Origin of the sequence: Pseudomonas sp. TH07 (assembly GCF_016651285.1) — a bacterium.
Lineage (GTDB): Bacteria > Pseudomonadota > Gammaproteobacteria > Pseudomonadales > Pseudomonadaceae > Aquipseudomonas.
In genome coordinates, this window is sequence record NZ_JAEKED010000001.1 from 6,701,210 (window position 1) to 6,930,470 (window position 229,261).

Genomic DNA, 229,261 nt, shown 5'->3' on the forward strand with positions numbered 1-229,261 from the left:
AATTTTCTCTGGCTGACTGAAAAACAGCGCCTGACCATATACCGGGTCGAAGGCCGATACCGCTAGGCAGCCCCCCGTTTCCACACCACCCGAGGTGCCCATGGATCAGGTGTTATTGATCGTCGATGTACAGCCCTCTTTCAACCCGCCGCAGTGGCTGGTCAGCGGTATCGAACAGTTGCTGGGGCGCATGCCCTCGGTGGCCACGGTCGAACGCCACGATGAAAGCCGCACGCCCTTTGCCCGGCAACTGGGCTGGCAGCCGGCGCCCGATGACGAAAGCCTGGTGGCCGCCGACAAGGTGTTTATCAAGCACGGCTATGCGCCGACCGCCGAGACCCTGCACTACCTGCACAGCCTGGCGCCGCAGCGGGTGCTGGTGTGCGGGATCCAGACCGATACCTGCGTATTGGCCGCCGGCTTCGCGCTGTTCGATGCCGGCCTGCAACCGACCCTGATCACTGACCTGACCCTGGGCTCGTCCCTGGACCGCAGCGGGCAGCTGGGGATACGGCTCTGGCAGCACCACTTCAAGCACCTGATCACCCGCGCCGAGCTGCTGCAACCGCACGCCTAGGCCGGCACCGTCGTCGTCAACCCCGGAGGCCTAATGGCACTCGACCTGCACCTTGAAGCCGACAGTCGCTTGAACCACGCCCTGCTGCGGCGAATCCTCGAAGGCTTCGCGGGGGCCGAGGTGCAGCCACAAGCGGATGGGCTATGGGCGGCCCTGCCATCCGGGATGCACATTGAAAGCAGCGCGGCCGGCACCGATCAGCAGCTGTACGCCGAGGACCGCAGGGGCTGCGAGTTTGCCGTGGCCTTGCGCGCCTATTTGCGCATCCAGGGCCCGGAGCATCCCGAGCACTCGGCGATGGAAGAATTGCGGCGCCTGGCCTGGCACATCAGCGAGCAGTGCGACAGTTGCTTCATCCTGTCCTTTCAGTACGAGTCGACGCTGTACTGGCGCGACGCCGACGGTTTGCATGAAGCCTGAAGGCCTTGCTCAGCGCGGGTTCCAGCAGGCCTTGTAGCGCGAGCAGACGTCGTATTGCACGTCCATCTGGGCCATGCGCTTAAGGTGCCTCTGTACGGCAACCACGGTTTCGACCCTGACCATGTCGAAGTACAGCAGGGTGATGTCCATGTCGCTGCCCAGGACTTTCTTGAACACCGGGGTGGCTTCCATGTCCGGCGCGGTGGCCAGGGTCTCGAGCTGGCTGTCGCTGGCCTTGACCAGCTGCGTGCGGTACAGGCGTTTGTACTCGGTGAGCGACTTGACTTTGACCTCGGCCATCTCCAGTTTGAACTGCTCCAGGTTGTCGCGGTACAGCGCCCAGTAGGCGTCCGGCAGCAGGAAGCCCATCAGTTGCTTACGCTCGGCAATCAGCTCGTCGACGCTGGGCAGGGGCTTGGCCGGGGGGGCCTGTTTAAGGGAATCGAGGGTGCGGACCATGCCCGACTTGGCGACGATCTGCCCGATCAATTGCGTGCGGTGCGGGGTGTCCGGCAGCGGCTGGGGCTGGCCGGCGCATCCGGCGAGCAGCACCAGCAGCAGGACGGTGAAAGGTTGCAACAGTGACGCACGTGACATCGATCTTCCCTGGTTGTGGCGCCACGCCGGGCCGGCGCGGCAACGTCGGCGATTCTAACCGTCCGCCGAGGACAATGGCAGCTTGGCGGGACGGCCCCTGCCCAGTGGCCAGGAGCCCATCGACGCCACGCAGGCCCGCTAAAAATCGTTACACTCCCCGCCTCGACGCCTCCCGACAGGACATGGAATGTTGCCCCCCTCTTCTTCGCCGCAGCCCGGCCTGCGTCGCGCCCTGGTGCTCTGGTTGTATGCCGCGGCGCTGGTCCACCTGATGGCCGGCGTGCTGCTGACCTGGGCCGGCAACAGCGGACTCTTTACCGATTACCTGCAAAGCATCGAACAGCTGTTCTGGGGCCAGGCCGCACCGCCTGCCGCGCGGGCGCAGCAGGTCTGGTGGCTGGCGCTGTTCGGCGCCACCCTGCAAAGCTACGCGCTGTACCTGCTGGCCCTGGTGCGCCTGGGTGACCGCCTGCACCACGCCAACGCCTGGGCCTGGTTGATGGCCGGGATCCTGCTCTGGGCGCCCCAGGACATCTGGGTCTCGATCCAGGTGCAGATGGGGTCGCACCTGGCCTTCGACAGCGTGGCCCTGCTGACGTTATTGCCGCCGCTGCTGTGGTTGTTTGTCCATGACCGCCGCCACCCCGGGGCCGCCCCGCGTGCCTGAAGGAACCCTGATGGAAAAGCCCCTGCTGTACCTGCTGGCCGGCAATGGCAGCGCCGCCGATTGGTGGGACGACGCCGTGCCGCACTTTGCCCGCTACCGGGTGCACGCCCTGGAGCTGCCAGGTTTTGGCGACAACCCGCAACCGCCCTGCACCGACCTGTCAGCCTACGCCGAGGCGTTGCTGGCGCTGACTGAGCCTGGGCAGGCGATCATGGCGGTCGGGGTCAATGCGCTGATTGTGCTGCACGCCCTGGCGCGCCGTCCGGGGCACTTCGCGCGCAGTGTGCTGCTGGCGCCGGTGGGGGCGTTTCTCTGGCAACGGCGGTTGCCGGCGCTGATGGCGCCCCTGCCGATTCGCAGCCTGATCCATCAGGCCCTGAGCCGCAGGCCCGCGTGGTTCGCCCACAAGTTTTCAGCCCAACCCTGGAGCCCGGCGCAGTACCGCCGCATGGGCCAGGGCTACGCCCGCTGCCGGGCCTTTGTGCCGTTGTGGGAGCAACTGCGGGCCGACACCGCGCTGCCGTTGCTGGAGTGGATCAAGGACCCGGTGGAGTTGGTGTGGGGCGATCAGGACCGGATGCTGGGCATTGCCCAGGCCGCGGCCTGGTCGGCGATCCTGGCCCGGGCCGACTTGCGTATCAGCCTCAAGCCGGGCTGGGGCCATTACCCGTGGATCGATGCCCCGGCCGAGTTCGCCGCCTGGCTGGAAGGCGCCGAGCCGGGGTTTGTCGCCCACACCAAGGGCGGCCGCCTGCGCCTGGCCGAGCTGGCCGGACAAGCGGTGCCCAGCGCCCTGTCCCTGGACAGCAGCGACGACCCGCGCCTGCCCGCGCTGCTCGCCAGCCAGCCCGACGCCACGTGGGCGGTGCGCTCCTCAAGCTATGGCGAAGACCAGGCCGACGCCGCCAATGCCGGCCTCAGCACCACCTACCTGCGTGAGCCGGCCAGCACAGTGCCGGCGCGCATCGATGCGCTGCGGGCGGCCGGTGTCGAGGAAGTGGTGGTGCAGCGTTTTATCACCCCGACCCTGTCGGGCATCGCCTTTGTCAGGCACCTGGGGGTGGAGCTGGAGTGGGTTGAAGGCCATCTGGAGGCCTTGGCTGACGGCCAGTCCAGCCCTGAACGGGCGGTCCTGTCGCGGCTCGGAGCCGCCTGGGCCAGCGGTCAGTTCCCGACCGCCCATGGCTTGAGCAGCGAAATGCTCTGGGACTTTTTGCAGGGCGTGCTGAAAACCTTCCACTACGTGCCCGGCGATGTCGAATGGGCCTGGGACGGCGCGCAACTGTGGCTCCTGCAATACCGGCCGATCAGTGATTACGGCTGGCGCCGGCACCTGACCGCCGCCAATATCGCCGAGATCCTGCCGCCCCAGCCCAGCCGCTTTGTGGAGTACGGGCAACGGCGAGCGGCGGCGAGCATTCCGGCAGTCATGGCGCGCTGGGATTCGCGGATCCTCGAAGACAATGAGCCGTTCACCGCCGTGTTTGGCGGCGCGTCCTACATCAACAATGATCTGTTCCTCGCACGCCTGGCCGACTGGGGCGTGTCCTCGGCCAGCTATGCCGGCGAGGTCGGCGGCGCCACCCCGCACCTGCCGTGGCGCCCGGCGCGCTTGCTGCGCTCGCTGCCGCTGTTCTGGCGCATGCAACGCATCGCCCGGGGCCAGCTGCTGCACCTGGAAAGCGGCCTGCGCCGCTTCGACCAGGAACTGCACGAACTGCACGCGGCCGGCGCCGATGGCCAGCAACTGGCGGATTGGTTCAGCCGTTTTTATGTGTTTGTGGTCCAGGGCAACCTCTGCATCGCCACGGCCCTGGCCAGCAGCGGCGGCGATCTGCTGGGGCGCCCGCCCACCGCCTACGGCAACCTGGAGCACAGCCCGCACCGCCTGCCCTGGGAAACCGACCCCGGCACCCCGCGCCCTGCCTGCAGCGACCTGCCGTTGCAGGCGCTGCCGGCCTGGCCAAGGGCAGTCGGGATGGCCCATCGCCTGGGGCTGCCGGGGATGCGCGGGTACTACCTGCAAGTTCGCGAGTGGTACCGCGACAACCTGATGCGGATCTTTTTCCGCCTGCACCACGCCATGCCCGAGGCCGAGCGTGACCACTGGTTTGCGCCCCACGCCGAGGTCCGCAGCCGCGACGGCAGCTTCTGGCAGGACGGCCGCGAAGGCAGCGAACAGGCCAGCGGCTTCATGATTTACCCGGGGCAGGTGCAAGGGGTGCTCGGCGTCGACATCCTGCTCGAAGACACCCTGGACCCTGGGCGCCACGCGCATTATCAAGCGGCACGCGCGGTGATCGCGCGCATGGGCGGACGCCTGTCCCACGGCTCGACCTTGCTGCGCGAACTGCGCAAACCCTCGGCGGTGCTACCCCAGGTCGACCCGGCCTGGGTCGGCCGTGAAGTGCTGTACCGCGACGGCGAGTTGAGCCTGGTGCAGGGCTGAACTCAGCCGTTGCAGGGTGACAAGCGGTCTACATCGGTGCCGCTTTCAGGACGCCGATCCAGCTCGCCGTTGGCATCGATATAGAGATGGGTCTCTGGCCACTTGGGGTTGATCTCCACACAGTCGCGGCTGTCCTTGGACCACCAGTCGAACTGCATGAAGAAGTCGGCATCGGGGAAGATATGCCCACTGTCCCCCGTGCTTTCTCCGGGCTCGATCCGGCCACGGTAGATGCTGTGCTGGACGTTCAGCACGTAGCTCAGGGTGCGCGTGCCCTGTGCCGAGTAATGCACCGTGACATCGGGCTTGGCCACGTACCAGAACAGGATCGACAGTTGAATCGCCAGCATCACCAGGGTCCAGGTCAGATTTAGCGGCGGCTCGCTGGCGGGGCCTGGCGGGGCGGTTGCAGCGTGATCATCAAACGACATCAGAGGTTTGTTCCTTGAGTTCATGGGCGCTGAAACGCTCCCGGTAAGCCTGCGGCGTCACGCCCATGGCCCGCAGAAAGCCGCGGCGCAGGGTTTCTTCACTGCCAAACCCGCACTGCGCGGCAATGCGCTTGATCGCCAGGGTGGTATCGGCCAACAGCCGGCGGGCGGTCTCGATCCGGATCAGCTCCACGGCCCGGGCCGGGGTCTGCCCGGTGTCCGCACGGTAGTGGCGCACAAAGCTGCGCTCGCTCATGCCGGCCTGCAAGGCCAGGGTCGGGATACCCAGGTCCATGGCCAGGTTCTCGGCGATCCAGGCATGCAGGTCGTCGAAACGATTGCCGTCCTGCTGCAGGGCCAGGGTCACGCTGAACTGCGACTGGCCACCGGGGCGCTTGAGAAACACCACCAGGTGCCGCGCCACTTCCAGGGCCACCCCACGGCCCAAGTCCTGCTCGACCAGAGCCAGGGCCAGGTCGATGCCGGCGGTGACCCCGGCCGAGGTCCAGACCGCGCCGTCATTGATGAAAATAGGGTTGGCCTCGACCTGCAGTTGCGGATATTCCCGTGCCAGTTGCTCGCAGCGGGTCCAGTGGGTCACCACTCGCCGGCCATCGAGCCAACCACTGGCCGCCAGCAGAAACGCCCCGGTGCAGACCGACGCCACCCGCCGCGAACGCCCGGCCTGCTGCGCCACCCATTGCACCAGGTGCGGCTCCCGGGCAGCGGCGTAGACGCCCCAGCCACCGGAAATGATCAGGGTGTCGGACGGCGCGTCCGGCGCCGGCAAGGGCTCGGCCAGCAGCGCCAGCCCGGCCGAAGTCGGCACCGGCCCGCCCGGATCGGCGATCACCGTCGCCACATAGGGCACAGGCAGACCCTGCTGGCGCAGCAGGTCATTGGCCGAGGCAAACACTTGCAGCGGCCCGGTCACATCGAGCACCTGGGCGTTGGCGAAGGCCAGCACATACACGGTTTTGGCAGCAGTAGGCATGATTGGCGTAAATCGTGGGCATCTTGGCGGATGCGCCAAAGCCTAGGGGAATAGAGTGAGGACGTCCACCCGTTTCGGGTGACCCCGAAGATTGCCCCAGGAGAGACGCGATGACGCTGCAGATCGGTTTTCTATTGTTTCCCAAGGTTCAGCAACTGGACCTCACCGGCCCCTACGATGTGCTGGCGTCGCTGCCGGACGTGAAGGTGCACCTGATCTGGAAGGACCTGGAACCGGTCACCGCCAGCACCGGCCTGGTGCTGCTGCCCACCACCACGTTCGACGACTGCCCGGCCCTGGATGTGATCTGCATTCCCGGTGGCGCCGGGGTCGGCCCGCTGATGGAGGACGAACAGACCTTGGACTTTATCCGCCGCCAGGCCGCAGGTGCGCGCTACATCACCTCGGTCTGCACCGGCTCGCTGGTGCTGGGGGCCGCCGGCCTGTTGCAGGGCAAACGCGCCACCACCCACTGGGCCTACCACGAACTGCTGGCGCCGCTGGGGGCGACTGCGGTGCAGGACCGGGTGGTGCGCGACGGCAACCTGCTGACCGGTGGCGGCATCACCGCCGGCATCGATTTCGCCCTGGCCCTGGCCGCTGAACTCTACGGCGAGGCCCGCGCGCAACTGGTGCAACTGCAACTGGAATACGCTCCGGCCCCGCCCTTCAACGCCGGCAGCCCCGGCACTGCGCCCGCCGCCGTGCTGGCCGAGGCCCGGCAATTGGTAGCCGAGTCATTCCAGGTGCGCAGCGCCGTGACCCAGCGTGCGGCGCAAAGGCTGCAGCGCTAGACACTGCGGCTCAATCAGCCGGCGAGTCAGGTGCGGCGGGATCGGCCGGCTTGCTGGCCCGGGGGTGACGCCGGCGCCGCCACAGGCCCAGCAGGTCGCGGCCGATCAGCCACAGCGCACCGGCCACGTTCAGCGCCACAAAGGCCTTGACCATAAACAGCAGCCCATCGCCCAGGGTCGGGCATTTGGGCCCGGTGCAGTGGGCGCTAACGCCCAGAGCCAGGGCGCCGGGTGACGCCAGGCACAGCGCAACGCCCAGCCACGCCACGCGCCAAACACGTGACAGGCTCGGCCTGCGGCTGACTGCGGATGTATCCACTCCATTGGAAACCCTTGGTTCAAGCGGCGTCATGCTGATCCCTGGCTGAAAAAAAGCCGCCTATTTCACCACACCCAGCGCAGCCATTTCAGGCTTTTACCGACTGCGGTGCAGCCCGAACTACCGGCCCCTGCCGGTTATTGGCCACCAACTGGGTGATCTGCCCGTCACCGTAGGCACGTTCCACCTTGCAGATCAGCACCTGATAGCCGGCGTACCACTGGCGGTACTGGCGCTTGGCTTCAAGATGCGTCGGGTGCCGGGCAAAGGCCTGGATCGACGCCTCGTCTTCCCAGTAATAACTGGCATTGACCAACTGCCCGTCAGCCGAAGTCCACGACTGGGCGCCGACGAACCCCGGCAGGCTGATGGCGATCTCGTCGATGATGGCGCTCAGGCGTTGGAACTCCTGATCCTGCTGCCCGGGTTTATAGATAAAAGCGGCGATATACATGCTGAACTCCATTGGCAAAGTGCATCAGAGGGGACTTGTCATCAGCGCCAGGCGCGCTGCCAGCAGCAACAGCACCGCCGCCAGCAGCCAGGGCTGGATCCGGGCCAGCCCCGGCCTGGCGCCGAGCCCATGGCTCAGGGCACTGCCGAACACCCCGAGCAGGGTGTGAAACACCACGCTGACCAGGGTCAGCACCAGGCCCAGGACCAGTAGCTGCAAGGCGATCGGACCGCTCCCGGGCCGCACGAACTGCGGCAGGAACACCATGAAAAACAGCAGCGCCTTGGGGTTCAGCAGGCTGTTGAGCAGCGCCCGAACCCACACCGTGGGCAGCGGCACCCGTGGCGCCTGCCGCAGGTGCTTCGGCCCACGGGCCTGCACGGCCTGGTAGGCGAGCCACAGCAGGTAGGCGACGCCGGCGTAGCGGATCAGGTCGAACGCCGGCGGCCAACCCGCCACCAGCGCCGTCACTCCGGTGGCGGTCAACAGGGTCAGCAGCACGTCCGCCGCGCCGATCCCCAGCCCGCAGGCCACGCCGCCGCGCCAGCCGTAGGCCAGGCCGTGACTGAGCACAAAGGCCATGTTCGGCCCAGGCGACAGCAGCAACAGCAGCACCGTGCCGACGAAGATCGAAAGGGTCGCCAGGTCCATCATCAGCGCAGCACTCCTGTGGAAAAGGCGCTAGATTAGAGCGCCGATCTGATACAAACAAAAAATTGATCTAGATACACGGGACCACCCTGCATGAGCCGAATCCGCTACAAACGCATCGTCGACCACCTGGCCACTCGCATCCGCAGTGGCGAGCTGGCCCCCGGCACCCAGCTACCGACCCTGCGCGCGCTGATGGCCCAGGAGCAGGTGGCGCTGGCCACTGCGCTGCGGGTCTACAACGAACTGGAGGCCATCGGCCTGGTGGTGGGCGAGCCCGGACGCGGCACTTTTGTGCGCGATAGCAGCCTGCCCCGGGGCATGGGCCTGGAGCAGCACCCGCCGCGCAGCAGCGCGGTGGACCTGACCTTCAACTACCCCGCCCTGCCCGGCCAGGCGCACCTGTTGCGTGACGGCCTGCGGGCCATCGCCGCGTCGGGCGACCTCGACGCCCTGCTGCATTCGCCACCCCAGGGCGGACGGCCCCATGAACGGCAAACCGCTGCCCGCCACCTGCGCAACCGCGCCATCCGCGTGCCCGGCGAGCAGGTGCTGATCGTCAACGGTGCCCAGCAGGGGCTGGCGGTGAGCGTGATGGCGCTGCTACAACCGGGGGATGTCCTGGCACTCGACGCCCTGACCTACCCCGGCCTGAAAACCCTGGCCCAGTTCCACCGCCTGGACCTGGAGGCACTGCCGCAACGGGACGGCCAGATGGACCTGGATGCGCTCGAAGCGCTGTGCCAGCGGCGCCCGGTGCGGGCCCTGTATTGCATGCCGACCATGCACAACCCACTGGGCACGGTGATGCCCCAGGCCGACCGGCTGCGCCTGGCGCAACTGGCCCGGCAGCATGACCTGCTGATTATCGAAGACGGCGCCTATGCCTTTCTCGCGGAACCGGCGCCCAAGCCCCTGCAAACCCTGGCCCCGGAGCGCACGCTGTACATCTCCGGGCTGTCGAAAAGCGTCGCTTCGGGCCTGCGCCTGGGGTTTATCGTGGCGCCGCTGGAGATGATCCCGGCCCTGGAACAGGCGATTCGTCTCTCGACCTGGAGCACCCCGGCGCTGACCGTGGCCCTGGGTTGTCACTGGATCGAATCGGGGCTGGTGGACAGCCTGGAGGAACAAAAGCGCGCCGACGCTCGTCGCCGGCAACGCCTGGCACGACGGGTGCTCAAGGGCTGCGAGCTGAGTGCCCACCCAGCGTCCTACTACCTCTGGCTCAGGCTCGCCCAGGGCCTGCGCGCCGACAACGTGGTCAGCCAGCTGGAACGCCAGGGCGTAGGGGTGACCTCGGCCGCGCCCTTCGCCACCACCGCCCACGTGCCGCAGGCGTTGCGGGTGGCTTTGGGCTCCATCAGCCTGGAGGCACTGGAGCAGGCGCTGCACAAAGTGCGCGATGCGGTAACCGAGCTGTAGCCGGTCGGTGCGTTAAGCACCGTGGCCTGAGTTTTTCCCGGGCATAAAAAAACCCGCCGAAGCGGGTTTTCCCAAGACCATGTCGACTCCCTGTCGGTAGCGTCCTTGCAAATGGTCGATCATCCTTGATCCTGAGCGCTTCCTGCGCTGCAGTTGATGGAGTGAAGATTAAACACAAACCTCAAGGGGCAATAGACGACATCACGGGCAGCGCGTGTAAGCCATTCGCCATAGAGGGGCTTCCGTAAACCCTTAGGACTGCGCCAGTGCCTCAGCCGCCAGGCGCGCCACCTGACGCTGGTGCCCGGCGCCCGCCTGATTCCGGTCCTCCAGAAACCAGGCCGCCGACAGGCCGCTATAAGCCAGCACCCACTGCAACAGGCGCTGGCGTGGCAGGTCGGCGGCCTCGGCAATCACCCCGACCTGCCGGGTAAAGCGCGCCGGATCGGTGGCCGTGGGCAGCTGCGGGTTGCAGATCAGGTTGGCGAAATCAAACCCGCGCTCGCCCCGCACCCGTTTCGGGTCGATGGCCAGCCAGCCGTGTTCGCCAAAGTCGAGAATATTCTCATGGTGGGCATCACCGTGCAGCACCACCACGTCACGCGGGTCGGCCAGCAATGCATCGGCGGCGACAAGGCTTTCCAGCAGCACCCCGCCTTCGCGCGCGGCCGCCGGGCGCAGCGCCTGGAACCAGCGCGCCAGGGACAACAACGAGGGCGACGGCCCGGGCCTGGGCGCATGCAGACGCGCAAGGCAGGCGCAGGCCAGACGGCTCGTCGTCCTCGCCGTGCCGGGCCAGGTCCAGCAACGAACGCCCGCCCTCGGCCCGCGCCATCAGCAGCGCCGCGCCCTCCTGGGCCAGGACCGGGGCCGCGCCCGCGCCGGCCCACCAGGCCATCAGCTGGTTGCCGATGGCTTCATCGTCATCGAGGGCAATTTTCAACATCGCCGGCACTGCGCCACGGCGTACCGGCAGCAGGCGGCTGCCATGGGTCATGATCGGTTCGCCGTCCGGCAGCAACTGCCAGCGACTCAGGTAAGGCTCGAACATCGGGTTCCCGTCAGCGCTCGGTAAAGGACGCCAGATTACCCAAAGCCGAATCCCATTGCCGGCTGATCAGCTCCAGGGAGTGCCGGGCCGCGGCCAGCTGGGTCAGCTCCAGCGCCCACAAGCGCTCGCGCCCCAGCTTGGCATCGCGCACCAGGCCGGCCTGGGCCAGCACCTGCAAGTGCTTTGTCACGGCCTGGCGGGTGATGGCGGTGCCGAGGGTCAATTGGGTGATGGATTGGGGCTCGCCAGCGCACAGGATGACGACGAGCCGCAAACGGGTCTCGTCGCCCAGTGCGGCGAAGATCAGCGCCGAGCGGTCCAGGGCCGCAACGCCGGTGAGGGTGGGTTCAGGCTGCACCAAGGTAAGTCTCGATGTTGCTCATCTGCACATCCCACCCCCGGCTGTTCATGCGAAACGCCTTGAGCCGGCGCTGCGCCGGGATGCCGTCGAAGCCCGACTCCGCTACCCGCAGCAAGGTGCCGCCGTCCATGTCTTCGAGTTCGAAGCGCACCAGGGTGGTGGGTTCGCCGGAATAGTCGAGGTGGGTGTCCACCGCATAGGGGTGCCAGCTGAAGGCAAACACCTCTTCGGGCAGCAGTTGCTCGATCAGTACATCCCAGACCAGGTACTCGTAGCCGGGGTAAGTGATCTGCCCCGTGGCGCGCTGGCCGGCGACAAAACGCTGGCCTTGCAGGGCCACGCCGAACCAATTGCCAAAGGCCTGGGCATCGGTCAACGCGTTCCAGACCTTGGCCCGGGGCGCCTTGAGCAGGATTTTTCGTTCAATGCGATCAGATGAATTCATGAGTCACCTCCAGCACTGAACACTAGTCGGCCTTGGGCCAAACGCAACCAATGAGTTGCGTTAGCCCCACCACTCATCGCAAAGGATCAGAAGCTCCACTTGGCGTTGACCATCGCATTGCGCGGTTCGCCATAGGAGCCCGAGTTGAAGGTGCCCAGGCCGTCGTAATACTTCTGGTCGAACAGGTTGTTCAGGTTCAGGCCCAGCGAAAGATGCTCGTCGACCTGGTACCGGGCCAGCAAACCGACCACTGCATAGGGGTCTTGATAGGCCTTGTAGGTGGTTCCTGAAATCTCCCGGGTGGCAAAGGACTCGCTTTGCCAGGTCAGGTTGCCGCCCACGGTCAAGCGGCTCAGGTTACCCGGCAGACGGTAGGTGGTGCCGAGCTTGAACAGGTTGATCGGCTGGTTGGCCTGCACCCGCTCGCCGTTCTTGTCATGGGATTCGCGGTAGGTATAGCCGCCGAACAGATTCCAGCCACTCGCCACTTCGCCGGAAACCTCGGCCTCCAGCCCCCGGGTCGACGTGCCGCTGATGGCCCGGTAGATCGGCTTGTTGGTTTGCAGGTTGTCACCGACGTACTCGGGGCTGTTTTTCTGCTCGACGTCAAACAGCGCCACACTGGCATTGAGCCCGCCATCGAAGAACTCGCCCTTGATGCCGATTTCGTAGTTATCGCCCTGCAGCGGATCGAGGGAGGTGTTGGCCGCCGTCTTGTAGTAGGTCTGCGGCAAAAAGATGTTGGTGTAGCTGGCGTACACCGAGTAACGGTCGTTGAGGTCATAGACGATACCGGCGTACGGGGTCAGCACCGCACTTTTCTTGGTGTTGTCGACGGTTTCCACCCCCGACGCCTCGTTGCGCGTCATGTCTTCCTGGTGCCACCAACTGACGCGCGTGCCGAGGGTGATCGACAGCGGGTCGAAGGGCTTCAAATGCAGCGCGGTATAGAGGCCGGTCTGTTTCAGGCGGGTAACGCCCTCGGCATTCTTGATGAACTTGGGACGACTGAACTCGCGTCCATCGAGCTCGAAAATATTGTCCACCGGGCGGTAATCGCCGTCGGGTCCGACGCTGGTGTAATCGGGGAAATTCAAGTGCGTGCGCGAAGTGCTACCGCCCACCACCAGCTCATGCTCGCGACCGCCCAGGGTGAACGGGCCGGAAGCATAGAGGTCCAGCGTGTCCTGGGTCTGGTAGCTGTCCAGGCGACTGATAAAGGCAAAGGCACCGGCGCCAGTCAGCGGGTCCGGGTTGGAGGCGCTGGCCGACGAACCCTCGCCTTTGCGGTAAGCGTACTGATGGCTGTACGAGGCCTTCAGACTCCAGTCGTTGCCGAGCTTGTGATCGAGCATGCTGGTGAAGTTGTAGCTGGTGTTGTCGAGAAAGCTCCAGCGGCCGGCCGGGTTGAACGAGCGGGAGAAATTGGTTTGCTGGCCGGTGCTGTAGAACAACGGGATATGCCCATAACTGGTGCCATCGGCGTTGTTGTTCTGGTAGTCCAGGCTGGTGCGCAGCACCGTGTCTTCGTTCAGGTCGATGTCCAGTGCGCCATACAGCACGCGCTTCTCCTGCTTGTACCAGTCGATGAACGAGTTCTGTTTCTGATAGGCCGCCACAAAGCGCCCGCGCACGTTGCCGGTGTCGGTCAAGGGGCCGGACACGTCGACTTCCGAACGGTACTTGTCCCACGCCCCGGCCTCGCCGGAGACATACCCCTGGAAGTCCTTGGTCGGGCGCTTGTGCACCAGGTTGATGGTGGCGGACGGAGTCCCCGCCCCACTCATCAGGCCGGTGGCGCCGCGCAGCACTTCGACACGGTCATAGATCGCCATGTCCGACAGTGCCGAGGTGAATTGCTGGGACTCGTTGGCGATCTGCGCCGGAATCCCGTCGTACTGGAAGTTCTGGATCTGAAAGCCGCGCGAGTAAAAGGTGTAGCGCTCGCTGTCGCGGTGATTGCTGCTGATCCCTGGGGTAAAGCTCAGCACCTCGTTGAGGGTGGACAGGTGCTGGTCGTCCATCAGTTGGCGAGTGATCACGCTCACCGATTGCGGGGTCTCGCGCAGGGACAGCGGCAGCTTGGTCGCCGTACTGGTGGCACCGGTGGTGTAGGACCCGCTGCCCTCGGTGGTCAGCCCCAGGGCTTGGGCGGTGACCGACGTCGCGCCCAGGTTCAGCACCGAACCCTCGCCAACGGGCACCAACCCATAACTGCCATTGGGGTTGATCACCACCGCCAGCGAGCTGCCGGCGAGCAAGCTGGCAAAACCCTGTTCGACACTGAAAGTACCGCTCAAGCCCCGGCTGCTCTTGCCCGCCGTGAGCCCGGCATCGAATGACAGGACCACGCCCGAGTCCCCGGCAAAGCGGCTGAGCACCGCGCCCAGAGGGCCGGCGCCAATGGCATAGGTTTTCTGCTGGCTGGCCGCGCGGGCCTGAGACGCAGGGTCGAGCAAGGGTTGCAGCACCCCGTAATGCAAGGCCAGGGAAGCCCCGAGCAGCGCCATGGCCAAGGGTTTCCTGCTGCTGGAAAAGTGCCGTTTATCCACCGCTGTGTATGGCCCTGCGCGCATGCTGACTCCTGAAGATTCGGTTCAAAGGTGAAGGTCTTGCAGAAGGGAGTCGAGCGAGCCTTGGCCAATCGACAATGGCCGCGGTATTTTTTTTCAGGGGGCGCTGACAGGGTGCATCAGGCCGCGACGAGGCGTGTCCAGTAGCGGGTGTGGCGCACGATCTGCACCGGCAGCGCCTGGGCAATCGCCTCCAGCGCCTGGTCGATATCGTCCAGGGGGAATGCCCCCGAGACCCGCAGATCTGCCACCTGCGGCGCGCAGCCCAGGTAGCCGCCGCGATAACGCTGCAACTCGTCGACCAGGCGCTCCAGGCGCCAGCCGTCGATCAACAGCCGGCCCCGGGCCCACTCGCCCGCATCGGGTTCCAGGGCGCTGCGGGTGAGCAGTTGTTCGGCATCAAAGCCGACGGTCTGCCCGGCCATGACCACCGTTTCGGCCAGGCCGTGACCCGGACGCACCGCCACGCCATGCTGCAACACGCTAAGGGAGGTGAAGCCGGGGCTCTGGCGCACACTGAAACGCGTGCCCAGGGCCCGCATTTCGCCTTGGGCGCTGCGCACCATAAAGGGCCGGGCGTCCTTGGCCGTCTCCACCAGGATCTCCCCCGCGCGCAACACCAGCAGGCGCAACTCGGCGCTGTAGACGATATCCACCGCGCTGTCGGTATTGAGGATCAGCCGTGTGCCATCGGCCAGTTGCAGGCTGCGCCGCTCACCGACCGCCGTGCGCTGGTCGGCCATCCACAACGGTGCCTGGCGATAGCCGGACCAACCCAGGCCACCGGCGCCCACGGCCAGCACCAGTCCCTTGAGCAGGCTGCGCCGATCCAGCAGCGGGAGCGCCGCGGCCTTGTCCATGACGTTGCAGGCCAGGCTCGCCGGCAAACCGTTCAACTGTGCCTGCAACTGCTCCACCTGCTGCCAGGCCCACTGGTGCTGCGGGCTCTTCTGGAGCCAGGCGCGGAACGCCTGTTGCAGCTCGACATCACCCGGCACTGCGGCCAGCCGCGCGACCCAGTGGGCGGCCGCGCTCAAGGCCTGGCGCTGCGGATCCTGGGCCTTCATTGATTATCCAGGGCAAAAAACAGGCAGTGCTCGGTGGCCTTGGCGATGTACTTGGTCACCGAACTGACCGACACCTGCAACTCTTCGGCAATGTCCTTGTAGGGCAGGCCCTGCAATTGCGAGAGCAGGAACGCCCGCTTCGCCTTGCGCCCCAGGCCGTCGAGCATGGCGTCCAGGCGCTGCAGGGTCTCGATCAGCAGCCAACGCTCCTCGGGGGAAATCTCCAGCCCCGGGGGTTGTTCCGCCAGGGCCTGCAAATAGGCCTGCTCCAGGGCACGGCGGCGAAAGCTGTCGATCATCACGCGCTTGGCGACCGTCACCAGAAAGTGCCGCGGCTCCTTCAACGGGCTGCCCACGCTCTTTTGCGGGTCGGCCAGCAACAGGCGGACAAAGGTGTCCTGGGCCAGGTCCGCCGCCTGCTGCGAACAGCCCAGGCGCGCGCGCAACCAGCCCACCAGCCAGCCATGGTGATCGCCGTAGAGCACGGCAATGGGTTGATGAGCGGGACAATCGGAAGCGACCGGAGGCATGAGCGCTGCGCACGTAATTGAGAATGCGTCGCAATTTAGTCCAATGTCCAAAGCGAGGCAATAGCCTCGTCGGCCTGCGCCGAGCCGCAGCGCGGATCACCCGGGAAAAATGCTAAGGTCGCCCCCGTACCCGGCCTTCAACAAGGATGACCCATGCCCCTTACGCTTTCAGATCGCTACCGCGGCAGCCTGCTCGGCCTGGCCTGCGGCGATGCGCTCGGCACCACCGTGGAATTCAAGCCGCGCGGCTCGTTCCCGGAAGTCACCGACATGACCGGCGGCGGCCCGTTCAACCTCAAGCCCGGGCAATGGACCGACGACACCTCCATGGCCCTGTGCCTGGCCGAAAGCCTGCTGAACAAGGGCGGATTCAATGCCGCCGACCAGATGGGCCGCTACCTCAACTGGTGGCAATGGGGCTACCTGAGTTCCACCGGCGACTGCTTCGATATCGGCATGACCGTGCGCGAGTCCCTGGCCCGGTTCCAGGCCAGCGGCGATCCGTTTTCCGGCTCCACCGATCCCTATAGCGCCGGCAACGGCTCACTGATGCGCCTGGCGCCGGTGGTGCTGTTCTACTTCCCCGATGAGGCGCGCATCGCCGAATTCGCCGCCAGCAGTTCGCGCACCACCCACGCTGCGCCCGAAGCCGTGGAATGCTGCCAGCTGTTTGCGCAACTGATCGCCCTGGCCCTGGCCGGCGCGAGCAAGGCGCAGCTGCGTCACGTGCCGGAATCGAGTTTCAGCCAGCCCAAGGTCGCGGCCATTGCCCAGGGCCAGTACCTGGACAAAACCCGCGAACAGATCGTCGGCAGCGGTTACTCGGTGGCGTCCCTGGAGGCCGCGCTGTGGTGCTTCCAGCACACCGACAGCTTTGCCGCCGCGGTGCTGGCCGCCAGTAACCTGGGGGACGACGCCGATACCACCGCAGCCATCGTCGGCCAGTTGGCCGGGGCCCATTACGGTGCCCAGGGCATCCCCGAAGGCTGGCTGGCCAAGCTGCACATGGGCGATGAGATCCAGGCCACGGCCGATGCCCTGCTCCAGGCTGCGCAGACCGTCCAGGCTCAACGCCAGCCGTAACCCCACCCTGTTTGAATCAAGAGACCTGCCATGCACCCACGCTTCCTGCTGTTGCTCGCCCCGCTGCTGCTGGCGCCCCAGGCCCAGGCCGACGAGTGTGACAACGCCACCACCCAACTCGACATGAACCAATGCGCCGGCAAGCAGTTCAAGGCCGCCGATCAGGAACTCAACAGCCTGTACCAGCAGATCAACCAGCGCCTCAAGGACCAGCCGCAGACCAAGAAGCTGCTGGTCACCGCGCAACGCGCCTGGGTGGCGTTTCGCGATGCCGAGTGCGACTTCGCCGCCTCCGGGGTCGAGGGCGGCAGTGTCTACCCGCTGATCCACAGCAACTGCACCACGGCCCTGACCAAGGACCGGGTCAAGGCCTTCAAGACCTACCTCAAGTGCGAAGAAGGCGACCTGAGCTGCCCGGTGCCGGGGCTCTAGCCGCTCAAGCAAAACCGGCGTGGCGCTGATGGAGTCCAGGGGGTTGCCGATCGCGCAACGCCTGGACCTCATCAGCGCCACGCCGGCGCCAGATGGGCGGGTCTAGCGGACGAAGATCTGCGCCGTGGTGATCGCCATGTCACCGCCCGGCAGCTTGATGCTGCCGATCTGCTTCATGCTGTCGGCGTCGAAAATCGCCACGTCGTTGAAGGTCCCCGCCAGGTAGATCTTGCTCCCCGCCTTGTTGAATGAAATGCAGTAGTAGGAGTGATCGAGGGTTGCCGCCTGGATCAGCTTCTTCTGCTTGATGTCGTACTTGGCCAGGCGGTTGAGCACGCCGAACATCAGGTTCGGGTCCTTGGGCGAGCGCATGCCGCTGAAATAGATTTCGGTCAGCGGGCCGAAGTCGGTGGTTTCGGTCTTGCCGGTTTTCAGGTCGACGCTGAACAGCCCGTAGAGGTAGTCGGCGGTGGCCGGGTCCTGCTTCTTGTCCTTGAACTTGGCGGCGGTGTAGAGCAGCGAGAAGTCATGGCGGAAGGTCTGCTGGTTCCACACGTAGAGCACGTCGGGGGCGCTGTAGTTGGCGCGTTTCCAGTGTCGGCTGGGGATCAGCACATCGAACTTGCCGGTCTGTACGTTGACCTTGTACACATCGGCGCCGGCCACATACAGGGTGCCGTCGTCGCCGCTCTGCATGATGGTCAGCTGGCGCGGCGCGGGGAAGCTGCGCAGCGGCTTGGCGTTCATCCCGGCGTCGGTGGCGTAGACATCCAGTCGTGGCTGCTTGACCTCGTAGCGGTCGTTGAGCATCTGGGTCGGGTTGGCCACGGTGTACAGCTCCTTGCCGTCGTGGCTGACGGTGAAGGCGAACATCGAGCGGGCCTTCTCCCCCGGCTGCTGGGTGATGCTGGCGTGGAACACCTGTTTGCAGCTGTCGAGCTCAACGCCGTAGACATCGGCGTAATGGTTGTTCAACACATAGGCGATCTTGCGGTCCGGCGACAGCTGTACCGTGCCCGGGCCGAAGGCGTCGGGCAGTTGGCAGGTCTTGTACAGGCTGTCGCTGGCCAGGTCGAGGACGTGCAGGTTGTTCGGGTAGTTGGTGGTCACCATGTATTCGTGACCGCTGTTGAGGGCCAGGCCCTCATCAGCCAACGCGGTGATGGAACAGGCGCTGAGAACCGCGCCGGCGGCCAGGCCGCACACTGTGATAGCTCGCATGCTGGAATCCTTGTGCTGTCCGGTTACTTGTCTTTGGGGAAGACGGTGCCGAGGTTGCGCCAGTTGTCGTTGGAGGCCTGGGCGTCCTTGTTCCAGTCGGGGTAGGTGCTCATCATGTCCGGCACCTGGGCCGGCCACCAGCAAGGGTCGGAGCAGCCATAGAGGTCGGCTTCCATCGGCTGGCACAGCGAGGACACGCCACCGAAGGCGTCGATTTCCCAGCCCGGGTCGGTGGTCGAGGCGCAACCGGCCACGGAGTTCATCGCCACCACTTCTTCGATGCGGTTTTCGGCGGCGGCCTGTTCCAGCTTCTGGGCTTTGTTGTTGATCGGCTTGAGATGTTTCATATCAGTGGGCCTTGCGCGGAGTGATGTAACTGCTGATGAACGCAGGGTTGTGAGCCATGATCCGGGTGTAGACCTCGATGCCGAAATCCACCCAGTCACGCATCAGTTCGCAGTAGTGATAGGTCGGGTGCGTCGGGTCGCCGTAGCGCGCATAGCTTTCGTGGTAACAGCCGCCGGAGCACAGGTTGCGAATCTGGCAGTCCTCGCAGCCGGTGTTGGTGCGGTCCAGGCGCTGGGACAGGAAGTCATTCAACTCCACCTGCTTGACCCCGCTGTGGACGTTGCCGAAGGTCGGCAGGGACGACCCGGTAAAGCGGTGGCACAGGTTGAGTTCGCCCTTGTGGTCCACCGCCAGCATCTTCAGCCCGGCGCCGCACGGCAGGGCCTTTTTGTGGCCCTCGTGGATGTCGGTGATCAGCTGGTGCAGGTTGGAGAAACCGATATTGCGGTGCTCCAGGGCCGCCTCCAGGTAACGCCGCCCCAGCTTCTTCATGTTGGCGAAGACTTCGATCAACTCCTCGCTCGACAGGTTGAAGCTGCTGATATCGCCCGAGGTCACCGGGGCGAAACCGACTTCGGCAAAACCCAGTTCGTTGAACAGGTGATCCCAGATGGTCTCGACGTCGGTGACCCCGGTGGTCAGGGTTACCCGCGCGCCCACCGGCCGGCTGTTGTAGCGCGACAGCAGCATTTCGGCCTTGCGCCGCACCACGTCATAGGTGCCCTGCCCGCCCACGGTGATGCGGTTGCGGTCGTGCACGGTCTTGGGCCCGTCGATGCTCACCGAGAGCCCGAAGCGGTGGGCATTGAGGTAGTCCACGGTGTCTTCGGTGAGCAAGGTGGCGTTGGTGGTCATGACGAACTCGACGAACTTGCCGGCCTCGCGAAAACGCTTCTCGCAGTAGTCGACCATGTACTCGATCAGCTTGCGGTTGCTCAGCGGCTCGCCGCCGAAAAACACCACGGTGAAGCGCTCTTCGTCCGGCGATTCCTTGAGCAGCATCTCCACCGAGGCCACGGCGGTGTCGATCTCCATCTTCTTGCCGGCCGAGGGCTTGTCCAGGTCTTCCTTGTAGCAGTAGGTGCAACTCAGGTTGCAGCCGGTGTTGACGTTGAGCACCACGGTGTTGATCGCCGTGCGCTCGACCCGCTTGGTGCCGATGTCCGGGGTCAGTGGCGAGCCGTCGCTGACCAGTTCCAGGGCCATCAGCTCGCGCAGGGTCTCGACCACTTCAGCGCCGCCATAGTGGCTGGCCAGGCGCTGGACCAGGTCGTCCGAAGAGCAACCCGGGCCACGCAAGGCATCGATGATGCTGCCGGTCAGTGCATCGCTGGCAAACAGCGAACTGCTGGGGATATGGAACAGCATGCGGTCGGCGTCCACCTGCACTTCGTGCAGGTTGCGCTCGACCAGATTCAAAATAGCGCCCATCGCAATCTCCTGTGCTCACCCCGGGGTTCAGGGGCGGCGGTCATTCCAGAAAAGTCGTTACAGCCCAAGGCATCGAACAACTCATGGAATGGGTGGATTGTTCCAACGTTGCACGGTGACGATCAGGTGGCCTTCGCCGGTCAGGGACTGGCCTGAGTCGTCGACGGCGGCGATCACCTTGAGGTTGCCGGCGTTGTTGGTGGACATCTTGCGCGCCGGGTTCGGCCCGGCGTCGCCCGGGGTGAACACGCCACTGTCAGCCTGCATCTGCCCGGCGAACTTGACGTCTTCGTCTTCCTTGGCGCGCTCGTCGAAGGCCTCGACCTTCCACTGCGCCGGGAATACGCCGATGCGATACGGCTTGCCATCGGCGCCCTTGCCCCAGGCTTCGGCGTCGAACCGCCCCTGGACCTTGGGCGTCGACCCGCCGCCTTCGCCAATGCGTGCCACCGAGAACGCCGGCACCACCTTGACTTCGGCGATGGCGCTGTACAGCGCCAGGTTCACGCCCTTGAGCGCTCCCACGCTGACCGCGCGCAGGCCCGGCTGGGCATTGGCCGCGGCCTTGATCCGGACCTTGATCTGCTCCGGGCTGTGGCTGACGACTTCGAGCACTTGCACGCCTTTGCCAAAGTCCGGCTGACCTTGCAGGCCACTGCCGATCAGGGTCACTTCGGTTTCGCTGCCGGCCTTGAGGTAGCCCGGTTGCACCGCCAGCAAACGGCTGGAGCCCTGCTTGGCGGCGATAAAGTCCAGGCCGCGTTCGTCGTGCTCGGCCTCGAACATCCGCCCTTGCAGGACGTTGCCCTGGGCGGCGAATACCTGGCGCATAGTGACGCCGTCGATGCTGACGTTGCCGCGCCATTCGTAGCCGCTGTAGAGGATCGCACTGCCCTCGCCATTGAACGGGCTGCCGTCGGCGTACTGGCCCTTGACGCTGACCTTGAACTGATCGCTGCCGTCGGCGGCGACGCTCATGACCCCGGCCAGTTCACCCTTGCCCGGCAGGTGGCCGCTGAAGCTCCAGTCGCCCACCAGGGCTTCGGCCCTGGGCGCGCTGCTCAGCCATTTTTTCCAGGCCGGGTTGTCCAGGGGGTAACGCTTGGCCAGCAGCGGCACCATGTCCTTGCGGGCGAGATCGAACCAGTCCCGGTCGCGGGACAGCGCCTGGTATTCCAGGGACGGCCATTGTCCGAGGTGGAAGTTGACCAGCCGCTCCCATTCCTCGGCCGGCCGCCGTTGCAGCGCGACCCGCGCGCCGGAGTGGCAGCGGCCGCACATCTGGCTGGTCTGTTCGTCGAACTGCTCAACGGTGTTCAGGCGCCGCTCCAGGGCGTAGCGCACGCCATCGGTTTCGCTGGGCGCCAGGCCCTGGGTGTCGGCCAGGTATTTGACCAGGGTTCGCCGGTCGTCATCGCTGATCTGCAAGCCATGCATGGTCTGCATGCGGGCAATGCTCATCAGCCAGCCTTCCGGGGTCTTGCGCTGGTGGCTGATGCGGCTCAGGCCATTGTCGGCCTCGGGCGTGTGGCAGCCCTGGCAGGTTTCCCGGAGGATGCTGGGGGCATCGCGCGCGGCCAGTGTGGGCGGGGAATGCAAGGCACTGCATACAGCCATCGCCAGCAGGCCGCTGGTCATGCCTGCTCGGATTTTTCTCTTCATCAACGTCAAACCTCCCACGGAGCTTTCTTATTTTTAGTGCGTCGTTTTTATGGTTTCTGCCACGCCCGGCTAGGCCGGTCATGGAGGCAAGAGAAACGTCTGCGGTGAGCAATACACGGAGCGTGCCAGCTTATTATTGTTCACTGAATCAAAGGCTTGTCGGCGCCTGGTGACGATACGGGGCGGTTCCGGGCCCGGACTGCCGTTCAATTTCGCGACACGGTTCTCAGTCTGATACAGCAGCATGGCGCAGGCGCCGCGCCTGTAAAGGCCGATTGTGTCGAGCGCGACGCACGGGACGAGGCGCAACCCGAAGCGCCTGGTCCGCTGATCGGGCAAGCCTGCTAGGATGCGCGCTTAACCGCTTCAGCCCACCGGCCCGGACGTGGCCAGACAGGAACCCCGACATGCTCAATGCTCTGCTTTTCGACCTCGACGGCACCCTGACCGATACCGACCAATTGCACCTTCTGGCCTTGCAACAATTGCTGCTGGAGGAGGACGACCGGGTGTTCACTGCCGACGAGTTCGAAGCCCACGTCAGTGGCCAGGCCAATGCCAATATGTGCCGCTACCTGTTTCCACACCGGTCGGTGGCTGAACATGAAGCCTTCGCCGACCGCAAGGAAGTGCGCTTTCGCCAACTGTCGCCCCAACTGACCCCGATGCCAGGCCTGGTGCGCCTGCTGGACTTCGCCCGCGAGCAAGGCATCGCCATGTGCGTGGTGACCAACGCGCCGCGCGCCAACGCCGAGCACATGTTGCAGGTACTGGGCCTGCGCGAGCGTTTCGAGACCGTGCTGGTGGCCGAAGAGTTGCCCCGGGCCAAGCCCGATCCCCTGCCCTACCTCACCGGCCTTGAGCGCCTGAACGCACGGGCCGACAGCAGCCTGGCCTTCGAGGACTCGATTCCCGGCCTGACCGCCGCAGTCAAGGCAGGGATTTTCACCGTGGGCCTGGCCACCAGCCAAAGCCGCGAAACCCTGCTCGCCGCCGGCGCCCATCTGGTGATCGAGGATTTCAACGACCCACTCCTGTGGCAGCAGATCGAACGCATGCTCGGCGCCAGGCCCTAGGTGAAACACGCCCAGCGCAAAAACACCGCCCGATGGAGCAGTGCCTGAAACGTCTTGAGCAGGTGATCTGCCAGGAACCGGCAGAGAGAGAAAAGAAGCTCGCCCATTTATTTCGACCGTGTTGCTTGGTGTCGAAACACCCCCCTTAGGCTGGGCGAGCTGCAGCAATATAGGTCTATGGCCCGGGGCATTCCATCGGACATGTCCCAAAGTCCCGGCGCTTTTTCTGGTACTCGCCTAGATTGATAGTCGTCACTTGCAAAAAACCCAGCCAGGCCCGCCAACACGCGGGCCTGTTTTTGCAGGTGGACCGTTTTTCAGCTTGTTCCAGACAACGGAAAACCCAGCTCAGCGGATCCGAAGCGCCAGAAAGCCTTAGGCAACCAATTGTTATTTAAGGTTTTTTTGAAGACAAAACTCAGTAATCGCACGCGTCTGCCGATGGTGTTTGCACAGGATCCAGGGAGCAACAGCAATGAGAAACAATCAACCCGTCACCCAACGTGAGGTGGCGCTCGCCGCACAGCAAAAACTCATCTCGACCACCGATGCTCGCGGAGTCATTACTTACTGCAACGACGCGTTCGTCGAAATCAGCGGTTTCGATCGGGCCGACCTGATTGGCGCGCCGCAAAATATCGTGCGCCATCCGGACGTGCCGCCAGCGGTCTTTGCCCATATGTGGGCGGCCCTCAAGCTGGGCAATCCGTGGATGGGGATCGTCAAGAATCGTTCGAAAAACGGCGACCACTATTGGGTCAACGCCTACGTCACGCCGATTTTCGAAGGCAGCCAAGTGGTCGGTTACGAGTCGGTACGGGTCAAGCCCACCGCCGACCAGATCCGCCGCGCGCAAGCGCTGTACCAGCGTCTGAACCAGGGCCGCGCAGCAATCCCGAGCCGCCAGCGCTGGCAACCGGCGCTGCTGTGCTGGCTGCCGTTGCTGGCCATGGCCCTGATCGGCAGCCTGAGCGCCACCCTGCTTGCCCCACCCCTGGCCTTTGCCCTGAGCGCCATGGTGTCGCTGCCCCTCGGGCTGTTCGCCTGGCAGCGCCAGCAGGCTGCGGCCCAGCGCTTGCTGCACTTGGCCGACGCCTCCACGTGTGATGGGCTGCTAGCGCAGATGTACAGCGATCAACAGGGTGACCAGGGGCGGCTGGAGACGGCCTTTGTCAGCCAGGATGCCCGCCTGAAAACCTGCCTCACACGCTTGCAGGACACCGCCGAACAGCTCACCGAACAGGCGCGCCGCGCAGGCAGCCTGGCGGTCGACAGCTCCCGCGGCCTGGACCGCCAGCGCGCCGAAACCGAACAGGTGTCGACCGCGGTCAACCAGATGGCCGCCACCACCCAGGAAGTCGCCAGCCACGTGCAACGCACTGCCGACGCCACCCAGGAAGCCAATGTGCTGACCCGCCGTGGCCGCGAAGTGGCCCGCGATACCCGCGAGGCGATCCAGAAACTGTCCAACGTGGTCGGGGAAACCGGGGAAACCGTGGCCCAACTGGCCCGTGACAGCAACCAGATCGGCAGCGTGGTCGATGTGATCAAAGGCATTGCCGACCAGACCAACCTGCTGGCCCTGAACGCCGCGATCGAGGCGGCCCGGGCCGGGGACATGGGACGCGGGTTTGCCGTGGTCGCCGACGAAGTCCGTCAACTGGCGCAGCGCACGGCCGAATCCACCACGCAAATCCACGACCTGATCAGCAAGTTGCAGAGCTCGTCCAATAACGCGGTGCAAACCATGGAGCACGGTCAGCGTCAGGCCGAAGAAGGCGTGGCCTGGGTGCTGGAGGCCGACAAGGCCCTGGTGGGGATCAGCGAAGCGGTGGCTAACATCACTGAAATGACCACCCAGATTGCCGCCGCCACCGAAGAGCAAAGCGCCGTCGCCGAGGAGATCAGCCGCAACATCAGCACCATTGCCGAGCTGGCCGACCAGTCGTCGGAACAGGCCCATCACTCGGCACAGGTCAGCCAGGAACTGACCCAGACCGCCACTACCCAGTACTCGTTGGTGGAGCGTTTCAACCGCTAGCCGTCAGCCCCAGGCCCGCTGCCAGGCGGCGTCTGGGGCCGACTACCGGGGTCAGTTGGCGGTCAACTGCTGCTCGTACTCCTTGACATAGCCATTGGCCAATTGGTCCTTCTGCTTGTCGTCGAGGATCTTGCCGGCCATCTGGAAGAACTTCTGCTCTTCTTCATGCAGATGGTGATGCACCTTCTCCGAGAGTTTTTTCGCCGTGGCCAGCCAGGCCGGGCTCGACATCTCGGTCTCGTCCAACTCTTCCATCAACTCATCCATCGCGTGGTGCTCGGAGATCGCATGGCGGCTGAGGTCGACGCCATTGTCGTGCTCCATCAGCGGCACGTAGAAAAACCGCTCTTCGGCCGTCTCGTGGGCCTGCAACTCGGCCTTGAGCTGGGCATAGGCTGCGGTGCGCTCGGGGGTGTCGCCTGAAGTGCGCACCAGAGCCTCGGCATAGCTGCGCTGCCGGTCGTGACTTTCGCGCAGGGCTTCGAATATGTTCAAGGGCAATCCTCCAGGTTTATGGGGCCATCTTTGCCTAGACCCTGGCGCCGAGGCGGCGGTTCAACCCAATCCCGTGCGGGCTGTCGGGAAGCTGAACAGAAGCCGGCTACGCCAACGCAGGTCCAGGGCCGCAGTTACAATTTGATACTTTCTCCCCTCCCGCAGATCACGGCCATGACCGAAGACTTCGAAGTGCCCAGCCCCCACGAGAAACACCTGGAACACGTGGCCGAACACGCCCATGCCCTGAGCGATACCTTTGCCAGCAAGATCGCGGTGATGACCGCCATCATGGCCACCCTGGGCGCACTGCTCAGCTACCAGGCGGGGTCCACCGAAAGTGAAGCGGCGATGGACAAGAACAATGCGGCAATGAAGAAGACCGAAGCCGCCAACCAGTGGAACTACTACCAGGCCAAATCCAGCCGCCAGAACCTGGCGGAACTGGCAGTGCACATCCCCGGGCTCGATGCCGCGCATTACGCCAGCGAGGCCCATCGCTACCAGGAGCAGAAGGAAGGGCTGCGCCAGCAAGCCGAAGCCCTGGAAGCGCAAGCCCGCGAGTGGGACGACAAATCCGAAGCCGCCCTGCATCAGCACCATCGCTGGGCCCAGGCCATGACCGCGATTCAGATCGCCATCTCCCTGGCCGCCATCACCCTGCTGACCCGCAAGGAATGGCTGAAAAAACTCGCCTACACCGCCGCCAGCGCCAGCGTGCTACTGGGAGGCCTGGCCTGGCTGCACCTATAACCGCCACGGCGCCCCCATACCGTAGCCGCTGCCGAAGGCTGCGCTGGCCCTCACTCACCCCCCAAATACACCTGACACCCCACGCCGCCCATCCCGGCCAGCGCAGCCTGGCGGCAGCGGCTACCTGAGCTCTATCGTCTCCCCCGTCTCACAGGCTGTCGCAGTTTGCGAACACAAGGCCCCGCCGGCTTGCCCCTCGGCGGGCGCCAGGCCCTGCAAAACGGCGGCCTGGACGCCGATGGCACAACTGGCACAGCCATTGCGAAAGACCTCGCCTCATGCCCAACAAGAGGTCTTGCCATGTCTGTTTCTTCTCTGCTCCCGGCCACCACGGCTTTTATCCAGCGCGCGCCGCGCATGTTGATCGGCGGCAAATGGGTCGAGGCCGCCGATGGCCAGACCATGCCCCTGCGCAACCCGGCCACCGGCGAGCAACTGTGCCTGGTGCCACGCGCCACGGTTGACGATGTGGACCGCGCAGTCCTCGCCGCCCGGCACGCTTTCGACGATTCGGCCTGGACCCGTACCCGCCCTCGCGAGCGGCAGAACCTGCTGTGGAAACTCGCCGACCTGATGCAGCGCGATGCCGAGTTGCTGGCGCAGCTGGAATGCCTGAACAACGGCAAAAGCGCGGCGGTGGCCCAGGTCATGGACGTGCAGTTGTCCATCGATTTTCTGCGCTACATGGCCGGCTGGGCGACCAAGATCGAGGGTTCCAGCGTCGAGGTGTCGCTACCGTTGATGCCGGACGACCAGTTCCACAGTTTTATCCGTCGCGAAGCGGTGGGCGTGGTCGGCGCCATAGTGGCCTGGAACTTCCCGCTGCTACTGGCCTGCTGGAAGCTCGGCCCGGCCCTGGCCACCGGCTGCACCGTGGTCCTCAAGCCGGCGGATGAAACCCCGCTCAGCGCCCTGAAACTGGCCGAACTGGTGCTCGAAGCCGGCTACCCCGAAGGCGTGTTCAACGTGGTCACCGGCACCGGCATCACCGCCGGCTCGGCCCTGACCCACAACCCTTTGGTGGACAAGCTGACCTTCACCGGCTCCACCGCCGTGGGCAAGGAAATCGGCAAGATCGCCATGGACTCCATGACCCGGGTCACCCTGGAACTGGGCGGCAAATCGCCGACCATCGTCATGGCCGACGCAGACCTGGGCAGTGCCGCCGCCGGCGCTGCCAGCGCGATTTTCTTCAACCAGGGCCAGGTCTGCTGCGCCGGTTCGCGGCTGTATGTGCAGCGCAAGCATTTCGACAACGTGGTGGCCGATATCGCCGGCATCGCCAACGCCATGAAGCTCGGCAACGGCCTGGACCCTAGCGTCGACATGGGCCCACTGATCTCGGCGCGGCAACAGGAGCGGGTCTACCGCTACATCGAAATGGGCCGGGAAAGCGGCGCCACCATCGCCTGTGGCGGTGAGCAGTTCGGGCCGGGGTATTTCGTCAAGCCGACAGTGATTGTCGACGTCGACCAGAAACACTCCCTGGTGCAGGAGGAAATCTTCGGCCCGGTATTGGTGGCGATCCCCTTCGACGACGAGGCCGACGCCCTGCGCATGGCCAACGACAGCCCCTACGGCCTGGGGGCGAGCATCTGGTCCAACGACCTGGCGGCGGTGCATCGGATGATCCCGCGGATCAAGTCCGGCTCGGTCTGGGTCAATTGCCACAGCGCCCTGGACCCGGCCCTGCCCTTCGGCGGCTACAAAATGTCCGGGGTCGGCCGGGAAATGGGCTACGCGGCGATCGAGCACTACACCGAGCTGAAATCGGTGCTGATCAAGCTCTGATCGGCAACTACCGGGAACCCTCGGTTGATCAGGCAAATCCTGGCGGCCAGCGCTAGAGGAATGCTCCCCGCCAGGGGGCGCCGGAGGTGGTCCGGCGCCTGCCGACGACCGCCCTGTGCACGGTGCAAAGCGCTGCTACGCTCAGCCCGAGCCGGCTCACTACCTCGCTTGAGGAGTCCCGGCTCATCCACCCACAACGCCTCATCACCACCGAAAACCTGAGGAAAGCATCATGGGATCAAATGGAAATGATCACGATTACATCCAGTGCGGTTGCCACAACCCCGTCTGGGAAGCGCTAAAAGACACCCTCGACCCCGCCAGCTATATCGCCAGCCACCCCAACGCCGCACATGGCCCGGTCAAGGACCCGAACGGCGAGTCCCTGGTGTTTCATGACGGCATCATCTACCCCTTGCGCGACGGCAATATGGACGATCGGGTCGACGCCCTGGGCATCCATGCCGGCGACGTGGTCGCCTCCGGCACCCTGGCCGACGTCGAAGCCCGCATGCAGGCCCTGAGCATCGACTACAAGAAACAGTCCCTGCACGGCAAGACCCTGCTGCCCGGCCTGGTCGAGCCCCACGCCCACATCGTGCAAAGCTGCGCCATGGATGGCTGGCTGAACCTGGGCGCGATCGAGCCCGACGACGCCGATACCGACCCGCACACAGAGAAAAAAAGCCAGCGCCTGCGGCCGCTCTATACCTGGGACTGGCTGACGAAAACCATTCAGAAAAACCTGCCCGAGGACAGTTCGAGCTGGATCCTCGGGCACCTGGTCGATCCGGCGCTGATGCCGTTCAAGGTGGTTGAGGGCGGCCTGAACCAACTGATTACCCTGCAATGTGGCGACACGCCCGAAGAGGGCTACCTGGACACCATCGAGTCCAAGCGTCCGATGCTGCTGATCAGCGCGTCGATGCACACCGCCTACATGAACACGGCGGCGAGGGATCTGGTTCATGAACGAACCGGGGTCATGGCCAAGAACGGTGTGCTGCAGGAAACCCAGATAGTGGCCGGGATCCTGTCGATTCCCGCCAAGCAGAAACTGGAAATGCTGAAGATCTTCAAGCGCCTCGACACCTTCTTCGACACCGCTTCCAGCCGCGGGATCACCCTGCTCTACGACGCGATGGTGGATCCCCTGTCAAAGCTGGTACTGAACGCCTACTTCCTGACGCACCCCAGAAAGCTGCGGATCGGCTACGCCGCCTCCTGCAACAACTCGCTGGAAATCCTCAAGCTGCTGCCCGATTACCGACCGGCCACGCGAGAAGAGGCCAAATACATGTATCAAGGCTCGATCAAGGTGATCTCGGATGGCTCCAACCAGGGCTTGACCGGCTACCAGATCGCGGACTACTGCTGCCAGACGGACCGTCCGGTGGGCAACTTCAACTTCTGCGACAAGGGCGAAGACACCCCGACAGCTCTCCCGGTCAAATACAGGGAATTCATCCACGCGGCGGTGAAAAAAGGCTGGCCGCTGATGATTCATGCCAACGGCGATCGGGCCATCGAATTCACCCTGAAAGCCTATGGCCTCGCCCTGCAGGGCAAGAGCGGCCTGGACAAGCGCCATCGCATCGAACACTGCTCGCTGCTGAACAAAAGCACCCTGGAGACCATGCAGCAACTGGGCCTGTCGCCGAGCTTTCTGATTGGCCATGTCGGGTACTGGGGCTACGCCTTCGATAAAGCCATTTTCGAAAAAAAGGCCGAGGAGATGCTCGACCTCTGCAAGTCGGCCCTGGACTACAAACTGCGGATCTCCCTGCACAGCGACTACTCGGTCACCCCCCTGGGGCCCCTGCGCTCGATGGAGCAGGCGATCACCCGCAAGATGGAAGGCATCCGCAAAAGTGTTGTGGACCCGACCTTTATCGCCGATCCGCGCCTGCAACCCATCCTCAATGAAGGCGAGTGCCTGACCCGCAAGCAGGCGTTGAAAGCCATCACCTACGACGCCGCCTGGCAGTGCCATGCCGAGGCCTGGACCGGGTCCTTGCAGGATCAGAACTTCGCCGACTTCGTGATCCTCGATCAGGACCCGCTGGACGAGAAGTTCCCGGCCACCCAGATTCGCGACATCAAAGTCTGCGAAACCTGGAAAGGCGGCCAGCGGGTGTACCTCAACCCTCATAACTGACCGCTGGCCAGTGCACACCGGGGGCTGCTTGAGCCCCCGGTTTTTTCAGCCATGACCAGGTTGGATGGCGGCGGTGCGGATCACGAGCCAGACCGCTCCTGCCATTGGTTGGGTGTTTCGCGGACGTGGGCGCAAGGCTTAAGGCCGATACCCCTGAGACAGCAACCAGCCACGTATCACCCGGTCCTGCTCCGGGCTCAACTGCGCCAGGGCCTGGGTCGCGCCCTGGCTGCGCAAGCGGCGCAACAGCGGCGCCAGCTCCACCCCCTGCACATGCCAGATCCCCAGGGGCTGATCCGGGGTGACCACCACTTCGGCTTCATCCACCAGGCCATCACGCAACACCGGCGCGCGCTCGATGCGCAAGGCGGCAAAATCCACGCTGGCGTGGGCCTGCTGCCGGTCCGGCCAATGCCGCCGGGCCTGCCAGAACGGCTGCTCGGACCAGCGCTGCTCGTCGGCGTAGAAATCCCGGCCGGTGCGGGCGAAACGCTGGAACAGATGCTCCACCCGCTGCCCATGGAAACGCTGCGCCAGCGCCCCGTTCTGTGGGCGCTGCAACAGGGTGTTGATCACCGCCGGGGCCTGCAATGCCGAGGACAGGGACTGGAAAATGCCATTGCCGGACAAGGGGTCCACGGCCATCGCTGCGTCGCCGACCCGCAGCCAGCGGGCGCCACACACCTGGGGGTTGAGGATCGCCGTGCTGCTGCGGGCATGCAGGTGCAATTGCTGCTCCTCGCCATCGGCAAAGAACTCCCGGGCCATGGCCGACGCCTGGCGGCGCTGGCGACAGTACTCCGGCAACTGCGCCTTGCCCGGCAGCCCGGCGCTGGCCACATCCAGGGTCAGTTGCCAGTAGCACTGGCCGTCGGCGCGCCGGGCCATCCAGGCCCAGCCATCCTCCAGGCTGTACACAGCGCTGGCGGCGCTGCCGGCGGCGCCTTGCCAACGATTGAGCAGGCTGACAGTTTCCGGGCCGCGCATGCCCTTGCTGGCGCCTTGGCGCAGCCCTTTTTCCAGCCCCGGCGCCTGCCGCCCACGGGCCTCAACCAAAAATTCGCCAACCTGCTCGGCCTGCCCTTGCACCTGGACCCGATGCCCGGCCTCGGTGGACTGCACGCCCAGTACCCGGCCCTCGATCAGTTGCACGCCGGCCTCGCGCAAGGCCTCCCGCAGGCCGCGGTCGAACGCCGGGCGGTCCAGCAGGTATTCGATGTTCTGCGCATGCTCTTCGCCGTTCCACGCCACCCGTCGCTGGGAAGGTTGCAGGGCCTGGGCCAGCGCCTGTTCCAGGCCGGCGCCGCGCAAGGCTTCAAGGACCCGCACCGAAACGCCCTCCAGGGCTGGAAAACGCCGCCAGTCGCTGATCAGGGTCACCGGGTAGCCGAGGCGACGCAGCCCCAGGGCCACCGCGGCCCCGGCAGGCCCCGCGCCGAGGATCAGGATGGCGTGCATGGCACGTGCCGGCGTTCCGGGCCCCGATAGTGGGCGTTGTCCTGCAGCCACTGCAGGACCTGAGCCTTGCCGGCGTCCGGGTGGGCGCCCAGGTAAGCGGCGATATGCCCGCTCAGGGCCGCGCACCCCAGGCTGGCACCGGATTGCCCCGGGCTGCTGCCGCGCACGCAGGCGGCGAAATCCGCCTGGGCGCTATTGAGCCATGACCACTGCTGCGCGCTGCACCGCGCATCGCCGGTGACGCGCAACACCCCGGGGTAATTGGCCGGAAACACCGCCTCGCCCTGGGCCGGGCTGGACGCGCACAGCAGCACGCCGCGGGCCTCGGCGGCGGCGCAGGCCTGGCGCAGCAACTCGCGATCCTGGCGCAGGCCCAGGCTCAGGTTGATCAGCCGTACGTCCTGCTCCAGCAGCCAGTACAGCGCGGCGCTCACTTGCGCAGCGCTGGTGACCCCGCGCTGATCGAAGACCTGGGCCACATACAGCCGCGCGCCGGGTGCGCGCAGGCCGATGGCCTCGACCACCGCACTGCCGTGGCCCAGGGCATCCTCCTGCAATGGGTCGCCGCCGACCCCATCCGGTTGCAGGAAGAAACGCCGTCCGCCCGCCACTCGCTGATGAGCGGCATGGCCGCTGTCGATCACGCCGATGCGCAGCTCAGGTTGCATGGGCCACCTCCACTGTGCGCAGTACCCCGTCCTGCAAGGTAAAACGCAGATCGGCATCGGCCAGGGTCGAAGGCCGGTGACTGATCAGGATCCGTGTGCGACCGGCGAACAACCGGTCGATGGCCTCGATCACCTCACGTTCAGTGGCTTCGTCCACCGCCGAGGTGGCTTCGTCCAGCACCAGAATCATCGGATCCTGAAGCAGGGCCCGGGCAATGGCGATGCGCTGTTTCTGCCCGCCGGACAGTTGCTGGCCGCGCTCGCCCAGGGGGCTGTCCAGGCCTTCGGGCAGGGACTCGATCAGCCCCTGCAATTGCGCCAGCCGCGCCACTGCGGCCACGGCTTCGCGGCTGGCATCGGGCACGCTGTAGGCCAGGTTGTCGGCCAGGCTGCCGCGAAACAGCACGATGTCCTGGCTGACCACCGCCACCCGCCGGCGCAGTTGCGTCAGGTCCAGCTGGCGCAGGTCGACACCGCCCAGCAGCACCTGCCCGGATTGCGGATCGTGGTGGCGCTGCAGCAGGTCGACCAGGGTGCTTTTGCCCGCCCCCGAGCTGCCGCTGAGTGCCACCTTGCGGCCGTAGGGAATCCGCGCTTCGATGCCCTGCAGGGTCATGCCGCGCCCCGGGTGGCTGAAGTGCACATTCTGGAAATGCAGCTCGCCCTGCTCCGGCACCGGCAGCGGCGCCTCGGGGTTGCTGATGCCGGGTTCTTCGCCGCGCAGTTCCATGACCCGGCCCAGGCTCACGGTCATGCGCTGGATCGCCACGTACAGGCCGAGCAGGCTCTGCACCGGTCCCACCGCCATGCCCAGGTAGGTGGAAAAGGCAATCAGCGCCCCCAGTTGCCAGGTGCCCTGCACCACCCAGTAGCCGCCAATCAGAAAGGCACAGGCCCGGGACAATGAGGTCAGGGTGCCGGGCACCGCCTGGGTGAAGAACTCGGTGACTTGCAGCTTCAGCAACTGCTGCATGTAACCCTTGCCGAGGCTGTCCAGGCGCCGTGCCTCGCGCTGCTGCTGGCCGGCGCTCTGGATGAACTTCATCACCGGCAGGGTTTCGACCATAAACGAGGACATGTCCGCCGAACGCTCGCGCAACTGGCGCACGTCGCGCTCGACCTTGCGCCGCATCCAGCGCAGCCACAGCACGTCCAGCGGGATCAGCACCAGGGCCAGCAGCGAGAGTTTCCAGGACAGGGTCAAGAGCATGGCCAGGGCCACCACCAGGCCGATCACGCTGGAGACCGCCGAGAACAGCGAGTCCACGGCGAAGCGCTGGATCTCGGCCACATCGCCGTCCAGCCGCGACATCAGGTCACCGATCCGGCGCTGCCCGTAAAAACCCGGCGACAGCCGTTGCAGGTGCTGATAGAGGTCGTCGCGCAGGGCGAACAGAATGCGCCCGGACAGCCGTGTGTGCAGGTAGCGATTGATCCCGGACAGCGCCGTGCCCAGCAGGCCGGCGCCGATCATCAGCACGGCGATCAGCACCAGCATGGAAAAATCACGGGCCAGCAAGCCGTCGTCGATCAACAGCTTGGTCAACCAGGGCTGCACCAGCACCAGCGACGAGGCACAGGCCGAAAGCCCGAGCAGGCCGGCGATGGCCAGGCGATGGGGCCGGACAAAGGCATATAACCACTGCAACGCGCCCTGCAAGGCCTCGGGATTGGGGCTGTCTACCAGCCGGCCGATCAGGCGCCGCATCAACTGCGCAACTGTTTGAGCTTGCGGTACAGCGTCGCGCGGCTGATGCCCAGGGCGTCGGCCGCCGCCGAGACATTGCCCTGGTGGCTGTCCAGGGAACTGCGGATCAGTTCCAGCTCGTTCTCGCGGATGCTGCCGGCCTGAGGCCGTTCGCTGGCGTTGAGTTCATCGAGCATGCTGTCCGGCAGATGCTCCAGGGTCAGGGCGCTCTCGCCCTCCTCGCGCATGGCCAGGGCCGTGCGCAGGACCATCTCCAGCTGGCGGATATTGCCCGGCCAGTGGTACGCCTCGAGCAGTTGCCGCAGATCATCGGCCAAGGCCACGCCGGGACTGCCGAGCTTGCCGAGCAGGACGCCCAGCAGCGCGCCGAAATCCTCGCGCTCGCGCAGGGCCGGGAGCATCACACTGATGCCATTGACCCGGTAGAACAGGTCTTCGCGAAAGTGTTTGTCCTCCACTAGGCGCTTGAGGTCGCGGTGGGTGGCGCAGATCAGCGCGACGTCGATGTCCTGCTCTTCACCTGCGCCCAGGGGCGCCACCTTGCGGTCCTGCAACACCCGCAGCAATCGCGCCTGCAAGGCCAGGGGCATGTCGCCGATTTCATCGAGAAACAGCGTGCCGCCGTGAGCCTGTTGCAGGCGGCCGATCATCCCGCCACGGCGCGAACCGGTGAAGGCGCCTTCGCGGTAGCCGAACAGTTCCGACTCGATCAGGCCTTCGGGGATCGCCGCGCAGTTGACCGCGATAAAGGGTTTGTCGCTGCGGCTGCCGGCCAGGTGCAGGGCCCGGGCAATCACTTCCTTGCCGGTGCCGGTCTCGCCCAGCAACAACACCGGCAAGGCGTTGGCCAAGCCCTGGCGCGCCATGCGCAAGGCTCGGGCGTAACGCTGGTTACTGCCGGCCAGATGCTCCAGCGGCGGTTGCACGGGAGCGGCCTTGGGCACGGCCCGCGGCGCGCTGCTGAGGTTGAGCGAACGCTGGGGGGCGCGCAGGGTTTTGTAGAACAGCTCGCCCTTGGCGGTTTGCAGGCTGCCGACGCCGCCTTGCTGCAAGCGCGCGAGCAGTTGCAGGCCATCGACCCCGAGGAACTCCTCGCAGCGCCGCCCCACCAGGGCCGCACGCGGTGCATTGAGCAATTGGCAGGCCTGGGTGCTGACCGCCAGGATCTGCCCGCCCAGGCTCAGGGCCAGCAAGCCCTGCCAGGGGGATTCGAGGTACTGCCGCCGGCTGTGGAAGGCCAGGACGATCTGTTCGGGATAGGTGGCGTTGAACACCCGGCTTTCAATCTGGCTGACCGCCATGGCCAGCAGCGTGGTGCTGTCCTGGGCCCTTCCCAGCGGCCCTTCGCGGGTCAGGTCGAGCACGCCGAGGATCTCGCCCTGGGGGCAATGGATGGGCACCGAGGTGCAGGAAAAATCACTCAGGCGGTCCAGGTAGTGTTCACCGCAATCGATCAGAGTCGGCCGTGCTTCCACCAGGGCCGTGCCCAGGGCGTTGGTGCCACGGGCCGCCTCGCTCCAGCAGGCGCCGAGAGTGATGTCCTGCAGGCCGCTGCCCTTGAGGCGATCGGCACGCCCTTCGACCGCGAGGATGGTGGCGTCGGAGTTGGCGAGGATGATCAGCCCGTCCTTGCCCTGACGCTCGGCCAGGTAGTCGATGGCCGGCATCGCGGCATCGAGCAACAAGCGGTTGCTGGACAGCAGCAGCTCGAGGCTGGCGCTGGATTCCAGGGCCAGCTCGTGCTGACCATTGAAGTGCACGCCATGGCTGAGGCTGCGCCGCCATGAGGCATCGATTTCTGCACGCAATACACCGTCGGGGACTTCGCCCTCCAGATGCAGCTTCTCCCGGGCCAGCCGGGCTTCGTGTGGCAGTTCAGCGTTTCTTGTTTTTATAAGAGTCATCAAGCGCTCCGAATCGGTCCGCCCGGTACCTCCCCGATCCATTCCCTTGGGTTGCGAGAAGCACGCAAGCCAAGGCAAATGTCTACACCCGGTTCAGATGGCAGTAAAGAAAAGTTTGGCCCGGCACCGCGGACACCCATTCCCTTCAAGCAAAACCTGCGCCATGGGTTGCGGCGCCGGGCCATCTTTACGTTAACGTCAAGCCAATGGCAAGCGCCGTCTGCCCTGGCCCCGCGACGGGTCGGCGGGACCTGGGCCTCGGGCGCTATCACCCGTAAGCGGATCGCCCCGGGTCAGAGCTTCCAGGCCTCGCTGTCGGCAAAGAAGGCCCGGGCATTGTCCTCCAGGCTTTCCAGGTGATACCCGCCTTCCTGGACGATCAGGCACGGCAGACCTAGGCTGCGGATCCGCTCACCCAGGGTGGCGAAGCCGTCCCGGGTCACCGCTACTTTGCTTTGCGGGTCCAACTCATAGATATCAAAGCCCAGGGACAGCACCAGCACCTCGGCACCGAAACGCTGCACCGCGTCCAGCGCGGTTTCCAGCTGGGCCAGGAAATCCCCTTCGCTGGCGCCGTGGGGCATCGGCAGGTTGAGGTTATAGCCCGCCCCCGGTCCCTCGCCGCGCTCGTCGGCAAACCCGGTCACGCCTGGGTAAAAGTTGGTCGGGTCGCCATGCACCGAGACATACAGCACGTCGTCCCGCTGGTAGAAAATCTCCTGGATGCCCTGGCCGTGGTGCATGTCGGTGTCGAGCACCGCGACCCGGGCATATTTCTCCCGCAACACCTGGGCCGCCACTGCCGCGTTGTTCAGGTAGCAGAAGCCGCCTGCGGCTTCGGCCCGCGCGTGGTGGCCCGGCGGGCGGCACAAGGCGTAGGCCGCCGGCTCACCGTCGAGCAATGCCTGGGCCCCGGCGATGGCACTTTGCGCCGACCAGTAGGCTGCACGCCAAGTCGACTCACCCACCGGGCAACTGCCGTCGGCCAGGTAGCACGCGGCCTGGGCCAGGACCCCGCGCAAGGCATTGGGCTCACGCACGAAGATGTTGGACATCACCTCATCGCCCCAGTCTTCGGGGATGTCCTTCCAGCCCTGGTGCGCATCCTGCAGAAACGTCAGGTACGGCGCGCCGTGTACCGCCAGCAATGGGGCCATCCCGGCATCCCGTGGCTGCTCGACGGCAAAGCCCAGGGAGTGTGCGGCCTGCACCAGGCGCTGGGCGCGCTCCGGCACCTCCTGGGGTATGCGCATCTGGCCGCGCGAGTAGTAGCTGCGTGGGTGGTGGAGCAACTGTTCGGGGTGGAAAAAACTGCGCATGACCTTCTCCTTATTCAACCTGGCCAGCTCGGGCCAGCACGGCGTTAAGCAATACATCGGCGCCCTGGCGCACATCCTGGGGCAGCACGTCTTCGGCTTCGTTGTGGCTCAGGCCGCCGACACAGGGGATAAACACCATGGCCGTCGGGCAGTAACGCGCCAGCAGAATCGCGTCGTGACCCGCGCCGCTGACAATCGACTGCTGAGGATAGCCCAGGCCATCCACCGCCTGCTGCACGGCGGCCACGCATTGGACGTCGAAGGGCGTGGCCGGGCTGACCCAGTGCGGGCTGACGCTGACCCGCAGGCCGCGCTGGTGAGCAATGGCCTCCAGGCGTTCGCGCAATTGCTGTTCCATGGCGGCGATCTGCTGGTCCTGGTGATGACGCAGGTCCACGGTGAACTGCACTACACCCGGGATGGTGTTGCGCGACGACTTGGCAATGCTCAACTCACCCACCGTGGTCAGGCCTTGGGGGGCGAAGTCGGCCGCCAGGGTTTCGACCGCGAGGATCATCTGCGCGGCGCCATACAACGCATCCTTGCGCAGCGGCATCGGCGTGGTCCCGGCGTGGGCGGCCATGCCTTCGACCTGTACGTCGAGCCAGCGAATCGCCTGGCCGCCGCTGACCACGCCGATGCTCTTGGCGTTGTCTTCAAGGATCGGCCCCTGCTCGATGTGTGCCTCGAAGTAGGCATCCACCGGCCCGCCCAGCGGTCGCTGGCCGGCATATCCGGTGCGTTGCAAGGCCTCGGCGACACTGATGCCGGCGGCATCGCGCACAGCCAGTGCGGCCTCCAGTGGCATGACCCCGGTGAACACCGCCGAGCCGAACATGGCCGGGGTGAAGCGCGCGCCCTCTTCGTTGGTCCACACCGCCACCTCCAGCGGCTTGCGGGTGCGGATCTGCAAATCGTCCAGGCGCCGCAGCACTTCCAGCCCGGCCAGCACGCCATAGACCCCGTCGAACCGTCCGCCTTCGGGCTGGGTATCGAGGTGGCTGCCGATCATCACCGGGGCCGCCTGCGGGTCGGTGCCGGGACGGCGGGCAAACAGGTTACCGATCGGGTCGATACTCAGGGTCAGCCCGGCCTCGGTGCACCAGTGGGCAAACAGTTCGCGACCGGCCTGGTCCTCGGCGCTCAGCGCCAGGCGGCAACTGCCACCACGGGCCGTGGCGCCGATTTCAGCCATGGCCATCAAGCTCGCCCAGAGGCGTTCGCCATTGATTTTCAACATGGGTTCTTCTCCAGAATAAGTCAGGCGCTTGCGGCCATTTCCAGGCGCTGGGCTGCGGCATGCCGCCGAGCCAGGGCCAATACACAGATCAGCGACACCGCGGCGATCAGGCTGTAGAACAGCGCCATCGGCCACCATTGCCCGGCGAATTCATGGGCCAGCCAGGTGCCGATCAGCGGTGTCAGACCACCGGCCAGCGCGCCACACACTTGGTACGCCAGGGAAATCGCGGTGTAGCGCACCCGGGTCTCGAACATGCCGCTGACGTAGCCGGCGATCACCGCATAGAAGGACGCCATGCACACCACCGCCAGCGCGATACCGAGGATGATCAGCGGCGCCTGGGCCGAGCTGACCAGCACAAACATCGGGTACGGCGAGGCCATGGCCAGCAGTGACACCAGGCACAGGAAGCGCGTGGCGCCGATCTTCTCGGCGGTCCAGGCCGCCAACGGCTGGATACAGAACTGAATGATCGCCACCACAAACAGGCATTCGAGAATCAGCGAACGCGGCAGCTCAAGCTGCTGGGTGGTGTAGGCGATCATGAAGGTGTTGGTGAAATACACCCCGGCGATCCCCAGGGTATTGGCCCCGATGCACAGCAACAGCGGGCGCCAGGCGGTCTGCAGCACCTCCATCACCGGCGCCTGCTCCTTGCGCACCGAGGTCCGCGCCTGTTCGCGGCTGGCCAGAAACTCCGGCGACTCGTTGACCCCCAGGCGAATCACCAGCCCCACCAGCAGCAACAGCGCGCTGGCCAGGAACGGCAGGCGCCAGCCCCAGCTCATCAGGGCCTCTTCAGGCAGGCGGGTGACGGCACTGAAGGCCAGCAGCGACAGGATCAAACCGGCCGGGCTGCCGAGCTGAGCAAAGGAGGCGAAGAAATTGCGCCGGCCCTTGGGCGCATGTTCGCCGGCCATCAGCACCGCCCCGCCCCATTCGCCACCCACGGCAATGCCCTGGACGATACGCAGCAGCACCAGCAGCACCGGCGCCAGCGCGCCGATCTGGGCATAGGTCGGCAACAGGCCAATGCACACGGTGACCACGCCCATCATCAGCAAGGTGATGACCAGGGACTTCTTGCGTCCGATGCGATCGCCGATATGGCCGAAGATGATCCCGCCCAGGGGCCGGGCGAAGAACCCCACGGCGAAGGTGCCAAAGGCGGCCATGGTGCTGAACAGTTTGTCGTCGGAGGGGAAGAACAAGGCGCCGAACACCAGCGCGGCGGCGGTGGCGTAAATGTAAAAGTCGTACCACTCGATCATGGTGCCGATAAAGGCGGCGGCCGCGGCACGGCGTGGTTGAGCAGAAGCGGCAAGCTTCATGGGATCAGGCTCCTTGGCTATTTTTTTTGGCAGGAGAGAACGGTGAACACGCAGGCGCTCTGGCGGCGCTTGTCTGGAAGGGATTTATCGTCGCGGGGCTATAATTAGTCAATTTTCTATTTATTATGCTGATTATTAGCCACGCTTATTATCAAGCCCCTGCCCTTCCCAGAGCCTTCGCCCATGTCCGACCGCCTGCTCAATGACCGCCTGGACTGGAACCTGCTGCGCACCTTCCGGGTGATCGGCCAGGAACTGAGCATCAGCCGCGCCGCCGCCCGCCTGCACCTGACCCAGCCGGCCGTGAGCCAGGCCCTCAAGCGCCTGGAAGAACAACTCGGGCGCCAGTTGATCGCCCGCCGAGGGCCGCGCTTTGCCCTGACCGAGGTCGGCGAGCAGATTTTTCAACTGGCCGGGGAAATCTACGGCCAGATGTCCCAGGTCAGCGGCGTCCTCGAACAACCCGCCGACGAGGTGATCGGCAAGGTGCGGCTGCTGATGATCAGCCGGATCTTTTCCGATCGCTTCGATGACTTCCTTGCCGGTTTCCATCGCCAGCACCCACGGGTGGACCTGGAAATCGAAGTCATGCGCAGCTCGGACATCGTCAGCGCCCTCCAGGAAAAAACCGCGACCCTGGGCCTGAGCCTCAATCGCCGGCCACAGCCCCGCCTGGAACAACGGCTGTTCCTGCGGCAGCGTTATGCGTTTTTCTGCGGCCGGCACCATGCCCTGTTCGGCCAGCAAGCCGTGGCCGAAGGCGATTTGCAGCGTGAGAACTTTGTCAGCTTCACCAGTGACCAGATCGGCGGCATGCTCTCGCCGCTGACTATCTTTCGCGATCAGCAAGGTTTCAGCGGGCGCATCGTCGCCTCGTCACCGAGCCTGGAAGAAGTGCGGCGCCTGGTGATTGCCGGCTTCGGCATCGGCTGCCTGCCGGAGCATGTGGTGGCGGCCGATGTCGAAGCCGGCCTGTTGTGGCGCCTGCCGCCACACGAAGGCATTGCCGATGTCGACATCCACCTGCTGTGGAACCGCGAACAACGCATGAGCCGTGCCGAGACCCTGTTTATCGACAGCCTGCAACAGAGCCTCGAACCTCAGTAACCCAGCGTCAGGTCGACCCGATTCAGCAGCGGTTCATCGGCCTGCAGGCGGCGAAGGTTTTCCGCCACCTGTTCGGCGATGCAATCGTGGGACGCGGCCGAGGCCATGTGCGGGGTGATGGTCACTGCGGGCAGGGTCCACAGCCGATGCTTGGGCGGCAGCGGCTCCTCGTCGAACACATCCAGCAACGCCCCACGCAACTGCCCGCTGGCCAGGGCCTGCTCCAGGTCATCGGCATTCAGGTGCGCGCCGCGCCCACAGTTGACCAGCGCCGCCCCCGGCGCCAGGCGGGCGAAGGTGGCGCGACCGAGAATCCCACGGGTTTCGGCGGTCAGCGGCAGCAGGTTGATCAGCAGTTCGACGCCGTCGAGAAATGGCGCCAACCCCCCGGCCCCGGCAAAACTCTCGACGCCCGGCAGCACCTTGGCGCTGCGCGCCCAGCCGCGCACGCTGTAGCCGGCGGCGGCCAGGTCCAGGGCAATCGCGCTGCCCAGGGAACCCAGCCCCATGACCCCGACCCGGTACTCGGCGGCAGCCCGTTGCAGTGGCCGTTGCCAACGCTGTTCGGGCTGTTGCCGCAGCACCTGGTCAAAGCCGCGGTGATAGTGGATGGCCGCCCAGCGCACGTATTCGGTCATGCCCTGGCGATGGCCCGGGTCGACCACCCGGCACACCGGCAAGTCCGGGCATTCGGGATCGTGCTGCAGGTGATCGATGCCCGCCGCCACCGAGTGAATCACCTGCACATTGGGCAAGGCCCGCAGGCTGCCGGCAGGCGGAAACCAGCAGGCGGCGATCTGCGCCTGGGCGGCCTGGGGATCGTCGGCCAGCAGCACCTTGAGCTGCGGCGCACGGCGGGCAAAGGCCGCTTGCAGTTGTTCGAGCAACAGCCCATCGCGGGATAACAGCACCACGCTACTCATGACAGGTAAGACTCGCGCTGGGACTCGATCAGGGTCAGGGCAGCGTGCCAGGCCAGTTCGATAATGTTGTCGGCTTCATCGCGGTCGAACTGCTCGGCGGTGTGGGCGCAGACCTCGGGCGACGGGTAATTCAACTCGCAGCCACCGGTCAGTGCCTGCACCTGGGCCTGGCAGGCACGCTCCAAGAAGTGGATCTCCTGAAACGCATGGGCCACCGTCGCGCCCCCCACCAGCAAGCCGTGGTTGCGCAGGATCATGGCCTTGTGCGGCCCCAGGTCGGCGATCAGGCGCTCGCGCTCATCCAGGGACAGGGCGATGCCTTCATAGGTGTGATAGGCCAGCCGGCGGTAGAACTTCAGCGCGTGCTGGCTGATCGGCAACAGGCCCTGCTTCTGCGCGGCGACCGCCATGCCGGCGGCGGTGTGGGTGTGGATCACGCAGTTGAGATCGGGTCGCGCCATGTGGATCGCGGAATGGATCACAAAGCCCGCAGCATTGACCCGGTGCCCGGCGTAATCCGGGTCGACGATGCGGCCGTCCTGGTCGATACGCACCAGGTCGCTGGCACGCATGCGGTCGAAAATGACCCCGTAGCGATTGATCAGGAAGTGATGCTCGGGCCCGGGGATGCGCAGGGTGATGTGGGTGTCGATCAGGTCGGTCATGCGAAAGTGCGCGACCAGCCGGTACAGCGCCGCCAGCTCGCAACGGGCCTGCCATTCAATCGGGTTCATGTGTTCAGGTTTGCTCACGAATACACCTCTTTTCGAGCGGGGTGGGCGTCATTGCCGGCACGGAGCCGGGCCAGGCCGCAGACGCCAATCAGGGACAGTGCCGAGAGCAGGCTGAAGTACACCGCCAACGGCAACCATTGTCCGGAAAACTTGCTTGCCAGCAGCGTGCCGATCAGCGGCGTGCTGCCACCGGCAATCGCGCAGCTGAGCTGGTAGGCAATGGAAATGCCCGAGTAGCGCAGGTGCACCGGGAATGCCTGGGTCATGTAGCCGGCGATCACTGCGTACAGCGCGGAGAGGATCACCACCGCCACCGCGATGCCGAGGGTCATCAGCACGATGTTCTGCGTCCCCACCAGCACGAACATCGGGTACGGCGTGGCCATGCACAGCAGGGCCACCAGTTTCAGGAAGCGGCCCTCGCCCATGCGTTCGGCGAGCAACGCCGACAGCGGTTGCGACAGCAACTGGATCACCGTCACCAGGAACAGGCAGTCGAGAATGGTCGAGCGGGCAATGCCCTGGTACTGGGTGACGTAGGTGATCATGAAGGTGTTGGTGAAGAAGAACCCGGCCGAGCCGATGGTCACCGCCGCCGCGGCAAACAGGATCTGCCGCCAGCAACTGCGCAGTACTTCCATCACCGGGTATTGGGCGGTTCCATTGTTGTCCCGGGCCTTGGCGAACTCCGGCGACTCATGGACCCCGGAGCGGATCATCAGCCCAACCATCATCAGCACACCGCTGGCCAGGAACGGCAGGCGCCAGCCCCAGTCGAGGAAGTCCTGGGGCTCCAGGCTGGTCACCAGGCGAAAGGCAATCAACGCCAGCAACAGGCCCGCCGGGCTGCCCAGTTGGGCGAACGAGGCGTAGAAGGTCTTGCGCCTGGCCGGAGCATGCTCGCTGGCCATCAGCACCGCCCCGCCCCACTCGCCTCCGACCGAGATGCCCTGGATGATGCGCAGCACGATCAGGCTGATCGGTGCCCAGATACCCACGCTGGCATAGCTCGGCAGCAAGCCGATGCCAGTGGTGGCCAGGCCCATCAGGGCCATGGTCACCAGCAGCATCTTTTTGCGTCCGAGGCGGTCGCCCAGGTGCCCGAAGACCATGCCTGCCATGGGCCGCGCGATAAAACCCACGGCAAAGCTGCCAAACGCAGCCAAGGTGCTCATCACCGGGTCAGTGCTGGGAAAGAACACTTGCCCGAGTACCAGCGCCGCCGCCGTGGCGTAGATGTAAAAATCGTAGAACTCGATGGTGGTGCCAATAAAGGCAGCCGCCGCGGCTCGGCGCGGCTGAGGGGTGGTGTGCATGCAAGGACCCTGTATTTGTAGTTTTTTGGGCAGGTACTGAAGAACTAATCCGGGTGGCGCTCTGTGGCGCTTGTGGGCTTTATCGCCGCCGTGCCAGGATTAGTCAATTTTCAAATCCTTATCTTTACTATTAGCCTTGCTACTACCTGGAGGGGCGATGCCCACTGCCAACCCTGCGGCCAACCCTTGGGTCGGTCGCCGTTTTCTCAACGATCGGCTGGACTGGAATCTGCTGCGCACCTACCTGGTCATTGGCCAGGAAGGCAGCATGAGCCGCGCCGCTGCGCGCCTGCACATCACCCAGTCCGCGGTGAGCCAGGCCCTCAAGCGCCTGGAGGAACAGCTCGAGTGTGTGCTGATTGCGCGCAGTGGACGGCGCTTCGAGCTGACCGAAACCGGCGAGGAGGTGCTGCGCATTGCTGCCGATATCTACGGTGATATCTCGCGCCTGGGGTCAGTGGTGGAGAGCCGCCATGACGATCTGGTGGGCAAGGTGCGCATCCTTACCGTCAGCGGGGTACAGGCCCAGCATTACGACGAGTTCCTCGCCGACTTTCATGAAACCCACCCCAAGATCGAGTTGGAAGTGGACGTCATGGGCAGTTCGGACATCATCAGCTCGCTGCTGCAAAAGACCGCCACCCTGGGGCTGGGCCTGTGTCGCCTGCCCCAGCCACGGTTGGAGCAGCGGGTGCTGTTCCGCGAGCGCTACGCCTACTTCTGCGGCCAGCGCCATCGACTGTTCGGCCAGCGCGGCCTGACCCTGGAGCAACTGGCCGCGGAGCACTTTGTCAGCTTCACCAGTGACCAGTTGGGTGGCAACCTTTCGCCCTTGACCCTGTTCCGTGACCAACAGGGTTTTACCGGCAAGATCGTCGCGTCTTCCACCAGTTTCGAGGAAATTTACCGCCTGGTGTGCGCCGGGTTCGGCATCGGCTGCCTGCCGATCCACCTGGTGCGACGTGACGTTGAGCAAGGCCTGCTGTGGCGCCTGCCGCCGGAGGAAGGGGTGGTGGATTTCGATATCCAGCTGCTGTGGAATCGCGAGCAGAAGATGAGCCAGGCCGAGACTGTGTTCCTCGACAGCATCCAGCACATGCTCAGCATTCGTGAGCAGGTGCCGGGGAGCCTGATGCTCAAGTGACTCAGACGTGGGGCGGAGCCGCAGGCTTGGCCGGGCTGGCGTATTGCGGTTTCAGGTGGCCATCCTGGTCAAGCAGCCAGGCGTCCATGATCTGCCGCACCACAGGGCCGGCGACGCGGCCACCGGCTTCGCCGTTTTCGATCATCACCGAAATCACGATCCTTGGATGCTCGGCCGGGGCGAAGCCGACGAACAAAGCGTTGTCCCGGTTACGCTCGCGGGTCTTGAGGCGGTTGTAACGCTCGCCCTGCTTGATCGCCACCACCTGCGCCGTGCCACTCTTGCCGGCAATCCGGTACTGCGCACCGGCCGCTGCGGCCCGCGCAATGCCACGCGGGTCGTGCATCACCATCTGCATGCCATGGTTGACCTGCTCCCAGTCACGCGGGTCCTTGAGCAGGATGTTCGGCATCGGGTGTTCGTCCACCGGTGCCACGCCATCGATGGTGCGCGCCAGGTGTGGACGGTTCCAGATGCCCTTGTTGGCGATCAGCGCGGTGGCCTGGGCCAACTGCAGCGGTGTGACCTGCATATAGCCCTGTCCGATGCCGAGGATCACCGTCTCACCCGGGAACCACGGCTGGCGGCGTGTAGCGCGCTTCCAGGCCTGGGACGGCATCAACCCGGCCGACTCTTCGAACATGTCCAGGGAGACCTTCTCACCCAGACCGAACATCGCCATGTAGTCGTGCAGGCGATCGATGCCGAGCTTGTGCGCCAGGTCGTAGAAGTAGGTGTCGTTGGAGCGCATGATCGCCGCGTCCATATCCACCCAGCCGTCACCACTGTGGTTCCAGTTGCGGTACTTGTGGTCGAAGTCCGGCAGTTGGTAATAGCCCGGATCGAAGACCCGGGTCGACGCCGTGACCACACCGCTGTCGAGGCCGGCAATCGCCACCTCGGGCTTGATGGTCGAGCCCGGCGCGTAGAGGCCGCGAAGAACGCGATTGAATAGCGGGCGGTCGATGGAGTCATGCAGGGCCGCGTATTCCTTGAAGCTGATCCCGGTCACGAACAGGTTGGGGTCGAAGCTCGGCTTGCTGACCATGGCCAGCACCTCGCCGGTTTCCGGGTCGAGGGCGACCACCGAGCCGCGACGATCACCCAAGGCCTCTTCAGCGGCCTCCTGGAGCTTCACGTCGAGGCTGAGCACGATGCTCTTGCCCGGAATCGGGTCGGTGTGCTTGAGCACGCGCATCACCCGCCCCTGGGCGTTGGTCTCGACCTCTTCATAGCCGACATGGCCGTGCAGCTCGGATTCGTAGAACCGCTCGATACCGGTCTTGCCGATCGACTGGGTGCCGCGGTACTCCACCGAGTCCAGGGCCTTGGCCTCTTTCTCGTTGATGCGCCCGACATAGCCGATGGAATGGGCAAAATGTGCGCCCATTGGGTAATGACGCACGAACTGCGCTTCAACGTCGAGGCCAGGCAATCGGTACTCATTGACCGCCAATACGGCGATCTGCTCCTCGGTCAGCTCATAAAACAGCGTGACCGGCACAAAGGGGTGGCGCGCTTGCTTCATCTCTTTGTCGAACAGTGCACGATCCTCGGCCGGCAAGTGCAGCAACTCGACCACTTGGTCCAGCTCGCCCTTGAGGTCGGTGGTGCGTTCGCGGGTGATGGTCAGGTTGAAACTGGGACGGTTGTCGGCCAGCACCACACCATTACGGTCATAGATCAGGCCCCGGGTCGGGGTGATCGGCAGCACGTGCACGCGGTTGTTTTCGGAGACAGTGGAGTGGTAATCGAACTCCACCACCTGCAGAAAATACAGGCGACCGACCAGGGTGCAGCTGATGGCTACGACAAACAGAGCGCAGGCCAGCAGGCGCTTGTTGACCAGGCGGGTTTCTTTTTCGTGGTCTTTGATCGGTATCGCTTCGGGCATTTCTACAGCTTCTCGTGACATGAAGGTGCGCGCGGATCCGTGCGGGTAACTCAAGTCCATTAAAAAACGAGCTGCACCATACCAAAAACTACCTGCTCACCAGGACAGGATTTCCCATACGACTGATCAATGGCAGATGGCACAGCGACAAGCTTCAAGTGGATAGCGGCAAGCGGGAGCCGAACAAGGTGCCTGCAAGGTCGTCCCCGAACAGCCTTGGCTTTCCTGCGCGCAAAAACAAAACCCCTGATTGCGTTAGCAATCAGGGGTTCTGGAATTTAATCTTGACGATGACCTACTCTCACATGGGGAAACCCCACACTACCATCGGCGATGCATCGTTTCACTGCTGAGTTCGGGATGGGATCAGGTGGTTCCAATGCTCTATGGTCGTCAAGAAATTCGGGTACTGAGTCGTGACCAGATGGCCTCGCTTCAGCAAATTGGGTATGTAATAGATTTGTGTGTTTCTCTCGAACTTTCGGTTCGTTTCGTCTTCACACACCGCAATCAGGTTCTTCTTTCGAAGTTACGAGATTGCTTGGGTGTTATATGGTCAAGCCTCACGGGCAATTAGTATTGGTTAGCTCAACGCCTCACAGCGCTTACACACCCAACCTATCAACGTCGTAGTCTTCGACGGCCCTTCAGGGAACTCAAGGTTCCAGTGAGATCTCATCTTGAGGCAAGTTTCCCGCTTAGATGCTTTCAGCGGTTATCTTTTCCGAACATAGCTACCCGGCAATGCCACTGGCGTGACAACCGGAACACCAGAGGTTCGTCCACTCCGGTCCTCTCGTACTAGGAGCAGCCCCTCTCAAATCTCAAACGTCCACGGCAGATAGGGACCGAACTGTCTCACGACGTTCTAAACCCAGCTCGCGTACCACTTTAAATGGCGAACAGCCATACCCTTGGGACCGGCTTCAGCCCCAGGATGTGATGAGCCGACATCGAGGTGCCAAACACCGCCGTCGATATGAACTCTTGGGCGGTATCAGCCTGTTATCCCCGGAGTACCTTTTATCCGTTGAGCGATGGCCCTTCCATACAGAACCACCGGATCACTAAGACCTACTTTCGTACCTGCTCGACGTGTCTGTCTCGCAGTCAAGCGCGCTTTTGCCTTTATACTCTACGACCGATTTCCGACCGGTCTGAGCGCACCTTCGTACTCCTCCGTTACTCTTTAGGAGGAGACCGCCCCAGTCAAACTACCCACCATACACTGTCCTCGATCCGGATAACGGACCTGAGTTAGAACCTCAAAGTTGCCAGGGTGGTATTTCAAGGTTGGCTCCACGCAGACTGGCGTCCACGCTTCAAAGCCTCCCACCTATCCTACACAAGCAAATTCAAAGTCCAGTGCAAAGCTATAGTAAAGGTTCACGGGGTCTTTCCGTCTAGCCGCGGATACACTGCATCTTCACAGCGATTTCAATTTCACTGAGTCTCGGGTGGAGACAGCGCCGCCATCGTTACGCCATTCGTGCAGGTCGGAACTTACCCGACAAGGAATTTCGCTACCTTAGGACCGTTATAGTTACGGCCGCCGTTTACCGGGGCTTCGATCAAGAGCTTCGCGTTAGCTAACCCCATCAATTAACCTTCCGGCACCGGGCAGGCGTCACACCCTATACGTCCACTTTCGTGTTTGCAGAGTGCTGTGTTTTTAATAAACAGTCGCAGCGGCCTGGTATCTTCGACCGGCATGAGCTTACGGAGCAAGTCCTTCACCCTCACCGGCGCACCTTCTCCCGAAGTTACGGTGCCATTTTGCCTAGTTCCTTCACCCGAGTTCTCTCAAGCGCCTTGGTATTCTCTACCCAACCACCTGTGTCGGTTTGGGGTACGGTTCCTAGTTATCTGAAGCTTAGAAGCTTTTCTTGGAAGCATGGCATCAACCACTTCGTCACCTAAAAGGTAACTCGTCATCAGCTCTCGGCCTTAGAATCCCGGATTTACCTAAGATTCCAGCCTACCACCTTAAACTTGGACAACCAACGCCAAGCTGGCCTAGCCTTCTCCGTCCCTCCATCGCAATAACTAGAAGTACAGGAATATTAACCTGTTTTCCATCGACTACGCTTTTCAGCCTCGCCTTAGGGACCGACTAACCCTGCGTCGATTAACGTTGCGCAGGAAACCTTGGTCTTTCGGCGTGGGTGTTTTTCACACCCATTGTCGTTACTCATGTCAGCATTCGCACTTCTGATACCTCCAGCAAGCTTCTCAACTCACCTTCACAGGCTTACAGAACGCTCCTCTACCGCATCACTTACGTGATACCCGTAGCTTCGGTGTATGGTTTGAGCCCCGTTACATCTTCCGCGCAGGCCGACTCGACTAGTGAGCTATTACGCTTTCTTTAAAGGGTGGCTGCTTCTAAGCCAACCTCCTAGCTGTCTAAGCCTTCCCACATCGTTTCCCACTTAACCATAACTTTGGGACCTTAGCTGACGGTCTGGGTTGTTTCCCTTTTCACGACGGACGTTAGCACCCGCCGTGTGTCTCCCATGCTCGGCACTTGTAGGTATTCGGAGTTTGCATCGGTTTGGTAAGTCGGGATGACCCCCTAGCCGAAACAGTGCTCTACCCCCTACAGTGATACATGAGGCGCTACCTAAATAGCTTTCGAGGAGAACCAGCTATCTCCGAGCTTGATTAGCCTTTCACTCCGATCCACAGGTCATCCGCTAACTTTTCAACGGTAGTCGGTTCGGTCCTCCAGTTAGTGTTACCCAACCTTCAACCTGCCCATGGATAGATCGCCCGGTTTCGGGTCTATTCCCAGCGACTAGACGCCCTATTAAGACTCGCTTTCGCTACGCCTCCCCTATTCGGTTAAGCTCGCCACTGAAAATAAGTCGCTGACCCATTATACAAAAGGTACGCAGTCACAGAACAAAGTCTGCTCCCACTGCTTGTACGCATACGGTTTCAGGATCTATTTCACTCCCCTCTCCGGGGTTCTTTTCGCCTTTCCCTCACGGTACTAGTTCACTATCGGTCAGTCAGTAGTATTTAGCCTTGGAGGATGGTCCCCCCATATTCAGACAAAGTTTCTCGTGCTCCGTCCTACTCGATTTCATGACTAAGAGATTTTCGCGTACAGGGCTATCACCCACTATGGCCGCACTTTCCAGAGCGTTCCGCTAATCTCAAAGCCACTTAAGGGCTAGTCCCCGTTCGCTCGCCACTACTAAGGGAATCTCGGTTGATTTCTTTTCCTCAGGGTACTTAGATGTTTCAGTTCCCCTGGTTCGCTTCTTGCACCTATGTATTCAGTACAAGATACCTAACTTATGTTAGGTGGGTTCCCCCATTCAGACATCTCCGGATCAAAGTCTGTTTGCCGACTCCCCGAAGCTTTTCGCAGGCTACCACGTCTTTCATCGCCTCTGACTGCCAAGGCATCCACCGTATGCGCTTCTTCACTTGACCATATAACCCCAAGCAATCTGGTTATACTGTGAAGACGACATTCGCCGAAAATTCGCGATTAAACTCACAAATTTTACCTTAGCCTGATCCGTTACCAGTGAAAGTAACGCTCAGTCTATCTTTCTATCACATACCCAAATTTTTAAAGAACGATCTAGTCAAAGACTAGAAATCAACATTCACCATCAACTCGATGGAATGCTCATTTCTAAGCTTTATCACAGAAACAGCGTTAAGCAGTAAGTGGTGGAGCCAAACGGGATCGAACCGTTGACCTCCTGCGTGCAAGGCAGGCGCTCTCCCAGCTGAGCTATGGCCCCGTATCGCTACAGGCTTTTCCCACACAAAATTGGTGGGTCTGGGCAGATTCGAACTGCCGACCTCACCCTTATCAGGGGTGCGCTCTAACCAACTGAGCTACAGACCCAATTTCGGGCTGTTTCTATCGTCTTCTTCAATGAATCAAGCAATTCGTGTGGGTGCTTATGGAGCAGCTGATGTCGTCGATTAAGGAGGTGATCCAGCCGCAGGTTCCCCTACGGCTACCTTGTTACGACTTCACCCCAGTCATGAATCACACCGTGGTAACCGTCCTCCCGAAGGTTAGACTAGCTACTTCTGGTGCAACCCACTCCCATGGTGTGACGGGCGGTGTGTACAAGGCCCGGGAACGTATTCACCGCGACATTCTGATTCGCGATTACTAGCGATTCCGACTTCACGCAGTCGAGTTGCAGACTGCGATCCGGACTACGATCGGTTTTGTGGGATTAGCTCCACCTCGCGGCTTGGCAACCCTCTGTACCGACCATTGTAGCACGTGTGTAGCCCAGGCCGTAAGGGCCATGATGACTTGACGTCATCCCCACCTTCCTCCGGTTTGTCACCGGCAGTCTCCTTAGAGTGCCCACCATTACGTGCTGGTAACTAAGGACAAGGGTTGCGCTCGTTACGGGACTTAACCCAACATCTCACGACACGAGCTGACGACAGCCATGCAGCACCTGTCTCAATGTTCCCGAAGGCACCAATCTATCTCTAGAAAGTTCATTGGATGTCAAGGCCTGGTAAGGTTCTTCGCGTTGCTTCGAATTAAACCACATGCTCCACCGCTTGTGCGGGCCCCCGTCAATTCATTTGAGTTTTAACCTTGCGGCCGTACTCCCCAGGCGGTCAACTTAATGCGTTAGCTGCGCCACTAAGAGCTCAAGGCTCCCAACGGCTAGTTGACATCGTTTACGGCGTGGACTACCAGGGTATCTAATCCTGTTTGCTCCCCACGCTTTCGCACCTCAGTGTCAGTATCAGTCCAGGTGGTCGCCTTCGCCACTGGTGTTCCTTCCTATATCTACGCATTTCACCGCTACACAGGAAATTCCACCACCCTCTACCATACTCTAGCTTGCCAGTTTTGGATGCAGTTCCCAGGTTGAGCCCGGGGATTTCACATTCAACTTAACAAACCACCTACGCGCGCTTTACGCCCAGTAATTCCGATTAACGCTTGCACCCTCTGTATTACCGCGGCTGCTGGCACAGAGTTAGCCGGTGCTTATTCTGTCGGTAACGTCAAAACAATCACGTATTAGGTAACTGCCCTTCCTCCCAACTTAAAGTGCTTTACAATCCGAAGACCTTCTTCACACACGCGGCATGGCTGGATCAGGCTTTCGCCCATTGTCCAATATTCCCCACTGCTGCCTCCCGTAGGAGTCTGGACCGTGTCTCAGTTCCAGTGTGACTGATCATCCTCTCAGACCAGTTACGGATCGTAGCCTTGGTGAGCCATTACCTCACCAACTAGCTAATCCGACCTAGGCTCATCTGATAGCGCAAGGCCCGAAGGTCCCCTGCTTTCTCCCGTAGGACGTATGCGGTATTAGCGTCCGTTTCCGAACGTTATCCCCCACTACCAGGCAGATTCCTAGGCATTACTCACCCGTCCGCCGCTCGCCACCAGGTACAAGTACCCGTGCTGCCGCTCGACTTGCATGTGTTAGGCCTGCCGCCAGCGTTCAATCTGAGCCATGATCAAACTCTTCAGTTCAAACATCTTTGGGTTTTTAAGAAACCCTAAACTTGGCTCAGCAATCGTTGGTTACATCTTTGATTTCTCGCGGAGTAACTTGTGATGCTGATAATCTTTTTGACTATCAGTCTGACTCCACAAGCACCCACACGAATTGCTTGATTCAGTTGTTAAAGAGCGGTTGGTTAAGATCTTTCGTCTCAACCGAGGCGCGCATTCTACAGCAGCCTCATTTGCTGTCAAGTGATTATTTTCAGAAGTTTTCGAAGATTTCTTCAACAACTTCAACCACTTGCGCTTCCGATCTCTCGTTAGCGGGAGGCGAATTCTACAGCGTTACTCGCTGTTGTCAACACCTTCTTTTCACCGCTTTCGACCGAGAAGATCGAACCGTTAATAGAGCCAAACAACACCGCTCTATCAACTCCTTCTGGGCTTCGATGATCTGAAGCAACTCGCTGTCGAAAACCGCGTAACTCTTTGTTTACCAAGGAGTTTTCCGTTTCGACTGCGCCGGAAGTGGGGCGAATTATAGACTTCCAGAATCTGCCGTCAACCCCTAATTTGTATTTACTATCAATAACCTGGAAATACCCGCCAATCGCCCTTCTATATAGAAGGAAAGAAACACCTTGAGCAATATATTGCGCAACCCGGACGACTTGAGCATGATGTGCTCCCGCCTGACTAGTTCGGATACATCCTGAAATGAACGATCAACCCCGCAGCCTCGGTGCAACCCTGTTCCCGGTTGGCCTGCTTCTAATCGCCATGGCTTCGATCCAATCCGGCGCCTCCCTGGCCAAGAGCATGTTTCCCGTGGTTGGAGCCCAGGGCACCACCACCCTGCGGCTGATTTTCGCCAGCGTGATCATGTTGCTGCTCCTGCGCCCCTGGCGCGCCAAGCTCACCGCAAAGTCATTGCGCACGGTGCTGGTGTATGGCGTGGCGCTGGGCGGCATGAACCTCCTCTTCTATATGTCCCTCAGAAGCGTGCCTCTGGGTATTGCCGTGGCCCTGGAGTTCACCGGCCCGCTGGCGGTGGCTATTTATGCTTCACGGCGTGCAGTCGACTTCTTGTGGATAGGCCTGGCGATCATCGGGCTACTGCTGCTGGTGCCCATTGGCGAGACCAGTGCCAGCATCGATCTGGTCGGCGCAGCCTATGCCCTGGGCGCAGGCGTGTGCTGGGCGCTCTATATATTGTTCGGGCAAAAGGCCGGGGCCGATAACGGCATTCAGACAGCAGCCCTCGGCGTAATGATCGCCGCCGTGGTGGTGGCCCCGGTCGGCATTGTCCATGCGGGCGCGGCTTTGCTGACACCAGCCCTGATCACGGTTGCACTCGGCGTGGCAATCTTGTCCACCGCCCTGCCCTACACCCTGGAGATGGTCGCCCTGACCCGACTGCCCGCCCGCACCTTCGGCACATTAATGAGCATCGAACCAGCCTTCGGCGCCTTGTCCGGCTTGCTGTTCCTGCATGAATACCTGTCTCTGGCGCAATGGCTCGCGATCGCCTGCATTATCCTGGCCTCGGTCGGAGCGACCATGACCATGCGCAGCGAATCCAAACCCATGGTCGCAGCGGATTGATTCTATCTGCGATCTAGCTCTGGTATTTAGCGCTCAATTAAGCGATGTTTAGCCGGCTAATGGAGCGTCAACCACGGACTTTTCGGACAGGGATATCGCAAACGCTAAAGCAGCGGTCAATGCAGGCTCACTGCAGTCACACTCGAGCACCAGACTCGAGGCCGGCATTAAGGACGGGAATGAAACGATTTTTGATACTGTTGGCTGTACTTGCTATTGCAGGCTGCGCCGCGACCGCGAAGACCGAGGTCAAGCGTGGCAAAAAGGGGCTGCATATCAACTGTTCAGGGCTGTCCTCTTCCTGGGACAAATGCTACACCCGCGCTACCGACTCCTGCGGCCCCAAAGGCTATAGGGTGATCGCCAAGTCGGGTGACGGTACTGAAGAACCCGGTGACTACCCGTTCGGGCTGAACCCCGCCGGCTACACCAGCCGCAGCATGATCGTCATCTGCAAGTAAGCGCACGCGCCTCAGGTGGGTTCGCTTAGCTGGCTGACGATCCGGTCATGGTTCGACTTCAGCACCTGGCGCTGCATGTCCGGGCTGACCAGCATTCTCGCCACTACCAGTGCACCCACGCACTGCGACAGGATCGACCAGGCCAGGGCTTCATCGCCCAGGGTCTGGGCCCAGCATTGTTGCAATCGGCAAATCCAGTCCTGCGCCTGCTGACGCACCTCCACCGATGCCCGGGAAATTTCCGCACCCAATGTCGGTAACGCGCACCCAGCCTCCGGTTGTTCGACATGACTCATGCTCAGGTATTGCTTGAGGCAACGGCGCAACCTGGCCTGACTTTGCTCACCCTCCCCACCCAGCCGCTCAAGGCTATGGCTCAGTTCACGCTCGACGATCGTGGCGAACAGTTCGTCCTTGGACGAGAAGTGGCTATAGAAAGCACCGCCACTGAGTCCGATAGCCTTCATCAACCCATCCACACCAACACTGGAAAAGCCTTCCTTCTTGGCCGACACCGCGCTGCTTTGCAGCAGCCGCTCCCGGGTTTCCTGCTTGTGACTGGCTGAATAGCGCATGGTCTGCCTCGCTGATTTCTCGTCTTGACGCGTCGCGAATCGTAGCATAACGTTCGTTTAGTTAACGATCGTTTACTAATGAGTGATCCCACCATGACTGCAATCATTGATAACAAGAAAGTCGTATTGGTCGTTGGGGCTGGCGATGCCACCGGCGGCGCCATCGCCAGGCGCTTCGCCGCAGAAGGGTACGTCGCCTGTGTCACACGACGCAGCGCCGACAAACTGCAGCCGCTGGTCGAGTCCATCCAGCAAGCAGGCGGCGAGGCCCATGGGTTCGCTTGCGATGCACGCAAGGAAGAAGACGTGGTCGCGTTGATCGAGCACATCGAAACCCAGGTCGGCCCGATCGAAGCTTTCGTCTTCAATATCGGCGCCAATGTGCCGTGCAGCATTCTTGAAGAGACGGCACGCAAGTACTTCAAGATCTGGGAAATGGCCTGTTTCTCCGGCTTCCTCAATGGACGGGAAGTCGCCAAGCGCATGGTCACTCGCCAGCGAGGGACCATCCTGTTCACCGGCGCCACTGCCGGCCTAAGGGGCGCCGCCGGTTTCGCCGCGTTCGCCGGAGCCAAGCACGGTATTCGCGCGCTGGCACAAAGCATGGCGCGGGAGCTGGGCCCGTTGAATATCCACGTCGCGCACGTAGTGGTCGACGGTGCCATCGATACCGACTTTATTCGCAGCAACTTTCCGGAAAAATACGCGCTCAAGGATCAGGACGGCATCCTCAATCCCGAGCACATCGCCGACAACTACTGGTACCTGCACAGCCAGCCCCGGGACGCCTGGACTTTCGAGCTCGACCTGCGGCCGTGGAACGAGCGCTGGTAACCCCCCCCCTCAATAACAACAATCAGGGAGTACCCTCCATGAGCAAAAGCGTCGAGTTCTTCTTCGACCTGGGCAGCCCCACGTCTTACCTGGCCTACACCCAGTTGCCCAAGATCTGCGCCGAAACCGGCAGCCAGCTGATTTACCAACCGATGTTGCTCGGAGGCGTGTTCAAGACCACCGGCAATGCCTCACCCGTGACCATTCCCGCCAAAGGTCGCTACATGCTGCAAGACCTTGCACGCTACGCCAGACGCTACCAGGTGACGCTCAACTTCAACCCGCACTTCCCGATCAACACCCTGCAACTGATGCGCGCAGTGACCGGCGTCCAATTACGCCACCCTGAACGCTTCGGGGAGTTTGTCGATTGCCTGTTCCGCGCGCTGTGGGTCGACCAACTGAACCTCAATGATCCGGCAGTGGTAGCTGCCACCCTGAGCCAGGGCGGCTTCGACCCTCGGGAAATTCTCGCGCTGTGCGAGGATGAAGAGGTCAAGACGGCCCTCAAAGACAAAACCGAGCACGCCCTGCAGCGCGGCGTATTCGGGGCGCCGAGCATGTTTGTCGATAATCAGCTGTTCTTCGGCCAGGATCGTCTGGACTTCGTGCGCGAAGCCCTGAGCTGATCTCCCCACGCCCTGCGCCGCCTGCCAGGGGCAGACGGCGCAATCGGCAATCAGATCGCCGCGGTGCGGGTCTCCAGCCAGGCCAGTGCCGCGCCTTGCAGCAACGGGCTCAGACGCTGGCGAACTTCGGCGTGGTAGGCGTTGAGCCAATCACGCTCGTCCTGGGTCAACAACGAAGGTTGCAGGCAACGGGTGTCGATCGGGCACAGGGTCAGGGTTTCAAACCTTAAGAACTCACCGAACTCGGTACTGCCTGCTTCACGATTCAACACCAGGTTTTCGATACGCACGCCCCAGCGGCCGGGCCGATAGGTGCCCGGTTCGATGGACGTGATCATCCCCGGCTGCATCGCCGTGTGCGGTGCCGGCACGGCCTGGTAGGCAATGACCTGCGGGCCCTCATGGACGTTGAGGAAGTAGCCCACGCCGTGGCCGGTGCCATGACCGTAGTCCACGCCTTCAGCCCAGATCGGCGCACGGGCGATGGCGTCCAGCAAGGGCGAGAGAATGCCCCGGGGAAACTGCGCCCGAGACAGCGCGATGACGCCCTTGAGCACCCGGGTGCAATCAGCTTTCTGCTCGGCGCTCGGGGTGCCGATCGGCACCATGCGCGTGATATCGGTAGTGCCGCCCAGGTATTGGCCACCGGAGTCGATCAACAACAGCCCATCACCCTCGATCAGCGCGTGTTCCTCGGGCGTGGCGTGGTAATGGGGCATCGCGCCGTTGGCGTTGAATGCGGCGATGGTATTGAAGCTCAGCGAAACATAACCCGGGCGCCGAGTACGGGCTGCGGTGAGGTGTTCGTCGATGCTCAGCTCGGTGATGCGCTCCTGGCCCAGGGCACTGTCGAGCCAGGCGAAGAACTCGCAGAGCGCGGCACCGTCCTGTTCCATGGCCTGGCGAATATGTTCGGCGTCGGCCAGGCTCTTTTGCGACTTGGCCAGGGTCGTCGGGTTCAGGCCTTCGATCAGGGTCACCGCGCCGTCCAGGTTGCCCAACAAACCGGCGGTCACCCGCGCCGGGTCGATCTGCACACTGGCCCCCGCAGGCACCGCGCTCAAGGCGGCGGCCACTTCGCTGTAATCGCGCAGGTTCACACCGTCCCGCTCAAGTACCGCGCGCAGTGCCGGGTCGACCTTGCCCAGGGCCACAAACAAGGTGGCCTGCTCTTGGCTGATCAGGGCAAAGGAGACAAACACCGGGTTGAACGACACATCGGCGCCGCGCAGGTTGAACAGCCAGGCGATGTCATCGAGGGTGGCAATGAAGTGCCAGTCCGCCCCACGCGCCTTCAGGGTTTCCCGCAACTTGGCCAGCTTTTCGACACGGCTGACCGTGGCTTCGGGTGGCAAGTGTTGATAGATCGGCTGATTCGGCAAGGCCGGGCGATCGCTCCAGACCTGCTCCAGCAGGTCGATATCGGTGCGCAAGCGCGCGCCCCGTTGCTCCAGCTTGTCACCCAGGGTGCGGGCCGACGCCACGGCCATCACCGCGCCGTCCACCGCCACCACCGCGCCTTCGGGCGTGTGCTCGGCCAGCCAGTCCAGGGGCCCGGGTTGCCCCGGCAGCAACTTGACCAGTTCGATACCACTGCCTTTGAGTTCCTTGGTCGCCTGTTCCCAGTACCGGCTATCCGCCCAGACTCCTGCGAAGTCCGCCGTCACGATCAGGGTCCCGACCGAGCCATGAAACCCCGACAACCATTGCCGGCCCTGCCAGTAGCCCGGCAGGTATTCCGACAGGTGCGGGTCGGCCGATGGCACCAGCAATCCGTGGATGCCCTCGCGGCGCATCAGTTCGCGGGTGCGCGCCAGGCGCTGGGGAACCGTTCCATGGGTCAAAGGCTGCGTACTCATTGTCTCTCCTGCTAACCGTTTGGATCATTGTTATAGAAGGTTGAAGCCCGCGCCCTCTTCAGGGTTGGGCCACCGCCCAGAACGCAGGCGCACTGGCCACGGCGGCCTTGATCAACTGTGCGGCCTGATCGATGTCTTGCTCAGTGGTGAAACGCCCCAGGCTCAGGCGGATGGTGCGGCCGGCGGACCGTGCGTCATGCCCCAGTGCCAGCAGCACATGGGACGGCGCATTGCTCGCCGAATTGCAGGCCGAGGTCGCGGAAAACGCCATGGACGCGCTCAAGGCTGCGCCATCGAACGCGCCTTCGTTAAAGGTCAGGCTCAGGGTATGGGGAATACGCTGCGTGGCGCTGCCATTGAGCCGCAAACCTGGAATATCGGCCAGTTGTTCGAGCAGGCGCGCGCGCAGATCGGCGATGGTCGCGGCTTCCTGCTCAAAGTGTTCGGCGGCCAGGGCAAAGGCGGCGCCCATCGCGGCAATCTGGTGGGTGGCCAGGGTGCCGGAACGCAAGCCGCCCTCGTGGCCGCCGCCGTGAATCTGCGCCTGCAAACGCTGTTGCGCGCGCGGGCCGACATACAGCGCGCCGATGCCTTTGGGGCCGTAGATCTTGTGTGCGGAAAACGACATCAGGTCCACCGGCCATTGCGCCAGATCGATGGCCACCTTGCCCGCGCCCTGCGCCGCGTCCACATGCAGCAACGCACCGCGCTCCCGCACCAGCTGGCCGATGGCAGGAATGTCGTTGACCGTGCCCAGCTCGTTGTTGACCAGCATCAGCGACACCAGAAAGGTGTCGTCACGCAGCGCCTCGCTCACGGCCTGAGCGCTGATCAGCCCTTCGGCATCCGGCACCAGGTACGTCACGGCAATGCCGGCTTCCTGCAGTTGTTTGGCGGTATCGAGAATCGCCTTGTGTTCGATCTGACTGGTGATGATGTGCCCGCCGGGCACCCCGCGTGCCTGGGCCACACCCTTGAGCGCCAGGTTGTTGGACTCGGTGGCGCCGGAGGTCCAGACAATCTGCTCGGCGCTTGCACCCACCAGTTGCGCGACCTGCTGGCGCGCCAGTTCGACACTGCGTCGTGCCTGTTGGCCGAACGCGTGGGAGCTGGACGCCGGATTGCCGAAGTTGCCGGCAAACCCCAGACACTCCACCAGCACCTGGATGACTCGCTCATCCACCGGCGTGGTGGCGGCGTAGTCGAAATAAAGAGGACGTTTATTCATGGCAAAAAACCCACAGAGACTATTCCAGGATCAGGCCGCGGGGCGTCCCGTTGCCGCTCACAGCGCAGGCTCGAAGGCCACGCGACAACGGCAGGACAGCCCGGCAACAGCCGATCGAATGCAGTTAAAGAAAAACAACTTCGTTTAAAAGTGCGTAGGAACGCTCCTGAAATCAGCTTAACAGGCTACTGGCGCCGGGTTGAAGCGGTTCAGCCAACGCTTTCGAGCAGCAACGGGTACAGGGAAATCACCAGCAGGGCCGCCATGCCCAGATTGAACAGCCGCAACCAGCGCGGGTTACGCAGCACATTGCGCAACAGGCTGCCGCAGGCCGCCCACAGGCTGACGGTCGGTGCATTGATCAAGGCAAATACCGCCGAGATCACCAGCACATTGGTGAAATAGCCCTGCAAGGGGGTGTAGGTGCTGATGGCACCGACGGCCATCACCCAGGCCTTGGGGTTGACCCATTGAAACGCCGCGGCGCCCCAGTAACTGATGGGTTTGCCCTGGCCTTGCTCGGTCTCGGACATTGGCCCGGAACGGGCGATCTTCCACGCCAGGTACAACAAATAGGCCGCGCCGACATAACGCAACACGCTGTACAGCACCGGGTACGCCTCGAACACCGCGCCCAGCCCCAGGCCGACCGCTAATACGAGCACGAAGAAGCCGCAGCTGATGCCGAGAATATGGGGGATCGAACGGTTGAAACCGAAGTTGACCCCTGACGCCAGGAGCATGGTGTTGTTCGGTCCGGGGGTGATGGAGGTGACCAGCGCAAACAAGGCAAACGCCAGCAGCAGGTCCGGGGAGAGAGTCATGGGGCAAGTCCTTGGGGCAGGTCAGTCAGGCATTGACCTTATTCGAGCCCAGGCGCGAAACCCACGGACAGTTGAAGAAAACTTCGAGCAGTACAGACGCCTCAGCTGGCCCGCCCGTGCAGATTGAGCCCACGCTCGGCGCTCATCTCACCCTGCTTGTCAAAACCCGGGACCTTTTGCGGCAGGCCCAGCAACTGGGCTTTTTTCTGCTGGTACTCATCGAACGACAAGCTGCGACGGCTCAGCGCCTCCAGGGCCAGTTCGCGGCTTTCTTCAGCCGTGTAGGGCCGCAATTCGGGGGTGGAAGGGCTGGCGCAACCGGCAAGAACAGTGGCGGCGAGCAACAGTAAAAGGGCGGGAAGACGGTTCATGGCGGGTTCCTGGAAATCGGGTTGCGGACAATGAACACAGGCTACTCCCGCCTCCCGGGAGAGAAAAATCAACAGCCTCGATAGTCGCTATCGACTGTTTGTGTACCCGTTATTGGCGGCCCATATATTTCTTAATGATCTATAAATATGGAAATACGCTCTTTTGAGGAATAACAACAAGGCTTTATAACTGGCCATCCGTTGCACGGCTGTTGCCTGAGCAACTGTTTGCCAGGCAACAGCCAATCAACAAAAGCAGACCCAGGCAACAGCACCCGACACCCTGCCATTGGGCTACAAGCCCCGTAATACCTGGGCTGCGGTCGTTGGTACAGCTCTTGCTCAGGCTCTGGGACTTCTCACTGCTCCTTGAGCCACTGTTTAAAAAGGAACTGATCATGTCGCGTCCATTGAAAGTCGTTGCCCTTTCCGGCGGTACCTGGCGTCCCTCGCGCACCCTGGTGCTGACCCAGGCCCTGCTCGCCGAACTGGCCGAACAGTTGCCGATCGACAGCAAGCTGATCGAACTGGGCGACATTGCCCGGCCCCTGGGCGCCGCGCTGTCGCGTCAGGAGCTGCCGGCCGAGATCGAGGCCGAGCTGCAAGCCATCGAAAGCGCCGACCTGTTGATCGTCGCCGCCCCGGTGTATCGCGGCTCCTACCCGGGCCTGCTCAAGCACCTGTTCGACCTGATCGACCTCAATGCGCTGATCGACACCCCTGTGCTGCTGGCCGCCACCGGTGGCAGCGAGCGGCATGCCCTGGTGCTGGATCACCAGTTGCGCCCGCTGTTCAGTTTCTTCCAGGCCCTGACGCTGCCGATCGGGGTCTATGCCACTGAAGCCGACTTCGCCAATTACCAAATAACCAGTGAGCCCTTGAAGGCCCGCATTCGCCTTGCTGCAGAACGCGCCGCTCCCCTGTTCGGCGCCCATCCGAAAAATCTGCTGAAAATCGCTTAAGGACCTGTCATGGATGTTTTCTGGTTTCTTCCGACCCACGGCGACGGCCATTACCTGGGCACCACCCAGGGCGCGCGCCCGGTCACCCTCAATTACCTGAAACAAGTGGCCCAGGCCGCCGACAGCCTCGGCTACCACGGTGTGCTGATCCCCACCGGCCGCTCCTGCGAAGACTCCTGGGTCATCGCCTCGGCCCTGGTGCCCCTCACCGAACGCCTGCGCTACCTGGTGGCGATCCGCCCGGGGATTATTTCGCCCACGGTCTCGGCGCGCATGGCCGCCACCCTGGATCGGCTGTCCAACGGCCGTTTGCTGATCAACGTGGTCACCGGCGGCGACCCCGATGAAAACCGTGGTGACGGGATCTTCCTCGACCACAGCGAACGCTACGAAGTGACCGACGAGTTCCTCAAGATCTGGCGTCGCGTGCTGCAAGGCGAAGCCGTGGATTTCGAAGGCAAGCACTTGCAGGTGCAAAACGCCAAGGCCCTGTACCCACCGGTGCAGAAGCCCTATCCACCGCTGTACTTCGGCGGCTCCTCCGACGCGGCCCATGACCTGGCGGCCGAACAGGTGGACGTATACCTGACCTGGGGCGAGCCACCGGCCGCCGTGGCGGAAAAACTCGCCGACGTCCGCGAGCGCGCCGCACGCCATGGCCGGACCGTGAAATTCGGCATCCGCCTGCACGTGATCGTGCGTGAAACCGAAGAGGACGCCTGGAAAGCCGCCGCCAAGCTCATCGAGCACATCAGCGACGAAACCATCGCCGCCGCGCAGAAATCCTTTTCCCGCTTCGACTCCGAAGGCCAGCGCCGCATGGCCGCGCTGCACGACGGGCGCCGCGACAACCTCGAAATCGCCCCCAACCTCTGGGCCGGGGTCGGCCTGGTCCGTGGTGGCGCCGGCACCGCGCTGGTGGGCAACCCCGAGCAGGTGGCGGCACGCATCAAGGAATACGCGGACCTGGGCATCGAGAGCTTTATCTTCTCTGGCTACCCGCATCTGGAAGAGGCCTACCGCTTCGCCGAACTGGTGTTCCCGCTGCTGCCGGAACCCTACGCCAGCCTTGCCGGCCGTGGCGTCACCAACCTCACCGGGCCGTTTGGCGAAATGATCGCCAACGATGTCCTCCCCGCACACGCCAAGGCCTGATTGCTCGCAAACCTGTGTCGCGCGGTGGTCGTGCAAAGCCGATGGGCGGTGCTTCATGGCCGGCCCATTGGATGGGAGTACGACTGCTGCGCAGGGTTTGCGATGACCACGCTTCTCCACGAGGAACACCGCGTGACTGCCAAGCCGCAAAGCGCCCTGTTGTCCCCCCTGCAGACCGCCCGCCAACTGGCCGCCGAGTTTGCCCTGACCGCCGTCGAACGCGATGAGCGTGGCGGCACCCCCAAGGCCCAGCGCGATGCCCTGCGCCAGAGCGGGCTGCTGGCCCTGAGTATCCCCACCCAGTACGGCGGCCTCGGCGCCAGCTGGAGCGACACCCTGAACATCGTCCGCGAGTTCGCCAAAGTCGACAGTTCCATCGCCCACGTCTTCGGCTTTCATCACTTGATGCTGGCCACCGTGCGCCTGTTTGCCCGCCCCGAGCAGTGGCAACCCTGGTTCGAACAGACCGCGCGCAAAAACTGGTTCTGGGGCAATGCCCTCAACCCCCTGGACACCCGCACCGTGGTCAAGAACCTTGGCGGCTGGCGCGAGTTTTCCGGCAAGAAGAGCTTCTGCTCCGGCGCCAGCGATTCGGAAATGCTTATCGCCTCGGCGGTCGATGAAAGCGCCGGCGGCAAGCTGCTGATTGCCGCCATCCCCAGCGGCCGCAGCGGCATCACCCTGCATAACGACTGGAACAACATGGGCCAGCGCCAGACCGACAGCGGCAGTGCCAGCTTCGAACGGGTGCGGGTCGAAGAATCGGAGCTGCTGCTCGACCCGGGTCCGCTGAGCACGCCGTTCGCCTGCCTGCGGCCGCTGATCGCTCAATTGACCTTTACCCATATGTTCCTCGGCATCGCCGAAGGCGCGTTCGAAGAAGCCCGGCAATACACCCTGACCGAAACCCGGCCCTGGCATAAATCCAGCGCCCAGGACGTACGCCAGGACCCTTACGTGCTCAGCCACTACGGCGAGTTCTGGGTTGCCCTGGAAGGCGTGCGCCTGCTGGTGGAACGCGCCGCCGACCTGCTGGACAAGGCCTGGGCCCGGGGTCCGGCCCTGAGCGCCGAAGAACGCGGGCACCTGGCCACCGCCATTGCTACCGCCAAGGTCGCCGCCAGCCGCAACGGGCTTGAGCTGTGCAGCAAGTTGTTCGAAGTCACCGGCGCCCGCTCCACCCATGCCTCGCTGCGCCTGGACCGGCATTGGCGCAACCTGCGCACCCAGACCCTGCACGACCCGCTGGACTACAAACTCCATGAGCTGGGCGACTGGGCACTGAACCAGTCCCTGCCGACACCGACTTTCTATTCATAGCCTTCTGTTCCCGGAGCGTGTCCATGCAGCTTTTGACCTTACCGCCCTCGCCCGCGCTGGCCACCTCGATCCGGGCCACCGCCCAGGTCTTCGAGGACCCGAAATCCCGGGCCCTGCTCGCCCACTTGCAACAGGTCGCGCCGAGCGAAGCCAGCGTCCTGATAATCGGCGAGACCGGTACCGGCAAAGAGCTGGTGGCGCGACATATCCACAACCTCAGCGCGCGTCGCAACCGGCCGTTCGTGGCGGTCAACTGCGGCGCGTTCTCCGAATCCCTGGTGGAAGCCGAACTGTTCGGCCATGAAAAAGGCGCGTTCACCGGCGCCCTGAGTGCCAAGGCCGGCTGGTTCGAGGAGGCCAACGGCGGCACCCTGTTCCTGGATGAGATCGGCGACTTGCCGATGGCGATCCAGGTCAAGTTGCTGCGGGTGCTGCAAGAGCGCGAAGTGGTGCGCCTGGGCTCGCGCAAAAGCATCCCGATCGATGTGCGGGTGCTGGCGGCGACCAACGTGCAACTGGAAAAAGCCATCAACGCCGGGCATTTTCGCGAGGACCTGTACTACCGTCTGGACGTGGTCAGCCTTGAACTGAGCCCATTGCGCGAGCGCCCCGGCGATATCCTGCCGCTGACCCGGCACTTTATCGATGCCTACAGCCAGCGCCTGGGTTACGGCAGCGTGTCCCTGAGCAGCGAAGCCGAAGCCAAGCTCAAGAGCTACAGCTGGCCGGGCAATATCCGCGAGCTGGAAAACGTGATTCACCACACCCTGCTGATCTGCCGCAACGGGGTGATCGAGCGCGACGACCTGCGCCTGTCGAACATGCGCATCGAGCGCCAGGACGACTGCCACGGCACCCAGGACGACTCGGCCCAGGCCCTGCTCGAGCGGGCCTTCCATAAATTGTTTGAAGAACAGGCCGGGGCTCTGCACGAGAAAGTTGAAGACGCCCTGCTGCGCGCGGCCTATCGCTTCAGCCACTACAACCAGGTGCACACCGCCAACCTGCTGGGCCTGAGCCGCAACGTCACCCGCACCCGCCTGATCAAGATCGGCGAGCTGGCCGTCAACAAAAGGCGACCGGTCGAAGGCCCCAGCGAACGCACCCTGCAACTGTCGATATAACGTCAGTTGACCCGTTGCGGGGCCGGCGTTTTCGGCTCGACCAACAGACAGTGCAGGGCGTTGTCCGGGCTGCGCTCGATGCTGCGCAGCACCTGGAACGAACCAAAGGTCACCGTCCTGGCCTGATAGGCGTGAATCAGCTGCCAGAAGTCCTGCTCGCCGTTTTCAAAACTGCGAAAGGCCGCCTCCCCGGCTTCCCGTGATTGCCATTGCAGGTAGTTGAGGACCCGCCGCCCGTCGTCGCTGGCCTGCACGCTGGCACTCAAGAACCCCTCATGATCCTGGGCCAGACGCTCGGTCTGTACCGACAGTGCGGCCACCAGCCCCGGCTGCTGGTGGGGTTCGATTTCGAACTCGATCAATTGCGTGAAGCTGCGGTTTTTCTCGGGCAGGTGCATGGCCAATCCCCACGGACAAGTGAAAACGGAAATCTTGCGATTCGAAGGTGCGCAGGGTAAAACCTCGAGTTAACTAGAGGTCAAGTCACTTTTTTTATCCGGGGCCGTCCATGATCTGCAGCGACAACATCCACAAGGAACTGACCGTCGGCCAACTCTCGGAGCGCAGCGGCGTGGCAGTCACCGCCCTGCACTTCTACGAATCCAAGGGCCTGATCAAAAGCAATCGCAACGCAGGCAACCAGCGCCGCTACCACCGCGAGGTGCTGCGCCGGGTGGCGCTGATCAAGATCGCCCAGCGCCTGGGCATCCCGCTGGCCACCATCGGCGAAGCCTTGCAGAAGTTGCCCGATGGCCGGGCGCCCACGGCAGCGGACTGGAAAAATCTTTCCGCCCAGTGGCGCAATGACCTCGACGAGCGCATCAGCAAACTGATCTGGCTGCGCGACCAGCTCAATGGCTGCATCGGCTGTGGCTGCCTGTCCATGGAAGCCTGCCCGCTGCGCAATTTTGGTGACGTGCTGGGCGAGCGCGGACCGGGGGCGCACCTCCAGGATTAAGCGGGGCTGGTGGCCGAGAAGGTTAAGAAATCTGCCGAGTACGTAGGAACAGGCCGTAGGCCGTCGTCAGTAAAATCGACCCTATGCTAATGTCCGCAACTGCCTCCTACATTGAGCACCCTTCCATGCCACGGATTGCCTCCTTCGAAAAGCCGCGCTGGCTGCGCGACCTGCTGCGTTTCCTGCCCCTTAAAAGTCAGTTCGTGCTGTCTGGCAATGTCCGCGACCTGCAGGCCAGCGAAGTCGCGCCCGGGGTCATCACGCCCCAGACCTTCAACCTCAACCTGCGCGACGAACTGCTGGCGGCCGGCTACAGCCAAGTCATCAGTTGGGACCCGTTGGCCGGGTTTCGCGTGTTGCAGCCACCCGGGGCCGATCCGGCCATTGCCGACACCCTGCTGCGCGAACTGGGCCTGACCCCGGTGGAAGGCGCCGCGCCAGCCGGCACCGACCTGCTCAGCGCCACCTTACAGCGCCTGGTCAATCGCCCCGGCGAGCCCCTGGCGCTGATTGTCGATTTTGCCTCGCGCCTGGTCATTCGCAACGACGCCCTGACCCCGGCCGAACACCAACTCTTCACCCAGGCCCTGGTGCTGTCCCACCAGGCCCGGGGCCGCCCGGCCGGCGAGCAGCGCAAACCGTTCTTCAACAGCATTCTCTGGGTGGTGGAAAAAGAAGGCGACCTGCCGGACTGGATGCTGATCGACAACCCTCGCCTGCGCCATATCCCGGTGTCCAAACCCGACCAGCAAGCGCGCCTGGCCCTGGCCCCGGCCTTGCTGCGCGGCCTTGCCGGCGGCCAGGAAGCCAGCGAGGAAACCCAGCACAAAGCCGCCCGCGACTTTGCCGAAAACACCGAAGGCCTGCTGCTCCTCGACCTGAATGCCATCGCCCAACTGGCCCGGGTCGAAGGCCTGGCCTTGGAGCGCATCGGCGATGCGGTGCGGCGCTACAAGGTCGGGGTCACCGAAGACCCGTGGCTGAAGATCGACCGCCAGCGGATTCGTCAGGCCGACGACTTCATCCGCCAGCGGGTCAAGGGCCAGAGCCATGCCGTGACCCACATGCTGGATATCGTCAAGCGCGCCATGACCGGCGTTGGCGCCAGCCGCAAGGGCAATCGACCCCGGGGCGTGGCCTTTCTCGCCGGCCCCACCGGGGTGGGCAAGACCGAACTGGCGAAGACCGTGACCAGCCTGCTGTTTGGTGATGAAAGCGCGTACATCCGCTTCGATATGTCGGAATTCAGCGCCGAACATGCCGACCAGCGCCTGGTGGGCGCGCCCCCGGGTTATGTCGGTTATGACGTCGGTGGCGAACTGACCAATGCCATCCGCGAAAAACCCTTCAGCGTGGTGCTGTTCGATGAAATCGAAAAAGCCCACCCGCGCATCCTCGACAAGTTTCTGCAAATCCTCGACGACGGTGTACTCACCTCGGGCCGGGGCGACCGGGTGTATTTTTCCGAGGCGCTGATTGTCTTCACCTCCAACCTCGGCATCTACCGCCAGGGCGAGAACGGCGAGCGGGTGGCCAACGTGCTGCCGGGGGAAACCTTCCCGGTAGTCCAGGGCAAGGTCCTGGGGGAAATCGAGCGTTACTTCAAACTGGTGCTCAACCGTCCGGAGATCCTCAACCGCATCGGCGAGAACATCATCGTCTTCGATTTCATCCGTGAGGACGTGGCCGGCGAGATCTTTCACCAGATGGTCGGCAATACCCTGGCCGACCTCACGGCCCAGGCGCTGCATATCGAACTGGACGCCGGCTCCCTGCAAAGCCTGCGCGACTTGTGCCTGCATGACCTGTCCAACGGCGGCCGGGGCATTCGCAACCAGCTCGAGGCGCACCTGCTCAACCCGCTGGCCCGGGCTCTGTTCGACCAGGATGCGCAACCCGGCGAGCACTTCCAGATCAGCCAACTGAACGCCGAAGGCCTGCTGCTGGAACGCCGTACCCTGTGAATATCAGCCTGTCGCGGGTGCATTTCCCGGTCACCACCCTGGGGCCGGGTCGGCGCCTGGGCATCTGGTTCCAGGGCTGCAGCATCCGCTGCGACGGCTGTATCTCCGCCGACACCTGGGGCCCCGGCAAACGGCCGCTGGCCCTAGCGCAACTGCTGGACGATATCCAGCCGTGGCTGGCCGAGGCCGAGGGCATCACCCTCTCCGGCGGCGAGCCATTCGACCAGCCCGACGCCCTGCTGGCCCTGCTCGGTGCGCTGCGCCAGCGCACCCGGGTCGATATCCTGGTGTACAGCGGCCACCCGCTGGAAACCCTGCAACCGTTGCTGCAACGCGCCGAGGGTTTGCTCGACGCACTGATATGCGACCCGTTCGAGCAACAACAGGCGCAAACGCGGGTCTTACGCGGCAGCGATAACCAACGCCTGATTTTTTTCACCGAGCTGGGTCGGCAGCGCCTGGGTGCCTACGAGCGCCCGTTGCAGGCGGACGACCGGGCTCTGGACCTTATGTTCGATGACGATGGCAGCATCTGGATGGCCGGCATCCCTCGCCGTGACGACTTGTTGCAACTGCGCGACCTGTTGCACGAGCAGGGTCACCAACTCCAGATCAGCGCCCATACCTCACGCCGCCGTTAACCGGAATTGCCACCGATGATACGTTTTTGCCCCAATTGCCAGACCGCACGCCCGCTGGCGGAAATCTTTTGCGAAGGCCAGCTGCCGGATGACCGGCCCTGTGGCTGGGAGCTTTCCGCCGAGGCCATCCACCCGGACGGCTGGCACCCGCAACCGGTGATCACCCAGGAACTGCTGGCCCAGCAGCAGACTCTGGACGCCGCGCCCATTGGCCTGCACTGCACCGCCGGGCACCCCATGGACCCCGGCGACATCATGTGCCTGGAGTGCGGCGCCGACCCGGCCAGCGCCGCCCCCGTCACCGACCCGGTGCCAGTGGCGGCCCCGGAACCGGCTGCCGCCAGCGGCGAAACCGTGATCGACGGCTGGCGCCTGCTGCGCCAGATCAGCAGCACCGGCGTGCGCGAACGGTTCATGGCCGAGCAGTTGGACAGCGCCCGCCAAGCGGTGCTGACCCTGTACCAGGCTGGCTCCGAGCCGGACCCGGCAGTGTACGAAGTGCTCAAGCGCCTGCCCCGCGAGCACGTGCCGGAAATCATCGCCACCGGGCGCTGGGACGAACGCGCCTATGAAGTGGCCGAAGAACTCACCGGCGGCACCCTGGCCGACCTGGGGATCGTGGTCACTGATGTCAGCGCGGTGCAGCACATCGTCCGCGAGCTGGGCCAGGCCCTGCATGCCTTCAGCGAAGCCGGCCTGCGCCACCGCGACCTGCGCCCGGCGACCCTGCTGGTACGCAGCCGCGAGCCGCTGGACCTGGTGATCAGCGGCTTCGGTTCGGCGCGCCTGTCGGAATTCGACCTGGACATCGTCTCGCCCCTGGAAACCAGCCGCTACATGGCCCCCGAGGCGATTGCCGGCGGCGTGGCCGCAGCGTCGGACTGGTGGAGCCTGGGCATGATCCTGCTCGAGCAACTGACCCAGGGCGCCTGCTTTGAAGGCATCAACGCCAATGCCTACCTGATCCATATCCTGGCCAACGGCGTGCTGTTGCCCGAGGACCTCGACCCGCAACTCGACCTGCTGCTGCGCGGCCTGCTGGCCCGTGACCGCCACCAGCGCTGGCAATGGCCGCAGGTCCAGGCCTGGCTCAATGGCGAGGCAGTCAGCGCCCCCGCCGCCACGGCCGCCGAGGAAGACACCGCCGAAGGCGCAACCATCGCCCTGGACAGCCGGCGCTTTCGCAAGCCCCGGCTGTTTGCCCTGGCCGCCGCCGAAGCGCAGCACTGGGACCAGGCCCTGGACCACCTGCTGCGCGGCGTGATCGTGACCTGGGCCGAACAGGCCGGCCTGGCGCCCAAGTTGCTGGCCGGCCTGCGCCAGGTGGCCCAGCACGAAGGCCTGGAAGATGACGTGCGGCTGATGCTCGCGCTCAAGCTGCTGAACCCGGAAATGCCGCTGATCCAGCGCGGTGACATCGTCACCCCGGGCTGGCTGCTGGAACACCCCCTGGACGGTTATCGCCTGATCAGCGGCCCGGCCCCTGACCTGCTGGAACGCCTGGAGACCGAACACTGGCTGTCGCGGCTCAAGGTACGCGCCGAACAGGTACGCCAGCGCGCCCAGCATCAATCCATCGAACTGGACGAAGACCAGCTGCGGATTTACCTGCTCTCGACCTCCCGCGCGCGTCTGGCGGCGCAGTGGGAAGAGCGTCAGCGCTTGCTGCCCGACAGCGAGCACCACGGCGTGCTGTCACTGTCGGACCGGCGCCTGATCAGCGAAGAAGACCTGATCGTGCTGCTCAGTGCGGCCATCGGCCAGTTCCGTTCGGTGGACGCGATCCTCGAGGAAGCCGCGCAACTGGCCCGGGACGCGGTGGTGCTGAGCTATGAAGACGAAGCGGCGCGCAGCTTGCTGGCGCAGCCACGGTCGTCCATTTACCGCAGCGTCGACGAGCGCATCAGCGGCTTTGCCCGCTGTGGCGTGCCGAGCATCGATGAGTGGGCCGAGCAGTTCCGTCTGGAGCGGCGCATGCCGTTGGCCCGGGCCCTGGTGCTGCTGGCGATCCCGGCCGAGCAATGGTTGGAGCCGCAAAAACAGCATTACGTGTCGCAGATCCTGGATTTCTTCGAGAAGAAGGTTGCCAGCGTGGTCATGCGCGGGCCGCTGGTGCGCATGAGCATCGGCAAGACCACGGCCCGGGTCGACCTCCACGAACTGCACAGCGAACGCAGCCCGGCCCCGGCCCTGCTGGATCACCTGGTGGCGCGCAACGCGCAGCCGATTGCCCTGGACCCGGCCTGCTTCGCCAGCGACGAAGGGCGAGAGGGGCGCCTGAACAGCCTGTACCGGCAAAGCTCGCTGTATAAGCGGGACACCGGGATCGACGGGCTGTACCTGGGCTTTCCGTTCCTGCTGACCCGCGACCCGCGCGGCACCACCCGCACCCGCATCGCCCCGCTGCTGCTGTGGCCGGTCAAGCTGCTGCTGGAAGTCGGCAGCCGTGGCCAGGTGTCCCTGGTGTTCGACAGCGAACGCGAAGAGGTGCGGCTCAATCCGGGCCTGGAAACCCTGCTCGGGATCGACGCCAGCAAGGTCTGGCGCAAGGCCGCCGACGAGCTGCTGGGGCGCTCGGCGCTCAAGGCGGCCGACGTGATGGACGCCTTCGGCATGCTGGCCACCGCCCGTTCGCGGGTGCTGGGGGCACTGCCGCCGACCACCACCGAGGTGGTCGCCTACCAGGATCAACTGGCCTGCTCCGCGGTGCTGTTCCATGTTGCCTTCATGGGCCAGGCCATCGGCGAAGACCTGCGCCAGCTCAAGGCCCTGCCCCCCGGCGGCACCGGCCTGGAAACCGCCCTGCGCCTGACCGAGGGCAGCACCCAGGCGCCGGCCATGGAGGCGGTGCCGGAACTGCAACGCTTCTTCACCGTGGCCAGCGACCCGTCCCAGGAAGCCGCCGTGCTCCAGGCCCGGCAAGCCCCCGGGCTGCTGGTGGAAGGTCCGCCCGGCACCGGCAAGAGCCAGACCATCGTCAACATGGTGGCCGACGCCATTGGCCGCCAGCGCAGCCTGCTGATCGTCTGCCAGAAGCACGCGGCCCTGGAAGTGGTGCACAAACGCCTGGTGGCCGAAGGCCTGGGCAACCGCATCGTCATGCTCAACGACATCAACCGCGACCGCGAACCGGTGATCCGCAGCGTGCGCGAACAACTGGAGGCACTGTTCAAGGTCGAGGTGGTGGAGCAGCCCTGGTTGCGCCAGCGCGAACGCCTGGCGGCGCGGATCGAAGCCCTGGAAGGCGAGCTGGATCGTTTCCACCAGAGCCTGCACCGTCTCGATGAACACACCGGCCTCAGCTACCGGACCCTGCTCGGCGAGCTGATCGGCCTCGAACAAGGCACCGCGCCGCTGGACATGCCGGTGCTGCGCCAGCGCCTGGCGGCCCTGGACATCGCCGACCTGACGCGCCTGGAAGAAGCCTGCGCGCCCCTGGCACGGCTGTGGTTGCCGGCACGTTACGAAAACAGCGTGCTGGCCCAGGTCCAGGCCTTCCCCACCGACAAGGCCAGCCTGCAAGCCTTCGACAGCAGCCTGCGAAGCTTTCAGGAAGCCGAGCGCACGCGCCTGCAAACCCTGGACAGCCACCCGGCGAGCTTTGAAGTCGAGGACCCGGCGCCCTATCGCGCCTGGCTCGATGGCCATGTGCAAAGCCTGCTCGGCCTCGACGACAGCCATCGCCACCTGCTGGCCCGCTGGCTGCCGCTGTTTCGCAGCCATGGCGGCGAAACGCCCCAGGGCGATGGCCTGATCCAGGCCCTGGAACAACTGGACCTGCAATTGCAGCAGTGCGACCCGGCCCATTACCAGGCCAGCCTGTCGCCGGCCCTCGGCAGCCTGCCACCGGCCGAGCTGCGGGCCTTGCAGAACCGCACCCGCAGCCTGATCCAGGGCACTTCCTGGCTGGCCCGGCTCAACCCCTTGCGCCTGGTGCGCCGCAGCAAGGTGCTGGGCTTCCTCGCCGAACAGGGGGAAAGCGCCAGCGAACAACGGCTGCCGGCCCTGCTCAACGCCGCCCTGCTGGAAAGCCAGTGGCGTCCGCTGCGCCACCAGCTCGGCCAGTTGCACCAGGTGTTGGGCCTGGGCGAAGTGGCCAGCGACAGCGGCCTGGCCCTGCACCCGCTGGTGCGCAATGACCTGCGGCAATTGCAGGACATGCGCGCCCTGGCCCGGGGCCTGGCCGAAGCACCCCGGGTCGACCAGGTGGACGCCGCGATCCTCACCGGCGAGCGGCAGTCCCTGGAAGCCTTGCTCGCCGGTTACGACGCGGCCTTTATCCGCTGCAATGTGCGCCAAATGAGCCTGGCCGCCCTGCAACGCCTGGGGGACTGGCTGGAACCGCCGCTCCTGGCACAGTTGCAAGGCGCGGTGCAGCAGAACCAGAGCAACCTGCTGATCCTCAACCGCCTGGAGGCTGCGCTGCCGACGCTGGCGGCCTATCAGCAGTTCCGGACCCGGGTCGGCCAACTGTCCGCCGCCGACCTTGAACTGTTTGGCGTATTGCGCGAGCAACAAGCGGCCCTCGATGCCGTGCCGCCCGAGCAACTGGAGGCGCTGATCCGGCGCATGCTCAACCGCGAAGCGCGCCTGGGCTGGAAACGGCGCATGGAGCAACAGCTGCCAGAGCTGATGCTGGAGCAAAGCGAAACCGCCGCAAAAATTGCCAGCCTGGCCGAAGCCGACGCGCAGATGCGCCTGCTCAATCGCCAGTTGCTCAGCGAGGGCATCGACGCCGCACGCCTGGGCACGCGCAAGCAATGGGAAGACGTGACGCGCCTGACAGGCCGGCGTTCGCGGCGCCTGCGGGAATTCATCGAGATGGGCTCGAGCCTGGGCCTGATGAGCCTGCGTCCGGTGTGGCTGATGAACCCTGATGTGGCGAGCCGGGTGCTGCCGCTCAAGCCCGGGCTGTTCGATATCGTGATCTACGACGAAGCCTCGCAGATGCCGGTGGAGTTCGCCCTGCCGACCCTGTATCGCGGGCGGGTGACGGTGGTCAGCGGCGATGAAAAACAAATGCCGCCGACCGCGTTTTTCTCCAGCCGGGTCGAGAGTGACGAAGCCGAACTGTTCGACGGCGACCTGCCGGAAGACCAGGACAGCGAAGAACAGCGCGAGGAATTCGAAGACACCTGGAACCGGCGCGAGATCAAGGACTGCCCGGACCTGCTGCAACTGGCCCGCAGTTCGCTGCCGGCCACCACCTTGCAGATCCACTACCGCTCGGCCTACCGCGAGCTGATCGGTTTCTCCAATGCCTCGTTCTATGGCAACCGCCTGAGTATTCCGGTGCGCCATCCCCAGGCCAATATCCTCAGCATCAAGCCCCTGGAGCTGATTCGCGTCGACGGCGTCTACCAGCAGCAGAGCAACCTCCTGGAAGCCGAGCGCGTGGTCGAGCACCTGGCCCAGCTGTGGCTGACGCCGTACGACGAGCGACCGTCGGTGGGCGTGGTGACCTTCAACCGCAAGCAGGCCGACCTGATCGAGGAATGCCTGGAACGCCGCGCCGAACTCGACCCAGTGTTCCGCGCCGCCTACAGCCAGGAACGTGAACGCAGCGAAGACGGCGAAGACATGTCGGTGTTCGTCAAGAACGTGGAAAACGTCCAGGGTGACGAACGGGACATCATTGTTTTCTCTTCGACCTTCGGCCGTAACAGCCAGGGCAGCTTCCGCCGCAACTTCGGTGTGCTCGGGCAGACCGGCGGCGAGCGCCGACTCAACGTGGCCGTGACCCGGGCGCGGAAAAAAGTGGTGATGATCACCTCGATGCCGATTGCCGACATCTCCGACATGCTCAGCACCCAGCGCCCGCCGGCCAGCCCCCGGGACTACCTGCAGGGCTACCTGGAATACGCCCGGGCGCTGTCTGCCGGGGAGTTCAGCACCAGCCAGAACGTACTCGGGCGCCTGCTCACCGAACGCCCGGAAGTGCGCCTGCAACACAGCGCCCACAGCGACGGTTTTACCCAGGCTGTGGCGGCCTTTGTGCAAACCCTGGGCTGGACCGCAGCGCCGGCCAACGAAGGCGATGCCTTCGGCCTGGATTTCGCCATCGAAAACCCGGCCACCGGGCTGTATGCCATCGGCATCGAATGCGACACCCCGCGCCACGCCCTGCTCGGCCGCGCCCGTTCGCGAGAGATCTGGCGGCCGTCGGTGCTGCGCCGGGCCATTCCCCATATCCACCGGGTCTCGTCCCAGGGCTGGTACCAGGATGGCGACGCCGAGCGCGCCCGCCTGCAAGCCGCCATCGAACGCGCCCTGAGCCAGCCGGTCGTGGCCCCGCCATTGGTGGCCCCGGCCCCGGCCATAGTCGCCGAGCCGGACGCAGTGCAGCCCCTCCTCGATACGGAAGACACCCCATGAGCGGCCCTAAAGTCGTACGCATCATTACCCGCGAAGAAGTCCTCGAGATCTGCGCCGGCCATTTGCGCCGCCTGGAAAAAGCCATCGCCCGCTGGGAGCAGCAAGCCGCACGGATCGGTGAACTCAACGCCGGCGAACAGGCCGCCACCTACGCCCGTCGCGATCAACTGCGACGCCTGATCGACGCCGACCAGTTGCGTGAACTGCAAACCCTGGTGCCGATCGAGATCGAGTTTCTTCAGCGTGACCTGGCCCAACGCGAAGAGCGCGCGGTGCAACGCGCTGCCGAGCAGCGGCAATGGCAGCGGCGCCTGCGGGAAAACGCGGCGACCCTGCTCAAGGCCCTGCAAGGCAAAGAGGCGCCGGCTGCGCTGCTGGAGCAACTGCAAGCACTGGCAGACGGCCGAGGGAGCGAACAGGCCGAAGGCATTCTGGCCGAGGGCTTTGCCGCACTCAGCGCGACGCCGGTCGACAGCAGCCTGAGCGAGGCGCAACAACAATTGGCCCGGCGCCTGCAAACCGACACCGCGCCCCAGACCCTGGCCCAGTGGCGCGCCGCCCATGAACAACGCGAACCCCGCCTGCTCGACATCGATCGGCATATCGCCCACCTGCAGACCCTCGACAGCGACGCCAGCGCCGAACCGTACCTGGCCAAGCTGGTGCTGATCGAAAGCGAACACCGGAGCCTGCAACGCAACCTGCTGCTCGACAGCCTGGTGCTGGAGCTGGCCGCGGCCACCCGCGCCAGCACCGAACGCCGGGGGCGCCTGGCCCAGTTGCAGGATCTGGCGGCGGAGGTCGAGACCCTGCTCGGCGAAGCGGCCCAGGACGTGCTCAGCCAGGTGCAGCAGTGCGCCGCCGACGACCCGCACAGGGTCAATGAGCTGATCGAACAATGCACCGCACTGATCGCCGAGCACCTGCAACGCCAGGCCGCTTTGGCCCGGCGCCAGGCGGTATTGGAAGGCTTGAGCAGCCTGGGCTACGAAGTCCGTGAAGGCATGGCCACGGCCTGGGCCGACAAGGGCCGGGTGGTGCTGCGTAAAACCGCCACCCCGGGCTATGGCGTCGAAGTCGGCGGCAGCGCCGACAATGGCCGGCTGCAAGTGCGTGCGGTGGCGCTGACCGCCAATCACGACAGCCAGCGCGATCAGGACATCGAAACCATCTGGTGCGGCGAATTCCAGCGCCTGCAAGCCCTGCTCGCGGCCCAGGGCGATGACCTGAGCATCGAAAAGGCCCTGGCCGTGGGCGCGGTCCCGCTCAAGGAAGTGGCGCTGGATGAAGCGCTGGTGCAGCACGACGTGCGTCAGCTGCGCACCTTGTGACAACGCCCGGCGGGCACCGGGCGCCGAGTGGGCAAATCAGAAGCCCGGGGCAATCTGACCCTTGTAGCGGGTCAGGATAAATTGCCGGACCTCATCGGAGTTCAAGGCCTTGGCCAGCTTCTGGATCCGCGGGTCGTTGATGTTGTCCGGGCGCGCCACCAGGAACTCGATGTACAGGTCCTTGCCCTTCTCCACGATCAGCGCGCTGTTGGTGTCGATCCCGGCTTCCAGGGCGTAGTTGGCGAAAACAAACGCCAGGTCCACCTGGCTCACCGAACGGGCGAGCAAGGCCCCTTCCAGTTCACGAATCTTCAGGTGCTTGGGGTTCTCGGCAATATCGCGCTGGGTGGCCAGGGTGTTGCTCAGGTCCTTGAGCTTGATCAAACCGGCCTCGTGCAGCAGCACCAGGGCGCGGCCGGTGTTCACCGGGTCATTGGGGATCGACACCGTGGCCCCGTCCTTCAACTCGGAGATGTTCTTGATCTTGGTCGAGTAGGCGCCAAAGGGTTCGATGTGCACGCCCACCACCGGCACCAGGTCGGTGTGGCGGGTCTTGTTGAAGTCATCGAGGAACGGCCGGTACTGGTAATAGTTGGCGTCGAGGTTTTTCAGCGCCAGTTGCTGGTTGGGCTGGATAAAGTCGGTGAAGACCTTGATATCCAGGTCCACGCCCTCCTTGGCCAGGGTCGGTTTGACGAATTCGAGGATCTCCGCGTGGGGCACCGGGGTAGCACCGACTATCAGTTTTTCATTGGCGTGAACGCTCAACGACAGGACGGCGGCCAGAATGGCCAGGGACTTTTTCATGCTGTGCTCCTAAGGCAGAGGCGAGTGACCGTCGTGGGGCGCACGTGAGGCCGTTTTTTTGGTTTTGAAAAGGAAGGGCTCAACGCCGGCTGTAGCGTGCCACCAGGCGGTCGCCGGTCATCTGCAGAGCCTGGACCAGCACCAGCAGCAGGACCACGGTGACCACCATCACGTCGGTCTGGAAACGCTGGTAGCCATAGCGGATCGCCAGGTCGCCGAGGCCGCCGCCGCCAATCACCCCGGCCATCGCGGTGTAGTCCACCAGGACGATGGCGGTCACGGTGACCGCCGCCAGCAACCCGCCACGGGCTTCCGGCAACAGGGTGTGGCGGATGATCTGCCAAGTGCTGCCACCCATGGCCTGGGTGGCCTCGACCACGCCGCGGTCGACCTCGCGCAGGGCGGTTTCCACCAGACGCGCGAAAAACGGCGTGCAGCCCACCACCAGCGGCGGGATGGTGCCGGGCACCCCGAGGGAGGTGCCCACCAGCAGCGTGGTCAGGGGGATCAGCACAATCAGCAAAATGATGAACGGCAGCGAACGCAGCATGTTGACGATCACCGACAGCACCCGATAGACGCCTATGGCCTCATGCAACTGGCGCTTGCCAGTGAGAAACAGCAGCACCCCCAGGGGCAGCCCCAGCAGCACGGTAAACCCCAGGGCGGCAAACAGCATGCTCAGGGTGTCGAGGCAGGCCTGGCCGATATCGGCCCAGTAAATATTCTTCAGTAACTCAGCCATGACGTGCGCCTCAGGACCAGTCGTGGCGCGGCGGCTTCACGCCATTGAGCAGCCAGTTGCCGAGCACGTGGTACTTCCAGCGCACCGGGTCGTGCAGGGTGTGCACCCGGGCGTTGCGCCAGTGACGGTCGAAGTTGTGCTTTTTCAGGGTCGAGCGGGTGCCGCCCAGTTCGAACAGCTTATTGCTGGCCTCGATGGCAATCTCGGTGGTCAGCACCTTGGCCCTGGCCACCGCCAGCGAGGCCCGGGCCACGTTGTCTTCATCGGGCGCCGGACGCGCCGCATCCAGGGCCAGGCCGGCACGTTCCAGCAGGGCCTCGGCGGCTTCCAGGCGGATGTCCAGGGCGCCGATCTGAATGATGGTCAGCGGGTCTTCGCTGGCTTTTTCCACACCGGCGTCGATCCATGGCCGCGCATGCTGCTGCACAAAGGCCACGGTGTCGCGCAGCGCGGCGCGGGCGATCCCGGCGTCGATGGCGGCGGTGGTCAGTTGGGCGAACGGCCCGGCCAGGGTCGGGCTTTCATAGGAGCGGTAGGTGGGAAACAGGTTGAAGGCCGGTACATACAGGTCCTGGGCCAGCACCGTACCGCTGGAGGTGGTGCGCTGGCCCATGCTGTCCCAGTCATCGATCACCGAAAGCCCCGGGGTGTCACGAGGCACAAACGCCAACTGGCCCTTTTGCTCTTCGTCCAGGGCCAGTACCGCCAGCCAGTGAGCATACAGCGAGCCGGTGCAGTAACCCTTGCGGCCATTGACGCGGTAGCCGTCACCCTCGCGACGAATGGTGGCCTGGATGTCCTGCACGTTCTTGCCGCCGGTTTCCGACAACGCATTGGCGAAGCGATGGCCTTGCAGGGCCAGGGCGAAAAAATGCGCCTGCTGCTCGGCGCTGCCCTGCAAACGGATGTCCTCCAGCAGGCAGTAGTGGTTCTGCGGGATCTGCCCCAGGGACGGATCGGCCGCCGAAATGATCGCAATCACCCGTGCCAGCACCGCGTAGGACACCTGGGCCCCGCCAAATTCGCGCGGCACGCTGATGCCCCACAGGCCACTGTTAGAATACAGGTCGACCACCTCGACCGGCACCTGGCGGCTGCGGTCGCGCTCGGCGTCCTGTTCCAGCAGCACGGCGGCGACCCGCTCGGCGACGCTGATGGCTTCGGCCTCGTCGCGGATCACATGGGCAGCGGGCGAATGAATGGGGTAAACGGCAGATTCAGGCAAGGAAGGCATGCAGCGCTCTCGGGTGAATAAAGGTCTGCCAGGGCCATTGCAGCTTCCATGCCGGAAGTTTTAGCCAATGGATTCAAGCAGTTGCGCCAGCGCGACCAGCAGTGAAGGTTGCCCTGGCGAGCAAACTGCTGGATCACTGTTGCCCGGCCAACAGCGCGCCACTGTTGCCAGGGCGACACCTCGTCGGCTCGCACCAGGGCCAATGACGCCCGGGCCTATAGTGAATCCACCGGAAAAACCGGCCCACCCGCGTCACTCACCACGATCCAGGAGAAGCGTCATGAGCGTGAATCCGATTCCCGAGGGCTACCCCAGCATCACCCCCTACCTGGGCATCCAGAAGGCCGCCGAGGCCATCGAGTTCTATAAAAAGGCCTTCGGCGCCGTTGAAGTCATGCGCCTGAGCATGCCCGACGGCGGCATCGGCCATGCCGAACTGCGCATCGGCGACTGCCCGATCATGCTCGGCAGCCCCTGCGAGCAGGGCCCCTTGAGCAACCCGCAGGCCTCGCCGTCGGTAGGGCTGCACCTGTACGTCAAGGACGTCGACCAGCAGTTCGCCCAGGCCATCGCTGCCGGCGGCCAGGTGGTGTCCGAGGTCAAGGACCAGTTCTACGGCGACCGCAGCGGCACCCTGAAGGATCCGTTCGGCCACCTGTGGTTCCTCGCCAGCCGCAAGGAAAACCTCAGCAATGAAGAAATCAGCCAGCGCGCGGCGCAGATGTTTCAACAGGCCTGAGCCCGAAACGTGCGGCACCTCGCGGACGACCGCCCATGGCTGACCCTTAGCGGCTCATCAGCCCTCCCGCCCCCTGTGGCCTGGCCCAGGCTCGGGGCTCGGTGGGCCGCTGACTGGCTCTGAAACATTTCCTTTCATATCCGCCTGCGGGTTTTAAGATTCTCATTCGTCTTAATTAGATGCAGCCGGCCGCGTTGGCTAAACCTATGCCTCCACTTTTTGTGCCCGGGGCATGAGGTCAATTTGCCAAAGCGGCTCCACTCCTCGAATCAAGACGTGCATTCAATGTCGAAGAAGTCTCGCTCAAAAATCTGGTTTCTCGTCCACAGCTGGCTGGCGCTGCCCATCTGGTTCTTTGTGCTGATCGTGTGCGTCACCGGCACCCTGGCGGTGGTCAGCCAGGAGATCGTGTGGCTGGCCAACCCGGATGTCCGGGCCAGCAAACCGTCGGATGATGCCCAGGCCCTCAGCTACGACCAGGTGGTCGCGGCCATCAAGCAGGCCGAGCCGCAGTTGATGGTGAGGTCCATCAGCACCCCCGATGAAGGGCATTTCGCCCTGGATGCCGCTGTTACTTATCCCGACGGGCGCTCGGTCACGGTGTACGTCAACCCTTATACCGGGGCCATCCAGGGGGTCAGCCCGCAGTTCAACTTCCAAGCCTTCACCCGTGCCCTGCACGGCTGGTGGCTGGTGCCCTTCACCAACGGCTACAGCTGGGGCTGGTACCTGGTGTCGCTGCTGGGCCTGCCGCTGCTGGTGTCCCTGATCACCGGGCTGGTGGTCTACAAGAAGTTCTGGAAGGGTTTTCTCAAGCCCAACCTGCGTTTCAAGCACGGCGCGCGGATTTTCTGGGGCGACTTCCACCGCCTGAGCGGCATCTGGTCGATCTGGTTTATTGCGGTGATCTCCATTACCGGCACCTGGTTCCTGATCGAGGCGATCCTGGCCGATAACCACATCAGCATTTCCAGCGAAGCCGTGGTTCCGGTGATCGCCCGTGAAAGCGTGCCGATGTCGCTGGACGGCAAGCCCGCGCCGATGATCGGCCTGGACGAGGCGATCGCCATTGCCACGCAGAAAATCCCCGGCTTCGACATCAGCTTCGTCAGCCTGCCGAGCAACGCCTACAGCCACTTGTACGTCGGCGGCCGTGGCTGGTATCCGCTGATGTTCCAGACCGCCAACATCAACCCCTATACCGGCTCGGTGGACACCACCAGCCTGCTGGCGGACCGCACTTCCCTGGAGTTCGTCACCGAATCCATGCGTCCGCTGCACACCGGCGATTTCGGCGGTCTGTGGATCAAGCTGATCTGGTTCTTCTTCGGCCTGGTGCTGAGCATGATGGTCCTCAGCGGCCTGCTGATCTGGACCAAACGCACCGCATTGGCCACCGCCAACGCGCTCAAGCGCAGTAACAAACCGGCCCGTAGTAGCACCCCGCCCCGGGCTGTCCCGGCGATGAACACCGACACCCCGGAGGGCAACCTGTGAGCCAGGCAACCACTACCACACCGACCTCGGGCCTGAGCCGGCTGTGGCACAAATGGCGTTTCCACCTGAACATCCTGCTGTTGCTGATCCCCCTGGGGTTCATGCCCAAGTACTTTGCCGACGCCGCACTGTTTCGCGGTGACAGCGGCCTGGGCGAGCGGGAACTCGGGGAAATCCAGGTCGGCCCCTGGAGCTTGCGCCTGGCAGAGTTGCGCAATGAAGCACCACGCCTCGACGGCCCGGCCGGTTACATGAAACGGTTTAACGCCGCCCTGTGCGAGGCCTGCGTTGATCAGGTCAAGGCCACGTACCTGCGCATCGGCAAACCGCGCAGCCTGCGCGCCGCCGGGGTGATTTTCTTCGGCACCCCGTACCGCCTGGCTGCCACCTTGCCGGTCGCGGAAAAAACCAAGGCCGACGCCGAACTGTGGATCACCATGGAAGGCTGGGACGGCAGCATGCACCAGGCCGCCATCCCCCTGAGCCAAGCGTCGCCCGCCACCATTGCCTGGCTGAACAAACAAGGAGGCAAACCATGATCTTCGCCGCACCCCTCTCCCGCCTGCGCCTGTTGCGCAGCGCCCTGCTGCTGGCCGCCGGCGCCGCATTCAGCGGCAACGCCCTGGCCCACAACCCGATGTGCGAATGCAAGGCCATCGACGCCGAGCAGATCCAGTGCACCGGCGGTTTCTCCGACGGCAGTGGCGCCCCGGGGGTGACCCTGGACGTGATCGGCTACGACGAAACCATCCTCGTCCCGGGCAAGCTGGGCACTGACTCGACACTGACCTTCAAGAAGCCGGCGTCGGAATTCTACGTGCTGTTCGACGCCGGCCCCGGCCACGTGGTGGAAATCGACCAAGCCGATATCGAGGCCCCATGAGCGCCTCCACAACCCAGATCGTGCGCCCTGCCGGCGCCGGCCACGAAACCCTGTACGTGCTGCTGTTGTGCCTGGTGATCCTGGCCGTGGCCGGTTCGGTGGCGCTGCTGCGCGGCGAGTCGCAGACCGTCAGCAGCGTCGACAGTCATCAACTGGACGCCCGACGCGACCTCAGCGCCGGCGAACAGGGGATCTACGCCGACCTGCGGGTGACCCTCGACGAAATCCACCTGTTGCAAGCCGAGGCCCAGGCGCTGCCTACCCCCGCGCAACTGGCCGCAGAAGGTTTCGCGCCCTTTGCCCAGGACGCCAGCTCGATCAGCCGTGGCGACCACGCCTGGCAATTGCTCGGCCAGGCCTATGTCGGCCTGAGCCAGAACCCGCAAGTGGCAGGCTCGTTTGTGATGCGCATCGGCGCCGACCCGAGCAACCCGGCTATCTGGCTCAACCGCAGCAAGCCCCTTGCCGCCCCGACCGACTTCAGTGACCAGGCCCTGCTCGATGCCGGCTGGAAACAGGTGGTCGCGCAATTCGATGCCGGGGTGACCCGCCAGCATCGGCACTGAAACTCCGCATTCACCCGAGAGAAGACTGCTTGCCCATGCCTATTTCATCTCTACGTCGCCCGCTGCTGCGCGGCTTGCTGGTCGGCCTGCTGGCCCTGCTGCTGGCGCCCCTGGCCCAGGCCGATCAAGCCAAGCGCCTGCGCATCGGCATCACCCTGCACCCGTATTACAGCTATGTGGCCAATATCGTCGGCGACAAGGCCGAGGTGGTGCCGCTGATTCCCGCCGGCTTCAACCCCCACGCCTACGAACCGCGCGCCGAAGACATCAAGCGCATCGGCACCCTGGATGTGATTGTGCTCAACGGCGTGGGTCACGATGACTTCGCCGACCGCATGATCGCCGCCAGCGAGCGCCCCGACATCCCGGTGATCGAGGCCAACGAAAACGTACCGCTGCTGGCCGCCACCGGTGTGGCCGCCCGCGGCGCGGGCAAGGTGGTCAACCCGCACACCTTCCTCTCCATCAGCGCCTCCATTGCCCAGGTCAACAACATCGCCCGCGAGCTGGGCAAGATGGACCCGGACAACGCTAAGACCTACACCCAGAACGCCCGCGCCTATGGCAAGCGCCTGCGGCAGATGCGCGCCGACGCCCTGGCCAAGCTGACCAAAGCCCCCAACGCCGACCTGCGAGTGGCCACGGTGCACGCGGCCTACGACTACCTGCTGCGCGAGTTCGGCCTGGAAGTCACAGCCGTGGTCGAGCCGGCCCACGGCATCGAGCCCAGCCCCAGCCAGCTGAAAAAGACCATCGACCAACTGCGTGAGCTGGACGTGAAGGTGATCTTCTCCGAGATGGACTTCCCGTCCACCTACGTCGACACCATCCAGCGCGAATCCGGGGTCAAGCTGTACCCGCTGTCGCATATTTCCTATGGCGACTACAGCGCCGAGAAGTATGAAAAGGAAATGACCGGCAACCTCGACACCGTTGTCCGGGCGATTCAGGAGGCCGGGGCATGACCGCCATTGAAACCCTGACCCGCGGCCCGTCCATCGAGTTCGCCCAGGTCAGCCTGACCCTGGGCCGCACCACCATCCTCGACAACGTCAGCTTTGCCGTGCAACCCGGCACCGTGCACGCCCTGGTCGGCCCCAACGGCGGCGGCAAGAGCTCGCTGATCAAGACCCTGCTCGGGCAGATGCCGCACCAGGGCCAACTGAGCCTGCAGTGGCCGGGTGAACCGGGGGTGATCGGCTACGTGCCCCAGGCCCTGGAATTCGACCGCGGCCTGCCGATGACCGTCGACGACTTCATGGCCGCCATGTGCCAGCGCCGTCCGGCCTTCCTCGGTCTCAGCCGGCATTACGCCGGGGCCATCGGCGAAGCCCTGGAGCGGGTCGGCATGCAGGACAAACGCAAGCGGCGCATGGGTGCGCTGTCCGGCGGCGAACGCCAGCGCGTGCTGCTGGCCCAGGGCTTGATCCCGGCCCCGCAACTGCTGGTGCTGGATGAGCCGATGTCGGCCCTCGACGAAGCCGGGATCCAGGTCTTCGAGCGCCTGCTGGGCGACTGGCGCCGCGCCGGGATCACCCTGCTGTGGATCGAGCACGACCTGGAAGCGGTCGGGCGCCTGGCAGACCGGGTGACCGGCCTCAACCGTCGCGTGCTGTTCGACGCCCATCCGCAACAGGCCCTGACTCCGGAACGCCTGCTGACCCTGTTTTCCACCCATCCGCGTCCCGCCGACGCCACCTGCGAGAGTGCCGCCTGATGAGTTATGAAGCTGTGCGCCTGACGATCCAGGGCTGGGCCTCTTCCGGGTATCTGCCTGAAGCCCTGGCCTACGGCTTCGTGGTCAACGCCCTGCTCGCCGGCCTGTTGATCGGCCCGGTGCTGGGCGGCCTGGGCACCCTGGTGGTGGTCAAGCGCTTTGCGTTCTTCTCCGAAGCCGTGGGCCACGCGGCGCTGACCGGGGTCGCCATCGGCATTCTGCTGGGCGAACCTTACACCGGGCCCTACGGGAGCCTCTTCGGCTACTGCCTGCTGTTCGGCATCCTGCTCAACTACCTGCGCAATCGCACGGGCCTGGCACCGGACACCCTGATCGGCGTGTTCCTCTCGGTGTCCCTGGCCCTGGGCGCCAGCCTGCTGCTGATTTTGGCGGGCAAGATCAACGTGCACATCCTCGAGAACGTACTGTTCGGCTCGGTGCTGACGGTCAACGGCAACGACCTGCTGGTGCTGGCCGTGGTCGGCGCACTGGTCATGGGCCTGAGCCTGCCGCTGTACAACCGCATCATGCTCGCCAGCTTCAACCCGCAACTGGCAGCGGTGCGCGGGGTGGCGGTGAAAAGCCTGGATTACCTGTTCGTGATCCTGGTGACCCTGATCACCGTGGCGGCGGTGAAAGTGATCGGCGCGATCCTGGTGGGCGCGCTGCTGGTGATCCCGGCCGCTGCCGCACGCTTGCTGAGCCAGTCGCTGAAGGGCTTTTTCTGGATCTCGGTGTTGATCGCCACGGTCAGCACCCTGTGCGGCATTCTCGCGCCGATCCTGTTCGACCTGCCCATCCCCTCCGGCGCCGCGATCATCCTGGTGGCCGGCATCGCCTTCGCCCTCGCCGCCATCGCCCGCGGCACGGTCCCCAGTCTGAAAGGGAATATCGGATAAATGCTTCGTTCAATGCACACTCCCCTGCGTCACCTGACCGTCGCCCTGGCCCTGGCCGGGCTCGGCATCAGCCATGCCGGCGCCGTCGAACGCTTCGAGCCGATGCACATGCTCGCCAGCAACGGCCTGGGCAATGCGGCCCTGCACTCGGCCACGGCCAGCAAGCCGGTCACCGTACTGGCCTCGTTGCCGGTGACCTTCGGCCTGGGGCAGATATTGCTGCAAGGCACGCCGGTCAAGCTGGAGCGGGCAGCACCGGCCAACCTCCCGGGTTCGCGGCAGACCGCCTACTTCACCGGGCGCGGCGCCCCGGCCCTGAGCAAACTGGCCCTGAGCGCCGACGCGGTGATTGGCCTGCGCTCGATCTGGCCCGACGATCCGCTGTACCCCAACGCCCGGCGCAGCAATATCCATGTGGTCGAAGTCGACGCCGCGCGGCCGGTGGATGGCGCCTTGCCGGGCATCGCCCTGCAACCGGGCAAGACCGATGGCCTGAACAGCCAGCCCTGGCTGTCGAGCAACAACCTGGGGCGCATGGCCGATGTGCTCGCCGCCGACCTGGTGCGCCTGGCCCCCGAGGCCAAACCGAAGATCGAAGCCAACCTGGTAGCGCTCAAGCAGCGCCTGCTCAAACTCAGCGCCGACAGCGAAGCGCGCCTGGCCGATGCCGATAACCTCAGCACGTTCAGCTTGAGCGAACACTTCGGTTACCTGATCAGCGGGCTCAACCTGGAGTCGATCGGCGTCGATGCACGGCCCGACAACGAATGGACGCCCCAAACCCTTGAACAACTCAAGACCCAGCTCAAGGACAACGACGTGGCCATCGTCCTCCACCACCGCCAACCGTCCGACGCCGTGAAAGCCGCGATCAGCGCCGCAGGCAGCCAGTTGCTGGTACTGCAAACCGACAGCGACGACCCCCTGACCGAGCTGGAAACCAACATCGGCCAGGTCACCCGCGCCCTCACGCCTCAATCCTGAGCGCTGTAAACGGGAGCCGGCGAGCGGGCATCCGCAACCCGGCACCTACAGGCCGTTACGCGCTTACAAAAACCTTCAGGAAATAGCCCCCTAGCCGGTGCTAACCTGCCGTTCGCCTTCAAGGACCGACAGGAGCCCTGCCCCATGAGCGACTACCTCAAGCTCAACCAAGCCAACTGGGACGAACGCGCACCGCTGCATGCCGCGTCCGAGGAATATGCGTTCCAGCGCTACCTCGACGACCCCCACCACCTGTCGTGCGTGGTGCGTTTCGATCAACCGCTGCTGGGCGATATCCGCGGCCTGCGGGCCGTGCATCTGCAATGCCATATCGGCACCGACACGCTGTCGCTGGCGCGCCTCGGCGCGCAGATGAGCGGGCTGGATTTCTCCGCGGCGTCGCTGGTCCAGGCCCGCAGCCTGGCGGAGCGATGCGCCACGCCGATCACCTATGTGGAGTCCGATGTCTACGCGGCCTGCGAGGTGCTGCCCAAGGCGAGTTTCGATCTGGTGTACACCGGCATCGGCGCCCTGTGCTGGCTGCCGAGCATCGACCAATGGGCACGCACCGTCAGTGAACTGCTCAAGCCCGGTGGCCGGCTGTTCCTGCGCGATGGGCACCCAATGATGATGAGCCTCAACGAAGACCGCCAAGACGCCCTGGTGGTGGACCGCCCCTACTTCGAACAGGCGCAGCCGCTGAGCTGGAACGATGAGACGACCTATGTGCAAAGCGAGGTCCGGATCAAGGCCAGCCAAAGCTACGAATGGAACCACGGCCTGGGCGAGGTCATCACCGCACTGCTGAAATATGGCCTGCAGATCAGCGCCCTGGTGGAACACCAAAGTATTCCCTGGGAAGCGCTGCCTGGACAGATGGTCTTGGACGACCAGGAAGAATGGCACCTCAAAGAAGCGCCATGGCGCTTGCCATTGAGCTACACCCTTGTGGCCACGGCCGCAGGCTGCGCCAAGCACACCTGACACATCACGGCGTTTTGGTGAGCCCTGTAGCCGCTGCCGCAGGCTGCGGCTACAGGCGCGGCATATCTGGGATTTACTGCGCCGCGACGGCCTGGCCATCCATTTTCTGGCGCAGGCTCAGGGGGCGCATGTCGGTCCAGACCTCTTCGATATAGGCCAGGCATTCCTTTTTGAAGCCGCTCTTGCCGACGGTGCGCCAGCCTTGTGGCACGGCTTTGTAGTCGGGCCAGATCGAGTATTGCTCCTCGTGGTTGACCACTACCTGAAAGAGGATGTCCTCGCGGTCAAATACTGAAGTCATTGCGTGTCTCCATCGATATAAGGTTCGCCACGCCACGTGCGCGGCCACTGTGTAAAAGGAACGGATCAGCGCGGCAATAAATTACAAACTGCTCACCGCAGCAGCCACCGCCAGGCTGAAAATCTTCGCCACCTGGTCAATTTCCGCCGCGGTAATCACCAACGGCGGCAAGAAACGCACGACGCTGCCATGGCGTCCGCCCAACTCCAGGATCAACCCGCGCTTGAGGCACTCGCGCTGCACCAGTGGCGCCAACTGCCCGTAGTGCGGCGGGTGGCCCTGGGCATCGCGCTCGCCTTCGGGGTTGACCAGCTCGACGCCGAGCATCAACCCACGGCCACGAATATCCCCCAGTTGCGGGAACTCGCGTTGCAGGATCCGCAAGTGCTCGGTCAAGCGCTCCCCCATGGCAGCCGCGTGTTCCGGCAGGCGATGCTCCTTGAGGTAACGCATCACCGCCGATCCAGTAGCCATGGCCATCTGATTGCCACGGAAGGTGCCGGCATGGGCCCCCGGCAACCAGGTGTCGAGCCATTCGCGATAGACCATGACCGCCATCGGCAAACTGCCGCCAATGGCCTTGGACATCACCACCACATCGGGAATGATCCCCGCGTGTTCGAAAGCAAACATCTTGCCGGTGCGGCCGAAACCGCTCTGGATCTCGTCGACGATCAGCGCCACGCCGGCCTTCTCGGTAATCCGCCGCAGGCCGCGCAGCCAATCAACATCGGCCGGGATCACCCCACCCTCGCCCTGCACCGCCTCGACGATCACCGCCGCCGGCAACTGCACGCCGGCTTCCGGGTCACTCAACAGGTTTTCCAGGTAATGCAGGTTGACCTTGACCCCGGCCTCGCCCCCCAGGCCGAACGGGCAGCGGTAGTCGTAGGGGTAGGGCAGAAACTGCACACCGTTGCTCAACAGGCCGGCCATCGCGCGCTTGGGGCCCAGACTGCCCATCAGGCTCAAGGCGCCCTGGCTCATGCCGTGGTAACCGCCCTGGAACGAGAGCACGGTGCTGCGGCCGGTGGCGGTTCGCACCAGCTTCAACGCGGCTTCCACCGCGTCGGTGCCGGTGGGGCCGCAAAACTGGATCTTCGCCTCGTCGGCCAGGGCCTGGGGCAACAGGCCGAACAGGTCCTGGACAAACTGGTCCTTGACCGGCGTGGTCAGGTCCAGGGTCAGCAGCGGCAATTCGTCGGCCAGCACTTGCTGGATGGCCTCGATCACCACCGGGTGGTTATGCCCCAGGGCCAGGGTGCCGGCACCGGCCAGGCAATCGATAAAGCGCCGGCCTTCGACGTCCTCGACATAAATGCCGCGCGCGCGCTTGAGCGCCAACGGTATGCGCCGTGGGTAACTGCGGGCGTTGGACTCCTGGCGGGCCTGACGCGCCAGCAACGGCGATTCGTTGAACTGATACAGGGTTTCGGCCGGCGCGGGGCTGACCCGCGCGGGCTGATCTTCAATAAGGCTGGTAACGGCTGACATCGCAAACCCTCACGCTGGAATTGACCAAAACTGCTCACCAGCCAGAGGCAGCCGTGACGGCGCACACTCGCAGGTTTTCCTGTTCTGGAAACGCACCAGCACGACAGGGATTTACACCCAGGGGACAGTTAATTGCTCAACGGCAGGTGCCGGGCAATCCGCATCCGGCGACGTGGGCCCGCGAGCGGTCATCAGCCGCGTTGCTCCAGTCACGAAAAAGATCCAGGGCGTGATGCCCTGGAGTGGGATCAGGCGGCGTGCAGCGGCAAGGTCAATTCGACCCGCAGGCCATCCGGCCGGCTGTCGAACAGCAAGGCACAACCGCAGCGCTGGACGATCGCCTGGACAATCGCCAGCCCCAGGCCACAGCCGGTGCTCTGGCCATTGCGCCAGAAACGCTGGGTCAGGTGCTGCAGGTCTTCCTGGGCAATACCGGGGCCATGGTCGCGCACCTGGAAGCGCACACGACTGCCGACGGTTTCCAGTGTCAGCTCCACCGGCGCGTCGTCCGGTGTGTGGCGCAAGGCGTTGTCCAGCAGGTTGCGCAGGGCGGCAATCGCCAGCACCGAGGGCATTTCCACCGGTGCGGTGGCCACCGAGTCGTTCAGGTGCAGACGGATCCGCTGGCGCGCGCCGCTGGCCGCGTCCTGGATCGCCAGGCGCGCCACCTGCTCGGCGTTGCACTGCACGCCGTCGTCGAACGACAGGCTGCCCTCGACCCGGGCCAGCAGCAGCAATTGTTCCAGGGTCCGGTGCATGCGGTCGGCGCCCTCTTCGGCACGAGCCAGGGATTGGTCGCGCGCGGCCCCCTCGGTCATGCGCGCCACTTGCAGGTGGGTCTTGATCGCCGTCAGTGGGCTGCGCAGTTCGTGGGCGGCGTCGCCAGTCAGGCGGCGTTCCCGTTCCAGGGTCTTGGCGATGCGCTGGAACAGCTGGTTCTGGGTTTCCACCAACGGCCGCAGTTCACTGGGCATCGGATCGATCTGCAACGGCTCCAGGGAATCGGCGCTGCGCCGCATCAAGGCGTCGCGAATACGGTTGAGCGGCGCCAGGCCCTGGCCGATGCCCAGCCAGAACAGCCACAGGCACCCCAGCAGCGCCACGCCCACCGGCACCGAGGCCGCCAGCAGCACCGACATGTTCAGGGCTTCGCGCTCCACCTGGCGATCAGCGGTGGTGATGCGCAGGTTGTCGCGGGCCAGGGTGAAACTGCGCCAGCGCGCGCCGTCAATCATCTGGTCATGAAACCCCAGTTTTTCGGCCTCCAGTTTCTGCTCCGGGGTGCTGTGGCTCCGGGCCAGGATCTCGCCCCGCAACGAGCTGACCTGGCACGCCATGCCGCCGGGGACATTCAATTGCTGGGCACTGAAATGGGTGCCCTCACCCTTGTTCGGCAGCTCCGGCAACTGCTCCAGCAGGCCGGCGACCATGCGCGCCGAAGCCACCAGGCGCTGGTCGAGGGAAAACATCATCTGATTGCGCAGGTCGCTGAGCATCCAGGCCGCCGCCAGGGCCCAGATCAGGATAAAGGCAGCGCCCAGGGTCAGACTCAGGCGCAGGCGCAGGCTCATCACTCAGGCGTCCTCCCCGCCATCTGCCGGCCCCAGGCGATAGCCCAGGCCGCGCACGGTCTCGACGATGCCGTTGCCGAGCTTGCGCCGCAGGTGGTGGATATGCACGTTCAGCGCGTTGCTCTCCAGCTCGTCGTTGAAGCCGTAGACACTGTCTTTGAGCTGCTCGCTGGAGAGCACCCGACCACGGTTGTGCAGCAGCGCCTGGAGCAGCGCCTGCTCGCGTCGGGAAAGGTCTACCGGTGCGCCGCCGAGCAGGGTTTCCCGGGTGCTCGGGTCGTAGCTGAGGCGGCCATGCTCGATCAGGTTGACGCTGCGCCCGGCCACCCGGCGCAACAGGGTGTGCAGGCGTGCGGCGAGTTCACGCAGGTCGAAGGGTTTGAGCAGGTAATCGTCGGCACCGGCCTGCAGGCCGTCGACGCGGTCGGTGACCGAATCGCGTGCGGTAAGGATCAACACCGGAATCTCCAGGCCTTGCTGGCGCTGTTGCTTGAGCAGCTTGAGGCCGTCTTCATCAGGCAGGCCCAGGTCGAGCACCATCACATCGAACTCGGCCACCCCGAGCATGGCCCGCGCCGCGGAAGCGGTGGCGACATGCTCCACGGTCAGGCCCTGGGCCGTGAGACCGGCGACTATGCCGCTGGCGATCAGCTCATCATCTTCACAGACAAGTACGTGCATGGTGAGACCTGTAGAAAAGCGTAGATTAAGACCGCGCGGGATTAAGCCGACATTATGGCCCGCACGGCCAACGCCACAAGCTGCGCAGGGTTAATCATCGGTTAATCGCCACCCGCCATTGTGCTCGCTGCCCCCAAAGGTTTAAGGCTTTAGCATGCGTCGATTGTTTATTTTGCTGTGTTTACTGGTCTCGGCCGTGGCCCAGGCGGGGAATAACCCGTTCGAGGTCAAGCCGGACTTCCTGCCGGTCGGCAAGGCTTTCGTGTTCACTTCACAACGTCTCGACTCCGGAGAGACCCAGCTCTATTGGCAAATTGCCGATGGCTACTACCTCTATCAACAGCGGCTGAAACTCGATGGCCTGGCGGATGCGCACAAACCGCCGCTGCCCGAGGGCGAGGCCCATAGCGATGAGTTTTTCGGCGCCCAGCAAGTCTATCGCCAGGGCCTGGAACTGAAGATCCCGGCCGGCGCCAGCGGCAAGATCAAGGTCGGCTGGCAAGGCTGCGCCGACGCCGGCCTGTGCTACCCGCCGCAATCGCTGGAGGTTGACCTGGGGGGCAGCCCGGCGCTGGCCGGCAACACCACGCAAGCGGCGGACCAGGCCCTGGCCAGCAGCCTGCAACAGCAGAGCCTGGGCTGGAGCCTGCTGCTGTTCTTCGGCCTGGGCCTGGTGCTGGCCTTTGCCCCGTGCTCGCTGCCGATGCTGCCGATCCTCGGCGGGCTGGTGGTGGGCAGTGGCGCCAGCCCCCGTCGCGGCCTGGCCCTGGCCAGCAGCTATGTGTTGAGCATGGCCCTGGTGTATGCCGCCATGGGCGTGATTGCCGCGCTGCTGGGCAGCAACCTGCAAGCCTGGCTGCAACAGCCCTGGGTCCTGGGCAGCTTCGCCGCGCTGTTCGTGCTGCTGGCGCTGCCGATGTTCGGCTTCTTCGAATTGCAATTGCCCGCCTTCCTGCGCGACCGCCTGGAAGACGCCAGCCGTCAGCGCCAGGGCGGCAGCCTGATCGGCTGCGGCATTCTCGGCGCCCTCTCCGCCTTGCTGGTCGGCCCGTGCATGACTGCGCCCCTGGCCGGCGGCCTGCTGTATATCGCCCAGACCGGCGACCTGGTATTCGGCGGCCTGGCCCTGTTTGCCCTGGGCCTGGGCATCGGCCTGCCACTGTTGCTGCTGGTGACCGTGGGCAACCGTTTCCTGCCCAAGCCCGGGCCGTGGATGAACCTGCTCAAGGGCGCGTTCGGCTTCATGTTCCTCGGCACCGCGATCTATATGCTGCGCCCGGTGCTGGACGCCAGCCTGTGGATGGGTTTGTGGGGCGCCCTGGGCCTGGTGCTGGCCTACGCCACCTGGCAACAACGGGCCATTGCCGGACGGCTGCTGCACCTGTTCGGTGCCGGCGCGCTGCTGGTCGGGCTGTGGGGCAGCCTGCTGCTGGTGGGCGCCGCCGGCGGCAGCGACAACCTGTGGCAACCCTTGCAGGTCTACAGCGGCGGCAACGTCGCCAGCGCCGCGACCACCGACGAAGCGTTCCATACCGTCAAGACCCCGGCCGAGTTGCAAGGCGCCCTCGACAGTGCCAAGGCCCAGGGCCAATGGGTGCTGCTGGACTACTACGCCGACTGGTGCGTGTCGTGCAAAGTCATGGAGAAGCAGGTGTTCGGCCAGGCCACTGTCATGCAGGCCCTGAGCGACGTGCGCCTGCTACGCCTGGATGTCACCGCCGACAACGCCGACAGCCGCGAACTGCTCAACCGGTATAAAGTGCCGGGGCCGCCGAGCCTGCTGTGGATCGGCCCGGACGGCGAAGAACGTCGTAGCCAGCGGATCACCGGAGAGGTGGATGCCGCGGCTTTTCTGCAACGCTGGACCATCACCCGGGAAGCCCGTTGATGCTGACCTTTACCATCGGCACCTTTGCCATCGCCCTTAACCACCTGCTGTTGATCAGTGCATTGGCGCTCGCCACCCTGATTGGCTGGAGGGTGGCCAAGCGCGGTGGTGAAAACCCCGAATCGGTGCTGTTCAGCCTGTTCCTGCTCGGCCTCCTGGCCGCGCGCGCAGGCTTTGTGCTGGCCTACTGGAAACACTATCGCGATGACCTGTGGCAGATCGTCGACCTGCGCGACGGCGGCTTCCTGGTCTGGCCCGGGGTCATTGTCCTGGTGCTCGGGGCGCTGGCCTGGGGCTGGCGCCGGCCGGCGCTGCGCCGGCCCCTGGGCGCCGGGGTCGGCAGCGGCCTGGCGTTCTGGATGCTGGCCAGCCTGTCGTTGACCCTGTACGAGCAAGGCACGCGCCTGCCCGAGATCACCCTGCACAGCGCCACCGGCGAAAGCGTGCAATTGACCGACTATCAAGGCGGCCCGCTGGTGATCAACCTCTGGGCCACCTGGTGCCCACCGTGCCGGCGAGAAATGCCGGTGCTGGAAAAAGCCCAGCAGCAACGCCCGGACCTGACCTTCTTGTTCGTCAACCAGGCCGAAAGCATGCAAAGCGTCAGCACCTACCTGGCCACCCAGGGTCTGAACCTGAACAACGTGCTGTTCGACGGCAGCGGCCGCCTCGGCAAGGCCGTGGGTTCGATGGCGTTGCCGACTACCCTGTTCTACAGCGCCGACGGGCGCCTGTTAGGCAGCCATCTGGGCGAACTGTCCGAGGCCAGCCTGGCCCGCGCCCTGGAAAACTTCGACACGCCGCACACCTCGGCGCTCGCCCCTTCAAGGAAACTGCCATGCCCTTCATCCGCCACCTGCTGACCCTGTCCCTGGGCGCCGCCCTGCTGCCGGTAACCGCGCTGCACGCCGAAGAACTGCCGGCGCCCATCCGCAAGATCGAAGCCAAGGGCGCCAAGATCATCGGCAGCTTCGACGCCCCCAGCGGCCTCAAGGGCTACGCCGCGCAGTACCAGAACCGGGGCATGACCCTGTACCTGACCGCCGACGGTCAGCACGTGCTGCTGGGCAACCTGTACGACGCCGACGGCAAGGACCTGAGCGCCGAGCCCCTGCAAAAGCTGGTGTACGCGCCGATGTCCAAGGAAGTCTGGGCCAAGATGGAAGCCAGCAACTGGATCGCCGACGGCAACAAGGACGCGCCGCGCACCGTGTACCTGTTCAGCGACCCCAATTGCCCGTACTGCAACATGTTCTGGGAACAGGCCCGGCCCTGGGTGAACGCAGGCAAGGTCCAGCTGCGGCACATCATGGTCGGCATCATCCGCGAAGACAGCCCGGGTAAATCCGCCGCCCTGCTCGCCGCCAAAGACCCGCAGAAAACCCTGGCCGAGCACGAAAAAGCCGGCAAAGGCAGCACCCTCAAGCCCCTGGCGAAAATCCCGGCGGCCATCCAGGCCAAGCTCGACGCCAACATGAAGCTGATGGAAGAACTCGAACTGTCCGCCACCCCGGCGATCTTCTACCTCGACGACAAGGGCGAGCTGCAACAGCAGCAAGGCGCACCTTCGCCGGACAAACTGCTGAAAATCCTCGGTCCGAAATAAGCCATACCGCCCGCGGTTTCCCTGATTCAAGCAGCAGGCAGAGGTGGATCAGCACCTCTGTGTCCGCGACCAAAGGCAACAGGAAGTCAGATTGATTGAGGCACCTGTAGCCGCTGCCGCCAGGCTGCGCTGGCCAGGATAGCCGCCGATAGGGTGTCAGTGGTTTGGGGGTGTCGTTGAGGGCCAGCGCCCGAACGCGGCCCGAGCCTGGCGGCAGCGGCTACAGGGTATCGGGGCGACGGGGTTGTAGCGCAACCTCACTCACGCCGCTCAATGATATTCGGCAACTGCTCGGTCATGCCGTGCGCCGTCAAATACCGGGTTACTTCGTCGACCCAGGCCTCGTTCGAGGCGATACCGGCCCAGGCCTGGCTGCCGACTCTGTGGTAGGGGCGGTCGTCGAAGGTGTAGATCAAGCGCTGGTTGACGTGGCTCAGGTCGAGGTTGTTCTTTTCACTTTGACGCAGCAGGGCATTCAGGACTTTCTGTTCCTCTTCTTCATTGCGGCGGTAATGGGACAGTTTCGGCGAGCTGAGGACCAGGAACTGCGGCGCCACCTGTTCATCCAGGGCCGCCTGCAAGCGGTAATGGCCATCCAGAATCAGGTAGGCATTCAGGCCGCTGACGTACCACAGCAGGATTGGCGGCAGGCTGCCCTCGCGCACCTTTTTGCGCCACCACTTCAGGCGTCCGGTAAGGCGTCCGGAAAACGGATCCACCGCGTGCAGGCCGACCACCGCCCCGCCGGCTTCCCCGAGTGCGACCCAACGTGGCGCGCCGGGCTCCTGGTTGCTCAGGAGGTTATCGCCCCGTATCGACCACTCAGGCAAATGGCTCAGGGCGTCCTGGCCGCCGACGAAATTCCAGTGCTGATCCTGTGCCCACTGGCGCTGTATCAGCTTCAGCGGCTGATGCCACAAGCCGCGCACCAGCCAGTAGCCGGGGTACAGGAAGTCGGGCTGCTGGTGCCGCAGCTGGTCGATGAAAAACCGGCTCCAGGCCTTTAAGCGCAAGGCCGGCGCCAGTTGCGCGTGCTGTTCGACCGTGGGCGAATCAATGGCCTCGACCAGGGTCAGCGGCAGTTGCTCGAGCAGGGTGTTGCGGATCAGCCACACCCCGTAATAGCAGCGCGACAGGGTGCCCCAGAGCAGGGTCTGATCCCCCAGCACCAGTTGCATGCGCAGGTTGTCGCCACTGAGCAGACGCAACGGCGGCTTGGCAGCGGACGGCCGTTTTACGTCCACGCCCAGGCCGCTCCAGTTGCCTGCGAGGTCCTCGATATCACGCCAGAAAATCTGTTCCACCTTCACTCCTCAATCCCTGCCTGCCACCCGCGAGGCTCACGCCTTGCGCTGAATAATGTCCTGCAAATGCTCGATTTCACCCTGGGCCTGCAAATGCTGGCTGACCTCATCGACCCAGGCCTGGTCCGAACCGATACCGACCCAGGTGTGGGTCTGCGGGGAATGCTCGGGGCGGTCGTCGAAGGCGTGGATCAGCACGTCATTCATGCTCGCCGGGTTGAAGTTGGGGTACTTGTCGATCTGCCGGCGCAAGGTTTCCAGCACCTGTTGCTGCCAATCGGGGTCGGGCTGCACCGGCTGGATATGGGTCGAGCTGAGGACGATAAATTGCGGCGGGCGGTTTTCCTCGATGGCGGCCTGCAAGCGGTAATGGCCATCGAGGACCACATAGGCACTGAGGCCACCGACGAACCACAACAGGATCGGCGGCAAGCTGCCCTCGCGCGCCTTCTTGCGCCACCACTTCAGGCGCCCGGCCGTGGGGTCGACGCGGCGCAGGCGTATCAGGTTGCTGTCGTGGGACCACCAGTTGATCCAGTGCACCGGTTCCACGGCCAGGTCGTCGGCCAGCGCCCTGCTCCGCAGGCGCCAGCCCGGCAGGTGGCTGGAGGTGTCGTCGATGGAGGCAAAGGACCAGGCCGAAACGCCGTTGCGCTCGATGCCACGAATGTTGTCCGGGTCCGGCAGCAGGCCCCGGGCAATCCAGTAGCCGGGGTAGAAGAAGTCCGTTTGCAGGCTGTGCAGTTGGCTGACGAAATGGCGGCTCCAGGCCTTGAGCCGCGCGTCGGGGGCCAGCGCCTGATGCTGTTCGACCTCTGCCGAGGAGATGCTCGGCAACAGTTGCAGCGCCTCGGCCGCCTGGGCATTCCTGATCAGCCACACGCCGTCGCAATAACCGGCCATGGTCGCCCAGAACAGTGGCGTGGCGCCCAGCATCAGCTGCATCCGCCAGTTGTTGCCGGTCAGCAGGTGCAGCTCGGGCTTGCGCGCCTCGCCCTCAACCTGAACCCCGAGGCCCACCCAGCGGCCTTGCCGACTCTCGATATCCCGCCAGTAAAGCTGTGCCGTCATCGTCCCTGATCCTTGACTCTTGATTCTTGATTCTTGAAAACCTGTCTGAAACAACAATGCCCGGCAGCAACGATGAGGGCGCTGGCGGGCATGGGGGCGGGACTATAGCAAGGATTGCCGCGCGAGATGGAGGCTGGGCTGACCTTGGATTCGCCTACGGGTGGGTTGGCGGATGGAGGGGGACAGCGCAGCCTCGTGCCTCGGCAGCGGCTACAGGGTCAGTGGGTTAGAGGCCCTCCAGTTCGGCCATGAGATCGCTCAGGCGGTCGGCTTTTTCTTCATCGATTTCGCTGGTGCCCAGGCCGTCGATGTACTCGGCCAGTTCCTGCACCGTGCTGCATTCGAACATGGCCCGCAGCGGTACGTTGCGTTGCAGTTGCTTTTGCACCCGCGAGGCGATCTGCGTGGCCAGCAGCGAGTGGCCGCCGAGCTCGAAGAAGTTGTCGCCGATGCCCACCTGCTCGACCTTCAGTACCTCGGCCCAGATCGCGGCCAGGGTCTGCTCCAGTTCGTTGCGCGGTGCCAGGTAGTCCTGGCCTTGCAACTGGCCGATCTCCAGGGCCGGCAGGGCCTTGCGCTCGAGCTTGCCGTTGGCGTTGAGGGGCATGCGCTCCAGCCATAGCCAGTGCAGCGGCACCATGTATTCCGGCAGTTCGCTGCGCAGTTGCTGCTTGATCCGCTCCAGGCGTTCGCCGGGCGTGAGCGCCGAGTCACTGGCCACCAGGTAGCCCACCAGGTGCTTGCCATTGGCGCCCTCTTGCACCCCGACCGCCGCTTCGCGAACGTCCGGATGCTCGTGCAGGCGAGCTTCGATTTCCCCCAGTTCGATGCGGTAGCCGCGGATTTTCACCTGGTGGTCGATGCGCCCGACGTACTCCAGGACGCCATCGCTGCGGCGCCGCGCCAGGTCACCGGTACGGTACAAACGCTCGCCCGGCGCGCCGAACGGGTTGGGCACGAACACCTGGGCGGTGCGCAGCGGATCGCTGACATAACCGCGCCCGACACCGGTGCCGGCCACGCACAATTCGCCGACCGCACCCAGGGGCGCCAGGGCCAGGGCGTCGTCCACCAGGTACAGCAGGTTGTTGTCGGTGGGCGTGCCGATCGGCAGGTAACTGCCACGGGTCGAGGCCTGGTCGACGCGGAAGAACGCCACGTCATCGGAACATTCGGCCGGCCCGTAGGCATTCACCAACCCCACCTGTGGATAACGCAGCAGCCACTGATGGGCCAGTTCCGGTGGCATCGCCTCGCCGGTGGGCAACATCCAGCGCAGGCCGTCGAGCGCCACCGATTCCTGGGCAAGCATGCCCTGGATCAGTGACGGCACGCTTTCCAGCACGCTGATGCCCTGGGCCTGCACGTGTTCCAGCAAGCCCTGGGGATCGTGGGCCAGGGCGTTGGGCACGATGTCCACCCGCGCCCCGAACAGCGGCGCAGCGAGGAACTGCCAGACCGAAATATCAAAGCTCTGGGACGCCGTCTGGGCGATCACATCGGCCTCGCTCAGTTGCAGGTACGGCACCTTGCTCAACTGGTTATTGAGCATGCCGCGCTGCTCCACCATCACGCCCTTGGGCAGACCGGTGGAACCCGAGGTGTAGATCACGTACGCCAGGTTGTCCGGGGCGCTGTAGCGGCCCGGGTTGCCCTCGGCAAAATCGCCGGCCTGCACCGCCTCCCACACCAGCAATTGCGGGCGGTGGGCACAGGCCAACTCGTCGAGCAGGTGCTGCGCTTGTTCACGGCAGGCTTGGGTGCACACCAGCAACGGGGTCCGGCTCAGGTCGATGATGCGCTCCAGGCGCTGGCTCGGCAGGCCCGGGTCCAGGGGCAGATAACCGGCCCCAGCCTTGAAGCTGCCGATGATCATGCCCAGCAGGTCCAGGCCGCGCTCGGCCAGCAGCGCCACCGGTTGGTCGAAGCCCACGCCCTTGGCCAGCAGGGCATGCCCCAGGCGGTTGCTGCGTCGGTTCAACTCGGCATAGCTGTGGTGCTGATCCAGGCAGGTGGCGGCAATGCGTTGCGGATGGGCCGCTACTTGCGCCTCGAACAGCTCGACGTAACTGCGCTCCAGCGGGTAATCACCGGCGCTCTGGTTGCAGTCGTGCAGCAGGAATTGCTGCTCCTGCTCGCCGAGCAATGGCAGGTCGGCCATGTCCCCGTGCAAGCCGTGCATCAGCGCCAGCAGCAGGCGCTTGAACTCGCCCAGCATGCGCTGCACGGTGTTCTCGTCGAAGTAACGCTGGTCGTAAGAGAGGTGCAGCCCCAGGTCATCCCCTGGGTAGCACACCGCCGTCAGCGGGAAGTTGGTGTGGGTGCGGCCCGAATCCGAGGTGGCATTGAGGCTTTGCGCACGGTCCAGCACCGAGACTTCCACCGGCGCGTTCTCGAACACAAACAGGCTGTCGAACAGCGGCTGGCCCTTGGGCAGTTCACTGTGTTCCTGGATGCTCACCAGCGGCAGGTATTCGTACTCGCGCAGCTCCATGTTGCTGGCCAGCAACTCGCCGAGCCACTGGCGCACGCTGCACGGCTGATCGTCAGCCGGCATCTTGACCCGCAGCGCGACGCTGTTGATAAACAGCCCCACCGTGCGTTGCATCTGCGGCATCTCCACCGGGCGTCCGGCCACGGTGACGCCGAAGAGCACGTCGCGCTCGCCGCTCAAACGCCGCAGCACCAGAGCCCAGGCCGCCTGGGCGAAGGTGTTGATGGTCAGTTGGTGCTGCTGCGCCAACTCGCGCAATTGCGCACCGTCGCGGGCATCGAGACGGGTGTAGCAGTCGCCGACGGTCATGCCACCGCTGTCACCGGCGTGCTCACGCAGGAAAGGCCGGTCGCTGGGGATCGGCGTGGTCTGCTCGAACCCTTGCAGGTTGCGCTGCCACCACTGGCGCGCCTCGGCCAGGCTCTGGCGTTGCAGCCAGCCGATGTAGTCGCGATAGCGCGGCGCCACATCCAGTTGCGGGTCGCGGCCTTCGCCGAGGGCGCTGTAGATCTCGAAGAAGTCATTCATCAGCAACGAGCGGCACCAGGCATCGATCAGGATGTGGTGGTTGCTCATCATGAACCAGTAGCGGGTGGCGCCGACGCGGATCAGCCGCAGGTGGAACGGTGCCTGCTCCAGCAGTTCGAACCCGGCTTCGCGCTCACGCTTGAGCAGCGCTTGCAGTTGGGGCTCCTGCTCGGCCTCGGCTACCACAGTCCAATCCAGGTACTCGATCGGCGTGCTGCCCGGCTTGTGGATAACTTGCAGCATGTCCTCGCCGACGTTCCAGCAGAAGGACGCGCGCAAGGCTTCATGACGGGCGATCACCGCCTGCCAGGCCTGGGCGAAACGCTCGGGGTCGAGTGCGCTGTTGATGCGGTAGCGGTCCTGCATGTAGTACAGGCCGGTGCCCGGCTCCAGCAGGGTGTGCAGCAACATGCCCTCCTGCATCGGGGTCAGCGGGTACACGTCTTCGATCTGCGCCGCCGGCACCGGCAAACCGTCCAGCTGTGCCTGGGTCAGGCGGGCCAGGGGGAAGTCCGAGGGCGTCAGGCCGCCGGCATCATCCTTGAGGCAATGGGCAATCAGGCTACGCAGCTCGCCCAGGTAGGCCTCGGCCAGGTCGGTGATGGTCTGGCTGTCGAAGCGCTCGGCGCTGAAGGTCCAGCGCAGCACCAGTTCGCCGCCATACACCTGGCTGTCGACGCTCAGCTCGTTGGGCAGCGGTGCGTCCGGCGAGTGGGCCGGGCCCACCGGCTCGTCCAGGGGGCGGAACAACGCGTCCTGGGCAAAACTCTGGTCGAACTGCCCCAGGTAGTTGAAGGTGATCGGCGCCCGGGGCAAGGCGGCCAGGGTCTGGCGGCTCAGGTCGTCGGCCAGGTAACGCAGCACGCCATAACCCAGGCCCTTGTGCGGCACCGCGCGCAATTGCTCCTTGATGGCCTTGATCGAGGCGCCCTGCCCGGCTGCTTCTTCGATCTGCAACGGGGTCAGGCGCAACGGGTAGGCACTGGTGAACCAGCCCACGCTGCGGGTCAGGTCGATGTCGTCGAACAGGGTTTCGCGGCCGTGGCCTTCGAGCTGAATCAACGCCGAGTCCTGCCCGGTCCAGCGGCACAGCACCCGCGCCAGGGCCGTCAGCAGCAGGTCGTTGACCTGGGTGCGGTAGGCGGCGGGCGCCTGTTGCAGCAGTTGCTGGGTGCACGGGGCATCCAGGGTCACGCTGACGGTCTGCCCGTGCCGGTGTTGCTGCCCGCCCTGGGCGCGCTCCACCGGCAGCTCGGCGCTGGGACCGGCCAGTTGATCCTGCCACCAGCCCAGCTCTTCGCGCAGGGACTCGCTGCCGGCATAGGCCTGCAAGCGCGCCGCCCAGTCGCGCAGGGCACTGGTTTTCAGCGGCAGACGCGGCGCCTGCTGCTCGAGCAACTGGCGGTAGACGCTTTGCAGATCGTCCAGCAGCACGCGCCACGAGACCCCGTCGACCACCAGGTGGTGAATGGCAATCAACAGCCGTTGCTGGTCTTGCGGCCCGTCCACCAGCAGCGCCCGCAACAGCGGCCCCTGCTGCAGATCGAGGCCGCGCTGGGCGTCGCTGAACAGTTCGAGGCAACGCTCCATGGACGGCACGCGCACGTGCCACAGCAGCGGCTCGTCACCCAGGGCCTGGTGTTCGGCCTGCCACGTGCCCGAGTCCTGGCTGAAGCGCAGGCGCAGGGCGTCGTGGTGCTCCAGCACCGTCAACAGGGCCTGCTCCAGGTGCTGCGGATCCAGCGCCTGGGTCGGTTGCAGCAGCAAGGCCTGGTTCCAGTGCTGGCGCTCGGGAATGGCGCTGTCGAAGAACCAGTGCTGGATCGGCGTCAGGCCCGACGCGCCGCTGAGCAGGCCTTGCTCGGCACTGACCTGCTGGCTGCGGCTGGCGACGGCGGCCAGGGTCTGCACGGTCTGGTGCTGGAACAGGTCACGCGGGCTGAAATGAATACCCAGCTGGCGCGCCCGGCTGACCACCTGGATCGACAGGATCGAGTCGCCCCCCAGTTCGAAGAAGTTGTCGTTCAGGCCGACCTGAGCCAGGTTCAGCACTTCGCACCAGACCTGGGCCAGGGTCTGCTCCAACTCGTTGCTCGGCGCCACGTACTGCTGGCGGTTGAGCTCCGGGTCCGGCAGGGGCAAGGCGCGACGGTCGAGCTTGCCGTTGGCGGTCAGGGGCATGCTCGCCAGCAGGATCAGGTGGGTCGGCACCATGTAGTCCGGCAACTGGCTTTTCAGGTGCAGCTTGAGCGCATCACGCAGGGCGTTCTGCTGCTCGGCGCCGTGCTCGGCCGCCTCGCTCACCAGGTAGGCCGCCAACTGCCGGCCACCGGGCATCTCCAGCGCCAGCACCACCGCCTCACGCACCGCAGCATGTTCCAGCAGGCGGGTCTCGATCTCCCCCAGCTCGATGCGGAAACCACGGATTTTCACCTGATGGTCGATCCGCCCCAGGTATTCCACCAGGCCGTCGGCACGCTGGCGCACCAGGTCGCCGGTGCGGTACAGGCGCCCGCCCTCGGTGCTGAACGGGTCGGCGACAAAGCGTTCGGCACTCATGCCCGGACGCTGGTGATAGCCCTGGGCCAGGCCGGCACCGCCGACATACAGCTCACCGGTGGCACCTTGCGGCACCAGGGCCAGGTCGGCATCGAGAATGTAGGCGACACGGGCGCCGATCACGCTGCCGATCGGCAGGCTGCCGACGCCCTCCTCCAGCACCTGGGGTGCGAGGCTGGCCAAGGGCATGACCACGGTTTCAGTGGGGCCGTAGGCGTTGAAGAACAGGCTCGGCTGGAACGCCGCGCGGATCCGGCTCAGGTGCTCGCCGGTCAAGGCTTCGCCGCCGGTGATGCACATGCGCACCGGCAGGGTTTCACCCTGGGTTGCCAGCCACTGCGCCAACTGGCTGCCGTAGCTGGGGGTAAAGCCGAGGATGTTGATCCGGTGCTGGCGGATCAGTTGGCAGATCTCCTGCGCGTCCCACTGGCCCTGGGCCCGCAGCACCACATGGGCGCCGCTGAGCAGCGGCACCAGCAGGCGCTCGGTGGCGGCGTCGAAGTTGATCGAATAAAAGTGCAGCTCGCAATCGTCGGCGCGCATGCCGAAGCGCTTGATCACCGCCTGGCAATGCATGGCGATTTCGCCGTGGGCCACCACCACGCCCTTGGGTTTGCCGGTGGAACCCGAGGTGTAGATCAGGTAGGCCTGATGCTGCGCCAGGCTGATAAAGGGCAACTCACTGGCCGGGTAGTCGGCCAGCAGCGCGCCGTCTGCCTCCAGGCACCAGCGCCCGACCGTGGCCGGCAGCGGGCCCAGGGCCTCGAACATCGCGCTGTCGCTGAGCAGCAGGCCGATGCCGCTGTCTTCGATCATGTAATGCAGGCGGTCCAGCGGGTATTCCGGGTCCAGGGGCACGTAGGCGCCGCCGGCCTTGAGGATCGCCAGCAAGCCGATGACCATTTCCAGGGAGCGCGGCAGGGCCAGACCGACCCGGACCTGGGGGCCAACCCCACGCTCACGGAGCATCCAGGCCAGGCGATTGGCGCGCTTGTCGAGCTCGCTGTAGCTCAGGGTCTGCCCGGCAAAGGTCAGGGCCGGCGCGTCCTGGCGAAGCTGCGCCTGCTGGCTGAACAGCTGCTGGATGCATTGGTCGAGACGATGCACCCCGGGCTCGATGCCCAGGCTGTCCAGCAGCTGCTGTTGCTCGCCGGCGTCCAGCAGCGGCAGTTCGCTCAAGCGCTGCTGCGGATTGGCGATCAGCGCCTGCAACAGGTTGCGCCAGTGCCTGGCCATCCGCGCAATGCGCGGCTCGTCGAACAGGTCGGTGCTGTAGGTCAGGCAGCAACCCAGGCGATGGTCGAGGTCGGTGACTTCCAGGTTGAGGTCGAACTTGGTCGCCCGCGCGTCGTTGGCCAGGTATTCCACGCTCATCCCGGCCAGTTGCCGGCTTTGCTGGAATTCCCAGCGCTGCACGTTGCACATCACCTGGAACAACGGGTTGTAGGCAGCACTGCGCGGCGGTTGCAGGGCTTCCACCAGGTGGTCGAACGGCAGGTCCTGATGGGACTGGCCCTCGATCACGGTGTGCCGCACCTGCTCGAACAGCTGGGCCACGCTCATCTGCCCGTCGAGCTGGCAACGCAGGACCTGGGTATTGAGGAAGGCACCGATCAGCCCTTCGCTTTCCGGGCGGATGCGGTTGGCCACCGGCGCGCCGATGCGCAGGTCGGTCTGGCCGCTGTAGCGGTACAGCAGCACTGCCAGGGTCGCGGTCATGGTCATGAACAGGGTCAGGCCCTGTTGCGCATTGAAGGCGCGGACCCGCGCTGCCAAATCGTCACTCAGGTCGAAGCGGTACAGCTCGCCCTGATGGCTTTGCACCGGCGGCCGCGGACGGTCGCTGGGCAACTCCAGCAGCGGGTGCTCGTAGCCCAGTTGCGTGGTCCAGTAGTCGAGCTGGCGCTGGCGTTCGCCGGCCTCCAGCCACTGGCGCTGCCACACGCTGTAGTCCAGGTACTGCACCGGCAACGGTTCCAGGGGCGACTCGCGGTCGTCGATAAAGGCTTCGTACAGCGCGCTCAACTCCCGGGCGAAAATATCCATCGCCCAGCCCTCGGTGACGATGTGGTGCAGGGTCAGGACCAGGTAGTGCTCCTGCTCGCCGGCCTTGACCAGGCACACCCGCAGCAGCGGGCCGGTCTCCAGGTTGAACGGTGTATGCGCCTCGCTGTCGGCCAGTTGCTGCAGACGCGACTCCCGGGCCGCAGCGTCGAGCGCGGAAAAATCCTTCCAGGCCATGCGCACCGCGCTTTGCCCGTGCACCTGTTGCCGGGCCACGCCGTCGACGCTGGGGAAGGTGGTGCGCAAGGTTTCATGGCGCATGATCAGCGCCTGCAACGCCGCCTCGAAACGCCCGATATCCAGCACACCGCTAAAGCGCGCCATACCGCCGACGTTATAGGCCGGGCTGTCGGGCTCCATTTGCCACAGGAACCACATGCGCTGCTGGGAATAGGACAGTGGCACCGGCAGGCTGCGGTCGACCTTGGCAATCGGCGGCTGCTGGTTGCGTTGCCCCGCTTCCTGGATCAATCGCACCTGTTCGGCAAAGTCCCCCAGCTCGCTGGCTTCAAACAGCACCCGCAGCGGCAGCTCGACATCACAGGCCTGGCGGGTGCGGGAAATAATCTGCGTGGCAAGCAACGAGTGGCCGCCCAGGGCGAAGAAATCGTCACGCAGGCCGATCCGTTCCTGGCCCAGCACTTCGCGCCAGACCCCGGCGATTTGCTGTTCCAGGGCGCTGCTCGGCTCAACGTGCTCGCGCACCTGCCACTGCGGCTCGGGCAAGGCACGGCGGTCGAGTTTGCCGCTGGGGCTCAGGGGCATGGCCTCCAGGCGCAGCAGTTGCGCCGGCACCATGTAGTCCGGCAGCTCGGCGGCCAGCGCGGTTCTCAGGCGGACACTCTGCGCCGCGTGCTCCTCGCTGCTGTCACTGCTGGTGTAGTAGCCGATCAGTTGCGCCCCGGCCAGGGTGTCGCGCACCAGTACCGCAGCCTGGGCCACGCCGTCCTGGGCCAGCAGCCGCGCTTCGATTTCCTGCGGCTCGACGCGAAAGCCCCGCAGTTTGACCTGCTGATCGAGGCGTCCGAGGTATTCGAGCACACCCTCGCGGCTCCAACGCACCCGGTCACCGGTGCGGTACAGGCGCTCGCCGCTGACGCTCAGCGGGTCGACCACAAAACGTTCGGCGGTTAGCGCCGGACGTCCCAGGTAGCCACGGGCCAGGCCGTTGCCGCTGATGCACAGCTCACCCGGCACGCCGGCAGGCAATGGGTTGAGGTCGTGGTCGAGCACGCGGCAAATCACATTGCCCAGGGGCCGGCCGATGGGCGAACGCTCGCCGTCGGCATCGGTGCAGTGCCAGTGGGTAACGTTGATCGCGGTCTCGGTCGGGCCATAACGGTTGTGCAGTTGCACCTGCGGCAGTTGCTCCAGGACTCGGCTGCGCAATTCGGCAGGCAAGGCTTCGCCCCCGGAGAACAGGCGGCGCAGGCTTGTGCACTGGGCGACCAGGGGCTCATCGATAAACAGCTGCAACAGCGGCGGCACAAAGTGCAGGGTGGTCACGCCGTAGTCCTGCACCAAGCGGGCGATACGGTGCGGGTCGCGATGCTCGCCGGGGGCGGCGATCAACAACTGGCAACCGGTGATCAACGGCCAGAAGCACTCCCAGACCGACACGTCAAAACTGATGGGCGCCTTTTGCATCAGCACATCGCTGGCGTCCAGGCGGTAGGTGGCCTGCATCCACTGCAAGCGTTCGCTCAGCGCCTGATGGGTCACGCCCACACCCTTGGGCTGGCCGGTGGAACCGGAGGTGTAGATCACATAGGCCAGGTGCTCGCCATCCAGGTGCAGGCCCGGGGCGTGGCTTGGCCAGGTGTCGAGCTTGAGGCTGTCCATGGCGATGGTGCTGACGCCCTCGGACGGGGGCAGGCGCTCGAGCAGGTGGGTCTGGGTCAGCAGCAGCTCGACGCCGCTGTCGCCCAGCATGTAGGCCAGGCGCTCGGCGGGGTAATCCGCATCCAGCGGCACATAGGCGCCACCGGCCTTGAGGATCGCCAGCAGGCCGATCAGCAGGTGTGGCGAACGCTCGGCGGCAATCGCCACCCGCACATCCGGGCCCACGCCCTTGTCGCGCAGGTAATGGGCCAGGCGGTTGGCCTGGGTGTGCAGCTCGGCAAAGCTCATCTGGCCGCCGTCCCACAGCAGGGCACTGCGCTCCGGGGTCAGCCGCGCCTGTTCGCAGAGCAGCTCCGGCAGCCAGCGCGTGGCCGGGGCGCAGGGGGCGCTGCTCCATTGCAGTTGCTGGGCCTGCTCGGCCGGGTTGAGCAGTTGCAGGTCGCCAATTGCAGTATCCGGCTGCTCGCAGGCCTGTTGCAGCAGGCTGACGAAATGCTCGGCCAGACGCTCGATGGTGGCGGCGTCGAACAGTTCATCGGCGTAATCGAAGGCCAGGCTCAGGCGCCCATTGCGGTCTTCGTCGCTGTGCAGTTGCAGGTCGAACTTGGCTTCGCGGCTGTGCCACGGCAACTCTTCGGCCAGCAGCCCGGGCAGCCGGCGCAAGGCGCTGAGATCGCGCTGCTGGTGGTTGAACATGACCTGGAACAGGCCCTGCTCCCGCGCCTGGGGGAAGGCTTCCAGCAGTTGTTCGAACGGCAGGTCCTGATGGGCCTGGGCTTCCAGCGCGGCTTGCCGGGTCTGTTGCAGCAGCTCGGCGAACGACAGCCGCGAATCGATGTTGGCGCGCAGCACCTGGGTGTTGATGAAGAAGCCGATCAGGCCCTGGGTTTCCAGGCGCGGGCGGTTGGCATTGGGCACGCCGATGCGCAGGTCGCGCTGACCGCTGTAGCGATACAACAGGCTCTGGAACGCCGTCAGCAGCACCATGAAGGCGGTCGATTGCTGGGCCTGGGCGGCTTCGCGCACTGCCTCGCTCAGGCTCGCGCCCAGGCGCAGGCTGTGGCGTGCGGCGCTGCGGGTGAGCTGCGCAGCGCGTGGGTGGTCGGTGGCCAGTTCCAGGCTCGGGTGCTCGTCCCCCAGTTGCTGTTTCCAATACGCCAGTTGGCGTTCGCCCTCGCCCTGGGCCAGCCACTGGCGCTGCCAACTGCCGTAATCGGCGTACTGCAACGGCAGGGGCGCAAGCGTCGCCACCTGCCCCTGGGAGGCCGCTGCATACAGGCGCGAAAACTCGTCGATCAGCAGGTTCAGCGACCAACCGTCGGCAATGATGTGGTGCAAGGTCACCAGCAGTTGGTGCTCTTCGTCGTCCAGGCGCAGCAGGGTGACCCACAGCAGCGGGCCGTGCTCCAGGTCGAACTGGGTGCGGGCTTCGTCCTCGCGGATCTGCCGGGCCCGGGCTTCGCGCTCGGCCGGCGGCAGGTCGCCGAGATCGATCAGTTGCAGGTTGAATTCAGCGCTCGGGGCCACCTGCTGCAGGGCCTGGCCGTCGCGTTCGAAAAAGCGCGTGCGCAGCGATTCATGGCGTTCGATCAATTGCTCGAAGCTGGTGCGCAGGGCGTCCTGGTCCAGTTCGCCGCGCAGGCGCAAACCGGCGGGAATGTTGTAGGCCGTGCTCTGCGGGTCGAGTTGCCAGGTGATCCACAGCCGGTTCTGGGCCAGGGATTGCGGCAGGGCCTCGCTGCGGGACAAGGCGCCAATGGCGCCCTGGGCCAGGCCGCCGTCCTGTTGCAGGCGCGCCACCTGGGCAGCAAAACCGGCCAGGGTCGGGGCCTCGAACAGCAGCCGCAGGTTCAGTTCCAGGCCCAGCGCTTCCCGCAGGCGCGCCACCACCTGGGTCGCGGCAATCGAGTTGCCGCCAAGCAGGAAGAAGTGATCATCGGCCGCCACGTGCGGCACTTGCAGCTGCTCGGCCCAGATCTGTGCAATCACGGCGTGCAGCTCACTGCTGCCCTGCTCGGCCGGGGTCGACTCAAGGGCGCCCCCGTGCGACGGCGGGAACAATCCATAGTGATCCAGGCTGCCATCGGCCAGGCGCGTGCGGCAGGCCGAGCGTTGCAGTTTGCCGCTGGAGGTCTTGGGCAACGCCCCCGGGTTGAGCAGCACCACCACGCTTGGCGCTTCCTGATAGGCCTCGGCCACGGCCTGGCGAATCAGCTTGATCAAGGCCTCGGGCGCCAGGATTTTCTGCACGCTGCGGCTGATCTCGGCGGCAATGCCGATGCCTTCCACGCCCTGCTCGGTGACCGCGAACGCCGCGACCCGGCCTTTGCGCACCACCTCCACTTCACGCTCGATGGTTTGCTCGATGTCCTGTGGATAAAGGTTGTGCCCGCGCACGATCAGCAGGTCTTTCAGGCGCCCGCTGATGTACAGCTCGCCAGCGCGCATAAAGCCCAGGTCACCGGTGCGCAGCCAGGTGCGACCAGCGTGCTGGACAAAGGTCTTGGCGCTGGCTTCGGGGTTGCGCCAGTAACCGTGGGCGATGCTCGGGCCGGCGGCCCAGACTTCGCCCACCTGGTTTTCGGCCAGTTCGGACAAGGTGTGGGGGTCGACGATCAGCACCGCGTGCAGCGGCTGGCTGCTGCCGCAACTCATCAGCGCATTGCCGCTGCCCGGCTCGGCGCAATTGCGCGCCAGGGCCTGGTCATCCAGGCGCAACGCCGGGATGCCCTGGCCACGGGTACCGCCGGCCACGAACAAGGTGGCCTCGGCCAAACCATAAGACGCAAAGAACTGATGGGAGGTGAATCCGCAGGCGGCGAATTTCTCGGCGAAACGCTCCAGGGTGTCCAGGCGAATCGGCTCGGAACCGGAATAGGCCACGCGCCAGCGGCTCAGGTCCAGGCGCGCCAGGGCCGACTCGCTGACCCGCTCGCTGCACAGGCGGTAAGCGAAGTCCGGGCCACCGCTGATGGTGCCGCCGTACTCGCTGATCGCCTCCAGCCAGCGCAGGGGCCGACCGAGGAAATACCCCGGGGACATCAGGACACAGGGCACGCCGCTGAAGATCGGTTGCAGCAACCCGCCGATCAGGCCCATGTCGTGGTACAGCGGCAGCCAGCTGACGATCACATCATCGGGGTTGAGGTCGATGCCAAAGCCGCGACGGATCAGCAGTTCGTTGGCCACCAGGTTGCCATGGCTGACTTGCACACCCTTGGGCAGCGCCGTCGAACCGGAGGTGTATTGCAGGAAGGCGATATCGTCGGCCGCCAGCTCAACGGCCCGCCAGCCCTGGGCCAGGCTCGGATCCAGCGTGTCGACACAAAGCAGGGGCGGTGCTCCGGGGGCTTGCAACTCTTCCATCTGCAGCAGGGATTCACGCAGGCCGGCACTGGTCAGCAGCAGCCTGGGCTCGGCGTCGGCGATGATCGAGATCAGCCGCTCCTGGTGATGGCGCCGGCTCGACTCCGGTGGATAAGCCGGGACCGCGATCACCCCGGCATACAGGCAGGCAAAAAACGCCGCGACATAATCCGGCCCGCTGGGGAACAGCAGCACCGCCCGGTCGCCCAGCTCGGCGTTGGCTTGCAGGGCCGCAGCCAGGGTCCGCGCGCGCAGATCGAGGTCGCGGTAAGTGAGGACCACGTTCTGATCCTGGTCTTCGGCAAGAAAGCGCAAGGCCACTTGATCGGGCGTCTGAGCCGCCCGGCGTTGAAGGGCGTGGGCCAGGGTGCTGGGGAGTTCGAACGCGTCCGTCATGGGGTTTCCTGCCAGGATTATGCTTGCAATTGGTGTCGATCCGGGAGCTGCCGAGCGCCTCACAACCCTTTTATAAACAAAGGGTTATTCCGATATAGAGGAGGTTTCAAGCGCTGCATGACAAGGCTCTTGGCCCGTGACCTTTCTCCAATGAGAACGGATGACGTCTTGAAATAATTAGTCGCCATCCTGCGCTCTCAAGGCTCGGCGCCGGGGTCAGACGTGCAGCAGTTCTCAATCTGCACCCACCAAGAGCATTAATTCTCTTTCTCAATTGACAATCATTATCATTAGACCTAATTTGTCGCTCGATGTGTAGGACGAGTCCCAATCTTCTGTCGTCCCACTTACCTCCCTGCAACAAGGTGATTTCCATGACGGAACAAGTATCCACAAGCAAGTGTGATTCACCGCTTCTCCAGGCGTTTGTCGATAACCGCCTGATTCTGGTCAAGATTGCCGCGCGCATCACGGGCTGCCGCTCGCGCGCCGAAGACGTGGTGCAGGATGCGTTCTTCCGATTGCAGTCGGCACCGCAGATCACTTCATCGTTCAAGGCCCAGCTCAGCTATCTGTTCCAGATCGTGCGCAACCTGGCGATCGACCATTACCGCAAGCAGGCGCTGGAGCAGAAGTACTCAGGCACTGAAGAGGAAGGTTTGAATGTGGTCATTCATGGCGCGTCCCCGGAAACCTCGCACATCAATTTTTCGACCCTGGAACACATCGCCGACGCCTTGACCGAGCTACCGAGTCGCACCCGCTATGCGTTCGAGATGTACCGCCTGCACGGCGTGCCGCAAAAGGACATCGCCAAGGAGCTCGGCGTCTCGCCGACCCTGGTCAACTTCATGATTCGCGATGCCCTGGTGCACTGCCGCAAGGTCTCGGGCAACCGCGCCGATACCTACGCCCGCCGTTGAGCCCCGCCTCTTCCTGAGGTCAGCAACTCGCTTGCAGCCGACCAGGGCCCGGAGCAGAAAACTGCACCGCCCTCGCCGGCAAGCCCGCTCCCGGGATTACAGCAGGGAGCAATGATCGAAAAAGCGTTCACGCCCCAACATCATCAAGGCCGCGCGCTTGTGGGGAAAATCGAACTCCTTCTCGCAGTGAAAACACTGGTTGTGCATGTAGCCGATCATCTTCGCGTTATCGGCGCGCGGCTCGGCAACCACCGTCTGGGTGCGCGGGTCGTCGAGGAACAGGTAATGCACCAACGCCGATAACCAGCTCGCCACCTTGTGCGGGCCGCGCTGATCCTCTTCTCCCACCAGCATGTGAATGCCGCGATCGTAATTGTCGGCGTCATAGAACGGTGCAATCCGGTCTTCCTTGGCCCAGTAGGCTTCGAAGTAGGCGAACGGCTGGTCGTCGAAACAGCCGATCAGGGTCAGGGTGTGGGGGTCGGCCTGCAGCTTGTCGAGGTATTCGCGGTGCTGCTCGAGGCTGCCGCCTTCCTGCCAGAAACTCAGGACCCGCGGGTTGTTCTGCCAGCGGTTGAAGCGCGCCAGGTCGCTCTCGATCTCCAGGGTGCGCAACGACACCCAGGCCCCCAACCGCGCATCGAAGCGTCGATAGACTTCACCCCGGGGCTTGACCGGACGTCGAGGGTGACGCTTGCCGTCGCTGATGATCATCTGCTGTGGATAACTGCCCGTCAGCGACTCGCCCAGCCAGGGCTGCGGCAACTGCCAGAACAGGGTGCGCTGGCACAGGTACTGCTCGGCGTGCTCGCCGGCTATCAGCAGCCCGCTGCGCAACGCCTCATCAGGACGCTCGGGCAGGTGCCAGGTCAGGCTCTGGCAGCTCGGGTCGCGGGCGAACAACCAATAGCAGGCGGCCCAGATCGCCTGGCCCAACGGCCGCTGGTGCAGTTGCAGCAGGTGGACCTGGGTCTGTTCCTCACGGTCGAGGCGCAGTTGGATCAGCAACTGCCCTTCCAGTATCAGGCTCAGGCAGGTGGCGGTTTCATCGGCGGCAAGGCGTTGCCCCTGGGGCAACGCCAGGGCGCTCAGATCGTTCAGGTTGGACATGGGTCGGGCTCACGATAATCGTCGACAGTTCAAGCAAGTGACGTGATCGGAGAGCAAAAATTTAGCCTTCAACGCCAGGCGTCGGGCCATCTGGCGCAATCAGCGACGGGCCACTGGCCTCACCACGATGCGGTAGGGGTCGAAGATCTTCAGCATCTGCCCGTTGTCGCGCAGGCCCTGGAGCAACTGGCCGAAGGCTTCGCCGCTGATCGGCGCTTTGGAACGGATCAGCGCATAGTGGTGATACACCTGATCGATGCGCTCGGAGACCAGCAGTTGCGGGGCGTCATCGGCGTTATGCAGCAGGAAGTCGCTGAGGTAGGAACGGGTCACCAGGGCAATGTCCGAACGCCCGCGCAGCACCATCAGCAAATTGCTGTCGTGGGAGTACGTCAGCGTGGCGTTGAAGGTCTGCGCCAGGTACTTGGGGTCGGCGTTGAAATGGGCAAAGGCATAGTGGTAGCCGCTGAACAGCGCCAGGCGCTTGCCGGAAAGGTCGTTGAAGTATTCCTGGCCCCGCTGCGGCGTGCGCTGGGCGACGAAAATCTCTGCGTCCTCAAGGCCCATGTCGACGCTGGTGTGGGCGATGTCCTGCCAGCCCCAGGCGGGGTTTTCAAAAATCGCCATGTCCACGCGGCCCTGCTCGAAATCACGAAAGCGCCGGGGGATGGACGTGGGAACCAGAACGAACTGGTAGTCGCTTTGCAGCTGGTTCAGGGCTTCCACCAATTGCGGCAGGAGCCCGGTGTCGGCGCCCTGTTCGGGACGTACGGTGTACGGCGGAAAATGCGCCGCCGCGACCCGTACCAACTGCGCCGCGGTTGCCGGCCCCATCCATAGCGCAACCAACGCCAATAACGCGATGTGCGTGGCCGTACGCATGGACAAGGACATCAAGGCAACACACCTCAAAAAAGACCGGGGGAATGCAAGTAAGCTAGGCGGTTTCAAGCACTTCGACAACTTTTGCAACAAACAATGATGGCTTGGGCTACCGGTCCTTGAGCACCAGGGTCAACGCTTCCTCGGCCAGTTGCTCCAGGGTCATGCTGCCATCGGCGCGAAACCAGGTGGTGGTCCAGGACAAGGCACCGGTCAGAAAGCGCCGGGTGATAAACACATCGCCCTTGATATACCCCGCTTCCCGGGCCTCGCCCAGCACCTGCAACCAGATCTGCTCATAGATATCGCGCAGCGCCAGCACTTGCGCCTGGCCCTCGGCGGACAGCGAGCGCCACTCGTACACCAGTACCGCCATGGCTTCGCCGCTGCCGCCCATGATCGACTGCAATTCACAGCGAATCAGCGCCAGCACCCGCTCGCGCACGCTGCCGGCCGCGGCCAGTTCGACCCGCATCAACGCGGTGTTGTAGTGGATGGTTTCTTCCATCACCGCGCGCAGGATGTCGTCCTTGCTTTTGAAGTGATGAAAAATGCTGCCCGATTGAATGCCCACGGCGCTGGCCAGGTCACGCACCGTGGTGCGCTCATAGCCTTTATTGCGAAACAGATGGGCGGCGGTTTGCAGCAGCTTGCCCCGGGCGCTGTCGGGGTCGGTCAGTTGCCCGTTGGCGACCAGCTCGCGTATGGCCTGCAAGGCTTTTTGCTCGTCCACGGGTTCTCTCCTACATTCAGCCAATCAGAAATACGCTGCCGCCCCTGAAAACAGGCGGGTTGCGCGCGCAATTTAAGCCTCCGGGGGCGACCAAGCAAGCGCTCGGGTCGAAGATACCTTGTGCATTTACAAACCAAGCGCTTGCTTGGTAGTCTCCTCGCAGTTCTTTTACCCGAGAGCCCTGCCATGACCAAGACCGTACGCATCGGCTGCGCCAGCGCCTTCTGGGGCGACACCTCAAGTGCCGCCGCGCAACTGGTGGAGGGCGGACACCTGGATTACCTGGTGTTCGACTACCTGGCCGAAATCACCCTGTCGATCATGGCCGGTGCCCGCATGAAGGACCCGACGGCCGGCTTCGCCACCGACTTTGTCGACGTCCTCAGCCCGCTGCTGGCGACCATTGCCCAGCAGCGGATCCGGGTCATCAGCAACGCTGGCGGGGTCAACCCCCAGGCCTGCGCCGCTGCTCTGCAAGCCGCCTGCGACAAAGCCGGGGTCAAGCTGAAGATCGCCGTGCTACTGGGCGACGACCTGCAACCTCAATTCAAGCAACTGCGCGATGCCGGCCTCCACGAGATGTTCAGCGGTGCGCCCCTGCCGGCAACGTGCGTCTCGACCAATGCCTACCTGGGCGCCCCGGGGATTGTCGAAGCACTGCGCCTGGGGGCCGACATCGTGATTACCGGGCGGGTGGTCGACAGCGCGGTGGTCAGTGCGGCGCTGGTGCATGAGTTCGACTGGTCGTGGCAGGACTACGACAAACTGGCCCAGGCCGCCCTGGCCGGGCACATCATCGAATGCGGCGCGCAATGCACCGGCGGCAACTTCACCGACTGGCGCGAGGTGCCGGACTACGAACACATCGGTTTTCCTATCGTCGAAGTCGCGGCCGACGGCCAGTTCGTGGTGAGCAAGGTCGAACACAGCGGCGGCCTGATCAGTCCTCTGAGCGTCGGCGAACAGTTGCTCTACGAGATCGGCGACCCGCGTGCCTACCTGCTGCCGGATGTGGTCTGCGACTTCAGCCAGGTCCGGCTGCGGCAACAGGGCAAGCAGGCGGTCAGCGTGCACGGCGCCAAGGGCCTGCCGCCCACGGCCCAGTACAAGGTCAGCGCCACCTACCTCGACGGGTTTCGCTGCACCGCCAGTTGCCTGATGGCCGGCATCGACGCCGTCGCCAAGGCGCGCAGGGTCAGCCAGGCGATCATCGACAAGACCAGCGAGATGTTCAGCCAGCGCGGCTGGGCGCCCTACAGCGAAGTGAACATCGAACTGCTGGGCAGCGAAGCCACCTATGGTCCCCATGGCCAGCGCCAGGACAGCCGTGAAGTGGTGATCAAACTGGCGGTGCGCCATCCGAGCAAGCAGGCCCTGGTCCTGTTTTCCCGGGAGATCGCCCAGGCCGCCACCGGCATGGCGCCGGGCCTGACCGGGATCGTCGGCGGCCGGCCGACGGTGTATCCGCTGATCCGCCTGTTCTCCTTCCTGATCGATAAACAGGCCTGCCCGTTAAGCATCGACTTCGCCGGGCAGCAGCATCCCTGCGCCCTGCCCGCCGTCGACGCCCTCGACCCGGCAGCCCTGCCCGCCCCGCACCCGGTGCCCAGGCCCGAAGGGCGCGCCGACGCCAGCGTGGCCTTGATCAAACTGGCAGTGGCGCGTTCCGGCGACAAAGGCAACCACAGCAATATCGGGGTCATGGCTCGCAGCGCCGAGTACCTGCCGTGGATTGCCGAAGCCCTGACCCCGGAAGTGCTGGTGGACTGGATGAGCCACGTGCTCGATCCGCTGCATGGCCGGGTCGAACGCTGGTACTTGCCGGGCAGCCACAGCCTCAACTTCCTGCTGGAAAACGCCCTCGGCGGCGGTGGCGTGGCCAGCCTGCGGATCGACCCGCAAGGCAAGGCCTTCGCCCAGCAGTTGCTGGAAATCCAGATCCCGGTGCCCCAGGGCATCGCTGACGCCGTCAATTGACGCAAAGGAGCCGCCGTGGCTTACGACTCGATATTCAAACCTGGGCTGTTCAGCGGCCAGACCGTGCTGGTCACCGGCGGCGGCAGCGGTATCGGCCGCTGCACCGCCCATGAACTGGCGGCGCTGGGCGCCCATGTGCTGCTGGTGGGGCGCAAGGCCGAGAAGCTGCAAGCGGTGGCCGGGGAGATCGCCGAGGACGGTGGCAAGGCCAGTTGGCAAGCCTGCGATATTCGCGATGAAGAGGCAGTGAAGGCGCTGGTGGCCGAGCTGATCGCCGCCCACGGGCCGATTCATGGCCTGGTCAATAACGCCGGCGGGCAGTACCCCTCGCCGCTGGCGTCGATCAATCAGAAAGGTTTTGAAACCGTGATGCGCACCAACCTGGTAGGCGGTTTCCTGATGGCCCGGGAAGTCTTCAATCAGTCCATGAGCAAGCACGGCGGGAGCATCGTCAACATGCTCGCCGACATGTGGGGCGGCATGCCGGGCATGGGCCATTCCGGCGCGGCGCGCTCGGGGATGGACAACCTGACCAAGACCGCCGCCTTCGAATGGGGTTATGCCGGGGTGCGGGTCAACGCCGTGGCGCCGGGCTGGATCGCCTCCAGCGGCATGGACACCTATGAAGGCGCCTTCAAGGCGGTGATCCCGACCTTGCGCGAACACGTGCCCCTCAAACGCATCGGCAGCGAGTCGGAAGTCAGCGCGGCGATTGTGTTTCTGCTGAGCCCGGCGGCGGCCTTTATCAGCGGCAGCACCCTGCGCATCGACGGCGCCGCCAGCCTTGGCAGCCGCGCCTGGCCGCTGCACAAGGCGCAACGCGGTGCTCCGGCGTACAACGGTTTCCACCGCGCCTACCTGCCGGACGTACTCAAGGACGAGGAGTAAGCCATGCCGGTGATCCACTCCCAGCTCGACCCGCACAGCCCGTCATTTGCGCAGAACCGCGAGGCGATGCTGGCCGCCATCGCGCAGATCCGCCAGTTGGAGCAGAACCTGCTGGACAAGGCCGCCCAAGCCAAGGAGAAGTTCGCCCAGCGAGGACAATTGCTGCCCCGTGAACGCCTCAATTTGCTGCTGGACCCGGGAGCGCCGTTCCTGGAGCTGGCGAGCCTGGCCGGCTACAAGCTGCATGACGACAAGGACGGCAGCCAGGCCGGTGGCGGCCTGATCGCCGGGATCGGCTACGTGTGCGGGGTGCGCATGCTGGTGGTGGCCAACAACAGTGCGATCAAGGGAGGCACCATCTCCCCCAGCGGCCTGAAAAAATCCCTGCGTCTGCAGCAGATCGCCCTGGAAAACAAATTGCCGGTGGTGACCCTCGCCGAGAGCGGTGGGGCCAACCTCAACTACGCGGCGGAGATTTTCGTCGAAGGCGCACGCAGTTTCGCCAATCAGGCGCGCCTGTCGGCCATGGGCCTGCCGCAGATCACCGTGGTCCATGGTTCAGCCACTGCCGGCGGCGCCTATCAACCGGGGCTGTCGGATTACGTGGTGGTGGTGCGCGGCAAGGCCAAGCTGTTTCTGGCCGGGCCACCGCTGCTCAAGGCCGCCACCGGTGAAGTGGCCACCGATGAAGAACTGGGCGGTGCGCAAATGCACGCTCAGGTCGCCGGGACCGCCGAGTACCTGGCAGAGAACGACGCCGATGGCCTGCGCATCGCCCGCGAAATCGTCGGCCTGCTGCCGTGGAACGACCAGTTGCCAGTGGCTGCCCCGCGTCCCTACGCCGAACCGCTGTACCCGATCGACGAGTTGCTGGGGTTGATCCCCGACGACCCGAAAAAACCCTACGACGTGCGGGAAATCATCGCGCGCCTGGCCGATGCCTCGAACTTCCTGGAGTTCAAGGCCGAGTTCGACCAGCAGACCATTTGCGGCCATTTGCAGATTCAGGGCCGGGCCTGCGGCTTTATCGGCAACAACGGGCCGATCACGCCCAAAGGTGCGAGCAAGGCCGCGCAGTTTATCCAGCTGTGCGATCAAAGCCGCACTCCGCTGCTGTTTTTCCACAACACCACCGGGTTCATGGTGGGCACCGAGTCGGAACAGCAAGGGGTGATCAAGCATGGGGCGAAGATGATCCAGGCGGTGGCCAATGCCCGGGTTGCCAAGCTGACCATCGTCGTCGGCGGTTCCTACGGCGCCGGCAACTACGCCATGTGCGGGCGCGGGCTGGACCCGCGCTTTATCTTCGCCTGGCCCAACAGCCGCACGGCGGTGATGGGCGGCGCCCAGGCCGGCAAGGTGCTGCGCATCGTCACCGAGGCCAAGCATGCCAAGCAAGGCCAGGTCGCCGACCCGAAGATGCTCGACATGCTGGAACAGGCCACCGCGCAAAAGCTCGACAGCCAGTCCAGCGCCTTGTATGGCAGCGCCAACCTGTGGGACGACGGGCTGATCGACCCCCGGGACACCCGTACGCTGCTGGGTTACCTGCTGGATATCTGCCACGAGGCCGAGGTTCGCCAGTTGCAACCCAACAGCTTCGGCGTAGCACGGTTTTGAAACGAAATACCCTGTAGCCGCTGCCGAACGCGGCCCGAGCCTTCGCCAGCGGCTACAGGTCGGGAGTTCGGGCAATCAGGATTGACGCGGTGTGACTCAACCTCAGGAGAACAATAAAAATGATCTTCACCCAGGAACATGAAGCGCTGCGGCGCACCGTGCGCAGTTTTGTCGAGCGCGAGATCAACCCCCATGTCGAGGAATGGGAGAAAGCCGGGCGCTTTCCGATCCACGAGCTGTTTCGCCAGGCCGGCGAGCTGGGGTTGCTGGGCATTTCCAAGCCGGAGAAATTCGGCGGCATGGGCCTGGACTACAGCTATTCGATCGTCGCCGCCGAAGAATTCGGCACCATCCATTGCGGCGGCATCCCGATGTCCATCGGGGTCCAGACCGATATGTGCACCCCGGCCCTGGCGCGGTTCGGCTCCGATGAGTTACGTGAACAATTCCTGCGGCCCGCCATCAGCGGCGAACAGGTGGGCTGCATCGGCGTCTCCGAAGTCGGCGCCGGCTCCGACGTGGCGGGCCTGAAGACCACGGCCCGCAAGGATGGCGACGACTACGTGATCAACGGCAGCAAGATGTGGATCACCAACTCGCCCTGCGCCGACTTTATCTGCCTGCTGGCCAACACCTCGGACGACAAGCCCCATATCAACAAGTCGCTGATCATGGTGCCGATGAACACCCCGGGCATCAGCCTCAGCTCGCACCTGGACAAGCTCGGCATGCGCAGCTCGGAAACCGCCCAGGTGTTTTTCGACAATGTGCGGGTGCCCCAGCGCTACCGCATCGGCCACGAGGGCGCGGGTTTCATGATGCAGATGCTGCAGTTCCAGGAGGAACGGCTGTTCGGCGCGGCCAATATGCTCAAGGGCCTGGAGTACTGCGTCGAGAGCACCATCGAGTACTGCAAGGAGCGCAAGACCTTCGGCAACGCGCTGATCGACAACCAGGTGATCCACTTCCGCCTGGCCGAACTGCAAACCGAGATCGAATGCCTGCGGGCCCTGGTCTACCAGGCCACCGAGCAGTACGTGCGGGGCCAGGACGTGACCCGCCTGGCGTCCATGGCCAAGCTCAAGGCCGGGCGCCTGGGACGCGAAGTCAGCGACAGTTGCCTGCAATATTGGGGCGGCATGGGTTTCATGTGGGATAACCCCGTGGCCCGGGCCTATCGCGATGTGCGCCTGGTGTCGATTGGCGGCGGCGCCGACGAAATCATGCTGGGCATCATCTGCAAACTGATGGGCATCCTCCCGGGGAAAAAGAAATGAGCCGCCTGCCCGAATGCCAGACCCTGCTGCTCGAACCCCACAACGGCGTGCTGCACATCACCCTCAATCGCCCGGACAGCCGCAATGCCATGAGCCTGCAGATGGTCGCCGAACTGCGCGCGGTCCTGGCTGCCGTGGGGGACGATCGCAGCGTGCGCGCCCTGGTACTGGGCGGCGCCGGCGGGCACTTCTGCGCCGGTGGCGACCTCAAGGACATGGCCGCCGCCCGCGCCCAGGGTCCGAGCGCCTACCGCGAGCTGAATCGCGCCTTTGGCACCTTGCTCGAAGAGGCGCAACAGGTGCCCCAGGTCCTGATCGTGGTCCTGCAAGGTGCGGTCCTCGGTGGCGGTTTCGGCCTGGCCTGTGTCAGCGACATCGCGATTGCCGACCACCAGGCGCAGTTCGGCATGCCCGAAACCAGCCTCGGCCTGCTGCCGGCGCAGATCGCCCCCTTTGTGGTCCGACGTATCGGCCTTACCCAGGCCCGCCGCCTGGCCCTGACCGCTGCGCGTTTCGACGGCAACGAAGCCGAACGCCTGGGGCTGGTGCACTTTGTCGAGCATGACCCCCAGGCCCTGGCGGAACGCCTGGACGAGGTGCTGGCCCACGTCCTGTGCTGCGCCCCAGAGGCCAATGCCGCGACCAAGGCCCTGCTTCTGGCCAGTGCCGAAGAAGCCCTGCCCTCGCTGCTGGATCGCGCCGCCGAGCAGTTCAGCCAGGCGCTGGTCAGCGCCGAAGGGGTCGAAGGCACCCTGGCTTTTGTCCAAAAACGCAAACCGGCCTGGGCCCGTTGAGCCAGTGGCCGGCCAGCCACTGACGCTGAAGCCGGCTTCGCCAGAACTACCACCTCAGGGAGCCCCCCATGCGTGCCTTCAGCAAAATCCTTGTCGCCAACCGTGGTGAAATCGCCTGCCGTATCCAGCGCACGGCCCAGGTCCTGGGCTATCGCACCGTGGCGGTGTTCAGCGATGCCGATGCCGACGCCCTGCACGTGCGCATGGCCGATGAAGCGGTAAATATCGGCGCGGCGCCGGTGCAACAGTCCTACCTCAACAGTGCCGCGATCCTGGACGCTGCCCGCCGCAGCGGCGCCGATGCGATTCACCCTGGCTACGGCTTTCTTTCGGAAAACGCCGCGTTCGCCAGCGCCTGCGAGGCGGCCGGCCTGACCTTTATCGGCCCCAGCGCCGCAGCCATCGAACTGATGGGCAGCAAGCGCCTGTCCAAACTGGCGATGCTGGCAGCGGGTGTGCCGTGCATTGCCGGCTACCAGGGCGCCGAGCAGGACGATGCCCGCTTGCAGGCCGAGGCCGAACGCATCGGCTACCCGCTGATGATCAAGGCCAGCGCCGGTGGCGGCGGGCGCGGCATGCGCCTGGTGCAACAGCCCGGACAGTTGCAGGAGCAACTGCGCACCGCCCGCTCGGAGGCACTGCATGCCTTTGGCAGCGATGAGTTGATTCTGGAACAGGCGTTGATCGAACCGCGGCACGTCGAGATCCAGGTGTTCGGCGACCAGCACGGCAACCTGATCTACCTCGGCGAGCGCGATTGTTCGATCCAGCGCCGGCATCAGAAAGTCATCGAGGAAGCGCCGTGCCCGGTGATGACTGCCGAACTGCGCCAGGCCATGGGCGAGGCCGCCTTGCAGGCCGGGCGCGCGGTCAATTACGTCGGTGCCGGCACCGTCGAGTTTCTGCTGGATGCGCGCGGGCAGTTCTATTTTCTGGAGATGAACACCCGCTTGCAGGTCGAACACCCGGTCACCGAGCTGATCACCGGCCTCGATTTGGTGGCCTGGCAGTTGCAGGTCGCCGCCGGCCTGCCCCTGCCCTTGCGCCAGGAGCAGGTGCAGCTCACGGGCCATGCCATCGAAGTACGGTTGTATGCCGAGGATCCGGCGCAGCAGTTTCTGCCCCAAACCGGCCGGGTACAGCGCTGGGAGCCCGCCTCGGGCCCAGGGGTGCGCATCGACCATGGCCTGCTTGAGGGCCAATCGGTCAGCCCCTTCTACGATCCGCTGCTGGGCAAGCTCATCGCCCATGGCGCCACCCGTGAAGAAGCCCGGCGCAAGCTGCTGCGGGCCGTGCAGGATTCGGTGATGCTGGGGCTGGCCAGCAACCAGCGGCTGCTGGCCAATCTGTTGGCCCATCCGGGATTTGTCAGCGGCCAGTTCAGCACCGCCTTTATTGCCGAGCACTGCGCCGATGACCCGAGCCTGCAAGCTCTGACCCCCAGCCCCGAACACCTGGCCATCGCCGCCGCGCTGTTTTACCAACAGGCCAGCGGCGCCCATCCCACAGGCCTGGCGGGCTGGCGCAACACCCCTAACCCGGCCCTGCACTACCGCCTGGGACATGAGCTGCAAAGCTGGTCGATCGCGGTCAGCCCGTTGCCGGCGGGCACGGTGCAGGTGCACCTGGCAGAGCAGACCCTTCAGCTCAAACTGCTGGAACAGGACGGGCGCTGGGCCCGGGTCGAGGTCAACGGCGTGCAGCGGCGCCATGCCTACCACTTGCAGGGCAAGCACCTCTGGCTGGGCACCGGCCCCGGCAGCCTGCACGTGCAGGACCTGACCCACGCGCCAGTGGTCGGCCAGGCCAGCGCCGAGACGGGCACCCTCAAGGCCCCCATGGACGGGGCGATTGTCGATGTGCTGGTCAGCGAGGGCATGCCGGTGAGCAAGGGCCAACTGCTGCTGGTGCTGGAAGCGATGAAGATGGAACACCCGCTCAAGGCTGGCATCGACGGGGTGATCAAACGGGTTCAGGTGAGCCTGGGCGACCAGGTGAAAAACCGCCAGATTCTGCTGGAGGTGGAATAAGCCGCTAGGCGGATACGCCGGCTTTGGCTACGCTCATGCCTCATCTGGATGTTCAAGGCTGGAATTTGCGATGCCCCACTGGCTGGTAATAGATCTGGAAGCCACCACCGATGAGGGCGGCTGGCCGGTGAGCGAGATGGAAATCATCGAGATCGGCGCCACCCTGGTGAACCGGGAAGGCCGCGAACTGGATCACTTTCAACGCTTCGTCCGGCCCTCGCGGCGACCGATGCTCACGCCCTTCTGCCGTGAACTGACCCATATCACCCAGGCTCATATCGACGCGGCGACGCCCTTGAGCGAGGTCTGGCCGCAGTTCGAGCGCTGGCTCAGCCCGCACCACGAGCGCTTGCACGGCTGGGCCAGCTGGGGCGATTACGATCGTCAGCAACTGCTGCAGGAATGGCAGCAACTGCACTTGCAAAGCCACCTGAGCCAGGTGCCCCACATGAACCTCAAGCAGCGCTTCGCCAAGGCCCGGCGCCTGGAACGGCCCATGGGCCTCAACAGCGCGCTGCAACTGGCGGGAATGCAGTTCAGCGGCCAGCAACACCGGGCCCTGGAGGACGCGCGCAATACCGCGCGCCTGCTGCCACTGATTCTTCCGGCCTGAGCCTGCGGGCAACAGGTGACGCCCCTAATGCCCTTGTGCATACTGGCCGACCTTTTTGACCCTTTTTCTAGAGGAATCGCCCATGTTTAAAGTCAACGAGTACTTCGACGGCACCGTCAAGTCGATTGCCTTCGGCACGGCCGAAGGTCCGGCCACCATCGGCGTCATGGCTCCGGGCGAATATGAGTTCGGCACCGCGCAACGGGAAATCATGCACGTGGTCTCCGGCGCCCTGACCGTCAAGCTGCCTGACAGCAACGGCTGGGAAACCTTCGCCGCCGGCAGCCAGTTCAATGTTCCGGCCAACAGCAAGTTCCAGCTCAAGGTCGCGGTCGATACCGCCTACCTGTGCGAGTACCGCGGCTGATCCGAACACCGGACACTGCACAAAAAAATGCCCGTATCCTGCGATACGGGCATTTTGCATTTCAGGACCAGGGGTTATTCGAGCACGGTGACCGGCATCCCGACTTCAAGCCGACCGTTGCTGTCGTTCACCAGGTTTTGCCCGAACATTGCACCGTCTTCCTGGGCCCGGTACTGCTGCAGGGTGGCCAGGGGCTCGCGGTCGGCGCTGCGCTCGCCGGTCTGCGGGTCGATGGTGGTGAGGATGCAGCGCGCGCATGGCTTGACCAGCCGAAACTCGATATCGCCGATTCGCACCCGCTTCCAGCCGTCTTCGGCATAGGCGCTGCTGCCCTCGATCACCAGGTTGGGTCGAAAACGCAGCATCTCCAGGGGGCGCCCCACACGCTGCGACAAATCTTCAAGGGACGCCTGGCCAATCAGCAGCAACGGAAAACCATCGGCAAAGGCCACCTGATCGTCGTCCTTGCCGTAACCGGCCTCGGTGGCACGGGCCCGCTCCAGCGGCACCTGCACCAGGCGCGTCGGCTTGCCGACAAAGTCGCTGACCCAGGCCGCAGCAGCCGCGCCGGCATCCGGCACGCGCAGGGTATCGCGCCAGATGGTCACCCCCCGCAGCTCGGCATCGGCGCCGGGCAAGGCGACATCAATCGCGCTATGCCCGGGGGCACTCAGGGTCAGGCCGCCGCGTTCGTTATACAGCGCCGAGAGTTGGCTCATCTGCGCCACCGCGCGCTGCGTCAGGAAGCGGCCGCTGGCTTCATCCACCAGCATCCAGCGTCGATCCCCATCCAGGCCCAGTTTGTCCAGGGTGATCTGTTGCAGGGACTCGCCCTGGCCGGACTTGAGGGGGTATCGATAAAGCGCGCTGAGACGCATGGCTGCTTCCTGGGGGGCAAAAAACGCCACCTTATACGAGCCACCGGATGATGCAAGAAAACCCGACACGGGCAGGCCTTGCGCCTGCCCGCAGCCGCCAGGTCAGGCCGGGACTTCGTCGAGCATCAGGCGCTGGCGCACCACGTCGACCAATTTGTCCGGCTGGAACTTGGAGAGGAAGTTGTCGCAGCCGACCTTCTTCACCATCGAGTCGTTGAAGCTCCCGGACAGTGACGTGTGCAGCACTACATACAGGCCACGCAGGCGCGGGTCGTTGCGGATCTCGGTGGTCAGGCGATAACCGTCCATCTCCGGCATTTCCGCATCGGTGAAGATCATCAGCAACTTGTCGGTCATGACCACGCCGGTATCGGCCCAGGCCTTGAGCATATTCAGGGCCTTGAGGCCGTCACTGGCGATGTGCATCTTGACCCCGAGCTGGCCCAGGGTATCGCGCAGTTGCGACAGCGCTACGTTGGAGTCATCCACCAGCAGCACTTCGCGACCACGGGCGCGCTCCAGCACCGGATCGTCGAGCTTGTCGCGGGAAACCTTGGCGTTGTAGGGGACGATCTCCGCCAGGACTTTCTCGACGTCGATGATTTCCACCAGTTGATCGTCGACCTTGCTGATGGCGGTCAGGTAATGCTGGCGGCCGGCACTGGTCGGTGGCGGCAGGATGGCTTCCCAGTTCATGTTGACGATGCGATCGACGCCGCCGACCAGGAAGGCCTGCACCGAGCGATTGTATTCAGTCACGATGATGGTGCTGTTTGGCCCCGGGATCAGCGGGCGCATGCCAATGGCCTGGGACAGGTCGATGACCGGCAAGGTCTGGCCCCGCAGGTTGACCACACCGCATACAAACGGATGGCGCTGGGGCATCAGGGTCAGCTTGGGCAGTTGCAGAACTTCCTGCACCTTGAAAACGTTGATCGCGAACAGCTGCCGCCCGGCCAGGCGGAACATGAGGATTTCCAGGCGATTCTCACCCACCAGCTGCGTACGTTGATCTACCGTGTCGAGAATGCCGGCCATTAATGACTCCTGGGCGTGTTCTGATGAATTCACTAAAGGGAGTTATCGGCTGATAAAGCCGGACCTTGACCCCCTTACAAAATGCCACGTAAAACCATTGATGTCACATTAACATCATGGTTTACTGCGGTCGTCATCTCACACGAACACGACATTACTGGCGCCGACTACAAAGCGCCGGCAAAGTTCCTGCGTCTAGGGGAATCCCCTAGGAACAATCAGGACCAACCTGATATTCGCAGTATCCAATAGCCATTAATGTGACGCCATTCTCATTGCATGAATGGAGTCAGGCTTTTGTGTGCGACCGCAGGAACACAGCTTGGAACCCTCTCAAGCCCCACCGTCCTTGATCTTCCAGCGCGCGAGCTCTTGCTTGTCAGCGGCGCTGACGGTGCCTGCCTTTGCAGATTCGGCCACTCCTTGCCTACCCTCCCCGCCCCATCAGTCGCACCGGCGCGCAGCACGTTCGGCCTCATAGGCATCCTCAAATCCCTGGCCGGCCCAACCCTTCCATTACCTGGCACCCCGTCGTGGAGATCCGCATGCTGAAGGAAGGCTATGAGGGGTATCAGCCGTTGTCGGAATTCCTCGCCGAAGCCGAGAAGCTGCTGGCCAAGTCCGAAGATTGCCTGAATCACCTGCACCTGATCAGCAACGATGAAGAAGCCATCCAGTGCCTGCGCGACTCCCTGCTCACGCTTGCGAACATCACCCACGCCAGAGATGTAGAGCCTCTCAGTGATTTTGCCCGGTGCGTCCATGAGGTACTCGACCCATCCCGAAACTCGATGGACCTGGGGCAACAGGTCCTGCTCGCACTCAAGGACTGCCTGACACTGATGGCCTGGCAACTGGAACTGGTCGACCCCACCAGCGGCCAACTGAACATGGATGACAGCGAACAAAGCCTGCTGCTCGATGCCCTTGCCACGCAGCTTGATCAGCACCCTCCCCGGCGAATTTCCTCAGGCACGCCCTACCAAACGCTCTCTATCTCCAAGCGAAACAACTGAAAACGCTGCCAGTCATTTCGACTTCGGGCCTGCCCGAACAGACCGCTGAGCGTTTTGAGCGTGATGTCGCCATTGAATACTTCATATCTCTCAGCGACATACTCAAGTATTAGCACCGCCAACTAAGGCCCATTATCGGGACTGCAAGTTTGGCGCTCTAACACCCAATAAAACCCTAATAAAATCAAATAGATCTTTACCGATTACAAGCATAAGACACAAATGGAACACCCGTCCCAAACCCAATAAACCTGACTTCCCAGACATATAAGTCGTCTATTTGGAAACGCGACCAACGGTATTCGAAGTGGTATTATGCGATCCATTAGATGCATTAAATAATGGCAAATTGCCTTCATTCAGAACCTGCAAAAGGCTGGCTCGCGACTTATGGAGCGTGCTGATTTTTAACCTTGCCCTTTCAAACAGCACCGCTTTTCAAACCGGGTCCCGTCACACGTTGTGACCGGGCTCCCCGTACTGAACATTTATTGGCTTCATATGCTATGCACGCCAGCCTCAAGTCCTTTATCACCTGGTCGCGTCCTCATAAAAACCTGCTGTGGCTGAGCCTGTTGCTGTGCTCATGCGCAGCCGTCGCCAACCTGGTTATTTACTGCCTGGCCAGTACCCTGCCGACGGCCCTGCTGGTGTTGAATATGGCGGCGCTGACCTGTACCTGGATCCAGTACGGCTATACCCGCAAGTCGATCGAGTTCCAGCCCCAGGAGTTGGCTGACCGCCTGTTGGAAGTCCAGGAAAACGAACGCCATCGCCTCAGCCGCGAACTGCATGACGATATCGGGCAACTGCTGACCGCAGCCAAGCTGCAAAACGAATGGCTCAAGCGGCGCCTGCCCGAAGACCTGCACAGTCACTGCGCGGCCCTGGGCGCCACGCTGGATGAGACCCTGGCCAAGGTGCGCGACGTCTCGGCTATTCTCAACCCCCGACAACTCAACAGCCTGGGACTGGAAGCCAGCCTGCGCGCGCACCTGCTCAAGACCCTGGAAAACACCCCGATGCACTGGAGCCTGGAATGCCAGCAGCACTTGACCGGGATCCCCGAGGAAATGGCCGTGGCAGCCTTTCGGGTTACCCAGGAAGCCGTCACCAATATCCTGCGTCATGCCCAGGCGCAAAACCTGCTGGTGCGCCTGCAGCGCCTGCCTCAGGGGTTGTCATTGCTGATCAGCGACGATGGCCGGGGTTTTGCCCCGGCGGCCAACCCGGGCGCCCAGGGGCAACGGGGCATGGCCGGCATGTCCGAGCGCATCGCACAACTGGGCGGCACCTTGAAAATCACCAGCCAGTCCGAGCAGGGAACACAGATTGAAGCACTCTTCCCCTGGGCTCCCCGGGCACTCGAACGGGCCAGCAAGAATAAGGTTTTACATTGACCTGTAATTTACTTCTGGTGGATGACCACTCGCTTATCCGGGCCGGCGTGCGAGCCCTGGTCATGGACATACCCGGCTACGCAGTGGTCGGCGAGGCCAGCGACGGCGGCCAACTGCTGGAGCTGGTTGAACAGCTGCTGCCGGATATCGTGCTGCTGGATATTTCCATGAAAGACACCGGTGGCCTCGAAGCCTTGCAGCGGCTCAAGGCGGTACGTCCGCTGAGCAAGGTGCTGATCCTGTCGATGCACACCGATCCGGCCCTGATCATGCAAGCGCTGGAATCCGGCGCCCATGGCTACCTGCTCAAGGACACCACCGCCACCGAACTCGAACACGCCCTCGAAGCCCTGCGCAACAACGAGCGCTACCTGAGCCCGGCCATCGCCCACACAGTAATCAACCAGGCCCTCACCCGAGTCCAGAAGCAGCAGCCGGAACAGGCCGATACCCACAACCTGACCGCTCGCCAGCTGGAAATCCTGCGCCTGATCGTGCGCGGCAAGTCGACCCGGGAAATCGCCCAGGGCCTGGGTCTGAGCATCAAGACCGTGGAAACCCACCGCTCGCAGATCATGAAGCGCCTGCAGATCTACGACGTCGCAGGCCTGGTGCTGTTTGCCGTGCGCGAACAGATCATCAGCCTCGACGACTAGTGCGCCGGGCGCTGGCCGAGCAAGGGTGAGCCCACCGGCAAATGCACACGTAGCGCCCCAGGCCGGGCGCAGAAGCGCAGGCTGTCGCCCTTCAGAGGCTCGCCGTCGAGGTTGATGTCCAGGCCTTCGCTGACCTTGATCTCGACCCACGGCAAGCGCGCCCGGACAAACATGTTGTCCAGGCCAAAGCCCCCGGCCAACAGGTCCTTCAAGGTCCCGACCAACTCCTGCGGCGCCGGCAGGATGCTGATATCCAGCAGCCCGTCGTCGGCCAGCGCATTCGGGCACAGCATATGCCCCCCACCCGCCTGGCGACCGTTGCCGATCCCCAGCGCCAGCAACTCGCCGCGCCAGTGGAAATCCGGCCCCTGCAACTCGCCGTAGGCCGCATGCAGCTCGCTGAAACGGGAGAGACCGGTAAACAGATAGGCCGCACCGCCCAGGACTTTCTTCAAATCTTCGGACGTATTGGCGGTCACCTGGCTGCCAAACCCGCCGGTGGCCATGTTCAGGAACACCTGGCCGCCGACTTCCCCCAGATCGATCGCCTGGGGCGCGACATCAAGCAGGTCCAGCGCGGCTTCCGGCTCCAGAGGAACACCGGCCGCGCGCGCGAAATCATTGGCCGTGCCCAAAGGCAACAGAACCAGGCTGGCCTCGCCGGCATGCCCGGCCATGGCCTCGGCGATATCGCGCAAGGTGCCATCGCCGCCGCCGGCAATCAGCTGTGGATAACCTGCGGCCAGAGCTTCACTCACCAGGCGCTGGGCATCGCCCGCCTCCCAGGTCAGACGTACGGCCAGCTCCCAGCCCTGCTCACGCTTGCGTTCGACGGCGTTGCGTACTTGTTCGTTGAGGGCTTGCTTACCGTGTAAAATCAACAGCGCTTTGCGCTCGCTCATCCGTCGTCACTCCTGTCAGTCGAAGGTTGCTGCTGGATGTTGACCACCGGACGAGGAAAAAAACCCGTGGTTGGCCATTTAATTCATCACCTTCGTCGATTCCTGTGGAAAAACAGCGCACTCACTCGTACCAGGGCGGCTCGCCATTACCCAGCGTAGGCCGACAGCCCAGGTTTCGTGCGCGCATGCCGTCACAAACCATTTCGCTTTTACTCGGCGCAGCCCTGGCCGCGCACCTGACACCTGAGGCCTTCTGAGTGAGCACTCTCATTCCCTGCATCATCGCTGGCGGCGCCGGGACCCGGTTGTGGCCTGTTTCTCGGGAGGCCCTGCCCAAACCCTTCATGCGTCTGCCCGATGGCGAAAGCCTGCTGCAAAAAACCTTCGCTCGCGCGAGCGGGTTGGATGACGTCGGCCGGCTGCTGACGGTAACCCGGCGGGAAGTGCTGTTTAACACCCTTGATGACTACCGCCCCCTGAACCGCCGCAAGCTGGAGCTGGACTTCATCCTCGAGCCTTTCGGCCGCAACACCGCGCCAGCAATCGCCGCCGCCGCCCTGCACGTGCGCCGCCACTACGGCGAGGACGCCCAGTTGCTGGTGCTGCCGGCCGATCACCTGATCACCGAGCTGGACGCCTTCGCCACCGCGGTAGGCCACGCTCGGACACTCGCCGAACAGGGCTGGCTGGTGACCTTCGGCCTGGTTCCTCAGCGCGCGGAAACCGGCTTCGGTTACATCGAAAAAGGCGCGGCATTGGACGATGCGAGCTTTCAGGTCGCGCGGTTTGTCGAAAAACCCGACGCAATGACCGCCCAGGCCTATGTCGACAGCGGTCGCCACCTGTGGAATGGCGGCATGTTCTGCATGCGCGTCGAGACCCTGCTGGAGCAATTGCGCGAGCATGCGCCCGAGGTGCTGACCAGCGTGCAAGAGTGCCTGGCGCAAAGCCACAGCCGCCAGGGCCATGGCGAACTGCACCTGGAACTCGACGCGGACAGCTTCGCCTGCGTACCGGATATTTCCATCGACTACGCCCTCATGGAGCGCTCGCACAAGGTGGCCGTGGTGCCCTGCCAACTGGGCTGGAGCGATATCGGCTCATGGCAGGCGGTGCGCGAACTGCGCCCGGTCGACGCCCACGGTAACCAATGCCAGGGGGAAAGCGTGTTGCTGGACGTCAGCAACTGCTACATCGACGCCCCGCGCCGCCTGGTAGGTGCGATTGGCCTGGACAACCTGATCATTATCGACACCCCGGATGCCCTGCTGATCGCCGATGGGGCACGCAGCCAGGACGTCGGGGTCATCGCCCAGGCCCTGAAGCGCCAAGGCCATGATGCCTATCGCCTGCACCGCACCGTCAGCCGCCCCTGGGGCACCTACACGGTTCTGGAAGAAGGCCCGGGGTTCAAGATCAAGCGCATCGTGGTGCAGCCCCGCGCGTCACTTTCGCTGCAACTGCACCATCACCGTAGCGAGCACTGGATAGTGGTCAGCGGCACGGCCCAGGTCACCAACGGCGACCAGGCGTTCGTGCTGAAAACCAACGAATCGACCTTTATCAAACCGGGCCGCCCGCACCGCCTGGTCAACCCGGGGGCTGACGAACTGGTGATGATCGAAGTGCAAAGCGGCGAGTACCTGGGGGAGGATGACATCGTGCGTTTCACCGATGCCTATGGACGCACCCCTGGAGAAAAAGGGCCGGCCTGATCCGGTCAGCCGAATTCTCTGGGCGAGGCTCCAGCTTTCGTACGGACTCTCTTTACTTTTCTTACAACAGATTGGGAATTGCCTGAATTGACCCCATCCCGGCAATCGAAGAAGGTTCAGTTCAGGCGAACGGCGCCTGTTACAGGGACGTGAATATCATGAACGACAAGCAACTTTTCGAGGGTTCGAACTCCGGCCTCAATCGCCGACCCGGCCATAACCTGTGGTTGGCACCCAAGCCTGTGCAGGTGGCTGGCGGGGTCGTGCAATCGACCATCGAACTCAAGGCCGGCGAGGGAAAATGCCTGCGCCTGCTGAAAAGGCTCGCCTGGGCCGGCCTGGCCGTGGCCCTGCTGACGGGGCTGCTGAGCTGGGGCATCAACAGCCGCTTCGGCTTGCTGCTATTGCTCCTGCTGCGCTAGCCGCCAGGCCTTACCGACACACGCCCGACCATGATCCGGTCGGGCATGTCTGCTGCCACTTCAACCGAGCACTTCACTCAAGGGAATGAAGTTGACCCAATCCCCTTCGACCAGTGTGCGCCCCTCGAGCACCTCGACCAGCCCTTCGGCCCAGGCAGCGCTGCGCAACACACCGGAGCTCTGGTTGCGGTAAATCACCGCCCGACCTTGCTCCATCCGCCCACGCAGGTACTCACGCCGGTTACCGGGCTTGGCCCAGACAAACCCCGCAGGTACCTGAAACTGCAATGGCAGTACGTCGCGTACACCCTGCCGGCGCAACAGATAAGGCCGGGCCAGCAAGGCAAAGGTCACCAGGGTCGACGCCGGGTTACCCGGCAGACCAATGACCGGCACCCCGCGAAAATGTCCGAAGGTCAGCGGTTTGCCAGGCTTTATCGCCAACTTCCACAACGCCAGTTCACCTTCCTCGCGCAAGGCGATGCCGAGGAAATCCGCTTCGCCCACCGAGACTCCGCCGGTGGATAGAATCAGGTCGACATCGGACAGCTCGGCCAGGCGCTGGCGCGTGGTCGGCAGGTCATCGGGAAGAATTCCGGCGTCTACCACCTCACACCCCAGGCGTTGCAGCCAACTGCAGAGCAGGACCCGATTACTGTTATAGATCTGCCCCGGTCCCAAGGACTGGCCCGGCTCAACCAACTCGTCACCGGTAGACAACACCGCCACGCGCACAGGGCGCACCACCTCAAGCTCGGCGCAACCCAGGGACGCGGCCAGCCCTTGCTCGATAGGCCCCAGGCGTGTGCCGGCCACCAGCACTGTCTCGCCTACGGTGGTTTCCTGGCCCTGGGGGCGAATGTTCTGCCAGGGGCTCATCGGCTCGCTGAACAGCACTCGCTCATCCGCCTGGACCTGGGCGTTTTCCTGCATTTCTACACAATCGGCCCCTGCCGGCACCGGCGCACCAGTGAAAATGCGCGCACAGGTGCCCGCCTTCAGCGGCTCGGGCGCTTGCCCGGCGAAGATCCGCTGGCTGACCGGCAGCGGCTCGCCGTGCCAATCCGCAAGACGCAAGGCATAGCCGTCCATCGCACTGTTGGGCCATGGCGGCAGGTCCAGGGTGGAAACCAGGTCATCGGCCAACACTCGCCCCTGGGTCTGGGCCAGGGGCAAGCGTTCACGCTCAATAATCGGCGCCGCTTCAGCCATCGCCAGCAACTGTGCCAGGGCTTCTTCCACCGGCAGCAAGGCACCGGTCTTGCCGGGCTTACCCACGGGATTCACAGGGTGCGGCCTGCTTCAAATGGGGAACGAAGTTGCACGGCCGGTGCCGCGAGTCCAACTGCTCGGCGAGGATCCCGTCCCAGCCGGTGCGCACAGCATTGGTCGATCCCGGCAGGCAGCAGACCAGCGTACCGTTGGCCAGCCCGGCCAGGGCCCGGGACTGCACAGTGGAAGTGCCGATATCGGCCACCGAGATCTGCCGGAACAGCTCCCCGAAACCATCGACCTGCTTGTCCAGCAGGCAACTGACCGCTTCGGGCGTGCTGTCGCGACCGGTAAAGCCCGTACCGCCGGTGATCAGCACCACCTGCACCACGTCATCGGCAATCCAGGTCGCCACCTGCGCGCGAATCTTGTAGAGGTCGTCTTTAAGCAGAACCCGTGCGGCGAGGTTATGCCCGGCTGCGCTCAGGCGATCGACGAAGACTTGACCGGAGGTATCGGTCTCCAGGGTGCGGGTATCACTGACCGTCAGCACGGCAATGTTCAGCGCTGCGAAAGGCACATCAGCCTTGGCTTTCATAGGCTCGATCCAGTTGTAGGAGAAACAGCCCGGTGTTATATCACAGCGCTCTCTTTGACTGCCGCTACGGAGACTTGCCATGACCTTGTGTCTGCCCACACCGCCCTGTTCGATCCTGCTCCTGGCTGGCGGACGAGGGCAACGCATGGGTGGCCAGGACAAAGGCTTGATCGAATGGCGCGGGGAGCCGCTGATCGCCCACTTGCAACGCCTGACCCGCGGCTTGAGCGACGACCTGATCATCTCCTGCAACCGCAACCTGGAGCTGTACGCCAGCTATGCCGATCAGTTGGTGCACGACGACAGCCAGGACTTTCCCGGGCCGCTGGCGGGGATTCGCGCCGGGCTCAAGGCTGCGCGCCATGAGCGGTTGCTGGTGCTGCCCTGCGATGTGCCGCAGGTCGATACCGAACTGCTGTTGCAGATGCTGCAAACCGCCAGTGCCCACCCAGGCAAACCGCTGATGCTGCGCCAGGGCGAGCACTGGGAGCCCCTGTTGTGTGTCATCCCGACATCACTGCTAGCGGACGTGGAACGGGCCTGGCTGGAAGGTCAGCGCAGCCCCGGCAAAGTCATGCGGGCCCTGGGGTGCATGGCACTGCAATGCCCGGAAAATGATGCACGGCTGGCTAACCTGAACACGCCTGAGCTGTTACACCAGCACAACAGAGTGGCAGAATGACGCTAGTAAGGAACTTGCTGACGCTGTATACGTCTGAACATCAGCACTCAAAGTATTCAATTTCGGAGACATGCAATGACTCAACGGACTCTCGCCACGCTCATGCTCGCACTGGGTATCGCCACTCTTGCCGGTTGCGCCTCGCCTACAGTGATCACCTTGAATGACGGTCGCGAAATCCAGGCCGTCGACTCACCTAAGTTCGACAAGGATTCGGGTTTCTACGAATTCGAACAACTGGACGGCAAGCAAACCCGCATCAACAAAGATCAGGTTCGTACTGTCAAAGAGCTGTAAGCCCACCAGCTTGCGCCCGACTGACATAAAGCCCGCCTTGCGCGGGCTTTATTCTATGCAAGGCACTGAAATCCAGCGCCATGCCCCTTTACCAGTCCAGGCGGATGCGACTTTCGAACTCGCGCTCCTGCCCCGTCAACGGGTCGAGAAAACGCAGGCCCTGGGCCAGTAACTTGAGCGGCCGGGCATAGTCGTCCTGCGCGTCCTTGAGCACCTGTGGATAGAACGGGTCATTGCAGATCCCCGCCCCCAAGGCACTCATGTGCACCCGCAGCTGGTGCTTCTTGCCCGTCACCGGGTACAGACCGTAGCGCCAGAGCTCACCGTTTTTTTCACGCACCTCCACCGCCGTTTCGGTATTACTGACACCGGCGCCTTCCTGCATGCGGAAGAACGGCTCGCCCTCTACCAGCCGACTCTTGTGCACCAGTGGAAAGTCATGTTGCGGCAACGCCCGGGCAATGGCCTCGTAACGTTTTTCAATCTGCCGCGTGGGAAACAACGATTGATAGGCCGAACGGCTATGGGGATTGGCGGAGAACAGCACCAGCCCTGCGGTATGCCGATCGATACGATGCAAGGGCACCAGGTGGGGGTTGTCCAGACGCCGAATCAATCGTCGCAGTAGCGTCTGCTCGACATACTCGCCTGCCGGCGTGACCGGCAGAAAATGCGGTTTATCAGCCACGACCAGATGCTCGTCGGCAAACAGAATCGACTCCTGCACCGGTATCACCTTTTCGTCCGGCACTTCTCGAAAATAATGAATTCGCAAGCCTTCGCGGTACACCAGATCAATGCCGACAGGCTGCCCCTGCCCGTCAAGCACCCGTCCGCGAGCAATGCGGTCGAGCCACTGCTCGCGGCTGATGGTGCTGAAGTGATCACAGAGGCAATCGAGCACTGTCGACCAGGAACCTGGAGGCAGGTACAAGGTGCTGGCCTGGTGCTGCGCGGCATTGAAAGGTGTGGAAGACATACGAAAAGCTCGAGCCGTTAATGCAAAGGCGCATTATCCGGCAAGGGCTGCGAGGCGCCTAGGAGAGTTTGCGCAAGCGAATCAAGCGTGCCCGACCTTGGCTTGCGCCGCTGCATCGGTGAACTCCTTGAGCCAGCGCAGCACATCCACCGCCTCCCAACGCCCTGGATCGTAGAGCGCATAAAGCAGGCCCTGATAGCCCACCACATCCAACTGGCGGTGGTAACCGGCCCGCTGAAACAAGGCTTCGATTTCGGCGAAGCAGGTATTGAAATGCAACTTGTTGAACGGTGTCTTGCCTTCGGTGACCAGGCCATCCAGGCGCAGTTCGAGCACCGCCTCATGCACCACATCGGCCGACATGCGGTTCACACTGCTTTTCAGTTGTTCGACATTGACCATCATCTATCCCTTCCCTTCTTCATTCGTCCCCTGCCTGCACCCTCTGCATGGCAAGATCATCCACGGCCCACATAGCTGACCACCCACAGCACCACACCCCAGATCTGCAGCGACTCCTGATCATTCACCGCTACCGACGGTATCGACGGGCGCGCAGCCTTGAGCAGCAGGCCGCCCCTGGGATCGGGCGCCAGCAGGCGCAGGCTGAAGCGACTTTCCCCATCGAGATGGACCACGACATAGTGTTCCGCGACCGGGGTCGCCGAGCGATCGACAATCAAGCGGTCACCGGGGTAAATGCCAAACCCGAGCAAGCTGTCGTCATCGACCAGCACTGCGCGGATCTGCGGGGCGCCCAGGCCTACGGTACGGTCCAGGGAAAACCCGTTCAGCAGCGCCTGTTCATCCGCGACAACGCTGGAATCAGCTCGCGACTCTCCGGGCTCGGGCAGCAAGTGCTGCAAGCGCTCGGCACGGGCAAGAATGGTCAAGGACATGGCAGGGCACCCCAAATACTGTACGCACATACAGTAAACGAATTATCGGGTTGTTGCCAACGGATTAGCAGGCGTGCGACAGGCGGGGGGGGCCCAGGGCACGCTGCCCTCAGCGCAGGAAGGCCACGACCTGTTCGGCTTCGAAGGGCCAGTCCAGTTCGGCACCGGTGTCTACCCGGCGCAGTACCGGAATGCGCAAGCCATAAGCCTCGAACAAGGCCTCGCTGTCGGCGATGTCCACCAGTTCGACCAGCAATCCATGCTCGACCAGCGGCATCAATTCTGCTTCGGCAAGCTCACACAGGTGGCAACCAAGGGTGCCGAACAACTGGCATTCGGGAGGCATGACGCACAGACCAAAAAAAGGAACAGGGGCGTTATTCTAGGCCTGTCGCCAATGCTCGTCGACCCAGGCCCCGGGCGCATTACAGCCGAAACCCACGCCTCGCCGGCCCTTCGAATCCGGCTGCCGGACCACGCATTCGGACATTCCGGGCAAAACATGACCTATATCAGCTCACGCCCAGGGCGATTGCGCGACCCTCGCGGCTTTTTTGCCTCTAGGCTGTACCCCCACGTGCGCCCCCTGTCCGGAGATACCTGTGTTTGCCAATCTGTTGATCATTCTCGCCTCGTCGCTGGTGGTGATAGCCCTGTTCCGGCGCCTGCGCCTGCCGCCGGTACTGGGCTACCTGTGCGTCGGCCTGCTGGTGGGGCCTACGGCATTCGACTGGGTGAATGACAGCGAAGACCTGCCGGACCTGGCCGAATTGGGGGTGGTGTTTCTGCTGTTTTCCCTGGGGCTGGAATTCTCCCTCTCGAAAATGCTCGCCCTGCGCCACGTGGTGTTCGGCCTGGGGAGCTTGCAGGTGCTGTGCTGCGGCGTATTGCTGGGCAGCCTGCTGGCGATCTTCGGCATGCCTCTGGGCGCGGCACTGATGCTCGGTACCGGCCTGGCCCTGTCATCGACGGCGATTGTCAGCAAGGAACTGACCAGCCTGGGGGAAATCTTCAGCAGCCACGGCCAGAACGCCATCGGCGTGCTGCTGTTTCAGGACGTGGTTGCGGTGTTGCTGCTGACCCTGGTCCCGGTGTTCGCCGGCCACAGCGAGCAGGCCTGGTACTGGGCCTTGCCGAGCACCCTGGGCAAGACCGTGGTGCTGTTTGTCGGCCTGCTGCTGGCCAGCCGCTGGTTGCTGCCCCGGCTGTTTCACGAGGTTGCTGCTTCCCATTCCGCCGAGCTGTTTGTGCTGCTGGCGCTGGTGATCGTGCTGCTGACCGCCTGGCTGACCCACCTGCTTGGCCTGTCCCCGGCCCTGGGCGCGTTTCTCGCCGGCATGTTGCTGGGTGAAAGCCATTACCGGCACCAGATCGAGGCCGACATCCGGCCGTTTCGCGACATCCTGCTGGGCCTGTTTTTCGTCAGTATCGGCATGTTGATTGACCTGCAATTGTTCGCCAGCCACGCGCTGCTGATTCTCGGCCTGACCCTGGCGTTGCTGCTGATCAAAGGGACGGTGGTGGCGATCCTGCTCAAGCTGCGGGGCAGCGATGGCGAAACCGCCTGGCGCAGCGGCCTGGCCCTGGCCCAGGGCGGCGAGTTCTGCTTTGCCCTGATGGCGCAGATGCAACAAGGCCAGTTGATGCCCGCCGAGATCAGCGGCCTGCTGCTGGCTGCGACGTTCTGCTCGATGTTGCTCACGCCCCTGCTGTTGCGGGCGGCGCCGGCGATTGCCGCACGCTTGCACCGCAAGCCGAACCAGGAAGCCCGGCTCGAAGAAATCAGCGCCCTCACCGCCGAGCTGCAAGGACACGTGGTGATTTGCGGTTATGGCCGCGTGGGCCAGTCGATCGGGCGCTTTCTGCGCCGCGAGCAGCAGCACTTCATTGCCCTGGATGACGACCCGGTGCGGGTCCAGGAAGCGGCGGCGGGTGAAAGCTGCGTGCATTACGGCGACTCACGACGCGGCGACCTGCTCACCGCCGTCGGCCTGGAGCGCGCCCGGCTGGTGGTGATTGCGGTGGATAAAACCGATATCGCCCTGCTGGTGCTCAAGGAAGCCCGACGCCTGAATCGCCAGGTGCCGATCCTGGTGCGCACCCGAGATGACAGCCAACTGGCCGAACTCAAGGCCGCCGGCGCCAGCGAAGTGGTGCCCGAACTGCTGGAGTCGAGCCTGATGCTCGCCTCCCATGCCCTGATCATGCTCGGCGTGCCCGAACAGCAGGTGCAGGCCAAGGTCGACGATGTTCGCCGCGACCGCTACCAGTTGCTTCACGGTTTCTACCACGGGGCGCAAAGCAACCTCATGGACAACAATGGCCAGCCCCGGGTGCTCAAGCATGCGGTCAACCTGGGGCCCGACGCTCACGCCTGCTACCTGCCCTTGAGCGCCCTGGGCCTGGAACAACTGGGGGCCCAGGTGCAGTGCATCCAGCGCGACAGCAAGGAACTCTCGGCCGACACCGCGACCCGCTTGCAGCCCGGCGATACCTTGGTGCTGTGCGGCCCCCTGGGGGCGATCGAAGCCTGCGAGGCACGCCTGCTCAGCGGCCTTTAGCTCGCGCCGTGGAACGACCGCGGTCAGTCCTGACTGACCGCGCCGATCTTGTGCAGCGACAGGTCGGCGCCGTAATACTCCTCTTCCTGGCTCAGACGCAGGCCGTGGCAGGCCTTGATCGTGCCGTACACGGCAAAGCCGCCGAGCAGCGCCACCATCACCCCGAGAGTGGTGCCGATCAACTGGCTGGCCAGGCTGACCCCGCCCAGGCCACCCAGGGCGCTCTGGCCGAAGATCCCGCAGGCGATGCCGCCCCACACGCCACACAAACCGTGCAATGGCCAGACGCCCAGCACATCGTCGATCTTCCATCGGCTCTGCGCGGCGATAAAGCACCAGACAAACAAGGCGCCGGCAATGGCCCCGGTGACCAGCGCCCCCACCGGGTGCATCAGGTCGGATCCGGCACAGATCGCCACCAGCCCGGCCAATGGTCCGTTGTGCAAAAAGCCCGGGTCATTGCGCCCCACAATCAACGCCGCCACGGTGCCGCCGACCATCGCCATCAGCGAGTTGACCGCCACCAGGCCACTCACGCCTTGCAGGGTCTGGGCGCTCATCACGTTAAAGCCGAACCAGCCGACAATCAGAATCCACGAGCCCAGGGCCAGGAACGGAATGCTCGAAGGCGCAAACGCCACCAGCTTGCCGTCGCGATAGCGACCATTGCGCGGGCCCAGCAACAGCACCGCCGCCAGCGCCAGCCAGCCGCCCATGGCGTGCACCACCACCGAGCCGGCAAAATCGTGGAAGCCGGCGCCAAAGCGCGCTTGCAACCAGGCTTGCAGGCCGAAATTGCCATTCCAGACCATGCCTTCGAAAAACGGATAGATGAACGCCACGATCAGCGCCGTCGCGCACAGTTGCGGCACAAAGCGCGCCCGCTCGGCGATGCCACCGGAAATAATCGCCGGGATCGCCGCGGCAAACGTCAGCAGAAAGAAGAACTTCACCAGCCCGTAGCCGTGATCGGCACTGAGCACCGCCGCCGGCTGCAGGAAGCTGACGCCGTAGGAGATCCAATAGCCTATAAAGAAATAGGCCAGGGTCGAGATCGCGAAGTCACTGAGGATCTTCGACAGGGCATTGACCTGATTCTTCTGGCGCACGGTGCCGACTTCAAGGAACGCAAAGCCGGCGTGCATGGCCAGGACCATGACCGCGCCAATCAGGATAAACAGCGAGTTGGAAGCATGGACCAGACTGTCCACAGCGCTTTGCAAATTTTCCATGGGGTTGGCAGACCTGATATCAGCAATAGACCCCTGATGCTGTGGACCAGGCTACTTGCACCAAGTTGGCACCAACCACCCCTTGGCGGGGTCATTGGCGAACCGTTTTGGCGCAGAGCCGATGTCGAGGCAAATCGTGCTCGGGGATCAAAGGTTCGATTTTTGGTTTTTTAGGCTAAGGTTTGACGCGCCTTGCGGGTGCGGGTGCGCGTTTTCAGCGCAATCGCCCGGGATTGCGCACCACGACAAAGCAAAAGCTGTACCAGAGATTTGCACTGAACCTTCAGCCAAGGCTCATACTCGAAACACTCACAAGCCACTACGGAGATAACCATGGCCAGCAAAACGGCAAAGACTGCTCAAGAAATACTGATGGCGGATTTTCAGGCACTGGTCAGTGACACGGAACGTCTGCTGGAACACACCGCGACCCTGGCCGGCGACCAGGCCGACGAGTTGCGCGGGCAGATCCACGACAGCCTGTTGCGCGCCCGCGAAACCCTGCAACTGACTGAAGACTCCCTGCGCGAACGCGGCAAGGCGGCGGTCACTGCCACTGAAGACTATGTCCAGTCCAACCCCTGGCAGTCGGTCGGCATTGCGGCAGGCGTGGGCTTTTTGATTGGCTTGCTGGCGACACGGCGCTGATATGGCTATCGGTGATTCCGACTCGCCCGCAGCGGGCGCCAGCTCCTCATCGCGGCGCCTGGGCGCTGCTTTCCTGGGTTTGTTGCACAGCCACGTCGAGCTGTTCGGCATCGAGCTGCAAGAGCAGAAATCGCGCACCGTAAGCCTGTTGCTGTTTGCCGGGCTGGCCCTGGTGTTCGCCTTGCTGTTGCTGGTAGGGCTGTCGGCGCTGGTGCTGATTTTGCTCTGGGACACCTACCGCCTGGCCGGCATCATCGGACTGTGCGTGTTCTACAGCCTGGCCGCGCTGTTTTGCGCCATGCGCCTGAGAGCCGCGATCTTCGATGAGTCTTCGCCCTTCCACGGCACCCTCGAAGAACTCGCCAACGACCGGGAGCGCCTGCTGCCATGAACCTGCCCGAGATTCCGCAAAACAGCTCCCGCCGGGAAATGCGCAAGGCGCTGATTCGCTTGCGCATGGAAATGCATCGCCAGGAAATCCGCCACGAATCCCAGCAATTGCTCCAGCCCTTGCAGCGCATGCGCGGGCTTGGTCAAAGCTGGCAAGCCGGTTTTGGTATCAAGCACGCGCCGTTATGGGGCGTGGCTGCGGTGACCCTGCTGGGGTTTTTCACCGGCAAGGGGGCCAAGGGCGGCGGCGTCAGCAGCCTGACCCGGATTGTCCGCCTGGGCACCACCCTGGTGCCGCTGATCAAACTGGCCATGCAAGGCTCCTCGCGTAAAAACTAGTCAGTCTGAATCTGGCTGCATTCTTGCTAAGCATCCTCGATCGGCCCCTTTATCAAAGGGGCCGTTTCCTGCCTGTCCAACCGACAGTCGCCGGCTTCAAATCCAACAAGACACACTTAAGGAGGCCATGTGATCGACGGGCAACCGCTCGCCTGCTTTCAGCCATTCATCGATACCGCCACCGGGCGTATCGCGGGTGTCGAAGCCCTGGGGCGCCTGCGCCAGGCTGATGGCCAACTGGCTTCGGTCGGTCCTCTGTTCGCCGACTCCAGAACCCCCTCGACCGCCCTGCGCCGCCTTGATCGCCTGATTCGCGACAACGCCCTGAGCCGCCTGCACGAAGCGCCCGAAGAGTGGTTCCTGAGCCTGAATATCTCGCCGCGCTGGATCAGCCGCCTGCGCAGCGGCCAAGCCCTGCCGAGCCTCAAGCAGTTGCAGCAACACGGGGTCGACCCACAGCGCATCGTGTTCGAGATCACCGAACTGGGCGGCAACAGTCAGCGCCTGGCCGAAGTGGTAGCGCGTTATCGCGAGGCCGGGGCGCGTATCGCCATTGACGACTTCGGCGCCGGCTATTCCCAGCTCGATCGGGTGCTGGCCCTGCAGCCGGATATCCTCAAGCTCGACATGCGCCTGTTCCAGGCGGCGGCCCGAGGCGGCCCGAGCAGCGACGTGGTCAAGGCCCTGGCACAGATGGCCGAGAAGACCGGCTGCTGGATCATCGCCGAAGGAGTGGAGACCGAGGCCGAGCTGAGTTTCGCCCTGGAGTGCGGTTCGCGCTATGTGCAAGGGTTTCTGTTTGCCCGCGCCGAGGAACATTTTTTCGCCAGCGATGCCTTTGTCGCGCCGTTCGCCCGACTGCGCGAACGCTACGTGCAGCACAAGCTCGGCGAGCGCAATCGATTGATGGTGATGCGCCAGCAACTCGCCGAGCTGATGGCGATTCTGCAAGCCTGGGCCCAGGCTCAGGCGCCGATCAGCCAGCTGCCACAGTTGCAGGCATTCCCCTGGTTGCTGCGCTTCTATCAATGCGACCGCCATGGCACGCAACTGACCCCCAACCTGGAGTGGCGCAACAACGGCTGGGAAGCCAACCACAGCTATGTCGGGCACAACTGGTCGTGGCGACCTTACTTCTATCACCTGCTGGCCGAAGGCTGGGACGAGCGCCGCCTGACCCTGTCCAACACCTACCGCGATGCCACCAGCAACCAGTATTGCCTGACCGCCGGGCAGTTTTTCGATAATGGCCAACGTCTGCTGTTGATCGATATCGATGCCGCCGGGCTTTAGTGATTAGCAGCACTTGCAGGTCGTGGCGCGAACCGGGAAGCTAGCCCATCAGTCACTTGACGGAGAGACCCAGCCTTGGATTGGCAGACCCTGCTCAACCGCGAACGCCTCGGAAAACCGCTGCACAGCCCAGAAGAACTCGGCCGCAGCCCCTTTCACAAAGACCACGATCGCATCATCTTCTCCGGCGCCTTCCGCCGCCTGGGACGCAAGACCCAGGTGCACCCGGTTACCAGCAACGATCACATCCACACGCGCCTGACCCACTCCCTGGAAGTCAGTTGCGTCGGTCGCTCCCTGGGCATGCGGGTCGGCGAGACGATCCGCAGCGCCCTGCCCGACTGGTGCGAACCCAGCGACCTGGGGATGGTGGTGCAATCGGCCTGCCTGGCCCACGACATCGGCAACCCGCCCTTCGGCCATTCCGGTGAAGATGCCATCCGCCACTGGTTCCAGCAGGCTGCCGGACGTGGCTGGCTGGATGCGATGAGCGAGGCCGAGCGCAACGACTTCCTCAACTTCGAAGGCAATGCCCAGGGGTTCCGGGTACTGACCCAGCTCGAATACCACCAGTTCGACGGCGGCACGCGCCTGACCTACGCCACCCTCGGCACCTACCTGAAATACCCCTGGACCGCACGCCACGCCGACTCCCTAGGCTACAAGAAGCACAAGTTCGGCTGCTACCAGAGCGAGTTGCCGCTGCTGGAGCAGATCGCCCACAAACTCGGCCTGCCGCAACTCGAAGAACAGCGCTGGGCCCGCCATCCGCTGGTGTACCTGATGGAGGCCGCGGATGACATCTGCTACGCCCTGATCGATCTCGAAGATGGCCTGGAGATGGAGCTGCTGGAGTATGCCGAGGTTGAATCACTGCTGCTGGGGCTGGTGGGTGACGACCTGCCCGAGACCTATCGCCAGCTCGGCCCTCAGGATTCACGCCGGCGCAAGCTGGCGATCCTGCGGGGCAAGGCCATCGAGCACCTGACCAATGCCGCCGCCCGCGCGTTCGTCGAGCAACAGGATGCGCTGCTGGCCGGCACCCTGCACGGTGACCTGGTGGAGCACATGCACGGCCCGGCCAAGCGTTGCGTGCTGAACGCCAAGGACATCGCCCGCAAGAAAATCTTCCAGGACAAGCGCAAGACCCTGCATGAAATCGGCGCCTACACCACCCTGGAAATCCTCCTCAACTCCTTCTGCGGCGCAGCGCTGGAGCAACATGGCGGGCGCACCCCGTCGTTCAAGAACCGGCGCATCCTCGACCTTCTGGGCAACAACGCCCCGGACCCGAACTGGCCGCTGCACGCGTCGTTCCTGCGCATGATCGACTTTATCGCAGGCATGACTGACAGCTACGCCAGTGAAATGGCCCGGGAAATGACCGGCCGCTCAAGCCCGCACTAACCGGGTCCTGCCCCGCCCTTCCCCATCGTGGAAGGGCGGTATTGCCCTGATGCCCGACCTGACACTCTCAGGCACACCTTTGGACGGCTTCCAGGCCTGTTCACCGACCGCGGTGCGCAGCGCTGATGGTCGCTCATTAACATTTGCAAACGGATGTACTTCACCCAACCGCCAGCCCGTTGTAATCCCCACCTCCATTGAGCGTAGGAACCTTCCTAGTTTGCGTTTGAGGCCCTGGATCACGTAATTCCAGCGTTGAGCTGGGCTAATGTTCGGGGCCTTTAATTGCTCCGAGCAGGTTTAACATGAGTTCGATTTTCATCATCGACAACCATCCGATCATGCGTCTGGCAATCCGTATCCTGATGGAACACGAGGGGCACCAGATCGTCGGCGAAACCGACAACGGCGTCGATGCCCTGCAGTTGGTCCGCGAGTGCATGCCGGACCTGGTCATCCTCGACATCTGCCTGCCCAAGATCGACGGCCTGGAGTTGCTCTACCGCTTCAACGCCCTGAGCCCCTCCCTGCGGACCCTGGTCCTGACCGCCCAGCCGCCGGCGCTGTTCGCCAACCGCTGCATGCGGGGCGGAGCCAGCGGCTACCTGAGCAAGGAGCAGGAGCTCAATGAACTGCTCGGCGCGATCAAGGCAATCCTGGGGGGCTACCACTACTTTCCCAGTCAAACCCTGTCCACCACGCCCGCCGAGCACAGCTCGCCCCTGGAACTGGCCTTGTTCCGCTCACTCAATGACCGCGAACTGATCGTCTTGCAGCTGTTCGCCCTGGGCCGTACCAACAAGGAAATAGCCACCGGCATGTTTCTGAGCAACAAGACCGTCAGTACCTACAAGAAAAGAATCATGCAAAAACTGGATATCCAGTCCATGGCCAAATTGATCGATATGGCGAAACGCAATGCACTGGTCTGACGGCCCACACACCAGGAAAAATCGGCGCTTGCCAGATAAATATCAAAAAGCCACTATTCGGTATTTTCAAGACTCTGCCTTGATGTCCAGGGTGCTGGGCGGCAGCCTCCCGCTTGCGTCGCGAGGCAAAATGGATCTGCCTTAACTATGCTTACCCCCTAAGCAGCGCCCCCCCGTGCGCCCTGGAGAGCACTGCAATGCCGAGCACGCCGCGGTCCGAACAACGCCGCTTTCCTCTCCACGTGCATATCAGCGTGATGTTTACCTTTTTGCTGTTGTTGACCGGTATCGTGCTGGGCTTTTTCAACTATCAGCAAACCACTCGGATCATCCTGTCCAGCAGCGAACATCTGTTCCAGCGCATCGAGCAGGATGTGCAGCAGGACCTGAAACACACCTACCAGCCGATTCGTTACCTGCTCAGCCTGCAGGCCGACAACCCGGCCATCCAGGCACCCGACCTGAATCGACGCCTGGCGCTGCTCAAGCCGTTCAGCCAATCGCTCATCGACCATGGGGAACTGGCCTCACTCTATGTGGGTTATGCCAACGGCGACTTTTTCATGGTCCGGCCGCTGCGCAGCGCCGCGCTCAAGGCCGCACGCAAGGCTCCGGAGGCGGCCGCCTACGAAGTCTGGAGCATCGAGCGCGACCCCGGCGGCGAGCAGGTGCACTCGCAAACCCTGTTCTACGACAGCACCCTGGGCCTGCTCGATCAACGCAGCAATAGCAACGAACGCTATGACCCGCGCACGCGCGCCTGGTTTGCCAATGCTCCTCGCGATGACGAACAGATCACCACCGCCCCCTATGTGTTCTTTTCCACGCGCAACGTCGGCACCACCCTGGCCCGGCGCAGCGGCGACAGCGCAGTGATAGGCGCCGACCTGACCCTCGAGCAACTGTCCGCCACCCTGGCCAAGCACCGCGTCACCCCCAGTACCGAAATCGCCCTGATCGATGCCAACGGCAATGCGGTGGCCTACCCGGACAGTACCCGGCTGATCATCGAGGCCCAGACCGCGCGACTGATCAAGGCCAACGATCTGAGCCCGGCCCTTGATGCGTTGCTGCACGGCGCGGCCCAGGCCAATCGCCTGCAGGTGGGAGACCGCACCTGGATCGTCGCCAGCCGACATATCGCGGAAGGGGGTCCCGGCGGCCTGCAACTGGCGCTGCTGGTGCCGGAGGATGAACTGCTGGTGGATGCCTATCGCATGCGCTGGCAGGGTGCACTGATCACCTTGGCCACGCTGTTGCTGTGTCTGCCCCTGGGCTGGCTGATTTCGCGAGTGCTGGTCCGGCCGTTGCGGGCCCTGGTGCAGGAGGCCGACGCCATTCGCAGCTTCGACTTCCACTACCCGGTCACCCGGCGTTCGCCGGTGCTTGAGGTCGATCAGTTGAGTGTCTCCATGGCGCGGATGAAGGACACCCTGGCGAGTTTCTTCGAGATCACTGCCAGCCTGTCCGCCGAGACGCGGTTCGACCCGCTGTTACAACGCGTGTTGTTTGAAACCGTGAAAATCGGCCAGGCCCAGGCGGGGCTGATCTTCCTCTGCGAAAGCGAAGGCACGCGCCTGGAGCCCCACGGGCTGACCATCGACGGCCAACAGCAAGACCCGGCGGCGTTCAACCTGCCCGCCTTGGTCCTCGACAACCCCCAGGGCCCGACCTGGCTGCAGCAACTGGCGAACCGCGACAGCCTGGTCACCACCCTGGGTTTCGAACAGGCCGGGAATCTGCAAAGTGTGATGTTGGCCCTGGCCTGCCCCAGCGCCCACCTGATCGGCCTGCGCCTGCGCAATCGGCACAACGAAACCGTCGGCGTGCTCGTCCTGCTGCTGGTGGACAGCGGCCAGGAAGCCGATCTGGAAAAACTGCGTCCTGATCGCATCGCCTTCATCCAGGCCATATCAGGTGCTGCCGCGCTGTGCATCGACAGCCAGCGCCTGCAAAACAAACAAAAGCAGTTGCTCGACTCATTTATCCAACTGCTGGCCGGGGCCATCGATGCCAAGAGCCCCTATACCGGCGGTCACTGCCAACGGGTGCCGGCACTGACCCTGATGCTGGCCGAAGCCGCTGCCGCCAGCCAGCAACCGGCCTTCGCCGCCTACCAGCCCAATGAAGATGAATGGGAGGCCCTGCATATCGCTGCCTGGCTGCACGACTGCGGCAAGGTCACGACCCCGGAATACGTGGTCGACAAGGCCACCAAGCTGGAAACCCTGAACGACCGTATCCACGAAATCCGCACACGCTTCGAAGTCCTCAAGCGCGATGCCTGGATCAACTACTGGCAAGGCCTGGCCCAGGAGGGCGACGAATCCTCACTGGCCAGCACCCGGGATGCCGAGCTGGCCCAGCTGGACGCCGACTTCGCCTTTGTCGCCCACTGCAACGTGGGCGGCGAAGCCATGGCCGAGGCCGACTTGCAGCGCCTGCGAGAGATTGCCGAACGCACCTGGAGCCGAACCCTGGATGATCGCCTGGGGGTCTCCTGGGAGGAGAAAAAACGCCAGGAGCGCGGGCCGCTTCCAACGCTGCCGGTCCGTGAACGGCTCCTCGCCGACAAACCCGAGCATCTGTTGGAACGCGATGAAAGCGAACTGATCGCCGCAGACAACCCCTGGGGTTTCAAGCTCGACGCACCGCCGCACAAATACAACCGTGGCGAGCTCTACAACCTGAGCATCACCCGCGGCACGCTGACCCGTGAGGAGCGCTATGTGATCAACCACCACATGGTGCAAACCATCCTGATGCTCAACCACCTGCCCTTCCCCCACCATTTGCACAACGTCGCGGAAATCGCTGGCGGCCATCATGAGAAAATGGACGGCACCGGCTACCCCAAACAGTTGAAGCGCGAACAGATGAGCCTGCCGGCACGGATGATGGCAATCGCCGATATCTTCGAAGCGCTGACAGCCGCGGATCGCCCCTACAAGAAGGGCAAGACCCTGAGTGAAGCCCTGGGCATCATGGCCATGATGTGCCGTGACGCCCATATCGATCCCGAACTGTTCGGCCTGTTTATCGAGGCACAGGTCTATCGGCATTACGCCGAACGCTTTCTGGAGCCGCAGCAGATCGATGCGGTCGACCCGCAAGGCCTGCTGTGCAAGGCCGGACTGATGGAGTGAAGCGGATCAGCAGTCGCTCAGGCGCAGGAAAATCGCCGCCAGGGCTTCAATGCCGGTTTGATCGTCGACGCTGAAGCGCGCCAGTTTCGGGCTGTCCAGATCCAGCACGCCGATCAGCCGTCCGTCCTTGACCAGCGGCACGACCAACTCGCTGTTGGACGCGCTGTCGCAGGCAATGTGCCCCGGGAACGCGTGTACATCTTCGACCCGCTGGGTTTGCCGCGAGGCCGCAGCCGCGCCACATACACCACGACCGAAGGCAATCCGCACACAGGCGATCTGGCCCTGGAACGGGCCGAGCACCAGTTCTTCATCACGGTTGAGGTAGAAGCCGGCCCAGTTCAAATCGTCGAGCTGGCTGAACAGAAACGCCGAAAACTGCGCGGCATTGGCAATGAAATCCCGCTCATCGGCCAGCAGGGATTCCAGCTGGGCGCACAACAACCCATAACCTTCCAGGCCCTTACCGGCGCTTTGCAAATCGATCATGCCTTTTGCTCCAGCAACTTCAGGCCAACCCAGTAGCGGGCGAATTGGTAGGCGCAACGGCCATTGCGGTTGCCGCGGCCCGTGGCCCAGCGCACCGCGAGAATCTCCAGTTCCTCATCCCGCTGCCAGCTGAGGTTTGCCTTGCTCGCCAGCTCGCCGATCCAGTGCTCCACCACATTGAGGAAGTGTTCCTGGGTGAAAGGGTAGAACGACAGCCACAGGCCAAAGCGATCCGACAGGGCGATCTTGTCTTCCACCGCTTCGCTAGGGTGAAGTTCGCCATCGACGCGCTTCCAGTTCTCGTTGTCGCTCTCTTTCTCGGGCACCAGGTGCCGCCGGTTGGAGGTCGCGTAGAGCAGCACGTTGTCCGGCGCCTGTTCCAGCGAGCCGTCGAGTACGCTCTTGAGCACCCGGTAATCGCCTTCACCGGCCTCGAACGACAGGTCATCGCAGAACAGCACGAAACGCTGGGGCAGCTTGACCAACTGCTCCACCACTCGCGGCAGGTCCGCGAGGTGATCGCGCTCGATTTCGATCAGGCGCAAACCGCCCTTGGCGTGTTCAGCCAGCAAGGCGCGCACCAACGACGACTTGCCGGTACCGCGCGAGCCCCAGAGCAAGGCGTGGTTGGCCGGCATGCCATCGAGAAACTGCTGGGTATTGCGTGCCAATTGCTCACGTTGCCGGTCGACGCCGATCAGATCGGACAGGCGCATGTCGAGGCTGACCTCCAGGGGCAACAGGAAGCCATTGCGTCCCTCCCGTTGCCAGCGCGCGGCCAGGCAGTGCGTCCAGTCGATGACTTGTCGCGGGGCCGGCAGCAACGGCTCAAGCCGAGCCAGGACCGCATCGGCGCGTTCAAGAAAAGCATTCAATCGAGAATCCACGACTTCTCCTCAGACAGGTTCACAATAATGGTCGGGCATCCAGACGAAACAGGAGTGCGATGCCCGTGGTCTACCCAAGCAGGATCAGCGCCAGGCCCCTGCCGGCAATAACTGACGATCAGCTATGCTTGCCCAGCGAAGGGAAACGGAAAGTGGCTCAGCATCCCATGGATATTAAATTCACCCACCGCCTGTCTTACAAACAAGCTAGGCTTACAGTGCTGGTCGGCTTCATCCTCGGGACGGCGCTCAGTCTGCTGCAAATCGGCATCGATTATGCCAGTGAAGACGCCTCCATCAATCAGGAAATACGCTCGCTCCTGGAAATCAGCCATAACCCGGCCTCGCGTATCGCCTACAACATCGACGCCGAACTGGCCCAGGAACTGACCCTGGGTTTGCTACGCTCACCGGCCATCATTGGCGCGCAACTGATCGATAACAACAACACCCTGCTGGCCAATGTCGAGCGTCCACCGCTGAAAAGCCGCTACCGGGCCATCAGCGACTTCCTGTTCGGCGCCAATCGCCAGTTCGAAGACCGGCTCTTTCTCAGCCATCTACCCGAAGAATCCTTGGGCACCTTGCACCTGGAGGTCGATACCTTCGCCTTCGGCAGCCGCTTCCTGCGCCGGGCCGAAGTGACCCTGATCAACGGCTTCGCCCGCAGCCTGATCCTGACCGGGATTCTCCTTGGCCTGTTTTACGTGATGCTGACCAAGCCGCTGGTCAGGGTGATCCGCGAACTCAGTGGCCGCGACCCGCGCAGCGCCGACCAGCCCAAGCTGGACTTCCCGCCGGGCCACGAAAACGATGAAATCGGGGTGCTGGTCAAGGTCGCCAACCAGCAGTTTGAAAACATGTCCACCGAGATCCAGCAACGGCGCAACGCAGAAAACCGCCTGACCGACTATCTTGGCCAACTGGAAAACATCGTCTCCGCACGCACCACTGAGCTCAAGGCGATCAACCAGCGCCTGAGCCAATCCAACGAAGAACTGGAAACCGCCCGCAGCACCGCTCTGGATATGGCTCAGGCGCGGGCCGCCTTCCTGGCCAACATGAGCCACGAAATCCGCACCCCGCTCAATGGCTTGCTGGGCATGATCGCCTTGTCCCTGGACAGCCAGCTGAACGCCGAACAACGCCAGCAACTGTCGATCGCCCACGATTCCGGCAAGGTGCTGGTGGAGTTGCTCAACGATATTCTCGACATGTCAAAGTTCGACGCCGGGCAACTGGAACTGGAACGCATCCCGTTCGACCTCGGCGTGCTGGTCGAAGACACCGCCAATCTGCTGTCGCAGAACACCGCGTCCAGCGTCGAATTGACCTGCCTGATCGAACCCGATTTCCCGGCTCTGGTGCTGGGTGACCCGACTCGAGTGCGGCAGATCGTCAGCAACCTGTTGTCGAACGCGCTGAAATTCACCCGATTCGGCCGGGTGGATGTGCGCCTGTGCACCCACGATGACGGGGTACGGATCGAAGTCTGCGACACCGGCATCGGCATCGCACCGGAAGCTCAACTGCGGATTTTTCAACCCTATACCCAGGCTGGCGCCGGCATCACGCGCCAGTACGGCGGCACCGGCCTTGGGCTGGCCCTGACCCACAACCTGTGCGAGGCCATGCAGGGACGGCTGAGCATCAGCTCCGAGGTGGGTTTTGGCAGCCAGTTCTGCGCCGACCTGCCGTTACCCTGCCATACCCCGGCCGTGGCTCCGGCGCCGTTGTTTGGCACTATCCTGGCGATTACCGAGCCTGGCAGCGGCCTCGCTGAACTGCTGGGCAAACTCCTGCCGGCCTGGGGCCTGAATTATCGACGCTGCAACCTGAGCGATTCGCTGCTCGGGCTCGAGCCCGATCTGTTGATCACCGACTGCCCGGAATGCCTGTTCGGCCTGCGCCCGACCCTCTCTGCGCCGATCCTGCTGGTCACCGCCTATGGCAGTTTTCTCCCCAGTGAGGAGGCTGCTGCCCTGGCGCCGCTGCAGCAACAGGCCCGGCCATTGGCGCGCAATGCCCTGTACCAGACACTGCGTCGGGCACTGCTGGGGCACACCGTGATCATCGACGACGCTCAGCTGGAGACCTACACGCCTTTACGTCGAGCACGGATCCTGCTCGTGGAGGACAACCCGGTGAACCAACTGGTGGCCAAGGGCATGCTCAGCAAACTCGGCTGCGCCGTGAACGTCGCGGCCCACGGTGCCGAAGCCCTCAACCTGCTGGAGCACGAGGACTTCGATCTGGTGCTGATGGACTGCAACATGCCGGTCATGGACGGTTACGAGGCCAGCCGGCAGATACGTCGCAGCGGCCGCTGGCCTGACCTGCCGATCATTGCCCTGACCGCCAACGCCATGCCCGAAGAGCGCGAACGTTGCCGCCTGGCAGGCATGAGCGATTACCTGGCCAAGCCGTTCCGACGCGAAGAACTGGCCGCCCTGCTGGACCTCTGGGTGCCGACTACGACAATGCTTTGACCTGGGCCAGTAAACGGTCCAGACCATTGCGCAACTCGTCCAAACCATTGAGGTCGACGCCGCTGTCGCAGAGCAAGGCCGCCTTGAGCGGCGGCACTTGCTCGCGCAGGGCCAGGCCCGCAGGGCTCAGGCTCAGGTGCACCTCACGCTCATCCAGGACCGAGCGCTGGCGCTGCACCAGTTGCAACTGTTGCAGTCGCTTGAGCAATGGCGTCAGGGTTCCGGAGTCCAGCGCCAGGCGCTCACCCAGCGCCTTGACGGTGGGTAATTCGGGCGGCGTTGCCTGCCACTCCCACAGCACCAGCATCACCAGGTACTGCGGGTAAGTCAGGCCCAACTGGTCGAGCATCGGCTTGTAGCCACGCACCACAGCCCGCGAGGCGGCGTAGAGTTTGAAACACAGCTGACGGTCGAGGCTCAGCGAATCGGCGGACAGGTCGTTCATTTGAGCAGGGCTTCAATCTCGCTCGTCAGGTCCTGGGGCTTGGTGGTCGGCGCGAAACGCTTGACCACCTGCCCGTCCTTGCCGATCAGGAATTTGGTGAAGTTCCACTTGATGCCCTGGGAGCCCAGCAAGCCCGGCGCACGCTTTTTCAACTGAACGAACAGTGGATGGGCCTGTGCGCCATTGACATCGACCTTCTTGAACAGCGGGAAGCTGACACCGAAGTTCAGTTCGCAAAACTCGGAAATCGCCCCCTCGTTTCCCGGTTCCTGCTTGCCGAACTGATTGCACGGGAACCCCAGCACCACCAGACCTTGATCCTTGTAGGTCTGCCACAGCTCCTCCAGCCCTTTGTACTGGGGCGTAAAACCGCACTTGCTGGCGGTGTTGACCACCAGTACGGCCTTGCCGTGGAAGTCGGCCAGGGTTGTTTGCTCGCCCTTGATGGTGGTGCACGGGATGTTCAACAGGGTGTCACTCATGGTGCAGGCTCCAGGAACAGTAAAGGTCGCTAAAAATAGCGCTCAATTAAATTGCGTACAATCTAATTCAACGGAAAGCGATTTCGAAAAATCGCTTCTTGTCGGCAGGTCTTAGCGCGGCACCAGGTCCAGGCACACCGAATTGATGCAATAACGCAGGCCGGTCGGTGGCGGCCCATCAGGGAATACATGCCCCAGGTGCGCATCACATTTGGCGCACACCACTTCAGTGCGGATCATGCCGTGGCTGACATCGCGAATCTCGACCATGGCGCTTTCACCGATCGGTTCGTAGAAGCTCGGCCAGCCGCAGCCGGAATCGAATTTGGCCCGCGAGTCGAACAAGGGCTCGTTGCAGCAGATACAGTGATAGACCCCTTCGGTCTTGGTGCCGTTGTACTTGCCCGAGAACGGTCGTTCGGTGCCTTTGAGCCGGCATACGTTGTATTGCTCGGGATCGAGCATGGCGCGCCATTCTTCAAGGGTTTTTTCCAGCTTTTCCATCATCCCTCCTCTGCAACTGAAAAAGCCCGATCTGTATCTTTTCCACGGATCAGGCGGCACGTATGATTGCGCCTCGTTAGACGCCAGTCTGGCAGCCGCGCCAAGCGCATTCAAACGGATTTTGCCGCTGCAAGCGTAGGCTACAGGCCTGTGTGAAAACGCAGGATTCCCAGTACGGTAGTTCATCCGCCATCTGGATCGTTCATTTTCGGGAACACATCGCCATGCAGGTCAGCAAATCGAACAAGCTCGCCAACGTCTGCTACGACATTCGCGGCCCAGTGCTCAAGCACGCCAAACGTCTGGAAGAGGAAGGCCATCGCATCCTCAAGCTGAACATCGGCAACCCGGCACCCTTTGGTTTCGAAGCGCCGGATGAAATCCTTCAGGACGTGATCCGCAACCTGCCGACCGCACAGGGCTACAGCGACTCCAAAGGCCTGTTCAGTGCGCGCAAGGCGGTCATGCAGTACTACCAGCAGAAGCAGGTGGAAGGCGTCGGCATCGAAGACATCTACCTGGGCAACGGTGTTTCCGAACTGATCGTGATGGCCATGCAGGCCCTGCTCAACAATGGCGACGAAGTGCTGGTCCCGGCCCCGGACTACCCGCTGTGGACCGCTGCGGTCAGCCTGGCAGGCGGCAATCCGGTGCATTACCTGTGTGACGAGCAGGCCAACTGGTGGCCGGACCTGGCCGACATCAAGGCCAAGATCACCCCGAACACCAAAGCCCTGGTGATCATCAACCCCAACAACCCGACGGGCGCCGTATACCCCAAGGAAGTGCTGCTGGGCATGCTCGAACTGGCCCGCCAGCACAACCTGGTGGTGTTCTCCGACGAGATCTACGACAAGATTCTGTACGACGACGCCGTGCATATCTGCACCGCGTCCCTGGCTCCGGACCTGTTGTGCCTGACCTTCAACGGCCTGTCCAAGTCGTATCGGGTCGCGGGCTTCCGCTCCGGCTGGGTGGCCATTTCCGGTCCCAAGCACCATGCCCAGAGCTACATCGAGGGCATCGATATGCTGGCCAACATGCGCCTATGTGCCAACGTGCCGAGCCAGCACGCCATCCAGACTGCACTGGGCGGCTATCAAAGCATCAACGACTTGGTCCTGCCCCAGGGCCGCCTGCTGGAACAACGCAATCGCACCTGGGAACTGCTCAATGACATTCCCGGCGTAAGCTGCGTCAAGCCCATGGGCGCGCTGTACGCCTTCCCGCGGATCGACCCGAAAGTCTGCCCGATTCATAACGATGAGAAGTTCGTCCTCGACCTGCTGCTCTCGGAGAAACTGCTGGTGGTTCAAGGCACGGCCTTCAACTGGCCATGGCCCGACCACTTCCGCGTCGTCACCCTGCCACGGGTGGATGACCTGGAGCAGGCAATTGGCCGGATCGGCAGCTTCCTCAAGTCTTACCGTCAGTAAGTACCCGTTGCAGTGCGATCGGTCCGCCGGTCGCACTGCGATTAATTCAGCAACACATCTTCGCTCCCCTGCCCCGCCTCCCTTCTATAAGCTGACACCCTCCCGACACACCGCTGGTGCAAGGGCTTGTAGCAAAAAACACACTTCGGGATTTATCTGATTCGCCGCAGAAATTTCATGCACGCGTCTAGGATCAGTCTGTAAGACACAGTTTGAAATAGTCACCCGGTTGAATAGCCCGGTGCCGCACCTTATATACCCCGCAGTACGCTACATCTTAAGCATGAGGAGATTTTAACAACCATGATGCGCATTCTGCTGTTTTTGGCCACTAACCTGGCGGTCGTGCTGATTGCCAGCATTACCCTGAGCCTTTTCGGCTTCAACGGGATCATGGCGGCCAACAAGGTTGATCTCGACCTTACTCAGCTGCTGATCTTCTGTGCCGTCTTTGGTTTCGCCGGTTCGCTGTTCTCGCTGTTCATCTCCAAGTGGATGGCGAAGATGAGCACCAGCACCCAAATCATCAGCCAGCCACGCACTCGTCACGAGCAATGGCTGCTGCAGACCGTTGAACAACTGTCCCGTGAAGCCGGGATCAAGATGCCCGAGGTCGGTATTTTCCCGGCTTACGAGGCCAACGCCTTTGCCACCGGCTGGAACAAGAACGACGCGCTGGTTGCGGTCAGCCAGGGCTTGCTGGAACGTTTTTCGCCGGATGAAGTTAAAGCCGTGCTGGCCCATGAAATCGGGCACGTCGCCAACGGTGACATGGTCACCCTGGCGTTGATCCAGGGCGTGGTGAACACCTTCGTGATGTTCTTCGCCCGTATCATCGGCAACTTTGTCGATAAGGTGATTTTCAAGAACGAAGAAGGCCAGGGCATTGCCTATTACATCGCGACCATCTTCGCCGAGCTGGTCCTGGGCATCCTCGCCAGCTCCATCGTCATGTGGTTCTCGCGCAAACGCGAGTTCCGTGCCGACGAAGCCGGCGCCCGCCTGGCCGGTACCAGCGCGATGATTGGCGCCCTGCAGCGCCTGCGCTCGGAACAGGGCTTGCCGGTGCACATGCCCGACACCTTGAACGCCTTCGGCATCAACGGTGGTCTCAAGCAAGGCCTGGCTCGGATGTTCATGAGCCACCCACCGCTGGAAGAGCGTATTGAAGCACTGCGTCGTCGCGGCTGATAGCGACACCAGTAACACCCAAAAGGGCGACGCGAGTCGCCCTTTTGCATGGTCGCGATAAAACCAGGCTCAGGCCTTGTCCAGCAACCGGTAGACCCGTTCGTCCAGGCGCGTGACCCCACCCTTTAGAAACTTCCAGCTCTCGCCCAGAATGTCCCGCTCCACTTCGACCTCAAGCTGCCAACGCGCGCCCAGCAAATGCCTGACCTCTTCGTCGAGCACGGCAAAGGGCGGTCCTTCGATGAGCGCCTGATCGTAATCCATGGTGATCAGCAAGCCACGCGCGCCCTGGGGCAGTACGCGATTCAACAGCGCTGCGTACTGGCCGCGCATCTCTGGCGGCAAGGCGATCAACGCCGCCCGGTCATACAAAGCCGTGCAATCGGCGACGTCCTCGGCAGCCAGGGCGAAGATATCGCCGCACCAGAGCTGGATCGCGCCCTCCTGAAAGACCTTGAAACGCCCGTGCCGAGTAACGGTGGGCGTCAGTTGCTGTTCACTGAAGAAGTCCTGGATGGCCTTTTCCGACAACTCGATGCCCAGCACCTCGTGCCCTAGGTCGGCGAGCCACTTGAGGTCCAGGCTTTTGCCACACAACGGCACCAGCACCCGCGCCCCTGGGGTGAGCCCCAAATGCGGCCAGAACTGCTGGAGATAGGGATTGACCTCTGATAGGTGAAAGCCGATCTGATCGCGCTCCCAGCGTTTTTGCCAAAATTCCGGCTCCATGAATCACCCTGAAATTCGATCAAAAAGCACTAAAACTTATATTAGATTTAGATTGATGATCTGATTGAAGATGGCCCTATCTTAACCCCCCAGGATCCCCTCCATGCTCCCCAGCCTGTTTATCTCTCATGGTTCACCCATGCTCGCCCTGGAGCCCGGGGCCAGCGGTCCGGCATTGGCGCGACTGGCTGCGCAACTGCCAAAACCCAAGGCAATCGTGATGGTTTCCGCGCACTGGGAAAGCCAAGACCTGAGGGTCAGCGCCAACCCGCATCCGGAGACCTGGCACGACTTCGGCGGCTTCCCCGCCGCCCTGTTCGCCGTGCAGTACCCGGCCCCGGGTGATCCGGCCCTGGCGGCCCAGGTGGTAGAGCTGCTCAAGGCCGATGGCTTGCCCGCACAGCTCGACAGCAAGCGCCCCCTTGACCACGGCGTATGGGTACCGTTGTCGCTGATGTACCCCTCAGCGGACATTCCCGTGGTCCAGGTCTCGCTACCAAGCCGCCTCGGCCCTGATCTGCAGACCCATGTCGGGCATGCATTGGCCAGCCTGCGCGAGCAGGGAGTGTTGCTGATCGGCTCCGGCAGCATCACCCACAACCTGGGTGAGCTCGACTGGCACGCCGGGCCGGAAAGCATCGAGCCCTGGGCCAAGGCCTTTCGTGACTGGATGATCGACAAGCTGGCAGCAAACGATGAGGCCGCCTTGCATGATTACCGGCGCCAGGCGCCAAATGCGGTGCGCAGCCACCCCAGTGATGAACACCTGTTGCCGCTGTATTTCGCCCGTGGTGCCGGCGGCGAATTCAGCATCGTCCACCAAGGCTTCACCCTGGGTGCATTGGGTATGGATATCTATCGCTTTGCCTAGACGCCTCACTGGCCTGCCTGCCGCCAGGCGATAAACGCCAGGCAAAAAAAATCCCCGAACCAGTCGGGGATTTTTTATGTTCGATCAATCAGCCCGAGAGCGGATCAATCTTCGCGATAGCGACGCAGCTTCAGCTGCTTACCGGCAACGCGAGTGTCCTTCAGCTTGGTCAGCAACTTCTCCAGACCATCTTCCGGCAGCTCCACCAGGGAGAAGCTGTCACGCACCTGGATGCGACCGATCGCTTCACGAGCCAGGCCGCCTTCGTTGAGGATGGCGCCCAGCAGGTTCTTGGCAGCGATACCATCACGCGCGCCCAGCGCGGTACGGCAGCGAGCACGGCCTTCAGCCAGCGGGATTGGAGCACGACGCTCGCGGTCACCACGGTCTGGACGGTCGCCAGTGCGCTCAGGACGATCGCCACGCGGTGCGTTGTTCGGCACAAGTGGACGCTCTTTCTCGATGGCTGCCAGGGTCAGAGCCTGACCGTTGGTAGCTTTGCGCAGCAGAGCAGCGGCCAGGGCACGTGGCGTGCAGCCGATATCGGCGGTCAGGCGATCCAGCAGATCACCGTGGGTCGATTCAGCATCGGCCACCAGCGGCGACAGACTGTTGGTCAGCTTCTTGATACGCGCGTCGAGCACCGCTTGGGCGTCCGGCAGGCGAACTTCAGCAACCTTCTGACCGGTTACACGCTCGATCACTTGCAGCATGCGGCGCTCACGTGGAGTCACCAGCAGCAGCGCACGACCTTCGCGACCGGCACGGCCGGTACGGCCGATACGGTGCACGTAGGATTCCGGGTCGTACGGCATGTCCACGTTGAATACGTGGGTGATGCGCGGTACGTCCAGGCCGCGAGCAGCAACGTCGGTCGCCACAACGATGTCCAGACGGCCATCCTTGAGGGAGTCGATCACGCGCTCACGCTGGTTCTGAGCAATGTCACCGTTCAGCGCAGCGGCTTTGTAGCCTTTGGCTTCCAGGGCACTGGCCAGATCCAGGGTCGCTTGCTTGGTGCGCACGAACATGATCAGGGCGTCGAAGTCTTCCACTTCCAGCAGACTCAATACAGCCGAGGTCTTCTGGTCAGCGTGAACCAACAGGTGAGCCTGTTCGATCGCGGTAACGGTCTGAGTCTTGGTCTGGATCTTCACGTGTTGCGGATCGCGCAGGTGGCGTTCGGCAATGGCACGGATCGACTGTGGCAGGGTGGCCGAGAACAGTACGGTCTGACGGGTTGCTGGCAAGGCCTTGAAGATAACTTCCAGGTCGTCCATGAAGCCCAGTTTGAGCATTTCGTCAGCTTCGTCGAGAACCAGGTGGTTCACGGTAGCCAGGACTTTTTCGTCACGACGCAGGTGGTCGCACAGACGGCCCGGAGTGGCGACAACGATCTGTGCGCCATTACGGATTGCTTTCAGTTGTGGGCCCATAGGCGCGCCGCCGTAAACGGCCACAACGGTAACGCCCGGCATTTGCTTGGCGTAGGTTTCGAAAGCGGTTGCAACTTGCAGCGCCAACTCACGGGTTGGAGCCAGGATCAGGGCTTGCGGTTCGCGCTTAGCAGGATCGATGCGGTGCAGGATCGGCAGGGCGAACGCAGCGGTTTTACCCGTACCGGTTTGCGCCTGACCAATCATGTCGTGACCGGCCATGATGATCGGGATCGATTGATGCTGGATAGCCGAAGGCTCCTCGTAGCCAGTCGCGATGACGGCTGCAAGAATATTCGGATTAAGATTAAAAGCGGCGAAGCCGCCGGTTTCCTGGGTCATGGGTCTGCCTCTAAGTGCATCCGCAAAGACCCATGCTCCAAAGCTGCGCATGCCGTGTAAGACTCAAGAGTCGCCCTGGCAGCTTTGTCGGCGGGGATTTGCGAAAACGATTGAATGAAAGAATCGTCAAGGATAGTCCGCGCAGCGGACAAGCAGCCGAAGCTGACTTCGGGGAATTGCAATACCTAAACGTGGCCCGGTTAAAGGCCGGCGCGCACTATACCGGAATTACTCAAAAAAGGGAGATTTTTTTATCGGAAAACCCCGCTGTATGCCTGTGCGCCATGGGCTTTGCGGATCATCCGCCAACGGTCTATTTTGCAAAGGCCCGGCCCCGCTGGCCACGGAGCTTAAACGGTTCATCTTTCAGGCTGGTACCGTCGGTCCGAGACGCCCCTTCCCCCCCTAGGATATGCCCATGAATCAGCCCAGCAGCAGTCGCGTCAGCCGTGAACAGCGTGGTCATCTGTTTCTGATCGGCCTGGACCGGGTCGCCAAGCGCAACGCCTTTGATCTCGAGCTGCTCAACCAGTTGAGTCTGGCTTATGGCGAATTCGAGGCGAGCAGCGAGGCCCGGGTAGCGGTGGTCTTTGCCCATGGCGAGCACTTTACCGCTGGGCTGGACCTGGCCAATGTCGGCGCGGCACTGGCTGAAGGCTGGCAGGCCCCGGCCGGCGGTTGTGACCCCTGGGGTGTGTTTGCCGGCCCCCGGGTCAGCAAGCCGGTGATTGTCGCGGCGCAGGGCTACTGCCTGACCATTGGCATCGAATTGATGCTGGCGGCCGATATCAACCTGTGCGCCAGCAATACCCGGTTTGCCCAACTGGAAGTGCAGCGGGGGATTTTTCCTTTTGGCGGCGCCACCCTGCGTCTGCATCAGATCGCCGGCTGGGGCAACGCCATGCGCTGGTTGCTGACCGGCGACGAATTCGATGCCCACGACGCCTTGCGCCTAGGTCTGGTGCAAGAGGTGATGGCCAGTGAGGATTTGCTGCCGCGCGCGATGCTGCTGGCCGAGCGGATTGCCCGGCAGGCGCCGCTGGGGGTCCAGGCCACCTTGATGTCTGCCCGTCAGGCGCGCCTGGAAGGTGAAACCGCAGCAGCCCTGGGTTTGCCGCCGCTGGTGAAGAAACTCCTGAACAGCGAGGACGCCAAGGAGGGCGTGCGGGCAATGATCGAAAAGCACCCAGGGGTGTTCAAGGGTCTGTAGCCGCTGCCGAGGAACAAGGCTGCGCTGGCCCTAACCCGCCGGCGCACATACCGGCCTACTGCGACGGCGGGCCATCAGGTCGCTGGGCGGATGGCCTTGATCAGCGATTGCAATGAGTAGCCCAGGCGCGGGGCCAGGGCTTCGGCGCGGGCAGACAGGGCGCCGCTGTCCAGTTCCTGATCAAGGTCTGCGGGCACGATCAGAATCACGTTGCCCTCCTTCACCGGCAACTCCCAGTAATGCCGATGATAAAGCCCACGCAACAACGCCGCGCCCAAGGGCTTGCCATCATCGGTGGCCCACTGGTTGATCACCAGCCAGCCACCCGGGTTGAGGCGCTTCTGGCAGTTTTCCAGGAAACCCCAGGCCAGGTGCCCGACACCCGGGCCGACATCGGTATAAAGGTCGACGAAGATCAGGTCTGCGGGTTCGGCAGTCTCCAGCAGTTCCAGGGCATCGCCGACGCGAATGTACAGCCGTGGATCATCGTCCAGCCCCAGGTATTCGATGGCCAGGCGTGGCACATCGGGACGCAGTTCGATGGCTTCGACGTCTTCCAGGGGCAGAAACTTCAGGCAGGCCTGAGTCAGGGTCCCGGCGCCGAGGCCGAGAAACAGCGCGCTTTCCGGGTGCTCATGGCACAAGGCACCGATCAACATGGCGCGGGTGTAGTCGTACTCGAGCCAGCTCGGATCGGCAGTGAACACGCAGCTCTGCTCGATGGCGTCGCCAAACTCGAGAAAGCGGTAATCGGCCACTTCCAGCACCCGGATCATGCCGAACTCATCGTGCACTTCGGCGAGCAGGTGCTCGACGCGCTCCTCAGTCATCTCATCTCCTAGGCGCAATGGGGCTCAAGCTCGCCATTGCAATCAACCAACCACTCGGCGCCGAGCGGGAAAGGCGCGATTGTCGGCCAAGCGACGGGAACAGGTCACGCACTAATTGCTGATAACATGCGCCTCCCACCGAAGAACACTTGAGTGCGTGATGAGCCAACCCTGGAGTCCCGACAGCTGGCGTGCCTTGCCGATCCAGCAACAACCCCACTACCCCGATGCAGCCCATTTGCTGCAGGTCGAGCAATCCCTGGCCAGCTATCCGCCGCTGGTATTTGCCGGTGAAGCCCGGGAGTTGCGACGCCAGTTTGCCGAGGTGACCCAGGGTCGCGCATTCCTCCTGCAAGGCGGCGATTGCGCCGAGAGCTTCGCCGAGTTCTCTGCCGCGAAGATCCGCGACACCTTCAAGGTGCTGCTGCAGATGGCGATCGTCATGACCTTCGCCGCCGGCTGCCCGGTGGTCAAAGTCGGGCGCATGGCCGGTCAGTTCGCCAAGCCGCGCTCGGCCAACGACGAAACCATCAACGGCGTTACCCTGCCGGCCTACCGGGGCGATATCGTCAACGGCATCGGTTTCGACATGAAAAGCCGCGTCCCGGACCCGGACCGCCTGCTGCAGTCCTACCACCAGTCCACCGCGACCCTGAACCTGCTGCGCGCGTTCGCCCAAGGCGGCTTTGCCGACTTGCACCAGGTGCACAAGTGGAACCTGGACTTCATCGCCAACTCGGCCCTGGCCGAGAAGTACAGTCACCTGGCCGACCGGATCGATGAAACCCTGGCCTTTATGCGCGCCTGCGGTATGGACAGCTCGCCACAACTGCGCGAGACCAGCTTCTTCACCGCCCATGAGGCCCTGCTGCTGAACTACGAAGAAGCCTTTGTGCGGCGCGACAGCCTGACCAACGACTACTACGACTGCTCGGCGCACATGCTGTGGATCGGCGACCGCACTCGCCAGCTGGACGGCGCCCACGTCGAATTCCTGCGCGGGGTGAACAACCCGATCGGGGTCAAGGTCGGCCCAAGCATGAACACCGACGAGCTGATTCGCCTGATCGATATCCTCAACCCGGATAACGATCCCGGACGCCTCAACCTGATCGTGCGCATGGGCGCGAACAAGGTCGGCGATCACCTGCCCCAACTGATCCGCGCGGTGGAAGGCGAAGGCAAGCAGGTGCTGTGGAGCTCCGACCCGATGCACGGCAATACCATCAAGGCCAGCAGCGGTTACAAGACCCGCGACTTCGCGCAGATCCTCAACGAGGTGAAGCAGTTCTTCCAGGTACACGAAGCAGAAGGCAGCTACGCCGGCGGTATCCACATCGAGATGACCGGGCAAAACGTCACTGAATGCATCGGTGGCGCGCGCCCTATCACCGAGGATGGCCTGTCGGACCGCTATCACACCCACTGCGACCCGCGGATGAACGCCGATCAATCCCTGGAGCTAGCGTTCCTGATTGCCGAGACCTTGAAACAGGTCAAGCGCTAAGCAAGCCGGGCGCGCTCGTGGCGGGATAAGCCCGCGAGCGTGCCCCGCAGCCCTAGAGAAAACCCCGCAATCGCTGGGCACTGGCCCTTGGGCAATTGAGCTGGACCTGCTCCAGCCCCAGCCACTGCGCCATTTGGCGTAAATTAGCTGCCAGCGCCATCATCCCCTGTTCATCCAGCCCCTGCGGTTCTTCATGCACCGCATGCACTGCCAGGCGCCCCAATGCCCGCTCAGCCCGCAGGTCGACCCGCGCGGCGATCCGCTCGTCATGCAGGAACGGCAGCACGTAGTAGCCATAAATCCGTTTGTGTTGCGGGGTATAGATCTCCAGCCGGTAGCGAAAATCAAACAGGCGCTCGGTCCGGCTGCGCTCCCAGACCAGTGAATCAAAGGGCGAGAGCAAGGCGCTGGCCTCGACCTTGCGCGGCACTTTAGGCGCTGGCAGGCAATAGGCCGCTTGCCGCCAGCCCTCGACCTCGCAGCGTTGCACCTCACCAGCCTCAAGCAACTGGGCCAGGCGCGCCGGACCGTCCGCGGGGCTCAGCCGGAAGTAATCACGCAGGTCTTTTTCCGTGGCAACTCCAAGTGCGCCAATCGCATGCAACAGCAAGCCGCGCTGGGCCTCTGCCTCGTCGAGCAAGGGCTGCTGCAGGATGGCGGCGGGCAGTACCCGCTCCGGCAGGTCGTACAGCCGCTCGAAACCACGACGCCCGGCCACCGTCACTTCGCCGGCAGCGAACAGCCACTCCAGCGCGTGCTTCTCGGCACTCCAGTCCCACCAGGGGCCGGCGCGCTCCTGCCGGGTCGACAGGCTGCCCGCCCCCAGCGCGCCCTGTTCCTCGACACAGGCCAGCACCCGGCGAATGGTCGCCTGTTGCTCCTGGCCAAAACGCGCCAATTGCCCATAGATACCTTGCCCCTGGCTGGCGCGCTGCATCCGCCAGCGCAGCAAGGGGTACATGGCCAACGGCAGCAGCGAGGCCTCATGCCCCCAGTATTCGAACAACCGACGTTGGCGGCCCTGGCTCCAGGCCGCTTGATCGAGCAGTTGCGGGGAGTAATTGCCGAGGCGCGAGAACAACGGCAGGTAGTGCGAGCGCACCAGGGCGTTGACCGAATCAATCTGCAGCAGGCCCAGGCGCCCGATCATCCGATTGACCTGGGCCGAACTGATCGCAGCGGTCGAGGGCCGTACGCCAAAGCCTTGAGCAGCCAAGGCCAGGCGTCGGGCCTGCTTGATGGAAAACGACAGTTGGGCGGGCATGGGCATCTCCTTGTCTGCCCGCAAACTACCTCAGCCGCCAGCCGCTTGTGTAGCCGTTTATTTGGACATCGGGTCATCCCAGAAGGGCCTGCTGATTTCACGCTCGACGTCTGCGCGGCTCAAGCCAATGTCCTTGAGCGCTTCGTCGCTCATGCTCGCCAACTCGACCCGCTCACGGTTGCGCTGATGCCAGCGGGCGACTGTTTGCAGCACCGTCCGCCAGGAAAGACCGTGAAACGAAAACTTCTGCGCCAGCACATAACCTTTTTGACCTTTCATCATCTTGCCCTCCAGTGGGGATGACTAAAGTCTCGCCGCGCAGCTAAGATCAATCCAACGAATGTTTCTTATGCAATACATCTCGGAGATTGATGAATTGTCCAGCTACCCCAGCATCGACACCGAAGTCCTGCGTACCTTCGTCGCCATTGCCGATCAGGGCGGCTTTACCCGGGCCGGTGAGCTGGTCAATCGCACCCAATCTGCCGTCAGCATGCAGATGAAGCGCCTGGAGGAAGACGTGCTGCAGCGCCAGCTATTCCAGCGCGACGGACGCCAGGTCAAGCTCACCGCCGAAGGGCAGGTGCTGCTGGGCTACGCGCGACGGATCCTGAAACTGCACAGCGAAGTGTTCAATACCCTGCGCGAACCCCACATGGTCGGCACCGTGCGCATCGGCACGCCGGATGACTATGTCATGCGGTTTCTGCCGGGAATTCTGTCGCGCTTCGCCCAGGCTTACCCGCTGATCCAGATCGAAGTCCACTGCGAATCGTCCAAGCAACTGTTGCAGCGCCAGGACCTGGACCTGTCCATCGTCACCCGCGAGCCGGGCAGCGAGATCGGTCAGCTGTTGCGCAAGGAGCGCTTCGTCTGGGCCGAGGCGCAGTGCTTCAACCCTCATGAACAAACGCCCATGCCCCTGGCCATGTTCAACAGTGACTGTTTCTGCCGGCTGTGGGCCTGCAATGCGCTGGACGCCGCAGGGCGTGATTATCGGATCGCCTACAACAGCTCCAGCCTGTCGGCGATCATGGCGGTGGTCAGCGCCGGCCTGGCGGTCACCGCTCAGCTCGAAAGCCTGATCACCTCGGACATGCGCATTCTCGGCGCCGCGCAAAACCTGCCGCAGTTGCCCGAGGCCAGCATCATGCTGCTGCGCAACCTGAACACGCCCTCACCCATCACCGAGTGCCTGGCCGAGCATATCGTCGACGGTTTTAAACTTTGAAGCCGAGCATCACCGCACACAGCACCAGAAACCCGCAGAACAATCCGCGCAACAGGCGCTCCGGCATCGAGTGCGCAATCTTCACGCCCCAACTGATGCTCATCAAGCCACCCAGGGCCAGGGGCAGGCCGATCATCCAATCCACTTCATGGTGCACGCCATAGGTCACCAGGGTGACCCCGGTACTGGGCAGCGCTAGCGCCAGCGACAAACCCTGGGCAACCACCTGGCTGGTGCCGAACACGCTGGTCAGTATCGGCGTGGCAACCACCGCGCCGCCGACCCCGAACAGCCCGCCCATGGTGCCCGAGGCCGCGCCCAGCACGCCCAGCCAGGGCCAGGAATAACGCATCTGCGCCGATGCCGGGGTATTGCCGACAAACATCCGCAGCAGGTTGTAGCAAGAGAGCGCCACCAGGAAGGCGACAAACCCGATGCGCATGATCTGCGCATCAATGCCGACCGCCCAGATCGAGCCGATCCAGGCAAAACAGAAGCCCATGCTCGCCAGTGGCAAGGCGTGCCGCAGCTCAATGCGATTGCGCTGGTGATAACGCCACACAGCCAGCATCACATTGGGTACCACCATCACCAGGGCAGTGCCTTGGGCGATTTGCTGATCCAGGCCGAACCACACCCCCAACACCGGAATCGCGATCAAGCCACCACCGATGCCAAACAGCCCACCCATGGTGCCCAGGGCCACACCCAGCAGCAGATACATCACTAGATCAATCACGGTGCATTTCCCCTCACGTCAGAGGCTGCATGCTACGCAGTCGGCGCTGGTACGGAAACGCATAGCAACGCACAATGGCTGTGCCAACTCCGCACAAGCACATCGAAAATGAACCCCAAAGCCCTGACCGAGCAGCTCGGACTGTTCATTGACGTCCTGGAAACCGGCAGTTTTTCCGCCGCGGCCCGGCGCCATCCCCTGACGCCCTCGGCGGTGGCCCGGCGCATCGACAGCCTGGAAAGTGCCATCGGCAGCAAGCTGTTCATGCGCACCACCCACGCCGTGGTCGCGACTGCGGCGGGCCTGGCCTTTGCTGAACGCGCACGACGGATAGTCGCCGAACTGCAATTGGCCCGAGCCGAAGCGGTGTCCCTGAGCCACGCCCCCGAAGGGCTGATCCGGGTCGACGCTCCGGCCGCCTTCGGCCGACGCCACCTGGCGCCGGCAATCGCCGACTTCCTCGGCGTCTACCCAGGACTGGATGTGCAGTTGCACCTGATCGACAGCTTCGTCGATATGCAGGGCTCGAACCTGGGTAAGGTCGACCTGGTGCTGCGCGCCGGGCATATGGTCGATACCCGGCTGGTGGCCACGCCGCTGGCCAGCATTGTGCGCATTGCCTGCGCCAGCCCGGCCTACCTGAAAAGCCGCGGGACGCCGGCCCGCCCCAACGAACTCGGTGAACACGACGGGCTCGACTGGGAGGGACTGGCTCCACTCTTCGCCTGGCGTTTCGAGCAGGATGGGCAGATGCACAGTCATCGCCCGCAGCGCATCCGCATGAGCGCCAACAACGCCGAAGCATTGCTCTCGGGGGCGCTGGCCGGCCTGGGCATCGCCCACCTGCCCACCTGGCTGGCCAGTGAATACCTGCTGCGCGGCGAGCTGCTACCGCTGTTTTGCCAGCATGGCCTGCCCCCGGCGGAAACCTCCGGCATCTATGCCCTGCGCCTGGAGCAGCACAGCAACGCCCGTAGCCGCCTGCTGCTGGAATACTTGAAGGCGCGCTTCAGCCCCGTTCCACCCTGGGACCTGGCCCTGCAAAGCAAGATGGGCTGAAGCCTTGGATCCACCGCCCTCGCACAATTATCTGGCGCATTAAAGATTCGCCCGCTAGATTCAAAACCTGTACTGATCAAGGCCCCACCATGACCACCAAAGGCTCCCTCCCCGACTCTTGCGACGAACTGCGGCTGGATAATCAGCTGTGCTTCGCCCTGCACTCCACCTCGCTGCTGATGACCAAGGTCTACAAGCCCCTGCTGCAAGCACTGGGGCTGACCTACCCCCAATACCTGGCGATGATGGTGCTGTGGGAGCGTGACGGCCTGACCGTTGGCGAGATCAGCACTCACTTGCTGACCGACCCGGGCTCCCTGACCCCGCTGCTCAAGCGCCTCGAAGCCGAAGGCCTGCTCAGCCGTACCCGCAGCCGAGAGGATGAACGGGTGGTGATCGTTGAACTGACCGCGCAAGGCCGCGCCCTGCGCGACAAGGCTCGCGAAATACCGCACTGCATCCTGGCGGCCAGCGGCCAGACGGTGGAGCAACTGCAAAAATTGCAGACCGACCTGCTGGCGTTGCGCGGCCATCTGCAACACAGCCTCTAGCCCTTCCTGCCTGCACGCCGCCCCGACATAGCCGCCCCCACATGACCTGCTGGCGGGCGGAAAGTCTCGCCAACACCCTCCGAATATTAAAATTATTTAAAATCAACTAGATAAGACATCTCGCGGGGACAGCGCGACATTTTCTCAAAAATATATATTGCGCACTAAATATTAGCGCGATACATTTATTTGGCATTTATTTAGCGCGCTAATATTTAGCGAAAACCAAACCTCGGAGACCTACCCCATGCAAACGCTCTATACCGCAGTCGCAACCGCTACCGGTGGCCGTGATGGCCGCGCTGTCTCCAGCGACAACATCCTCGACGTCAAGCTTGCCACCCCTAAAGAGCTGGGCGGTGCCGGTGGCCAGGCGACAAACCCGGAACAGCTGTTCGCCGCCGGCTACTCTGCGTGCTTTATTGGCGCCCTGAAATTCGTCGCCAGCCAGAGCAAACGCCAAATCCCGGATGCAGCCTCGATCACCGCCCACGTCGGCATCGGCCAGATCCCCGGTGGTTTTGGCCTGGATATCGACCTGCATGTGAGCCTGCCCGGCCTCGAGCAAGCCGAGGCCCAGAGCCTGGTGGACGCAGCGCATCAGGTCTGCCCGTACTCCAACGCAACTCGCGGCAACGTCGATGTGCGCTTGCACGTCAGCGTCTGAGTCCTGGCAGAAGATCCCAGGCACAAAAAAGCCCGACTCAATGGTCGGGCTTTTTCGTACGCGAGGTTTAAGCCAGGCTTAGACCTTGGCGCGGCCCTTGTAGGAGCCACCGTCGCGGGTATCGATCTCGATCCAGTCGCCGATTTCAACGAAATCTGCAACGCTCAGCTCGGTACCGTTTTTCAGTTTGGCAGGCTTCATCACCTTGCCCGAAGTGTCGCCGCGAGCGGAACCTTCGGTGTAGTCAACCTGACGCACGATAGTGGTCGGCAGTTCTACGGAAACCAGACGCTCTTCGAAGAAGATCGCTTCGCAAACATCGGTCATGCCTTCTTCAACGAAAGGCAGAACAGCTTCGATGTCTTCAGCGTTCAGTTCGTACATGGTGTAGTCGGTGGTGTCCATGAACGTGTAGGAGTCGCCGCTGATGAAGGACAGGGTCGCCTCTTTGCGGTCGAGGATCACGTCGTCCAGTTTGTCGTCAGCGCTGTAAACGATCTCGGTCTTGTAACCGGTCAGCAGGTTTTTCAGCTTGGTCTTCATGATCGCGCTGTTACGACCGGATTTGGTGAATTCAGCTTTCTGAACCAGCCAAGGATCGTTTTCGAGACGGATCACCATCCCAGGTTTCAGTTCTTTACCAGTTTTCATTACGAATATCCGAATTTGGATGGGATTTACAAAAATCTAGGCCGCGTATCATATCCAATTTAGGTAAAACTGCACCAGCGCTGCGGCAAGATCGGCTTGCAAGGCCTGTTCCAGACACCATTGCTCAGCATGCAAAGACACCTCCGGCCACACATCGAGCAGGGTTTTCCAGCTTTGGCCCATGTCGCCACCGGCATTCCACGCCTGCCACAAGCCATTGATTGCGTCACGAGCCTGCGGCGACAGGCCTTGGGTATACAGGTCGAGGAAGGCCTCGAGCTTGTCCAGGTGGATATCTTCGTCCTGACGATAGATGTGCCAGAGCATCGGACGTCCGGCCCATTGCGCCCGTACAAACGAGTCTTCGCCACGCACGGCATTGAAATCGCAGCACCACAACAACTGATCGTATTGTTCCTGCCGGACGAACGGCAGGACCTGCACCGTCACTGCACCACGCACCTGTCGCGTGCCGACATGCAGCTCGTCGCAGGCCAGCCAGCGCTTCACATCGCCGAGAATTCGACCTTCGGGCACCAGCAGATGAGTCGGCCGGGTATCGGCCGCCAACGCGTCGAGCCAGTTGCCCAAGCCGGCATTTTCGTAGGCAAACAACGAGATCAGCCGTGCATCGCTCGCGGCAGATACGCCAAGCCCTTGCAGGAAATTACGCTGCGCGAGGGTGTCTTGTTGAAACGCCCTACGCCTTTCCAATAGCCCTGCCTCACGCAACAGGCCACCTGTGCCCGGGCGAAACCCGGGAAAGAAAAAGTACTTCTGCACACCCTTGAACTTCACCGACGGCAAGCCGTGGCACCCGACCACCCAATCCTCGGCGCTCAGGTAGTCGAGATTCAACCAGAGCGGCGGGCGCTCGCGCTCGGCCATGGCTTCCATGTAAGCCGCAGGCAGTTGGCAGGCGAAGGCGGCAATCACCACATCGGCAGCCGGCTGCGCAGCCCATTCCGTCGGCCAGTGCCGGACCTCGACGCCTGCCTGCCATTGGCGGACGGCGCTGATATCGACTTCCGGGCAAAGGCGCTCAAAGGCACGCAGATCGTCGACCCACAGCCGCACCTCGCATTGATGCTCGGCCACCAACTGCCGAGCGAGGCGCCAGGTGACCCCGATATCGCCGAAGTTGTCCACGACACTGCAGAAAATATCCCAGGAGGCTTTCATTCCGGGCTCCGATTGGCAAAGGCGCCGATTGTCCGCATAAAACGTCCCGCGCAGAAGAGCCGACGCCGATTAATCTTCGTGCGACAATCGGCCCCCGCACTCGTCCGCCCGCCAGGAGGCCGCCATGTCCTACCGCCCCACCGCCCGCAAACCGCTACGCATCAGCTTCAATGGCCTGAAACTCAGCGTCAGCATTGCCTTGGGTCTGTGGCTGGGTTTTGTGGCCATTGCCCTGACCTGCTGGCTGGCCTCGCGCTTTGTGTTCAGCCAACAACTGGCGCCGGTGGCCCAAGCCGTTCAGCAATTGGCCAAACCGCCGGTGGTCGAACCGGCACCCGCCAACCCGATGTTCGAGCAATATCAGGAAAACCTGCGCAAGAACGAACAACAGCAAAGCCTGGAGAATGCTCGCAACAACCTGCGCAATCAGTCCAATCCCAAATGCCAGTTCTGGCTGCAACAGGACCAGACGGCGCCGACCGACAAGAGCCGGGCCAACGTCCTGCAGTTCTGCGATTGATCATGAACAAACACGCCATCCATCAACTGATTCTACAAAAACTCCGGGACGACCTCGACGTGGCACAGCGCGCGGCGCAAACGGCCTACGAGACGGCGACCCACGAAGAGAACATCGCCGAAAACAAATACGACACCCTGGGCCTTGAGGCTTCGTACCTGGCTGCAGGTCAGGCCAAACGCGTCGAGGAGATCAGGCAAGCCCTGGCGTTGTGCCAGAACCTGACACTGCGCGCCTATGACGAACAGACAGGGATTCAGGTGGGGGCCTTACTGGGGCTTGAAGATGAAAACGGCCACGAGCAGTGGCTGTTTCTGGGGCCGGATGGGGCTGGGCTGAAAGTGTACGTGGTAGGCCAGTTGATTACCGTCATCACCCCTCGCTCACCGCTGGGCCAGAGCCTGATGGGTAAATTCGAGGGAGATGAGGTGCAGATCATTGTCGCGGGCACTCGGCAACAGTTCACTGTTACCGAGGTGAAGTGAGCACGCCGCAGCCTTAGTGCACTGGCAGCTCAACGCCGTCGAACAGCTCTTCCAGTTCCTGTTTGTTGTGGCACTGGATGGCCTTGGCCATGACTTCACGCGTCAGGTGCGGGGCGAACTTCTCGATGAAGTCGCACATGAAACCGCGCAGGAAGGTGCCACGGCGGAAGCCAATCTTGGTGATGCTCGACTCGAACAATTCGCTGGCATCCAGTACCACCAGGTCACTGTCGAGCTTGGTATCGACCGCCATCTTGGCCACGATGCCAACACCCAGGCCCAGGCGCACGTAGGTCTTGATCACATCGGCGTCGGCGGCGGTGAACACCACCTTGGGGGTCAGGCCACGGTGGCTGAAGGCTTCGTCGAGCTTGGAACGACCGGTGAACCCGAATACGTAGGTGACGATCGGGTATTCCGCGAGGGTTTCCAGGGTCAGCTTCGGCAACTTGGTCAGCGGGTGGCCCTGGGGCACGACCACGCAACGGTTCCAGCGATAGCACGGCATCATTACCAGGTCACCGAACAGCTCCAGGGCTTCGGTGGCGATGGCGAAGTCGACAGTGCCGTCGGCCGCCATTTCGGCGATCTGCATGGGCGAGCCCTGATGCATGTGCAGGGCAACGTCAGGGTATTGCTTGATAAAGCTGCTGATCACCGGCGGCAACGCATAACGCGCCTGGGTGTGAGTAGTGGCGATCGATAGGGTGCCCTTTTTCTCGTTGGAGAACTCCTGGGCAATCTGCTTGATGCTTTCGACCTTGCGCAGAATCTCACCGGCGGTGGTGATGATGCGCTCACCGGCCGGAGTAACACGAGTCAAATGCTTGCCGCTACGGGCAAAGACTTCGACCCCCAGCTCATCTTCGAGCAGGCGGATCTGCTTGCTGATACCCGGTTGCGAGGTGTAAAGGCTTTGGGCTGTAGCGGAAACGTTGAGGTCGTGGTGCGCCACTTCCCAGATGTAGCGCAATTGTTGGAGCTTCATATCAATCCCTCAAAGCAGTTGGACGCCACGGGTATCAGCGACGGTATATAACTATATTAATGGTTTGAAGAATAAATCTAGAACTTTTTATTAGAAACTCTTCGACGCCCCTTTCAGATATCCCCCAGTCGACGGCGCTGCACCAAGGGCACGAGGTACACCGGCACCTTCGCCAACTGCAACACACGGGCTGCCGTCCTGCCCAGCGGGGTTTCCACGCCCGCTTCGTGGCTATGACTTCCTACGATCAGCAAATCCACGGAGAGTTTCGCCGCCTGCTCGAGAATGACCTGCGCAGGATCCCCCTGAAACACCCTGACCGACTGAATCAACGCCAGGTCCTGCATGCCTTCCCCCAGTTCTTCACGGAAGCTGTCGAGCACCCGCTGCTCGATACTGGCCATCACCGTGCTCAAACCCTGGTTGTGAAAATCATTCAACGCCTGCTCATCGAGGTAGCTCTGCAGCACCGACTCGGCAAACAGCCCCATAGGCTCCACGGCGTGGATGACATGCAGGTCGGCATTGAACGTTCGAGCCAGTTCCACCGCATGCTGCATCACATAAGGTGCGTACAGACCAAGGTCAGTGGCATATAGCATCGAACGAATCATATGACCTCCATGACTGCCAGGACGGCGGAGATTGATTCAGCTTAGCAGTGCCCGGCCAACTGCGACGCCAGCCGCCGGGCCCGGGATCAAAGGCTCAGGTTTTGCTCTCATTGCTGATGCCATGGGGCACATGGCCAGTGGCGACCACTTCGCGCGCCAGTTCGCAATGACCGGCCTGGTCATCGAAAAATACGTCTGCGGCAAAAGCCTCGAGAAACGCCGCTTTCTCCAGGCCGCCCAGGAACAGCGATTCATCCAGGCGGATATCCCACTCGCGCAAGGTGCGGATCACCCGTTCATGAGCCGGCGCCGAGCGCGCAGTGACCAAAGCGGTGCGGATCGGACAGGCGTCTTCGGGAAACTCGCGCTGCAACAGATTGAGCGCAGCGAGAAAGCCTTTGAACGGCCCGCCTCGCAAAGGCTCGCGAGCAGATTCGCGCTCCTTGGCCTGGAACGCTTCAAGGCCGCCCAACTGATAAACCCGTTCCGACTCATCGGAAAACAACACCGCATCACCGTCAAAGGCAATGCGCAACTCGGCACTGGCGGCACGGCGCGCGCCGCCCGACAAAATGGTCGCCGCAGCGAATCCAGCATCCAGCGCGCTGCGCACGTCTTCGGCGTGAGTCGAGAGGAACAGGTCACAGCCAAATGCCGCGAGATAAGGGTAAGGGCTGCGCCCGCCGACGAAAGCGGCCCGGGAGATATCCAGGCCGTAGTGCTGGATCGAGTTGAACACACGCAAGCCGGTGTCGGCGCTGTTGCGTGATACCAGGACGACTTCGACCCGGGCTCGCCCAAGGCTGGCGTTTAGACTGAGAAGCTTCTTCACCAGAGGAAAAGCCTCACCCGGCTCGAGGTTTTCCTCTTCATGCTCGATCTGATACTGCCGATAAGCCTCGACGCCCTCCGCCAGGTAGACCTTGTGGCTGTCGCTCAAGTCAAACAGTGCCCGCGACGAAATCGCCACCACCAACTTTCCACCCAGGCCCTTAGCCATGTACTGCTCCCCCGCCTGACGGTTTCAATCGTTATACCGATCAATAAAACTCAACGCCTGATACAGCGCTTCGATTCTCGGCAGCTCGCATCCCGCGGCCTTGGCCGCGGCCAGAGGCGCAGCATAGATGGCCGCAAGCTCCAAGGGACGCTTGTGCAGATAATCGTGGTACATGCTCGGCCAGTAATCCGGCATTTTTTCCGTAACCTTGAACAGATGCTCGGCATAACCGGTCGGCACGCTATGCCCACAGGCCTCTGCCCCGCGCACCACCTCGGCCATCAAGGCCTGGATCAACTGCCGGCTTGCGTCATCGGCCATCAAGGGCGCGGTACTGGCCTTGAGCAGCACCGAGAGACCGTTGTACGGCACATTCCACACTAGCTTCTGCCAGCGCGCCTGCCCCAGGTCAGGCATGGCCTGGGAATCGAGACCGGCCTTGCGAAACATCGCCGAGCCTTCTTCGACAATGGCCTGACGTGCCGCCGCATCCGACGCCGGACCACTGTGATACCCCAGATTCACCGCACCCAGGGCCTGGTGCTCAATCACCCCGGGCGCCGAACGGTATGCACAGATATAGCAAAGCCCACCCAGCACATGGATTGACTCAGGCAGCAATGGACGCAGTGCCTCTTCGACGCCCAAGCCGTTCTGCAGCAACAACACCTTGGCCCCTGGGGCCGCTGCGCTGATCAAGATGGGTGCAAGATCAGGATTGCTGGTGGCCTTGGCTCCCACCAGCAACCAGTCGCAAGGCGGCAGATCCTCGCCGTTGGCGTAAGCCTGCACTGGGTTCAGTGTCAGTTGACCTTGAACCGCATGGTTCAGCTGCAAGCCACGCAGTGCCACCGCCGAGAACTCACCGCGCAGCAAAAAGTGCGCGTCGAAACCGGCCCGCGCCAACATCACGCCATAAAAACCACCGATCGCGCCGGTACCAATAATGCCGACTCGCGGCTTGTGCACAGCACTCATCATGGCAACTCCTCTGCAATTCGCTCCAATGCCTGGTGCACGGCGTCGGCGAGATCAGTCGCGCGCAAACGCGATTGCACAGCGCCGTAAAATTCACCGTCGCGCACCACGAACAGGGCCGGTAAATGAAACACCTGATAACGCTGGACGACGCCACCGTTGTTACCCGCATCAATCCAGCACAGCCGATCGACAGGCAAATCAAAGGTGGGCAATTGCTGGCGTGCCCAACGACAGCTGGAGCAACCGATGCTGGTGAAAATCACCAGGGAAATGCCACTCATCGCCAACAACCGCTGATCGGTGTCGAAATCGGTCAGCTCCAATTGGGCCACTATACTGGGGGAAACACTGTCGACTAGCCGACGCTCGGGGTCCGCGCTCATGGGACGTTTTCTACCTCATCCAGACGATGTTCCGGTTGAACTGACCTTGCGCAAACACTCGTGCATTTCGCGGCAGCGGCTGCACACTATCAGCCTCGGCGGCGTGGCTTGCAATTACCACCGTGCCTGGCGATGCGGCACGGCGCTGCTGGTGCGCATGCCGACCCTGGGCGAAAACGCCTGCTATCAGGGCTATGTTGCCTGGTGCCTGCGCCGCAAGCACGGCTACCTGGTGGGTATCGCCTTTGTCGACGAACAGACCCTGTTCGGTGCGCGCATGGGCGCGCAGGTTTGCCAGATCGAACGCTACTGCCGCCTGCACGAACCCCAGGCCGAACGACAGCGTACCGAGGCGCTCGCCTTGCAATGGATCACCCAGCACGCCGAGGACTTTTCCCAGGAGCAGGTCCATCGCGCATTTATCCAGCCCTAGCGGGATAAAACCCCCGCCAGCCCATTGTCGAATCACCGGCTAACGCGCTAAGGTTCCGCTCCCCGACGCGCTCAAATCCGCTGTGCTCCGCCGCGCGGGGATCGCTGGCGGCCGGCACCCGTGACCTGACGAGTAACACGATGGCTGATTTACCGATCAACGACCTTAACGTCGCCTCCAACGAGACGCTGATCACTCCTGATCAGCTCAAGCGTGACATCCCCCTGAGCGATGCTGCCCTGCGCACCGTGACCAAGGGCCGCGAGGTGATCCGCAATATTCTGGATGGCACCGACCATCGCCTGTTTGTCGTTATCGGCCCTTGCTCGATCCACGACATCAAAGCAGCTCACGAGTACGCCGAGCGCCTGAAGGTACTGGCCGCCGAAGTGTCCGACACTCTGTACCTAGTAATGCGCGTCTACTTCGAGAAGCCGCGGACCACGGTCGGCTGGAAAGGCCTGATCAACGACCCTTACCTGGACGACTCATTCAAGATTCAGGACGGCCTGCACATTGGCCGCCAGTTGCTGCTGGACCTGGCCGAGATGGGCCTGCCAACCGCCACCGAAGCGCTGGACCCGATCTCCCCGCAGTACCTGCAGGATTTGATCAGCTGGTCGGCCATCGGCGCGCGCACCACAGAATCCCAGACTCACCGCGAAATGGCGTCTGGCCTGTCTTCCGCTGTCGGCTTCAAGAACGGCACCGATGGCGGCCTGACCGTTGCGATCAATGCACTGCAATCGGTTTCCAGCCCTCATCGCTTCCTGGGTATCAACCAGGAAGGCGGCGTGTCGATCGTCACCACCAAAGGCAACGCTTATGGTCACGTGGTATTGCGCGGTGGCAACGGCAAGCCGAACTACGATTCGGTGAGCGTCGCGCTGTGTGAACAGGCGCTGAACAAAGCGAAGATCAAACCCAACATCATGGTCGACTGCAGCCACGCCAACTCCAACAAGGACCCGGCGCTGCAACCTTTGGTCATGGAGAACGTGGCTAACCAGATTCTCGAAGGCAATCAGTCGATCATCGGCCTGATGGTCGAGAGCCATCTGAACTGGGGCTGCCAGGCGATTCCGAAAGACTTGGCCGAATTGCAATACGGCGTGTCGATCACGGACGCCTGCATCGACTGGGAAAGCACCGAAAAAACCTTGCGCGGCATGCATGCCAAGCTCAAGGACGTATTGCCTAAACGCGATCGCGGCTGATTTCACAAAAGACGCAAACAAAAACGCCGGGCTCAGCCCGGCGTTTTTGTGTGTGCCCACTCAGAGTTTCGCGGCGTGACGCTGGTGGCGCTCCATGTAGCGCTCCACGTATGAGCACGAAGGAATCACCGTGTACCCCATGCGATCAGCATACTCCAGGGCCTGCTCGGTCAACGCGGCAGCAATGCCACGGCCACGCAATGCGTTGGGCACGAATGTCCGATAGATATCCAGGGTCTGCTTACCCAGGTCCATGTAAGTCAGGTAGGCACGATGACCGTCCACATTGGTCTCGAACTGATGACCAGCCTGGTCATGGTGGATGGACAACGCCTCGCTCATCACTACTCCTCGCGGGTCTTGGATTCTGACCCCTACCTTACCGATGTTTTTCCGGCGAAGGAACATCTACGCCACCCCGTGCCTGACTGGACACCGAGAAAAGCCTGCCGCTCAGGTTCAACCTGCACGTTACAAATAGTAGGCATCATTGGCATAAATGCTCAAGACGCACTCATCTTGTGCTGCGCAGCATGAGGCGCGTCACACGCCGACCTAACAGTGCAAACCAAAATGCTTACGTACACAACGTTTCACCAATGACACACTGAACATCGCCGGATGTTGAGACTTAAGACGAGCGCCCCTTCTTAAAGTCACCTCAACATCAACAAAGATACGTGAGCGTTTACACAGAATCTGAAGAAAAGTGTAGACGCCTCAATATAGATCGACTTTAGCCTACACTCAGAAACTGCTGTGGGGAGTGGCTAACGGGTAACACCGCCTATCCAGCAAGGCACCCAGGCCGGGCCTCGCAGCTGCGCGGTTTTTATACAACTGGCTAAAAAGTTGCTCGAAAAAGATTCAGCACCTAGAATTTTTTTTGCTTCTTGCGCTACGTCAGTTTACTTACTACAAGTAATGGGTAGTATGTACGCCGGCTATTTCCTCACTCTGAAGAGATAGCTACTAATAGAAAGTCCTTGAAGGGGAACACGATGAACAACGTTCTGAAATTCTCTGCTCTGGCTCTGGCCGCAGTTCTGGCTACCGGTTGCAGCAGCGTATCCAAAGAAACCGAAGCTCGTCTGACTGCTACTGAAGACGCAGCAGCTCGCTCCCAGGCTCGTGCAGACGAAGCCTACCGTAAAGCTGATGAAGCTCTGGCTGCTGCTCAAAAAGCACAACAGACTGCTGACGAAGCTAACGAGCGCGCTCTGCGCATGCTTGAAAAAGCTAGCCGCAAGTAATAGTCCCTCGGGATTGTTATCAAGCCGATCCATTTTTGGGTCGGCTTTTTTATTGCCTGGATTTTTCTGCAGGCAATAAAAAACCCGTCGAAACCAGAGGCTCCGACGGGTTTTTCCAACAGTGATTACTGCTCTGGATCGACGGGAGCGGAAGACACCGTCGGTGCGGAAACAGGCACCGCGATCTCCACCGGCAGACCATCCTCGGCCGCGACGACATCACGCACCACATCCCAATTCATGCGCAGGCTGTTCGCCAGGTCTTCGCGCTTGAGCAAGGCATTGATCACTGCGGTGTGCTTGTCGACCACCGACGGGTTGCCATTGTCGTCCAGTGGCGTGTGAGCCTCCAGATAGACCTTGCCACCGCTGACGCCAAACTTGTAAGGGTCGTTGAGAATTCGTACCGAGGTACCAACCGGCACCATGCCGGCCATTTCCAGCACGTTGTTATTGAACATGCGGAAGCAGCCGTGACTGGTGCGCATGCCAATCCCGAATTTCTTGTTCGAGCCGTGAATCAGGTAACCCGGAGTTCCCAGGGTGAACTTGAACGGGCCCAGCGGGTTGTCCGGGCCGGCCGGCACCACGTTTGGCAGCGGGTCACCGTCGGCCGCATGCTCCGCCTTGATCGAAGCAGGAGGCGTCCAGGTCGGGTTCGGAGTTTTGGCCACGATGCTGGTGTGCGCAATCGGCGAGCCCCAGCCTTCGCGGCCGATGCCCAGTGGGAAGGTGTAAACGACATTACGTCCCTTGGGGAAGTAATACAGCCGATATTCGGCCAGGTTGATCACGATGCCCTCACGCGGGCCCGGCGGCAGAATAAATCGGGTCGGCAGAACCACTTCCGTACCCGCTCCAGGCAACCATGGATCGACGCCCGGGTTGGCCGCCACCATTTCCAGATAACCCAGGTCGTAAGTCGTTCCCAGATCGGCAAAGGTGTCTTCGTACTTGGCCTTGATCACCTGCACCTGGCCCACGATGTCTTCACCGGGGGGGGGTAGAGGCAACTCCAGTGCGGCCACCGGGCCTGCCACACAAAGTGCGGCAAGCGTCAGGCAGCGGGTGACGGCAGGAAAACGCGGCAACATCCGGAAAATCCTTCGCATGATCAACGGGTGAGAAAAAAAGCGATTGTACACCGCAGCCTCCCGCTTCGGCAGTTGGCTGGGGTAAGCGTAGCTACAGGCCATCCGATGGCGAATGTTTAAAGTTCGAAGCGCAGCTCAGGCCAGATCGGTGGAGTACCACGCTTCTGCGACTCGAGAATCGCGCGGCAGAGCGGACACAGGCGCTGTTCCTGAAAAATGGTCCGGTCCACGCTCGACCAGCGCGGCTGGGCGGGAAGCAAAGAGCCACATAACGTCCGGTCGGCAGCACCACCGAGTTCCAACTGACGCGTGACCAGGTGCACCCGAACTTCCTGGCAGGCAAACAGATCCAGCTGTTCGTCAGGCTCGATCAGTTGATAGGCAAACAGGGACCAGGCAGGACGCGGCATCGGGGGCTCCAAATCGGGGGCGCCACATTAGCCGAAACACTGCCACTAGAAAAGCGTCAAAGCAGCGGTTTTAGCGTCGGCCAGACATTTTCCAGCAACTTGCCCTGGGCCGCAGCCGCTGGGTGCAGACCATCGGCCTGCATCAACTCGGGAATGCCGCCGATGCCTTGCAGAAAAAACGGCACCAGGGCGATTTTCTTCTCGTTGGCCAGGTTGCTGTAGACCTCGGCAAATGCCTGGGTATAACGCACGCCATAGTTGGGAGGTAGCTGCATACCCAGTAGTAGCACCTTGGCACCGCTGGCTTTTGAGTTATCAATCATCGACGCAAGATTTTGTTGCAATTGCGTTGGCAGTTGACCGCGCAGCCCATCGTTGCCCCCCAGCTCCAGGATCACCACATCCGGCCTATGCTCTGTGAGCAGCGCAGGTAGCCGCGCCAGGCCTCCTGCGCTGGTGTCGCCGCTGATCGATGCATTGATTACCTTGTCGTTGAAACCTTCGTCCTTGAGCCGCTGCTCCAGCAGGGTTACCCACCCTTGTCGGGTATCCAGGCCGAAAGCCGCACTGATACTATCGCCAACGATCAGGACTGTACCCGCCGCTGCGTTCTGGGCCATGCACATCAAGGCCAGGCCAGCACTCAAAAACCACACACGCATCGGACTCTCCATGGGCGCAAGCATTCTCACTGCGCGGAACCTTAGCAAAGTGGTTCCCAGCGCGGAAGGTGAACTGACCATCCTGCACCAACTCAGCCTGGAACTGAACAAGGGCGATAGCCTGGCCATCGTCGGTGCCTCAGGTTCCGGCAAATCCACGCTCCTGGGCCTGCTGGCCGGGCTCGACTTGCCCAGCAGCGGTGAAGTCACGCTTGCAGGCCAGGCCCTGAGTACCCTGGATGAGGATCAGCGAGCACGCATCCGTGCCGAACACGTGGGTTTTGTCTTCCAGTCATTTCAATTGCTCGACAGCCTCAATGCCTTGGAAAACGTCATGCTGCCGCTGGAGCTGGACGGTCGCAAGGATGCTCGCGAGCGCGCGACCCAATTGCTGCAACGGGTGGGCCTGGGCAAGCGCCTGACCCATTCACCGCGCCAACTCTCCGGCGGCGAACAGCAGCGGGTAGCGATCGCCAGGGCATTTGCGGCGGAGCCCGACGTTTTGTTCGCTGATGAACCGACCGGCAACCTCGACAGCCACACCGGCGAGCGCATCTGCGATCTGTTGTTCGAGCTCAATAAAGAACGCGGCACCACATTGGTACTGGTCACTCACGACGAACGCCTGGCACACCGCTGCCGGCGCCTGATCCGCCTTGAAGCCGGCCTGCTGGTCGCCCCTCTGGAGCCTTGATGGCACGCCTGCCGATGTTGCGCCTGTTCAGCCTCGCCCTGCGTCAACTGCTGCGCGATGCCCGCGCCGGTGAATTAAGGGTGTTGTTCTTCGCCTTGCTGGTGGCTGTTGCGGCCAGCACCGCCATCGGCTATTTCGGCGCCCGCCTGAACGGCGCCATGCTGCTGCGCGCCACCGAATTCCTCGGCGCCGACCTGCTGCTCGAGGGCAGCTCGCCGGCACGCCCGGAGCAGATTCAGAGCGGCCGGGAACTGGGGCTGGAGCATGCGCAGATCGTGGAGTTCTCCAGCGTCGTAGCCACCGACAAAGGTATCCAGCTGTCCAGCATCAAGGCAGCGGATGAGGTCTATCCATTACGTGGCGAGCTGAAAAGCGCACCGGCGCCCTACGCAGCCGAAGAGTCAGGAGGCGGACCGAAGCCAGGTGAAGCCTGGGTCGAGTCGCGCCTATTGGCCGCGCTGGATTTGAAGATCGGCGACAGCATCGACGTTGGGATGAAGACTCTGCGCCTGGCCCGAGTGCTGACCTATGAGCCGGACCGTGCCGGCAACTTCTACAGCCTGACGCCGCGGGTGCTGATCAATTTGTCCGATCTGGCGGCCACGGGCGTGGTGCAGCCCGGTAGCCGGGTCAGCTACAAGGAGCTGTGGCGCGGCACCGCTCCTGCGCTGGAAACCTATCGACAATTGATCAAACCAGGGTTGGCTGCCAATCAGCGCTTGCAGGATGCACGCGATGGCAACCAACAGATAGGCGGCGCCTTGGGCAAGGCCGAGCGTTACCTGAACATGGCCAGCCTGGTAGCCGTACTGCTATCGGGCGTCGCGGTGGCGCTGTCGGCCACGCGCTTCGCCACCCGGCGCTTCGATGCCAGCGCCCTGCTGCGCTGCCTTGGCTTGTCCAGGCGTGAAACCATGCTGTTGTTCAGTGTGCAGTTGGCTGTACTCGGCCTTCTGGCCAGCCTCAGCGGCGCACTGATAGGGTGGCTGGCTCAACTCGGGTTGTTCGCCCTGCTGCATGAGCTCTTGCCCAGTGATGTACCGCCGGGTGGATGGCTGCCGGCGGTCGCCGGGATCGGCACCGGGCTGGTGGCACTCGCCGGCTTCGCCCTGCCGCCGCTTGCCGCCCTGGGTCGTGTTCCGCCATTACGAGTGTTACGTCGCGACCTGCTGCCCATCCCTTCGAGCACCTGGATGGTCTATGGCGCGGCCCTGCTCGCCCTGGGCCTGATCATGTGGCGCCTGAGCCTGGACCTGGTACTGACCTTCGCCCTGCTCGGCGGTGGCGTGGTGGCCGCGGTGGTTCTGGGTGGGCTTCTGCTGCTCGCCCTGCAAAGCCTGCGGCGCCTGTTGGCTCGAGCCTCGCTGCCGTGGCGCCTGGGCCTGGGACAGTTGCTGCGCCATCCACTGGCGGCTGCGGGCCAATCCCTGGCATTCGGCCTGATTCTATTGTCGATGGCGTTAATCGCCCTGTTGCGCGGCGAGCTGCTGGATACCTGGCAGAATCAGCTACCGAAAAATGCCCCCAACTACTTCGCGCTGAATATCCTTCCCGCCGATAAACAGGCCTTCACCGATCGACTGGTGGAACTCTCGGCACCTTCGGCGCCGCTGTATCCGGTAGTACCGGGGCGACTGATCAGCATCAACGGCGAGCCGGTCAGGGATATCGTCAGCAAAGACTCCAGCGGCGATCGCGCTGTCCAGCGCGACCTGAGCCTGACCTGGGCCGCCGACTTGCCACAAGGCAATAGCATCACCGCCGGGAGCTGGTGGTCGAGCGAGCCGCAAGGCGATCTGCCCGGCGTCTCGGTGGAAAACAAGGTCGCAGAAAGCCTGAAACTCAAAATCGGCGATCGGCTGACCTTCACCGTCGGCGGGATCAATCGAGAAGCCCAGGTCACCAGCCTGCGCAAAATCAACTGGGATAACTTCCAGCCCAACTTCTTCATGATCTTCCAGCCGGGCACCTTGAAAGATCTCCCCGCGACCTACCTGACCAGCTTTTACCTGGCAGCCGGGCATGACCAACAGATCGTCGAGCTGTCCCGTGCCTTTCCCGCAGTGACCATCCTTCAGGTGGAGGCCTTGCTGGAGCAACTGCGCAGCATCCTCGCCCAGGTGACCCTGGCGGTGGAATACGTCTTGTTGTTTGTCCTGGCAGCTGGGATGACCGTCCTCTTCTCCGGCCTGCAGGCCACCCTTGACGAGCGCATTCGCCAAGGTGCGCTGTTGCGGGCCTTGGGGGCGGAGCGGCGGTTGCTGGTCAAAGCGCGGCGTATCGAGTTCGGCCTGCTCGGCGCTGTCAGTGGTCTGCTGGCTGCTCTGGGTTCTGAATTGGTGAGCCTGGTGCTCTACCGCTACGCCTTCGACCTGCCTTGGCACCCACATCCGTGGTTGCTGGTGTTGCCGCTGATCGGTGCCGCACTGGTCGGCGGCGCGGGGGTTTTCGGCACACGGCGGGCCTTGAATGCCAGCCCGCTGACGGTACTGCGCGAAGGCTGAAGACCAAGGCCCGTCTCAGGCAGACGGGCCTACTTTTGATACTCGATTCGATTGATCCACCAGCAGGTTTCACCTCCGGGCGTAGGAACAATCGCTTCATCCCCCTCTTCCTTCTTCAACAGCGCTCGAGCCATTGGCGAGTCGATGGAGATGTAATCCTTCTGCCTGTATATCTCGTCATAGCCAACAATACGAAAGCGCTTGGTCTCACCCTCTTCATTCTCCACCTCGACCCACGCGCCGAAGAACACTCGCCCCTCCTGCTCGGGCGCGTATGAAACCACGCGCATGTCTTCCAGGCGCTTGCGTATGTAGCGCACCCGGCGATCAATTTCTCGCAGCAGCTTCTTGTTGTACTGGTAATCGGCGTTTTCACTCCTGTCACCCAGTGACGCAGCCCAGGTGACTTTGCGGGTAGTGTCGGGACGCTTTTCCCGCCATAGATAGTCGAGCTCTTTCTTGAGGGCCTCATGACCTTCCTGGGTAATCAGTTTTGTACTCAATTGCTTAATCACCACCCGCAGTGAACCGACCATGAATCTCACGATTTGGCCTGAGGCCGAACAACCTGCCTGACCGGACCTAAGTCGCGGGCCCAGCCGGCTTGAGAAAAACCGATGATAAATCACTGCGGGAAAGTAGCTAGCCCTAATCCTTGCGGTGGACGAGGCAGCCACATCAACCGATCTCTGCCTGGGAGCACGGCCAACACTCAACCTAAGCCCCCCAGGAGATCGGCAACTAGAGCAATCCCTGATCGATCCATTGCTCATAGAAAACGTAATGACGCAGAAAAAATCTGCGAGAGCACGTCTATTGGAATGGCTTGAAAACGGGGAAGTGAGGCCCTGTTCTGTCAACAAGATCAGGGCTCGATAGCGGTACCTGGAATCAGGCAGAGACAGGCTTCAAATAACGTGATTCGCCGCTTACAGCGGGCTCAGACCACTCCATCCGGAGAACATTCGCCCTCGCCGAGGGGGATGCTGGAAATGGCATGGAGGCTATTGTTGAAAGTCACCGTTTCGTTGAAGTTCTTCACAATGCTGCTGAGCTTTTTCTTGGCATTGGTTAGTTGCTTCAAGCGCTCTACCAATTCAGCACTCTTTTTCTGTATATCCAGCTCACGCGCTTCCAATTTGAGATCCCGGGCGCGCTGCTGCTTGGAAAGCTCCTCAAGACGCTGCTGCCCCAGTTGCAGAAGCTCGGATCGCCGAATTGCATTTCGCTCCCTGGCTTCAAGGCTTTCAGCCAATTGCTGCAAAGCGGAACTACGCTCGGCGATGATCCGGGCGTTGTTGTCGGCAGCTCTGTCTGCGGCCACCCGTTCCTGCTGCAACTGACTCTGGAGCTGCATCAAGCCCTCCTCTTTCTCCACCAGTTGCCGCTCTCTCTCTTGCAGTTGGGACTTCAAACCCTCCAGGGTTTCTTGCTGCTTCATTGCGCCCAGCTTTTGCTGGACCAACTCTTGCGCCATGCCCGCAACATTGGCCAAGGTACTCTCGACATCAAGCAACAGATGCTCGGTATCAGCCCCTGGAAGAGATGCATTTTCAAACGGCTGAATGCTCTCCAGTTCTTTTAAGTTCTTCGCTGAGTGTTCTGGATCCAACATCTCTTCAGCCCGTGGTTGTTCAAGTGGACTCATTGAGGCCCCTTCAGATGCACCGTCAACCTCAGTCATGGCTGAAACCGCAAGATTCGACCGAATGAAATCAGCTGATCCCACCTCATGCTCATCGACTTGGGCAAAAGGTCGCAATGAGTCCATACCGGCATCTTCTGCACCAAGGTCTGAGCCGTTTTCTTCCAGAGTCATATCGTTAAGGGGCTCCGAACCGAGATCGCCTACCAGCCCTTCAAGCTCCGCCAACGTGCTTTGCATATCCTGGCGAAACTGTTCGCTTTGACTGTCATCAACTCGTAGGCGCTCAACCATCGATGACGAAACAGGGAGTTTCATGTCCGTTTCCTCTTGAGCAGCAGTAGTCGCGAGCGCTGTAACTTCCAGGACATCAGGCTCACTTTCGTTGTCGAGTGCCAAGCCTGGAGCCACGTCGGCCGAATAGAGATCCGATGCCTCGGCATTTGAACTGATCTGCGAGCCATCTATAAATGAAGCAGTCAGCATTGGAGCAGGCAGCAGCTCTTCACTGGTAAATGAAGCCAGCGCAGAACTGAAATCACCCGAGTGTTGCACCACACCTTCTGCTTTCTGCTCGTCAGCAGCCTCTGCATACATGGATGACCCGTTATCGAGCCCCTTAGCGTCTTGAGAAGTTAACTGAATAATGTCATCGCCCGGCATTTCCGCTGTATCAAGGAGCGTCAGCAACTGAGAGTCATCATGTTCATAAGATCCATCTGGTTCTGTGAACAAAGCACTAACACCGGAGACAATCGGCGCCGTACGTTCGATCGCTGGTAACCGTTCTTGATCGCGCATGGAGATCAGCTTGGTGATCAGCGCCTTTTTGATGCCGAGAGGCCGATGATCTTCGACTTCGGCGACAGGCAAGTCACAATCTGTCAAATCAATAAGATGATAGGGAATATCGACATGGCTCTGAAAATCACCGTGGGCAGCTCTTCTGACGAGTTGCTTGAATACTTGAGCTGCGACCGTCCATTCATGGCCTGAATCAACCCGACTCAAAACATACTTATCACTCGTCTTATGCAACATTGCGATATACACGCGAGTTTTGTCGCCTTCCACTTCCTCATTCAGGCTATACACAAGAAAATTACTGCCAATTTGAGGAACTGCAACACCACAGAGCAACGCACCACTAACGATTTCTTGATCAGCGTTTTTTATGGTAATGGTTCGTAGAAACATAGCAGATTTGAAACCCCATCATGCATATTAAAAAACAAGCTCAGGGAAGATATTACAAGCGGACAAAAACCACATTAGGACCAGTCCTATTAATCAGCCACAGGCTTGCAGTTACTGACATTAACCGTATTATTTGACCTTATAGCAGACACGCGCACTTGCACTATGCAACTCCTCAGCTTCGCTCGAACCACCGTGATCAATGATTCCACTGGCTACCTTAAAGGGACGGATCCAGCCCTGTAGAGAGAGTCGCCTTCAGGATTATCAGGCACAAGAATATGATCTATGTAGAAAAACTAACCAAGCGCTTTGGCGAGCACACTATCATCAAGAATATTTCGTTCGGCGCCCAAGCAGGCGAAGTACTAGGACTACTCGGGCCCACCGGCGCAGGAAAGTCCACACTCATGAAGATAATGACCGGCTTACTCCCCCCTACTTCAGGAAAAGTGGAGCTATCCGGCTTCGATGTAGACAAGCAGAAACTTCAGGCGCTGCGCCAACTCGGCTATATGCCTGAAAGAGCCACCCGATACGCCAACATGGACGTTCATTGGTTTCTCGACTTCGTTGCCGAACTACGGGGAATTCGGGGCGCAAAAAAAAGCAAGAACTTGAGCAATGCCGTTGAGCGACTAAAGCTTCAAAATATTCTGAAACAACCGATTGGCAGCCTGTCATGGGAGCTCAAGCAGAGAGTCGGGCTAGCCCAGGCCATAGTTCATGAGCCTAAATTACTTGTTCTCGACGAGCCAACGAATGGGCTCAATCCCGATCAAAGGCAAACACTCCACAACATCATAAAGTCACTATCAACAGACACGACCATCATCTTCTCCACAACCTGTGCGGATGAAATAACTGCTATTTGTAGTCGGGCGCTGATCATGTACGACGGTCGCCTCTTGGCGGACAATACAATTCCTGAACTGCGTAAACAATCCCGTTATCACAACGCAGTGACTATCGTCAGTGAGAAACCCCTGGATTACCTTGCACTGGCCGTACTGCCAGGGGTTGCGGGAATTGAAGAGCAAACCGACATACCCGGCGCCATCACCATACTTGCTACGCCAGGCGCAACTATTTCTCCAAAGATCAACGCACTGATTGCTGCACGGCAATGGGTGATCAAACACCTGACCGTCAACCCGGGAAGTCTGGATGAGGTGATCGAAAGCATGTTTGGAAAATCAAATTGAGACAGTCTCTGATTATTTTAAAACGTGAACTTAAGAGTTACTCACTCACGTCGGCGACCTATATTTATATAGCAGTCTTTTTGGCAACCTCGGGGATATCCTGCTTTTATTTCGGGAGCTTATTCGAACGAAATATTGCCAACCTCAACCCGCTCTTTGACATCATCCCCTGGCTCTACCTCTTGCTGATCCCAGCAATTGCCACATCAACCTGGGCAGAAGAACGCAAGAGCGGGTCTATCGAATTCTTGTTAACCCTGCCAATCAACAGCTTTCAAGTGGTAATGGGAAAATTTCTGGCTGCCTGGACGATTTTGGGACTATCCCTATTACTCACCTTCCCGCTTGCAACCACCATCAACTACCTAGGCGAGCCCGACAACACTGCACTCTACATCGGTTATTTGGGCAGCTGGTTACTGGCCGGCGCTTATTTATCAATAGGCTGCTGCTTGTCCGCCTTAGCGCGTGACCATCTGACCGCGTTTATTTCGACCTTTATTATTGGGCTTGTCTTCATGATCCCAAACCTATTGCCAGCGCTGGACGTTCCCGTTGCAAGCCTCCCCAGATGGCTAAGCGCATCCTTTGACTCTATAGGCTTGATCTCCCATTTCGATAGGTTCAGCAAGGGTGTGATCGACCTACAAGATTTGCTGTACTTCTTCGCCATGATCAGTGCGTGGCTCATAGCAACCACTGCTGTCATCGAACTCAAGAAAGCTGAATAAGGGTAAACACATGAAGAATATACTTCGACCCAGCCGCGTTCTGCTGCTGATCGGGTCTCTACTCTTAGTCTTCACTCTGATCTTGAATTCCAAATTGCCTGCCATTCAATTTGATCTGACTGAGCAAAAGACCTATAGCATTTCACAGAACACAAAGAACATTCTGAACGCACTCAACAAACCACTTGAATTGTTTTTTTTCTACTCCAGCAATCATGTAAAAACGCCAGGCACCACAGATGAATACGCCAAGCGTGTAAAAGCCCTGCTCAAAACCTATGAACACGAAGCCAATGGCAAATTAACTCTGCATATCATCGACCCTATGCCTTTTTCAGATGAAGAGGATAAGGCTGATCTTTTGGGGCTCCAGTCCATGCCACTGCCGGATCAAGGCACTCACTTCTACTTTGGCTTAGCAGCCAGCGACGCCAATCGCGAGACCCATGCAATTTCATTTTTTACCCCTGAGCGCGAAGTGTTCCTCGAACATGAAATCAATCGGTTGATCCAGGGTGCGGCACAAGTAAAACGTCCAATGACGGGGTTGATATCCAGCTTGCCCATGAACCGCCGATTCGATGAACGTACCCAGCAGACACTCCCTGCGTGGATGTGGTTGCAAGAAGTTCGCGAGCAGTTTGACCTGACTACGTTGAGCCCAGATGTAGATCAGATACCTGAAGAGCTCGGCAGCCTGATACTGGTCCACCCCAAACAACTGCCGGAGCAGACGTTAAAAGCAATCGATGGATTTGTGCAGAACGGGGGGAAACTCCTGGTTTTTCTAGACCCCATCAGCGAGCTGGAGTTAAAACAGGAAGCCGTAAACCCAACGGGTCGAGAGACATCTTCCGCAGTCCCGAAACTGCTAAAGGCCTGGGGAGTACAGATGCTGCCCGAACGCGTTCTCGGAGATGGCCTCTATGCAATGTCAGCCGTGCTGAAACCAGGACAACAATCCATCAGCCACCCGTTTTTTATCAAATTGCCCAAAGACTCCATGAATCAGGCAGATGCCAGCACTTTAAACGTGGAGAGCATTAATCTTTCAACCGCGGGCATCCTCGAACCCATTCAGGGTGCGAGTACGACTTTCACCCCTCTGCTTCAGAGCTCCACCAAGGCTATGCCATTCGACCTCGCTCGCCTGAATGAGAAAAGCAGGCTGAGCGAGCTTATGAGCGAAATCAAAACGTCTGACAAACGCTATGCATTAGCCGCGCGGATTGAAGGCCTTGCAGACTCTGCGTTTGCTCAACAGGAGGCAGGCAGCGATACAGAGCCAAAAGAGCGGGCTCGGATACAGGTTGTGGTAGTGGCTGATACAGACATCCTGGATAACCGCATGTGGGTCAAGGAGGGGAATGAATCGGATTCTCAGGCACCGCAGGTCTGGTCAGATAACGCAGCGTTCGTAGTGAACATTCTGAGTGACTTCCATGCACAAAGTGCTCTGCTGAATCCGCGATCGCAACCGCGTATCCAACCGACTTTTACTCGTATTGAGAAATTGATCGAAGAGAACGAAGAGCGCTTTCGCGAGAAGACCGAAAAGCTCGAAACACTTCTGGCTCAGACGGATGCCGAGTTAACCGCGCTATACGCTCTGAGTCCTCCAACCGAGACAGAGGAATGGACCCCCAACGACACAACGACACAAGCGGACCATCAAGAAAGCCAACAAATACGCAAATCATTAAGAGACCTGCAACTGCAGCTCAATAATGAAATTGCCTCACTGGGAAGAACAATCAAGCTGATCAATATCTTTACGATACCGCTGCTCCTTCTCCTGATCGCCATTTACGTAAAGCGCCGACATCCTCGATGAAATACTCGCAGCCATCGAGGGATGGTGGCTGCGTGCTGGGTTAGCAATCTGCCCTTCCCTGCATCGCGCGCACCGAAACTATCAGATTAGTCCGATTCATTTTTCAGACCAGTCAGATCATCGTAAGGCTCAAGCAGCCATTTTTCGAACGATCATCCGCCCATTACGAAACGGCAATGAGCGCACAACAACAAAAACGAAACCGCGCACGTTGCAGTGCGCGGATGACACTTCCCACTACCTTAGACTCGAGGGGAACCTGTTCATGGGAAACATCATTATCGTCGACGATCATCCGCTGATCAGATTGGCCATAAGGTCGATACTTGAACCCCATCAACACACGATCATCGCCGAAGCCAGCAACGGAGCCGATGCCGTACAACTGGTGCGCAAACACATTCCGGACCTGTTGATTCTGGACTTGGGCATTCCCAATCTGGATGGTTTTTCGGTCATAGCCCATATCAAGTCGGCACATCTGCAAGTCAAGACTCTGGTACTGACCTCCAGTGATTCGAAGAACTTCGCGTTGCGTTGCTTGCAAGCAGGTGCCGCAGGCTTTCTATGCAAAACCGAAAACCTCAATGAGCTGGCCAATGCGGTCAAGGCGATTTTGTCGGGCTACAGCTACTTCCCCGAAGACACTATCAATATCCTGCAGCAGAACAACACGGCGGCTTGCCAGGAAAGCGTGTTGATTTCACGACTCACAGATCGTGAAATTACCGTCTTGAGGTTGCTGGCGACAGGGCTGAATAACCAGCAGATCGCCGACGCACTGCTGATCAGCCATAAGACTGTAAGTACTTACAAAGTGCGCTTATTGAAACGTTTCAATATTTCCAATCTGGTCGCGCTGGTTGATCTGGCGAAACGTAACGCGATTGTTTAAATAGCGCGAACCCACAAACCAAACTCGCCATCAGCCGTGCCGAGATTGCTTATAACCGGTCTTGAGGACGAGTAATCAATCCCTGGCGCGCAACGCGGGTCAGTTGCTTGATGACTTCAGCAGCGTTTTCGGCACTAGGGGCTTGAATGACCGCGAGGTCAAAACTGTCGCTGGGGAAACGAGCCAGGGACTCACCCTCTTCGACAAACTGGATCAGGAAAGCCGAAGGCCTGCCGGTGCGTCGCGGCCAACCGTCCAGGTATCGCAATAGCGTGGGTTGGTGCTTGCCAGCCAGGAGGATTTTCGGATTGCGCTGGACAAGGTTCGCCGTGATCGGCGCAAGACGTACAAGGGGGTGTATTGCATTCATCGTGTCGTGTCTCTACCTCAAGTTTCTGCCGGGCAGGTGAGAGGCAAGACCGAACCAGCGCTTTAGCGGTATTTCGAAGCCTTCCTCAAGCTTCTAACGACAACCTTTCGATCATCTGGCGCCCCGCAAGTAGCTGTTTAAATCGGCGCATAAGCAGCATCCTAGAGAAGCCCATAGGCCAGTGTCAAGAACCTCCATAAACGAAAAAGGCCCGCATCAGGCGGGCCTTTCCAGTGATACGCCAAGTGCTACTTGGTGATCGCCGCATCCAGCGAAAGCTTGCCCGCGCCCTCAAGCAATACCGCCACGGTGCCGCCAAGCAATGCCAAGGCGAACTCATAACCGTTGTTAGCCATGAACAAACCGTTGCTGATGTGCACCGAGAGGATCGCAACCAGCAAGGTAAAGGACAGGCCCAACGCCGCCGGGCGAGCCAACAAGCCGATAATCAATGCCAGGCCACCAAAGAACTCCGTTCCCCCCGCCAGCAACGCCATCAAATGACCTGGAGCCAAGCCGATACTCTCCATCCACTGCGCAGTGCCGGCCAGGCCATAACCGCCAAACAGACCGAAGAGTTTTTGTGAGCCATGGGCTGCGAAAATGATGCCGACAAAAATACGCAATACGGTCAGGCCAAAGCCAGCGCGGGTGCTCAGTACGGATTTGATCAGTGGGCTCATGCTGTGTAGTCCTTGTTTAAGGTGGGAAGTTGGTCGCCATACTAATCAGTTTTTATCATGTTAAAAGCGCAAAAAACCCGCCATAACAATCAACTATATCGATCACTTACGTGAGGCGACGCTTCTTGCCTGGGGCTCCAACGAGTCCCTTTCGCGGTCGAAGGCCAGATAATATTTATTGACGCTATTAACATAGCTGACGGCTCCCATTCCCACCTGTTCCATGGCGATACGCTCCACCTGGAAAAACCACTGATTAGGGTTCAAACCACGGCGCTTGGCCTCGGTACGCATGCCTTGGACCCGCTCAGGCCCCATGTTGTAAGCGGCCAGCACGAAGGCCATGCGCTCACGCTCATTAAGCTTGGGGCTGGCAAAAAACTTACGTCGGATCAACGCCAGGTATTTGGCCCCGGCCTGAACATTGTTATCCAAGTTCTGAATATCATTCACGCCTACCCGTTGCGCCGCAGATGAGGTGATCTGCATCAGGCCGGTCGGGCCTGCGCCGCTGCGTGCGTTGGGCTGCAAGGCAGACTCCTTGAACGCCAGGGCCGCCAGGTTCAGCCAGTCCATCCCCTGTTCCTTTGCGTGCTTCTGCAACACCGGCCGCAGCTTTTCCAGACGCTGGCGGTCGGCGCGAGCCAAGGGGTAATGCACCTGGTACAGACGCCGATAGATGCGCAAAAACGCCACATCCTGATCGGCCGGGGTTTTGTAAGTCTTCAGAAAGCGGTCGATGCTCGCACGCAGCATCGAGGCGTCCCTGCGAACAAACCAGTGTTCCTCGCCCGGCTCGCTAATCAGGACCTGACGATCGAAGCGCAACTTCGGCAGGATCTTGCCCCACCGTTCGGCAATGGGCTGTTCGACAATGGTCAGGTGGAAAATCCCGCCCTGGACCATTTCCAGTACATCCTCCACCGCCAGGCTGGGATCAACCCACTCCACTTTCACCGGCGCCAATTTGTGCAGCGCCAGCTTCTGATTGATCTGGCTGATGGCGTCGCCGGCAACGCTGCCAGTGGTCAGCGCCAGGGTTTTGCCGGACAGCTGTTCCAGCCGGGTATAGCGGTGTTCGCCCTTGATTCCCACCAGAAGCAGCGGCACGTTACTGGCAATGGGATCACTGGGGCTCACGGCCTGCCCTGGTTGCGCCTCCAGTAATTCGCCCGGCGCGACCAAGTCACCTTCGCCACGTTGCAAGGCGCCAAGCAGCTGATCCTTGGACTTGGGAATGATCTTGAGGTTGATTTCCTGACCGTCGCGGGCGTGGCCATTCAGGTACTGCTCGAAAGCGCGCAGCCGGTGGTACTCGACACCAATCGCCTGACCCTGGACTTCGCCAGAGCTATTGCGGCTTTGATTGACCAGCACCCGTAACACCCGGCTACTGCGAATCTCCGCTAGATCGCGAACTTTGCTCGAGGCCACGATTTCCGGTGGCCCAGCCAAACGTGCCACCGCCGGTAACGGCAGCAACAGCGACAAGCACAGCGCAAACAAAACCGAGGGTCGGATCATCCGCTCTCCGGAAAGAATACTGGCCAACTCTTCAAGGAAGACTTGAGAGTCGGGGGTCAGAAACAGAGCGCCTTGAGCGCTGGCAAAGTGCGAAAGACGGGCACAGCAATGGCTGGGTTACCAACCGAAGCTAACTTCCGACAGCAAAAGACAGCTTTAACTCGTTGTAGTTCTTGGCTTTTCTTATAAATCTACAGCTCTGATATGCTTTCCGGCCGCAGGCGGAGGTACACCATGCAACTCATCGATATCGGCGTCAACCTGACCAACCCAAGTTTCGCCGAAAAGCACCAGGCCGTTCTCGACCGGGCGTACGCGGCAGGCGTGTGCCAATTGGTCCTGACCGGTACCAGCGTCGAGGGCAGTGAACAGGCGTTGGAATTGGCCCACCAGTTGGACGAAAGCGGCCAACGGCTGTTCACCACTGCCGGGATCCATCCCCACTCGGCCAGTGATTGGAATGCTGACAGTGCCCGCCGCCTGCGCGCCCTGCTCAATGAGACCCGGGTGCGTGCAGTAGGAGAATGTGGTCTGGATTTCAATCGAGACTTCTCGCCACGCCCGCAGCAGGAAAAGGTGCTGGAGGAGCATTTGGCCCTGGCCGCAGACTTGCAGCTACCGGTGTTCCTCCATGAACGCGACGCCAATCAGCGCATGCTGGACATTCTGCGCGACTTCCGCGATCGCTTGCCCGCCGCGGTGGTGCACTGCTTTACCGGCGAGCAGCGCGCGCTGTTCAGCTACCTCGACCTGGACTTGCATATTGGTATCACTGGCTGGATCTGCGACGAGCGCCGTGGCACACATTTGCACCCGCTGGTTCGTGAAATTCCCCGGGGTCGCCTGATGCTGGAAAGCGACGCGCCCTACCTGCTGCCACGCAGCCTTCGTCCCAAGCCTAAAAATGGCCGCAACGAACCAGCCTACCTGACGGAGGTGCTGCGCGAAGTGGCCTTGCATCGCAACGAAAGCCAAGAGGAACTGGCCGCCCACAGCACCGCCTGCTCCCGGGCATTCTTCGGCTTGCCGGATATTGCTTGACCCACATCAAGATTTGTCTGAGCAAGTAGCGGCACAATAATGGCACCTTGCCAATACTGTTTCGCTCAATCAGAGAAGACCTTCCATGGGTGCCTGGCTTAGCAATATCTCGCTGAAGTACAAATTCTGGGCGGTCAATGCGGTCGCCTTCGTTACTACCCTGCTGCTGGTGCTGTACGCCGTACAACTGGAGCAGCAGGCTCGCAGCCAGGCGTCTCAGGGTGCCGCTCAAGCCCAGGCACGGCTGCTCAGCGCCTGGCCGGCTGGACAGGCTTTGCCCCGTGCCGATCATTTACTGAGTTTTCAGCCCGGGCAGACGCCCTCTCTCAACGATCGCCCATTACCCGAGCTGAACGGGGCAAAGGGCTGGGTCGAGTTCAGCCATATGCCCTTGTTCGGCGATAACCCACTGATGGGCGCTGAAGTCATCAGTCGCGCCGATGGCCAGCAAATCGCGGTACTCGCCTACGGCCCGAGCCTGAGTCAGGTGTTCAGCGAGCGCTTCACCAACTACGCCGCTGCTGTATTCATCCTGATGTTCGCCATGCTGTGCGCCTCGCAACTGTTGATCCGCTTTCTGCTGAGCCAACTCAACACACTCAAAGACGTGATGTTGCATGTTGAAAAGACCGGCGACCTGGCGGCCCGTGTTCCCCTGGCCTGCAAAGATGAAGTCGGGCAGATGGCGACAGCGTTCAACGCCATGCAGGCCGGCTATCAGCGCGTGGTCAACACCGTGGCCGATACCGCCCGGCAGTTGGATGTGGGTGCCGCGCGCCTGGCGTCGAGCATGAACGACGTACGCCATGGCATGCTCGGACAGCAAAGTGAGACCGACCAGGCGGCTACCGCGATCAATGAAATGTCGGCCACGGTCTACCACATCGCCCAACATGCCGGCGCAACCCGCGACCTGTCCCAGACTGCCGATACATTGGCTGGCAGTGGCCAGGAGGTGGTCAGTCGCGTGCAGAAATCCATCGCTGGGCTGTCCAGTGGCGTACAGCAGACCGCCGAGATGATCCAGCGCCTGGCCGAAGACAGCCAGAAAATCAACGGCGTGGTCAGTGTGATTCACAGCATCGCCGAACAGACCAACCTGCTGGCCCTCAACGCCGCGATCGAAGCGGCCCGCGCCGGGGAAATGGGGCGTGGTTTTGCAGTGGTTGCCGACGAGGTGCGTAACCTGGCCAAGCGCGTACAAAGCTCAACCGATGAGATCACCACCATGGTTTCCGCCTTGCAGGCCGGTACCCGCGATGCGGTGGACTTCATGCAGGAAAGCTCGTTCAAGGCCGACGACTGTGTGCAACAGGCTCAGGAGGCTGGGGTCGCGCTGGCCGAAATAACCAGTGCCGTGGCGCAGATGCGTGAAAGCAATACCCAGATCGCGGTGGCCGCCGAGCAACAGAGCCAAGTGGCGGAAGAGATGAATCGTGCGGTGGTCAGCATCCGTGACGTGACCGAAAACACTGTGCAGCAAACCGTCGACTCGGCCACCACCAGCAATGAACTGGCGACCCTGGCCGGCGCCTTGAGCAAGGCGATCGGACAGCTGAAGCTTTAATCGCAGGTCATCGGCCAGCCCAGCCCTGCAAGGTTATGGGTTGGCCGCAGGCGTGGGACTTGGCCGGTGTGAATCCCCCCAATAGCCTATCAACCCGATAGCAACGCTTGATTCGATGTTGCCCAGCGTCGCCCCTATTCTTGATTCATCGGCTTCAACAAATGAATTAAGGAGGACACCATGGGCAAACGTCATCCCAACATCCCCGCATGGCAATGGCGCACCACCCCGGAAAGCCATCGCAACTCGGCCAACCTGGTATTGCAGTTGATTGCAGGCCCGTTATTTATCGTGGGTTTCCTGCTGATTGCATCAGGGGTGTTCGCGCCCAGCGCGGTCAGCGTTGCCATTGGCGCAGTCGCGGTAGTCGCCGCTCTGTCGCTGCAACGTCGTGGTCACAGCCTGGAAGCCTGAAGTTGCGGGCGGTCCGGCACTGACAGGGCTATTCGCCAGGTTACTGGCAACCCTGTTAGCGGCCAGTGTTCATTGCCGCCGGGTGGCCGGGCGATACCCGTGCCACTCGGCAGCAAAGGACTCAGGCGAAAATCGTCACCGTTTGCCGGCTCAAGGCTATCAATCCGCCTTCAGGGCTCCACAGCGCGGCGGCAGCATGGCCATAACCGTCGCGTGCATGTTCGATATGCACGCAGTATTTGCACCAGTCCAGGGTGCTCAATTCCAGCAACGGCTGAACGAATTCAATCGTCCAGGTCAGGGTGCTGCCCGCCGCCGGTTTGCGCAGGTGCGGCAACAACGCCGGTGGCCAGGCATCGACCAGGGCGAGAATATGCGCCTCGGTCAGCGGCTCTTCCTTCACGTCTCCGCGCAAGCGCACCCAACCACCCATGTCACGGGATTGATTACCGGTAAAGGGCAGGCCGCCGATGCTCCAGCGCATGGCCAGGTGGCGCATGAACTCGGGCGTTACCCCCTTGATATAGGGCAGCTCCTGGCACTCATCCCAGTGTTTCATTTCCGGTGCCGGTTGCGCCTCGACGCTGACCTCGGAGGCCCGGGAAGCACCGAAACTCCCCTGCACCAGGGTCACCACCTGCCCGTTCTGCATCGCCCGGCCCAGTACCTGGCTGACGGCCTTGCCCTCGCGTAGCACGTCCACTTCGAAACTCACCGGCACATCTGGCTCGACCGGCCCGACAAAGGTGATGGCCAACGAACGTACAGGACGATCGGCCGTAACCCTGGCGCGCATGGCTTCGTACTGCAAGGCCACCACCAGGCCACCAAAACTCGCCCGCCCCTGGGCCCACTCGGCCGGGATAGACAGCTGCTGGGGATTCTGGCGAACGGCATCAAGCAAATCGAAAAAGCGCATGGAAACCTCGAGAGCGGAAAAGAACTCGAGGATAGTAACCAGCCAAAAGCAGGGGCACAGCACTTATTCCCGCCAAACAAGCGGACAGATGAGCCGTCAACGCATGGTCAGGACTTGAAACAATCGCCGCTGAGTTTGTCCAGCACCCGGTCAGCGCGGATTTGTGCCTTGAGCATGGTGCTGCGCCAGACGCCCACGCAGGGCTGCAAGTCCGGTTGCTGCTCAGCCTGCGCCAGCCACTGCCAGCAGTCATGCCAATCGCCCAGTGCCCCCTGGGCCGCCTTGAGCCGGGACATCGCCTTGGCCGGCAAACGATCAAGTTCGGGGTAGGCATCAGCGGCGTAGCGCACGCGTTTGATCAACAGGCGCAGGCGGTGTCGATCATGGGCGGGGTCATGCAATGCCACATCCAGCGCTTTCCACTGTTTGGCCAGGCGCTTTTCGATGCGCTGGCGCAAGCTGCGCAAGATGCCCTGCCGCTCGGACGCCCGCAAAAACCGTGGGAACGCATCGAGCACCATCAGCAACTGCTGCACCTGCGGCCCGGTTGCGACGGCCGGAAGCTCCTGGGCCAGTTGCGCGGTACGCCGATCAGCGGCCTGATGCTGCCCGTGCTGATGCAGATAGGCCGCCAGCACTTCGCGATCCCGCAAGGGCGTGGTCAATTGACCGACCTCACCCGCTGCCGCCTCGAGTTGCTCCACCCCAGGCAAACCGCGCAGGGGTCGCAACAAGCTGCGCAAGCGCCGCACGGTAATGCGCAAGTCATGCAGTGCTTCGGGATCCGTACTTGCCGCGAGCCGGGCCTGACAGGCCAGCAAACGCACTTCCAGGCTCAGGACCTGAGCCACCAATCGATCAACCAAGGCTGACATCATTGACTCCCGCATCGAGCATTCACGGTTGCAGCCTCTGAACGGCTCAACCTGTTTCCCTCAGAATGACACCGCCGACCAGCATGCAGCATTGCGCTGCGTCATGCCGGCCAGCGGTGGTGGCCCTTCCCCGACCTCACACGGCAGCAGTGATTGCATCAACGGCCAGCGCGGGACTCGCGGATGTAGAACCGTGCCTTCTCGGCCTTGCTCGCGCAACCTTCAAAGGCCTCAAATTGTTGCTGGGTCTTGGCCCCGGTCAGCAGGGACAAGGCCTTGGAGTAGCTGACGGTACCGGCAAAGCCTTCAGCCTTGGCCAGATCCAGTTCATGCCAAGCCGCATCCAGTTGCGTGCCGCAGGTGTCGCGGTAAGCGGTTTTGCCGGCGCAACCGGCCAGTGCCAACACAATCAGGGGCAGACAGATCCAGGCTTTCATCGATGACACCTCAGGAATAAAACACAGTCGTACAAGATCAGACGATCGGCACCGAAAAAAGTGCCTTGATTGCCCCCGGGAAATATAGCGTGCGCCAGCATGGCTGCATGCGCTGCGACTCCCTAGGTAAACCGCGCGCTGCAGCGCAATACAGGCCACGATTGAACAGCCCCCCTCGAAGGGTGCATTGTTGGAGCCTGTTTGCCTAAGGGTCGAGTCATGAAGAAGCGTGTTGCACTGGTTCTGGGCTCAGGTGGCGCCCGGGGATACGCCCATATCGGGGTGATCGAGGAAATCGAACGGCGTGGCTATGACATCGCCTGCATCGCCGGCTGCTCCATGGGCGCGGTGGTTGGCGGGATCTACGCCGCCGGCAAGCTCAACGATTATCGAGAATGGATCGAGAGCCTGGATTACCTCGACGTACTGCGTCTGGTGGACGTCAGCTTTCGCCTGGGCGCGATTCGCGGCGAGAAGGTTTTCGGCCAGATCCGCAAAATCGTCGGCGAAATCAACATCGAAGACCTGCGAATCCCTTACACCGCCGTCGCCACCGACCTGACCAACCAACAGGAAATCTGGTTCCAGGAAGGCTGCCTGCACCAGGCCATGCGCGCTTCGGCAGCCATCCCCAGCCTGTTCACGCCGGTCATGCAGGGCAACCGCATGCTGGTGGATGGCGGCCTGCTCAATCCGCTGCCGATCGTGCCAGTGGTATCCAGCCATTGCGACCTGATCATCGCCGTCAACCTCAACTCGACCAACCAGCGCCACTATCAATTGCCGGTGATTCAACGCCCTCCGGCCTTCAAGAGTCGCTTCGACAACCTGATCAGTTCCCTGGGTTCGCACATGCCCTTTCGCCGCAAGCAGGCCGAACAGCTGTTGCTTATCGAGCAAGAAGCCTTGAAGGCCGAGGCAGCGGAGATCAATCCCTGGATCGAATCGGCCCAGCCCGAAGCCCAGCAACCGGCGGCGGCACCGGAAAGTGAAGGGGCGCCGAAGTCTGCCACCGGATCCTTCATCATCGATAACGTCGGCCCGGCCTCGCTGCTGGACCTGATCAACCAGAGCTTCGAGGTGATGCAGACCTCCCTGGCCCAGTACAAAATCGCGGGCTACCCGCCGGATATCCTGATCAACGTGCCCAAGCGCGTCTGCCGTTTTTTCGAGTTCTACAAGGCACCGGAGCTGATCGCCCTGGGCCGGGAAATCGCCAGCGATACCCTGGACCGCTACGAAAGCGAGCAGAACTGAGCACCGAACGCCTGGACGCTCAGGACTCAGCGTTCAACAAGCGATAGCCGATCCCGGCTTCGGTGAGGATAAAACGTGGACGGGCCGGATCATCCGCCAGCTTCTGGCGCAAGTGCCCGACCACGATCCGCAGGTAGTGACTGTCTTCAGTATGGGTCGGGCCCCAGATGTCCTTGAGCAACTGCTGCTGGGTAATCACCCGCCCTGGGTGACGCGCCAGTTGCGCCAGCACCGCGTACTCCTTGCGGGTCAGGGCCACTTCCACGCCCTCGAGCAGCACCCGGCGATAGGCCAGGTCCACGGTCAAGGGTCCAAAGCTCAGCGCGGCTTCCTGCCCTTCACCGACAGGCGCCTGACGTAACAAAGCTCGGACGCGCGCCAGAAACTCCTGGATCCCAAAGGGCTTGGTCACGTAATCGTTGGCACCACCGTCCAGTGCTTCAACTTTCTGGATTTCACTGGCACGCACCGAGAGCACCAGCACCGGCACACTCGACCATTCGCGAAACTCGCGCAGCACCTGCTGCCCGTCCATGTCCGGCAGGCCCAGGTCGAGCACCAGCAGGTCCGGCTTGTTCAGCGCGGCCTGAGCCAGCCCTTCATTGCCAGTGCCGGCCTCGATCACTTTGTAGCCTTGGGAGGCCAGGCTGATGCGCAGAAATTTGCGAATCTGCGGTTCGTCGTCAATGACTAGGATGGTCGCGGTCTGGCTCATGATTTCCATTCAAGACAAATAAGTTGCAAAAGAGTAGCCCAGCGCTGCCTGCGCGGGCCTGGCCTGGGCGATGCCGGACAGCCAATCACACCTGGGCCTCAGCGGCAGGTTGCGTCGGCAACGGCAGGAACAGGGTAATACAGGTGCCACGTCCCTCAATGCCTTCGGCGACGCTGATGTGCCCACCGTGGGCACCGACCATGCCCTGACAGATCGCCAGCCCCAGGCCGGTGCCCTGACCGCCTCGGTCACCCCGGGCGGCGGTGTAAAACATATCGAAGATTTTTTCCCGCTCGTCCTGGGGAATACCCGGCCCCTCATCGCTCACGGCAAACCACAGTTCGCTTTCACTCGCACCGACGCTCAACTGCAAACGACCGTGGGCGGGAGAGAACCGCGCGGCGTTCTCCAGCACATTCACCAGCGCCTGTTCGATCAAGGCCGCGTGCACATACAACAGCGGCAACTGCGCGGGCACATCGGTACTGACTTGCAAGGAGGCGAGCACGGCCCGCAGGCGGTTCATTGCACTGCCGACGATATCCCCGGGGGCCACCCAGTCCCGTGCCAGCTTCAGGGCACCATGGCCGAGGCGGGTCATGTCCAGCAGGTTCTGGATGTAGCGGTCCAGGCGCTCGGCTTCGTCACGGGTGCCCTCCAGCAATTCGCGGCGGTCCTCCAGCGGAATCGCCTCGCCCAGCGCGAGCAAGCTGTCGATGCTGCCGCGCATCGAGGTCAGGGGAGTGCGCAGGTCATGGGACACCGAGGCCAGCAAGGCGCTGCGCAGCTGTTCGGTTTCGCCGTGCAGCCTGGCGGCTTCCAGGTCTTCGGCCAGTTGCGCCCGCGCCAGCGCCTGGGCCAGCGGCTGACTCAAGGCGGTCAATAACCGCCGACGTTGCCCGGTAAGTTCCGTGCCCTCTTTCGGGCAAACCCCCAACAAAGCCAGTGGGCCTTCGTCCACCGACAGCGGCCACCACCACCAGCGTCCAAAAGGCAAGGTACCGGTGCCATGGCCGGCCGGCTGGTCATGCTGCCAAGCCCAATCGGCAGCCGCACGCTCGGCTTCGGAAAACTGTAGCGGGCCACCGGTTTCCACCTTCCAGTCGCCCTGCCCGTCGCGGTTGAGCAGGCACAGTTTCAAGTCCTTCCAGCCGTTCAAGTGCTGGGCCGCAGCGCTGATCACCGCCTGGCGATCGGTAGCCGCGGTCAGTTTGCGCGACAGATCCAACAGCTCGCTGGTTTCTTCCTGGGTATCACGCAATGCCTGCAACTGACGGCGCTGGCGGGCAGCCAGGTTACCGGTCAGGGCCGCCATCATGAGGAAGAACACCAGGGTCAATACATCCTCTTCGCGCTGGATCGAGAAGGAAAAACTGGGCGGGATAAACAGGAAGTCATAGGTCAGAAACGACAGCACCGCGCACGCCAGCGCCGGCCCCAGGCTGCTGCGCACCGCCACCAGCAACACCGCGGCCAGAAACACCAGGGAGATGTTGGGCAGCGGCAGCACACTGGCCACCGCCCAGGCCAGGGCACTGGCCAAGGCCGTAGCCAGCAGCGCCAACCCGTAGTCGAACCAGGCCACGGATTGCTCAGTACGCAGCCGTGGCTGATGCGGTTGCGCTTCGCTGTCCAGGACGTTGATTTCCAGGCCGCTGGCCTGACGCAGCAAACGCGCCGCCAGCCCGCCGCCGAACCAGCGTCGGCGCAGGCGATGACTGGACTGGCCGACCAGCACCAGGCTCGCCCGCCGCTCCGCCGCATGCTGAATCAGGGTTTTCGCCACTTCGGCGGCGCGCAGCAACACCACTTCACCGCCCAGGCGCTCGGCCAATTGCTGCGCCGCCTGCAAGCGCAGGCGCGACTGTTCGTCACGCACACTGCCGTTGTCGACATGCACCATGCTCCAGGGCAGGTGCCGACGTTGTGCCACCCGGCTCGCATGCCGCACCAGGCGTTCGGCCTGGGCATCACCATCGACCCCGACCAGTAATCGGCCGCGCACGGCCGGCGCCGCCTGCCCCAGCTGCCGATAGCCCTGGGCCAGGTCATCGTCCACCTGGGCCGCCGCGGTCTGCATCGCCAACTCGCGCAAGGCAGTGAGGTTGGTTTGGGTAAAGAAGGCATCGATGGCCGCCCGCGCCTGCTCCGGCACGTAGACCTTGCCATCGCGCAGGCGCTCCAACAGCTCTCGGGGCGGCAGGTCGACCAGCAGCAGCTCATAGGCTTCCTGCAGCACCCAGTCAGGCAAGGTTTCGCGCACCTGCACACCGGTGATGCCGCGCACCTGATCGTTGAGGCTTTCGAGGTGTTGCACGTTGACCGTGGTGAACACGTCAATCCCAGCTGCCAGCAGTTCCTGGATGTCCTGCCAACGCTTGGCATGGCGACTGCCGGGGGCGTTGCTGTGGGCCAACTCGTCTACCAGTACCAGCTTGGGCCGAGCCTTGAGCAACCCGTCGAGGTCCATCTCTTCCAGCATCACCCCGCGATACTCGGAACGCACCAGCGGCTGTTGCGGCAGGCCGCCGAGCAAGGCTTCGGTTTCTGCGCGGCCGTGAGTCTCGACCACCCCGGCCAGGACCTTTACCCCCTGGCGCAGTTGCGTATGGGCCGCCTGCAACATGGCGTAGGTCTTGCCCACGCCCGGTGCGGCGCCCAGAAAAACCTTGAGCCGACCGCGTCCATCGCGGGGCAGATCAGCTAACAGCGCGTCGGCGCGGCCGGAATCGCTCATGGGCGGAACTCTCTGCAACAAAAAAGTTAATCAACGCAGCGGCAGTAAACAGCCGCGGCTGTGCCTACAAGGTTTCCAGGGCCCGATTCAGGGCCAGCACATTGACCACTGGAGGGCCTATCAGCGGCTGCTCGACCAGCGTGTCCACCAGCGCTTGGATCTTGGCCTGGGGCAGGTTGCGCGCCGCCGCGACCCGCGCCAGTTGATAGGTAATCGCTGCCGGAGGCAAGTGCGGATCCAGCCCACTGCCAGAGGTGGTGAGCAAGGCCAGGGGCACCGGTCCCTGGCCAGGAACCAGCAGTTTGTTGGCGTCATCGATCACCCGCGTGGCAAGGGCCGGGTTGCTCGGTGCCAGGTTGCTGGCGCTGCTGGAGACCGTGGCAAAAGCACCTGCAGAAGGACGTGGATGGAACCAGGCATCGCCGACAAAATCCTGGGCGATCAAGGCCGAGCCACGCACCTTGCCGTCGGCGTCACGCACCAGGCTGCCATTGGCCTGGTCCGGGAAGGCCAACTGGGCGACCCCGGTCACGACCAGTGGATAGGCGACACCGGTGATCAGGGTCATCAATACCATCAGGCTCAAGGCCGGACGCAATACGCTAGACATCTTTCAATCCTCGATTCATCAAGTCCGATCCCGGCAGGAGCAGGCGGGTCAGCCGGCCCCTGCAACGGGGAGTTACACCAGGTGCAGCGCGGTCAGCAGCATGTCGATCAGCTTGATACCGACGAACGGCACCACGATCCCGCCCACGCCGTAAATCAACAGGTTGCGCCGCAGCAGGTGGGCCGCACTGGCTGCCTGCACCCGCACCCCACGCAATGCCAGTGGAATCAGCACGACGATGATCAGGGCGTTGAACACGATCGCCGACAGGATCGCGCTCTGCGGGCTGGTCAGCCCCATGACGTTGAGCACGCCCAGTTGTGGATAAATCGCCGCAAACAACGCCGGCAGGATCGCGAAGTACTTGGCCACATCGTTGGCAATCGAGAAGGTGGTCAGTGCGCCTCGGGTAACCAGCAGCTCCTTGCCGATCTGCACCACGTCCAGCAGCTTGGTCGGATCGCTGTCGAGATCGACCATGTTCGCCGCCTCGCGGGCCGCCTGGGTGCCGTCGTTCATCGCCATGCCGACGTCCGCCTGGGCCAGGGCCGGGGCATCGTTGGCGCCGTCGCCACACATGGCCACCAGTCGCCCGTCATTCTGCTCATGGCGAATCCGCGCCAGCTTCTTCTCCGGCGTGGCTTCGGCCAGCACGTCATCGACACCGGCTTCGGCCGCAATGGCGGCGGCGGTCAGCGGGTTGTCACCCGTCACCATCACGGTACGAATCCCGAGCTTGCGCAGCTCGGCGAAACGCTCGCGGATGCCCGGTTTGACCACGTCCTTGAGATGGATCGCGCCCAGCAGCTTGCCCTCGGCGCAGACCAGCAAAGGAGTACCGCCGCTTTGGGCGATTTGGTCGATCTCCCGGGACAGCGCCGCAGGCAGGTCCTTGCGTTGCAGGCCGACAAAGGCCAGCAGCGAATCCACCGCCCCCTTGCGATAGACCCGCCCCTGGTAATCGACCCCTGACAAGCGGGTTTCTGCGCTGAACGGCACGGCAGTCAGCACTTCGATCGCCGGTTCAGGCTGTGGATAAAGCCCGCGCAGGTACTCGACGATGGACTTGCCCTCGGCGGTGTCGTCGGCCAGGGAGGCGAATAACGCGCCCTCGGCCATCTCTTTGGCACTGACCCCAGGCGCTGCGTGAATCGCGGTGCAGCGGCGGTTACCGAAGGTGATGGTGCCGGTCTTGTCCAGCAGCAGGACGTGCACGTCCCCCGCCGCCTCCACCGCTCGCCCGGATTTGGCGATCACATTCAGGCGCACCAGGCGGTCCATGCCGGCGATGCCGATGGCCGACAACAGGCCGCCAATGGTGGTCGGGATCAAGGTCACCAGCAACGCCACCAGAAACACCAGTGGCAGGCTGCCGTTGGCGAAGTGGGCAAAGGGCTGCAAGGTCACCACCACCAGCAGGAAGATCAGGGTCAGGCCGATCAGCAGGATATCCAGCGCCACCTCATTCGGCGTTTTCTGGCGCTTGGCGCCTTCCACCAAGGCGATCATGCGGTCCAGGGTCGACTCGCCGGGGTTGGCGGTAATCCGCACCCGCAGCCAGTCAGACACCAGCCGGGTATTGCCGGTGACCGCCGAGCGATCCCCCCCGGACTCGCGGATCACGGGGGCCGACTCCCCGGTAATTGCCGCTTCGTTGACCGCGGCAATCCCTTCGATCACCTCACCATCACCCGGGATCATCTCCCCGGCTTCGACTCGCACCACATCACCCTTGCGCAAGCTGGCGGCGGGTACGACCTGGAAGCTGCCATCGTCCTTTTGCCGCCGGGCGCTCAAGCCTTCGCTGCCCGCCTTGAGGCTGTCGGCGCGAGCCTTGCCGCGCCCCTCGGCCAAGGCTTCGGCAAAGTTGGCGAAGAGCACGGTAAACCACAGCCACAGAGCGATTTGCGCGGCGACGAAGGTCGGTACCGCAGGGTCCGGCAGCACACACAGGACAGTGGTCAGGACCGCCGTCAGCTCCACCACCAGCATCACCGGCGAACGTTTGAGCTGGCGCGGGTCGAGCTTGACGAAGGCCTGGACCAGCGCCGGGCGCCACAGGGCCGAGATTGCGGTTTTCGACTGCTCCGAGGTCGCCGGCCGGGAGCTGCCAGGCGTGCCGCCAGCAGCATCAGGCGCAGATTTTTTTGCAGCAGGAACATGCATATTCATCGTCTAATCCTCAGCCCTTGAACCCAAGGGCAGCCATGCTCAGGTGTTCGGCAATAGGCCCCAGTGCCAGGGTTGGCAGGAACGTCAGGCCACCCACCAGCAAAATGGTCACCGTCAGCAGCGTGACGAACAGCGGGCCATGGGTCGGGAAACTGTTCTGGCCAATCGGCGCGGTCTTCTTCATCGCCAGGCTACCGGCCAGGGCCAGTACCGGCAGGATGTAGCCGAAGCGCCCGATCAACATGCCCAGGCCCAGCATCAGGTTGTGGAAGGCAGTGTTGGCGCTGAAGCCGGCGAAGGCCGAGCCGTTGTTGGCACTGGCCGAGGTGTAGGCATAGAGCAACTGGCTGAAACCATGGGGCCCGGGGTTGCTGATGGCCGATGCGGGCACCGGCAGGCTGGCGGCAACCGCCCCCAGCACCAGCACACCGATCGGCATGACCATCAGGGTCACCACCAGCAATTGCACTTCCTTGGCCTGCAGTTTCTTGCCCAGGTATTCCGGGGTTCGCCCGATCATCAACCCGGCCAGGAACACCGCGATCAACACGTTGAGCAACATCCCGTAAAGACCGGCTCCCACGCCGCCGAAGATCACTTCGCCAACCATCATGTTGATCAGCGCCACCATCCCGCTCAGGGGGTTGAGGCTGTCATGCATGCCGTTGACCGAACCGTTGGACGCCGCGGTGGTGGTCACCGACCAGAGCACGGTGGCAGTCGTACCGAAACGCGCTTCCTTGCCTTCCAGCGGCGCGGTCTGCTCCACCGCCACATTGTTCAGCGCAGGGTTGGGTTGGTATTCGGCCCACAGCGAGGTGGCGCCGCCAATCAGGAACAACGCCAGCATGCAGGCGATGATGGCCCGGCTCTGCCGCAGATCCTTGACGTAATGGCCAAACGTAAACACCAGGGCCACCGGGATCAGGATGATCGAGCCCAACTCGAACAGGTTGCTCCAGGCGCTCGGGTTTTCGAATGGGTGGGCCGAGTTGGCGCCAAAGAAGCCACCGCCGTTGGTCCCCAGTTGCTTGATGGCGATCTGGCTGGCCGCCGGGCCCAGGGGGATCACCTGATCGGCGCCCTGCATCGTCAGGGCATTCACATAGTGAGCGAAGGTCTGAGGCACGCCCTGCCACACCAGGAACAGCGCCAGCAGCAGGCACAACGGCAGCAAGCCATAGAGCGTTGCGCGGGTCATGTCGACCCAGAAGTTACCCAGGGTTTGCGCCGAGCGACGACCGATGCCACGGCACAAGGCAACCAGCACGGCCAGGCCGGTGGCGGCGCTGACGAAGTTCTGCACGGTCAGGCCTGCCATCTGGCTCAGGTAGCTCAGGGAGGCTTCGCCGCTGTAACTCTGCCAGTTGGTGTTGGTCATGAAGCTGATGGCGGTGTTGAACGCCAACGTCCACTCCTGGCCCGGCAGGTTCTGCGGATTGAGCGGAAGGTGGTCCTGGAACAGCAGGATCGCGAACAGCAGGACAAAGCCCGCCAGGTTGAAAGCGAGCAACGCCAGGGTGTACTTCTGCCAGCTCTGCTCGGTCTGCGGATCAACCCCGGAAAGGCGATAGCAGACCCGCTCCACCGGCCCCAGCACCGGTGTCAACCAGGTGCGCTGGCCTTCCATTACCTTGTAGTAGAACCGTCCCAGCAACGGCGCCGGTAGCAGCACCAGGGCGAAAAAAGCCAGGATCAGCCCGTAGTCATAACTGTGCATAGCTGCTCCTAGTTCCGATCCGCGCGCAACAGCGCAACCAGTAGATAAATGAACAGCCCCACTGCCAACAGCAGTGACACCCCGTCCAGAACGCTCATGGAATTTCTCCGAGTTACGGCGATTGCCGCGTGTAGGGGCATTGTCCGCAGGCAGCCTGTAAAGGAACGAGATCGACGCGGTGGGTCAGGCATAAAGAAAGCGTAAAGAGTGGCTTTGCATGCCCTTTACGCCGGTCTGCCAGGGGCCGATCACCATTGGCCACGCCAACAGCGGCGCCCCGATGCAAGGCACGCTGGCGCCCCATTTCGAACGCTTTCAGGGGCGAAAAAGGGCTAAACATCCTCGATACGACAGCTTTCACAGCTTTGCGACGTACTGGCCAAGACTGGCATGGCCGTGCAGCCCTCCCCTCCGAGCACTTCAAACCGTTCAGGGAGCATGCGATGAACACACAACTCAAGCCCACCTTGGGCACGCTGCACTTATGGGGTATTGCGGTCGGCCTGGTGATTTCCGGGGAGTACTTCGGCTGGAGTTATGGCTGGGGCGTGGCCGGGACCCTGGGGTTTCTGCTGACCTCACTGATGGTCGCGACCATGTACACCTGCTTCATATTCAGCTTCACCGAGCTGACGACCGCGATTCCCCATGCCGGCGGGCCCTTTGCCTACAGCCGTCGGGCCTTTGGTGAAAAGTGCGGGCTGATTGCGGGTCTGGCGACCTTGATCGAGTTCGTCTTCGCCCCGCCGGCCATCGCCCTGGCGATTGGCGCCTACCTGAACGTGCAGTTTCCCGCCCTCGACCCAAAACACGCCGCAGTCGGCGCCTACCTGGTGTTCATGGGGCTGAATATTCTCGGGGTGAAACTGGCCGCCACCTTCGAACTGGTGGTGTGCGTGCTGGCGGTGGCCGAACTGCTGGTGTTCATGGGCGTGGTCGCTCCGGCGTTCAGCTTCAGCAACTTCGCCCTCAAGGGCTGGGCCGGTTCGGACACCTTCGGCGCGCCGGCGATTGCCGGGATGTTCGCAGCCATTCCATTCGCCATTTGGTTCTTCCTCGCCATCGAAGGTGCAGCCATGGCCGCCGAAGAAGCCAAGGACCCGAAACGCACCATTCCCAAGGCCTACATCAGCGGCATCCTGACCCTGGTGCTGCTGGCCATGGGCGTGATGTTCTTTGCCGGCGGCGTGGGTGACTGGCGCACCTTGTCGAACATTAACGACCCGCTGCCCCAGGCGATGAAGACCGTGGTCGGTGAAAGCTCGGGCTGGCTGCATATGTTGGTGTGGATCGGCCTGTTCGGTCTGGTGGCGAGCTTCCACGGCATCATCCTTGGCTACTCTCGGCAATTCTTCGCCCTCGCCCGCGCCGGCTACCTGCCCAAATCGCTGGCCAGACTGTCACGTTTCCAGACCCCGCACCGTGCCATCGTCGCGGGCGGCCTGATCGGCATCGCCGCCATCTACAGTGACGGCCTGATCAACCTGGGCGGCATGACACTGACGGCGGCAATGATCACCATGGCGGTGTTCGGAGCGATTGTGATGTACATCATGAGCATGCTCAGCCTGTTCAAGCTGCGCAAAACCGAGCCCAACCTGGAACGTACTTTCCGTGCCCCGGGCTACCCGCTGGTACCCGCCATCGCCCTGGCACTGGCGGTGGTTTGCCTGGTGGCCATGGCCTGGTTCAACACCCTGATCGGGCTGATCTTTCTCGGTTTCATGGCGGCCGGCTTCATCTACTTCCAGCTCACCGCGCAACTGCGCGCCGAGGCTCCAGCGGACGCGATGCTCACCGGGCTCTGACAACGGAGCGGACGCATGCCCGCCTGATCAGGCATACAATGGAACCACTGCGAAACGCTTTAACTCAAAGTGGTACAGGCAGGCTCGCAGGCGAACCCTTCGCCCACCGGCCTGCCATCAAGGAGAGCCCTATGCCCTGGTATGCCTGGTTGATTCTGGTGGTTGCTATAGGTTCGATCGTCGGCGGCTTGATGATGCTGCGCGACACCGCCGACAAGGTGGAACTGACCGATGAGCAACGTAAACGCGTCGCCGAGCGCAACGCACAAATGGATGCCAAGGAAGCGCAAGACCGTTAAACCTCAAGCCCCTTCCCTGATCAGGAAGGGGCTTTTCAATGGCCGCTATTCCCAATCGGCCCTGGCCAGTTGCAGACCATGCTGCCCCTTATAGGCCGCACGTTCGGGTTGGCTCCAACCCTCGAGCAACGATTCCTCCAGCTGATAAATCTCCACCCCCAACGGTCGGCAGACGCTCAACGGATCCTGGGCATCCGGCCCCCACATCGGCAACGACAGATCGCCGCCGGGACAGGTCGACAACGCACACAGCACGTCGATCTCGGCGAAGAACTCGAGGTAGTCGCCCTTCTGCGCCGGACAGGCCTTCATGAAATACAGGTCGTCATGGTTGAGCCCGGTGCACTGAAAGATATTCAACACATCGTGCACATCGAACTCGGTCAGACCATGGGGCAGCACGGCGCGGGTCAGATTGGAGTGGCAATGGTGATGGAAGTCCTCGCCGGTCAGCATCCGGTTGACGTAGGGGTCGCAGCGCGTGCCCAGCAGGTCATGCACCCGGCCACCATGCTCATCGATGCCGTAGCTGGCCAGACTGTCATCGGTGATGGTGACCAACGGCCGCAGAAACGGGAGATTCGACCAGAGCCGGTCATGGGTGCTGACGTGGGCACCCTGCAATTGCCGGGTTCGCGCCGCCCACAACCGCTCCCGAGGGTCATTGGCATTCCAGACATTGAAGTCGCCAACCTGAGGCCCCACCGGGGTGGTCACCCGAAACACATGCCCGGCGGGTACTTTCCAGGCACGCCCGGTGCGGATCGGAACCTCGAACTGCTCGATCAGCCGGCGCTTGTCGGGTGTATCGCGGATCCGCTCATAAAACGCTGTGTCTACCTGCAAAGCAGAGCCTTTGCTCACCTGATAAGCGGCTGGATAGTCCTTGTACATGGTTGAAGCCCTCGCGGTTTAACGGGAAGCCTGGTTGAGAATATCGAGCAGCAAACGCTCGGAGTCGTCCAGATACCCTTCCATGGCCACACCCGCCTGGTACCTGTCGCCTTCGGCCAGCAAGTCATGGATCTGCCGGTCCCGCGTCAGCCAGGGGGCCTGGAAATGCTGCTCGTCCGGGGCGGCACAAAACACCAGTCGCATCTGTGCCACAACGTTGGTGAAGAACTCGTCGAACAACCGACTGCCCATCAACCCCACAACATGCTGGTGGAAACCCAGGCTATGGGTGCCTACCGAGCGCCAGTCTTCACGCTCCCAGGCCAACTGCGCGGCCTCAATGGATTCGAGCATGCGATCGGACTGGTAGTCGCGCAAAGGCCGGCTATTGGCGATGGCCTGCAACTCCAGCGTCCGGCGCACCTGGAACAGATCACGTACTTCTTCCGTGCCCAAGCGCCGGACCATGACCCCCTTGTTGCGCACATAACGGGTCAAGCCTTCCTGCCCAAGCTGATGCAAGGCTTCGCGGATGGTATTGCGCGAAGCGTTGTAAGCCGCCACCAGCTCGCTTTCGATCAACGCCATCCCGGGCAGCAGGCGCCCACCGATAATATCGTCACGCAATTCGAGCCTGATCTGATCGGCCAGTGACACACCTGCACTCATGGGGCGCCTCGACATTGTTCAACAATCACTGAACAACAGATAACCACTAATCGTGCCAACCACCCACATCCCGCCAGCACCGGACTGACTCCGCCGACAGCTGGCCGTCGGGGCTTTGAAGTACAGTCACCATCTGATTAACCTTGGTTAAGATGGCGCCTCAGTTTGTGGAGATTTCTAAGATGCGGTACTCACCAGACCACAAAGCCCAGACCCACCAGCGCATCATCAAAGAGGCTTCGCAGCGCTTCCGACGTGACGGTATCGGCGCCACCGGACTGCAACCGCTGATGAAAGCCTTAGGCCTGACCCACGGAGGCTTCTACTCGCATTTCGCGTCCAAGGACGAACTGGTCGAGAAAGCCCTGCAAGCCTCGGCTGCAGAGCTCGACGAGCATTGCGCCCAGCTGTTTAGCGAGCAGCGACCGCTGCACGCCTTTATCGACAACTACCTTTCCGAATGGCATCAAAGCTCCCCTCACCAAGGGTGCCCCCTGCCGACCATGTCCGCAGAATTGGGCTTGCGCGGCCAGCCAAGCCCCACCACCGATGCCATCCTCAAGGCCCGACTTGAGCAAGTGCAAAACGCCTTGCTGGGTACAGAGCAGGCTAACGATCAAAGCCTGCTGATCATGTCGACCTTGGTTGGTGCCCTGGTACTGTCGCGCAGTGTGCAAAGCACCGAGCTAGCTCGACGTATACTGGATGTCGCGCGTGAGCAACTGAAGCAGACGCCACCGTCATCGAGCTGAACAGGCTTGCGTGAAGCACTTGGGAATCTTGGCCGCAGCCACATTGCGCAGCGCCTGCCTCGCAACGTTCAGCTCACAATAAAAGCCTGCCTACACTCACCAAAACCAACGCAAAAAAAAGCCGGTCAATGACCGGCTTCAGACGTTAGATCAGCTTCAATTGACCTCGAGTTTCTCGCGGTTCTTTTCCAGCAACACCTTGCCGATCCCTTTGACTTCCAGCAATTCATCCACCGATGTGAACGGGCCATTGCTTTCGCGATAAGCGATGATGGCCTTCGCTTTGGTTTCACCGACACCGAAAAGCTCACGCTGCAATGCTGCTACATCAGCGGTATTCAAATCGAGCTTGGTAACCGCGACCGTTGCGGGAGCTGAAGCAACGATCGGAGCTTCAGTTTGCGATTTGGCAACAGGAGCAGCGTTGACGACAGTCGCCGCCACGCCGGCCAGCAATGCAAAGATCAACGAAGAAAAGTAAGGGTTACGCATTGGGTGACTCTCCATGACATCGATTAGGAAAAGCAGCTTTTCCGAAGCTGCCTTCCAAACCTAGGTGATGTGCCGGGCAAGTCAAAAGTGGGTGAGTTACAGCTTATGTAGGTCTAGGGTTTGAGGCGCCGCTGCTGATAAATCCAATCAACAATCTCCCCGTCCGGGGTATAGCCGCTGACCGTCTCGCGCAGCAATTGGCGAACCCGGGCGTAGTCATCCAGCTCAACAGCAGCAAGCAGTTCGGTCAGCCGGACCTTCAATACATCCCAAGGCAAATGGTCTTCGTTGGCACTCATGATCATGGGGTGATCGGTCGCAGCAACGTTGTCGCCAATCAGCAACTCTTCGTAAAGCTTTTCACCCGGACGCAGACCTGTGAACTCGATGGCGATATCACCATGCGGGTTCTTGTCCGAACGCACGCTCAGGCCCGAAAGGTGAATCATCTTCTCCGCCAACTCGACGATCTTGACCGGCTCCCCCATATCCAGCACGAAAACATCACCGCCTTGCCCCATGGAGCCGGCCTGAATCACCAATTGAGCCGCTTCAGGGATGGTCATGAAGTAACGGGTGATCTTGGGATGGGTGACCGTTAGCGGGCCGCCAGATTTGATCTGCTTATGGAACAACGGAATGACTGAACCGGAAGACCCCAGCACATTGCCGAAGCGAACCATGGTGAAGCGGGTTTTATTGACTCGAGAAATATTCGACTCATCGCCCAGAAAAACGGGAGCCAGTTCACGACTCAACGCCTGCAGAGTCAATTCGGCAAGACGCTTGGTACTGCCCATGACATTGGTCGGGCGAACAGCCTTATCTGTAGAGATAAGTACAAAGTTTGCGACACCTGCCTGCAAAGCGGCCTGAGCCGTATTCAGTGTGCCGATGACGTTATTCAGGACACCTTCGGCAATGTTGTGCTCGACCATCGGCACATGCTTGTACGCCGCGGCGTGGTAGACCGTATCGACCTTCCAGGTTGTCATCACATCTAACAACTTCGCCTGATTACGGGCCGAGCCTAAAATGGGTAGCAACTTGACCGGCAATGATTCGCGCGCGATGCGCTGCTCCAACTCTGACAGAATGCTGTAAAGATTGAATTCACTATGGTCGAACAGCAGCAGCGTCGTTGGCTCGGACGAAAGTATCTGCCTGCAAAGTTCAGAGCCGATAGACCCACCCGCTCCCGTCACCAGAACAATTCGCCCTTTGATACAACGGGCAAGCAGCTCCTCCTGCGCGGGCACTGCATCACGCCCCAGCAAGTCAGCAATATCCACCTCTTGAATGTCATCGACCTTTACCCGACCACTGGCAAGGTCCATAAAACCGGGAACACTGCGCACGTGCAGTGGGTACTTCTCCAGGAAACCCAATATTTCCCGACGACGACTGCGGCTTGATGAAGGGATAGCCAGGAGCACTTCGATCGCCCCTGTATCATCAATCATCTGTTTGATGTGTTTTGGTTTATAGACCTGCAACCCGGAGATCACCCGATCGGCAATGCTGCTGTCATCATCGATAAAGGCCACGGGACGCATAAGCTTGCCCATGCGCAATGCAGCAACAAGCTGGTTACCGGCAGCTCCGGCACCATAGATGGCAACCTTGGGCAGCCCATCATCGCGATTAGTAAAAGGAACATGCTGTGCTGCGGTAAACCAGTCACCGATAAAGTACTGGCGCATCACCAGACGTAATCCACCTACCAGAACCATGCTCAACCACCAATAGTTGAACACGATGGAACGAGGGACGACCGTTTGATGATTACTGTACAAGTACACAACCAGGGCCAGTATCAACGCAGATAAACTGACTGCTTTGGCAATGGCGATCAGCGCATCGTTACCAAAGTAACGCATCACCGCGCGATACATTCCAAACCGGACAAAAAGCGGAATTGCCACCACCGGCGCGCTCAAAAATAGCCAGAGATGAACGACAAAGGGATTGTTCAGATCATCGAACCCCAACCTCACAACAAACGCCATCCACAAGGCGATCCAAACCAACACAATGTCGGTGGCCACCTGAAGGAAGCGCTTTTGTCGGCGCGGAAGGCTCAATAGATATGTTCGTATTTTATCCATAACCTCTGTTACTACCTCAATCCCTAGGCTTGATAACCATGGTGTATTGATTTATTTGGTCAGCAAGCCAATACGTGTTCCACGCTAACCCATGCAGATGTGCATCAGCTTTTTTGTTCCAGTTCTCCAGCATGGAATCTGAGTGCCAGGAAAATCAAAGGCAGATAAGCCAGCGCAACACCAATAATACCATCCAGCCCAAGAAGACCGACGCCAAGCGCTATTGGCAGCAACCAGAACAGATTAATAAACACGACTGCAAGCGTGACCGGCAGATGGCGCTCAAACTGTCGGGAAGCGAATTGATATCCATGGCTACGGTGCGCTTCATAAACCTTGTCCCCTCTCAGCAGACGCCGGATCAAGGTGAAAGTAGCGTCAACGATGAATACGCCCAGCAGGATCAGCCACACCCATAAAAATTGTGGCGAGTCCCACGCAGCTTGCAGAGACAGGACGCCGAGGATAATGCCGAGAAAACCACTGCCCGCATCCCCCATGAAAATGCGTGCCGGTGGGAAATTCCAGTAGAGGAATCCGAGCACAGCCATCGCCAGTAACAATGGCGACCAAATCAAATGCTCATTGCCAGTCAACCAATAGATCAGGCAAGCCCCCAGGCACGTACAAATAGCCTCAACACTGGCGATACCATCAATTCCATCCATGAAGTTGTAGAGATTGAGCAACCAGACCAGATAAAAAGCAGCCAGGGCGTGGCCCAGCCAACCAAGGCTGATGTCAGCCCCAAAAATTTTGATAGTCGGCAGCCCACCCAACCAGAGCAATGCCCACGCCGCGGCAAGGAAATGCGCCAATAATCGCCAGCGGGCGGCGATATGCCCGTGATCATCCAGAAACCCAACAATTGCTATCAGTCCTCCAGCTCCCGTCAGTGCCCATACAACAGGCAATGGCATCTCAACTGCTAACGCCAGAAACGGCAAAGTGAGAAGGAAACTAAGGACAATTGCCACCCCGCCCCCGCGCGGCGTTGGCACCGTGTGAGAGCTACGCCCATTAGGTATATCCATAAGGCTGCGCGCCAATGCGTATCGACGTAGTACCCATGTGAGCAAAAGCGAGGCAAGTGCCACCCCCGCAAAAAAGTACCAAATTGCCATTTACGATTCAGTTCCTGAAACCATATGAGAGTTCATCAGCGGACAGATCCAAGGCGCTAACATCCGGATGAGAATAACTGCGCTCGTTGGACCGCCTGCGGATTACTGACGCTGTTCAATAAAATGCTGAGCGGTGACACGCAGTGCAGCATCAACACTCAGGGGAGGAGTCCAGCCTAACAACTCGCGGGTTTTACTGATATCGACCTGGAGCGAACCGCATAAGCGCTGGGAAAGAGCTTTTCTGCCGAGAAGCGTAGCCCCTGTCTCAAGCATCCAACTGGGTACAGGCAGTAGACGAGCCGGAGAGCCAAGGGCTTGCCCCATTCTACGCAACAACTCAGTCGTAGAAAGATCCTCACCATCGCTAACCAGAAAGGTCTGATTGGCAGCCGCAGGGTGACTCAGACAGGTAACAACTAAATCAACCAGATTTCCCAGCGCCACCAGACTACGGCGATTATTAATCGCCCCCAATGGCAGCGGCACTCCCTTGTTCAACCAACGCATCATATTCAGAAAATTGGCTTTCACGCCCGGTCCGTAAACGAGAGTGGGCCGGATAATGACAACCTCCATCCCGGTTTTCCTGGCGATCTCCCTTAATCCCTGCTCGGCTTCCATTTTAGAAATACCATAGGGATCTGCTGGTGCAGGTTCAGCATCTGCAAAATAAGGAGCGCCTGGAACTGTTCCTTCGCCATTGACCTTGATCGAGCTAATAAATACAAAGCGACGAACGCCCGCTTGTGCTGCTTGTCGGGCCAGATTGAGAGATCCTTCAACATTTACCCGACGAAAATCACGAAGGCTGTCACTTGAGGTTTCATTCATGACATGGACACGTGCCGCAGCATGAACAACAGCGCTGCATCCACCTAAGGCATCCCCCCAAGCTGTATTTCCATCGATATCGGCAACTTTCGCAACGACTGTGGACTCAGGCAAATCGTTTACATGCGTTCGCAGCACTGCAACCAATTCATTTATCGGGGAGATGGATAACCGCTCGTGAACAGCACGGCCCACAAGGCCGGACACTCCGGTCAAAAGGATCCTGCTCATCTTACCTCTTGAAATTTAGATACTTATTGATTCAGTGAAATCGGCCAGCTAGAAACATCAAACCTTTGATGAATCGCCTTCAAATCAAGAGTAATGACCCAAATACTGATTAAAAAACAGACAGAAAAATTCTACACGCCCCATAGAATCACACGGTACATGCGCTCTTTGAATGCGTCAGATGTGGAACTCAAAATAAAAATTTTGCAAAGCGGCCATCCACCGAAAAAACAGAAGAACTACACCATCAATCTCAGAATATTTTTAGTAAAATACGACCTGCCTTAATATTTGTTATATAGACGCGGCAAAGTACGCCACGCAATAACACCTGCGCCAAAAGTCAAAAACAACCAAGTCTGGCAACTTCAATCATTACCCTCGTGTATATACTTAAAATTAAAAACCCTCTTCCTCTTCTTCATTCACTCGATCGCGCAGTTCTTTACCCGGCTTGAAATGCGGCACGAATTTCCCGTCGAGGCTTACCGACTGCCCTGTCTTCGGGTTGCGACCCACTCGCGGCGCACGGTAGTGCAGTGAGAAACTACCAAACCCCCGAATTTCTATCCGGTCGCCGGTAGCCAGGCATTGGGACATTTGCTCAAGCATAGTCTTGATGGCCAGCTCGACATCCTTGGATGACAGCAGCCCTTGATGGGTGACAATTCGTTCGATCAACTCCGACTTCGTCATATTTTTCCCTTCTTTTTCAAGCAGCTAGGTCAGTGCTCAGAAGGTTTTAGCATGCTCTGAGGATTTTGAACAGCCCATGTATTGACTTATCTACTGGACCGCAATTGCATCGCATCTAGCGCCCCCTTTAGCACCTCAGAGCCACTTTTACCTACACATGACCAGCATTGTGCGGGTAACGTAGCCAGCGGGGTTCCAGCCGAAGGGATAATCGCCCTCCTCGTCCTTCGCGTCGCTGGACTTGGTTATGACCTTGTACCCACCGGCTTTGCACTCCTTAGCCGCGCGCTTGTAACATTTATCCCAATCCGAGCCCAAGCCCGAGCAATCAATTTCAATTCCACTGACGCCACGTATCGCATGGGTCTTGGCGCTGGTAGTACATCCAGCAAGAAGGAGCACGGCGACAATAACTGCGAGTCTGTTCATTCCCTTCCTTATGCAGCATAGGCTGCGATGCTGACACCCTTTCAACCCAAGCCTAGCTCCTGATGAGCAAGCTCGTTGCTTGTAAGAAGAGACAACTCACTGCATATGTTGGTTTCAGAAGGGTTTAACTCAAATTCAAGGCACAAAAAAGGGCGACCGAAGTCGCCCTTTTTCTATGGTCTTACAGAACTTAGTTCTGTTTTTCCATTTGTGCACGCAACAGGTCGCCCAGAGTGGTAGGACCAGCAGCGATGTCCGAAGCAGCTGGCTTGTCGCGCAGGCTTTGGATTGCTTCTTTCTCGTCTTCAACGTCTTTCGACTTGATCGAGAGCTGGATTACGCGGCTCTTGCGGTCAACGCTGATGATCTTGGCTTCAACTTCTTCGCCTTCTTTCAGAACGTTACGTGCATCTTCGATGCGGTCACGGCTGATTTCGGAGGCTTTCAGAGTAGCTTCGATGTCGTTGGCCAGGGTGATGATGGCGCCTTTGGCGTCAACTTCTTTTACAACACCCTTAACGATTGCGCCTTTATCGTTCTCTTGAACGTACTCGGAGAACGGATCGCTTTCCAGTTGCTTGATGCCCAGGGAGATACGCTCACGCTCTGGGTCAACCGACAGGATAACGGTGTCCAGCTCGTCGCCCTTCTTGAAGCGGCGTACGGCTTCTTCGCCCACTTCGTTCCAGGAGATGTCGGACAGGTGAACCAGGCCGTCGATGCCGCCGTCCAGACCAATGAAGATACCGAAATCGGTGATCGACTTGATGGTGCCGGAGATTTTATCGCCCTTGTTGAACTGGCCAGAGAAATCTTCCCATGGGTTAGATTTGCACTGTTTGATGCCGAGGGAGATACGACGACGTTCTTCGTCGATGTCCAGAACCATAACTTCCACTTCGTCGCCGACTTGTACGACTTTCGAAGGGTGGATGTTCTTGTTGGTCCAGTCCATTTCGGAAACGTGTACCAGGCCTTCAACGCCTTCCTCCAGCTCAGCGAAGCAGCCGTAGTCGGTCAGGTTGGTTACACGCGCGGTAACGCGAGTGCTTTCTGGGTAACGAGCCTTGATAGCGACCCATGGATCTTCGCCCAGCTGCTTCAAGCCCAGGGAGACACGGTTACGCTCACGATCGTACTTCAGAACCTTGACATCGATCTCGTCGCCAACGTTGACGATTTCGGAAGGATGCTTGATACGCTTCCAAGCCATGTCGGTGATGTGCAGCAGGCCATCAACGCCACCCAGATCGACGAATGCGCCGTAATCGGTGAGGTTTTTAACGATACCTTTGACTTGCTGGCCTTCCTGCAGGGATTCCAGCAGAGCTTCACGCTCGGCGGAGTTCTCGGCTTCGAGGACGCTGCGACGGGAAACGACAACGTTGTTGCGCTTCTGGTCCAGCTTGATGACCTTGAATTCCAGCTCTTTGCCTTCCAGGTGCGTGGTGTCGCGCACTGGACGGACGTCAACCAGAGAACCTGGCAGGAACGCACGGATGCCGTTAACGTCGACAGTGAAGCCGCCTTTAACCTTACCGTTGATAACGCCCTTGACCACTTCTTCGGCTGCGAAGGCTGCTTCCAGAACAATCCAGCATTCAGCGCGCTTGGCTTTTTCACGGGACAGCTTGGTTTCACCAAAGCCATCTTCAACCGAGTCCAGCGCAACGTGAACTTCGTCACCGACGTTGATAGTCAGGTCGCCAGCGTCGTTGTAGAACTGCTCAAGCGGGATGAGTGCTTCAGACTTCAGGCCAGCGTGAACGGTTACCCAACGAGCTTGGTAATCGATATCAACGATAACACCGGTGATGATGGAGCCTGCCTGAAGGTTCAGGGTTTTTAGGCTTTCTTCAAAGAGTTCCGCAAAGCTTTCGCTCATTTTAATTCCTGTTGATAAGGGCGAAGAATACGCCCATCTGCCACATCCCAGACGATGTGGGTTACGTTCATATAAAAGAAAGACCGCGGGACTATGACTGGTTCCCCACGCTCTTCTTGGTCACCCGGCGATGTCGCGAATGGCGATCTCGCTCAGAATGCGTTCCAGCACCTGCTCGATGGACAACTCCGTGGAATCCAGCTGTATGGCGTCAGCCGCCGGCTTAAGCGGGGCTACCGCTCGCTGGGTGTCGCGCTCATCGCGCGCACGAATCTCATCTAGCAGACTCGACAGACTAACACCATCTACTTTTCCCTTCAACTGCAGGTAACGGCGACGTGCACGCTCCTCGGCACTGGCAGTGAGGAAAATCTTCAACGGTGCCTCTGGAAAAACCACCGTCCCCATGTCACGACCGTCAGCCACGAGTCCTGGCGGCTCCTGGAAGGCCCGCTGGCGCTGCAACAGCGCATCACGCACCGCGGGCAATGCGGCTACCTGGGAAGCCCAGGCGCCCACCTGCTCATTGCGCAGATCATCAGTGACATCGTCACCTTCGAGAATGATGCGCTGCGGATGCCCTTCAGTCGCACCGAGGAACTGCACATCGAGATGAGCCGCGAGCAATTTCAGCGACTCTTCGTTGGTCAGGTCGACGCCATGGTTGCGTGCGGCAAATGCCAGCAAACGGTACAACGCCCCGGAGTCCAGCAGGCACCAGCCCAGACGCTTGGCCAGAATCCCGGCGATGGTGCCCTTGCCAGAACCGCTAGGCCCATCGATGGTGATTACAGGTGCCTTGATGTTCACGACTGAGCCTCTTGCGCTACGCGGATACCGACCTGCGCGCACAGCGCGAGGAAGTTGGGGAAAGAAGTCGCCACGTTCGCGCAATCATGAATGCGGATCGGAGCATTGGCACGCAGCGAAGCCACGCTGAAAGCCATCGCAATCCGGTGATCACCGTGACCGTGCACTTCACCGCCGCCAATCTGGCCGCCATCGATGATGATGCCGTCCGCCGTAGGCTCGCACTTGACGCCCAGCGCCAGCAGGCCGTCGGCCATGACCTGGATACGATCAGACTCCTTGACCCGCAGCTCTTCAGCACCACGCAGCACGGTACGCCCTTCGGCGCAGGCCGCTGCGACAAACAGCACCGGGAACTCGTCAATGGCCAAGGGCACCAACTCTTCAGGAATCTCGATACCTTTGAGTTTAGCTGCCCGTACGCGCAGGTCTGCCACAGGTTCGCCACCGACTTCACGCTGGTTTTCCAGGCTGATATCCGCCCCCATCAGGCGCAGGATGTCGATCACGCCGGTGCGGGTCGGGTTAATACCGACATGCTCCAGCACCAACTCCGAACCCTCGGCGATCGACGCAGCCACCAGGAAGAACGCCGACGACGAGATATCGCCTGGCACTTCAATGTGCGTAGCAGTCAGTTTGTGGCCCGACTCAACCGAAGCAGTCGCACCGTCGACGCTGACCGGGTAGCCGAAACCGCGCAGCATACGCTCGGTATGATCACGGGTCGGCGCAGGCTCGGTCACGGTAGTTTTGCCTTCGGCGTAAAGCCCCGCCAGCAGCAGGCAGGACTTAACTTGGGCACTGGCCATCGGCATGGTGTACGTCAGGCCCTTGAGCTTGCTGCCACCGCGAATGACCATCGGCGGACGACCTTCGGCAGCCGTTTCGATGACAGCGCCCATTTCCCGCAACGGGTTGGCCACGCGATTCATCGGACGCTTGGACAGCGACGCATCCCCCGTCAGGGTGCTGTCGAAGTTCTGCGCCGCCAGGAGGCCGGACAGCAGGCGCATCGAGGTACCGGAGTTGCCCAGGTAGATAGGACCTGGGGCGGGCTTCAAGCCATGCAGGCCAACGCCGTGAATGGTTACGCGGCCGTGGTGCGGACCTTCTATCACCACGCCCATGTCGCGGAACGCCTGCAAGGTTGCCAGCGCGTCTTCGCCTTCGAGGAAACCTTCGACCTCGGTAACGCCTTCAGCCAGCGAGCCGAGCATGATCGAGCGGTGAGAAATCGACTTGTCACCCGGTACACGGATCCGCCCATTCAGGCGGCCACCAGGATTTGCCAGGAAAATCAGATCGTTGGAGTTCATAGCGTCCACATAGGCCCGGCGGGCCAGGATTTTACTGAAATGCTCGCGGGCAACCCGGGCGCGAGTGAATACGCCCAACAATTGGTGCCCATCCCCTGCATCGACCGCGTCGCGCAGGGCGTCGAGGTCGTTGCGAAATGTATCGAGTGTGCGCAGTACCGCTTCGCGATTGGCGAGGAAGATGTCGTGCCACATGACCGGGTCGCTGCCGGCGATTCTCGTGAAATCGCGGAAACCGCCCGCAGCGTAACGGAAGATGTCCAGATTTTCACTGCGCTTGGCCAACGAGTCGACCAGGCCGAATGCCAGCAGGTGGGGCAAATGACTGGTCGCCGCCAACACTTCATCGTGGCGCTCGACCTGCATATGCTCGACATCCGCTCCCAGCTCGCGCCATAACCGATCGACCAGCCTCAACGCCTCGGGGTCGGTCTGCTCCAGCGGAGTCAGAATTACTTTATGTCGACGAAACAGCTGGGCATTGGACGCCTCGACGCCGCTCTGCTCGGAACCGGCAATCGGGTGCCCCGGCACGAAGCGCGGCGGCATGCCACCAAAGGCCTCGGTTGCAGCGCGCACCACATTACCCTTGGCGCTGCCGACATCCGTCAGGATCGCCTGCCCCAGGTCCATGCCAGCCAAGAGCGCCAGGAGCTTTTCCATGGCCAGGATCGGTACTGCCAGCTGGATCACATCAGCATCCTGGCAGGCCACGGCGAGGTCTTCTTCGCAGCGGTCCACCACACCCAACTCGACTGCCAACTTGCGCGATTGAGGATCCAGATCGACCCCTACCACCTCGCGACACACCCCGCTTTCACGCAGGCCCTTGGCAAAAGAGCCACCAATCAGCCCCAGACCGACCACCACCAGGCGACCGATCATAGGCACAGCAGATTGCATTGGAATGACATCAACCACGAGCCAGAACCTTGGACAACGCCTCGAGGAAGCGGCTGTTCTCAGCCGGCAGACCGACGGTAATACGCAGGTGGTTTGGCATACCGTAATTGGCCACCGGACGCACAATCACACCCTCGCGCAGCAACCCCTGGAATACCGGAGCAGCCACCCTTCCCAGGTCAACGGCAATGAAGTTGCCCTTGGAAGGAATCCACGACAGTCCCAGCTCGCGAAAGCCCGCCTCCAGCTGCTGCATGCCAGCCTCATTCAGGCGACGGCTTTCAGCCAGGTATTCCTCGTCCTGCAACGCCGCACAGGCAGCAGCCAACGCCAGACTGTTGACGTTGAACGGCTGGCGAACCCGGTTCAGCACATCGGCCACCACCGGCGTCGACAAGCCATAACCCACACGCAACGACGCCAGGCCATAGGCCTTGGAGAAGGTCCGCGAAACCAGCAGATTCGGGTAGGCCGCCAGGAAATCCAGGCCGTCGGGCAAGTCGCTGCCTTCGGCGTACTCGATATAAGCCTCGTCCAGCACCACCAGCACATGGCCTGGCACATCCTGCAGGAACTCGTCCAACGCCTCGGCGCTGAACCAGGTACCGGTCGGGTTGTTCGGATTGGCGATAAACACCACCCGGGTATTGGCGTCGATCGCCTGCAGCATTGCAGGCAGGTCATGCCCCCAATCCTTGGCCGGAACCACGTGCGCCTGCGCGCCCACGGCCTGGGTCACAATCGGATAGACGGCAAAGGCATGGGCGCTGAATACGGCATTCAAGCCCGGGGCCAGGTAGGCACGAGCGACCAATTCCAGAATGTCGTTGGAACCGTTGCCCAGGGTGACCTGGCTCAGCTCGACCGCGCAACGCTCGGCCAACAGGGTCTTGAGGGCAAAACCATTGCCATCGGGATAACGTGTCAGCTCTGCCAGCTCGTCACGGATCGCCGCCAGCGCTTTGGGACTGGCGCCCAGCGGGTTTTCGTTACTTGCCAGCTTGACGATTTTTGCCGGATCGATGTCCAGCTCACGCGCCAGTTCGTCCACAGGTTTGCCCGGAACGTAAGGCGAAAGTTGTTGCACGCCCGGCTGTGCCAGAGCGAGGAAGTCGCCACTCATTGTTAAAGCCTCAGAGAACCGCTTTCGGGTAGGAACCCAGCACCTTGAGTGCCACTGCTTCCTGACTGATCTTCTCCAGCACACCTTTGACCAATGGGTCGCGGTGATGGCCGACGAAGTCGATAAAGAACACATAGGTCCACTTGCCACTGCGCGAAGGTCGGGTTTCGATTCGCGTCAGGTCGATGCCGTTATCGTGGAATGGCACCAGCAGCTCATGCAGCGCGCCCGGCTTGTTGCTCATGGAGACGATGATCGAGGTCTTGTCGTCGCCAGTCGGCGGCACTTCCTGGCTGCCGATCATCAGGAACCGCGTGGAGTTGTCCGGGCGGTCCTCGATTTTCTCGGCCAGGCGAGTCAGGCCATACAAACCTGCTGCCATATCGCCGGCAATTGCCGCCGAGTTCCACTCACCCTTGACCCGCTTCGCGGCCTCGGCATTGCTCGAGACGGCGACACGTTCCACATTCGGGTAGTGCGCGTCCAGCCACTTGCGGCACTGGGCCAGGGACTGGGCATGGGAGTAGATGCGGCTGATGCTGTCAGTCTTGGTGTTTTCACCAACCAGCAAATGGTGGTGAATCCGCAACTCGACTTCGCCACAGATGACCATGTCGTGCTCAAGGAAGCTGTCGAGGGTGTGGTTGACCGCACCCTCGGTGGAATTTTCCACCGGGACCACGCCAAAATTCACCGCACCGGCTGCCACTTCGCGGAACACTTCATCGATCGCTGCCATTGGCTTGCTGATCACGGCGTGACCGAAATGCTTCATCGCCGCGGCCTGGGTGAAGGTGCCCTCAGGGCCGAGGTAGGCCACTTTCAGCGGCTGCTCGAGCGCCAGGCACGACGACATGATTTCGCGAAACAAGCGCGCCATCTCTTCGTTGCCCAGCGGCCCCTGGTTACGCTCCATCACCCGCTTGAGCACCTGAGCTTCACGCTCAGGACGATAGAACACTGGCACTTCGCCTTCGGCCAGGGAGGCCATCTTGACGCGCGCGACTTCCTGGGCGCAGCGCGCACGCTCACTGATCAGTTCCAGGACCTTTTCGTCCAGGGCATCAATGCGCAAGCGCAGTGCCTTGAGTTCTTGCTCAGACATTAACCGTGTTCCTTCTCGAACTCTGCCATGTAGGCCACCAGCGCATTGACTGCGGTGATGTCGACGGCGTTGTAGATGGAGGCGCGCATGCCGCCAACCGAGCGGTGACCCTTGAGGTTCAACAGGCCACGCGCTTCGGCACCGGCCAGGAACGGCTTGTCCAGGCGATCGTCAGCCAGACGGAACGGCACGTTCATCCACGAGCGGTCGGACTTGTTGATCGGGTTGCTGTACAGGCCGCTGGCGTCGATGAAGTCATACAGCGTGCGCTGCTTCACTTCATTGAGCTTGCCGATGGCCTCTACGCCGCCTTGTTCCTTGAGCCACTCGAACACCAGCCCGGACAGATACCAGGCCAGGGTCGGCGGGGTGTTGTACATCGAGCCGTTATCCGCCGCGACCTTGTAGTCGAGCATGGTCGGGCACAGGGAGCGGGCACGCCCCATCAGGTCTTCACGGATGATGTTGACCAGGATGCCGCTAGGGCCGATGTTTTTCTGCGCGCCGGCGTAGATCATGCCGAAACGGGAGATATCCACAGGGCGCGACAGGATGTCGGAAGACATGTCAGCCACCAGCGGAACGTCGCCGGTTTCCGGGATCCAGTTGAATTCCAGGCCGCCGATGGTTTCGTTCGGTGCGTAGTGAACGTAGGCCGCGTCTTTCGACAGCTGCCATTCGTTTTGGCCGGGAATGGCGAAATAGTCGTAGGGCTTGGCGGTGGCAGCCACATTGACGTGGCCGTAGCGCGAGGCTTCTTCAATGGCTTTCTGCGACCAGATACCGGTATCGATATAGTCGGCAGAGCCGTTTTCCGGCAACAGGTTCAGGGGGATCTGAGCAAATTGCTGGCTGGCGCCGCCCTGCAGAAACAGCACTTTGTAGTTCGAGGGGATATCCAGCAGGTCACGCAGATCCTGCTCAGCCTTGGTGGCAATGGACACGAACTCATCGCTGCGATGGCTCATCTCCATGACCGACAGGCCCTTGCCATGCCAATCCAGCAACTCGGCCTGGGCACGCGACAGGACAGCTTCAGGTAGCGCAGCGGGACCCGCGCAGAAGTTATAGGCTCGTTTGCTCACATCCACTCTCGCTATGCATTCACGGTAGCGGACAGAGCAAACACTCTGCCCTGCTACGATTTATTTAGTCTTGCGACTCTTCTTCGCCTGCGGCGTCAGCCTGCCGGCCCTCGGTTGCGTCATCCGGATCGGTGCCCGCGTCCAGCACGGTCCCTTCGAACTCTTCACCCTCTTCGCCTTCCAGCTCGTCACCCTCGACTTCAGACGGCTCCTGCACCCGCTCCAGGCCGACCAACGTTTCATCGCTGGCCAGCTTGATCAGGGTCACGCCCTGGGTGTTACGACCCAGGCTCGACACTTCGTCGACCCGTGTACGCACCAGGGTGCCCTGGTCGGAAATCAGCATGATTTCCTCACCATCCAGCACCTGGACCGCACCGACCAGACGGCCGTTACGATCATTGCTGACCATGGCGATAACGCCCTGGCCGCCACGTTTGTACTCAGGGAACTCGGTGATCGCCGTGCGCTTGCCATAACCACGTGCGGATGCGGTCAGGATCTGGCTGCCCTCTTCCGGAATCAGCATGGAAATCAGCTTCTGGCCTTCCGGCAGACGCATGCCGCGCACACCACGAGCGGTACGGCCCATGGCGCGAACGTCGGATTCCTTGAAGCGAGTGACCTTGCCGCCGTCGGAGAACAGCATGACTTCACGCTCGCCATCGGTGATCGCGGCAGAAATCAGCACGTCGCCTTCGTCCAGCTCCAGCGCAATCAGGCCGACACTGCGTTGACGGCTGAAGGATTCCAGCGGGGTCTTCTTCACGGTGCCGCCAGCGGTGGCCATGAAGATGAAGTGACCTTCGGTGTATTCCTCGACCGGCAGCATGGTGGTGATGTACTCACCCTCATCCAGCGGCAACAGGTTGACCAGCGGACGACCACGGGCCGCACGCGATGCTTCAGGGATTTCGTAAGTCTTGAGCCAGTACACCTTGCCCTTGCTGGAGAACAGCAGCAGCGTGGTGTGGCTGTTGGCTACCAGCAGGTGAGCAATGTAGTCCTCATCCTTGACGCCAGTGGCCGATTTGCCTTTCCCGCCACGACGCTGGGCCTGGTACGCAGCCAATGGCTGGGTCTTGGCATAGCCGCCGTGGGAGATGGTCACCACGCGCTCTTCTTCCGGGATCATGTCACCCAGGGTCAGGTCGAGACGGGCATCGAGAATCTCGGTGCGGCGCACATCGCCGTATTCGGCACGGATCACTTCCAGCTCTTCGCGGATCACTTCCATCAGGCGCGTAGCGCTGTTGAGAATGCGGATCAGTTCGCCGATCTGGTTGAGGATCTCTTGATACTCAGCCAGCAGTTTTTCGTGTTCCAGGCCGGTCAGGCGGTGCAGACGCAGCTCCAGAATGGCTTGCGCCTGCTCTGGCGACAGGAAGTACTTGCCTTCGCGCAGGCCGTACTGCGGGTCCAGGGTCTCTGGACGGCAGGAATCGGCGCCGGCACGTTCGACCATTGCCACCACCGCGGAGGACTCCCAGGCAGTGCTGATCAGCGCTTCCTTGGCTTCCGACGGGGTTGGCGAGGCCTTGATCAGGGCAATGACCGGGTCGATGTTCGACAGGGCAACCGCTTGACCTTCAAGAATGTGGCCGCGTTCGCGCGCTTTACGCAGCTCGAACACAGTACGGCGGGTGACGACTTCGCGACGGTGACGAACGAAGGCTTCCAGCAGATCCTTGAGGTTGAGGATCCGTGGGCGGCCATCGATCAGGGCCACGATGTTGATACCGAACACCGCTTGCAGTTGGGTCTGGGCGTAGAGGTTATTGAGGATCACCTCAGGCACTTCGCCGCGACGCAGCTCGATCACCACGCGCATACCGTCTTTGTCGGACTCGTCGCGCAGCTCGGTGATGCCTTCGAGCTTCTTCTCTTTAACCAGCTCGGCGATCTTCTCGATCAGACGC

The 229,261-nt window shown here is 62.3% G+C and carries 199 protein-coding genes, 2 tRNA genes, 3 rRNA genes and 4 pseudogenes (2 of these 208 cut by a window edge); 95 read left to right on the top strand and 113 right to left on the bottom strand.

What is annotated here, in order from left to right; translation table 11 throughout:
* The 3 genes in view from JFU57_RS30455 to JFU57_RS30465 are tightly spaced (at most 34 nt apart) and all read left to right on the top strand, a layout consistent with a single transcriptional unit that may run on beyond the window.
* Positions 1-66: the 3' portion of a hypothetical protein gene (locus JFU57_RS30455; RefSeq protein WP_201131820.1), read on the top strand. The gene continues 699 nt to the left of window position 1, outside the view; 66 of the gene's 765 nt are visible here — the last part of the coding sequence; the start codon falls outside the window, past its left edge; its stop codon occupies positions 64-66.
* A 34-nt stretch (positions 67-100) separates the two neighbouring features.
* Positions 101-577 carry a cysteine hydrolase family protein gene (locus JFU57_RS30460; protein ID WP_078473847.1) on the top strand — a complete coding sequence of 159 codons (477 nt, stop codon included), beginning with the start codon at positions 101-103 and terminating at the stop codon, positions 575-577.
* A 33-nt stretch (positions 578-610) separates the two neighbouring features.
* Positions 611-997, top strand: a complete 387-nt coding sequence (locus tag JFU57_RS30465) for a hypothetical protein (protein ID WP_078473848.1) — start codon at positions 611-613, stop codon at positions 995-997.
* Positions 998-1,006: 9 nt separating this feature from the next.
* On the opposite strand, the gene JFU57_RS30470 is transcribed toward JFU57_RS30465, so the two are convergent.
* Positions 1,007-1,594: a hypothetical protein gene (locus tag JFU57_RS30470; protein WP_078473849.1), complete on the bottom strand. Its 588-nt coding sequence runs from the start codon at positions 1,592-1,594 to the stop codon at positions 1,007-1,009.
* Positions 1,595-1,781: 187 nt separating this feature from the next.
* On the opposite strand from JFU57_RS30470, the gene JFU57_RS30475 reads away from it, so the two are divergent.
* Positions 1,782-2,261 (top strand): hypothetical protein, encoded by a 480-nt coding sequence (locus JFU57_RS30475; RefSeq protein ID WP_201131821.1) that lies wholly within the window; start codon positions 1,782-1,784, stop codon positions 2,259-2,261.
* A gap of 10 nt (positions 2,262-2,271) precedes the next feature.
* Entirely contained in the window at positions 2,272-4,710 is a 2,439-nt protein-coding gene (locus JFU57_RS30480; protein WP_201131822.1) for an alpha/beta fold hydrolase, read from the top strand.
* Positions 4,711-4,712: 2 nt separating this feature from the next.
* Here the strand turns inward: JFU57_RS30480 and JFU57_RS30485 are convergent, their stop codons facing one another.
* On the bottom strand, positions 4,713-5,141 hold the full coding sequence (locus tag JFU57_RS30485) for a hypothetical protein (protein WP_201131823.1): 429 nt from the start codon (positions 5,139-5,141) through the stop codon (positions 4,713-4,715).
* Entirely contained in the window at positions 5,131-6,135 is a 1,005-nt protein-coding gene (locus JFU57_RS30490; protein WP_201131824.1) for a GlxA family transcriptional regulator, read from the bottom strand. The genes JFU57_RS30485 and JFU57_RS30490 overlap by 11 nt, the downstream gene beginning before the upstream one ends.
* 110 nt (positions 6,136-6,245) lie before the next feature.
* On the opposite strand from JFU57_RS30490, the gene inhA reads away from it, so the two are divergent.
* Positions 6,246-6,929, top strand: a complete 684-nt coding sequence (inhA, locus tag JFU57_RS30495; protein ID WP_201131825.1) for an isonitrile hydratase — start codon at positions 6,246-6,248, stop codon at positions 6,927-6,929.
* Between the two features lie 10 nt (positions 6,930-6,939).
* Here the strand turns inward: inhA and JFU57_RS30500 are convergent, their stop codons facing one another.
* From JFU57_RS30500 to JFU57_RS30510, 3 genes are all read right to left on the bottom strand, one after another.
* Positions 6,940-7,248, bottom strand: a complete 309-nt coding sequence (locus JFU57_RS30500) for a hypothetical protein (protein WP_201131826.1) — start codon at positions 7,246-7,248, stop codon at positions 6,940-6,942.
* A gap of 88 nt (positions 7,249-7,336) precedes the next feature.
* The gene (locus JFU57_RS30505; RefSeq protein ID WP_201131827.1) at positions 7,337-7,702 is read right to left on the bottom strand and encodes an antibiotic biosynthesis monooxygenase family protein; all 366 of its coding nucleotides are present in this window, start codon (positions 7,700-7,702) and stop codon (positions 7,337-7,339) included.
* 24 nt (positions 7,703-7,726) lie between these two features.
* The gene (locus JFU57_RS30510; protein WP_201131828.1) at positions 7,727-8,356 is read right to left on the bottom strand and encodes a LysE family translocator; all 630 of its coding nucleotides are present in this window, start codon (positions 8,354-8,356) and stop codon (positions 7,727-7,729) included.
* Between the two features lie 90 nt (positions 8,357-8,446).
* On the opposite strand from JFU57_RS30510, the gene JFU57_RS30515 reads away from it, so the two are divergent.
* A complete protein-coding gene (locus JFU57_RS30515) occupies positions 8,447-9,775 on the top strand; it encodes an aminotransferase-like domain-containing protein (protein ID WP_201131829.1) in 1,329 nt (442 codons plus the stop codon).
* 252 nt (positions 9,776-10,027) lie between these two features.
* On the opposite strand, the pseudogene JFU57_RS30520 reads toward JFU57_RS30515, so the two are convergent.
* The 6 genes and pseudogenes from JFU57_RS30520 to JFU57_RS30545 form a co-directional block, all read right to left on the bottom strand.
* A pseudogene (locus JFU57_RS30520) lies at positions 10,028-10,826 on the bottom strand (aminoglycoside phosphotransferase family protein).
* Positions 10,827-10,836: 10 nt separating this feature from the next.
* Entirely contained in the window at positions 10,837-11,184 is a 348-nt protein-coding gene (locus JFU57_RS30525) for an ArsR/SmtB family transcription factor (RefSeq protein ID WP_238596246.1), read from the bottom strand.
* Positions 11,174-11,632, bottom strand: a complete 459-nt coding sequence (locus JFU57_RS30530; RefSeq protein WP_078473860.1) for an SRPBCC family protein — start codon at positions 11,630-11,632, stop codon at positions 11,174-11,176. Before JFU57_RS30530 ends, JFU57_RS30525 begins: the two co-directional genes overlap by 11 nt.
* A gap of 86 nt (positions 11,633-11,718) precedes the next feature.
* On the bottom strand, positions 11,719-14,208 hold the full coding sequence (locus JFU57_RS30535; RefSeq protein ID WP_078473861.1) for a TonB-dependent siderophore receptor: 2,490 nt from the start codon (positions 14,206-14,208) through the stop codon (positions 11,719-11,721).
* Positions 14,209-14,324: 116 nt separating this feature from the next.
* Positions 14,325-15,272, bottom strand: coding sequence for a FecR domain-containing protein (locus tag JFU57_RS30540; protein WP_201131830.1), 948 nt, complete (start codon positions 15,270-15,272; stop codon positions 14,325-14,327).
* The gene (locus JFU57_RS30545) at positions 15,269-15,802 is read right to left on the bottom strand and encodes a sigma-70 family RNA polymerase sigma factor (protein WP_201131831.1); all 534 of its coding nucleotides are present in this window, start codon (positions 15,800-15,802) and stop codon (positions 15,269-15,271) included. The genes JFU57_RS30540 and JFU57_RS30545 overlap by 4 nt, the downstream gene beginning before the upstream one ends.
* Before the next feature lie 153 nt (positions 15,803-15,955).
* On the opposite strand from JFU57_RS30545, the gene JFU57_RS30550 reads away from it, so the two are divergent.
* Together JFU57_RS30550 and JFU57_RS30555 are read left to right on the top strand one after the other, a co-directional pair.
* Positions 15,956-16,885 (top strand): ADP-ribosylglycohydrolase family protein, encoded by a 930-nt coding sequence (locus JFU57_RS30550; protein ID WP_201131832.1) that lies wholly within the window; start codon positions 15,956-15,958, stop codon positions 16,883-16,885.
* A gap of 30 nt (positions 16,886-16,915) precedes the next feature.
* On the top strand, positions 16,916-17,317 hold the full coding sequence (locus JFU57_RS30555; RefSeq protein ID WP_201131833.1) for a lysozyme inhibitor LprI family protein: 402 nt from the start codon (positions 16,916-16,918) through the stop codon (positions 17,315-17,317).
* Between the two features lie 102 nt (positions 17,318-17,419).
* Here the strand turns inward: JFU57_RS30555 and peaD are convergent, their stop codons facing one another.
* The 4 genes from peaD to peaA form a co-directional block, all read right to left on the bottom strand.
* On the bottom strand, positions 17,420-18,538 hold the full coding sequence (gene peaD, locus JFU57_RS30560; protein ID WP_078473865.1) for a quinohemoprotein amine dehydrogenase subunit beta: 1,119 nt from the start codon (positions 18,536-18,538) through the stop codon (positions 17,420-17,422).
* 23 nt (positions 18,539-18,561) lie between these two features.
* On the bottom strand, positions 18,562-18,885 hold the full coding sequence (gene qhpC / locus JFU57_RS30565; RefSeq protein WP_078473866.1) for a quinohemoprotein amine dehydrogenase subunit gamma: 324 nt from the start codon (positions 18,883-18,885) through the stop codon (positions 18,562-18,564).
* A gap of 1 nt (position 18,886) precedes the next feature.
* A complete protein-coding gene (peaB, locus tag JFU57_RS30570) occupies positions 18,887-20,317 on the bottom strand; it encodes a quinohemoprotein amine dehydrogenase maturation protein (RefSeq protein WP_078473867.1) in 1,431 nt (476 codons plus the stop codon).
* 81 nt (positions 20,318-20,398) lie between these two features.
* A complete protein-coding gene (gene peaA / locus JFU57_RS30575) occupies positions 20,399-21,979 on the bottom strand; it encodes a quinohemoprotein amine dehydrogenase subunit alpha (protein WP_201131834.1) in 1,581 nt (526 codons plus the stop codon).
* A 407-nt stretch (positions 21,980-22,386) separates the two neighbouring features.
* Between peaA and JFU57_RS30580 the strand changes: the two genes are divergently transcribed.
* The 3 genes and pseudogenes from JFU57_RS30580 to JFU57_RS33770 form a co-directional block, all read left to right on the top strand.
* Positions 22,387-23,055 carry an HAD family hydrolase gene (locus tag JFU57_RS30580; protein ID WP_078473869.1) on the top strand — a complete coding sequence of 223 codons (669 nt, stop codon included), beginning with the start codon at positions 22,387-22,389 and terminating at the stop codon, positions 23,053-23,055.
* Positions 23,056-23,530: 475 nt separating this feature from the next.
* A pseudogene (locus JFU57_RS33765) lies at positions 23,531-23,803 on the top strand (PAS domain-containing protein); the annotation flags it as partial.
* A 348-nt stretch (positions 23,804-24,151) separates the two neighbouring features.
* Positions 24,152-25,096, top strand: a pseudogene (locus JFU57_RS33770) (methyl-accepting chemotaxis protein); the annotation flags it as partial.
* 51 nt (positions 25,097-25,147) lie between these two features.
* Here JFU57_RS33770 and JFU57_RS30590 read toward each other — a convergent pair.
* The gene (locus JFU57_RS30590) at positions 25,148-25,591 is read right to left on the bottom strand and encodes a hemerythrin domain-containing protein (RefSeq protein ID WP_078473871.1); all 444 of its coding nucleotides are present in this window, start codon (positions 25,589-25,591) and stop codon (positions 25,148-25,150) included.
* A gap of 174 nt (positions 25,592-25,765) precedes the next feature.
* Here JFU57_RS30590 and JFU57_RS30595 point away from each other — a divergent pair, with 174 nt between their 5' ends.
* The 3 genes from JFU57_RS30595 to JFU57_RS30605 all read left to right on the top strand — a co-directional run bounded on the left by JFU57_RS30595 (position 25,766) and on the right by JFU57_RS30605 (position 30,293).
* Positions 25,766-26,344 carry a DUF4337 domain-containing protein gene (locus JFU57_RS30595; RefSeq protein ID WP_201131836.1) on the top strand — a complete coding sequence of 193 codons (579 nt, stop codon included), beginning with the start codon at positions 25,766-25,768 and terminating at the stop codon, positions 26,342-26,344.
* 300 nt (positions 26,345-26,644) lie between these two features.
* Positions 26,645-28,135: an aldehyde dehydrogenase family protein gene (locus JFU57_RS30600; RefSeq protein ID WP_201131837.1), complete on the top strand. Its 1,491-nt coding sequence runs from the start codon at positions 26,645-26,647 to the stop codon at positions 28,133-28,135.
* Between the two features lie 232 nt (positions 28,136-28,367).
* Positions 28,368-30,293, top strand: a complete 1,926-nt coding sequence (locus tag JFU57_RS30605) for an amidohydrolase (RefSeq protein WP_201131838.1) — start codon at positions 28,368-28,370, stop codon at positions 30,291-30,293.
* A gap of 138 nt (positions 30,294-30,431) precedes the next feature.
* On the opposite strand, the gene qhpG is transcribed toward JFU57_RS30605, so the two are convergent.
* From qhpG to JFU57_RS30640, 7 genes are all read right to left on the bottom strand, one after another.
* Positions 30,432-31,751: a flavin-dependent monooxygenase QhpG gene (gene qhpG / locus JFU57_RS30610; protein WP_201131839.1), complete on the bottom strand. Its 1,320-nt coding sequence runs from the start codon at positions 31,749-31,751 to the stop codon at positions 30,432-30,434.
* Positions 31,736-32,419, bottom strand: a complete 684-nt coding sequence (gene qhpE / locus JFU57_RS30615) for a subtilisin-like serine protease QhpE (protein WP_078473876.1) — start codon at positions 32,417-32,419, stop codon at positions 31,736-31,738. Before qhpE ends, qhpG begins: the two co-directional genes overlap by 16 nt.
* On the bottom strand, positions 32,409-34,127 hold the full coding sequence (locus JFU57_RS30620) for an ABC transporter ATP-binding protein (protein WP_201131840.1): 1,719 nt from the start codon (positions 34,125-34,127) through the stop codon (positions 32,409-32,411). Before JFU57_RS30620 ends, qhpE begins: the two co-directional genes overlap by 11 nt.
* Positions 34,127-36,031 (bottom strand): sigma-54-dependent Fis family transcriptional regulator, encoded by a 1,905-nt coding sequence (locus tag JFU57_RS30625; RefSeq protein WP_201131841.1) that lies wholly within the window; start codon positions 36,029-36,031, stop codon positions 34,127-34,129. The genes JFU57_RS30620 and JFU57_RS30625 overlap by 1 nt, the downstream gene beginning before the upstream one ends.
* 293 nt (positions 36,032-36,324) lie before the next feature.
* The gene (locus tag JFU57_RS30630) at positions 36,325-37,350 is read right to left on the bottom strand and encodes a histone deacetylase family protein (RefSeq protein ID WP_201131842.1); all 1,026 of its coding nucleotides are present in this window, start codon (positions 37,348-37,350) and stop codon (positions 36,325-36,327) included.
* 10 nt (positions 37,351-37,360) lie between these two features.
* Positions 37,361-38,590: a Zn-dependent hydrolase gene (locus JFU57_RS30635; RefSeq protein WP_201131843.1), complete on the bottom strand. Its 1,230-nt coding sequence runs from the start codon at positions 38,588-38,590 to the stop codon at positions 37,361-37,363.
* Between the two features lie 20 nt (positions 38,591-38,610).
* Positions 38,611-39,924 carry an MFS transporter gene (locus tag JFU57_RS30640; protein ID WP_020297299.1) on the bottom strand — a complete coding sequence of 438 codons (1,314 nt, stop codon included), beginning with the start codon at positions 39,922-39,924 and terminating at the stop codon, positions 38,611-38,613.
* A 183-nt stretch (positions 39,925-40,107) separates the two neighbouring features.
* On the opposite strand from JFU57_RS30640, the gene JFU57_RS30645 reads away from it, so the two are divergent.
* The gene (locus JFU57_RS30645; protein WP_078473881.1) at positions 40,108-41,031 is read left to right on the top strand and encodes a LysR family transcriptional regulator; all 924 of its coding nucleotides are present in this window, start codon (positions 40,108-40,110) and stop codon (positions 41,029-41,031) included.
* Here the strand turns inward: JFU57_RS30645 and JFU57_RS30650 are convergent.
* Genes JFU57_RS30650 through JFU57_RS30660 form a run of 3 tightly spaced genes read right to left on the bottom strand, consistent with a single transcriptional unit; the run spans position 41,025 to position 44,004 of the window.
* Positions 41,025-41,954 carry a 2-hydroxyacid dehydrogenase gene (locus tag JFU57_RS30650; RefSeq protein ID WP_201131844.1) on the bottom strand — a complete coding sequence of 310 codons (930 nt, stop codon included), beginning with the start codon at positions 41,952-41,954 and terminating at the stop codon, positions 41,025-41,027. The two genes, JFU57_RS30645 and JFU57_RS30650, sit on opposite strands and share 7 nt — an antisense overlap.
* Positions 41,951-42,706, bottom strand: coding sequence for a class II aldolase/adducin family protein (locus JFU57_RS30655; RefSeq protein WP_201131845.1), 756 nt, complete (start codon positions 42,704-42,706; stop codon positions 41,951-41,953). The genes JFU57_RS30650 and JFU57_RS30655 overlap by 4 nt, the downstream gene beginning before the upstream one ends.
* Complete coding sequence (locus JFU57_RS30660; protein WP_201131846.1) at positions 42,703-44,004, bottom strand: MFS transporter; 1,302 nt, start codon at positions 44,002-44,004, stop codon at positions 42,703-42,705. The genes JFU57_RS30655 and JFU57_RS30660 overlap by 4 nt, the downstream gene beginning before the upstream one ends.
* 157 nt (positions 44,005-44,161) lie before the next feature.
* Between JFU57_RS30660 and JFU57_RS30665 the strand changes: the two genes are divergently transcribed.
* Positions 44,162-45,148, top strand: a complete 987-nt coding sequence (locus JFU57_RS30665; protein ID WP_201131847.1) for a LysR family transcriptional regulator — start codon at positions 44,162-44,164, stop codon at positions 45,146-45,148.
* A 1-nt stretch (position 45,149) separates the two neighbouring features.
* Here JFU57_RS30665 and mrdA read toward each other — a convergent pair whose 3' ends face one another.
* The 6 genes from mrdA to JFU57_RS30695 all read right to left on the bottom strand — a co-directional run bounded on the left by mrdA (position 45,150) and on the right by JFU57_RS30695 (position 52,533).
* Positions 45,150-47,042 carry a penicillin-binding protein 2 gene (gene mrdA / locus JFU57_RS30670; protein ID WP_078473886.1) on the bottom strand — a complete coding sequence of 631 codons (1,893 nt, stop codon included), beginning with the start codon at positions 47,040-47,042 and terminating at the stop codon, positions 45,150-45,152.
* Between the two features lie 282 nt (positions 47,043-47,324).
* Positions 47,325-47,440: ribosomal RNA gene (rrf, locus tag JFU57_RS30675) — 5S ribosomal RNA — on the bottom strand.
* A 154-nt stretch (positions 47,441-47,594) separates the two neighbouring features.
* Positions 47,595-50,486, bottom strand: a 23S ribosomal RNA gene (locus JFU57_RS30680).
* A gap of 244 nt (positions 50,487-50,730) precedes the next feature.
* Positions 50,731-50,806: transfer RNA gene (locus tag JFU57_RS30685), tRNA-Ala, on the bottom strand.
* A 30-nt stretch (positions 50,807-50,836) separates the two neighbouring features.
* Positions 50,837-50,913 (bottom strand) — tRNA-Ile (locus JFU57_RS30690).
* A gap of 81 nt (positions 50,914-50,994) precedes the next feature.
* Positions 50,995-52,533 (bottom strand): 16S ribosomal RNA (locus tag JFU57_RS30695).
* The 16S, 23S and 5S rRNA genes sit together here with 2 tRNA genes alongside, the layout of an rRNA operon.
* A gap of 690 nt (positions 52,534-53,223) precedes the next feature.
* On the opposite strand from JFU57_RS30695, the gene rhtA reads away from it, so the two are divergent.
* Both rhtA and JFU57_RS30705 read left to right on the top strand, forming a co-directional pair.
* On the top strand, positions 53,224-54,111 hold the full coding sequence (rhtA, locus tag JFU57_RS30700; protein ID WP_078470586.1) for a threonine/homoserine exporter RhtA: 888 nt from the start codon (positions 53,224-53,226) through the stop codon (positions 54,109-54,111).
* A 179-nt stretch (positions 54,112-54,290) separates the two neighbouring features.
* A complete protein-coding gene (locus tag JFU57_RS30705) occupies positions 54,291-54,572 on the top strand; it encodes a hypothetical protein (RefSeq protein ID WP_020297800.1) in 282 nt (93 codons plus the stop codon).
* Between the two features lie 11 nt (positions 54,573-54,583).
* Here JFU57_RS30705 and JFU57_RS30710 read toward each other — a convergent pair whose 3' ends face one another.
* Positions 54,584-55,147 carry a TetR/AcrR family transcriptional regulator gene (locus tag JFU57_RS30710; protein ID WP_078470587.1) on the bottom strand — a complete coding sequence of 188 codons (564 nt, stop codon included), beginning with the start codon at positions 55,145-55,147 and terminating at the stop codon, positions 54,584-54,586.
* A gap of 93 nt (positions 55,148-55,240) precedes the next feature.
* On the opposite strand from JFU57_RS30710, the gene JFU57_RS30715 reads away from it, so the two are divergent.
* Together JFU57_RS30715 and JFU57_RS30720 are read left to right on the top strand one after the other, a co-directional pair.
* On the top strand, positions 55,241-55,981 hold the full coding sequence (locus JFU57_RS30715; RefSeq protein ID WP_078470588.1) for an SDR family oxidoreductase: 741 nt from the start codon (positions 55,241-55,243) through the stop codon (positions 55,979-55,981).
* A gap of 38 nt (positions 55,982-56,019) precedes the next feature.
* Positions 56,020-56,610: a 2-hydroxychromene-2-carboxylate isomerase gene (locus JFU57_RS30720; protein WP_201131848.1), complete on the top strand. Its 591-nt coding sequence runs from the start codon at positions 56,020-56,022 to the stop codon at positions 56,608-56,610.
* Positions 56,611-56,660: 50 nt separating this feature from the next.
* Here the strand turns inward: JFU57_RS30720 and JFU57_RS30725 are convergent, their stop codons facing one another.
* From JFU57_RS30725 to JFU57_RS30740, 4 genes are all read right to left on the bottom strand, one after another.
* On the bottom strand, positions 56,661-58,469 hold the full coding sequence (locus JFU57_RS30725; RefSeq protein ID WP_201131849.1) for an aminopeptidase P family protein: 1,809 nt from the start codon (positions 58,467-58,469) through the stop codon (positions 56,661-56,663).
* 58 nt (positions 58,470-58,527) lie between these two features.
* Entirely contained in the window at positions 58,528-59,697 is a 1,170-nt protein-coding gene (locus JFU57_RS30730; RefSeq protein ID WP_201131850.1) for a cysteine desulfurase family protein, read from the bottom strand.
* Positions 59,698-59,906: 209 nt separating this feature from the next.
* Positions 59,907-60,521 carry a LysE family translocator gene (locus JFU57_RS30735; protein WP_078470592.1) on the bottom strand — a complete coding sequence of 205 codons (615 nt, stop codon included), beginning with the start codon at positions 60,519-60,521 and terminating at the stop codon, positions 59,907-59,909.
* A 101-nt stretch (positions 60,522-60,622) separates the two neighbouring features.
* Positions 60,623-60,892, bottom strand: coding sequence for a hypothetical protein (locus JFU57_RS30740; protein WP_078470593.1), 270 nt, complete (start codon positions 60,890-60,892; stop codon positions 60,623-60,625).
* A gap of 398 nt (positions 60,893-61,290) precedes the next feature.
* On the opposite strand from JFU57_RS30740, the gene msuE reads away from it, so the two are divergent.
* The 4 genes from msuE (at position 61,291) to JFU57_RS30760 (ending at position 65,453) form a co-directional block, all read left to right on the top strand.
* Positions 61,291-61,854, top strand: coding sequence for an FMN reductase (gene msuE / locus JFU57_RS30745; RefSeq protein ID WP_020297809.1), 564 nt, complete (start codon positions 61,291-61,293; stop codon positions 61,852-61,854).
* 9 nt (positions 61,855-61,863) lie between these two features.
* Complete coding sequence (gene ssuD, locus JFU57_RS30750; protein ID WP_201131851.1) at positions 61,864-63,009, top strand: FMNH2-dependent alkanesulfonate monooxygenase; 1,146 nt, start codon at positions 61,864-61,866, stop codon at positions 63,007-63,009.
* A gap of 102 nt (positions 63,010-63,111) precedes the next feature.
* Positions 63,112-64,329 carry an acyl-CoA dehydrogenase family protein gene (locus tag JFU57_RS30755; RefSeq protein ID WP_177326786.1) on the top strand — a complete coding sequence of 406 codons (1,218 nt, stop codon included), beginning with the start codon at positions 63,112-63,114 and terminating at the stop codon, positions 64,327-64,329.
* Between the two features lie 23 nt (positions 64,330-64,352).
* A complete protein-coding gene (locus JFU57_RS30760; RefSeq protein WP_201131852.1) occupies positions 64,353-65,453 on the top strand; it encodes a sigma-54 interaction domain-containing protein in 1,101 nt (366 codons plus the stop codon).
* A gap of 2 nt (positions 65,454-65,455) precedes the next feature.
* Here the strand turns inward: JFU57_RS30760 and JFU57_RS30765 are convergent, their stop codons facing one another.
* Positions 65,456-65,851: an antibiotic biosynthesis monooxygenase family protein gene (locus JFU57_RS30765; protein ID WP_078470596.1), complete on the bottom strand. Its 396-nt coding sequence runs from the start codon at positions 65,849-65,851 to the stop codon at positions 65,456-65,458.
* A gap of 110 nt (positions 65,852-65,961) precedes the next feature.
* Between JFU57_RS30765 and soxR the strand changes: the two genes are divergently transcribed.
* The 5 genes from soxR (at position 65,962) to JFU57_RS30790 (ending at position 76,722) form a co-directional block, all read left to right on the top strand.
* Positions 65,962-66,411, top strand: a complete 450-nt coding sequence (soxR, locus tag JFU57_RS30770) for a redox-sensitive transcriptional activator SoxR (RefSeq protein WP_201131853.1) — start codon at positions 65,962-65,964, stop codon at positions 66,409-66,411.
* Between the two features lie 83 nt (positions 66,412-66,494).
* A complete protein-coding gene (locus JFU57_RS30775; RefSeq protein WP_102047905.1) occupies positions 66,495-68,375 on the top strand; it encodes an AAA family ATPase in 1,881 nt (626 codons plus the stop codon).
* On the top strand, positions 68,372-69,016 hold the full coding sequence (locus JFU57_RS30780; protein ID WP_201131854.1) for a 4Fe-4S cluster-binding domain-containing protein: 645 nt from the start codon (positions 68,372-68,374) through the stop codon (positions 69,014-69,016). The genes JFU57_RS30775 and JFU57_RS30780 overlap by 4 nt, the downstream gene beginning before the upstream one ends.
* A gap of 15 nt (positions 69,017-69,031) precedes the next feature.
* Entirely contained in the window at positions 69,032-75,391 is a 6,360-nt protein-coding gene (locus JFU57_RS30785) for an AAA domain-containing protein (RefSeq protein ID WP_201131855.1), read from the top strand.
* Positions 75,388-76,722 carry a hypothetical protein gene (locus JFU57_RS30790; RefSeq protein WP_201131856.1) on the top strand — a complete coding sequence of 445 codons (1,335 nt, stop codon included), beginning with the start codon at positions 75,388-75,390 and terminating at the stop codon, positions 76,720-76,722. Before JFU57_RS30785 ends, JFU57_RS30790 begins: the two co-directional genes overlap by 4 nt.
* A 36-nt stretch (positions 76,723-76,758) precedes the next feature.
* Here the strand turns inward: JFU57_RS30790 and JFU57_RS30795 are convergent, their stop codons facing one another.
* The 3 genes from JFU57_RS30795 to JFU57_RS30805 all read right to left on the bottom strand — a co-directional run bounded on the left by JFU57_RS30795 (position 76,759) and on the right by JFU57_RS30805 (position 79,508).
* Positions 76,759-77,529 carry a MetQ/NlpA family ABC transporter substrate-binding protein gene (locus tag JFU57_RS30795; protein WP_201131857.1) on the bottom strand — a complete coding sequence of 257 codons (771 nt, stop codon included), beginning with the start codon at positions 77,527-77,529 and terminating at the stop codon, positions 76,759-76,761.
* A 79-nt stretch (positions 77,530-77,608) separates the two neighbouring features.
* The gene (locus JFU57_RS30800; RefSeq protein ID WP_078470603.1) at positions 77,609-78,274 is read right to left on the bottom strand and encodes a methionine ABC transporter permease; all 666 of its coding nucleotides are present in this window, start codon (positions 78,272-78,274) and stop codon (positions 77,609-77,611) included.
* Between the two features lie 10 nt (positions 78,275-78,284).
* Positions 78,285-79,508, bottom strand: coding sequence for an SfnB family sulfur acquisition oxidoreductase (locus tag JFU57_RS30805; protein WP_201131858.1), 1,224 nt, complete (start codon positions 79,506-79,508; stop codon positions 78,285-78,287).
* Between the two features lie 280 nt (positions 79,509-79,788).
* Between JFU57_RS30805 and JFU57_RS30810 the strand changes: the two genes are divergently transcribed.
* From JFU57_RS30810 to JFU57_RS30855, 10 genes are all read left to right on the top strand, one after another.
* On the top strand, positions 79,789-80,247 hold the full coding sequence (locus tag JFU57_RS30810; protein ID WP_078470605.1) for a VOC family protein: 459 nt from the start codon (positions 79,789-79,791) through the stop codon (positions 80,245-80,247).
* Between the two features lie 285 nt (positions 80,248-80,532).
* Positions 80,533-81,744, top strand: coding sequence for a PepSY-associated TM helix domain-containing protein (locus tag JFU57_RS30815; protein WP_078470606.1), 1,212 nt, complete (start codon positions 80,533-80,535; stop codon positions 81,742-81,744).
* Positions 81,741-82,283, top strand: coding sequence for a thiamine pyrophosphate-binding protein (locus JFU57_RS30820; protein WP_078470607.1), 543 nt, complete (start codon positions 81,741-81,743; stop codon positions 82,281-82,283). The genes JFU57_RS30815 and JFU57_RS30820 overlap by 4 nt, the downstream gene beginning before the upstream one ends.
* Positions 82,280-82,627 (top strand): hypothetical protein, encoded by a 348-nt coding sequence (locus JFU57_RS30825; protein WP_078470608.1) that lies wholly within the window; start codon positions 82,280-82,282, stop codon positions 82,625-82,627. Before JFU57_RS30820 ends, JFU57_RS30825 begins: the two co-directional genes overlap by 4 nt.
* Positions 82,624-83,193, top strand: a complete 570-nt coding sequence (locus JFU57_RS30830; protein WP_201131859.1) for a DUF6162 family protein — start codon at positions 82,624-82,626, stop codon at positions 83,191-83,193. Before JFU57_RS30825 ends, JFU57_RS30830 begins: the two co-directional genes overlap by 4 nt.
* 35 nt (positions 83,194-83,228) lie before the next feature.
* Positions 83,229-84,158: a metal ABC transporter substrate-binding protein gene (locus tag JFU57_RS30835; protein WP_020299761.1), complete on the top strand. Its 930-nt coding sequence runs from the start codon at positions 83,229-83,231 to the stop codon at positions 84,156-84,158.
* Positions 84,155-84,910, top strand: a complete 756-nt coding sequence (locus JFU57_RS30840) for a metal ABC transporter ATP-binding protein (RefSeq protein WP_078470610.1) — start codon at positions 84,155-84,157, stop codon at positions 84,908-84,910. Before JFU57_RS30835 ends, JFU57_RS30840 begins: the two co-directional genes overlap by 4 nt.
* Positions 84,910-85,809 (top strand): metal ABC transporter permease, encoded by a 900-nt coding sequence (locus JFU57_RS30845; protein ID WP_078470611.1) that lies wholly within the window; start codon positions 84,910-84,912, stop codon positions 85,807-85,809. Before JFU57_RS30840 ends, JFU57_RS30845 begins: the two co-directional genes overlap by 1 nt.
* A gap of 12 nt (positions 85,810-85,821) precedes the next feature.
* A complete protein-coding gene (locus JFU57_RS30850) occupies positions 85,822-86,793 on the top strand; it encodes a metal ABC transporter solute-binding protein, Zn/Mn family (protein ID WP_201132243.1) in 972 nt (323 codons plus the stop codon).
* Between the two features lie 144 nt (positions 86,794-86,937).
* Positions 86,938-87,777 carry a class I SAM-dependent methyltransferase gene (locus JFU57_RS30855; RefSeq protein ID WP_201131860.1) on the top strand — a complete coding sequence of 280 codons (840 nt, stop codon included), beginning with the start codon at positions 86,938-86,940 and terminating at the stop codon, positions 87,775-87,777.
* Positions 87,778-87,850: 73 nt separating this feature from the next.
* Here the strand turns inward: JFU57_RS30855 and JFU57_RS30860 are convergent, their stop codons facing one another.
* From JFU57_RS30860 to JFU57_RS30875, 4 genes are all read right to left on the bottom strand, one after another.
* On the bottom strand, positions 87,851-88,078 hold the full coding sequence (locus tag JFU57_RS30860) for an MbtH family protein (RefSeq protein ID WP_201131861.1): 228 nt from the start codon (positions 88,076-88,078) through the stop codon (positions 87,851-87,853).
* Positions 88,079-88,159: 81 nt separating this feature from the next.
* Positions 88,160-89,572 (bottom strand): aspartate aminotransferase family protein, encoded by a 1,413-nt coding sequence (locus JFU57_RS30865; RefSeq protein ID WP_201131862.1) that lies wholly within the window; start codon positions 89,570-89,572, stop codon positions 88,160-88,162.
* Between the two features lie 248 nt (positions 89,573-89,820).
* The gene (locus tag JFU57_RS30870) at positions 89,821-91,143 is read right to left on the bottom strand and encodes an ATP-binding protein (protein WP_078470615.1); all 1,323 of its coding nucleotides are present in this window, start codon (positions 91,141-91,143) and stop codon (positions 89,821-89,823) included.
* Positions 91,144-91,146: 3 nt separating this feature from the next.
* Positions 91,147-91,824 (bottom strand): response regulator, encoded by a 678-nt coding sequence (locus tag JFU57_RS30875; protein ID WP_020299753.1) that lies wholly within the window; start codon positions 91,822-91,824, stop codon positions 91,147-91,149.
* Positions 91,825-91,978: 154 nt separating this feature from the next.
* On the opposite strand from JFU57_RS30875, the gene dsbD reads away from it, so the two are divergent.
* The 3 genes from dsbD to dsbG are packed head-to-tail and all read left to right on the top strand — an operon-like array spanning position 91,979 to position 95,318.
* Positions 91,979-93,712 carry a protein-disulfide reductase DsbD gene (dsbD, locus tag JFU57_RS30880; protein ID WP_201131863.1) on the top strand — a complete coding sequence of 578 codons (1,734 nt, stop codon included), beginning with the start codon at positions 91,979-91,981 and terminating at the stop codon, positions 93,710-93,712.
* Entirely contained in the window at positions 93,712-94,575 is an 864-nt protein-coding gene (locus JFU57_RS30885) for a TlpA disulfide reductase family protein (protein ID WP_201131864.1), read from the top strand. Before dsbD ends, JFU57_RS30885 begins: the two co-directional genes overlap by 1 nt.
* Positions 94,551-95,318 (top strand): thiol:disulfide interchange protein DsbG, encoded by a 768-nt coding sequence (gene dsbG, locus JFU57_RS30890; RefSeq protein ID WP_078470619.1) that lies wholly within the window; start codon positions 94,551-94,553, stop codon positions 95,316-95,318. Before JFU57_RS30885 ends, dsbG begins: the two co-directional genes overlap by 25 nt.
* A gap of 257 nt (positions 95,319-95,575) precedes the next feature.
* Here the strand turns inward: dsbG and JFU57_RS30895 are convergent, their stop codons facing one another.
* The 3 genes from JFU57_RS30895 to JFU57_RS30905 all read right to left on the bottom strand — a co-directional run bounded on the left by JFU57_RS30895 (position 95,576) and on the right by JFU57_RS30905 (position 110,942).
* Positions 95,576-96,622 (bottom strand): hypothetical protein, encoded by a 1,047-nt coding sequence (locus tag JFU57_RS30895; protein WP_342032586.1) that lies wholly within the window; start codon positions 96,620-96,622, stop codon positions 95,576-95,578.
* A gap of 36 nt (positions 96,623-96,658) precedes the next feature.
* On the bottom strand, positions 96,659-97,693 hold the full coding sequence (locus JFU57_RS30900; RefSeq protein ID WP_201131866.1) for a hypothetical protein: 1,035 nt from the start codon (positions 97,691-97,693) through the stop codon (positions 96,659-96,661).
* Positions 97,694-97,919: 226 nt separating this feature from the next.
* The gene (locus JFU57_RS30905) at positions 97,920-110,942 is read right to left on the bottom strand and encodes a non-ribosomal peptide synthetase (RefSeq protein WP_201131867.1); all 13,023 of its coding nucleotides are present in this window, start codon (positions 110,940-110,942) and stop codon (positions 97,920-97,922) included.
* A 374-nt stretch (positions 110,943-111,316) separates the two neighbouring features.
* Here JFU57_RS30905 and JFU57_RS30910 point away from each other — a divergent pair, with 374 nt between their 5' ends.
* Positions 111,317-111,865, top strand: coding sequence for an RNA polymerase factor sigma-70 (locus JFU57_RS30910; RefSeq protein WP_020299746.1), 549 nt, complete (start codon positions 111,317-111,319; stop codon positions 111,863-111,865).
* Between the two features lie 96 nt (positions 111,866-111,961).
* Here JFU57_RS30910 and JFU57_RS30915 read toward each other — a convergent pair whose 3' ends face one another.
* The 3 genes from JFU57_RS30915 to JFU57_RS30925 all read right to left on the bottom strand — a co-directional run bounded on the left by JFU57_RS30915 (position 111,962) and on the right by JFU57_RS30925 (position 114,590).
* Positions 111,962-112,975: a GNAT family N-acetyltransferase gene (locus JFU57_RS30915; RefSeq protein ID WP_078470623.1), complete on the bottom strand. Its 1,014-nt coding sequence runs from the start codon at positions 112,973-112,975 to the stop codon at positions 111,962-111,964.
* A 99-nt stretch (positions 112,976-113,074) separates the two neighbouring features.
* Positions 113,075-113,869 carry a substrate-binding periplasmic protein gene (locus JFU57_RS30920; RefSeq protein WP_201131868.1) on the bottom strand — a complete coding sequence of 265 codons (795 nt, stop codon included), beginning with the start codon at positions 113,867-113,869 and terminating at the stop codon, positions 113,075-113,077.
* A gap of 97 nt (positions 113,870-113,966) precedes the next feature.
* The gene (locus tag JFU57_RS30925; protein WP_020299743.1) at positions 113,967-114,590 is read right to left on the bottom strand and encodes a TetR/AcrR family transcriptional regulator; all 624 of its coding nucleotides are present in this window, start codon (positions 114,588-114,590) and stop codon (positions 113,967-113,969) included.
* A gap of 186 nt (positions 114,591-114,776) precedes the next feature.
* Between JFU57_RS30925 and JFU57_RS30930 the strand changes: the two genes are divergently transcribed.
* The 8 genes from JFU57_RS30930 to ppnP all read left to right on the top strand — a co-directional run bounded on the left by JFU57_RS30930 (position 114,777) and on the right by ppnP (position 124,156).
* Positions 114,777-116,567: an acyclic terpene utilization AtuA family protein gene (locus tag JFU57_RS30930; RefSeq protein WP_201131869.1), complete on the top strand. Its 1,791-nt coding sequence runs from the start codon at positions 114,777-114,779 to the stop codon at positions 116,565-116,567.
* 15 nt (positions 116,568-116,582) lie between these two features.
* On the top strand, positions 116,583-117,455 hold the full coding sequence (locus JFU57_RS30935) for an SDR family oxidoreductase (protein ID WP_201131870.1): 873 nt from the start codon (positions 116,583-116,585) through the stop codon (positions 117,453-117,455).
* Between the two features lie 3 nt (positions 117,456-117,458).
* On the top strand, positions 117,459-119,075 hold the full coding sequence (gene atuC, locus JFU57_RS30940) for a geranyl-CoA carboxylase subunit beta (protein WP_078470627.1): 1,617 nt from the start codon (positions 117,459-117,461) through the stop codon (positions 119,073-119,075).
* Between the two features lie 119 nt (positions 119,076-119,194).
* Complete coding sequence (atuD, locus tag JFU57_RS30945) at positions 119,195-120,352, top strand: citronellyl-CoA dehydrogenase (protein WP_201131871.1); 1,158 nt, start codon at positions 119,195-119,197, stop codon at positions 120,350-120,352.
* Positions 120,349-121,146: an enoyl-CoA hydratase/isomerase family protein gene (locus tag JFU57_RS30950; RefSeq protein WP_201131872.1), complete on the top strand. Its 798-nt coding sequence runs from the start codon at positions 120,349-120,351 to the stop codon at positions 121,144-121,146. The genes atuD and JFU57_RS30950 overlap by 4 nt, the downstream gene beginning before the upstream one ends.
* 68 nt (positions 121,147-121,214) lie before the next feature.
* Positions 121,215-123,176: an acetyl/propionyl/methylcrotonyl-CoA carboxylase subunit alpha gene (locus JFU57_RS30955; RefSeq protein WP_201131873.1), complete on the top strand. Its 1,962-nt coding sequence runs from the start codon at positions 121,215-121,217 to the stop codon at positions 123,174-123,176.
* Between the two features lie 70 nt (positions 123,177-123,246).
* Positions 123,247-123,789, top strand: a complete 543-nt coding sequence (locus JFU57_RS30960) for an exonuclease domain-containing protein (protein ID WP_078470631.1) — start codon at positions 123,247-123,249, stop codon at positions 123,787-123,789.
* 82 nt (positions 123,790-123,871) lie between these two features.
* Positions 123,872-124,156 carry a pyrimidine/purine nucleoside phosphorylase gene (gene ppnP, locus JFU57_RS30965; RefSeq protein WP_020299735.1) on the top strand — a complete coding sequence of 95 codons (285 nt, stop codon included), beginning with the start codon at positions 123,872-123,874 and terminating at the stop codon, positions 124,154-124,156.
* Positions 124,157-124,230: 74 nt separating this feature from the next.
* On the opposite strand, the gene JFU57_RS30970 is transcribed toward ppnP, so the two are convergent.
* Positions 124,231-125,034 carry an MOSC domain-containing protein gene (locus JFU57_RS30970; protein WP_201131874.1) on the bottom strand — a complete coding sequence of 268 codons (804 nt, stop codon included), beginning with the start codon at positions 125,032-125,034 and terminating at the stop codon, positions 124,231-124,233.
* Between the two features lie 102 nt (positions 125,035-125,136).
* Positions 125,137-126,072: a chemotaxis protein CheV gene (locus JFU57_RS30975; RefSeq protein WP_020299733.1), complete on the bottom strand. Its 936-nt coding sequence runs from the start codon at positions 126,070-126,072 to the stop codon at positions 125,137-125,139.
* 545 nt (positions 126,073-126,617) lie between these two features.
* Here JFU57_RS30975 and JFU57_RS30980 point away from each other — a divergent pair.
* From JFU57_RS30980 to JFU57_RS30990, 3 genes are all read left to right on the top strand, one after another.
* Entirely contained in the window at positions 126,618-127,088 is a 471-nt protein-coding gene (locus tag JFU57_RS30980) for a hypothetical protein (RefSeq protein WP_201131875.1), read from the top strand.
* Between the two features lie 506 nt (positions 127,089-127,594).
* A complete protein-coding gene (locus JFU57_RS30985; RefSeq protein ID WP_201132244.1) occupies positions 127,595-128,488 on the top strand; it encodes a sensor histidine kinase in 894 nt (297 codons plus the stop codon).
* Complete coding sequence (locus JFU57_RS30990; RefSeq protein ID WP_078470635.1) at positions 128,485-129,144, top strand: response regulator; 660 nt, start codon at positions 128,485-128,487, stop codon at positions 129,142-129,144. The genes JFU57_RS30985 and JFU57_RS30990 overlap by 4 nt, the downstream gene beginning before the upstream one ends.
* On the opposite strand, the gene yegS is transcribed toward JFU57_RS30990, so the two are convergent.
* On the bottom strand, positions 129,141-130,046 hold the full coding sequence (gene yegS, locus JFU57_RS30995; protein WP_201131876.1) for a lipid kinase YegS: 906 nt from the start codon (positions 130,044-130,046) through the stop codon (positions 129,141-129,143). The two genes, JFU57_RS30990 and yegS, sit on opposite strands and share 4 nt — an antisense overlap.
* Positions 130,047-130,303: 257 nt before the next feature.
* On the opposite strand from yegS, the gene JFU57_RS31000 reads away from it, so the two are divergent.
* Both JFU57_RS31000 and JFU57_RS31005 read left to right on the top strand, forming a co-directional pair.
* A complete protein-coding gene (locus JFU57_RS31000) occupies positions 130,304-131,761 on the top strand; it encodes a mannose-1-phosphate guanylyltransferase/mannose-6-phosphate isomerase (RefSeq protein ID WP_201131877.1) in 1,458 nt (485 codons plus the stop codon).
* Between the two features lie 158 nt (positions 131,762-131,919).
* Positions 131,920-132,183 (top strand): hypothetical protein, encoded by a 264-nt coding sequence (locus tag JFU57_RS31005; protein ID WP_201132257.1) that lies wholly within the window; start codon positions 131,920-131,922, stop codon positions 132,181-132,183.
* A gap of 60 nt (positions 132,184-132,243) precedes the next feature.
* Here JFU57_RS31005 and JFU57_RS31010 read toward each other — a convergent pair whose 3' ends face one another.
* Both JFU57_RS31010 and moaB read right to left on the bottom strand, forming a co-directional pair.
* On the bottom strand, positions 132,244-133,470 hold the full coding sequence (locus JFU57_RS31010) for a molybdopterin-binding protein (protein WP_201131878.1): 1,227 nt from the start codon (positions 133,468-133,470) through the stop codon (positions 132,244-132,246).
* Positions 133,454-133,993, bottom strand: coding sequence for a molybdenum cofactor biosynthesis protein B (gene moaB / locus JFU57_RS31015; RefSeq protein WP_020299725.1), 540 nt, complete (start codon positions 133,991-133,993; stop codon positions 133,454-133,456). The genes JFU57_RS31010 and moaB overlap by 17 nt, the downstream gene beginning before the upstream one ends.
* A 79-nt stretch (positions 133,994-134,072) precedes the next feature.
* Between moaB and mobA the strand changes: the two genes are divergently transcribed.
* Positions 134,073-134,675, top strand: coding sequence for a molybdenum cofactor guanylyltransferase MobA (mobA, locus tag JFU57_RS31020; RefSeq protein ID WP_201131879.1), 603 nt, complete (start codon positions 134,073-134,075; stop codon positions 134,673-134,675).
* 75 nt (positions 134,676-134,750) lie between these two features.
* Positions 134,751-134,972, top strand: a complete 222-nt coding sequence (locus JFU57_RS31025; RefSeq protein WP_043230450.1) for a YgdI/YgdR family lipoprotein — start codon at positions 134,751-134,753, stop codon at positions 134,970-134,972.
* Positions 134,973-135,060: 88 nt separating this feature from the next.
* On the opposite strand, the gene JFU57_RS31030 is transcribed toward JFU57_RS31025, so the two are convergent.
* The 4 genes from JFU57_RS31030 to JFU57_RS31045 form a co-directional block, all read right to left on the bottom strand.
* On the bottom strand, positions 135,061-135,951 hold the full coding sequence (locus tag JFU57_RS31030; protein WP_201131880.1) for a pseudouridine synthase: 891 nt from the start codon (positions 135,949-135,951) through the stop codon (positions 135,061-135,063).
* Between the two features lie 81 nt (positions 135,952-136,032).
* Positions 136,033-136,353, bottom strand: a complete 321-nt coding sequence (locus tag JFU57_RS31035; protein ID WP_043230518.1) for a hypothetical protein — start codon at positions 136,351-136,353, stop codon at positions 136,033-136,035.
* 56 nt (positions 136,354-136,409) lie between these two features.
* On the bottom strand, positions 136,410-136,850 hold the full coding sequence (locus JFU57_RS31040; protein WP_078470642.1) for a S24 family peptidase: 441 nt from the start codon (positions 136,848-136,850) through the stop codon (positions 136,410-136,412).
* Between the two features lie 109 nt (positions 136,851-136,959).
* A complete protein-coding gene (locus JFU57_RS31045; RefSeq protein ID WP_020299719.1) occupies positions 136,960-137,196 on the bottom strand; it encodes a glutaredoxin family protein in 237 nt (78 codons plus the stop codon).
* Between the two features lie 256 nt (positions 137,197-137,452).
* Between JFU57_RS31045 and JFU57_RS31050 the strand changes: the two genes are divergently transcribed.
* Entirely contained in the window at positions 137,453-139,411 is a 1,959-nt protein-coding gene (locus tag JFU57_RS31050) for a monovalent cation:proton antiporter-2 (CPA2) family protein (protein WP_342032587.1), read from the top strand.
* A gap of 23 nt (positions 139,412-139,434) precedes the next feature.
* Here JFU57_RS31050 and JFU57_RS31055 read toward each other — a convergent pair whose 3' ends face one another.
* Positions 139,435-140,643, bottom strand: coding sequence for an ammonium transporter (locus tag JFU57_RS31055; RefSeq protein WP_201131881.1), 1,209 nt, complete (start codon positions 140,641-140,643; stop codon positions 139,435-139,437).
* A 333-nt stretch (positions 140,644-140,976) separates the two neighbouring features.
* On the opposite strand from JFU57_RS31055, the gene JFU57_RS31060 reads away from it, so the two are divergent.
* From JFU57_RS31060 to JFU57_RS31090, 7 genes are all read left to right on the top strand, one after another.
* A complete protein-coding gene (locus tag JFU57_RS31060) occupies positions 140,977-141,291 on the top strand; it encodes a DUF883 family protein (RefSeq protein WP_020299716.1) in 315 nt (104 codons plus the stop codon).
* Between the two features lies 1 nt (position 141,292).
* Positions 141,293-141,682 (top strand): phage holin family protein, encoded by a 390-nt coding sequence (locus JFU57_RS31065; protein WP_020299715.1) that lies wholly within the window; start codon positions 141,293-141,295, stop codon positions 141,680-141,682.
* Positions 141,679-142,020 carry a hypothetical protein gene (locus tag JFU57_RS31070; protein ID WP_078470645.1) on the top strand — a complete coding sequence of 114 codons (342 nt, stop codon included), beginning with the start codon at positions 141,679-141,681 and terminating at the stop codon, positions 142,018-142,020. Before JFU57_RS31065 ends, JFU57_RS31070 begins: the two co-directional genes overlap by 4 nt.
* 129 nt (positions 142,021-142,149) lie before the next feature.
* The gene (locus tag JFU57_RS31075; protein ID WP_201131882.1) at positions 142,150-143,313 is read left to right on the top strand and encodes an EAL domain-containing protein; all 1,164 of its coding nucleotides are present in this window, start codon (positions 142,150-142,152) and stop codon (positions 143,311-143,313) included.
* 75 nt (positions 143,314-143,388) lie between these two features.
* Entirely contained in the window at positions 143,389-144,720 is a 1,332-nt protein-coding gene (locus JFU57_RS31080) for a deoxyguanosinetriphosphate triphosphohydrolase (protein WP_201131883.1), read from the top strand.
* 305 nt (positions 144,721-145,025) lie between these two features.
* The gene (locus tag JFU57_RS31085) at positions 145,026-145,652 is read left to right on the top strand and encodes a response regulator transcription factor (RefSeq protein WP_078470650.1); all 627 of its coding nucleotides are present in this window, start codon (positions 145,026-145,028) and stop codon (positions 145,650-145,652) included.
* 197 nt (positions 145,653-145,849) lie between these two features.
* A complete protein-coding gene (locus JFU57_RS31090) occupies positions 145,850-148,798 on the top strand; it encodes an HD domain-containing phosphohydrolase (RefSeq protein WP_201131884.1) in 2,949 nt (982 codons plus the stop codon).
* A gap of 6 nt (positions 148,799-148,804) precedes the next feature.
* Here the strand turns inward: JFU57_RS31090 and JFU57_RS31095 are convergent, their stop codons facing one another.
* On the bottom strand, positions 148,805-149,287 hold the full coding sequence (locus JFU57_RS31095) for a GAF domain-containing protein (protein WP_201131885.1): 483 nt from the start codon (positions 149,285-149,287) through the stop codon (positions 148,805-148,807).
* The gene (locus JFU57_RS31100; protein WP_201131886.1) at positions 149,284-150,174 is read right to left on the bottom strand and encodes a DUF815 domain-containing protein; all 891 of its coding nucleotides are present in this window, start codon (positions 150,172-150,174) and stop codon (positions 149,284-149,286) included. The genes JFU57_RS31095 and JFU57_RS31100 overlap by 4 nt, the downstream gene beginning before the upstream one ends.
* Positions 150,175-150,341: 167 nt before the next feature.
* On the opposite strand from JFU57_RS31100, the gene JFU57_RS31105 reads away from it, so the two are divergent.
* Entirely contained in the window at positions 150,342-152,663 is a 2,322-nt protein-coding gene (locus tag JFU57_RS31105) for a hybrid sensor histidine kinase/response regulator (protein ID WP_201131887.1), read from the top strand.
* Here the strand turns inward: JFU57_RS31105 and JFU57_RS31110 are convergent.
* The 3 genes from JFU57_RS31110 to msrB form a co-directional block, all read right to left on the bottom strand.
* On the bottom strand, positions 152,647-153,108 hold the full coding sequence (locus JFU57_RS31110; protein WP_201131888.1) for a MarR family winged helix-turn-helix transcriptional regulator: 462 nt from the start codon (positions 153,106-153,108) through the stop codon (positions 152,647-152,649). The genes JFU57_RS31105 and JFU57_RS31110 overlap by 17 nt on opposite strands.
* Positions 153,105-153,590, bottom strand: coding sequence for a glutathione peroxidase (locus JFU57_RS31115; protein WP_201131889.1), 486 nt, complete (start codon positions 153,588-153,590; stop codon positions 153,105-153,107). The genes JFU57_RS31110 and JFU57_RS31115 overlap by 4 nt, the downstream gene beginning before the upstream one ends.
* Positions 153,591-153,701: 111 nt before the next feature.
* Positions 153,702-154,094: a peptide-methionine (R)-S-oxide reductase MsrB gene (msrB, locus tag JFU57_RS31120; protein WP_201131890.1), complete on the bottom strand. Its 393-nt coding sequence runs from the start codon at positions 154,092-154,094 to the stop codon at positions 153,702-153,704.
* 224 nt (positions 154,095-154,318) lie between these two features.
* On the opposite strand from msrB, the gene JFU57_RS31125 reads away from it, so the two are divergent.
* Entirely contained in the window at positions 154,319-155,530 is a 1,212-nt protein-coding gene (locus JFU57_RS31125) for a pyridoxal phosphate-dependent aminotransferase (protein ID WP_020299703.1), read from the top strand.
* Positions 155,531-155,833: 303 nt separating this feature from the next.
* Positions 155,834-156,721 carry a protease HtpX gene (htpX, locus tag JFU57_RS31130; protein ID WP_020299702.1) on the top strand — a complete coding sequence of 296 codons (888 nt, stop codon included), beginning with the start codon at positions 155,834-155,836 and terminating at the stop codon, positions 156,719-156,721.
* A 69-nt stretch (positions 156,722-156,790) separates the two neighbouring features.
* Here the strand turns inward: htpX and JFU57_RS31135 are convergent, their stop codons facing one another.
* The gene (locus JFU57_RS31135) at positions 156,791-157,450 is read right to left on the bottom strand and encodes a thiopurine S-methyltransferase (RefSeq protein WP_201131891.1); all 660 of its coding nucleotides are present in this window, start codon (positions 157,448-157,450) and stop codon (positions 156,791-156,793) included.
* 103 nt (positions 157,451-157,553) lie between these two features.
* On the opposite strand from JFU57_RS31135, the gene JFU57_RS31140 reads away from it, so the two are divergent.
* Complete coding sequence (locus JFU57_RS31140; RefSeq protein ID WP_201131892.1) at positions 157,554-158,321, top strand: DODA-type extradiol aromatic ring-opening family dioxygenase; 768 nt, start codon at positions 157,554-157,556, stop codon at positions 158,319-158,321.
* Between the two features lie 104 nt (positions 158,322-158,425).
* Here the strand turns inward: JFU57_RS31140 and JFU57_RS31145 are convergent, their stop codons facing one another.
* Positions 158,426-160,099, bottom strand: a complete 1,674-nt coding sequence (locus JFU57_RS31145; protein ID WP_020299699.1) for a DEAD/DEAH box helicase — start codon at positions 160,097-160,099, stop codon at positions 158,426-158,428.
* Positions 160,100-160,517: 418 nt separating this feature from the next.
* Between JFU57_RS31145 and JFU57_RS31150 the strand changes: the two genes are divergently transcribed.
* Positions 160,518-161,309, top strand: coding sequence for a crotonase/enoyl-CoA hydratase family protein (locus JFU57_RS31150; protein WP_201131893.1), 792 nt, complete (start codon positions 160,518-160,520; stop codon positions 161,307-161,309).
* 74 nt (positions 161,310-161,383) lie between these two features.
* Here JFU57_RS31150 and JFU57_RS31155 read toward each other — a convergent pair whose 3' ends face one another.
* Complete coding sequence (locus JFU57_RS31155) at positions 161,384-162,139, bottom strand: spermidine synthase (protein WP_078470661.1); 756 nt, start codon at positions 162,137-162,139, stop codon at positions 161,384-161,386.
* Between the two features lie 160 nt (positions 162,140-162,299).
* On the opposite strand from JFU57_RS31155, the gene JFU57_RS31160 reads away from it, so the two are divergent.
* Positions 162,300-163,646 (top strand): class II 3-deoxy-7-phosphoheptulonate synthase, encoded by a 1,347-nt coding sequence (locus JFU57_RS31160; RefSeq protein ID WP_078470662.1) that lies wholly within the window; start codon positions 162,300-162,302, stop codon positions 163,644-163,646.
* A 52-nt stretch (positions 163,647-163,698) separates the two neighbouring features.
* On the opposite strand, the gene JFU57_RS31165 is transcribed toward JFU57_RS31160, so the two are convergent.
* Positions 163,699-164,910 carry a winged helix-turn-helix domain-containing protein gene (locus JFU57_RS31165; RefSeq protein ID WP_201131894.1) on the bottom strand — a complete coding sequence of 404 codons (1,212 nt, stop codon included), beginning with the start codon at positions 164,908-164,910 and terminating at the stop codon, positions 163,699-163,701.
* Positions 164,911-164,967: 57 nt separating this feature from the next.
* Positions 164,968-165,189, bottom strand: a complete 222-nt coding sequence (locus JFU57_RS31170; RefSeq protein WP_078470935.1) for a DUF1127 domain-containing protein — start codon at positions 165,187-165,189, stop codon at positions 164,968-164,970.
* 97 nt (positions 165,190-165,286) lie between these two features.
* On the opposite strand from JFU57_RS31170, the gene JFU57_RS31175 reads away from it, so the two are divergent.
* Complete coding sequence (locus JFU57_RS31175; RefSeq protein WP_178102948.1) at positions 165,287-166,141, top strand: LysR substrate-binding domain-containing protein; 855 nt, start codon at positions 165,287-165,289, stop codon at positions 166,139-166,141.
* Here the strand turns inward: JFU57_RS31175 and JFU57_RS31180 are convergent.
* Entirely contained in the window at positions 166,131-166,880 is a 750-nt protein-coding gene (locus tag JFU57_RS31180; protein WP_078470665.1) for a sulfite exporter TauE/SafE family protein, read from the bottom strand. The two genes, JFU57_RS31175 and JFU57_RS31180, sit on opposite strands and share 11 nt — an antisense overlap.
* Before the next feature lie 108 nt (positions 166,881-166,988).
* Here JFU57_RS31180 and JFU57_RS31185 point away from each other — a divergent pair, with 108 nt between their 5' ends.
* The 3 genes from JFU57_RS31185 to JFU57_RS31195 all read left to right on the top strand — a co-directional run bounded on the left by JFU57_RS31185 (position 166,989) and on the right by JFU57_RS31195 (position 169,157).
* Positions 166,989-167,939 (top strand): LysR family transcriptional regulator, encoded by a 951-nt coding sequence (locus JFU57_RS31185; RefSeq protein WP_201131895.1) that lies wholly within the window; start codon positions 166,989-166,991, stop codon positions 167,937-167,939.
* Positions 167,940-168,028: 89 nt separating this feature from the next.
* Entirely contained in the window at positions 168,029-168,490 is a 462-nt protein-coding gene (locus tag JFU57_RS31190; protein WP_201131896.1) for a MarR family winged helix-turn-helix transcriptional regulator, read from the top strand.
* A gap of 247 nt (positions 168,491-168,737) precedes the next feature.
* Positions 168,738-169,157 (top strand): organic hydroperoxide resistance protein, encoded by a 420-nt coding sequence (locus tag JFU57_RS31195; RefSeq protein WP_201131897.1) that lies wholly within the window; start codon positions 168,738-168,740, stop codon positions 169,155-169,157.
* A gap of 78 nt (positions 169,158-169,235) precedes the next feature.
* Here the strand turns inward: JFU57_RS31195 and JFU57_RS31200 are convergent, their stop codons facing one another.
* On the bottom strand, positions 169,236-169,808 hold the full coding sequence (locus tag JFU57_RS31200; RefSeq protein ID WP_043230442.1) for an elongation factor P: 573 nt from the start codon (positions 169,806-169,808) through the stop codon (positions 169,236-169,238).
* Between the two features lie 48 nt (positions 169,809-169,856).
* Entirely contained in the window at positions 169,857-170,990 is a 1,134-nt protein-coding gene (gene earP, locus JFU57_RS31205) for an elongation factor P maturation arginine rhamnosyltransferase EarP (protein ID WP_201131898.1), read from the bottom strand.
* Positions 170,991-171,114: 124 nt separating this feature from the next.
* Between earP and JFU57_RS31210 the strand changes: the two genes are divergently transcribed.
* On the top strand, positions 171,115-171,510 hold the full coding sequence (locus tag JFU57_RS31210) for a hypothetical protein (protein WP_201131899.1): 396 nt from the start codon (positions 171,115-171,117) through the stop codon (positions 171,508-171,510).
* 2 nt (positions 171,511-171,512) lie between these two features.
* The gene (locus tag JFU57_RS31215; RefSeq protein WP_201131900.1) at positions 171,513-171,995 is read left to right on the top strand and encodes a GreA/GreB family elongation factor; all 483 of its coding nucleotides are present in this window, start codon (positions 171,513-171,515) and stop codon (positions 171,993-171,995) included.
* 13 nt (positions 171,996-172,008) lie between these two features.
* Here JFU57_RS31215 and cysB read toward each other — a convergent pair whose 3' ends face one another.
* From cysB to JFU57_RS31240, 5 genes are all read right to left on the bottom strand, one after another.
* On the bottom strand, positions 172,009-172,983 hold the full coding sequence (gene cysB / locus JFU57_RS31220; protein WP_007931387.1) for an HTH-type transcriptional regulator CysB: 975 nt from the start codon (positions 172,981-172,983) through the stop codon (positions 172,009-172,011).
* A gap of 113 nt (positions 172,984-173,096) precedes the next feature.
* Positions 173,097-173,597 carry a universal stress protein gene (locus JFU57_RS31225; protein ID WP_078470672.1) on the bottom strand — a complete coding sequence of 167 codons (501 nt, stop codon included), beginning with the start codon at positions 173,595-173,597 and terminating at the stop codon, positions 173,097-173,099.
* A gap of 94 nt (positions 173,598-173,691) precedes the next feature.
* Entirely contained in the window at positions 173,692-174,597 is a 906-nt protein-coding gene (locus tag JFU57_RS31230; protein ID WP_020299683.1) for a 5'-nucleotidase, read from the bottom strand.
* A gap of 24 nt (positions 174,598-174,621) precedes the next feature.
* A complete protein-coding gene (locus JFU57_RS31235; RefSeq protein WP_201131901.1) occupies positions 174,622-175,578 on the bottom strand; it encodes a putative 2-dehydropantoate 2-reductase in 957 nt (318 codons plus the stop codon).
* Complete coding sequence (locus JFU57_RS31240) at positions 175,575-175,961, bottom strand: thioredoxin (protein WP_201131902.1); 387 nt, start codon at positions 175,959-175,961, stop codon at positions 175,575-175,577. The genes JFU57_RS31235 and JFU57_RS31240 overlap by 4 nt, the downstream gene beginning before the upstream one ends.
* On the opposite strand from JFU57_RS31240, the gene JFU57_RS31245 reads away from it, so the two are divergent.
* Together JFU57_RS31245 and JFU57_RS31250 are read left to right on the top strand one after the other, a co-directional pair.
* Positions 175,960-176,394, top strand: a complete 435-nt coding sequence (locus tag JFU57_RS31245) for a pilus assembly protein PilZ (protein WP_078470675.1) — start codon at positions 175,960-175,962, stop codon at positions 176,392-176,394. The genes JFU57_RS31240 and JFU57_RS31245 overlap by 2 nt on opposite strands.
* A gap of 140 nt (positions 176,395-176,534) precedes the next feature.
* Positions 176,535-177,611 (top strand): 3-deoxy-7-phosphoheptulonate synthase, encoded by a 1,077-nt coding sequence (locus JFU57_RS31250; protein WP_020299679.1) that lies wholly within the window; start codon positions 176,535-176,537, stop codon positions 177,609-177,611.
* 60 nt (positions 177,612-177,671) lie between these two features.
* Here the strand turns inward: JFU57_RS31250 and JFU57_RS31255 are convergent, their stop codons facing one another.
* Positions 177,672-177,953: a GNAT family N-acetyltransferase gene (locus tag JFU57_RS31255; RefSeq protein ID WP_007931380.1), complete on the bottom strand. Its 282-nt coding sequence runs from the start codon at positions 177,951-177,953 to the stop codon at positions 177,672-177,674.
* A gap of 659 nt (positions 177,954-178,612) precedes the next feature.
* Here JFU57_RS31255 and oprI point away from each other — a divergent pair.
* Positions 178,613-178,864, top strand: coding sequence for an outer membrane lipoprotei OprI (gene oprI / locus JFU57_RS31260; RefSeq protein ID WP_003172710.1), 252 nt, complete (start codon positions 178,613-178,615; stop codon positions 178,862-178,864).
* A 125-nt stretch (positions 178,865-178,989) separates the two neighbouring features.
* Here the strand turns inward: oprI and JFU57_RS31265 are convergent, their stop codons facing one another.
* The 3 genes from JFU57_RS31265 to JFU57_RS31275 form a co-directional block, all read right to left on the bottom strand.
* On the bottom strand, positions 178,990-179,958 hold the full coding sequence (locus JFU57_RS31265) for a L,D-transpeptidase family protein (protein WP_201131903.1): 969 nt from the start codon (positions 179,956-179,958) through the stop codon (positions 178,990-178,992).
* Between the two features lie 116 nt (positions 179,959-180,074).
* The gene (locus JFU57_RS31270; RefSeq protein WP_020299677.1) at positions 180,075-180,368 is read right to left on the bottom strand and encodes a hypothetical protein; all 294 of its coding nucleotides are present in this window, start codon (positions 180,366-180,368) and stop codon (positions 180,075-180,077) included.
* A 56-nt stretch (positions 180,369-180,424) separates the two neighbouring features.
* Entirely contained in the window at positions 180,425-181,030 is a 606-nt protein-coding gene (locus tag JFU57_RS31275; RefSeq protein WP_078470676.1) for an arylesterase, read from the bottom strand.
* A 10-nt stretch (positions 181,031-181,040) separates the two neighbouring features.
* Here JFU57_RS31275 and JFU57_RS31280 point away from each other — a divergent pair, with 10 nt between their 5' ends.
* Positions 181,041-181,724, top strand: coding sequence for an ABC transporter ATP-binding protein (locus JFU57_RS31280; RefSeq protein ID WP_078470677.1), 684 nt, complete (start codon positions 181,041-181,043; stop codon positions 181,722-181,724).
* Positions 181,724-184,228 carry an ABC transporter permease gene (locus JFU57_RS31285; RefSeq protein WP_201131904.1) on the top strand — a complete coding sequence of 835 codons (2,505 nt, stop codon included), beginning with the start codon at positions 181,724-181,726 and terminating at the stop codon, positions 184,226-184,228. Before JFU57_RS31280 ends, JFU57_RS31285 begins: the two co-directional genes overlap by 1 nt.
* 29 nt (positions 184,229-184,257) lie before the next feature.
* Here the strand turns inward: JFU57_RS31285 and greB are convergent, their stop codons facing one another.
* Together greB and JFU57_RS31295 are read right to left on the bottom strand one after the other, a co-directional pair.
* Complete coding sequence (greB, locus tag JFU57_RS31290) at positions 184,258-184,731, bottom strand: transcription elongation factor GreB (RefSeq protein WP_201132246.1); 474 nt, start codon at positions 184,729-184,731, stop codon at positions 184,258-184,260.
* Positions 184,732-185,168: 437 nt separating this feature from the next.
* Entirely contained in the window at positions 185,169-187,070 is a 1,902-nt protein-coding gene (locus tag JFU57_RS31295; protein ID WP_201131905.1) for a hypothetical protein, read from the bottom strand.
* Between the two features lie 281 nt (positions 187,071-187,351).
* On the opposite strand from JFU57_RS31295, the gene JFU57_RS31300 reads away from it, so the two are divergent.
* The 4 genes from JFU57_RS31300 (at position 187,352) to JFU57_RS31315 (ending at position 191,735) form a co-directional block, all read left to right on the top strand.
* Positions 187,352-188,275, top strand: coding sequence for an ABC transporter ATP-binding protein (locus JFU57_RS31300; RefSeq protein WP_201131906.1), 924 nt, complete (start codon positions 187,352-187,354; stop codon positions 188,273-188,275).
* Positions 188,272-189,006 carry an ABC transporter permease subunit gene (locus tag JFU57_RS31305; RefSeq protein ID WP_201131907.1) on the top strand — a complete coding sequence of 245 codons (735 nt, stop codon included), beginning with the start codon at positions 188,272-188,274 and terminating at the stop codon, positions 189,004-189,006. Before JFU57_RS31300 ends, JFU57_RS31305 begins: the two co-directional genes overlap by 4 nt.
* Before the next feature lie 10 nt (positions 189,007-189,016).
* The gene (locus JFU57_RS31310; protein ID WP_201131908.1) at positions 189,017-190,840 is read left to right on the top strand and encodes a Gldg family protein; all 1,824 of its coding nucleotides are present in this window, start codon (positions 189,017-189,019) and stop codon (positions 190,838-190,840) included.
* 265 nt (positions 190,841-191,105) lie between these two features.
* Positions 191,106-191,735: a response regulator transcription factor gene (locus JFU57_RS31315; RefSeq protein WP_201131909.1), complete on the top strand. Its 630-nt coding sequence runs from the start codon at positions 191,106-191,108 to the stop codon at positions 191,733-191,735.
* A 49-nt stretch (positions 191,736-191,784) separates the two neighbouring features.
* On the opposite strand, the gene JFU57_RS31320 is transcribed toward JFU57_RS31315, so the two are convergent.
* The 3 genes from JFU57_RS31320 to JFU57_RS31330 form a co-directional block, all read right to left on the bottom strand.
* Positions 191,785-192,105, bottom strand: a complete 321-nt coding sequence (locus tag JFU57_RS31320; protein ID WP_201131910.1) for a class I SAM-dependent methyltransferase — start codon at positions 192,103-192,105, stop codon at positions 191,785-191,787.
* 248 nt (positions 192,106-192,353) lie between these two features.
* On the bottom strand, positions 192,354-192,788 hold the full coding sequence (locus JFU57_RS31325; protein WP_201131911.1) for a DoxX family protein: 435 nt from the start codon (positions 192,786-192,788) through the stop codon (positions 192,354-192,356).
* Positions 192,789-192,890: 102 nt separating this feature from the next.
* Positions 192,891-194,312: a transglycosylase SLT domain-containing protein gene (locus JFU57_RS31330; protein ID WP_201131912.1), complete on the bottom strand. Its 1,422-nt coding sequence runs from the start codon at positions 194,310-194,312 to the stop codon at positions 192,891-192,893.
* A 234-nt stretch (positions 194,313-194,546) separates the two neighbouring features.
* Here JFU57_RS31330 and JFU57_RS31335 point away from each other — a divergent pair, with 234 nt between their 5' ends.
* The 3 genes and pseudogenes from JFU57_RS31335 to JFU57_RS31345 all read left to right on the top strand — a co-directional run.
* On the top strand, positions 194,547-195,353 hold the full coding sequence (locus JFU57_RS31335) for a TatD family hydrolase (RefSeq protein ID WP_201131913.1): 807 nt from the start codon (positions 194,547-194,549) through the stop codon (positions 195,351-195,353).
* Between the two features lie 85 nt (positions 195,354-195,438).
* The gene (locus tag JFU57_RS31340) at positions 195,439-196,920 is read left to right on the top strand and encodes a methyl-accepting chemotaxis protein (protein ID WP_078470688.1); all 1,482 of its coding nucleotides are present in this window, start codon (positions 195,439-195,441) and stop codon (positions 196,918-196,920) included.
* Positions 196,921-197,100: 180 nt separating this feature from the next.
* Positions 197,101-197,331, top strand: a pseudogene (locus tag JFU57_RS31345) (terminase); the annotation flags it as partial.
* 124 nt (positions 197,332-197,455) lie between these two features.
* Here JFU57_RS31345 and JFU57_RS31350 read toward each other — a convergent pair.
* The 3 genes from JFU57_RS31350 to JFU57_RS31360 all read right to left on the bottom strand — a co-directional run bounded on the left by JFU57_RS31350 (position 197,456) and on the right by JFU57_RS31360 (position 199,565).
* Positions 197,456-198,253: an acyl-CoA thioesterase gene (locus JFU57_RS31350; protein ID WP_201131914.1), complete on the bottom strand. Its 798-nt coding sequence runs from the start codon at positions 198,251-198,253 to the stop codon at positions 197,456-197,458.
* A gap of 107 nt (positions 198,254-198,360) precedes the next feature.
* Entirely contained in the window at positions 198,361-199,128 is a 768-nt protein-coding gene (locus JFU57_RS31355; RefSeq protein ID WP_201131915.1) for a CHAD domain-containing protein, read from the bottom strand.
* 158 nt (positions 199,129-199,286) lie between these two features.
* Positions 199,287-199,565, bottom strand: coding sequence for a hypothetical protein (locus tag JFU57_RS31360; RefSeq protein WP_020299661.1), 279 nt, complete (start codon positions 199,563-199,565; stop codon positions 199,287-199,289).
* 219 nt (positions 199,566-199,784) lie between these two features.
* On the opposite strand from JFU57_RS31360, the gene JFU57_RS31365 reads away from it, so the two are divergent.
* Entirely contained in the window at positions 199,785-200,822 is a 1,038-nt protein-coding gene (locus JFU57_RS31365; RefSeq protein WP_020299660.1) for a patatin-like phospholipase family protein, read from the top strand.
* 19 nt (positions 200,823-200,841) lie between these two features.
* On the opposite strand, the gene JFU57_RS31370 is transcribed toward JFU57_RS31365, so the two are convergent.
* From JFU57_RS31370 to kdpF, 6 genes are all read right to left on the bottom strand, one after another.
* Entirely contained in the window at positions 200,842-201,537 is a 696-nt protein-coding gene (locus JFU57_RS31370; RefSeq protein WP_020299659.1) for a response regulator, read from the bottom strand.
* An 85-nt stretch (positions 201,538-201,622) separates the two neighbouring features.
* Positions 201,623-204,274 carry a sensor histidine kinase gene (locus JFU57_RS31375; protein WP_201131916.1) on the bottom strand — a complete coding sequence of 884 codons (2,652 nt, stop codon included), beginning with the start codon at positions 204,272-204,274 and terminating at the stop codon, positions 201,623-201,625.
* Positions 204,275-204,338: 64 nt separating this feature from the next.
* On the bottom strand, positions 204,339-204,884 hold the full coding sequence (gene kdpC / locus JFU57_RS31380) for a potassium-transporting ATPase subunit KdpC (RefSeq protein WP_201131917.1): 546 nt from the start codon (positions 204,882-204,884) through the stop codon (positions 204,339-204,341).
* A 72-nt stretch (positions 204,885-204,956) separates the two neighbouring features.
* On the bottom strand, positions 204,957-207,050 hold the full coding sequence (kdpB, locus tag JFU57_RS31385; RefSeq protein ID WP_446739680.1) for a potassium-transporting ATPase subunit KdpB: 2,094 nt from the start codon (positions 207,048-207,050) through the stop codon (positions 204,957-204,959).
* Between the two features lie 16 nt (positions 207,051-207,066).
* Positions 207,067-208,776: a potassium-transporting ATPase subunit KdpA gene (gene kdpA / locus JFU57_RS31390; RefSeq protein WP_020299655.1), complete on the bottom strand. Its 1,710-nt coding sequence runs from the start codon at positions 208,774-208,776 to the stop codon at positions 207,067-207,069.
* Positions 208,777-208,784: 8 nt separating this feature from the next.
* Positions 208,785-208,874: a K(+)-transporting ATPase subunit F gene (gene kdpF / locus JFU57_RS31395; RefSeq protein ID WP_007899818.1), complete on the bottom strand. Its 90-nt coding sequence runs from the start codon at positions 208,872-208,874 to the stop codon at positions 208,785-208,787.
* Positions 208,875-209,219: 345 nt separating this feature from the next.
* On the opposite strand from kdpF, the gene eat reads away from it, so the two are divergent.
* Complete coding sequence (gene eat, locus JFU57_RS31400) at positions 209,220-210,584, top strand: ethanolamine permease (RefSeq protein WP_201131919.1); 1,365 nt, start codon at positions 209,220-209,222, stop codon at positions 210,582-210,584.
* A 131-nt stretch (positions 210,585-210,715) separates the two neighbouring features.
* On the top strand, positions 210,716-210,883 hold the full coding sequence (locus tag JFU57_RS31405; RefSeq protein ID WP_078470697.1) for a DUF2897 family protein: 168 nt from the start codon (positions 210,716-210,718) through the stop codon (positions 210,881-210,883).
* 45 nt (positions 210,884-210,928) lie between these two features.
* On the opposite strand, the gene JFU57_RS31410 is transcribed toward JFU57_RS31405, so the two are convergent.
* Together JFU57_RS31410 and JFU57_RS31415 are read right to left on the bottom strand one after the other, a co-directional pair.
* Complete coding sequence (locus JFU57_RS31410; RefSeq protein ID WP_078470698.1) at positions 210,929-211,777, bottom strand: urea carboxylase-associated family protein; 849 nt, start codon at positions 211,775-211,777, stop codon at positions 210,929-210,931.
* An 18-nt stretch (positions 211,778-211,795) separates the two neighbouring features.
* A complete protein-coding gene (locus JFU57_RS31415; RefSeq protein ID WP_201131920.1) occupies positions 211,796-212,446 on the bottom strand; it encodes a GntR family transcriptional regulator in 651 nt (216 codons plus the stop codon).
* A gap of 182 nt (positions 212,447-212,628) precedes the next feature.
* On the opposite strand from JFU57_RS31415, the gene JFU57_RS31420 reads away from it, so the two are divergent.
* A complete protein-coding gene (locus JFU57_RS31420) occupies positions 212,629-213,198 on the top strand; it encodes a TetR/AcrR family transcriptional regulator (protein ID WP_078470700.1) in 570 nt (189 codons plus the stop codon).
* Between the two features lie 156 nt (positions 213,199-213,354).
* Here the strand turns inward: JFU57_RS31420 and JFU57_RS31425 are convergent, their stop codons facing one another.
* From JFU57_RS31425 to gyrA, 13 genes are all read right to left on the bottom strand, one after another.
* Entirely contained in the window at positions 213,355-213,690 is a 336-nt protein-coding gene (locus tag JFU57_RS31425) for a ComEA family DNA-binding protein (protein WP_078470701.1), read from the bottom strand.
* A gap of 113 nt (positions 213,691-213,803) precedes the next feature.
* Positions 213,804-215,798 carry a polysaccharide biosynthesis protein gene (locus JFU57_RS31430; RefSeq protein ID WP_078470702.1) on the bottom strand — a complete coding sequence of 665 codons (1,995 nt, stop codon included), beginning with the start codon at positions 215,796-215,798 and terminating at the stop codon, positions 213,804-213,806.
* A gap of 104 nt (positions 215,799-215,902) precedes the next feature.
* Positions 215,903-216,922 carry an MraY family glycosyltransferase gene (locus JFU57_RS31435; RefSeq protein WP_201131921.1) on the bottom strand — a complete coding sequence of 340 codons (1,020 nt, stop codon included), beginning with the start codon at positions 216,920-216,922 and terminating at the stop codon, positions 215,903-215,905.
* Between the two features lie 102 nt (positions 216,923-217,024).
* Positions 217,025-217,987: a UDP-glucose 4-epimerase family protein gene (locus tag JFU57_RS31440; RefSeq protein WP_201131922.1), complete on the bottom strand. Its 963-nt coding sequence runs from the start codon at positions 217,985-217,987 to the stop codon at positions 217,025-217,027.
* Positions 217,988-218,386: 399 nt separating this feature from the next.
* On the bottom strand, positions 218,387-218,683 hold the full coding sequence (gene ihfB, locus JFU57_RS31445) for an integration host factor subunit beta (protein ID WP_020299643.1): 297 nt from the start codon (positions 218,681-218,683) through the stop codon (positions 218,387-218,389).
* A gap of 147 nt (positions 218,684-218,830) precedes the next feature.
* Positions 218,831-219,112, bottom strand: coding sequence for a hypothetical protein (locus tag JFU57_RS31450; protein WP_078470705.1), 282 nt, complete (start codon positions 219,110-219,112; stop codon positions 218,831-218,833).
* A gap of 190 nt (positions 219,113-219,302) precedes the next feature.
* The gene (gene rpsA, locus JFU57_RS31455; protein WP_020299641.1) at positions 219,303-220,997 is read right to left on the bottom strand and encodes a 30S ribosomal protein S1; all 1,695 of its coding nucleotides are present in this window, start codon (positions 220,995-220,997) and stop codon (positions 219,303-219,305) included.
* A 120-nt stretch (positions 220,998-221,117) separates the two neighbouring features.
* Positions 221,118-221,807 (bottom strand): (d)CMP kinase, encoded by a 690-nt coding sequence (gene cmk / locus JFU57_RS31460; protein WP_020299640.1) that lies wholly within the window; start codon positions 221,805-221,807, stop codon positions 221,118-221,120.
* Positions 221,804-224,011, bottom strand: a complete 2,208-nt coding sequence (locus tag JFU57_RS31465) for a bifunctional prephenate dehydrogenase/3-phosphoshikimate 1-carboxyvinyltransferase (protein ID WP_201132247.1) — start codon at positions 224,009-224,011, stop codon at positions 221,804-221,806. Before JFU57_RS31465 ends, cmk begins: the two co-directional genes overlap by 4 nt.
* A 28-nt stretch (positions 224,012-224,039) precedes the next feature.
* The gene (hisC, locus tag JFU57_RS31470; protein ID WP_078470707.1) at positions 224,040-225,152 is read right to left on the bottom strand and encodes a histidinol-phosphate transaminase; all 1,113 of its coding nucleotides are present in this window, start codon (positions 225,150-225,152) and stop codon (positions 224,040-224,042) included.
* A 10-nt stretch (positions 225,153-225,162) separates the two neighbouring features.
* Complete coding sequence (gene pheA, locus JFU57_RS31475) at positions 225,163-226,257, bottom strand: prephenate dehydratase (protein WP_007899727.1); 1,095 nt, start codon at positions 226,255-226,257, stop codon at positions 225,163-225,165.
* The gene (gene serC / locus JFU57_RS31480) at positions 226,257-227,342 is read right to left on the bottom strand and encodes a 3-phosphoserine/phosphohydroxythreonine transaminase (RefSeq protein ID WP_201131923.1); all 1,086 of its coding nucleotides are present in this window, start codon (positions 227,340-227,342) and stop codon (positions 226,257-226,259) included. Before serC ends, pheA begins: the two co-directional genes overlap by 1 nt.
* Positions 227,343-227,406: 64 nt before the next feature.
* Positions 227,407-229,261 carry the 3' portion of a DNA gyrase subunit A gene (gyrA, locus tag JFU57_RS31485; RefSeq protein ID WP_020299636.1) on the bottom strand. The gene runs 815 nt beyond the window's last position, so 1,855 of the gene's 2,670 nt are visible here — the last part of the coding sequence; the start codon falls outside the window, past its right edge — the gene reads right to left on this strand; it ends in the stop codon at positions 227,407-227,409.

Excerpts from the sequence above, each read along its gene's own strand:
- JFU57_RS30605 (WP_201131838.1), top strand. The coding sequence starts at position 28,368 with ATGGGATCAAATGGAAATGATCACGATTACATCCAGTGCGGTTGCCAC.
- JFU57_RS30660 (WP_201131846.1), bottom strand. The coding sequence starts at position 44,004 with ATGCACACCACCCCTCAGCCGCGCCGAGCCGCGGCGGCTGCCTTTATT.
- JFU57_RS30475 (WP_201131821.1), top strand. The coding sequence starts at position 1,782 with ATGTTGCCCCCCTCTTCTTCGCCGCAGCCCGGCCTGCGTCGCGCCCTG.
- JFU57_RS30980 (WP_201131875.1), top strand. The coding sequence starts at position 126,618 with ATGCTGAAGGAAGGCTATGAGGGGTATCAGCCGTTGTCGGAATTCCTC.
- JFU57_RS30840 (WP_078470610.1), top strand. The coding sequence starts at position 84,155 with ATGACCGCCATTGAAACCCTGACCCGCGGCCCGTCCATCGAGTTCGCC.
- JFU57_RS31200 (WP_043230442.1), bottom strand. The coding sequence starts at position 169,808 with ATGAAAACTGGTAAAGAACTGAAACCTGGGATGGTGATCCGTCTCGAA.
- JFU57_RS30830 (WP_201131859.1), top strand. The coding sequence starts at position 82,624 with ATGAGCGCCTCCACAACCCAGATCGTGCGCCCTGCCGGCGCCGGCCAC.
- JFU57_RS30775 (WP_102047905.1), top strand. The coding sequence starts at position 66,495 with ATGCTAATGTCCGCAACTGCCTCCTACATTGAGCACCCTTCCATGCCA.
- JFU57_RS30460 (WP_078473847.1), top strand. The coding sequence starts at position 101 with ATGGATCAGGTGTTATTGATCGTCGATGTACAGCCCTCTTTCAACCCG.
- JFU57_RS30795 (WP_201131857.1), bottom strand. The coding sequence starts at position 77,529 with ATGAAAAAGTCCCTGGCCATTCTGGCCGCCGTCCTGTCGTTGAGCGTT.
- JFU57_RS31295 (WP_201131905.1), bottom strand. The coding sequence starts at position 187,070 with ATGTTTCTACGAACCATTACCATAAAAAACGCTGATCAAGAAATCGTT.
- soxR (WP_201131853.1), top strand. The coding sequence starts at position 65,962 with ATGATCTGCAGCGACAACATCCACAAGGAACTGACCGTCGGCCAACTC.
- JFU57_RS30885 (WP_201131864.1), top strand. The coding sequence starts at position 93,712 with ATGCTGACCTTTACCATCGGCACCTTTGCCATCGCCCTTAACCACCTG.
- JFU57_RS31325 (WP_201131911.1), bottom strand. The coding sequence starts at position 192,788 with ATGAGCCCACTGATCAAATCCGTACTGAGCACCCGCGCTGGCTTTGGC.
- JFU57_RS30480 (WP_201131822.1), top strand. The coding sequence starts at position 2,272 with ATGGAAAAGCCCCTGCTGTACCTGCTGGCCGGCAATGGCAGCGCCGCC.
- JFU57_RS31185 (WP_201131895.1), top strand. The coding sequence starts at position 166,989 with ATGAACCCCAAAGCCCTGACCGAGCAGCTCGGACTGTTCATTGACGTC.
- JFU57_RS31230 (WP_020299683.1), bottom strand. The coding sequence starts at position 174,597 with ATGGCTAAGGGCCTGGGTGGAAAGTTGGTGGTGGCGATTTCGTCGCGG.
- JFU57_RS31135 (WP_201131891.1), bottom strand. The coding sequence starts at position 157,450 with ATGGAGCCGGAATTTTGGCAAAAACGCTGGGAGCGCGATCAGATCGGC.
- JFU57_RS30845 (WP_078470611.1), top strand. The coding sequence starts at position 84,910 with ATGAGTTATGAAGCTGTGCGCCTGACGATCCAGGGCTGGGCCTCTTCC.
- JFU57_RS31440 (WP_201131922.1), bottom strand. The coding sequence starts at position 217,987 with ATGAGCAGGATCCTTTTGACCGGAGTGTCCGGCCTTGTGGGCCGTGCT.
- JFU57_RS31430 (WP_078470702.1), bottom strand. The coding sequence starts at position 215,798 with ATGGATAAAATACGAACATATCTATTGAGCCTTCCGCGCCGACAAAAG.
- JFU57_RS30665 (WP_201131847.1), top strand. The coding sequence starts at position 44,162 with ATGCCCACTGCCAACCCTGCGGCCAACCCTTGGGTCGGTCGCCGTTTT.
- JFU57_RS31420 (WP_078470700.1), top strand. The coding sequence starts at position 212,629 with ATGCGGTACTCACCAGACCACAAAGCCCAGACCCACCAGCGCATCATC.
- JFU57_RS31405 (WP_078470697.1), top strand. The coding sequence starts at position 210,716 with ATGCCCTGGTATGCCTGGTTGATTCTGGTGGTTGCTATAGGTTCGATC.
- JFU57_RS30515 (WP_201131829.1), top strand. The coding sequence starts at position 8,447 with ATGAGCCGAATCCGCTACAAACGCATCGTCGACCACCTGGCCACTCGC.
- msrB (WP_201131890.1), bottom strand. The coding sequence starts at position 154,094 with ATGGAAAAGCTGGAAAAAACCCTTGAAGAATGGCGCGCCATGCTCGAT.
- JFU57_RS31030 (WP_201131880.1), bottom strand. The coding sequence starts at position 135,951 with ATGTCTTCCACACCTTTCAATGCCGCGCAGCACCAGGCCAGCACCTTG.
- JFU57_RS31085 (WP_078470650.1), top strand. The coding sequence starts at position 145,026 with ATGAGTTCGATTTTCATCATCGACAACCATCCGATCATGCGTCTGGCA.
- JFU57_RS30920 (WP_201131868.1), bottom strand. The coding sequence starts at position 113,869 with ATGTCCTTGTCCATGCGTACGGCCACGCACATCGCGTTATTGGCGTTG.
- earP (WP_201131898.1), bottom strand. The coding sequence starts at position 170,990 with ATGAAAGCCTCCTGGGATATTTTCTGCAGTGTCGTGGACAACTTCGGC.
- qhpE (WP_078473876.1), bottom strand. The coding sequence starts at position 32,419 with ATGCAACCTGAGCTGCGCATCGGCGTGATCGACAGCGGCCATGCCGCT.
- JFU57_RS30875 (WP_020299753.1), bottom strand. The coding sequence starts at position 91,824 with ATGCACGTACTTGTCTGTGAAGATGATGAGCTGATCGCCAGCGGCATA.
- peaB (WP_078473867.1), bottom strand. The coding sequence starts at position 20,317 with ATGGGCGCTATTTTGAATCTGGTCGAGCGCAACCTGCACGAAGTGCAG.
- JFU57_RS31250 (WP_020299679.1), top strand. The coding sequence starts at position 176,535 with ATGGCTGATTTACCGATCAACGACCTTAACGTCGCCTCCAACGAGACG.
- JFU57_RS31145 (WP_020299699.1), bottom strand. The coding sequence starts at position 160,099 with ATGACCCAGGAAACCGGCGGCTTCGCCGCTTTTAATCTTAATCCGAAT.
- JFU57_RS31280 (WP_078470677.1), top strand. The coding sequence starts at position 181,041 with ATGGGCGCAAGCATTCTCACTGCGCGGAACCTTAGCAAAGTGGTTCCC.
- JFU57_RS30900 (WP_201131866.1), bottom strand. The coding sequence starts at position 97,693 with ATGACGGCACAGCTTTACTGGCGGGATATCGAGAGTCGGCAAGGCCGC.
- JFU57_RS31155 (WP_078470661.1), bottom strand. The coding sequence starts at position 162,139 with ATGACTGAGGAGCGCGTCGAGCACCTGCTCGCCGAAGTGCACGATGAG.
- JFU57_RS31095 (WP_201131885.1), bottom strand. The coding sequence starts at position 149,287 with ATGATCGATTTGCAAAGCGCCGGTAAGGGCCTGGAAGGTTATGGGTTG.
- JFU57_RS30800 (WP_078470603.1), bottom strand. The coding sequence starts at position 78,274 with ATGGCTGAGTTACTGAAGAATATTTACTGGGCCGATATCGGCCAGGCC.
- JFU57_RS30815 (WP_078470606.1), top strand. The coding sequence starts at position 80,533 with ATGTCGAAGAAGTCTCGCTCAAAAATCTGGTTTCTCGTCCACAGCTGG.
- JFU57_RS31070 (WP_078470645.1), top strand. The coding sequence starts at position 141,679 with ATGAACCTGCCCGAGATTCCGCAAAACAGCTCCCGCCGGGAAATGCGC.
- JFU57_RS31360 (WP_020299661.1), bottom strand. The coding sequence starts at position 199,565 with ATGAAAGCCTGGATCTGTCTGCCCCTGATTGTGTTGGCACTGGCCGGT.
- JFU57_RS30735 (WP_078470592.1), bottom strand. The coding sequence starts at position 60,521 with ATGACTCTCTCCCCGGACCTGCTGCTGGCGTTTGCCTTGTTTGCGCTG.
- yegS (WP_201131876.1), bottom strand. The coding sequence starts at position 130,046 with ATGAGCGAGCGCAAAGCGCTGTTGATTTTACACGGTAAGCAAGCCCTC.
- JFU57_RS30985 (WP_201132244.1), top strand. The coding sequence starts at position 127,595 with ATGCACGCCAGCCTCAAGTCCTTTATCACCTGGTCGCGTCCTCATAAA.
- JFU57_RS30595 (WP_201131836.1), top strand. The coding sequence starts at position 25,766 with ATGACCGAAGACTTCGAAGTGCCCAGCCCCCACGAGAAACACCTGGAA.
- JFU57_RS31435 (WP_201131921.1), bottom strand. The coding sequence starts at position 216,922 with ATGGCAATTTGGTACTTTTTTGCGGGGGTGGCACTTGCCTCGCTTTTG.
- ihfB (WP_020299643.1), bottom strand. The coding sequence starts at position 218,683 with ATGACGAAGTCGGAGTTGATCGAACGAATTGTCACCCATCAAGGGCTG.
- JFU57_RS30710 (WP_078470587.1), bottom strand. The coding sequence starts at position 55,147 with ATGCGCTATTCAGCCAGTCACAAGCAGGAAACCCGGGAGCGGCTGCTG.
- JFU57_RS30955 (WP_201131873.1), top strand. The coding sequence starts at position 121,215 with ATGCGTGCCTTCAGCAAAATCCTTGTCGCCAACCGTGGTGAAATCGCC.
- JFU57_RS30870 (WP_078470615.1), bottom strand. The coding sequence starts at position 91,143 with ATGAGCCTGCGCCTGCGCCTGAGTCTGACCCTGGGCGCTGCCTTTATC.
- kdpA (WP_020299655.1), bottom strand. The coding sequence starts at position 208,776 with ATGCACAGTTATGACTACGGGCTGATCCTGGCTTTTTTCGCCCTGGTG.
- JFU57_RS30550 (WP_201131832.1), top strand. The coding sequence starts at position 15,956 with ATGCCCCTTACGCTTTCAGATCGCTACCGCGGCAGCCTGCTCGGCCTG.
- JFU57_RS30865 (WP_201131862.1), bottom strand. The coding sequence starts at position 89,572 with ATGTCAGCCGTTACCAGCCTTATTGAAGATCAGCCCGCGCGGGTCAGC.
- oprI (WP_003172710.1), top strand. The coding sequence starts at position 178,613 with ATGAACAACGTTCTGAAATTCTCTGCTCTGGCTCTGGCCGCAGTTCTG.
- JFU57_RS30530 (WP_078473860.1), bottom strand. The coding sequence starts at position 11,632 with ATGAATTCATCTGATCGCATTGAACGAAAAATCCTGCTCAAGGCGCCC.
- cysB (WP_007931387.1), bottom strand. The coding sequence starts at position 172,983 with ATGAAGCTCCAACAATTGCGCTACATCTGGGAAGTGGCGCACCACGAC.
- JFU57_RS30860 (WP_201131861.1), bottom strand. The coding sequence starts at position 88,078 with ATGACTTCAGTATTTGACCGCGAGGACATCCTCTTTCAGGTAGTGGTC.
- JFU57_RS30765 (WP_078470596.1), bottom strand. The coding sequence starts at position 65,851 with ATGCACCTGCCCGAGAAAAACCGCAGCTTCACGCAATTGATCGAGTTC.
- JFU57_RS31375 (WP_201131916.1), bottom strand. The coding sequence starts at position 204,274 with ATGAGCGATTCCGGCCGCGCCGACGCGCTGTTAGCTGATCTGCCCCGC.
- kdpB (WP_446739680.1), bottom strand. The coding sequence starts at position 207,050 with ATGCATGTTCCTGCTGCAAAAAAATCTGCGCCTGATGCTGCTGGCGGC.
- JFU57_RS30755 (WP_177326786.1), top strand. The coding sequence starts at position 63,112 with ATGACCACGCTTCTCCACGAGGAACACCGCGTGACTGCCAAGCCGCAA.
- JFU57_RS30470 (WP_078473849.1), bottom strand. The coding sequence starts at position 1,594 with ATGTCACGTGCGTCACTGTTGCAACCTTTCACCGTCCTGCTGCTGGTG.
- JFU57_RS31265 (WP_201131903.1), bottom strand. The coding sequence starts at position 179,958 with ATGTTGCCGCGTTTTCCTGCCGTCACCCGCTGCCTGACGCTTGCCGCA.
- JFU57_RS30705 (WP_020297800.1), top strand. The coding sequence starts at position 54,291 with ATGAAACGATTTTTGATACTGTTGGCTGTACTTGCTATTGCAGGCTGC.
- JFU57_RS31240 (WP_201131902.1), bottom strand. The coding sequence starts at position 175,961 with ATGAGCGCGGACCCCGAGCGTCGGCTAGTCGACAGTGTTTCCCCCAGT.
- JFU57_RS31355 (WP_201131915.1), bottom strand. The coding sequence starts at position 199,128 with ATGTCAGCCTTGGTTGATCGATTGGTGGCTCAGGTCCTGAGCCTGGAA.
- JFU57_RS30805 (WP_201131858.1), bottom strand. The coding sequence starts at position 79,508 with ATGCCTTCCTTGCCTGAATCTGCCGTTTACCCCATTCATTCGCCCGCT.
- JFU57_RS30720 (WP_201131848.1), top strand. The coding sequence starts at position 56,020 with ATGAGCAAAAGCGTCGAGTTCTTCTTCGACCTGGGCAGCCCCACGTCT.
- JFU57_RS31025 (WP_043230450.1), top strand. The coding sequence starts at position 134,751 with ATGACTCAACGGACTCTCGCCACGCTCATGCTCGCACTGGGTATCGCC.
- msuE (WP_020297809.1), top strand. The coding sequence starts at position 61,291 with ATGTCGCGTCCATTGAAAGTCGTTGCCCTTTCCGGCGGTACCTGGCGT.
- JFU57_RS30630 (WP_201131842.1), bottom strand. The coding sequence starts at position 37,350 with ATGCGCAGTTTTTTCCACCCCGAACAGTTGCTCCACCACCCACGCAGC.
- JFU57_RS31365 (WP_020299660.1), top strand. The coding sequence starts at position 199,785 with ATGAAGAAGCGTGTTGCACTGGTTCTGGGCTCAGGTGGCGCCCGGGGA.
- JFU57_RS30485 (WP_201131823.1), bottom strand. The coding sequence starts at position 5,141 with ATGTCGTTTGATGATCACGCTGCAACCGCCCCGCCAGGCCCCGCCAGC.
- JFU57_RS31320 (WP_201131910.1), bottom strand. The coding sequence starts at position 192,105 with ATGAATGCAATACACCCCCTTGTACGTCTTGCGCCGATCACGGCGAAC.
- JFU57_RS31055 (WP_201131881.1), bottom strand. The coding sequence starts at position 140,643 with ATGGAAAATTTGCAAAGCGCTGTGGACAGTCTGGTCCATGCTTCCAAC.
- JFU57_RS31235 (WP_201131901.1), bottom strand. The coding sequence starts at position 175,578 with ATGATGAGTGCTGTGCACAAGCCGCGAGTCGGCATTATTGGTACCGGC.
- htpX (WP_020299702.1), top strand. The coding sequence starts at position 155,834 with ATGATGCGCATTCTGCTGTTTTTGGCCACTAACCTGGCGGTCGTGCTG.
- atuD (WP_201131871.1), top strand. The coding sequence starts at position 119,195 with ATGATCTTCACCCAGGAACATGAAGCGCTGCGGCGCACCGTGCGCAGT.
- JFU57_RS31045 (WP_020299719.1), bottom strand. The coding sequence starts at position 137,196 with ATGCCTCCCGAATGCCAGTTGTTCGGCACCCTTGGTTGCCACCTGTGT.
- JFU57_RS31140 (WP_201131892.1), top strand. The coding sequence starts at position 157,554 with ATGCTCCCCAGCCTGTTTATCTCTCATGGTTCACCCATGCTCGCCCTG.
- JFU57_RS31450 (WP_078470705.1), bottom strand. The coding sequence starts at position 219,112 with ATGAACAGACTCGCAGTTATTGTCGCCGTGCTCCTTCTTGCTGGATGT.
- JFU57_RS31300 (WP_201131906.1), top strand. The coding sequence starts at position 187,352 with ATGATCTATGTAGAAAAACTAACCAAGCGCTTTGGCGAGCACACTATC.
- JFU57_RS31350 (WP_201131914.1), bottom strand. The coding sequence starts at position 198,253 with ATGCGCTTTTTCGATTTGCTTGATGCCGTTCGCCAGAATCCCCAGCAG.
- JFU57_RS30855 (WP_201131860.1), top strand. The coding sequence starts at position 86,938 with ATGAGCGACTACCTCAAGCTCAACCAAGCCAACTGGGACGAACGCGCA.
- JFU57_RS31115 (WP_201131889.1), bottom strand. The coding sequence starts at position 153,590 with ATGAGTGACACCCTGTTGAACATCCCGTGCACCACCATCAAGGGCGAG.
- JFU57_RS30505 (WP_201131827.1), bottom strand. The coding sequence starts at position 7,702 with ATGTATATCGCCGCTTTTATCTATAAACCCGGGCAGCAGGATCAGGAG.
- JFU57_RS30810 (WP_078470605.1), top strand. The coding sequence starts at position 79,789 with ATGAGCGTGAATCCGATTCCCGAGGGCTACCCCAGCATCACCCCCTAC.
- JFU57_RS30600 (WP_201131837.1), top strand. The coding sequence starts at position 26,645 with ATGTCTGTTTCTTCTCTGCTCCCGGCCACCACGGCTTTTATCCAGCGC.
- JFU57_RS31105 (WP_201131887.1), top strand. The coding sequence starts at position 150,342 with ATGGATATTAAATTCACCCACCGCCTGTCTTACAAACAAGCTAGGCTT.
- JFU57_RS31160 (WP_078470662.1), top strand. The coding sequence starts at position 162,300 with ATGAGCCAACCCTGGAGTCCCGACAGCTGGCGTGCCTTGCCGATCCAG.
- JFU57_RS31255 (WP_007931380.1), bottom strand. The coding sequence starts at position 177,953 with ATGAGCGAGGCGTTGTCCATCCACCATGACCAGGCTGGTCATCAGTTC.
- JFU57_RS30635 (WP_201131843.1), bottom strand. The coding sequence starts at position 38,590 with ATGTTGAAAATCAATGGCGAACGCCTCTGGGCGAGCTTGATGGCCATG.
- ssuD (WP_201131851.1), top strand. The coding sequence starts at position 61,864 with ATGGATGTTTTCTGGTTTCTTCCGACCCACGGCGACGGCCATTACCTG.
- JFU57_RS31315 (WP_201131909.1), top strand. The coding sequence starts at position 191,106 with ATGGGAAACATCATTATCGTCGACGATCATCCGCTGATCAGATTGGCC.
- JFU57_RS30545 (WP_201131831.1), bottom strand. The coding sequence starts at position 15,802 with ATGCCTCCGGTCGCTTCCGATTGTCCCGCTCATCAACCCATTGCCGTG.
- JFU57_RS31335 (WP_201131913.1), top strand. The coding sequence starts at position 194,547 with ATGCAACTCATCGATATCGGCGTCAACCTGACCAACCCAAGTTTCGCC.
- qhpC (WP_078473866.1), bottom strand. The coding sequence starts at position 18,885 with ATGAAACATCTCAAGCCGATCAACAACAAAGCCCAGAAGCTGGAACAG.
- JFU57_RS31040 (WP_078470642.1), bottom strand. The coding sequence starts at position 136,850 with ATGTCCTTGACCATTCTTGCCCGTGCCGAGCGCTTGCAGCACTTGCTG.
- rpsA (WP_020299641.1), bottom strand. The coding sequence starts at position 220,997 with ATGAGCGAAAGCTTTGCGGAACTCTTTGAAGAAAGCCTAAAAACCCTG.
- JFU57_RS31415 (WP_201131920.1), bottom strand. The coding sequence starts at position 212,446 with ATGAGTGCAGGTGTGTCACTGGCCGATCAGATCAGGCTCGAATTGCGT.
- JFU57_RS31285 (WP_201131904.1), top strand. The coding sequence starts at position 181,724 with ATGGCACGCCTGCCGATGTTGCGCCTGTTCAGCCTCGCCCTGCGTCAA.
- JFU57_RS31005 (WP_201132257.1), top strand. The coding sequence starts at position 131,920 with ATGAACGACAAGCAACTTTTCGAGGGTTCGAACTCCGGCCTCAATCGC.
- JFU57_RS31060 (WP_020299716.1), top strand. The coding sequence starts at position 140,977 with ATGGCCAGCAAAACGGCAAAGACTGCTCAAGAAATACTGATGGCGGAT.
- JFU57_RS30740 (WP_078470593.1), bottom strand. The coding sequence starts at position 60,892 with ATGAACCGTCTTCCCGCCCTTTTACTGTTGCTCGCCGCCACTGTTCTT.
- dsbD (WP_201131863.1), top strand. The coding sequence starts at position 91,979 with ATGCGTCGATTGTTTATTTTGCTGTGTTTACTGGTCTCGGCCGTGGCC.
- JFU57_RS31110 (WP_201131888.1), bottom strand. The coding sequence starts at position 153,108 with ATGAACGACCTGTCCGCCGATTCGCTGAGCCTCGACCGTCAGCTGTGT.
- JFU57_RS30620 (WP_201131840.1), bottom strand. The coding sequence starts at position 34,127 with ATGCGGCGCCTGATCGGCCGGCTGGTAGACAGCCCCAATCCCGAGGCC.
- JFU57_RS31125 (WP_020299703.1), top strand. The coding sequence starts at position 154,319 with ATGCAGGTCAGCAAATCGAACAAGCTCGCCAACGTCTGCTACGACATT.
- JFU57_RS30510 (WP_201131828.1), bottom strand. The coding sequence starts at position 8,356 with ATGATGGACCTGGCGACCCTTTCGATCTTCGTCGGCACGGTGCTGCTG.
- JFU57_RS31330 (WP_201131912.1), bottom strand. The coding sequence starts at position 194,312 with ATGATCCGACCCTCGGTTTTGTTTGCGCTGTGCTTGTCGCTGTTGCTG.
- JFU57_RS31370 (WP_020299659.1), bottom strand. The coding sequence starts at position 201,537 with ATGAGCCAGACCGCGACCATCCTAGTCATTGACGACGAACCGCAGATT.
- JFU57_RS31270 (WP_020299677.1), bottom strand. The coding sequence starts at position 180,368 with ATGCCGCGTCCTGCCTGGTCCCTGTTTGCCTATCAACTGATCGAGCCT.
- JFU57_RS30905 (WP_201131867.1), bottom strand. The coding sequence starts at position 110,942 with ATGACGGACGCGTTCGAACTCCCCAGCACCCTGGCCCACGCCCTTCAA.
- JFU57_RS30555 (WP_201131833.1), top strand. The coding sequence starts at position 16,916 with ATGCACCCACGCTTCCTGCTGTTGCTCGCCCCGCTGCTGCTGGCGCCC.
- JFU57_RS30970 (WP_201131874.1), bottom strand. The coding sequence starts at position 125,034 with ATGCGTCTCAGCGCGCTTTATCGATACCCCCTCAAGTCCGGCCAGGGC.
- JFU57_RS31195 (WP_201131897.1), top strand. The coding sequence starts at position 168,738 with ATGCAAACGCTCTATACCGCAGTCGCAACCGCTACCGGTGGCCGTGAT.
- kdpF (WP_007899818.1), bottom strand. The coding sequence starts at position 208,874 with ATGAGCGTTCTGGACGGGGTGTCACTGCTGTTGGCAGTGGGGCTGTTC.
- JFU57_RS31340 (WP_078470688.1), top strand. The coding sequence starts at position 195,439 with ATGGGTGCCTGGCTTAGCAATATCTCGCTGAAGTACAAATTCTGGGCG.
- JFU57_RS30465 (WP_078473848.1), top strand. The coding sequence starts at position 611 with ATGGCACTCGACCTGCACCTTGAAGCCGACAGTCGCTTGAACCACGCC.
- JFU57_RS31210 (WP_201131899.1), top strand. The coding sequence starts at position 171,115 with ATGTCCTACCGCCCCACCGCCCGCAAACCGCTACGCATCAGCTTCAAT.
- JFU57_RS30835 (WP_020299761.1), top strand. The coding sequence starts at position 83,229 with ATGCCTATTTCATCTCTACGTCGCCCGCTGCTGCGCGGCTTGCTGGTC.
- dsbG (WP_078470619.1), top strand. The coding sequence starts at position 94,551 with ATGCCCTTCATCCGCCACCTGCTGACCCTGTCCCTGGGCGCCGCCCTG.
- JFU57_RS30950 (WP_201131872.1), top strand. The coding sequence starts at position 120,349 with ATGAGCCGCCTGCCCGAATGCCAGACCCTGCTGCTCGAACCCCACAAC.
- JFU57_RS30825 (WP_078470608.1), top strand. The coding sequence starts at position 82,280 with ATGATCTTCGCCGCACCCCTCTCCCGCCTGCGCCTGTTGCGCAGCGCC.
- JFU57_RS30730 (WP_201131850.1), bottom strand. The coding sequence starts at position 59,697 with ATGAATAAACGTCCTCTTTATTTCGACTACGCCGCCACCACGCCGGTG.
- ppnP (WP_020299735.1), top strand. The coding sequence starts at position 123,872 with ATGTTTAAAGTCAACGAGTACTTCGACGGCACCGTCAAGTCGATTGCC.
- rhtA (WP_078470586.1), top strand. The coding sequence starts at position 53,224 with ATGAACGATCAACCCCGCAGCCTCGGTGCAACCCTGTTCCCGGTTGGC.
- JFU57_RS31225 (WP_078470672.1), bottom strand. The coding sequence starts at position 173,597 with ATGATTCGTTCGATGCTATATGCCACTGACCTTGGTCTGTACGCACCT.
- JFU57_RS31310 (WP_201131908.1), top strand. The coding sequence starts at position 189,017 with ATGAAGAATATACTTCGACCCAGCCGCGTTCTGCTGCTGATCGGGTCT.
- JFU57_RS30975 (WP_020299733.1), bottom strand. The coding sequence starts at position 126,072 with ATGGCCGGCATTCTCGACACGGTAGATCAACGTACGCAGCTGGTGGGT.
- JFU57_RS30930 (WP_201131869.1), top strand. The coding sequence starts at position 114,777 with ATGACCAAGACCGTACGCATCGGCTGCGCCAGCGCCTTCTGGGGCGAC.
- JFU57_RS31410 (WP_078470698.1), bottom strand. The coding sequence starts at position 211,777 with ATGTACAAGGACTATCCAGCCGCTTATCAGGTGAGCAAAGGCTCTGCT.
- JFU57_RS31215 (WP_201131900.1), top strand. The coding sequence starts at position 171,513 with ATGAACAAACACGCCATCCATCAACTGATTCTACAAAAACTCCGGGAC.
- JFU57_RS30645 (WP_078473881.1), top strand. The coding sequence starts at position 40,108 with ATGTCCGACCGCCTGCTCAATGACCGCCTGGACTGGAACCTGCTGCGC.
- eat (WP_201131919.1), top strand. The coding sequence starts at position 209,220 with ATGAACACACAACTCAAGCCCACCTTGGGCACGCTGCACTTATGGGGT.
- JFU57_RS30910 (WP_020299746.1), top strand. The coding sequence starts at position 111,317 with ATGACGGAACAAGTATCCACAAGCAAGTGTGATTCACCGCTTCTCCAG.
- JFU57_RS30790 (WP_201131856.1), top strand. The coding sequence starts at position 75,388 with ATGAGCGGCCCTAAAGTCGTACGCATCATTACCCGCGAAGAAGTCCTC.
- mrdA (WP_078473886.1), bottom strand. The coding sequence starts at position 47,042 with ATGCCCGAAGCGATACCGATCAAAGACCACGAAAAAGAAACCCGCCTG.
- JFU57_RS31425 (WP_078470701.1), bottom strand. The coding sequence starts at position 213,690 with ATGCGTAACCCTTACTTTTCTTCGTTGATCTTTGCATTGCTGGCCGGC.
- qhpG (WP_201131839.1), bottom strand. The coding sequence starts at position 31,751 with ATGCACGCCATCCTGATCCTCGGCGCGGGGCCTGCCGGGGCCGCGGTG.
- JFU57_RS30725 (WP_201131849.1), bottom strand. The coding sequence starts at position 58,469 with ATGAGTACGCAGCCTTTGACCCATGGAACGGTTCCCCAGCGCCTGGCG.
- peaD (WP_078473865.1), bottom strand. The coding sequence starts at position 18,538 with ATGCGAGCTATCACAGTGTGCGGCCTGGCCGCCGGCGCGGTTCTCAGC.
- JFU57_RS31190 (WP_201131896.1), top strand. The coding sequence starts at position 168,029 with ATGACCACCAAAGGCTCCCTCCCCGACTCTTGCGACGAACTGCGGCTG.
- inhA (WP_201131825.1), top strand. The coding sequence starts at position 6,246 with ATGACGCTGCAGATCGGTTTTCTATTGTTTCCCAAGGTTCAGCAACTG.
- JFU57_RS30960 (WP_078470631.1), top strand. The coding sequence starts at position 123,247 with ATGCCCCACTGGCTGGTAATAGATCTGGAAGCCACCACCGATGAGGGC.
- JFU57_RS31170 (WP_078470935.1), bottom strand. The coding sequence starts at position 165,189 with ATGAAAGGTCAAAAAGGTTATGTGCTGGCGCAGAAGTTTTCGTTTCAC.
- JFU57_RS30490 (WP_201131824.1), bottom strand. The coding sequence starts at position 6,135 with ATGCCTACTGCTGCCAAAACCGTGTATGTGCTGGCCTTCGCCAACGCC.
- kdpC (WP_201131917.1), bottom strand. The coding sequence starts at position 204,884 with ATGTCTAGCGTATTGCGTCCGGCCTTGAGCCTGATGGTATTGATGACC.
- JFU57_RS30915 (WP_078470623.1), bottom strand. The coding sequence starts at position 112,975 with ATGTCCAACCTGAACGATCTGAGCGCCCTGGCGTTGCCCCAGGGGCAA.
- JFU57_RS30850 (WP_201132243.1), top strand. The coding sequence starts at position 85,822 with ATGCACACTCCCCTGCGTCACCTGACCGTCGCCCTGGCCCTGGCCGGG.
- peaA (WP_201131834.1), bottom strand. The coding sequence starts at position 21,979 with ATGAAGAGAAAAATCCGAGCAGGCATGACCAGCGGCCTGCTGGCGATG.
- JFU57_RS31165 (WP_201131894.1), bottom strand. The coding sequence starts at position 164,910 with ATGCCCGCCCAACTGTCGTTTTCCATCAAGCAGGCCCGACGCCTGGCC.
- JFU57_RS30715 (WP_078470588.1), top strand. The coding sequence starts at position 55,241 with ATGACTGCAATCATTGATAACAAGAAAGTCGTATTGGTCGTTGGGGCT.
- JFU57_RS31150 (WP_201131893.1), top strand. The coding sequence starts at position 160,518 with ATGAATCAGCCCAGCAGCAGTCGCGTCAGCCGTGAACAGCGTGGTCAT.
- JFU57_RS30580 (WP_078473869.1), top strand. The coding sequence starts at position 22,387 with ATGCTCAATGCTCTGCTTTTCGACCTCGACGGCACCCTGACCGATACC.
- hisC (WP_078470707.1), bottom strand. The coding sequence starts at position 225,152 with ATGAGTGGCGACTTCCTCGCTCTGGCACAGCCGGGCGTGCAACAACTT.
- mobA (WP_201131879.1), top strand. The coding sequence starts at position 134,073 with ATGACCTTGTGTCTGCCCACACCGCCCTGTTCGATCCTGCTCCTGGCT.
- moaB (WP_020299725.1), bottom strand. The coding sequence starts at position 133,993 with ATGAAAGCCAAGGCTGATGTGCCTTTCGCAGCGCTGAACATTGCCGTG.
- JFU57_RS30540 (WP_201131830.1), bottom strand. The coding sequence starts at position 15,272 with ATGAAGGCCCAGGATCCGCAGCGCCAGGCCTTGAGCGCGGCCGCCCAC.
- atuC (WP_078470627.1), top strand. The coding sequence starts at position 117,459 with ATGCCGGTGATCCACTCCCAGCTCGACCCGCACAGCCCGTCATTTGCG.
- JFU57_RS30535 (WP_078473861.1), bottom strand. The coding sequence starts at position 14,208 with ATGCGCGCAGGGCCATACACAGCGGTGGATAAACGGCACTTTTCCAGC.
- JFU57_RS30760 (WP_201131852.1), top strand. The coding sequence starts at position 64,353 with ATGCAGCTTTTGACCTTACCGCCCTCGCCCGCGCTGGCCACCTCGATC.
- JFU57_RS30625 (WP_201131841.1), bottom strand. The coding sequence starts at position 36,031 with ATGACTCTTATAAAAACAAGAAACGCTGAACTGCCACACGAAGCCCGG.
- JFU57_RS31090 (WP_201131884.1), top strand. The coding sequence starts at position 145,850 with ATGCCGAGCACGCCGCGGTCCGAACAACGCCGCTTTCCTCTCCACGTG.
- JFU57_RS30650 (WP_201131844.1), bottom strand. The coding sequence starts at position 41,954 with ATGAGTAGCGTGGTGCTGTTATCCCGCGATGGGCTGTTGCTCGAACAA.
- JFU57_RS31035 (WP_043230518.1), bottom strand. The coding sequence starts at position 136,353 with ATGGTCAATGTCGAACAACTGAAAAGCAGTGTGAACCGCATGTCGGCC.
- JFU57_RS30640 (WP_020297299.1), bottom strand. The coding sequence starts at position 39,924 with ATGAAGCTTGCCGCTTCTGCTCAACCACGCCGTGCCGCGGCCGCCGCC.
- pheA (WP_007899727.1), bottom strand. The coding sequence starts at position 226,257 with ATGTCTGAGCAAGAACTCAAGGCACTGCGCTTGCGCATTGATGCCCTG.
- JFU57_RS31275 (WP_078470676.1), bottom strand. The coding sequence starts at position 181,030 with ATGCGTGTGTGGTTTTTGAGTGCTGGCCTGGCCTTGATGTGCATGGCC.
- JFU57_RS31245 (WP_078470675.1), top strand. The coding sequence starts at position 175,960 with ATGGGACGTTTTCTACCTCATCCAGACGATGTTCCGGTTGAACTGACC.
- JFU57_RS31465 (WP_201132247.1), bottom strand. The coding sequence starts at position 224,011 with ATGATCGGTCGCCTGGTGGTGGTCGGTCTGGGGCTGATTGGTGGCTCT.
- JFU57_RS31065 (WP_020299715.1), top strand. The coding sequence starts at position 141,293 with ATGGCTATCGGTGATTCCGACTCGCCCGCAGCGGGCGCCAGCTCCTCA.
- JFU57_RS30785 (WP_201131855.1), top strand. The coding sequence starts at position 69,032 with ATGATACGTTTTTGCCCCAATTGCCAGACCGCACGCCCGCTGGCGGAA.